Source organism: Micromonospora sp. CNZ299 (assembly GCF_002754415.1).
Map to the genome: position 1 here is coordinate 3,589,917 of NZ_PEFG01000001.1, position 226,657 is coordinate 3,816,573.

Genomic DNA, 226,657 nt, shown 5'->3' on the forward strand with positions numbered 1-226,657 from the left:
AGTCCGGCCCGGCGGTGATCGTCGGGCACGTGGACACCAAGACCGGCCCGTCGGTCTTCTACGACCTGGGCAAGCTGCACCCCGGCGACCTGATCGAGGTGGCCCGGGCGGACGAGTCGGTGGTGGTGTTCCGGGTCGACACCGTCGAGCACTTCCCGAAGGACCAACTGCCCGCCGAACGGATCTACGGTCACGACGGGCCCCCCGGCCTGCGGCTGATCACCTGCGGCGGGCAGTTCATCGGCGGACGCACCGGCTACGCCGACAACGTCATCGCCTTCGCCACCCTGCAGTCCTCCCGCAAGTCCTGATCCGAAGCCGCCCTTCTGCCGCGTGCCGCCGCCCGCCCGCCGACGACCGCGCGCTGCCTCAAGACCGACTCGGTTTTCATGATGTCGGGGTATCGCGCCGCGCCGGAGACCCCGGATGATTACGAAACGGCCTTTGTCCGCGGGCTTGATCGACACGGGATCCTTGAAATCGGGGTGTCCAACTGAATCGGACACCCCGATTTCCTTGAACGCGAGTGGATCAAGCGCGGGGCGTGCCGCCTAGGGCTGCGGGACGTGCAGGGCCACCTCGAACTCCAGGAGGCTGGCACCCGTGGCGACCGGGGGACGTGGCTTCTCGCCGGGCGCGGCGGCGTGGGCGGCGCGAGACGGGCCGGCGGCCCACGCCTGGTACGCCTCTTCGCTTTCCCACTTGGTGTAGACGAAGTAGCGGGTCTCGCCGGCGACCGGCCGGAGCAGCTCGAAGCCGAGGAAGCCGGGGGAGTTCTCCACCGCGCCGGCTCGGGCGGCGAACCGCTTCTCCAACTCCGCGCCGCCGCCGGGAGGGACCTCGATTGCGTTGATCTTCACGACTGCCATCTGCCCACCCTAGCCACTCAGAACGCCTCGACCACCGGGACCAGGTCCGCGTCGACCACGATCGGCGCGTGGTCCGACGGGCCCTTGCCCTTGCGGGCCTCGCGGTCCACGTACGCCGAGCGGACTGCTCGTGCGAACGGTGCGGACGCGTACACCAGGTCGATTCTCATGCCCTTGTTCTGGTGGAACATCCCGGCCCGGTAGTCCCAGTAGGTGAAGGGGTGTGGTCCCTTCATCGGGGTGGGCACGACATCGCTGAGGCCGAGGTCACGCAGCGCGGCGAGGGCCGTCCGCTCGGCCGGGGTGACGTGCGTGGAGTGGGTGAAGACCGCCGGGTCCCAGACGTCGGCGTCGGTCGGGGCGACGTTGAAGTCGCCGCAGACCGCCAGCGGGAGCCCGCCGGCCAGCTCCGCGGCCAGCGCGTCGCGCAGTGCCGCGAACCAGGCCAACTTGTACGCGTAGTGCGGGTCGTCCGGCGTCCGGCCGTTGGGCACGTACACCGACCAGACCCGCACCCCGTCGCACGTGGCGGAGATGGCCCGGGCCTCCGGGTCGGGAAAGCCGGGCTCACCGGCGAACCCGACCCGGACGTCGTCGAGCCCGACCCGGGACAGGATGGCGACCCCGTTCCACCGGCCGTCGCTGTGGCTGGCCACGGTGTAGCCGAGCTCGCCCACCTCGGGTGCGGGGAAGGCGCCGTCCGGGCACTTGGTTTCCTGTAGGCAGACGACGTCGGGGCCGGTGTCGGCCAGCCACTCCAGCAGTCGGGGCAGGCGGGCCTTCACCGAGTTGACGTTCCAGGTCGCCAGGCGCATGCCCCCAGCCTGCCGCATTCGCCCCCGCGACGCCCGGTCAGCTACCCGGGGTGTCGCCGGGACGGGTCTGTTCGGCCAGGAACCGCTCCAGTTCCGCGCCGAGTTCGTCGGCAGTGGGCAGCGGTCCGGCGTCCTGGGCGAGCAGGTTCTTCTCGCCCCGACCCCGGGCGAACGCGTCGTACTGCTCCTCCAGGGCCTGGACCAGGGCGGCGGCGTCGTCGGTCTGGGCGACCTGCCGGTCGATCTCCACCCGGACCACCTCGGCGGCCGAGCGCAGCCCGTCACCGGGCAGCAGCAGGCCGGTGCTGCGGGACACCGAGGTGAGCAGCACCTCGGCGGCGGCCGGGTACTCGGTCTGCGCCACGTAGTGCGGCACGTGGGCGGCGAAGCCAAGCGCGTCCCGGCCCTGCTGGCCGAGCCGGAACTCCAGCAGGTGGCCGACACTGCCGGGCACCTGGACGCGTTGCAGCCAGGGCTCGTAGCCGGCGATCAGCTCGGGGCGGGTGGCGTGCGCGGTCACGCCGGTCGGCCGGGTGTGCGGCACCGCCATCGGGATCGAGTTGAGCCCGACGGTTAGCCGGACGTCCAACCGGGCGGCGAGGCCCGCGACGGCGGACACGAACCGCTCCCACTGCAGGTCCGGCTCGGGGCCGGTGAGCAGCAGGAACGGCGTTTCGTCGTCATCGTGCAGCAGGTGCAGCTCCAGCTTGGGAGCGTCGATGCTCTCCCAGTGGTCCTCGACGAAGGTCATCACCGGTCGTCGAGACCGGTAGTCGAAGAGCTGGTCGACGTCGAAGGTGGCGATCGGCCGACCCTCCAGCGAGGTGAGCAGCTGCTCGCGCGCCAGCCGGCTGGCGTTGCCGGCGTCCACGAACCCGGTGAGGGCCTGGATGAGGACCGGTTGCCCGAGGTCGGGCAGATCGTCGGTGAGCTGATAGAGCTCATGTGGGTCGAGCACCGGTGCGGACCTCCCTGAAATGTGCCTGCGGAGTGCCGACGCGACGGAGGGCACCCGTTCGGGCAACGTACCCGCCATCCTGGTGCATTCCTGCTTCGGGCGATCCGCCGCCCGGGGGGTGGGAGCGATCGGACTAATCATCTGTTTACGCCGCCAGGCGAGTCCGGTCGACCGATCGGACGAGCCCGGTTCGGCCCAAAGGCCGAGTTTGTCGATCATGTCGGCTGCCGCGGTCGGATGTCCCGGCCTGTGTCGGGCCGAGCCAGACTGCGTGTGCCGCCTGGTTGGTCCGGAACGCGAGGTACGTTCCCCGGGCAGGTCGAGCCGCCCAGGTCGTCCACCAGGACGGGCCGAATGTGTGGGAAGCGCCACGTGATCACCGTGCGTGATCAGGGTTTCCCCCTGCCTAGCCTCGGTTGATGCGTGACGACGGCACCCTCGACGACCCGTATGCCCCGAGTACCCCCACTGCCGATACGGAGGATGGCACCTCAACCGAACGGACAACCACCGCGAGTCGGCTTCGGGCGTACGCCCGGGACCTGACCGGTCGACGCCGGGCGCAGGTGGCGCTGGCGACGGGCGTGGTGTGCTGCCTCGGCCTGGCCGCCGTCGCACAGGTCCGCGACGAGTCCGCCGACGCGGCGACGCGGGAGGGGGCGATCTCCAACTCCGAGTTGGCGCAGCGCGCCGAGCAGCAGAGTGCGTCCCGTGGCCTCGACCGGGTGGCTGCCCCGAGCACCTCCGCCGCTGTTCCGTCCACCGCGGCGACCCCCGCCGACCCGGACACCAGCGCGCCGGCCCGGAAGGCCGCCCCGGCTCGCCCGACCGACCCGGCGCCCGTCGCCGGGCTGGACGAGGACCAGATGGAGAACGCGGAGGCGATCGTCGGTGCCGGCCGCAAGATGGGGGTGCCCCGGCGTGGGCTGGTGATCGCGGTGGCCACCGCCATGCAGGAGAGCAACCTCTACAACGTGGCCAGCGGCGTGCTGCCCGAGTCGCAGGACTACCCGCACCAGGGCGTCGGCTGGGACCACGACTCGGTCGGGTTGTTCCAGCAGCGTTCGAGCAGCGGTTGGGGCCCGGTGGGTCGGCTGATGGACCCCGAGTTCGCCACCCGGCAGTTCCTCGCCGCGCTGGAGCAGGTGCCCGGCTGGCAGCGGATGCGGCTCACCGACGCCGCTCAGGCGGTGCAGGTCTCCGCGTACCCCGAGCACTACCAGCAGCACGAGTGGCGGGCCACCCGGGTCGTCGACGCCATCGTGCCGACGGGGCGGTAACCTACCGCCCACTGTGGACGGTGAGGGTTGAGGCTGTCGCATCCTGGGTACATGTGTTGCGGGTTAGGGGTACACATGACAGCGGGACCATCGACAGGAGGACGCCATGTCACTGATGCAGCGAATCACCATGTTCCTGAGATCGCCGAAGGGGCAGCAGCTGGTGGAGCGAGGCCGTCGGGAGATGGCCAAGCCGGGCAACCAGCAGAAGCTCAAGGGGCTGGCGGCCCGGTTCTCCAACCGCCGCCGCTGACCGCTCCATCGGCCGCCCTGTCCGCCTTTCCCACCCCTCGGGAGACCCGGTGACCGACACCCCACCCATCGGCGGCCAACCTGCCGCCCCTGCCCCCCAGCCGTCCGTCGGCCTGCCGACCGGGCCGGTGGACGCCCCTGAGGGTCCGCCGGCCCGTCTCTGGGACCGGATGCGCGACGATCCGCAGTACGCCCCGGAGCACCTGGCCCTTGAGGCGGTGCGCCGGCTCGGGCCGGAGGCCGCGCAGTGGGTCGTCCGGGCCCGAGCGGAACAGCCCGGGGTGTCGGCCGACGTCCTTGCCGACCAGGCGGCCCGCAAGTTCGTCAACCTGGCCCGGCTGTCCGGCGCCGTCTCCGGAGCGGCAGGGCTGCCCGGGGCCGTGATCGATGTGGGCGTGCTGGCCTGGACCCAGGCGCGGATGGTGCTGCACATCGCCGCCGCGTACGACGTCGACCCGCTGCACGGCGACCGGGCCACCGACCTGTTGGTGCTCCAGCGCGTGCACAAGGTCGCCGAGAGCGCCCGGCTGGCCCTCGGTGTGGCCGCCGGTCGGGAACGCGCCGACGCGCTCTTCGGCTCCGGCGGCCGGCGCCCGCTCGGCCGGGTCATGCTGCAGCTCGGCGTCCGGCTGGCCCAGATGGCCGGCGTCCGGGCTGCCAAGCGGATGGTCGCCAAGATCATCCCGGGTGCGGCCATCGTCCTCGGCACCTGGGCCAACTCATCCGCCACGAAGGACCTGGCGCAGCGATCCCGGGCCCTGTACCGCTCCCGCGGCGTCGCCGTCCCGGAGCCTCGCCGCCACTGACCGCGGGCCAGCCTGGTCAGCCGGCCGGCCTGGTCAGTTGGCCAGCCTGGTCAGTTGGCCAGGCCGGACGAGCGCCAGGTGACCTCGGCGAGCCGGCCCTGGCCGGTGGCGTTGGGGTGGAACCAGTCCAGCGGGTTGAGCAGGTCCAGAGTGAATCGGACCTTGTGCACCGCGCCACCGTCGTGCCGGCAGCGGGAGCCGTACGCCCGGCAGGCCGCCACCAACTCGGTGTTGTACGCGTTGATCCGGTCCCGGACGGCGGCCCGGCGCGCCCGGTCGGCGGGCGCGGTCGAGGTCGCCTCGGCCAGCAGGGACGGGCAGATGCCCCGCCTCCACGCCCGTACGGCCCGGGCGTCGTCGTGCCCGACCTCCCAGAGCCGGTACAGGTCGGGGATGCTCACCACCAGCACCCGGGCCTTCGGTCGGCCGGTCCGCAGCACCCGTAGGCCCCGGTCGACGTCGGCCCGGAACTGCGCCACCGGGGTCATCGCGTCCACCCCGCCCCGGCAGACGTCGTTGGCGCCGATCAGCACTGTGACGTAGTCGGCGCGGTCGCGTACCGCTGCCTGGGCCTGGCCCTCCAGCGCGTCCGCGCGGGCGCCGGGACGGGCGTGGTTGTACGTCCGGTCGCGGATCGCCGAATTCTGTTCCAGCAGTCGCCGGTAGTGGCTCTCCACCCGCAGGCCGTCTCCGGTCGACCAGGAGTTGCGCTCGCATGAGGTGAGCACGAGGCAGGAGGCGAAGCCGGTGGTGATCGAGTCTCCGAGTGCGGCGATGCCGCCCGGGCCGCTCGACGGCGGTGCGCTCTTGGTGGGGCGTGGTGTCGCGGAGGTGCCGCCCTCGCAGGCCAGCGCCACCAGCGCCGCGAGACAGGCCAGGGCGGTGACCCCCCGTCGAGGCATGACATCCCCTCCCACAGCACAGAGCGACAGCGCGGTAACTCTATGCGTAGGACGTGGTTTGCCGGGGAGGTGCTGTCGGGTATGCGGCAGAGCGCCGACGATGGCGCCAGCGGGGTGCTATAAGGCCCGCCAGGGCGCGGGCTGACCGTGCAGCCACCAGTGCAGCGCCCGGGTGATCCGGGGCAGCACGAGATAGGTCATCAGCGGGGTCAGGCAGAGGGTCATCAGCAGCACCCGCGCCGCCAGCGGCACCGCGTCGAGGAAACGGCTGGTCAGCAGGGTGGCGCTGAGGCTCAGCGGAAAGAACGCCAGCCAGATCGTCACCGCCTGCTTCCACCTCGGAGGCGTGGCCGGCCCGACCGGCCCGACCGGCTCGACCGGATCCACCGAGTGCTCAAGCGGAGGGTCGAACCAGCCCTCGATCCCGGTACGCCGCTCGACCCGGGTGTGCTCGACGATGCCCTGCGCCGAGCTGAGCCACCAGTGCCGCTGCGGCGACTCCTCCCACCGGTGCAACGTCTCGGCGTCGGCGAAGCGGTAGAGCATGTGCCACTCCGGCGAACCGGGGCCGCTCTGCACCCAGCCGGCGCCGAGGAACCCGGGGAACGCCTCGGCCAGCGCGGTGCCGGCCCGCATCCACGCCACCATCTCGCTGGACCGTGCCGGGTCGACACGGCGGGCGATGGCGACGGTCACCGGCACGGCGAGGGTCAATGACATGCGTCCATCCTGCGGTCGGCAGGGGCCACGACGCGAACGGATGTAATCGAGCACACCGGCGCACACCGGCGCACTCCGGTGCCGCCCGCCCGTGCGGGCCATCGGCCGGAACCTGTCGGTGGTCGATGCTCTACTCGAGGCATGGACGACAGCGCGATCCTCGTGCTCGGCGCGACGGGCACCACCGGGCGCCGGGTGGCCGACCGACTGCGGGCGCTGGGCGTCCGGGTCCGCGCCGCCTCCCGCAGCGGCCCGGTGCGCTTCGACTGGTCGGTCGAGTCGACGTGGGCGCCCGCGCTGGCCGGCGCATCCCGGCTCTACCTGATGGCACCGGACGGCCAGCCGGTCGAGCCGACCATGGTCCGGTTGGCGATCGAGCAGGGGGTGCGGCACGTGGTGCTGCTCTCCAGCCGGGCGATCGAGGCAATGGGCGACGAGCGCCTGCTGGCCGCCGAACGGACGGTCCGCGAGGCCGACGCCGACTGGACGATCCTGCGGGCGGACTGGTTCGACCAGAACTTCGACGAGGGCGTGTTCCGGGAGGCGGTGCTGGCCGGCGAGATCGCCGTGCCGGTCGGTGCGGCACGCCAGGCGTTCGTCGATGCCGACGACATCGCCGCCGTCGCGGTGGCAGCCCTCACCGAGCCCGGGCACGCCGGTGCGGTCCACGAGGTCACCGGGCCCCGGGCGATCACCTTCGCGCAGGCGGCCGAGATCATCAGCCGGGAGGCGGGCCGACCGGTGCGTCACCTCGGCACGGCCGACGACTACCGGGCCGCGCTGGGTCCGCTGGGCGTCCCAGCCGAGGAGATCGAGCAGCAGGTCGCGGCCTTCACGGCCCTGCGCGACCTCGGCCACGCGGAGCCCACCGACACCGTGCGCCGGGTGACCGGTCGCGACCCGCGCGACTTCTCGGCGTACGCCGCCGAGGCCGCGTCGCGCGGCGCCTGGCGCGACTGACCGAGGTGTCCGAGGCCGGTTAACGCTGGCGATCGGGGGTAGGTCCCTGAGCATGACGAGATCGCAGCCCCGGCGCGCCCGTGGCACGGTCGGCCACGCGAACAGCGCGCTGAACCTCCGTCTCACCCTCGCCAGCTTCGGGCTGGTGATCATGGTGCTCTTCGCGGTGCTGGCATTCTGGGCCGGCATCGCCTGGCTGGGCGTGGTCTGTGCGATCTTCGCCGTGGTCGCCGTGGTCGACCTGGTCGTGATCCAGCGCCGCCGCGCCGCCCGCCGCCGCGAGGAGCCGGGCGTACGACACTCGTTGTTCGAGTGACAGGAGGACGAGATGCCCCACATCGCCACCACCAACCCCGCCACCGGCCAGGTGCTCAAGACCTATGAGGCGATGTCCACCGAGCAACTCGACGGTGCCATCGAGCGCGCCGACCTCGCGTACCAGCAGTTGCGGGAGACGACCGTCGACCAGCGCGCGCAGTGGATGAACGCCGCTGCCGACCTGCTCGACGCCGAGCGCGACGAGATCGCCCGGATCATGACCACGGAGATGGGCAAGACCTACGTGTCTGCGCAGGCCGAGGTGACGAAGTGCGCCACGGCCGCCCGCTTCTACGCCGACAAGGCCCCGGCGTTCCTCGCCGACGAGCCGGCCGACGCCAACGCCGTGAAGGCGACCCGGGCGTTCATCCGCTACCAGCCGATCGGTGTGGTGCTCGCGGTGATGCCGTGGAACTTCCCGCTCTGGCAGGTGATGCGCTTCGCCGCGCCGGCGCTGATGGCCGGCAACACCGGCCTGCTCAAGCACGCCTCGAACGTGCCGCAGACCGCGCTGCTGCTGGAGGACGTGTTTCGGCGGGCCGGCTTCCCCGAGGGGGCCTTCACCACAGTGCTGGTCGGCTCGGAGGCCGTCGAGAGGATCCTCAGCGACCCCCGGGTGCGCGCCGCCACGCTCACCGGCAGCGAGCCGGCCGGCCGGTCCATCGCCCAGATCGCCGGACGGGAGCTGAAGAAGACCGTCCTCGAACTCGGCGGCAGCGACCCCTTCGTCGTGATGCCCTCGGCCGACGTGGACCGGGCCGCCGAGGTGGCCACCACGGCCCGCTGCCAGAACAACGGCCAGTCCTGCATCGCCGCGAAGCGGTTCATCGTGCACACCGACGTGTTCGACGCCTTCGCCGAGAAGTTCGCCGCGAACATGGCCGCGCTGCGGGTCGGCGACCCGATGGACCCGGACACCGACGTGGGGCCGCTGGCCAGCGAGCGGGGCCGTGACGAGGTGCACGCCCAGGTCCAGGACGCCGTGGACAACGGCGCGACAGTGCTCTGCGGTGGCGAGCTGCCAAGCGGCGACGGCTGGTTCTACCCGCCGACAGTGGTCACCGACCTCACCCCGCAGATGCGGATGTGGTCCGAGGAGGTCTTCGGCCCGGTCGCCGGCCTGTTCCGGGTCTCCTCGTACGAGGAGGCGATCGAGGTCGCCAACGGCACCAGCTTCGGGCTCGGCTCGAACGCCTGGACGCGGGACCCGGCCGAGCAGGAGCGTTTCGCCACCGACCTGGACGCCGGCAACGTCTTCATCAACGGCATGACGACGTCCTACCCGGAGTTGCCGTTCGGTGGTGTGAAGAACTCCGGGTACGGGCGGGAGTTGTCGGCGCTGGGCATGCGGGAGTTCTGCAACACCAAGACGGTCTGGGTGGGTGAGGGCGCCGCCTCGGCCGGCGCCGGGGCGCACGCCGAGTAGTTCGGGGCGCGGCACGCGTCAGCCGGTGCCGTCGTGGGTAGGAAGTGTGCCCATGACGTCGTTCGGTTTCCACGCCTCGCATGAGCAGATCGGTCCACGCGCCCTGTTGGAGGCGGTGATGCACGCCGAGCGGGCCGGCTTCGACGCGGCCATGTGCTCCGACCACTTCTCGCCGTGGAGCGCCCGGCAGGGCGAGTCCGGCTTCGCCTGGTCCTGGCTGGGCTCCGCGTTGCAGGCCACCGGCATGCCGTTCGGTGTTGTCAACGCGCCCGGCCAGCGGTACCACCCGGCGATCATCGCGCAGGCGATCGGCACGCTCGGCGCGATGTACCCGGGCCGGTTCTGGGCGGCGCTGGGCACCGGCGAGGCCAGCAACGAGCACATCACCGGCGACCCGTGGCCGCGCAAGGACGTACGCGCCGCCCGGCTGCGCGAGTGCGTGGACGTGATCCGCGCGCTGTTGGCCGGCGAGGAGGTCAGCCACGACGGCCTGGTCCGGGTGGACCGGGCCCGGCTGTGGACCCGCCCGGAGCAGCCGCCCGCGTTGGTCGGCGCCGCCGTCAGCGTGGCCACCGCCCGCTGGTGCGCCGAGTGGGCGGACGGGCTGATCACCGTGAATGCGCCGAAGGCACACCTGCGCGAGATGATCGACGCGTACCGGGACGCCGGTGGGCGCGGGCCACTGCACCTGCAGGTGCACGTCTCCTGGGCGTCTGAGCAGGCGCAGGCCGAGGCCATCGCCCACGACCAGTGGCGCAGCAACGTCTTCGCCCCGCCGGTCTGCTGGGACCTGGAGACCGTCGAGCACTTCGACGTGGTCTCCGCGGACGTGCCGGCGCAGCGGGTCGCCGAGGTGGTCAACGTGTCCGCGGACCTGGGTCGGCATGTCGGCTGGTTGGAAGAGTACGTCGAACTCGGCTTCGACCAGATCGCCCTGCACCACGTTGGGCAGGAGCAGCGCGGCTTCATCGACGCGTTCGGCGCGGAGGTGCTGCCGAAGTTGCGCCCCGCTGGCTGATCGAGGGCTCAACCGACGGACCCCTAGGCTCGTACCCCATGGAAAGCCTGTTTCCGGTCGTCGTCTTTTTGGCGATCGCCACCCTGGGCGCCGCGCTGGCCCGCCGGCTCGGCCTGCTCGCGCCGATCGTGCTGGTCGTGCTCGGTCTGGCGCTCTCGTTCGTACCGGGCTTCCCGCAGGTGGAACTCGACCCCGAGCTGGTGCTGATCGGCATCCTGCCGCCGCTGCTCTACGTGGCCGCACTGGAGACCTCGGTGCCGGCGTTCAAGAACAACATCCGGCCGATCCTGCTGCTCGCGGTCGGCCTGGTGTTGTTCACGGCCTTCGTGGTCGGGTTGGTGCTGCACCTGCTGCTGCCGCAGTTGCCGTTCGCGATCTGCCTGGCCCTGGGCGCGGTGGTCGCCCCGCCGGACGCCGTGGCCGCCACGGCAGTGGCCCGGCGGGTGGGCCTGCCCCGCCGGGTCGTCACCATCCTGGAGGGGGAGAGCCTGGTCAACGACGCCACCGCGCTGGTGCTGCTGCGGGTCGCGACGATGGCCACCATCGGATCTGCGGTCGGCACGGCCGAGGTCGCCGTCGAGGTGCTGCGGGCCACCGGCGGCGGGATCCTGATCGGGGCGCTCGGCGCGTTTGTCTTCGGTTTCCTGCACCGGCGGATCACCGACCCTCTGCTGGACAACGCGCTGTCGTTGATCATCCCGTTCGCGGTGGTGTTCACCGCCGAGCACCTGCACGCCTCCGGTGTGGTCGCGGTGGTCGTCACCGGTCTGGTGCTCGGGCACAAGCTGCCGCAGTTGCTGTCGGCGGCATCCCGGTTGCAGATCGGCGCGTTCTGGCGGCTGGTCCGGTTCCTGCTGGAGGGCCTGGTCTTCCTGCTGGTGGGGCTCCAGCTGCGGGAGGTGCTGCACGACCTCGACGAACCGGTCGGCTCGCTCGTCATCACCACATTCGCGGTGCTCGCCGCCGTCTTCCTGACCCGGTTCATCTGGCTCTTCCCGGCCACCTACCTGGCCCGGTTGGTGCCCCGGGTCCGCCGACGCGACCCCAGGCCGTCGCCGAAGTTGCCGATCATCATCGGCTGGGCCGGGATGCGCGGCGTGGTGACCCTGGCCGCCGCGCTCGCGCTGCCGCTGACCCTGGCCGACGGCGAGCCGTACCCCCGGGCGTTGCTCATCTGGCTGGCCTTCGCGGTGATCGTTTTCACGCTGGTCGGCCAGGGCGCCACGCTGCCGCTGGTCGCCCGTCGGTTGAAGCTGCCGCAGGACGACCCGGTGCAGGACGCGCTGTCCGCGGCCGGTGTGCAGCAGCAGGCCAGCCGGGCTGCCCAGGAGCGTCTCGACGAGCTGGCCGACAGCGCACCTGACGCGGTGGTGGACCGGCTGCGCCGAGCGGTGGAGGACCGCACCAACATGGCCTGGGAACGGCTCGGTGGCACCGAGCGGGAGACCCCGTCGCAGGCGTACGGTCGGTTGCGACAAGAGATGATCGACGCCGAGCGGGATGTGTTCCGGGCTGCCCGGGACTCCGGTCGGATCCCTGAGGAGGTGCTGGTGCAGGCCTATCGTGACCTGGACCTGGAGGAGTCGTTGCTGAGGGAGGCCGGGAAGTGAGCTGTCAGCACCTGACCGAGGCGGGTGCCGCCGAGGCGCGCACCCCCGACGAGTGCGAGGACTGCGTCGCCATCGGCGAGACCTACTGGGTGCACCTGCGCACCTGCCTGAGCTGTGGGCAGGTCGGCTGCTGCGACTCGTCGCCGAACCAGCACGCGAGCAAGCACTTCGCGTCCACCGGCCACCCGGTGATCCGCTCGGCGCAGCCGGGCGAGGCCTGGCGATGGTGCTTTGTCGACGAGGAGATCGGCTGACGGTCAGCCCGGGTGCGGTGACCGGTCAGCGCGTTCGGCGCGTTCGGCGCGTTCGGCGCGTTCGGCGCGGTCGGCCAGGGCGCGGCGGGTGAGTGGCGGCACGGCGAGGCCGGTGAGCGCGAGCAACCCCGCCAGCGCCAGCCAGCCGACCGGCCCACCGTCGATGATCAACCAGGTCAGCAGGGCCGGGCCGGCAGCGCGGACCAGCCCGGCGAGCAGTCCGTCGACCCCCTGGTAGGCGCCGAGGGCGTCCGGGGCGGCGAGGTCGTAGGCCAGCGCCGCCCCGGCCCCGGCGTGCCACAGGTCGCCCATGGTGTAGATCACCGTCGCCGCCAGCAGCAGGCCGATCGCCACCGCGGTGGGCACGACGGCGGTCGCGGCCCAGAGCAGCATCCCGGCCGCGAGCACCAACCCCGCCCGGCGCATCGTCGTCGCCGCCGGCGCCGCGTGCCGGGCGCTCCCGCTGAGCCGTACGGCGAGCAGCACGGTGAGCAGCGTGTTGACCAGCAGGAGGGCGGAAACCGTCACCGGAGGCGCATCGGTGTGCGCGACCACCCACAGCGGCAGCACCAGCGTCAACGCCACATGGTGCACGGAGAGCACCGCCGAGGCGCCGGCGACCGCGAGGAACGGTTTGTCGCGCAACGCCCGGCCGGCTCTCTGCCGCAGTGGTCGCCGGGCCGGCGGGTACGCCGGGAGCCGCATGATCAGCGCCGCCGAGACGAGATAGGTGGCGACGTTGCCGAGCACCAGCAGTCGGTACGCCCACCCGGTGTCCGCCACCAGCGCGAACGCGGCCAGCCCCGCACCGAGCGCCACGCCCAGGTTGGCCACCGCCCGCAGGGTGGCGAATGCGTGCACCCGGCCCTCGGGGCCGCCCACCGCCGCGACCAGCGCGGCGCGGACGGCGAGGTTGCCGGAGATCAGCAGAGCGTCCAGTGTGGCCACCAGCAGAAAGACCGGGAAAGAGCCGACCAGCAGGTACGTGGCGGCGACAACCGCCTGCGCCAGTTGCAGGACGGCGCGGAGGCTCCGCGGGTCACGTCGGTCGGCGAGCCCGCCGAGCGGCACGCTGGCAGTGAGCCCGACCAGGCCGGCGAGAGTGAGCCCGAGCCCCACCTCGGTCGGGGTCAGCCCCACGGCGCGGGTGAGGAAGAGCGCCGCACCCGTCACCCACAGCCCCGTGCCGACCGTGTTGGCGAGGGTGGCCAGCGACAGGGTGCGCAGCCGACCGGGCGGCGGCAGCGGCGACAGCGACCGCCAACGGCCGCGAACCTCCGCCGTGGTGCCCATCCACCGACCCTAGAGCCGCCGCCTGCTCATCGATGCCCCGCACAGTGCGGTGCCCGTCACAGCCCTCTCCGGGTCGCCCGCCAGCTCTTGATCTGCTCGCGGTGCGCGCCTGCTCGCGGTGCGCGCCTGCTCGCGGTGCGCGCCTGCTCGCGGTGCGCGCCTGCTCGCGCTGCGCGCGGCGTCGGCCTTTTCGGCGGGCAGGCTTGTTCGGCGGCGCAGGCTTGTTCGCCGGGGTCGGATCAGTGATGGGTCACGTTCGCCGGTGGTACTGATTGCGGCGGGGGAGCCGGTCGGGATCGAGCCAGGCCGGCGGGACGAATTCGGGCCAACCGTCGCCGCCGAGCCGGACGGTCCACTCGCCACGGTGGACGTGTCGGTGATGGTGGGCGCAGAGCAGCACGGCGTTGGCCAGGCTCGTGCTGCCGCCGTCGGCCCAGTGGTGGATGTGGTGGGCGTCGCACCAGCGGGGCGGACGGTCGCAGCCCGGGAAGGCGCAGCCGCGGTCACGCAGGACCAGGGCGCGTCGCAGGGGGCCGGTGACGAGCCGACGCTGCCTGCCCACGTCGAGCGTCTGACCGGCGCCGCCGAGGACAGCGGGCAGGATCACCGCGTCGCAGGCGAGCCGGCGAACCGTCTCCGGGGTGAGCCGAAGGTCGGTGTCGAGAGTGCCGGCGTCGAGCTGCCGGGCCAACGTCTCGAAGCTTGTGGTGACGACGAGCTGGGCGGGGTCGCCGCCGTGCTCGGGCAACTCGCCGGTGCGCAGGGCAAGCCGGCAGAGGTCGGCGAGCGCGTCGTGCCGGCGTTGCCCGGGACAACGCGGATCGTCCGGACCGGACGGTGCGGTCAGGGGGTCGATCGCGGCGCGCAGCAGGCCGGCCGCCTCAGCGTCCAGGCTGCCGGACAGCCGCAGCCGGCCGTCCGACAGCTCGGACAGCGTGACATGGCGATCGCGGCTGGCTCGGCGGGCCTCGGCCTCCAGCGCCGCCCGGGCGGCGCCTTCGGCGACCTCCGGGGCGACGTGATCGAGGATGCGGGTGCCCAACTTGCGCAGCAGGGTCGGCTCGAACTGCCCGGCCCACTCGACCAGGACGCCGACCGCCTTCCCGGCCGCCTCGGCGCCGGCGGCCGTGTGCACCGTGCTGACCGTGTCGCCGATGACCCGGGCCTGCTCGACGCTGATATCCCCGCTGGCCAGAGCAGCGCGCACGCCTGGCGCTCCGGCGTCCAACGCGCCGGCGAGATCGACCAGCCGGCGAGCGGCGGAGACGCTGAGCCGCAGCCGGTCCCGCAGCCACACCACCGTCGAGGATGCGCCCTGCGTGGTCCCGGTGCCTCGACCGTCCAGCTCCCGCACGAGGGTCAGCTTGACCGCGGCCAGGCGTTGCTCGAGTCGGTGCGCGGCGTCGAGTGCCGCGACGAGGTCGTGCTCCGGAAGAGCCCACGCCGGTGCGTCGAGGCAGTCGGCGACCGCCGTCTCCGCCTGCGTCAACTCCTCCACCATGGAACGACAATAGAACAGGTGTACGACAATCTCGGAGCGCGCGGCTCGGCGCGGACCGGGCGGACGGAGTGGTCCTCATGCCGGCGGCATACGGCTCACTCGGGGGTGCGTCCGATCCATCGGTTTTGCTGCGTGCCCGGTGAATCGTTTGCGTCATCAGCTCGACAGCGCCAGCCGGAGGCCCGCTCGCCCCGAACGCTCCTGCGGAGCGGCACACCGCCGCCTGCCCTCGATCACATGGTGGTCAGTAGCGGAAGTCGCGGTGTTCCAGTTGCTCACCATCAAGTGATCATGGAGTCCTGGTGGCCGGTCGTGCCGCTGCCTATGATCCACCGACAACGCGACAGTGACGGGGGATGCACGTGATCAACGCGATTTTCTTCGATGTCGGCGGGACGATCCTCGACGAGTCCCACGAGTTCGCCGCCTGGGCCGACTGGCTCGGCGTTCCACGGCACACGTTCTCGGCGGTCTTCGGTGCGGTGATCGCCCGGGGCCTGGACTATCAGGAGACGTTCCGGGCCTTCCGGCCGGACTTCGATCTCGCGGTCGAGTTGGAGCGCCGGGCGGCCGCCGGTCAGCCGGAGTCGTTCGGCGAAGAGGACCTCTACCCGGACGCACGACCGTGCCTGACCTCGTTGCGGGAGCAGGGCCTGGTGGTGGGCCTGGCCGGCAACCAGCCAGCGCACGCCGAGTCGACCCTTCGGGCGCTCGACCTACCTGTCGACCTGATCGGCACGTCGCACGGTTGGGGGGTGGCGAAGCCGTCACCGGCCTTCTTCGAGCGGGTCGTTCGCGAGGGCGGCGGTGACGCGTCGTCGATTCTGTACGTCGGCGACCGACCCGACAACGACGCCCGCCCGGCTCAGGAGGCCGGGATGAAGACGTGCCTGATCCGGCGCTCGCCGTGGGGGCACATCCTCGACATGCCGGCCGTGTCCGAACGGTGCCTGTTCCGGATCGACTCGCTGGACGAACTCCCCACTCTGGTCGCGAAGCACAACGCGGCCGGCGGTTGACCCGCCGGCCGCGTGATCATGCGAGCGTGGTGGCCGCCCGGGGAGGGCGGCCACCAGCAGTGGGTCAGGAGAGGCTGCAGGCTCCGCCGTTGACCGTGATCAGGCCGGGAGCGGGGTTGGCGCCGCCGGCCGTCGTCGCGTTGAAGCCGAACGTCACAGTGCCGCCGGGTGCGATCTTGGCGTTGTGCGACTCGTTGCGCGCGGTCACCGTCGAGCCGGCCTGGGTGACCTTCGCCAGCCACGCCTCGCGGACCCGCTGGTCGCCGGTGAACGCGAACCGCACGCTCCAGCCGTTGACGGCCGTGGCACCGGTGTTGCGGATGGTCAGCTGGGCGGTGAACCCGGTGCCGCCCTGCCAGGCACCGTAGTTGGTGTAGTTCACCGAGCAGGTGGTGGCCGGCACCGCGCTGGCGTCACCCTGGTCGGCCAGGAACGAGGAGATCCAGGCCAGCGCCGAGTTCCAGTTGATCGCCACCTCGTTCGTCGAGTACGAGTTGATGTCGTCGACGTAGCAGAACATCGGCTTGCAGCCGGCGAGCAGTTGCGCCACGAACGGGTCCTGGAGGGCGGCGTTCGGGCCACCGGCGAGGGAGCCGGCGGGCGGTCGGGGCAGGTTCGGGTCGAGCTGGTGGCCGAAGATCCGGCTGTGCTGGTTCTGCGCGGCGTGCTCGCCCCACCCGGTGACGTAGGAGATGTTCAGGGCGTTGCGACCGAGGATGTAGTCCATGGCCTGTACGGCACCGTCGCGGTAGACGGGGTTGCGGGTCAGGTCGAACGCGGTGGCCAGCACCACGGCGTTGTTGATGACGTTGCTGTTGCCGCCCCAGAAGTAGCTGTTGGCGTCACCGGGCATCGGCAGCCCGTACGCCTGTCGGCGCAGCTCCGCGAGGTAGCTGTCGGCGGCGGCGGTGACCGAGGCGCGGACGCGGGCCAGGTCGGCGGCGGGCAGCCCGTTCGGCACCGTGGCCAGGTCGAGGCGGCCCAGCGCGGCAACGCTCTGCCAGCCGAAGCCGCGCGGGTCGAACACGTCACCGGTGTGGTGCGGCGACGCGGTCAGGTCGGTCAGGTAGGTCTGCGCCCCGGTGGTGAGGTACAGCTCGGCCGCCGCCCAGTAGAACTCGTCGGTCACGTTCGTGTCGTCGTACGCGCCGCCGCCGGTGCCGTCGGTCGGGCTCGCGTACACCGCGGGGTGGGCCTTGGCCGCGGCGTAGGCCGTCTTCGCGGCAGTGCCGCAGCGGCTGGCGAACGCCGCGTCGTAGGGGGCGAAGAGCCGCGCGCACTGGGCGGCGGTGGCGGCAAGGTTGAGGGTGGCCGCGGTCGACGGCGGGTGCAGCTCGCGCGGCTGCGGGTCGTCGTGCGGGGCGAGGGGAAGCCCAGTCCAGTTCTGGTCGTGGATCTTGTGGTGGACCATGCCGGCGAGCGGCTTGCCGGCCGGCACCTGCATGCGCAGCAGGAACTCCAGCTCCCAGCGGGCCTCGTCGAGGATGTCCGGCACGGCGTTGCCGCGCTCGGGGACGCGCAGGGTGCTGTCACCCAGCGCGGCGCCGCCGGCCGCGGTGGCCGCCGTCCTGGTCCGCTCGAACGTGTTGAGCAGTTGGTAGGTGGCGATGCCGCCGTTGACCACGTACTTGCCGTGGTCGCCCGCGTCGTACCAGCCGCCGCGCACGTCCAGGGAGTAGTCGCAGACGCCCGGCTGGCAGGGCACGTTGGTGTCGCCCTGGTTGGGTGCCACGCCGAGGTGGCCGGCGGGGCGGGCGTACTCGTCGCCGATCAGGTCGCCGTCGATGGCGATGCCGCTGCGCTGAGCGTAGAAGAACTGCAGCGAGTCGGAGCGCAGCTGGTCGTAGAGGGTCCCGGAGATGTCGAACGGGTGGCTGGTCTCGCCGTCGACGGTGAGCGTGAGCCCGGTGCCGGGGGTGCGGTAGCTGGAGAAGTCGACGGTCTGCACGTTCTGCCCGGAGGCGGCGTCGACGCCACGCGCGGTGGTGCTGCCGCTTGCCACGACGGCGCCGGCGGCCGAGCGGAGCTGCCAGGGCAGCGCCTCGGTGGCCTCGGTGACGACGGTGGCGTTCTTCGGGCCGCCCGGCAGGTAGCCGACCTGGTTGACCCGCACCCGTGGCCCGGTGTCCGGCTCGTACGGCTCGGGCGGCTCACCGCCGCGCAGCGAGACGTCGTCGAGGCAGATGGTCTGCGTCTCGGGGGAGCCGCCGACCTGGAAGATCAGTTGTGCGTTCGGGTTGTCGTCCGGGACGGTGAAGGTCTGCTCGACCCGCTGGGCGGTGCCGGTCGCGCTGGCGTCCACGGCCGCGTACGTGGTGTAGGGGGCACTGCCGAGTTGCAGCACGGCCTTGACCGCGGCGCCCGGGGTGGCGGAGACGGCGAAGCCGAGGGTGTATTCGGCGCCCGCGATCAGCGGCACCCCGTCCTGGCCGATGCCGGCGTCCCAGGGGTTGGCCAGCCCACCCGCGACGGTGGTGCAGAGCCGGCCGTCGGTGACCGCGAGAGGGCCGGTGCCGAACGAGAACCAGGGGCTCACTCCGGCGCTGAAGTCGCCGTTGTCGATCTGCTCGGGGGCGTCCGGTGGTGGGTCGGCGTGGGCCGCGCCGGCGCCCGCGCCGGTGAGGGCCAGGGTGGTCGCCGCGGCCAGCAGGAGGCGGCGTCGGGATGGCGTCACGGGGAGTCCTTCCGGGACGGAAAGTGGGACATTGGTGGTGGCACGGTGGGGCGGAAATAACCTGGGAGCGCTCCCAGGTGTCGGCTCGATGTTTCCAGTGCGGGTACGCCCTGTCAATTGATCTGGTTGGATGGGTTTCAGCATCCAACGAGGGCGGTCAGCCGACCGGCATCCCCCGACGCGCCGCCATCCGGACGTGAGATTGGCCGCGCCACGCGCCGTCGTCCTGATCTCCTAGAGACAACTGCGCCCTTCGCCTGGCAGGCTGCCTCCCATGACCCTGAAGCTGCGTTCCGTGGGAACGAGCGACCGTGGGCTGATCCGCAGCGGGAACCAGGACGCCCTGCACGCCGGCACCTGGCTCGTCGCCGTCGCCGACGGCATGGGCGGGATGGCCGCCGGTGACCTGGCCAGCGCCCTCACCATCGACGCGGTCGCCCCGCTGGATGTGGAGACTCCCGAGGACGCGCTGGTGGCCGCGCTGGAGGGTGGCATCGCGCTGGCCACCTCCCGGATCCGGCAGGCGGTCGCCGAGGACTCCGAGCGGCAGGGCATGGGCACCACGCTGACTGCCCTGCTCTTCGCCCGTACCGGCAGCTGCCTGGCCCTCGCGCACGTCGGCGACTCCCGGGCCTACCTGTTTCGCGAGGGCGTGCTCAAGCAGGTCACCCGGGACGACACGTTCGTCCAGATGCTGGTGGACCAGGGCGTGATCACCGCGGACCAGGCCAGCAGCCACCCGCGACGGGCGGTGGTCACCCAGGCGTTGCAGGGCGAGGAGGTCTCCCCGTCGTACGCGACGATGGTGCCCCGGGCCGGCGACCGCTGGTTGCTGTGCAGCGACGGTCTGTCCAACGTCGTCCGTCCGGACACCCTCACCGAGGTGCTCACCGGTTACCCGGAGCGGTCGGAGTGCGTCGGCAAGCTGATCGATCTGGCACTGCACGCCGGTGCACCCGACAACGTCACCGTCGTGGTGGCCGACGTCGTGGAGGAATAGGCCGGCGCTCAGCGCCGCCGTGGTGTGGCGCGGCGGGTGGGCGTCGCCGTTCCCGGATCCTCCGGCCACGGGTGCCGGGGATAGCGCCCGCGCAACTCGGAACGGACCTGCGGATAGCCGGTGCGCCAGAACGACGGCAGGTCGGCGGTCACCGCCACCGGCCGGCCGGCGGGGGAGAGCAGGTGCAGCAGCACCGGCACCCGCCCGTCGCCGACGCGTGGCGCCACCGACCAGCCGAACGTCTCCTGGAGTTTCACCGCGAGCACGGGCGCGGTGGGGTCGGTGTAGTCCACCCGGATCCGCGAACCGCTCGGCACCTCGATCCGCTCCGGGGCCAGCTCGTCCAAGCGGGCGGCCTGCGCCCAGGGCAGCAGCCGGCGCAGCGCCGACGTCACGTCCGCCCGCGCCAGGTCGGCGCGGCGCCGGGCGGCGGCCAGCTCCGGTCCCAGCCAGGTGGGTGCGGCGTCGAGCAGCGCCTCGTCGCTGACGTCCGGCCACGGGACGCCAAGATGGTGTCGGAGGAACGCGAGCCGCTCCCGCAGCGCCCGGGCCGCCGGGGTCCAGGGCAGCATCCCCAGACCCTCCTGACGCAGGCCGGTCAGCAACGCCGCGGCCACCTCCGCGCGGTCCGGTCGGTCCAGCCGCCGCTGCACCAGCTCGATCGCGCCGAGCCGGGTCACCTCCCGGGCCACCACGTCGCCGTCGGACCAGCCGACCTCCCGACTCGTGCGCAGCAGCGGGCCGGCTGCCTCCCGGGCCGTCGCCTCGTCCACCGGCGAGGCCCGGCGGATCCGCGCCGACGGCGCGCCGGGGGTGCGGTCCGCGACGGCCACCGCCAGCCAGTCGGCACCGGCCAGCCCCGAACCGACCGCCAGCTCCGCGGCGGTCCCGCCGGTCATCAGGTACGCCGAACCGCCCGGTCGCCGCACCCGTGCCAACCGTTCCGGGTACGCCAGACCGACGAGCAGCCCGGCGGCGAGATCGTCGCTCAGCCCACCCGAGCCGCCCCGGCCCACGGAGACGGTGCGGCCGTCGGGTGCGCCGCCGGCGGGCAGGGCGGCGCGTAGGCGTCGTACCTCGGTGCGCCACCGGGCTGTCGCGCCCGCGTCGACACCAGTTCGCAGTCGACGCCAACCGGCGACCAGGTCGTCACCGGGGCCCGCCGCGCTCTCCTCGGCGAGCAGGGCGACCACCTCGGCCGCCCGGTCGGCGCCGACCCGCCCGGCGCCGTCGAGTAGCGCCCGGGCCAGCCGGGGGTGTGCACCCGCGGCGGCGATCGCCCGCCCCCGCGCGGTGATCCGGCCGTCGACGTCGACCGCGCCCAGGGTGTGCAGCGTGTCCCGGGCCACCGTCATCGCGGCGGCCGGTGGGGCGTCGGGCAGCGCGAGCCCGACGCCGTCGGGCCGACCCCAGGCGGCCAGCTCCAACGCGAAGCCGGTGAGGTCGGCGGTGGCGATCTCCGGCTCGGCCCGGGCGGGCAGCCGCTCGTGGGTCGCCGCCGACCAGCACCGGTAGACGTACCCGGGGGCCTCCCGGCCGGCCCGGCCCGCCCGCTGGGTGGCGGCGGCTCTGGAGACCGGCACGGTGACCAGAGCGCCCAGCCCGCGGGCCAGGTCGATGCGCGGCACCCGGGACAGTCCCGCGTCCACCACGACCCGTACGCCCGGGACGGTCAGGCTGGTCTCGGCCAGCGCGGTGGCCAGCACGACCCGGCGTCGGTCAGCGGGACGCAGGGCGGCGTCCTGCTCGGCGCCGCGTTGGCGGCCGTGCAACGGAAGCAGCGCCACGGTGTCGCGCAGGTCGGCCAAGCGGCCGGTGACCCCCGCTATCTCGCCGGCCCCGGGCAGGAAGACCAGGACATCGCCGTCGCGCTCGGACAGTGCCCGCCGGACGGTGGCGGCCACGTGGTCGAGCAGGGCCCGGTCCACCGGCCCGGCCCCGGACGGGGCGATCGGGCGCGCCGGCGGCGCCCAGATCCGCTGCACCGGGTACAGCGCCGAATCGGCCCGTACCACCGGGGCGGGGGCGGACCCGCCGAGCAGCGCGGCGAACCGGTCGGTGTCCGGGGTGGCGGACATCGCCAGCAGCCACAGGTCCGGCCGGAGGGTGGCCCGCGCCTCGACGGTGAAGGCCAGTGCGAGGTCGGCGTCGAGTTGTCGTTCGTGGCACTCGTCGAGCAGCACGGCGCCCGTACCGGGCAGTTCCGGGTCGTGGTGCAGCCGCCGGACCAGCAGGCCGGTGGTGACCACCTCGATCCGGGTGGCCGGGCCCACCTTGCGCTCACCGCGGACCGCGTAGCCGACACGCTCGCCCACCCGCTCGCCGAGCAGCTCGGCCATGCGCCGGGCTGCGGCGCGGGCCGCCACCCGACGGGGTTGGGCGATCACCACCCGGCCGGTCACCCGGTCGGCCACGGCCAGCGGCGCCAGGGTGGTCTTGCCGGTGCCCGGCGGGGCCACCAGCACGCCGGCGCCGGCCGCGTCGAGCGCCGCGACCATCGCCGGCAGCACCGGGCGTACCGGCAGGTCCAGGGTTACGTCGGAGAGCACGGCTCAGTCTCGCACCGGCGTGGGTGCCTCAACGCCGACGGACCTCGCCGACGCCCCCCACGAAGGCCCGCCAGGCCGACGGTCCGAAGGCGAGCACCGGGCCGGAGCGGTCCTTGCTGTCGCGTACGGCGACCTGACCGTCGGCTGTCGCGACCTCCACGCAGTTGCCGTTGCCACTGCTGCGCGTGCTGGTGCGCCAGTCCGCTCGGGTCAGGTCGTGCGCCGTCATCCGGGATACCTCTCGTCTGCGTCGGCGTGCCGCAGAAGCGGTCACGCAAAGTTACGAGAAGCATGCTCAAGACGGGTCAGCGACGCCGTCGGATCGAGCGCCATCCGGCACAGCTCCTCGTGCAGAAGGCTATACCCGAGCACATGATCGCCATCCTCCAGAGCCAGCCCCATCGTGAGGTTATCCAGGTAAACCACTGAGGCGTCGGCGGCATCGGCGAAGTTGAGGATCACGTACGGGGTGCTCATCGCGGGATGGCCGCCAGCCGCGAATGGAAGTACCTGAATTGTCACGTTGGGTAACTGCGCGATCCGCGTCATGTGGACCAGTTGTTCGGCCATCACCGCGGCGCCACCGACCGGGCGCAGCAGCACCGCCTCGTTGAGCACCACCGAGAGATGGACCGGATCCTCGTGACGCAGCACCTCCTGTCGGCGTAGCCGGGCGGCGATCTTGCGCTCCAGGCCGTCCTCGCCAGCGGTGCGCCGGAAGATCTCCCGTGCGTACGCCTCGGTCTGCAGCAGCCCGGGCACCGACTCGGCCTCGTACGTGCGCAGCGTCGCCGCCTCGGCCTCCAGCCCGACGTAGAACTCGAACCACTCGGGCAGCACGTCGCTGTAGTTCTGCCACCAGCCGCGTTGCTGTGCGCCTCGGGCGATCTCGATCAGTGCCTCCGCGTCGGAGCCGGTCACCTGGTAGAGCGCGAGTGCCGCCCGGACGTCGCGGGGTTTGATGCCGATCTGGGCGGTCTCGATGCGGGAGAGATTGCTCTTCGACATGTCGAGCTGACGGGCCGCCACGTCGAGGGTCATACCCGCGCGTTCCCGAAGCTGGCGAAGCTCCCTGGCGATGCGTCGGCGGCGCACGGTCGGGCTGGTGGCGGATCGGGTGGGGGAAGCGGCGGTCACCGTCCGAGTCTGACAGAACAAGATCCGCAGGTCGCGACTGCACGGAGTGCAACTTTCAAATCTGGGAGTTGCGTTGCAGTAGCGCTGGGTGCATCCTTTCCCGGTCGCGATCACTGTGGACACACCTGTGCGGGAGGACCGTTGCTCATTGCCGACGAGTTCTTCCTGATCGCACACAACGACAGTCGTGGCAAGGCCAAGCTGCACCCGGCGGCGACCGGGCTCGGACTGGCCGCCGGGCTGCTCGGCGAGTTGCTCCTCTATGGACACATCACCGTCTCCGACGGCCGGGTCACCGTCATCGACCGCCGCCCGCCGGCTGACGCGCTGGCGCACACCGTGCTCGACCAGCTGATCGGCGAGTCCCAGCACCACGCGCTGCGCACCTGGCTCAGCTTCCTGGCGCAGAGCGCGACGACCTCGGTGGGGGAGCGGCTGGCCCGCGCTGGCGTGCTGCGCCGCCAGGAGAGCCGTCGGCTGCTGCGTACCTCGGTCAGCTACCTGCCGATCGACCTCAACGCGGTGGCCTGGCCGGCCACCCGGCTGCGGGCCCTGCTGGACCGGCCGGACCCGCCAAGCGTGCCGGATGCTCTGCTACTCGGCCTGGTCGTGGCGACGGGGCTCACCCGCGAGGTGCTGTGGAGCGCCGGCCCGCGCGCCCACCACCGTCTGAACGTCCTCATCCCCGCGCTGCCGGCACCCCTGAAGGAGCTCGTCGGGCACACCGAGGCCGCCGTCGGCGCCGCCGTGCTGCGCGGCCTCCCCTGATCCCCCCGGTAACCCCCTACCCCTCCCTCGACAACCGGAGTAGTCGTATGCGACCGACATCGACAGTCGACCGACCCAGCAACGTCTCCGAATCTCTCGCCCGGGGCCGCCTCGGCATCCCCTCGGTGATCTTCTTCGTGCTCTCCGCCGCCGCGCCGTTGACCGTGGTGGCCGGCGTCGTCACCACCGGCTACGGCGTCATCGGCGTGACCGGCATCCCGCTGGCCTTCCTGCTGGTCGCCGCTGTGCTCGCGCTGTTCTCGGTGGGCTACGTGGCGATGTCCCGTCGGGTGGAGAACGCCGGCGCCTTCTACGCCTACGTCTCCCGGGGTCTGGGCCGACCGGCCGGTGTGGCTGCCGCCTGGGTAGCGCTGACCGCGTACAACGCGCTCCAGGTCGGGCTGTACGGCACCATCGGCGTGGCGGCCGAGCCGGTGCTCGACCGGATCTTCGGCGGGCACCCGCACTGGTCGATCGTCGCCCTGGTGGCGTGGGCACTGGTCGGCGTACTCGGCCTGCTGCGGGTGGACATCAACGGCCGGGTGCTGGCGGCGCTGCTGGTCGCCGAGATCGTGGTCGTCCTGATCTTCGACCTGGGCCAGCTCGGCAACCCGGCCGGCGGCGAGGTCAGCTTCGCCGGGTTCGCACCGGACAACCTCTTCATGCCCGGGGTCGGCGCGGTGCTGGTGCTGGCCGTCCTCGGGTTCGTCGGCTTCGAGTCCGCCGTGGTGTTCAGCGAGGAGAGCAAGGACCCGAAGCGGACGGTGCCGCTGGCCACGTACCTCTCGGTGGTGATCGTCGCCGCGCTGTACGCGCTGTCGTCCTGGACCATGGCGGTCGCCGTCGGACCGGATCAGATCGTCAGCGAGGCCGGCGAGCAGAGCGTTGGGCTGATCTTCAACCTGGCTGCGGCGCACCTCGGTGACACCGCGGTCACCATCGGCCAGGTGCTCTTCCTGACCTCGGTGCTGGCCGCGATGATCTCCTTCCACAACACCACGGCCCGCTACGCGTTCGCGCTCGGCCGGGAGCGGGTGCTGCCTGCGGTGTTCGGACGGACCTCGCCGCGCAGCGGCGCGCCACAGGCCGCCTCGGTGGCGCAGAGCGTGTTCGGCCTACTGGTCATCCTGCTGTACGCGGCCAATGGCTGGGATCCGGTTGTCAAGCTGTTCTTCTGGGTTGGCACCACCGGCGGCTTCGGCGTGCTGCTGCTGATCGCCACCACCTCGGTGGCGGTGATCGCCTACTTCGCCCGTTCCGGCGGCGACGAGACGCTGTGGCGGCGGGTCATCGCACCCGTCCTGGCCACCCTCGCGCTCTTCGTGATCATCTGGCTGGCCGTGTCGAACTTCGCCAACCTGCTCGGCGTCGCGCCGGACTCCCCCCTGCGCTGGCTGGCGCCCGCCGTGTTCCCGGTGGTGGCCGTCCTGGGCATCAACTGGGCGCTGGTGCTGCGCCGTCGCCGTCCGGACACGTACGCCCGGATCGGCCTCGGAGCGGCGAGCGCTGCCGCTGCGGTCAAGCCAGAGGCGCCGGCCAGCATGGAGGTGAACCGATGAGCATCGTCATCGAGCAACTCGGACCCGACGAGACCAGCCTGGTGGCCGGCCGGATCGCCGAGGCGTTCACCGTCCTGGAGGTGACGCGCTGGCTGGTGCCCGACCCGAGCAAGCGGGAGGCCGTGCTGGCCGGGGACTTCGAGATCCTGGTCGGGCACGCCATGCGGCACGGCTTCGTCCACGCCACCGAGGACCGGGCCGCCGTCGCGGTGTGGTTGCCGTCGGTCGGCGAGCCGGCTCCGCCGCCGGTGGACTACGACGCCCGGCTGACTGCCGCCTGCGGCGAGTGGACCGACCGGTTCCAGCATCTCGACGAGCTGTTCGCCGCGCACCACCCACATCCGGAGCACCACCACCTGGCCTTCCTGGCGACCCAGCCGGGCCGGCAGGGTCAGGGGCTGGGCACCGCGTTGATGCGGCACCACCACGCCTGGCTGGACGCCAACGCGATGCCGGCGTACCTGGAGGCGAGCAGCCCGCGCAGCCGGGACCTGTACGCGAAGAACGGTTACCTGGCCGGGGAGCCGTTCCGGGTGCCCGACGGCACGCCGTTCTGGCCGATGTGGCGGGAGCCGGTCAGCCGCTGACCGGACCGTTCCGCGCTGTCACGCTCCCGTGACAATGCGGACACGACAGGAGGGCCGGGTCCAATGGACCCGGCCCTCCTGTCGTGGACTGATCAGTACGTGCCGTCGAGCTGACCGCGCAGCTTGGTCAGCGCCCGGGTCAGCAGTCGCGAGACGTGCATCTGCGAGACGCCGATCTGGTCGGCGATCTGCGACTGGGTCAGGTTGCCGTAGAAGCGCAGCGTGAGGATCTTCTGCTCGCGCTCGTCGAGGGTGGCCAGTGCCGGGCCGAGGGCGACCCGCAGCTCGGCCAGCTCGAACTCGCTGTCCTCGCCGCCGAGCATGTCGCCCAGCTCGGTCGCGCGCTCGCCGTCGCCGGTCGGGGTGGACAGCGATACCGCGTTGTACGCGCGGGCGCCCTCCAGGCCCTCCAGCACCTCTTCCTCGGTGAGCTTGAGGTGGGCGGCGATGTCGGCGACCGTCGGCGAGCGGCCGAGGGTCTGCAGCAGCGAGCTGTTGGCGTCGGAGATGGCCAGACGCAGCTCCTGGAGCCGGCGGGGCACGCGGATGTCCCAGGTGCGGTCCCGGAAGTGCCGCTTGAGCTCGCCGATGATGGTGGGGATCGCGTAGCCGGCGAAGTCGACGCCGCGGGAGGGGTCGAACTTGTCGATGGCCTTGATCAGGCCGACCGCGGCGGTCTGGGCCAGGTCGTCGGTCGGCTCGCCACGCCCGCTGTAGCGGTGGGCCAGGTGGTTGGCCAGCGGCAGCCAGGCCTCGATCGCGCGGTCCCGCAGGGCGGCACGCGACGGGTGGTTGGCGGGCAGCGCGGCCATGGCGTTGAGCAGGTCGGCGGCACTGTCGGTGAGGGCGCGCGGGTCAAGCTTGGTGCTCGCCTTGGCAGCGGTGTTCGGCTGCTCGGTGATCGTTGAAGCGGTCATGGGTGGTCCTCCCTGCACCTCGTCCGCGGACAAAAAAGGTGTGACGCTTTGGTTTAGCTTCCTATGGGCCGTTCGGGACCCACCTTAACCTGATCGTCTCGCGGAAATCTAGCCGAAAGGCTGATGTACTTAAGGTGTGTCGAACCACAAAACGGGCGAACGCGGCGGAAGTTGAGAGGACTGTGAGGGGCCTTACCCATTTTCCGGCCATGCCTTGCCGCCCGGTCATCCCTCGGTTTCGATCGAACGGCCCTCGGTCCGCGCCGAGCGGTCAACATGAAATCCGACAATGGGGCAGCAGTGTCGACTATCCGTCCTTGTCCCGCCGGTGGGACCGGCCGTAGCGTCGGTGTACACACCCGGTTCGGAGGCACCGTGCTCGATCCAGCCGCTCCCCAGCTCGTCGTGAACAGTCGAACGCTCTACTTCAGCTGGCTGCCGGCGGATCCGGACGCGGTCGCCGCACTGGTCCCGCCCGGCCTCTGCCCCCGCCCCGACCGCCAGGTGTTCCTCAACCAGTACATCGTCGAGGACGAGACGCAGACCTCCGGCTTCGGCGCGTACACGCTGACCTACCTCGGCGTCTCACTGCTCGGCGTCGACGCCCCCAACGGCCTCAGCCCGGGCGGCTGGTGGACGCAGTACGTGGCCTCCAGTCGCCTGGTCCGTGAGTACGCTGCCGCCCGCGGTGCCCCGGTGCTCGCCGGCCGCACCCGGATCGAGGTGAGCGGTGAGGAGCTGCTCTCCGAGACGACGATCGACCGGACGCCGTTGATCCGGGCACGGTGCCGGGTGGGGGAGACCGGCCACGCGATCAGCAGTGGGCACCACCGCTACTTCACCCGTCGGGACGGCCAGCTCCTCAGCTCGGTCTACCCGTTCATCGCCGAGCCGGTCGCCCCATTCGAGATCGAGTCGGTGGAGTTCCTCGAGCCGGGGCACCCGACGTACGCGCTGCGCCCGGACAACCCGCTGACCATCGGCTTCGGCTACTACTCGCCGCGCTCCTCGTTCGCCTACCCCGGTGGGCTGAGCGTGCACCCGACCGTCGCCACGGCGCCGGAGCCGGCCCGAGCGGTTCACCAGGTGCCGGCCAGCCTCGCCCGCAGTGGCCTGCCGTCCGGGTCGTAGACCAGTCGGTACACCGGCAACGCCCAGGCCCGGGTGAACCAGGGCAACCGCTCGGGGCGGTGCGGGCGCAGCCGTCCGGGCGGTCGCTCGCCCACCTGGCCGTCGTCGTACCACTGCTGGAGTGCGTCGGCCGCGGCCGTGACAGCCGCGACCGCGTCCGCCGGGTCGAGCAGGTCGGCGTCGTCCGCGCCGGCCGGGTCACGGTCCAGGTGCTCGCGCCAGAGCCGCAGCCGCAGGTCCCGGGCGAAGGTCCGCGCACCGTCGCCCTGTCCGGCCGGGTCGGTGGGCTCCCGCTGATCACGGGTGTCGTCGAGCACCGCGCAGGACAGCTCGCTGTCGTGCGTCCAGGACCGGCGGTTGAAGTTGTCGCTGCCCACGCTGGCCCAGACGTCGTCGATGACGCACACCTTCGCGTGCACGTAGACCGGGTCGCCGGCGTGGTTCTCGACGTCGAACACGTGCACCCGGTCCGGTGCGGCCCGTTCGCACAGCGACAGCGCCTGCTCCCGCCCGACCATGTTCGGTGGCAGCGCCAGCCTGCCGTCCACGTCCGGGTGGCGGGGCACCACGGCGACCAGGTGCAGCTCCGGGTTGTCCCGCAGGGCGTGCGCGAACAGATCCGCGACCTCGGCGGACCAGAGGTACTGGTCCTCCAGGTAGATGAGCCGGCGGGCGCGGCGTACCGCCTTGGTGTAACCCCGGGCCACGGTCCGCTCGCCGTCGGGGGCGAACGAGTAACGCGGGCGGACGGCGGGGTAGGTGCGCAGCACCTGGATCTGGTGCGGACCGCAGGGCGGCGGGTCGGCCGGTTGCTCGGGCAGCGGGTCAGGGCGAAGGTCGGCGCCGCGCAGCCGATCCCGCAGGTAGGCCATCGGGTTCTCCGAGTCCAGTGGCATCGGATCGGTCCAGCGTTCCCGGAACAGGGTGTCCAGAGCGCCCACCACCGGGCCCCGCACCGCGAGCTGCACGTCGTGCCAGGGCGGGTTGGGCCCGTAGCGGGGGGACATCTGCACCGGCTGCGGGTCGCCATGATGATCGGCGTCGTCGCGGCGGCTGTGGCACAGGTCGATGCCGCCGGCGAACGCGATGTCCCGTTCCGGTGCGCCCTGGTGTCGCAGCACCACGAGCTTCTGGTGGTGCGACCCGCCGCGCCGGACCCGCTGGTCGAGCAGCACCTCGCCGCCGGCTGCCGAGATCGTCTCGCTGAGGTCGCGGTTCTCCGCCTCGCTGTAGGCCAGCACGTCGAGGTGTGAGCGCCAGATCAGCCCCTTGACCACCACACCGCGTTGGGCGGCCTGGGCGAAGAGCTGGGCCACGGTCGGGCCGTCCGGTCGCAGCCGCTGGTCCGGGTCGCCCCGCCAGTCGGTGAAGAACAGGTGGTCGCCGGGGCCCAGAGCCTCCACCTCATCGACCAGCCGGTCGAAGTAAGCGGCGCCGTGAATCAACGGCTCGGCGAGGTTTCCCCTGGTCCAGACGGGTAACCCAGACACCGGGTTGGCGCGTTCCTCAGCGGTGAGGAACCAGTCCTGCAACGGCAACGTGCAGCCCCCCTGGAGGTCGGCAACGTCCTCACGGTAGGACCCCCGACGCGGGTCCGCATGCCGGGCCGGCAGACCGGCACCTGGTCAACGCCATCGGAAGCGACGTGACAACAGCCGAGGAGGCCACACCATGCCCCGCGACACGACGAATCCCGTGACCGAGTACCGCGAGCCGGCGGTGGAGAGCGAGCGGGGTGCGCTGGTAGCGGTGTTGGTGATGGTGATTCTGGGCGTCGCTGGGATTTTTGCGGTCTCCTGAGGCGGCGCCGGCGCTCCCGTGGTGAACCGGGGGCGTCGGCGCCGATCTCAGTGGTGACGCGGGGTCAGGGCCGGGTGCCCTGGCCGCCGGTGTGCGGCAGTCGCTCGGTGGGAATCACGCCGAGCCGGCCGGCCTGGAAGTCCTCGAATGCCTGAAGCAGCTCGTCCCGGGTGTTCATCACGAACGGGCCGTACTGTGCCACCGGCTCCCGGATCGGCTGGCCGCCCATGATGTAGAGGTCCAGCGCGGGGGTGTTGCTGTCCTGCGTGGTGTCGGCGCTGAACCGCAGCGCGTCACCCGGGCCGTGCACCGCGAGCTGGCCGGTACGCACCGGCCGCCGGTCGGTGCCGACCGTGCCACGACCACCCAGCACGTACACCAGGGCGTTGAAGTCGGGCTGCCAGGGCAGGTCGACCTGCGCCCCCGGCTGCACTGTGACGTGCGTGATGGTGATCGGGGTGAAGGTCGACCCCGGGCCCCGGTGCCCGGCGACCTCGCCGGCGATGACCCGGATCAGCGCGCCGCCGTCGGGCGTGGTGAGCAGCGCCGACTCCCGACCACGGATGTCCTGGTAGCGGGGCGGGTTCATCTTGGCCGAGCGGGGCAGGTTGACCCAGAGCTGGGTGCCGTGGAACAGCCCGCCGCTCATGACCAGGTGCTCCGGCGGCGCCTCGATGTGCAGCAGCCCGCTGCCCGCCGTCATCCACTGCGTGTCGCCGTCGGTGATGGTGCCACCGCCGCCGTTCGAGTCCTGGTGGTCGAAGACCCCGTCGATGATGTAGGTGACGGTCTCGAAGCCGCGGTGCGGGTGCCAGGGGGTGCCCTTAGGCTCGCCCGGCGCGTAGTCGACCTCGCCCATCTGGTCGAGGTGGATGAACGGGTCCAGGTCGGTGGTCGACACCCCGGCGAAGGCGCGACGGACCGGGAAGCCCTCACCTTCGAAGCCGGTGGGCGCGGTGGTCACCTTGCGCACCGGGCGGAAGCTGGTGGACTCCTCCAGCCGGGGCAGGCGGGGAAGGACGAGGACGTTGTCAACGGTGATCGCGGGCATCGAGGGCTCCTAGCTCGTGGCGTGGGTGGTCGAGCCGGCCCGGGACGCCCGCAGGCGGTCACCGATCCGGCCGAAGACCCGGGTGAGGCAGGCGACCTCGGCGTCGTCGAGGTCGTCCATCAGGTAGGTGCGCACCGACGCCAGATGGTGGGGTGCGGCATCCCGCAGGGCGAGCAGCCCGGCGGCGGTGAGGACCGCCTCGCTGCCGCGTCGGTCGTCCGGGCAGGGCTCCTTGCTGACCATGCCCCGGCGCTGCATGGAGGAGATCTGGTAGGTCAGGCGGCTGGGCGAGAAGATGAGCCGGCTGGCCAGCTCGCCCATCCGCAGCCGCTGCCCCGGTGCCTCCGAGAGCAGGACCAGCACGTGGTAATCGGCGAAGCTGAGATCGCTCTCGGCGCGCAGGTCCTCTTCCAGCTGCGTGTAGAGACGCTGGCTGGCCTCGATGTAGGCGCGCCAGGCGGCCTCTCGGGTGCTGTCCAGGCTCTCGGTCATGCCATGACGATAGCACTCCTTAAAAATTTAACTAGTGTTGTAACGCGTCTCCTGGATCACGTTCTCGGCCGTGAGGGCACCCGGTTGTGCAGCTTTGAAGGAAGCCGACGCTAAACCGGCGGCGCGGTGGTGACGTGATGTGCCAGACTCCGGCCTCGTGGAACACGTGCAACTCACCGCCGCCGACCTGTTGCTGCGCCCCTGGCGGGACGAGGACGCCCCGGCGGTCCGCGACGCCCTGCGTGACCCGGCGATCGCCCAGTGGAACCCGCAGGGCGGCGACCCGATCGACGACGAGGTCGCGCTGCTCTGGGTTCGCCGCCGGGCCGACTGGTCCACCGGTGGTCATGTCTCGATGGCGGTGACAGCGGCGACCGACGGCGAGCTGCTGGGCTCGGTGTCACTGCACCACATCCACGACGGCGACGCGTCCATCGGTTACTGGACGAAGCCCGCGGCGCGCGGGCGTCAGGTGGCGGTGCGGGCCGTCGTCCGGCTCACCGACTGGGCGTTCACCGACCTCCGGCTGCACCGGGTGGAGCTGTGTCACGCGGTCGCCAACCCGGCCTCCTGCCGCGTCGCGGACCGGGCCGGCTACGCGGCGGAGGGGACGCTGCGCGAGTCGTACCGTTACGGCGACGGTCGCCGCTACGACGAGCACCTGCACGCCCGCCTGGCCACCGACCCTCAGATCACTCGTTGACCTTGCGCAGGAACGCCGCGAGGGCGGCCCTGACGTGGTCGATCCTCTCCGACAGGGGCAGCGGGTCGGGCATGGGCGGGCCGGCGTGCTTCTTCTTCCGCACGTAGAGCGAGCACGCCAGGTCGGAGCACATGTACGTGCCCACGGAGTCGCCCTGCCGCCCACCCGGCCCGGCCTTACGGGCGGTCATCAACGAGACGCCGTCGCCGAGGTGAGTGGTCAGGCAGAGCGAGCACATGCTGCGCCGCACCCGCCCGATCTGGTGCGTCGCGGCCCGCAGGGCCACGCCGACGAGCCTGCCGTCGGACTCGGCGAGCAGATAGGCCCGCTGCGGTGCGGCCGGGTCCCGCCAGCCGAAGAAGTCGAGGTCGTCCCAGGGGCGCGTCCCAAGATCATTCGGTACGGCCATCCGCTTCGCCTCACCCTGGGTGCAGTTGACGAAGGATTTGCGGATGGCGGATTCGGTCGGCTGTAACATAGGGAGTAGCCTAGCCCTCCTAGGCAAACGATTATTGCGGCTAGGTTTGGGGTGTGGTGCATGGCACGTGCAGGGGTTACCGCCGAGCGCCTGACCCTGGTCGCGGCCGACCTGGCCGACGAGGTGGGCGTGGAGAACGTGACCGTTGCCGCGCTCGCACGCCACTTCGGGGTCAAGGACGCGAGCCTGTACTTCCACATCAGGAACGGGCGGGACCTGCGGGTCCGGATCGCCCTGCTGGCCCTGGCGGAGCTGGCCGACCGGGTGGCCGCCGCACTCGCCGGCCGGGCCGGCAAGGACGCGCTGGTGGCCTTCGCCAACGCCTACCGGGACTACGCGAGGCAGCACCCCGGTCGGTACGCCGCGATGCAGATCGACCTCGACCCGGAGACGGCCGCGGCGAGCGCCGGTGTCCGGCACGCCGAGATGACCCGGGCCATCCTGCGCGGCTACCGGCTCTCCGAGCCGGACCAGACCGACGCGGTACGGATGATGCACAGCACGTTCCACGGGTTCGTCAGCCTGGAGCAGACCGGCGGCTTCCGGCACACCCCGCGTCCGACGGACGACTCGTGGTCCCGGACGTTGGACGCCCTCGACGCCGTCCTGACCAACTGGCCGCCACGCTGAAGTGCCGCCGCGTGACGGCATAGGCTCGGTGGCGTGGATGATCTGGAGCTGGCCGACTGGCGGGAGCGGGTCGCCCGCCTGTACCTGTCCGACGTCGACCTGACCGGGTTCCGGGCGGGGCGCGACGAACTCTTCGCGACCCACCCGCAGAGCCCGATCCCACCGGCGGAACGTGTCGGCTTCTCCGGGGTGCGCTATTTCCCGCCCAACCCCGACGCCGTGGTGGAGGCGCCGCTGCGGGCGGCCAGCGGAGAGCTGCGGATCGACACCGGCGGTCCGGACGGGGTGGTCGCGTACCGACGGGTCGCGGTGGCCGAGACACCGTGGGGGCCGCTGACCCTGTGGTGGATCGAGGCGTACGGCGGCGGCCTGTTCGTGCCGCTACGGGACGGCACCTGCGGGCGGGACACCTACGGGGGAGGCCGCTACCTCACCGACACGGTGAAGGGCACCTTCGGCCGGGGCGTCGAGCTGCTGCCCGGCGACCGCGTCCGGCTGGACGGCAACTACCTCTACAACCCGAGCTGTGCCTACGACGACCGCTGGGCCTGCCCACTGGCACCGCCGGAGAACCGCGTCGAGGTCGACATCCGCGCCGGCGAGTTGACGTACCACGACTGAACGGCCGCCCCGGCGTACTGCCGGGACGGCCGGTCGATCGTCGCTCAGCGGTTGTTCGCGGCCGGGTTGGGCATCTGCATCCGGCCCAGCAACTGGCGGGCCTGGTCGGCGAACTGCGCGTCGACCGTCACCGCGTACTGGCCGGCCCGCAGTGAGCTGGCCGAGGTGAAGTCGCGCTGCCCGCCCGTCATCGCATGTGCGACAGCGCCGAACACGGCGCCCCAGATCGCACCGATGACCAGCCCGACAAGGATCACCGCCAGCCAGTTGCCGACGGTGAAGATGCCGAACAGCAGGCCGATGAAGAGACCGAACCAGGCACCGGTGCCGGCGCCGAGCAGGCCGGCGCGGCCGGTGGTCATCCGCCCGAGCACCGACTCCACCAGGGTGAGGTTGGTGCCGACGATGGCGCTGTGCTCCACCGGGAACCGGTTGTCGGCGAGATAGTCGACGACCCGCTGTGCGGCCGGATAGTCCGGGTACGAGCCGATAGTCACGGTTGGCGGTCCGGCCTGCGGCCCGTGACCGTCACCGGCCGGTGTCGCCAAACGGCCGGCCGGCCCGGATGGAAGCAGGTCGCCACCCTGTGTGCCGGGCCGCCATGCGGCGGTCGGCCCCGAAGCTGACGTCATGAGCATCCTCCCTCGTCAGCTTCCCGGGTTCCCGCCCATGCCGAGCGGTAACGCCAGCCAGCACGGTGAGTGCCGTCCCCGAAAGGGAGGAGTGTGCGCGGGCGGCCCGGGTAGCCAGTCAGGTGGAGAGCGGACAGATCAGTGACTACGGGTTCCTCGCCGACGGCCGCAGCGCGGCGCTGGTCGACGCCGCGGGCTCGGTGAACTGGTGGTGCCCGGGCCGGTTCGACGCCCCGTCGGTGTTCGGGCGGCTGCTCGACGACGACGCCGGGCACTGGTCGATTCGGCCGGAGGCCGACTTCACTGTCGAACGCAGCTACCTGGAGGACACCCTGGTGCTGCGGACCGTCTTCCGCACCGCGCAGGGGGAGGTCGCACTCACCGACGCGCTCGCCTTCGAGCCCGGCTCGCGAGGTCACGACATCGGGATGCACCCGCCACAGGTGCTGGTCCGCAGCGTGCAGGGACTCTCCGGTGCGGTGCCGATGCGGGTGCACTACCGGCCGCGCTTCGAGTACGGGCGCACCATCGCCTACCTGGTCGAGCGGGAGGACATGCTCGAGGCCATCGCCGGGGCCGCGCGGCTCACGTTCCGCGGCAGCGTGCGGTTGACGTGCGGCGACGATGGCGATGCCGCAGCGACGTTCACCCTCCGCGCCGGCACGACCCACAACTTCACTCTCGGGTACGCCCCGACCTACGACGCCCCACTGCCGGAGGTGCCGGACGCCGACCAGACGATCGCCGACACCGTCGCCGGCTGGCGGTCCTGGGCCGCCGAGCACGAGTACCAGGGTCTCTACGCCGAGGAGGTCCGGCGCAGCGGGCTGGTGGTGCAGGGCATGACGTACCGGCCCAGCGGCGCGGTGGTGGCCTCGGTGACCACCTCGCTGCCGGAGAAGCTCGGCGGGGACCGCAACTACGACTACCGCTACGTCTGGGTGCGCGACTTCAGCCACACCCTGCGGGCGCTGTGGCGGTCGGCGTGCTTCGACGAGGTGCGGCGGCAGTTCGCCTGGTTGGGCCGGGCGATGGGCCGGGTCAGCGACCAGCCGGTGCCCATCATGTACGGGGTGCTGGGGGAGCGGGACCTCACCGAGCATCGGCTGGACCAGCTCGGCGGTTACCGCGACAGCCCGCCAGTGGTGACCGGCAACGACGCGTGGCGGCAGCGGCAGAACGACATCTACGGCGCGGCCATGGACGCCGCCTGGCTGATGCGGGACCAGCTGGAGCCGTTCGACACGGACGTCTACCACCTGCTCCGGGTGCTCGCCGATCAGGCCGAGCAGGACTGGAAACAGCCGGACGCCGGGATGTGGGAGGAGCGTGGAGTGCAACACCACCACGTGTCCTCAAAGGTGGAGTGCTGGGTCGCACTGGACCGGGCGGTCCGCTTCGGCGACCAGCTCGGCGGCCCGCAGGACCTGGCCCGCTGGACGGCGGCCCGGGACGAGGTGCGCGCGGCGATCATCGAGCGGGGGTGGAGCGACCGACTCCAGTCGTACACCGGGATTTTCGATTCCGACGAGCTGGACGCGTCGGTGCTGGTGATGCCGCTGGTGGGTTTTCTGCGAGCCGATGACCCGCGGATGCGCTCGACGGTCCGCGCGGTGGAGCGGCGGCTGTCGCACGACGGCCTGCTGCGGCGCTGGGACGGCGACCCGGCGGGCTTCGTCATCTGTTCGTTCTGGTTGGTGAGTTGCCTGGCGTTGGCCGGTGAGCGGGACCGGGCGCACGCGTTGTTCCGCGATCTGGCTGGCCGGGTCAACGACCTGGGCCTGTTCGCCGAGCAGATCGACCAGCAGACCGGGGAGCAGTTGGGCAACTTCCCGCAGGCGTTCTCACACATCGGCCTGATCAATGCCGCCGGTGTGCTCACCGACGTCGAGCAGGACCCGACGTTGCGCGAGTGCGGGATGCCCCCGGCGCATTTCACCCCGCCGCGTCGCTGACCCGTACTTTCGTCAAAGCTTGGCCAGTTTCGATGCGTTCACACAGTCGCGTCCCCGGGCGGGCGGCCTGGGCACGGGGGAGAATGCCTGCATGCGGTTGGTGCTCACGGCGGACACCCACGTACCGAAGCGGGCCCGGGACCTTCCCGGGCCGCTCTGGGCGGCGATCGAGGCGGCGGACGTGGTCGTGCACGCCGGTGACTGGGTGGACGAGGCGTTGCTGGACGCGATGACCGCGCGGTCGCGCCGGCTGATCGGGGTGTACGGCAACAACGACGGGCCGGCGCTGCGCGCCAGGCTGCCGGAGGTGGCCCGGGTCGAACTCGACGGCCTGCGCGTCGCAGTGGTGCACGAGACCGGGCAACGGACCGGTCGTGAGAAGCGGTGTGCGGCCCGGTTCCCCGATGTCGACCTCCTGGTCTTCGGGCACTCGCACATTCCGTGGGACACCGAGGCGCCAGGCGGGCTGCGGCTGCTCAACCCCGGCTCACCCACCGACCGGCGCTCGCAACCGCACGCCACCTACCTCAGTGCCACCATCAGTGCCGGCCGCCTGGCCGAGGTGGAGCTGCACCGGCTGACCCGCGGCTGACCGCCGGCCACGGTGCTGGCCCGGGGCGTGATCGACTCCGCTTCCCTGATCTCGCGGTGTCCAGGACTCGCGGACACGCCATGGTCGCGGAAGCGGAGTCGACCAGTGACTACTGGCCCCGGCCCGTCTCGGCCTGGAGCTCGTCGATGCGCTTGGACGCCTCGGCCTTGCTCAGGTCGTCCGGAAGATCCGCGTTGGCCTCGCGGGCCAGCGTGTTCAGGTAGGACTCCTGAGCCGCGGTGGGCGGCTCGTCACCGGTGACCCATTCGTCCGGGTCCTTGATCGCGGCATTCTGGTCGGCCTGCTCGTTGCGGCGGTCCGTCATTGTCATCATCCCTTCTTCGAACAGGTGTGCCAGTACCCTCGTCGTCGGTGGTTCATGCGCCGCCGCCACCTACGATCACCGGATGAGCGTGGACCGAACGCGAGTGGTGGTGGTCGGAGCGGGCATCGCCGGGGTGGCCTGTGCGGTCGAGCTGACCCGGGCCGGGGTGCCGGTGCAGGTCCGGGAGCGAGGCCACGTCTGTGGCGGCCGGATGGCCAGCAAGCGCTTCGAGGGCCGGCCCGCGGACATCGGCGCCGCGTACTTCACCGCCAGCGACCCGGACTTCGCCGAGCTGGTCGTGCAGTGGCGCGCCGCCGGGCTGGTCCGCGAATGGACCGACACGTTCCAGGCCTACGACCGGGCCGGCCGGCAGGAGGTGCCCGGGCCGATGCGCTTCGCCGCCCCGCGTGGGCTGCGATCCCTGGTCGAACACCTGGCCGGCGAGGTGCCGGTCACCGTCGACAGGCTGGTGCTCACAGTGGAGCCCGGACCGACAGTGGACGGCGAGTCGTGCGCGGCGGTCGCCCTGGCCATGCCGGGCCCGCAGGCCGCCCTGCTGCTCGACCCGGCCCTGACGGCCGCCACCCAGCTCGTGCAGGCGCAACGCTGGTCGCCGACGCTCGCCGCGGTGCTGCGGTTCCCGACCCGCCGCTGGCCGGACTTCCGGGGAGCGTTCGTCAACGACCACCCGGTCCTCAACCTCGTCTGCGACGACGGCGACCGACGCGGCGACGGCGCGCCGGTGCTCGTCGCGCACACCGTGCCGGAGTTCGCCGCCGGGCATCTGGCCCAACCCACCGGGGCCGGCCCGGCCATCGAGCAGGCCGTCCGGGACCTGCTGGGACTGCCCGAGCAGGCCGCCCACGTGCACGTGCACCGCTGGACGTACGCGAAGCCGACCAGCGACGCCGGCGGCTACACCTACCACCTGGACCCCGACGGGATCGGTCTGGCCGGCGACGCGTTCGGCAAGCCCCGGGTGCAGAGCGCCTGGCGCTCCGGCCGGGACCTCGGCCGTGCCCTGGTCGCCCGCCTGACCTGAGCGGCGTGCCCGGGCCCCGGGGCCGCCGTCGTAGACCTGGCCCCGGGGCGTCGACGCAGGGCTAGGCGTGCCCCGCCGCCGCGACCGGCCGGGGGTCGTCGGTGTGTCGTTCGGCCGGGTCGGAGGTCCGCTCGCCCGCCCGGTCCAGCAGTTGCATGACCGGAGTCGCCGTGATGCCGTGCACCACCACGGAGACGAGCACCACCAGCCCGACGGTTGCCCAGAGCAGCTCGGCCTGTGGAAAGTCGGCCTTCGTGGTGGCGTACGCGAGGTAGTAGAACGAGCCGACGCCGCGGATGCCGAACAACGAGATGACCCAGTGCTCGGCCGGCCGTCCCGGCGCACCGCGCAGCGACAACCAGCCGATCAGCGGTCGGATCAGGAACACCAGTGCCAGCCCGACGGCGGCCGCCGGCCAGGTCAGCGGGGTCAGCAGACCGCCCACGATCGCGCCGCCGAGCAGCAGCAACAGCACGAGGGTGAGCAGCCGTTCGACCTGCTCGGCGAAGTCGTGCAGCACCGAGTGGAACTCGTGGGTCCGCTCGGCGGCCCGGATCGCCCGGGCGGCCACGAACACCGCCAGGAAGCCGTACCCGCCGACTACCTCCACCAGTCCGTACGCCAGGAACGTGGCGGCCAGCGCCAGGAAGCCCTCGGCGTGCCGGGCCAGCCGCAGCTCGCTGGGCGCGCGGAAGAACAACTTGCCCAGCAGCCAACCGATGAGAAGGCCACCGCCGACGCCGACGCCCACCTTCCAGAGCACGTCCACCGTGAACCACTCGGCGAACCAGTCGCTCGGGGCGAGACTCGTCGAGGCGATGGCGATCGCGGCGTACACGAACGGAAACGCCAGCCCGTCGTTGAGACCGGCCTCGGAGGTCAACGCGAAGCGGACCTCGTCCTCGGAATCCTCCACGTCGGTCGGTTCGCCCACCTGCACGTCGGCGGCGAGCACCGGGTCGGTCGGGGCCAACGCGGCACCCAACAGGAGTGCGGCGGCCGGCACCAACCCCGCCCACCACCAGCCGAGCAGGGCCACCGCCGCGATGCACAGTGGCATCGCGATCGCCAACAGCCGCCAGGTGGACGACCACCGCCGCCAACTCAACGGCCGGTCAATCTTGAGCCCGGCGCCCATCAGCGCGACGATCACCCCGATCTCGGTGAGGTGGGTCGTCAACTCCGGGTGGGCCAGCGGATCCGGTGTAGGTAGCCCCACCGGCAGCAGGAACACCAGCATGCCGAGGACGAGGAAGGCGATCGGCATGGACAGTGGACGCTGCTCCAGCACCCGCGGGAGGATGCCCGCGAGCAGAGCGCCGAGGCCCACCAGCGCGAACGCCACATCTACCGGCTCCACGGCACCACCTTTCAGCCCGCACCCGCGAGGTGCGGGCAGGTGGTGACAGACCATGCCCCGCAGGGCCGGTCGCTATGCGCGGACGGGCGGGTGAACCCGAGTGATCCTCACCGGGGTCGGGTGAGCGGCGAGTCCGCCAACTCGCCCAGCAGGGCGGCCGGGTCGTCGTACACCGCCACCGCGCCGGCGCCGGCCAGCTCGCCCCGACTGGTGCCGCCGCAGGTCAACCCCACGCAGGGGATGTTCAACTTGCCGGCGGCGACGACGTCCCACACCGAGTCGCCGACGAAGACCACCCGCTCCGCGGCCAACCCGGACTGCTCCAACGCGGCGACCAGGATGTCCGGTGCGGGCTTGCTCTGCTTCGCGTCCGCCGAGGAGGTGACCGTGTCGATCACGTCGTCAACGCCCAGTGCCCGACGGAGCGCGTCGACCTCGGGCTCCGAGGCGGAGGTGGCGAGCACCACCCGCAGCCCTCGCTCGGCGCAGGCGCGCAGCAGGTCCGCCGCCCCGGGCAGCGGCGTGAGTCGTTCCCAGTACTCGGCATAGAGGGTGTCGTGCGCGTCGCGCAGCTTCGTGTCGGCGTCGCGGTCCCGCTCTGGCCCGAGCAGGTGATCCAGGAGTTTGTCGGAACCCATCCCGATCGACCGGTGCACCATCGCCATCGGCACCGGCTGATCGGTCTGACGCAGCGCCTCCCACCAGCTCACGGTGTGCAAATAGGTGGTGTCTACCAGGGTGCCATCGACGTCGAAGAAGACTCCGGCGGGCTCGTCGGTACGCATGTGCGTCCTCCTACCCTTCGGGCTCTCAGGAATGCGCGGATGGCGGCGTGAGGATCTCGAACCAGACCGTGGAGCCGCGGACCGACGGGTCGGTGCCCCAGGCGTCGCTGAGCTCCTCGATCAGGCCGAGCCCGCGCCCACGACTGCTCAACGTGTCGGTGCGGGCCCGGGTCACGGTGCCCCGGGTGCCGGAATCGGCGACCGAGACCAGCAGCCGCTCGGGGCTGAGGTCGATCTCCACCCGGGCGGCGGTGCCGGCGTGCAGCAGCGCGTTGGTCGTCAGCTCGCTGGTGCACAGCACCGCCGCACCGATCACCGACTCGGGCACCTGCCACTCGGTGAGCTGGCCGGTCATCCAGTGCCGGACCCGGCTGGGGGCGGTCGGCTCCGCGGGCACCTCCATGCTCGCCGAGCGACTCGGCTTGAGCGCGTGCTCGACCGCCAGCACGGCCACGTCGTCCTCGGTGCCGCCCGGAACCGCGGCGGTGGCCACCGCGCAGAGGGCACGTGGGTCGCCACTGCCGGCCTTCGCGACGGCGTCACTGAGGGTGGTCAGCCCGGCGGTCAGGCTCTGCCGGCGACGTTCCACCACCCCGTCGCTGAACAGCAGCAGGGTGTCGCCCGGGCGGAACTCGACAGTCGTGGTGCCCGGCCGGCCGCCCAGACCGAGCGGGGGCCCGGCGGGGACGTCCACGTACTCGGCGTGGGAGCGGCCCTCCGGGTCACCCCGGCGGATGAGCGGGGCGGGGTGGCCGGCACTGGCCAGGGTCAGCTGCCGCCGCTCCGCGTCGATCACCCCGAACACGACGGTGACGAACAGCTCGTGGGTGCCGGCCTCCACACCCAGGCTGGTCACCAGCCGGTCCAGCCCGGCCAGGACCGCGTCCGGTGCCGGGTCGGACAGGGCCAGCGCGCGCAGCGCGGCCCGGACCTGCCCCATTCGCGCGGCGGCCTGCACGTCGTGCCCGGCGACGTCGCCCAGCACCACGCCCAGCGTGCCGTCGGGCAGCAGGAACGCGTCGTAGAAGTCGCCGCCGGCCGCGTTGCCGTCGACCCCCGGGTCGTAACGGGCCGCGATCCGCAGCCTGGGCAGGTCTGGCAGGTGCTCCGGCAACATGCTGCGCTGCAACAGCTGGGCCGTGCCGTGCTGGGTCTCGAAGCGGCGGGCCCGCTCCGCGGCCTGGCCGATCAGCTCGGCCGAGGCGGCCAGCAGTGCCCGCTCGGCGGGGGACCAGGTGTGCGGGACCTGGTAGCCGACCGCCAGCCCGCCGCGCACCACCGAGGTGCCCAGGGGCAGGGCCGCCATCGAGCGGACCTTCTGGTCGTGGCGGTCCACCGCCGTCTCCCGCAGCGGTTGCCCGTCCCGAACGAACGACGGGCCGCCGGAGCGCGCCGCCTGCACCACCGGGGCCGACCAGTCCGCCGGAGCGCGTCGCCAGAGCGGGGGAAGCCGCTCGTCGGCCTCGTCCAGCAACTCGCCACGGACCCGGCGCACCATGCGCCAACCGCCGCCGCCCTCGTCGACCGCGAACGAGACCTGGTCGGGGTCGAACGTGGTGATCGCGTAGCGCAGCGCCACCCGGGCCACGTCGTCGAGGGTGAGCGTGCCGGCGAGCGCCGCAGCCACCTCGCTGAGGCTCTGCAACTGCTCGGTGACGTGGGTGGTCTCGGCCGCGACCGCCAACACGCCGACGATCTGCCCGGCGCTGTCGCGCACCGGCGAGTAGCCCCGGGTGAAGACCGCCTGCTCCACGGTCGGGGAATGCCCACGAACCAACGGCAGGGTGGACTCCTTCTCCAGGAACGGCTCGCCCTGCCGGTAGCTGCGCTCGATCACCTCACCCACGCCGGGCAGCGCCCAGATCTCCGCGAACACCTCCGCTGCCGGGCGGCCGAGGGCGCTCGGGTGCTTGGTGCCCAGCAACTCGGCGTAACCGGCGTTGTAGAGCAGGACGAGGTCGTCGCCGTACGCCAGGGCCATCGGCATCGGCGAGGCGAGGATCAGCTCGACCACGACCCGGATCGCCATGTCCCAACTCTCGGGTGGGCCCAGCGGGGTGTCGGCCCACTCGTGGGCGAGCACGGCAGCGGCCGCACCGGAGCCGGTGGGTGCACCCGGGCCCGGGGTTGCTGGCATGGGGACTCGCCCGACCGTTCCTGGCATGTCCGCAGCCTAGTCGGCCGACCGGAAAAGGCATCCGATCATGGCCGTGGGCTGTCACGCCCCCGGTCGCGGTGGCCGTTCGGGCAGTTCAGGGCCCCTGTTCGGCGGCTTGTCGCAAAAAACTCGGCGCTCTGCGCGGAGTGCCGCACCGGTAGCCGGGTATGCGCCCGGCGCAGTCCATGCGACAGGAGGGACATCATGCTGAAAACCCTCGCGGTCCGGCAGGCCGACATCGGCGATGCCATCGCCGACACCTGGAGGTCGGTGCTGCTCTTCATCCCGAAGGCAGTGGCCTTCATCGTCATCCTCGTGGTCGGCTGGCTCATCGCCAGAGCCGTCCTCAAGATCGTGGATACGGTGCTGGAACGGGTGCACTTCGACCAGGCCGTCGAACGTGGCGGCATCAAACGGGCCCTGGAGAGAACGAAGTACGACGCCAGCGACATTCTGGCCAGACTGGCGTACTACGCCGTACTGCTGTTCACGCTGCAGTTCGCCTTCGGAGTCTGGGGGCCCAACGCGATCAGTGACCTGATCAGCGGCGTGGTGTCCTGGCTGCCACGTGCGTTCATCGCGATCGTCATCGTGGTGGTGGCGGCTGCGATCGCCAACGCTGTCCGGGATCTGGTCACCGGGGCGCTGGGCGGGCTCTCGTACGGCAAGGTCCTGGCCGACCTGACGGCGATCTTCATCATCGCTCTCGGCGTGATCGCCGCGCTGAACCAGGTGGGTATCGCCACCACGGTGACCACTCCGGTGCTGATCGCGGTGCTCGCCACTGTGGCTGGCATCCTGATCGTCGGTGTCGGTGGCGGCCTCGTGAAGCCGATGCAGAAGCGCTGGGACGGCTGGCTGGACCGGGCCGCCCAGGAGGCCCGGGCGGTGCAGCAGCAGCGTCAGGCCACGGCGGCCGGACGGAGCGACGTGGAGCGGCAGATGGCCGACCGCGGGGGCGACCGCACCCAGGCGATGCCTCGGGTGGACGAAGCCCAGCAGTACCGCTCGTAAGGGTTCGTAACGGTACGGCGGTGGGGAGGGTGTTCCGCGTACGACGCGGGGTGCCCTCCCCGCGCGCGTCAGGCCCCGTCGAGCGAGCGGGCCATCGCGCAGACCGCGAGCAGTCGGGTGAGCAGCCATTCCGGCTCGCTCCAGTCGACCGGCCCATCAGGCGGCGTCCACCCGTGCTCCAGGGCAGCCTCGCGGACCCCCTCGGCATAGCCGGCGAGCGCTGCGGCGGTCAGCGGTTGACGGTCCCCGTCGAGGCTGTCCCGGACGGCGGCGGCGTGCTGGTCGACGAGGGCCAGCAGCCCCGGTCGCGCCGCGGCGGCGGTCAGCCCGACAGTGCCGATGGAGACGGTGAGGGCGGCCAGGGTGGACCGCGCCGAGTCGACGGCGGTACGGGAGGCGACCCGGTTGAACGGCACACGCATGGTGACCGAGGCTAACCGACCGGTGACCGGGTCGACCTCGGCCGCTCGGCGGATGTCGGCTGCGCCACTGGGCGACCAGAGCTGACCGCGGGGGTTGATCCGGCACAGACGGGGCAGCAGGAGAACACCCACGGATCACGGGACACGGCACGGAGGCACGGATGGGACAGCAGGCGGACGGACCGGACGAGCAGCACCAGCGGCCACCGGGGGTGAGCGACGAGACGGTCGCCGCGCTCGGCAAGCTCAGCGAGGCGCTGGAGTGTGTGGAGCGGGCCCGGGGGCACCTGTACTCCCTGCACCAGTTGATCGGGCACGCCGACCTGATGCTCGACGACGCGGTGGAGCAGTTTCGCGCCGCCGGGCATCAGCAGCTCGCCGAGCGGATCGACACCGAGTTGCGGGGTCGTAACGTCATCGCCGGGCGGTGGACGTTCCAGATCGTCGAGGACTTCGACGACGGCTACCACGCGCTGTTCCGCGAGGTGGACCAACAGGCCCGTGACGAGCTGGTGGGCGGGCGACGCCACCTCTACGAGGCGGAAATGAAGGAGCGCCGCCGCAGCCGGGGCCGGCCGGGGCACGAGGCCCGACCGGTCAGCGAGGGCTAGGGCCTGTGTCAAAGTCCTCGGTCGAGCCGAGGCGGAGTACAGGCGGCGATCCGGCAAGGCGGGTATCCGGACGAATGCCCAACGCGGCCGGTCGTCGTCTGGGCCCGCCGCAGGCCGGCCAGGGGCTTTGACACAGGCCCTAATCGCCGGTCGCGGGGCGTCGCCGCGCCGCGTCGTCAGCGATGATCACGATGGCCACCATCAGCGCGACGCAGAGGCTGAACAGCCACGACTCGTCAGCGACGAGCCAGGCGGACACGGGTGCCTGCAGCGCGGCGAGCATGAAGCCGAGCCAGGCGAGCCGGCGCTGACGCGTGGAGAGGATTCCGGAGCCTTGATGCATCCCGAAATTCTTACGCGAACACGCCGGGTTGCCGTCCTCCGATCGGTCGATTCTGGATGAGCTGTCCGTTTTCTCGACCGTCCGGACACGACTTCTTTGCGCCGGGGGCGCTCGGGTGCCGACGGCGCTAAGGTGCCCCTGCGGCAGGATGGTGTCTCGTGTCCACCACGCCTCCACGGCCCCGTGCCTCGCTGCTCCTGCTGGCCTACCTCGCGTTCGTCAGCCTCGGCCTGCCCGACGGCCTGCTCGGCGTCGCGTGGCCGTCGATCCGGGGCGACTTCGGTGTCCCGACCGAGGCGGTCGGGTGGGTGTTGACCGCCGGCACCGTCGGCTATCTCACCTCCAGCGTCCTGGCCGGGTTCACACTGGCCCGGGTCGGCGTGGGCGCGCTGCTCGCCGGGAGCACCCTGCTGGCCAGCCTGGCGCTGACCGGCTATTCCGTGAGCCCCGTGCTGGCCGTGCTGGTGGGCTGTGCGCTGCTGCTCGGTCTCGGGTCCGGCGCGGTCGACTCCGGGCTCAACGCGTACGCCGCCGGGGCCTTCGGGCCGCGCCACATGAACTGGCTGCACGCCTTCTTCGGCCTGGGCGTGGCGATCGGTCCGCTGATCATGACCGGGGTGCTGAGCGCCGGGCTGGCCTGGCGCTGGGGTTACGGCATCGTGGCCGGAGCGCAGATCGTTCTCGCCATCGCCTTCGTGCTCACCGTGCGAGCCTGGCACCGTGCCGTACCAGGCAGCACCGAGGCTGCCGACGCCACACCCGCCGAGACTCCGGCGGTCGTCCGGCTTCCGGTCCGGGCGACGCTGCGAATGCCGGCGGTCTGGTCGGGGACGGTCGCCTTCGCGCTGTACGTGGCCATCGAGGTGTCCGCCGGCCTCTGGGCGTTCCTGCTGCTCACCGAGGGGCGTGGGCTGAGCGCTGCGGTGGCCGGCGGCTGCGTCTCCGCGTACTGGGGCAGCCTCTTCGTCGGCCGGGTCGTGCAGGGGGTGGTGGCCGAGCGGTTGGGGGCCGGCCTGGTGTTACGCGCCAGCCTGGCCGGGATGGCCGTGGGCGCGTTGCTGATCGCCGTTCCCGGTCCGGCCGTGCTGGCGGTGGCCGGCCTGGTCGTGGTCGGGTTCGCCGCCGCGCCGGTGTTCCCGCTGCTCACCCTCACCACCGCCGACCGGGTCGGCGCGGCGCACGCGGACCGGGCAATCGGGCTCCAGATCGGCGCGTCCGGCATCGGCGCCGCGCTCGTCCCGGCCGGCCTCGGTGTCCTGATCGGCAACACGTCGGTGCAGGTGCTGGGCTCGGCCCTGCTGGTGCTCGCGCTGGCGTTGATCGTGCTGTACGAGTGGGGCGCTCGTCGTTCGACCGGCCGGCCCACCGCACACCCGGTGCCCGTGCAGACCGGCGGGGAGGGTCAGCCGACGTCGGGGCCGGTCCGTCCGGTGGTGGACGGGCGGTAGCGGCGCTCCGGATCGGTGTCCTCGCGGCTGTTGCCCTGGGCCTGTCCCTTACGGTCGTCCGCTGCCGGCCCGTGGCCGAACGTCGCCTCTTCCCCCGCGTCGTTGCCGGTCACGTCGTCGGCCTGCCCGTCGATGCTGGAGCCGGCCACGGCCTGCTCAAGCTCTTCCAACGGAAGCCGTTCCTCGTCCCGCCACACCCTGATGTTGTCGTCGGTCATGTCTTCAGCCGTACCCGGGCGCGATGATCGCAAACGGTGGTGTGCGACAAGGCTCGGACACGGCGATGGCCGCCAGGATTCTGGCGGCCATCGCTGTCACTGCTCAGGGTCACGGCTGGGGACGGTCCACCGACCCACGCCAGGCGCCGGTTTCCTGACCGCGCCGCTCGATGAAGGTCTTGAACCGCTCCAGGTCGCCCTTGGCCCGCCGGTCGACGATGCCGAGCTTGTCACCGGCCTGCTCGACCACCCCGTGCGGCTCGAACTCGAGCTGGAGGGTGACCCGGGTCTTGTCCTCGTCGAGCCGGTGGAAGGTCACCACACCGGCCTGCTGGGTGCCACCGGTCGAGCGCCAGGCGACCCGCTCGTCGGGGAGCTGCTCGGTGATCTCGGCGTCGAACTCACGCTTCACCCCGGCGATGTCCACCGTCCAGTGGGTCATCGTGTCGGAGAGCTGCCGGACCTCCTGCACGCCCTCCATGAACTGCGGGAACTCCTCGAACTGCGTCCACTGGTCGTACGCGGTGCGTACGGGCACGGCAACGTCGACATGTTCGGTTACGCCACTCATCAGAGAACCTCCTTCAGTCGCCAATGGTTGTCGGATCGGGGGCGATCCTTCTCACCAGCGAGTTGTCTCGTTCTTGTTGCCGAGCGCGGCCCACACCTCGGAGACCGTCTGGTAGACGGTGCCCTCGGGCAGCCGTTCCAGCGCCGCCACGATGTCGTCGGGCGCCTCGTTCTCCTGGGCGCTGGCAATGAGCACCAGGCGGTCGCCCGGCAGCGCGCTCATCGAGATGAACCGGCCGAGCCGGCTGCGCTGCTCGACGTCCGTGGAGCTCATCCCCTTCGGGGCGCCCGTGCGCGTCTCGCCGGCCGGCGCGGTGGTCACCTCCGGCTGGTCCTCGCCAGCCGGTTCCGGCACCCGCGCCTCATCGACCCGAGAGCCACCGGTCCCCGGCCCCTGCACGAGGCCGCTGACCTCCTGGCTCATCTGTTCGTCGATCCTCGGTCCGTGCTTGCTGTTGCCACGCTCCATGCCTTCTGCGCTACCCGGCACCCCGCCCGCTAAACCGGCACCGGGCCACGAACGGGCCATGGTCCGGTCCCGAACCGGACGACCGGCCCTGAACCGGCTCAGTCCTCGGCGGGCTTGCGGGGCGGCAGCACCGGCTCCTCCGGGTCCTGGTCGCCGGCCTGCAACTGCCGACCGCGCTGCACCTCGGCGTTGATCTGCACGCCCAGCATCAGCGCGGAGTTGGACAGGTAGAGCCAGACCAGGAACGCGATGGCCGCCCCCAGACTGCCGTAGGTGGTGTCGTACGAGCTGAAGTTGGTCACGTAGAGGCCGAAACCGAAGGAGGCCACCGCCCAGGAGACCAGTGCCACCGCGCCACCCGGGGTGAGCCAGCGGAACCGGGGCTGACGCACGTTCGGCGCGATCCAGAACAGCAGCGACAGCAGCGACATCATGATCATGGCGAGCACCGGCCACTTCGCCACGCTCCACACCGTGCGCGCCAGACCTCCGGCGTTGATCAGGTCGCCGACCGCGTCGGTGACCGGGCCGCTCACGATCAACCCGAGGGCGACCACCGCGAGCAGCACCAGGGTGATCGCGGCCAGGCCGATCTGCAACGGCCGCAGCTTCCAGACCGGCCGGCCCTCGTCCACCCCGTAGATGGCGTTGGAGGCCCGGGTGAACGCGCCGATGAAACCCGACGCGGACCACAACGCACCGAGCAGGCCGAAGCTCAGCAGCAGCTTGGGGTTGCTCTGGTCGAGCACCACCGTGCGGATCACCCCGACCACGCCGTCCTCGTCGTCGCTGAGCACCGACCCGGCGCCCACCTGACTGGCCAGCTCGACGATGGTGTCGACGGTCTGCTCGCCGCTGGAGACCAGACCGACCAGGGCCACGATCACGATGGCGGACGGAAAGACCGCCAGGACCCCGTAGTAGGTCAGTGCGGCGGCCCAGTCGGAGCAGTTGTCGTTGACGAAGTTCTGCACGCTGCGGACCAGCACCCCGCGCCAGGTCCGCCAACTCAACTGCCGCATCCGGCGGGGAACCCGCGTGCCGTGTGCGCCCTCGCGCGTCGTACCGGGCTCCGTGGTCGTCATGCCCGCTCCCTGCGCCCCGGCCACCGGATGACCGGTCGTCCGGTCGGGCCTGGCCCCCGATACCCGGATCGGGAAATCGAGAAACTCACCCGGTGCCCCGCCGGTAGCGCCTATGGTTTGCCGCCGCGGCACCGGGGAACGGTCACGGTGACCCTGTCGACACGGAGGAGGACGAGATGCCCGGGCGCGAAGACCTGCCCAGCACGCTGCGGCGCTCCCCGGAGAAGGCGCAGCGCACGTGGGAGAAGACGCACGACTCGGCGGTGGAGACCTACGGCGAGGGGCAGCGGTCGCACCGCACCGCCTTCGCCGCGGTGAAGCACCAGTTCGAGAAGGTGGGCGACCACTGGGAGCCGAAGGGCCGCAAGGGCCCGAGCGACCAGCAGGCCGCTGGCGGCGGGCCGGAACGGCGAGCACCCACCGCCGGTGGGGTGGACGCCAACGCCACCAAGGACCACCTGATGTCGGTGGCCCGCAAACTGGACGTACCCGGTCGGTCCAGCATGACCAAGCCGGACCTGGTCAAGGCCATCGAGAAGGCCAACGACCGGGCCACCCGCAAGGCTCGCGGCGACTGACCGCACAGACGACGGCACGGGCGGACGCACCACCCCTGCGTCCGTCCGTGCCGTTCACCAGTGCCCGCCGCCCGGCGCCCCGATGTGCACCGCCTTCGTGGCGGTGAACTCGTCCAGCAGTTCCGGGCCGTACCCGAAGCCCTGCCCACTGGCCCGGCGCGGGTGCGCGGCGCCACCCGGCGCGCCCCCGAACACCGCGTTCACCTTCACAGTGCCCACCGGCAGCTCGCGCCAGGCCCGCTGCGCGTGACTCATCGACGCGGTCAGCACCGTGGCGGCCAGCCCGTACGGGGAATCCGCGGCACAGCGCAGCGCCTCGTCGAACGAGTCGACGACCACCACCGGCGCGACCGGCCCGAACGTCTCCTCCCGCACCAGCGGCATGTCGTGCCGGCAGTCCGTGACCACAGTGGCCGGGTAGAACGCCCCCGGCCCGTCCGGCACCTCGCCGCCGACCAGCGCCCGAGCGCCGGCCGCAACCGCCGCCGCTACCTGCCCGTGCACGTGGTCGCGGTGCCGTCGGTCGACCAGCGGGCCCAGCTCGGTGCCCGGGTCCCGACCCGGCCCGACGCGCAGCGCCTCGGCGCGACGCGCGAGCGCGGCCACGAAGTCCCCGGCCACCTCCCGGTGCACGTAGATCCGCTCCACCGCCACACAGATCTGCCCGGCGTTGGCGAACGCGCCCATCGCGGCCTGACCGGCCGCCCACTCCGGGTCGACACCCGCGTCGACGATCAACGGGTCGCTGCCCCCGTTCTCCAGGAGCACCTTGGCGCCGGTGCGGGCCGCGGCGGCGGCGATCGCCCGCCCGGTCGCGGTGGACCCGACGTGAGCCACCACGTCGACGTCCTGCGCCGCCAGCGCCGCACCGACCTCCGGGCCACCGGTGAGCAGTGACAGCACACCGGCCGGCAGCGCCTGGTCCAGCGCACGCGCCAGCAGCCAACCCGTCGCCGGCGTCCGTTCGCTCGGCTTGTACAGCACCACGTTTCCGGTCACCAGGGCCGCGCCGAGCAGCCCACAGGAGACCGCAACCGGGTCGTTCCAGGGGGTGATCGCGGCGACCACACCGCGCGGCTGCGGGGTGAGGAAGTCCAGCGCGTCGGCTTCGCCGTTCAGCGTCCGCCCGCCGCGCAGCGGAGCCAGCTCCGCGTACTGTCGCAGGGTGCCGACGCCCGCCTCGACGCCGCCGCGGGCGTCCGCCAACGGCTTGCCCATCTCCGCGGTGACCGCCGCCGCCAACTCCTCGGTGGCCGCCGCGACCGCCTCCGCGGCCCGGTGCAGCGCCGCCGCCCGCTCGGCCGGAGCGGTCGCCGCCCACTGCGCCGCCGCGTTGCGGGCCGCCTGGGTCGCCTTGCCGACCTCGTCGGCGCTGGCCACCGGCACGGTGCTGACCGGCGAGTCGTCCGCCGGGTCACGCACCACCAGTTCACCGCCGTCGCCGCCAGCGCCCCACACCCCACCCACCAACTGCGCAACCGTGTACATGCGGCGCTGGATGCCCCGGCCTCGGCGAGGCAAACGCGTTTCGCCCGGTTGCGCGCAGGGTAGGCGGATCGGATGACTACCACCGCCGCGCACAGCGCGGACGCCGTCGTCGTCGGTGCCGGTCACAACGGCCTGGTGGCGGCGAACCTGCTGGCGGACGCCGGCTGGGAGGTGGTGGTGCTGGAGGCCACCGCGACACCCGGCGGCGCGGTCCGCTCCGCCGAGGTGACCGCGCCCGGCTATCTGAGCGACCTCTACAGCTCCTTCTACCCCCTCGGGTACGCCTCACCGGTGCTCGCCGGCCTGGACCTGGGTCAGCAGGGGCTGTCCTGGCGGCACTCGCCCGACGTGCTGGCGCACCTGCTGCCGGACGGCCGGGCCGCCGTGATCAACCGGGACCCGGACGTCACAGCCGCCTCGCTGGAGCAGTTCGCCCCGGGCGACGGCAAGCGCTGGCTCAACGCCTACACCGACTGGCTCGACGTGGCCGAGCCGATGCTGGAGACCATCACCACGCCGTTCCCGCCGGTCCGCGGAGGGCTCGGTCTGCTGCGTCAGCTGCGCGTCGCCGGCGCGCTGCGGCTGGCCCGGCGCCTCGTGGTGCCGGTCCGCAAGCTCGGTGACGAACTCTTCGACGGCCCCGGCGGGCCGGCCCTGCTGGCCGGCTGCGCCCTGCACACCGACCTGTCCCCGGAGGAGGCCGGCTCCGGGGTGTACGGCTGGTTGCTGGCCATGCTCGGCCAGCAGGTCGGCTGGCCGGTGCCCGCCGGAGGCGCGCAGCAGATCACCAACGCGCTGGTGGCGCGGCTGCAACAGCGCGGCGGCGCGATCCTCTACGGCGCCCACGTCGACCGGGTGCTCACCGCCCGGGGCCGGGCGATGGGCGTACGCACGCGGGGCGGCACGCTGTGGCGGGCCCGCCGGGCCGTGCTCGCCGACGTGCCGGCGCCAGCGCTCTACCTCGACCTCGTCGGCGCGGCAGCGTTGCCGTCGCGGCTGGTGGAGGACCTGGCGCACTTCCGCTGGGACGGTTCGACACTCAAGGTCGACTGGGCGCTGTCCGCGCCGATGCCCTGGACGAACCAGCAGCTGGCCGGGGCCGGCACCGTGCACCTTGGCGCAGACCTGAACGGGCTGACCCACTACGCGGGCGAGCTGGCCCGAGGTGAGCTGCCCCGGGACCCGTTTCTGCTGGTCGGGCAGATGTCCGTGGCCGACCCGAGCCACTCCCCGCCGGGCACCGAGTCGCTCTGGTCGTACACCCATCTGCCGTTCCGCCGGGACTGGCGGGCCGAGGACGTCGCCGGGCACGTGCAGCGCATGGAGGACGTGCTGGAGGAGGCGGCCCCGGGTTTCCGGCAGCTCATCGTCGGCCGGCACGTGGCCGGGCCGGCCGACCTGGAGAAGGGAAACCCGAGCCTGGTCGGCGGCACCCTCGGCGGTGGCACCGCTGCCGCGTACCAACAGCTCTTCCTGCGTCCGATCCCCGGCCTGGGCCGGGCGGACACTCCGGTGGACCGGCTCTTCCTGGCCAGCGCGTCGGCGCATCCCGGCGGCGGCGTGCACGGCGCTCCCGGTGCGAACGCCGCCCGCGCGGCGTTGGCCCGCGACCGCGCCCTCACCGGGCGTGCCTACGCCGCGGCCATCGCGACGGCCCACCGCGCCGTCTATCCCGACTAACCCCCGCCCGGACCCCGCCCACAGCCCTCATCGAGGTGGGGATGGGGGGTCAGCGGGTGATGTTGCGGTGCTTGCTGCGCAGGCGGAACGGCATCAGGGCGCTCTCCACCTTGGTCGCGGTGGTCATCTTGGAGAGGCCTTCCTGCCGCTCCTCGAAGCGGATCGGCACCTCCAGGATGGTGTGCCCCAGCTTGGTGGCGAGGTAGTGCATCTCCACCTGGAAGCTGTATCCGTTGGACTGCACCCGGTTCAGGCCGATGTCGCGCAGCGCGTCGGCACGCCAGACCTTGAAGCCAGCGGTCAGGTCCCGGATGCGCACCCGCAGCAGGGTGTGCACGTAGAGGTTCGCCCAGCCGCTGAGGGCCCGGCGGTACAACGGCCAGTTCTCGTCCAGCTCGCCACCGGGCACGTAGCGGGAACCGATCACCACGCTGGCCTGGGTGGAGAGCAGCGCGCCCAGCATGCCCGGCAGAGCCTCCGGCGGGTGCGACAGGTCCGCGTCCATCTGCGCCACGTACTCGGCGCCGCCCTCGATCGCCCGTCCCATCCCGTCGACGTACGCGCGGCCGAGGCCCTCCTTGCCGGCGCGGTGCACGACCTCGATCCGGTCCGGATGCTCGATGGCCAGCTTGTCGGCCACGTCGCCGGTGCCGTCGGGGGAGTTGTCGTCGGCGACGAGGATGCGCAGGCCAGGCAGCGGCAGTGCGAGAAGTCGCTCCACCAGCGTGGGCAGGTTGCCCGCCTCGTTGTAGGTGGGCACGACGACGGTCAGACGTGCGTCCTGCCACGGCGACGGCAGCTGCACAGGCTCGATCATGCGGGACATCCTCGGTTCGCGGACAGGGCTTACCGAAGAGGGTATCCAGTTGGCACATTCGGTTTGAAGAGGCACCCCTTCCGGGCGTTGCGTATGGCGCCGCCCGGCCGTGTCCGCCCATCGATTCGCCGGTCGCGGCGTTGGCAGCTCAGCGCCCGAGGGGGCCGGCCAGCGCTTCCGGGGTCGGTCAGCGCCAGCGACGCGCCACGGCCGCGAGGGTCAGTCCCGCAGCGGCGAGCGCGACACCGGACAGGGCCGGTTTGTGGGTGCCCACCCAGAGCGCGGCCGAGCGGTCGTGCGCCCGGTCGTGGAACACGCCCGCGGTGCCCTGGTCCGTGTCCTCGTCGCCGGGATGCTCGAGATTGTCCCGCCAGGTGGCCGGGTCGATCTTCTCCCCGGTCTGCTGGCTGTCGTAACCGTCGCGGGCCAACTTCCGGTCCAGCAGGCCGGGGAACAGGATGTCGCCCAGCCGGGCCCGCCACGTCGGGCCGCCCACGTTCAGCTCCCTGGTGCCACGGTCGGCGGCCCACACGATGGCCCGGGCGGCCAACTCCGGCGTGAAGATCGGCGGCACCGGCTGCGGATGCCGGGGAAGCCGGGTGCGGACCCAGGAGAACTGTGGCGTGTTGACGGCGGGCAGCTGCACCATCGACAGCTTCACCCCCGGGCAGTCGTGCAGCAGCTCGGCGCGTAACGAGTCGTTGAAACCCTGGATGGCGTGCTTGCTCGCGCAGTACGCCGACTGCAACGGGATCCCCCGGTAGGCCAACGCGGAGCCCACCTGCACGATCGTGCCCCGCCCGTGCGCCCGCATGTGCCGCAGCGCCGCCAGGGTGCCGTGCACCGTGCCCAGGTAGGTGACCTCGGTGACCCGGCGGAACTCGCGGGCCGGGATCTCCCAGGCCGGCGCGAACACCGACGCCATGGCGTTGTTGACCCACACGTCGATGCCGCCCCACCGGTGCACCACGTCGTCGGCGGCCTGCTGCACCGTGCCCGCGTCGGCCACGTCGACCCGGTACGCGCGCACGTCGGTCGCACCACGCAGCCGGCACTCCCGCTCGGCGGCGGCAAGGCCCGCCTCGCCCCGCGCCAGCAGCGCCAGCCGGGCGCCCCGGTCCGCGTACGCGTGGGCGACGGCCCGACCGACGCCGGCGCTCGCCCCGGTCACCACCACGGTCTGCGTCACGGGGACCCCTTCTGGCGGGTGGCGATGTCGGCGAGCCGGTCCAGCGTCTCCCGGTTACGCAGGTGCAGCACCAGATCGTTGACCTTGTTGCGGACCCAGCGCAGCGGGCCGGCGGCGAAGTCCTCCCCGAGGCGTACCCGGGTGGCGTTGTCGCCGACCGGCTGCAGCGTGAAGGCCACGATCGCCTCCCCGGCCGGCCAGAGACCCGCCTTGAGCACGAGCCGGTGCGGCGGTTCGCAGACCAGCACCGTCGACGCGTCCTGCAGGGAGAACGGCCACGGCCCGGCCTTGTGGTGCAGTTGGCTGCCCACCCGGGGCCAGGCGTCGTCCACGTCGCGTACGTGTGTCGTCCCGACCACCCAGTCGCTGTACGTCCACCCGTCGGCGAGCACGTCGAAGACCTGCTGCGGGGGAGCGTCGATTACTTTCTCCACAATCGCCACTGGGCTTTCATACCCCCGGCAGGCACCGGCTAACGGCCGGCGGGTTAGCTTCTCCGGCACGGCGGGTAAGGCCGACGCGGGGCACCGCTGGCGGCGCTGGCCCACCCCCTCGACGACGACGTTTACTCCTCGGGGCGCAGGGAACCCGCCGGCTGTGCGACAGGACCAGGAGGATCCGTATCAGCGCAGGTCAGCCCCGGTTTACGCCGCTGCTGACCGCGCCGGTTCCGCCGGGTCCAGTCGCACAACTGTCGGAAGCCCCCGGCCCGTCCTGTACGACGCGGTGCTGCTGGACCGCGACGGCACCCTGATCGAGGACGTGCCGTACAACGGCGACCCGGAGAAGGTGCGGCCGGTGCCGGGGGCGCGGGCGGCGCTGGACCGGCTGCGGGCGGCCGGGCTGCGCCTGGCGGTCGTGACGAACCAGTCGGGGCTGGCCCGGGGCTACTTCACCGGGGAGCAGATGCGGGCGGTGCACGCCCGCGTCGAGGAGTTGCTGGGTCGGTTCGACGCGTGGCTGGTCTGCCCGCACGACGACGCCGACGGCTGCGACTGCCGCAAGCCGGCTCCCGGCCTTGTGTACGCCGCCGCTGGGGAACTGGGCACCACCGCGTCCAGGTGTGTGCTGGTGGGCGACATCGGCCGGGACGTCGGCGCCGCGCTGGCCGCGGGGGCGGCAGGGGTGCTGGTGCCGACCCCGGTGACCCGACCGGAGGAGATCGCGGCCGCCGGGTGGGTGGCCACCGACCTGCCGGCGGCGGTGGACGAGATCCTGCGCCGCCAACAGGCCGTACGACAGGCGACCCCGACCGGTGACCCGGTGCGCACGGCGCTCGTGGTCCGGTCGGACTCGGCCGGGGACGTGCTGGTCACCGGGCCGGCGATCCGTGCCGTCGCGGCGAGGGCGCAGCGGGTGGTGCTGCTGTGCGGGCCGCGTGGCCGCGCCGCCGCCGACCTGCTGCCCGGCGTCGACGAGATCATCGAGCACCCGCTGCCCTGGATCGACCCCACGCCGGGGCCGGTCGACCCGGAGGCGGTGCGGAGCCTCACCGCCCGCCTCACCGCGATCGGCGCGGACCAGGCGGTGGTGTTCACCTCGTTCCACCAGTCCGCCCTGCCGCTGGCGCTGCTGCTGCGGATGGCGGGCGTCGGCCGGATCGCGGCGATCAGCGACGACTACCCGGGCTCGCTGCTGGACGTCCGGCACCGGGTGCCGGTGGGCGTCCCCGAACCGGAACGTGCCCTCTCCCTCGCCGCCGCCGCCGGTCACCGGCTGCCCGACGGCGACGAACCTGTGCTCCGGCTCCGACGCGACGCCGTGCCGCCGCGCCCGGCCGACCTCGGCGACCCGGGGTACGTGGTGCTGCACCCCGGCTCGGCCGCGTCGAGCCGGGCCTGCCCGCCTGAGGTGGCGACCCGGATCGCCGGGGCGCTGACCGCCGCCGGGCATCGGGTGCTGGTCACCGGCAGCTCCGACGAGCGTGACGTCACCGCCCGGGTCGCGGCGGCCGGGGGCACCGACCTGGGTGGGCGAACCGACCTGGCCGGGCTGGCCGGGATCGTGGCGGACGCCAGCGCGGTAGTGGTCGGCAACACCGGGCCCGCGCACCTGGCCGCCGCGAGCGGAGTGCCGGTGGTGAGTCTCTTCGCGCCGACCGTCCCGTTCGGTCAGTGGGGGCCGTACCGGGTGCCCACCGTTCGGCTCGGAGACGCCGCCGCGCCCTGCCGGGACACCCGTGCCGCCAGCTGCCCGGTCCCCGGGCACCCCTGCCTCAGTGGCATCGACCCGGACGAGGTGGTCGACGCGCTGCGGATGCTCGCCGTCGGTGGTGGTGGCAGCCGATGAACATCCTGCTCTGGCACGTGCACGGCTCGTGGACCACGTCGTTCGTGCACGGCAGCCATCGCTACCTGATCCCCACCACACCCGACCGCGGCCCCTACGGCCTCGGCCGGGCCCGCACCTACCCCTGGCCGGACAGTGCGGTCGAGGTCGCCCCGGAGGACCTGCCGGGCGCCGACATCGACCTGGTCATCCTGCAACGGCCGGAGGAGATCGACCGGGCCGAGGCGTGGCTGCGCCGCCGCCCCGGCCGCGACCTCCCGGCGATCTACGTCGAACACAACACCCCGAAGGGCGACGTGCCCAACACACGGCACCCCATGGCCGACCGCGACGACCTGCTCATCGCCCACGTCACCGGGTTCAACCAGATCTTCTGGGACACCGGCGCCACCCGCACCACAGTGGTCGACCACGGCATCGTCGCCCCCACCGTCTCCTACACCGGCGAACTCGACCGGCTCGCCGTGGTGATCAACGAGCCGATCCGGCGAGGACGGGTCACCGGCACCGACCTGCTGCCCCAGTTCGCCGAGATCGCGCCTCTGGACGTTTTCGGCATGGGCGTCGCCGGCCTGGCCGACCACCTCGGGCTGCCCGCCGACCGGCTCACCAGCCACGACGACGTACCCCAGCACCGGATGCACGCCGAGCTGGCCCGGCGGCGCGCGTACCTGCACCTGTGCCGGTGGACCTCGCTCGGGCTCAGCCTCATCGAGGCGATGGCGATCGGCATGCCGGTCGTCGCGCTCGCCACCACCGAGGCGGTGATGGCGGTACCCCCGGAGGCGGGCGCCCTCGCCACCCGGACGGACACCCTGCTCGACGCCGCCCGCCGGTTCATCGCCGAACCGGCGACCGCGCGCCAGGCCGGCGCGGCGGCGCGAACGGCCGCACGCGACAGGTACGGCCTCGACCGTTTCCTCGCTGACTGGGACCGGCTGCTGGAGGAGGAAGTATGCGGATCGCGATGATCTCGGAGCACGCCAGCCCGCTCGCCGTCCTCGGAGGGGAGGACGCCGGCGGCCAGAACACGCACGTCGCGGAGCTGTCCGCCGCGCTCGCCGCCGCCGGGCACGAGGTACGGGTCTACACCCGGCGGGACGCGCCCGACCTGCCGGTGACCGTCCGCAGCCCGGACGGGTACGACGTGGTGCACGTCTCCGCCGGGCCGGCCGAGCCGGTGGCCAAGGACGCGCTGCTGCCGCACATGCGGGAGTTCAGTGCCTGGCTGATCGAGCGCTGGCGGGGCGGGGACTGGGTGCCCGAGGTGATCCACGCGCACTTCTGGATGAGCGGCCTGGCGGCGCTGACCGCCGGCCGGCAGACCGGGGTGCCGGTGGTGCAGACGTACCACGCGTTGGGCACCGTGAAGCGCCGCTACCAGGGCGTGCAGGACACCAGCCCGGCCCGCCGGGTGTCCTACGAGCGCGAGCTGGGCCGCTCGGTGGACCGGATCGTCGCCCAGTGCCGTGACGAGGTGGGCGAACTGGTCCGGATGGGCGTGCCCCGGTCCCGGATGACCGTCGTGCCCTCCGGAGTCAACCTCGCCACGTTCGCCCCGCTCGGGCCGGCCGCCGACCGCGAGTCGGGTCGGGCCCGGATCCTGACCGTGGGCCGACTGGTCGAACGCAAGGGCTTCCAGACCGTGGTCCGTGCGATGGCCCTGGTCCCGGACGCCGAGTGCGTGGTGGTCGGCGGCCCGCCCGAGGGGCTGCTGGAGACCGACCCGTACGCCCGGCGGCTTCGAGCACTGGCCGAGTCGTGCGGGGTGGCCGACCGGGTGCACCTGGTCGGCGCGGTGCCCCGGGAGGAGATGGGCCGCTGGTACCGCTCGGCGGACCTGCTTGTCGCCGCACCCTGGTACGAGCCGTTCGGGTTGACCCCGCTGGAGGCGATGGCCTGTGGGGTGCCGGTTGTCGGCACCGCCGTCGGCGGCATCCGGGACACCGTCGTCGACGGGACGACCGGTGACCTCGTGCCGGCGCGGGACCCGCAGGCGCTGGCCGCCGCGATCCAGGGGTTGCTCGACGACCGGATCAGGCGCTTCGCGTACGCGACGGCGGCGCGCGAGCGGGCCCGGACGCGGTACTCGTGGGCGGCAACCGCCGAGCGGCTGGTCGAGGTCTACAGCGAGGTGGCCGCCGTGCGTCGCCCGACCCGGGTGGTGGCCTGATGCCGGCGGGAAGCCTGCTCGACACCCACCTGACGAACCTCGCCGCGGCGCTGGTGTCGTACCGGCGGTGTGAGTCGCAGCTGGCCCGCTGGGGTGCGGACCTGGCCCACCGGCTGGCCGGCGGGGGTCGTCTGCTGGTCGCCGGCAACGGCGGTAGTGCCGCCGAGGCCCAGCACCTCACCGCCGAGCTGGTCGGCAAGCTGCACCACGACCGGCAGCCGTTGTCCGCGATCGCGCTGCACGCCGAGACGAGCGCGCTCACCGCCATCGCCAACGACTACGGCTACACCGACGTCTACGCCCGCCAGGTGCGCGCGCATGGTCGTCCCGGTGACGTCCTGCTCCTGTTGAGCACCAGCGGCAGCAGCGCCAACCTGATCACCGCCGCGCTGGCCGCCCGGGAGGCCGGCCTGACGAGCTGGGCGCTCACCGGGGCGACGCCCAATCCCCTCGCCGACGCCTGTGACGAGGTGCTGGCTGTCGCGTCCCCCGACACCCAGGTCGTCCAGGAGCTGCACCTCGTGACCAGCCACCTGCTCTGTGAGTACCTCGAACAGGAACTGCCCGCCGCCCTGGCCGCGGTCGCCGATCCGGCGGCGGTCCACCACGCACCGACCGAGCCCGCTCCGCCGGCCCGGTCGGTGCGTACCGGGGTCGAAGTGGTGCTCGACGGTGGGACCGGACAGCAGGTCGACGCGTGAGGATGAGGAGGCAAGCGTGAGAGGACCCGTGGTGGTGCTCGGCGACACCCTGCTCGACCGGGACGTGGAAGGGGTGGTGAACCGGCTCTGCCCGGACTCCCCGGTGCCGGTGCTCGACGAGACCGTGGCCACCGACCGACCCGGTGGCGCCGGTCTGGCGGCGGTGTTCGCCGCCGCGCAGGGCGCCGAGGTGGTGCTGGTGACCGCGCTCGCCGACGACGCCGGCGGAGCCCGACTGAGCACGCTGCTCGCCGCCGCCGGTGTGCAGGTGTATCCCCTGGCTCTCTCCGGCGCGACGCCGGAGAAGATCCGGCTACGGGCTCGGGGTCGGGTGCTGCTGCGCCACGACCGCGGCGGCGCGTCCGGGGAGCCGGGTCAGCCCTCCGACGAGGTGCTGCGGGTGATCGCCGGAGCGTCGGCGGTGCTGGTCAGCGACTACGGCCGGGGGGTGGCCCGGCAGCCCGCGCTTCGTGACGCGTTGGCCGCGACCCGCGCGCCGGTGGTGTGGGACCCGCATCCGCGCGGTCCGGCGGCGGTGCCCGGCGTCCACCTGGCCACCCCGAACGAGTCGGAGGTGCGGGAGCTGGTTCCCGCGCTGCCCGGTGCCTCCCGGCTGGCCACCGCTTCGCGTGGTGCGCAGGGGCTCCGCCGGCGCTGGAGGGCCGGCGCGGTCGCGGTGACGCTGGGCGGTGACGGCGCGCTGCTCTGCCACGCCGGGTCGACGCCGCTGGTGGTGCCGACCCCCGGCAGCGCGGAGGGGGACACCTGCGGAGCCGGCGACCGCTTCGCGGCCGCTGCCAGCCTCGCGTTGGCTCAGGGCGCCCTGGTCTCCGAGGCGGTGCAGGCGGCGGTCGCCGAGGCGTCCCGGTTCGTGGCGGGTGGAGGAGTGGCCGCGGCGCTTCCGGCGGCGAACGCGAGGAGGGAGTCCGGGTTGCGATCCGCGCAGTCGCGAACGAGGGGTGGCCCTGCGAACGCCACTCTGGTCAGCCCCGGTGGGGACCGGGTCGGAGTCGCGGCGGTCGCCACGCTCCTGGGTGAGGTACGGGCCGCAGGTGGCACGGTGGTGGCGACCGGTGGTTGCTTCGACCTGCTGCACGCCGGGCACGTGGCCACCCTGGAGGCCGCCCGGCAACTCGGCGACTGCCTCATCGTCTGCCTGAACTCCGACGCCAGCGTGGCCGGGTTGAAGGGCCCGGAGCGGCCGGTGATGTCCGAGGGTGACCGCAGTCGGCTGCTGGCCGCTCTGAGCTGTGTCGACGCGGTCCTCGTCTTCGACGAGCCGACCCCGGACGCGGCGCTGTCCTGGATACGACCCGACGTCTGGGTCAAGGGTGGCGACTACGCCACCGGCGGCGGTGACGCCTCGGCCACCCTGCCGGAGGCGGAGGTTCTGCGCCGGTGGGGCGGAAACACGGTGGTGGTGCCCTATCTGGACGGTCGTTCCACCACCGACATGATCGTCCGGACGCTCGCGGAGCGGGTCCGATGACCGCCACGCGGCCCGGAGCCGGGCCCACCGTCCTGGTCACCGGCGGCGCGAGCGGGCTCGGCGCGGCGGTGGTCGCGGCGGTGGCCGCGTCCGGTGGCCGACCGATCGTGCTGGACCGGCAGCCGCCGGCCGACGGGGTGTCCTGGACCGAGTGCGACCTGGCCGACACGCGGGCCGCCGAGGTGGCCACCCAGCACCTCGCCGAGCAGGCCGGCGGCCTGGACGCGGTGGTGACCGCGGCCGGCACGGACGTGCCGGGTCGACTCGCCGACGTGCCGGGGGAGACCTGGGACCGGATCGTCGCGGTGGACCTGCTGGCCACGGCAGCGGTGATCCGGGCCGCGCTGCCGTTCCTGCTGACGTCCCGGGGGCGCATCGTCACTGTCGCCTCCACCCTGGGCGTCAAGGCGGTCAGCGACGCCACCGCGTACTGCGCGGCCAAGTTCGGCGTGGTCGGCTTCACCCGCGCCCTCGCCGCCGAGCTCGCCGGGCAGGTCGGTGTCACGCTGCTCATCCCGGGCGGGATGCGCACCGCGTTCTTCGACGAGCGCGACCCGCAGTACAAACCGGGGCCGGACGCGATCCTCAACGATCCCGCCGACACCGCCGCCGCCGTCATGTTCGCGCTCAACCAGCCGCCCGGCTGCGCGGTTCGCGAGCTGGTGGTCTGCGCCGAGCAGGAGACGTCGTACCCGTGATCCTCGTGCTGCGCGCCCTCGGCGTCGGCGACCTGCTCACCGCCGTGCCCGCGCTGCGGGCGCTGCGGGCCGCGTACCCGTCCCGGGAGCTGGCGCTCGCCGCGCCCGCCTGGTTGGCCCCGCTGGTCGACCTGGTCGGCGGCGTCGACCGGCTGGTGGACACGGCCGGGCTGGACCGGCCCATCCGGGTCGGGGCGGCCCCGCAGGTCGCGGTCAACCTGCACGGGCGGGGCCCGCAGTCGCATCGGCTGCTCGCGGCCACCCGGCCCGGCCGGCTGTTCGCCTTCGCCAACCCGGAGGCTGACCACACCGACGGTCCGCGGTGGTCCGCCGACGAGCACGAGGCGGACCGGTGGTGCCGGCTGCTGTCCTGGTACGACATCGCGGCCGACCGCGCCGATCTCGACCTGCGCCGGCCCGGGGCGGCCGGGTTGCCCACGGGTGTGACAGTGCTGCATCCCGGCAGCAAGGTCCCCGCCAAGCGGTGGCCCGCCGAGCGGTTCGCCGCGCTGGCCCGGGCGCTCAGCGAGCAGGGGCACCGGGTGCTGCTCACCGGCTCGGCCGACGAGCGGGCACTGGCAGGGAGGGTGGCCGAGGCGGCCGGCCTGCCGTCCGACGCCGTGCTGGCCGGCCGCACCGACCTCGGCGCGCTCGCCACGCTGGTGGCGCACGCCCGGCTGGTGGTCAGCGGGGACACCGGGGTCGCCCACCTGGCCACCGCGTACGGCACCGCCTCGGTCGTGCTCTTCGGGCCGGTGCCGCCGGCGCACTGGGGGCCGCCGCCGGACCGGCCCCGGCACCGGGTGCTCTGGGCCGGCGAGGGGGATTGGCCCAGGTGGGACGGGGTAGGAAGCCACCCGACGATGGCGGCCCTGCGTCTCGGCGAGGTGCTGGCCGCCGTGGCTGAGGTGGAAAGGCTGGTGCGTGTCTCCGGTGCGGTTGCGGCGTAGCGACCCGGGTGGACCGGGGTACGGGCGGCGTCGGCGCGGACGGGGCTGGACCTTCGTCGACCCGGCCGGCGATCCGGTCCGTGACCCGGAGGTCCTGGCCCGGCTGCGAGAGCTTGTCATTCCTCCGGCCTGGCAGAACGTCTGGATCTCGCCGCACGCGAACGGGCACATCCAGGCGATCGGGATCGACGCGGCCGGGCGCAAGCAGTACGTCTACCACCCCCGGTGGCGGGAGAAGCAGGACGAGGCGAAGTTCGACCACATGCTGGAGGTGGCACGCCGGCTGCCGGTGCTGCGCGAGCGGGTGGGGCGTGACCTGGACGGCCGAGGGCTGGGCCGGGACCGGGTGCTGGCGACGGTGGCCCGACTGCTGGACATGGGGATGTTCCGGGTCGGCAGCGACCAGTACGCGGCCGGCGACGACCCGACGTACGGGGTGTCCACCCTGCGTCCCGAGCATGCCCGGTCCCGGGGCGGCTGCGTGGTCTTCGTGTTCCCCGCGAAGGGTGGCATCGAGCAGGTACGCCGGATCGAGGACCCCGAGCTGTGCCAGGTGCTGGTCAATCTGCGCCGTCGTCGGCGGTGGGCGGACCGGCTGTTCGGCTACTGGGACGGCCGGGAGTGGCGCGACGTGCGCAGCGACGAGGTCAACGGGTACCTGCGTGACGCCAGCGGCGGGGAGATGACCGCCAAGGACTTCCGCACCTGGCACGCCACAGTGCTCGCCGCCACCGAGTTGGCGACCGTCGGCCCGGCCCGCTCGGTCACCGCCCGACGCAAGGCCGTGGTCACGGTGATGCGCGAGGTGGCCGAGCTGCTGGGCAACACCCCGACGGTGGCGCGGACGTCCTACGTGGATCCGCGGGTCGTTGACCTGTACCACGACGGGGTGGTGGCGTCGGTGGACCCGCAGGCGCCACGCGAGGAGGCCGAGCGGGTGGTCCTGGAGCTGCTGGAGAAGACCTGACCGGCCCCGCCAACGATCCTGGGGGGAGGTGGCGGGACCGGGGCCTCAGGTATGAGGGGTGCACCGGGCGGCCGCCCGCCGCGTTCTCGCGGCGGGCGCCGCGCCACGGCCCCCGTTGGCGGCCCACCGATCGAACGGTGGACGCGCTGGTGTCAGTCTGCCGGCAGTGAGTTGACCGTTGATGCCGGCCGGTTGACGATCCGCGCCGGATGCGAGCCGCCGTCGCGGTGTTCCTGCGGGCTCACCCCGTATGCCGTCCGGAACGCCCGGCTGAAATGAGCTTTGTCGGAGAACCCCCAACGCGCCGCGATGGTCTGTACGGGTTGGTTGCGCAGCGCCGGGTCGGACAGGTCACGCCGGCACCGGGCCAGTCGCAGACCCCGGACGTACGACGCCACGGTGGTGTGCTCGGCCTCGAACAGCCGGTGCAGCGACCGCACCGAGATGTGGTGGGCGTCGGCGAGGACCTGTGGGCCGAGCGTCGCGTCACCGAGGTGCCGGTGGACGTACGCCTGCACCTGGGTGAGCAGCGCCCGTCGGCGGACCTCGGTGGGCACGGCGTCCTCGGCGACCAGGTGCCGGCCGAGCATGGTGGTGGCCAGGTCCAGTCCCACGGTGCCGAGCCGGCTGGCGTCGGCGGCATGGTACTGCTCGGGATGCCCGGTCACCTGCAACAGGAACTGCGCCAGCAGCGCCCCGATCCCCTCGCTGCCGGACATCCGACCGCCGTAGAGCGCGGCCATCCGCTGCGGCGGCAACGGCAGCGCGGCGTGCGGGATCAACGTGATGATCGAGCTCGCCTGGTCCCGCTCCGGCTCGGTCGCGTGGTGGCAGACGTCGTGCGGTCGGGACCCGTCGTAGAAGGTGAACTCGCCGGCCAGGATCTCGCTGCGGCGACCGTCCTGGCTGGACGTGCCGATGCCGCCGGTGGTGAAGGCGAGGATGTACAGCTCCGGGTCGGACTGGCGGACCAGCTTGCGGGTGCGGGTGGCGTCCAGCGACGGGTACTGGTATTCCACCAGCTGGATCGGGCCCAGCTCGATGAAGTCGGCGCGGGCGGCGAAGTCGTCGGCGTGCGCGGACTGGATGCGCAGCGGCGCGGAGGTGCGCGCGACCAGGTCGAGCCACATCCCGAACCGCTCGCCCGGGGGCAGGACCGTGGTGTCGATGGTGTCTCTCGGCAGCATCCGGTTCCCTCAGCTGGCTCGGCGCTGGATCAGGGCCTCGATGCCGTCGAGGATCCGGTCCAGGCCGAAAGCGAACTCGTCGTCGGGGTCGTCGTCCTGGGTGAGCACGCCGGCGGTCAGCACCCGGTGCAGCGCCGGAAAGCGGTCCGGGTCGATGAGTCGGGCCACCGTCCGACCGTACGCCGGCATCATCTCGCTGGGCGCGACGCCGGCGGCCTTGCTGCCCTCGGCCACCTGCGACGTGAGGGTGGCCTCGTTGCGGACGTACCCGGTGAGCAGCAGCAGCACGGACATCTTCTCGCCCTCACCGAGGGCGGTGCCGTCGAGGCAGCGCAGCCCGTCCTCCATCCAGCCGAGCTGCTGCGGGGTGATCGGCGGGCCGCTGATCGGCACGTGCAGCAACCAGGCGCGGTGCCGCAGCACCCTGTGCTCGGCCCAGGCCCACCGGGTCAGGCCGGCGCGCCAGTCGGTCTCCGGCAGAGGCGGTCCCGGCGACGGGCCGTAGCCGGTGTCCACCATGAGCATCAGCAGCTCGTCCTTCGAGCCGACGTAGCGGTAGAGGGCCATGGTGGCGGCGCCCAGCTCCTTGGCGACCCGGCTCATGGAGACGGCTGCCAGCCCGTCGGCGTCGGCCACCCGTACGGCGGCGTCCACGATGGCGGGCACGCTCATCCCCGGCCGGGGGCCCTTGGGTGGCCGTTCCCGCAGCCCCCAGGCGCTCTCGATGGAGGCCGGGATCGCCGGCCCGCTGTCGTCCGTCTGTGCCGCCACATTTCCTCCTTGCCTCGCCATCCTAGTTCTGCGTATGGTCTACGCATAACAGCGTACGACATACGCAGAAGGGTGACTGGTCATGATGGCGACGACCACACCGGCACCACGGGCGGGCCGACGGGAGTGGATCGGGTTCACGGTGCTGATGCTGCCGCTGCTCCTGGTCTCGATGGACGTGTCGGTGCTCTACTTCGCCGTCCCGTTCATCAGCGAGGAGCTGCGCCCCACGGCCACCCAGCAGCTCTGGATCTTCGACATCTACGGCTTCGTGCTGGCCGGGCTGCTCATCGCCATGGGTGCTCTGGGCGACCGGATCGGCCGACGCCGGCTCCTGCTGATCGGCGCCGCCGCTTTCGGGGCGGCGTCGCTGCTGGCCGCGTACGCCGACAGCGCCGCGACCCTGATCGCCGCGCGCGCCGTGCTCGGCATCGGTGGGGCCACCCTGATGCCGTCCACGCTCGCCCTGGTGCGCAACCTGTTCCACGACGCCAAGCAGCGGGGCGCCGCCATCGGCATCTGGACCGCCACTCTCACCGGCGGCATCGCGCTCGGCCCGGTGCTCAGCGGCATCCTGCTGGAGCACTTCTGGTGGGGCTCGATCTTCCTGATCAACATCCCGGCGATGCTGATGCTGCTCCTGCTCGCCCCGGTCCTCGTGCCGGAGTCACGCAACCCGGCGACCGGGCGGTTCGACCTGTTCAGCGCCGCGCTGTCCCTCGGCGCGCTACTACCGGTGATCTACGGCATCAAGGAGATGGCGCGCGACGGCCTCAGCCCGGCGCGGGTGCTCGCCATCGTCGCCGGTCTGCTGATGGGCGCGCTGTTTCTGCACCGGCAGCGGACCCGGACGTACCCGATGATCGACCTCGCGTTGTTCCGTCGCCGGGGCTTCGCGGGCTCGCTCGCGGTCAACCTGCTGGCGATGTTCGCGCTGGTCGGCTTCGCCATCTTCACCACCCAGCACCTCCAGTTGGTGCTCGGCCTGAGCCCGCTGCGAGCGGCACTGTGGAGCCTGGTGCCGTCGCTGGCCGTGGGCGCTGTGGCGCCGGCCGCCGCCGCGCTCGCCCAGCGCGTCGAGCGGGCGTACCTGATCGGAGCGGGGTTCGGGATCGCCGTGCTCGGCTTCGCGGTGCTGACCCGTGTCACGCCGGAGTCGCCGCTGTGGCTGCTGCTCGTCGGCGCCAGTGTCTACGCCGGTGGCCTGGTGCTGGTGATGTAGCTCGTCACCGAGCTGGTCCTCGGCGCGGCGCCGCCCGAGCAGGCCGGAGTCGCGTCGGCGCTGACCGAGTCCAGCAGTGAGCTGGGCGGCGCGCTGGGAATGGCGATCCTCGGCAGCGTGGGCGCGGCGGTCTACCGGCGCGAGATCCTCGACGGCCTGCCGGCGGGGTTGCCCGCCGACAGCGGTGACGCTGCCCGGGAGACCCTGGGCGGCGCGCTCGCGGTGGCCCAGGAGTTGCCGGCGGATGTGGCCGACGCGGTGCTGCACACCGCCCGGGTCGCGTTCACCGACGGGTTGCACCTCGCGGCGGTCGCCGCCATGGTGGCGATGGTGCTGGGCGCGGTCGCCGCGCTGGTCACGCTGCGCGGCGTCCAGCCGGCCGACCCGACCGCGGAGCTCCCGAGCGACCCGACGCCGACCGCGCTGCCGGCGCCGGCCGAGGCGTAGCCGCCCCAAATGATCGACTCGGTTTCCCGGAAGTCGGGGCGTCCCGAATGCGGGGATGCCACGGTTTCCAGGAAACCGAGTCGATCAACGTGGCGCACCACGGGCGGTCGCGCCACCAGGGTGGCGGCTCGGGGGCGTCAGTCGTTGAGCACGTGCGCGAGCCGGTCGCGGAAGCGCCGCTCGGAGTCGCTGACGGACTCGCCTCCGATGCCCAGCAGCCCACCGCTGGACGCGGCGCCCACCACCTGCTCGGCGATCTTCACGAGCCAGTGCTTGTACGCGCCGGCCTCGCCCTCGTCGACCCGGGCGGCCAGCAGCGCGGAGGCCTCGCCGGCGCGCAGCAGCACGTCGTCGATCATGGCCCTCGGGTCGGTGGGCGCGATGACCGGCAGTTCCGCACCGGTCTCCGGGTCACCGACCCGGGTCACGACCTCGCCGGCCACGGCCGCGACCAGCGGGCTGGCCGACTCCCGGCCGGCGGCGATGGTCTCCAGGCCGGCAGCGGTCTCCGCCATGGTCCGGCGGGTGCCGTCGGACTCGGCGGCGCTCGCCGCGGTCAGAACCGACTGCGGCAGGCCGACCAGCAACCCCCACTCCCCGTCGGAGAAACCGAAACCGGTGTACGCCGGCTGCTCGATCACGGCAATGCCCCTTCCGCCCTGCTCTGCTTGGTCACTCGGTGCTTCGCTTGGTCGATCAACGGGCCCGACAACGGGAGCCCGGGTCAGGCTAGTCCAGGGTCAACAGGCCCTGTTCGGACACCACGCGCACCGACAACGTCTTGTACCCGACCTCATCGAAGAGAACCGTCATCTTGTCCTCCTCGTAGGAGAGCACCATGCCGCGCCCCCACTCCGGGTGACGCACCTGGCTGTGCACCGGGAACGGCCCGACCGCACCCTGGTCGGCCACGCTGGTGCCGTTGTGGCAGTTGTCGCAGTGGCCGCACACCTGCGTCATCTGCTCGCCGAAGTAGGCCAGCAGCGTCTGCCCCCGGCAGGCGGTGGTCTCGGCGAAGGCCCGCATCATGTCGGTGCGGGACCGGGTCACCGTCTGCTGGCGTTCCGCCTCGGCCAGTGCCGCCGCGGCGGCGTCCGCCGGGGCGGGGGAGTAGCGGGGAGCGCCGATGCGCTGCCGTGCGCGCGGCTCCGCGGCGCCGATCTGCTCCAGCAGGGAGAGGTACTGGCCCAGCTTGCGCGGCCCGAGGCCGGTGGTCTCGCGCAGCTCGGTCTTGGTGGCCGGCTTGCGGCGCAGCAGCGCGGCCAGGTCGCGCAGCTCGTCGACGTCGGGCAGGCCGCCGCTGAAGAACCGCTGCAGGCCCACGTCCTCGGCCTGCCAGAGCAGCAGCACCCGGGCGGGTTGCCCGTCGCGACCGGCCCGGCCGATCTCCTGGAAGTAGCTGTCCGGCGAGTCGGGCAGCGCCATGTGGGCCACCCAGGCGATGTTCGGCTTGTCGATGCCCATGCCGAACGCCGACGTCGCCACCATGATGGGAACCTCGTCAGCGAGGAACGCCTCGTGCAGCTCGGAACGCGCGCCGGCCGCCATCCCGCCGTGGTAGAACTGCGCCGGGAAGCCGGCGTCGGTCAACCGGGTGGCCAGCTCCTCGGCGGCGCGGCGGGTCGGCACGTAGATGATCCCCGGCCGCTCGTCGTCGCTCAGCAGCGCGACCAGCCGCCGCCACCGGTAGTCCTCGGTCGGGCAGTGCGCGACCTCGAGGAACAGGTTCGGCCGGTCCAGCCCGGAGACCACGACCTCCGGGTCGCGCAGCCGCAGCCGGGCGATGATGTCGTCGCGCACCGGAGGGGAGGCGGTGGCGGTCAGCGCGACCACCGGCGGCCGACCGATGCCGTCGATGAGGTGCCCGAGCGCCAGGTAGTCGGGGCGGAAGTCGTGGCCCCACGCCGAGATGCAGTGCGCCTCGTCGATCGCCACCAGCGCCGGCTTCAGATCGGCGACCTCGGCCATCCGGTCCGGGTTGCTGAGCTGTTCCGGGGTGATGAACAGGAACTCCGCCCGGCCCTCGCGGATCTCGGTGATCGCCTCCGCCTGCTGGGTGGGCGACTCGTTCGAGCTGATCCGCACCGCCCGCAGCTCCGGGCGTTGCCGCTCGTTGAGGGAGGCGATCTGGTCCTGCTGGAGGGCCAGCAGTGGGGAGATCACCACGGTGGGACCGGGGATCAGGCTGGCCGGAATCTGGTAGATCGCCGACTTGCCGGCCCCGGTGGGCAACACCACCAGGGCGTCACGTCGCTTCATGACCGCGCGCATGGCGGCCAGCTGGTTGGGCCTCAGCGCCTTCCAGCCGAAAAGGCTGCGGGCCGCGCGGCGCAACGTCATCGAATGCGTGGACAGTTTCATCGAGGGCCGGAGGTACCCGAGCCCATGACCGCCGAAACGCATTCGGGCGATCATGGGCGGGGCATCGGCAATGTCCCTGGGTAGCCGGCTCGTCTGATCCGGGGCTCAGCGCAGGCGGGGCAGGACCTCGCGCTGGTACAGGTCGAACAGGCCCTGGTAGTGCGGGCCGGTGTTGGCCACGTACACCTCGTCGAAGCCGGCCTTGGCGTACTTGTCGATCATCTCCAGGTGCGCGTCGACGCTGTTGCCGCAGACGAACGCGTCCCTGACCATCTCCGGCTTGACCAGCTCGGCGGCCTGCTCGAAGTGGCGCGGTGAGGGAAGCACCTGGGACAGCTCGCCCGGCACCCCCGCGTTCGGCCAGCGCTCGTACGCGATGCGCATGCCCTCGTCCTCGCTGTCCGCGTACGCCGCCTTGAAGCCGGCCTGGCACGGCTTGTCGCCGCCGCCGTTCTCGCGGAAGCGCCGGACCATCTCGCCGTCGGGCATGGTGCTCACGTAGCCGTCGCCGATCCGGGCGGCCAGCTCGATGGACTTCGGCCCGAAGCCGGAGACGTAGATCGGCGGGGGAGTGTCGGGCAGCGTGTAGATCCGGGCCTGCTCGACTGTGTAGTGCTTGCCGTGGTGGCTGACGAAGCCGCCGGCCCACAGCGCGCGCAGCACCTCGACGGCCTCCTCCAGCATCTCCAGGCGGACGTCGGCCTGCGGCCAGGCGTCACCGAAGATGTGCTCGTTGAGCGCCTCGCCGGTGCCGACGCCGAGCACGAACCGCCCGCCGTGCAGCACCGCGCTGGTCGCCGCCGCCTGCGCGATCACGGCCGGGTGGATCCGCACGGTCGGGCAGGTCACCGCAGTGGTGACCGGGAGCGAGCAGACCTGGCTGAGCGCGCCGATCATCGACCAGACGAACGGGCTCTGGCCCTGCGCGTCCACCCACGGGTGGTAGTGGTCGGAGATCCACAGCGCCTCGAAGCCGGCCCGTTCGGCACCGCGCGCCTGCTCCAGCAGCTCGGCTGGCGTGAACTCCTCACTGGACAGAAAGTATCCGATCTTCATCGTTTCCCCTTCGGCGCGCGAACCTGCTGATGGGGAATGCCGTACCCCGGGCGCGGTCGGCCACACACGGCTCGCCGGGCCCGGATCGGTGCGCGGTGCTCAGCGTCGACCGAACATCGCCCGGATCGCGGCGAGCAGCAGCAGCGCGCCGACCACCAGGCCGAGCAGGCGTACGCCGGGGATGTCGGCCGGGCTCGTCGCGTCGGCCAGCAGGGCGGGGTCCATCCCCGCACTCTCCCGGGGAGCGGGCCGCCAGGCAACTGTAAGGTTTATTGACTATTGAATCGCCCGGTGTGACCATGGCATGACCGCCTGCCGGTGGCGGTGCGCCGAGGGCGCGCGAGAGATGGGGTACGGGGGCCGCATGAGCGAGCGCGACCAGTGGTTTGACGGGGGCGCACCGAAGCCGGTGCTGGAGACAGACCGTCCTGAGGGGGCGGTGTGACCGGGTCCGCCGGGCACCTCCCGGCGCTCGCCTCTGCCGTCCTGCAACCCGGGTTCGTCGGCACCACCCCGCCGCCGTGGGTGTGTCGCTGGCTCGGTGAGGGCCTCGGCGCGGTGGTGCTGTTCGCCCGCAACGTCGTCGACCCCGCGCAGGTGGCGGCACTCACCGCGACGCTGCGCGCAGAGCGGCCGGACGTCATCGTGGCGATCGACGAGGAGGCCGGCGACGTCACCCGACTCGAGTCGGTGCACGGCAGCACCCGGCCCGGCAACTTCGCCCTCGGCGCCGTCGACGACCCGGCGCTGACCGAGGCGGTCGCCCGGGACCTCGGCGTCGAGCTGGCCGCCGCGGGGGTCACCCTCAACTACGCCCCGGACGCCGACGTCAACTCCAACCCGGAGAACCCCGTGATCGGCGTGCGGTCCTTCGGCGCCGACCCCGCGCTGGTCGCCCGGCACACCGCCGCCTGGGTACGCGGCCTCCAGGCCGGCGGTGTCGCGGCCTGCGCCAAGCACTTCCCCGGCCACGGCGACACCCGCGTCGACTCACACCATGACCTGCCCCGCATCACCGCCGACCGGGCCCGGCTGGACGCCTGCGAGCTGGCCCCGTTCCGGGCCGCCGTGGCCGCCGGGGTGCAGGCGGTGATGACCGGCCACCTGCTGGTGCCGGCTCTGGATCCGGAGCTGCCTGCCACGCTGAGTCAGCGCATCCTGGGTGGGCTGCTCCGCGACGAGATGGGCTTCTCCGGCGTGGTGGTGACCGACGCGGTGGAGATGCGCGCGGTCGCCGAACGCTACGGCTTCGCCGGGGCGACGGTTCGCGCCCTCGCCGCCGGAGCCGACGCGATCTGCGTCGGTGGCGAACGGGCCGACGAGCAGGCGGTGCGCGAGCTGCGCGACGCCATCGTGGCCGCGGTCGTCTCCGGTGAGCTGCCCGAGGAACGACTCGCCGAGGCGGCCAAGCGGGTCGGGCAACTCGCCGCGTGGACGATGGCCGCCCGCACCGCCGGGTCGGCCGGAGTGCGCGGCGCCGCCGACGTCGGGCTGGTCGCCGCCCGCCGGGCCGTTCGGGTCACCACCGCACGGGCCGCGGCCGGGACGCTGCCGTTGACCCGCGCGGCGCACGTCGTCGAGTTCGAGCCGCTGCGCAACATCGCCATCGGCGCGGAGACCCCGTGGGGCATCGGCGCGCCACTGGGCGAGCTGCTGCCCGGCACCAGCACGGTCCGCTACGCCGAGCCCGACGTGCCGGCCGATCCGGGCGCCGGGGCCGGCACCCGCCCCCTGGTCCTGGTGGTCCGCGACCTGCACCGGCACGACTGGATGCGCTCCGCCGTGCAACGCGCGCTGGCCGCCCGCCCCGACGCGGTAGTGGTCGAGCTGGGCGTGCCGGAGCTGGTGACCGGGTCGGTGCACCTGGCCACCCACGGCGCGACCCGGGCCAGTGGCTGGGCCGCCGCCGAGGTGCTGACCGGCACCCGCTGAGCCGACCGTCCCGCCTACGGCAGGTCGGCGACCAGGTCGGCGTACTCGGGGTGCTTGTCGATGAACGCGGCCATGAAGGAGCACTGCGGCACCACGGTGCCACCCCGGGCGCGGACCTCGTCCAGGGTGCCCCGGATCAACGCACCGCCCACGCCCTTGCCCTGGAAACCCCGGTCCACCTCGGTGTGGGTGAAGACCAGGACCTCCCCGCGCATCACGTACGCGGCGAAGCCGGCCAACGCGTCGTCGACCAGGATCTCGAAGCGGTGCTTCGCCGGGTTGTCCTCGACCAGGGTGCTCATCCGGCCATTCTCCCCGCGCTGCCGGTCAGCGCGTCGAGTTCGCCGAGCAACCGGTCCACCTCGTCGGCCGTGTTGTAGTGGTAGATGCTGGCCCGCACCGCGCCGCCGCTGTCCCGCAGACCCATCATCTGGAAGTACTCGTAGGCGTAGTAGTCGCCGACCGACAGGCAGAACCCGGCGGCGCCCAACGCCTCCTGGGTGGCCGCCGGCGACAGCCCGGCGACCCGGAACGACACCGTCGGGCAGCGCCGGGCCGGCGAGCCGTACACGGTGACCGCCGGCCGCTCCGCCAACCCGGCGAGCAACCGGTCCAGCAGCGCCTCCTCGTGCGCCTGGGCGGCGGCCAGACCGGCCCGCAGCCGCGCCCGCCGGTCCCCGACCGCGTCCGGGTCCAGCCCGGCCAGGTGATCGACCGCCGCGGTCACCCCAGCCAGCAGCGGGAAACTCGGCGTGCCGTACTCGAACCGGTCCGGCACCGCGTCGGAGGACGGCACCAGCTTCGCCGGGTGCAGCGCCGCCCAGCGGGCCGGGTCGGCCACCATCGCCGCCAGGTGCGGCCCGGACCACTTGTACGCGCTGGTCACCAGCACGTCGGCGCCGAGTGAGGTCAGGTCGGTCGGCCCGTGCGGAACGGAGTGCACCCCGTCGACGTGTACGAGCGCGCCGACGGCGTGCGCGATCTTGGCGATCGCCGGCACGTCCGGCACGGTGCCGATGGCGTTGCTGCCGGCGGTCACCGCGACCAGCCGGGTCCGCTCGCCGACCAGGTCGGCGTACTGGGCGGCGGGCAGCTCACCGGTGTGCCGGTCGACCTCCGCCCAGCGCACCGTCGCACCAGCCGCCTCGGCGGCCTGCACCCACGGCCGGATGTTGGCGTCGTGGTCGAGCCGGGACACCACCACCTCGTCACCCGGGCGCCAGGTCGCGCCGAGCGTGCGGGCCAGGGTGTACGTCAGCGCGGTGGCACTCGGACCGAGCACCACCCCGGCCGGGTCGGCGCCGAGCAGGTCGGCCACCGCCGAGCGGGTCTCGGCCACCAGCTCCAACGACCGGCGGCCCGGTACGTTGGCGGCGCTGCGGTTGCCGACCGCCGCGCGCATGGCGTCGGCGACCGCGTCGATCACACCGGCGGCGGTCTGGGTGCCCCCGGCCCCGTCGAAGTGGACGAAGCCCTCGGTCAGGGCGGGGTACGCGGCCCGGGTGCGGGCGATGTCGAACGGCATGTCCCGGACCCTAGCCGGTGCTCCCGCGACCCCGTCCGGCCACCGGCTGATCACCGATCGACTGTGACATCGCGGGCGTCTCGTACTCTTGGCGAGGTGACGAACCGACCCGCCACCATGCCCATGCCCACCGTCCGCCGCGCCGCCGGTCTGTTCGCCGGTCTGGCGCTCGGCATCGCCGTGCTCGCCGGCTGCAGCTCCCAGGGCGCCTCCACAGACTGTTCGGTGGACGCCTGCACCATCACCTTCGATCGAGGTGTCGACGCGAGGACCACCATCCTGGGCGTCGAGGCCAAGCTGGTCGGCGCCGAGGGTGACCAGGTGACCGTCGAGGTCGCCGGCGAACAGCTCACCCTCACCACCGGCCAGCAGGCCGCCGAGGCCGGGGGTTTCGGGGTGACCCTGGACAGCGTGACCGACCAACAGGTCAAGATTCGCGTAGCGCGTAACCCGGGCAGCTGACCTGGGCGGGCGGCGGTGGCCGACGTTTGAGAATCTTCGCAATCGGAGATTGTGACGCCATGTCACTTACCCGTAGCGCCGAAGCCACCGCCTCCCGTACGGCGGACAGCCGGTGGCTGGAACTCCTCGCCCGGGCCGGCTTCATCGGCTACGGCATCGTCCACCTCCTCTTCGCCTGGCTGGCACTGCAGATCGCCTTCGACAAGTCGTCCGACGACGGCGACCAGTCCGGCGCGCTGCGTACCCTCTCGTCACAGCCCCTCGGTAAGTTCCTGGTCATCGCCGTCGCGGTCGGCCTGCTCGCGATGGCGATCTGGCAGGCGCTGGAGGCGGCGGTCGGGCACCGCGCCGAGCGCGGCAAGGAACGGGTCATCGAACGGCTCGCCTCGGCCGGCCGGACCATCGTCTACCTCTACTTCGCCTGGACCGCGTTCAAGGTCTTCAAGGACGCCGGGTCGAACAGCGCCGACCAGCAGGAGGCGCTGACCGGCAAACTGATGACCTCCACCGGCGGCCGCTGGCTCGTCGGCCTCGCCGGGCTGGTGCTCGCCGCGATCGGTGTCGGCCTGGTCATCTACGGCGCCCTCAAGAAGTTCGAGAAGCACCTGAAGACCGGTGAGATGAGCCCCAAGACCCGCCAACTGGCCCGCCGTCTCGGCATGGCCGGATACGTGGCCAAGGGCGTCGCGTACGGCATCGCCGGTCTGCTGGTCATCGTCGCGGCGGTGAACTACGACCCGGAGAAGGCCCGTGGTCTGGACGCCGCGCTGCACGCCCTGCGCGAGCAGTCGTACGGCACGCTCCTGCTGACCCTGGTCGCCCTGGGCATCGCCGCCTTCGGTGTCTACTGCTTCCTCCAGTCCCGGTACCGCAAGGTCTGAGCTGGTCGATACCACGGTCGTCGGGCACTCTTGGGCTTTTGCCCGGAGTGCCCGACGCCTGGTCGAAGGGGAGCACCGAAGCCTTGCAGAACTATGTCGAAACGGCCGTCGCCGCGCTCGTCGCGGCGGCGGTCGCCCTGTTCCTGGTCGAGGTCGTCCACCGGCTGACCCGGCGGTTCGGCCGTCGCTCGCTGTTGATGACCGAGCTGACCGACCACGCGCACCGCCCGTTCCAGGTCGCCGGAACGGTCCTCGCCGTGCAGTTCGCCGTCCGTTTCAGCACCGGGTACGCGGTCGGCGAGAGCTGGCGCCGCCTGCTGCTGCACCTGCTCATCCTCGCCGTCATCGCCACTGCGGCCTGGCTGGTGGCCTCGCTGCTGGTCGTCGTGGAGGACACCGCGCTGGCCCGGTTCCGGGTCGACGTGCCGGACAACCGGCACGCCCGGCGGGTCCGGACCCAGGTGGTGATGCTGCGCCGGCTGACCATCGCGGTGATCGTCATCCTGACCATCGGCGTGATGCTGATGACGTTCCCCAGTGTGCGGGGCATCGGCGCCGGTGTGCTGACCTCGGCCGGTGTGGTCGGTGTGGTGGCCGCGCTCGCCGCCCAGAGCCTCCTCGGCAACGTGTTCGCCGGCCTCCAGCTCGCGTTCAGCGACGCCGTCCGGCTCGATGACGTGGTCGTCGTCGAGGGGGAGTGGGGTCGGATCGAGGAGCTGACCCTCAGTTACGTGGTCGTGCAGATCTGGGACGACCGGCGGTTGATCCTGCCCACCTCGTACTTCACCAGCAAGCCGTTCCAGAACTGGACGCGGACCGAGGCAGCGGTGCTCGGCACCGCCGAGTTCGACGTGGACTGGGCGGTGCCCGTGCAGACCATGCGCGAGGAGTTGCGGCGCCTGGTCGAGGGCACCGAGCTGTGGGACGGCCGGGTCTGCGTCCTTCAGGTCACCGACGCCACCGGCGGGATGGTACGAATGCGCGCGCTGGTCAGCGCCGCGGACGCGGGCAGCCTGTGGGACCTGCGCTGCCTGGTCCGCGAGCATCTGGTGGCCTGGATCCGGGACAACCGCCCGACCGCGATGCCCCGGATGCGCACCGAGCTGGGCGACTCCAGCAGCAACCTGCCCTGGCAGTGGGTGCAGCCGAGGCGGCCGGCACGCCGCCTGTCGGAGACCGAGGCACCGGACGACGCTCGCGTCTTCGGTGGCAGCGACGACGGCGACGCCCGCAGTGAAGCCTTCGTGGGCCCCGAAGAAACCCGTCCCTGACCCGTCCGCGCCCGGCCGCCGCGCCGCGCCGCCCGAGTGCTGCCCGCAGAACCGTGGCGATCATGGACTTGCCGGGCCGGTGCGCCCGGTTTGTCCACGTCAACCTCATGATCACCGCTGTGCGAGCGGGGTTGGTGGTCCGTTGCGAGAGGTTTGGCCGGGCTTGGGTGGGGGATGTGCTGCCGGACGTCTCTGGCGTGATCAGGGTGGGACGGTGCGCCGGTCCTCGGCGCGGCGTCCGGACAACGCGGACGGTGAGCTGCTCGGCGCGCTTTAGGATTGACGGGCGGCGACTCCGGGCATACAGCGCGGTGATGAGGAAAGGAGGACAGCATGGCTGACGTGGCGAACGCCCGCACATCCCAGAACGGGAGCGAGCCCTCCACCGCCGAGTTGGTGCAGCGGGCCACCGAGCAGGTCTCCCGTCTCGTACGGGACGAACTGGCGCTGGCCCGAGCGGAGTTGACCGAGAAGGGCAAGCACGCGGGCATTGGCATCGGGCTCTTCGGCGGCGGCGGCGCACTGGCGTTCTACGGCCTGGGCGCGTTGGTCGTCACGGCGATCCTGCTGCTCGACCTGGTGTTGCCCGCCTGGGCCGCCGCGCTGATCGTGGCGGTTGCCTGTTTCCTGGTGGCCGGCATCCTTGCCCTGGTGGGCAAGAAGCAGGTCAGCCGTGCGGTCCCACCGGTGCCGGCGGCGACGGTCCGTAGCCTCCGGGCCGACATGGACACCGTCACCGCCGCGGTGAAGGACAGGGGGCGGCAATGACCGGCAACGGGACCGGCGACACGGAGGCGCTCCGCGAGGAGATCCGCCGCACCCGGGTCGAGTTGGGCGAGACGATGGAGGCGCTGGCCGCCAAGGCCGACGTCAAGGCGCGCCTGAAGGTTTCCGCCGAGCAGGCGAAGGAGCGGATGCGCGAGCAGGCGGCGCAGACTGTCGCCCGGGTTCGCGGGCAGGCCGTGCGTGGTGCCGGAATGGCCCGCGCGCAGGCCTACGAGAAGGGCGAGTTGGTGCGCGCACAGGCGCACGAGAAGGGCGAGTTGGTGCGACGCAACCCGGTGCCGTGGGCGGCGATCGCCGCCGGTGCGGTGGCCACCGTGGTGGTGCTGATGATCGTGCGGGGGAGGCGTAGGTGAGTAAGAGCATCGGCAGGGTCGCGTACCGGCCGGTCGGCGTGTTGTTGGGTATCGCCGCGGGCACGGTGGCCGGGGCGATTTTCCGGCAGGTCTGGAAGGTCACCGCGGGCGACGGTGAGGCACCCAACGCCATCGACGAGGATCGCGGCTGGGGCGAGATCCTGGCCGCCGCGGCGTTGCAGGGGGCCATCTTCGCGGTCGTCCGGGCCGCTGTGGACCGGGGCGGCGCGGTCGGCGTCCGTCGGATGACCGGCAGCTGGCCGGACTGACCACAGAGCGACTTCAGCCCCCTTCCCGCATCGATGGGAAGGGGGCTTTCGCATGGCTTCGGACGCCGCCCAGCGGAACTGAGGCATCCGTCAGGTCACATGTCGGAGAAATTCGTCGGAGAGGTCGTGACAGACTTTTTACCTCCGTGATTTGCTGGTCCCCGCTGTTGCGAGATGGCGTGGGTTGAGAGAAGTCTCCTTCGTGGGGCCGCCTCAGGCACCGCTGCTCGAAAACGGCCAATCGGCCGGACGGCGTGCACGGCCGCCAGTTTTTAGAGGGAGATACACATGGCTCAGGGAACCGTGAAGTGGTTCAACGCTGACAAGGGCTTCGGCTTCATCACCGTCGATGGTGGGGGTGCTGACGTGTTCGTCCACTTCTCGGCCATCCAGACCAGCGGCTACCGCTCGCTGGAGGAGAACCAGCGGGTGGAGTTCGAGATCGCTCAGGGTCAGAAGGGCCCGCAGGCTGAGCAGGTCCGTCCCATCTGAGTGAGATGGCCGGCCCCCGCCGGTCAGTGGGACGGTCCGGCACAGGGCCGTTGAAAAGCCCCGCACCCTTCCAGGGATGCGGGGCTTTTCCGTGCCAGGCCACCAGGGCCAGTTGGTCAGCGTCGGCGGCGCGAGCGTAGGCCGAGCCAGAGCACCACCAGCCCGACCAGTGCCACGATCGGACCTATCACCACCCAGATCTTCTGGTCGGTCATCACGCTGCCGCTGACATAGCCGAGGCCCTGCACCGTCCACACGGCACCGATCACGACGGCCAGCAGGCCGAGGGTGAGCGAGAGCCAGCCCCTCATCGCGTCCCCTCTCCGACACCCGAGGCGGTGCGTCGCCCTCCAGCATGGTCGGCCGGGTGGCGCGACGCGAGCACCCCGGGCGTGCGGGTCACCACCGGTCGTGCACCTGCGGGCGGATCAGCTCGTCGTAGGTCTCGCGTACGGCTGCCAGTTGGTCGTCGCTCAGCGACGACAGGTCCGCCGCAGCGGCGTTGCGCCGGGCCTGGTCAGCGTCGCGGGCGCCGGGGATGACCACGGTGACGCCCGGCTGGTCGAGCACCCAGCGCAACGCGAACTGCGCCATCGTGCGGTCCGCGTCGACCAGCGGCGCCAGCCGGCGTACGGCGGCGAGGCCCTGCGCGAAGTCGACGCCGGAGAACGTCTCGCCGACGTCGAAGGCCGCGCCGGTGCGGTTGAAGTTGCGGTGGTCGTCGGCGGCGAACTCGGTGTGCTCGTCGTACCGGCCGGAGAGCAGGCCGCTGGCCAGTGGCACCCGGGCGATGATGCCCACGCCGGCCGCCGCGGCTGCCGGCAGGACGCGCTCCAGCGGCTTGTGGCGGACCGCGTTGAGGATGATCTGGACACTCGCCACGCCCGGCCGGGCGATCGCGGTGAGGGCCTGGTCGCAGGTCTCGACGCTGACCCCGTACCCGGCGATGGCCTTCTCGGCGACGAGGGTGTCGAGGCCGTCGAAGACCTCGTCGGAGGAGAACACGGCGGTGGGCGGGCAGTGCAGCTGGACGAGGTCCAGGGTGTCCATGCCCAGGTTGGCTCGGGAGCGGTCGGTCCACTGCCGGAAGTTGGCCAGGGTGTACGCCTCCGGCCGCTGCTCGACGCGGCGGCCCATCTTGGTGGCGACGGTGAGCCCGGCGTCGGGTCGGGAGCGCAGGAAGCGGCCGATCAGCTGCTCGCTGCGACCGTCGCCGTACACGTCGGCGGTGTCGAGGAAGGTGACTCCGGAGTCCACGGCGGCGGCGAGCACCGCCATCGCGTCGCCCTCGCTGACGGTGCCCCAGTCGGCGCCGAGCTGCCAGGCGCCCAGGCCGACCGCGCCGACGGTCCGGCCGAGCCGGTTGAAGCTGCGCTGTTCCATGCCCCGAGCCTAGTGATCGGGTTGCCGGCCTGCCACGCGAGCCGTATCTTGAAACAAGACGGACGTACGGTTTGGGAGGCTGCGATGTGGGACCCGACAACCTACCTGCGCTTCGGCGACGAGCGGTCCCGGCCGTTCCACGACCTCGTCGCGCGGATCCCCGCCGAGCGGCCCCGGGCCGTGGTCGACCTCGGCTGCGGCCCTGGCCAGCTCACCGCCACCCTCGCCCAGCGCTGGCCGACCAGCCGGGTGCTCGGCCTGGACTCCTCACCCGAGATGATCGACCGGGCCGCCGCCCTCGGCACTCCTGTCGACTTCGCGGTCGCCGACCTGCGCGACTGGCATCCGACCGGCGACGAGGACGTGGTCGTCAGCAACGCCGCGCTCCAGTGGGTGCCGGGTCACCAGGAGCTGCTGCGCAGCTGGGCCAGCGAGCTGCCCGCCGGGGCGTGGCTGGCCATGCAGGTCCCCGGCAACTTCGCCGCCCCGTCGCACCGCGCCCTGCGCGAGGTCGCCGACCAGCCGGCCTGGCGGGCCGGGATCGCCCCGCTGCTGCGCGCGGACCCGGTCGACGACCCCGCCGACTACGCGGCGCTGCTGACCGCCGCCGGCTGCGCCGTGGACGCCTGGGAGACTACCTACGTGCACCTGCTGCCGGCTCGGCCCGCCGCCGCGCACCCGGTGCTGACCTGGATGGAAGGCACCGCGCTGCGCCCGGTCCGGGCCGCGCTGGACGCCGCCGGCTGGTCGGCCTTCCGGGCCGAGCTGGGGGTACGACTCACCGCGGCGTACCCGGTGCGGCAGGGTCAGGTGTACTTCCCGTTCCGCCGCGTCTTCGCCGTCGCCCGCACCGGCGACCATGCCCAGGAGAACCTGTGACCGACCTGCCCACCTTCATCGCCGGCCTGCCCAAGGTGGAGCTGCACGTGCACCACGTCGGCTCCGCCTCGCCCCGGATCGTCGCCGAGCTGGCAGCCCGCCACGAGGGACGCACCCCCGTGCCGGCCGACCCGGAGGCGCTCGCCACCTACTTCGAGTTCCGCGACTTCGCGCACTTCATCGAGGTCTACCTGAGCGTGGTGGACCTCGTCCGCGACCCGGAGGACGTCTGGATCCTCACCCACGAGGTGGCCCGGGAGCTGGCACGCCAACAGGTCCGGTACGCGGAGCTGACCATCACCCCGTACTCGCACGTGAGCCGGGGCATCCCCGCGCCGGCGTTCTGCGAGGCGATCGAGGACGCCCGCCGGCGCGCCCTGGCCGACTTCGGCCTCGAACTGCGCTGGTGCTTCGACATCCCCGGCGAGGCGGGTCTGCCCTCCGCCGAGCAGACGCTGCGCATCGCCCTGGAGGAACGCCCGGACGGGCTGGTCAGCTTCGGTCTGGGTGGCCCGGAGATCGGCGTGCCCCGACCGCAGTTCCGGCCCTACTTCGACCAGGCCCGCGCGGCCGGTCTGCGCTCGGTGCCGCACGCCGGGGAGACCACCGGGCCGCAGACGATCTGGGACGCGCTGAACGAGCTGGGCGCCGAGCGCATCGGGCACGGCATCTCCGCCGCACAGGACCCGGAGCTGCTCACACACCTGGCCGAGCGGCAGATCGGGATGGAGATCTGCCCGACGTCCAACGTACGGACCCGGGCGGTGGCCAGCCTCGACGAGCACCCGCTGCCCCAGCTGGTCGAGGCTGGGCTGCTGGTCACCATCAACTCCGACGACCCGCCGATGTTCGGCACGACCCTCAACGACGAGTACGCGGTGGCGGCCCGTCTGCTCGGGGCCGGTCGCGAGGGTCTGGCCGGGCTGGCCCGCAACGCGGTGACCGCGTCCTTCCTCGATCCCGCCGGCAAGCAGCGGATCAGCGCCGAGATCGACGCGTACCTCGCCACCGCCGCCGGCTGAGCTGGGCGGCCGGAGCGCGGCTGAGCCGCTGAGCCGTTCGGGGGAGCGGGGCGCGCGGCGGGAGCGTGGGTGTGGGGGGACCTGAGACTCCCGCCGCGCGCGCGGCTTCACCGGCCGGGGGTGCGTGGTGCGCTCGACCGGTGAAACTGGTGGGTTCGTGCACTGATCCTGTCAGCCCGAAGCCGGTCACACGCGATCGTTAACCGCGATCTAAGGAAGACTTGCGCCGGCCCACAACCCGGGCCGTTGCGGTCACTCGTCGGTGGGGCGCTGGCGGGGCCAGCGACGTCCGCTGGACTTCGTGTCCCGGGCGTCGCGGGCCATCCGGCCTACCAGACCGAAGCGGCTCACCTGCCGGGGCGTCGCCTCCGGGTCGGCGAGCAGCATCACCACGCTGGCCCCGCCCAGCCGGGCGCGGTCGATGCTCACCGACCCGTTGGCCTGCAACGCCACCCGCTTGGCGATGTCCAGCCCCAGCCCGGTCGAACCCTGGTCGCTGGTGCCCCGGCGCAGCGCCCGGTCCGGGTTGGTGATGCCGGGACCGGCGTCGTCGATCCGGATCGCCACGTAACCGTCGCGTCGGGACACGGCCACCTCGAACGCGGTGCCCTGCGGCGTGTAACGGAAGACGTTGCCGATGACCGCGTCCAGCGCTGCGGCCAGCTCGGCCCGCGGCACCGGTGCCGGGATGCGCAACTGCGCGCCGTTCACCCGGTGCGGCCGGTTCTGGTCGCCGGCCAGGGCCGCCCAGAACACCATCCGGTCCCGGACCACCTCGCTGACGTCGCACATCGCCGGACCGGCCTCGTGCGCCACCGACTTGCGGGTCGTCTTGATCAGCACGTCGATCTCACCCTCCAGGGTGACGATCGCCTGCCGGATCCGCCGGATGCCCCGGAGCCGGTCCAGCTCCGCCGGGCTGAACGAACCCACGCTGGTGTCGTCGGACTCCAACGCCTCCGCGTCCAACCGCAGCACCGTCAACGGGGTGCGCAGACGGTGCGACAGGTCGGCCACCAGCTCCCGCTCATCGGTGCGGGCCGCGTCGAGCCGGTCCGCCATCCGGTTGAAGGCGTACCCGGCCTCGGCCAGCTCGCGGGGACCGGTCGGCTCCACCCGTACGCCCAGGTCGCCGTCGCCGATGGACAGTGCGGCCTTCACCAGACCTCGGGTCGAGTCCACGGCGCGGGCGGCGACCCGGTCGACCACCAGCACCGCGGCGCCGGCCATCGCCGCGCCGACCGCGAACAGCAGCAACCAGGTGCCGCCGGCACCCTCACCCAGCGTCGAATCCGGGAGGAACACCTCGACCACGGCCGTCCGGTCACCGAGGACCACCGGGTCGAGCCGGACCACACCGCCGTCGACGTCCACGACCAGCGACCGCCGGTCGGCACGGGCCCGGTCCAGGTCACTGCCACTGGCCCGGCCCGCGGACTCGTCCAGACCCAACCCGTGCACCACCGGCCGGGTCTGGGCACCCTCGGCGCTGGCCACCACGGCACGCTCGACGACCGTCGGGTCGGTGCTGACCGCCAGCGCGCCGGTCACCAGCGCGCTGCGCCGGGCGGCGTCGGCGATCGCCTCGTCCCGGCTCTGCTCACGCAGGCTGAGGCCGAGGGGGATCAGGAACGCGAGCGCGACGAGACTGCACATGCCGGCCGTGAGCAGGGCCAGCGCCGTCCTCAGTCCGGTGCCACCAGCCGGAACCCGACCCCCCGCACGGTGCGCAGGTAGCGCGGCTTCGCCGCGGACTCGCCCATCTTTCTGCGGAGCCAGTACAGGTGAACGTCGATGGTCTGATCCTCGCCGACCGATGGCTGCCGCCATACCTCCTCCAAGAGTTCCCGGCGGGACACTACCCGCCCAGGTCGCGCGGCGAGATACGCCAGCAGGTCAAATTCCTTGCGGGTCAGCGCCAGTGGCTCCCCGTCGAGCTGGGCACTGCGTTCGCCCACGTCCACCTTGAGCCCGCCGACGCTGTGCACAGCGGGTTGCACCGTCCGGCTGGCCCGCCCGGCCCGGCGCAGCACCGTGGTGATCCGCGCGTCCAGGTGCGCCCCGGTGAACGGCTTGACCATGTAGTCGTCCGCGCCGGCACGCAGCAGCTTGACCACCGACTGCTCGTCGTCGCGGGCGGTGGCGATGATGATCGGGACGTCGGTGATGCCGCGCAGCATCCGCAGCGCGTCCGAGCCGTCCAGGTCCGGCAGACCCAGGTCGAGCACCACCAGGTCGGGTGTCTCCGCGGCGACCCGGCGCAGCGCGTCCAACGCCGTACCCACGGCGTGCACGGCATGCCCCCGGTCGGTGAGGGACCGCAGCATCGCACCGCGTACGACGTGATCGTCTTCGACCAGGAGCACGGAGGCCACGACAAGACCGTACTGGGCCTGGCAAGTTGATCGCGTTGCGACGTGCCTGGCGAGGGGGCAAGCTGGTACGACGATGTCGTTCACCCTGTTCGCCGATGCCCGCCTGGCGCTCGCCCGGGACAGCCTCGCCGGTCTCTCCACCGGCGACGCGCTCGGCGCCCAGTATTTCCTGCCGGGCTCGGCACCTGCGGATCTCACCCCGCAGGCGTTGCCGTCGTCGCCCTGGGAGTGGACCGACGACACCGAGATGGCCTGCTCGGTCCTCGCCGAGCTCGCCGACTCCGGCAGCATCGACCGGGACCGGCTGGCCCTGGCCTTCGCCGAGCGCTGCGAGCCGCGCCGGGGCTACGGCGCCGGCGCGACGTTGATCCTCCGGCTGATCCGCACCGGCACCCCGTGGCCGCTGGCCGCCGCCTCCGCGTTCGACGGTCAGGGCTCCTGCGGCAACGGCGCGGCCATGCGGGTCGGCCCGCTGGGCGCGTACTTCGCCGACTCGACCGCGCGTGCCGCGGCCCAGGCCCGCTCCTCGGCCGAGGTGACGCACGCGCACCCCGAGGGCATCGTTGGCGCCGTCGCGGTCGCTGTCGCCGCCTCGTTGGCCGCCCGAGCCCGCCTCGACGGGCACCGGCCAGCCCCGGAGCGGCTGCTCGCCGGGATCGCCGCCGCGCTCGATCCGGGCACCGAGGTGCACCGGAGCGTGAACCGGGCGGCCGGGCTGCTCGGCCGGCCACTGCCCCGGGTGGTGGCGGCGCTCGGCAACGGCTCCCGGGTGACCGCGCAGGACACCGTCGGGTTCACACTCTGGGTGGCCGCCGCCCACCTCGACGACTATCCGACGGCGATCCGGACGTGCGTGCGGGCGGGTGGGGACGTGGACACCACGTCCGCCATCGCCGGGGCGGTGGTGGCGGCGTACACCGGTGTCGGCACCCCCGGGGGCGTGCCCGAGCCGTGGCTGGCCGCCCGCGAGCCGCTACCCACCTGGCTGCCCTGACCACCCGGCCCGTCCGGGCGGCCCGGGCCATGATCGACTCGGGTTTCTGTAAATCGGGGTGTCCGCGCGACGTTGATGCCGCGGTTTCAGGGAAGCCGAGTGGATCACCGAGATGACGTGGAAACCGCCGGCGTCGGGTCGGCCGGCACGGTGGCCCCGGTCGTGCCGCGCGGCACGTCGGCGGGCGCCTCGTCCTGGTCGGTGCGGCCGGTGACCTCGGCGAGCGTCGGGGTCTGGTCCTCGTCCGCTCCGCCGGTCACCTCGGCCAGCGCGGTGGCCTCGCCCGGGTCGCGTCGGCGCCACCGGCTGACCAGCCAACCGATCGCCGCGCCGCCGCCCAGGCCGGCCAGCAGGCCGGCGGCCAACATCCCGTCGGCGCTGCCGGACTCCTCGTCCGCGCCGCCCGCACCAGCGGCCGGGGCGTCGACACCGCTGTCCGCAGCGGCTGGCGCACCGGCCGCCGGACCGCCGTGCCCGCCGTGTGCGGCCTGGCCCGCCGCGCCGGGCGCCGCCGGCAGCAGGGTGAGCGCCGGGGCCCGGTGCGGACCGGCGGCGTCCGCCCAACGGACCACCGTGCCATCGGCGTACGTCTGGACCACCTCGAAGGTGAGCCGCTCCGCCTGCGGCATCGGCCCCATGGACAGCGCCAGCCGGGCCGGGCCGGGGTCGCTCTCGCCGACCCGGACCCAGGTCACCGCGGTGGTCACCGTGCTCACGCCGGACGAGTGGATGCCGGCCACCGGCTTGTCCAGGGTGCGGGAGCTGATCCGGGGCGCCCAGCCGTTCACCGACATCGGGTAGACCTCGGCGATCGGCGCGTCGGTCGGCAACCGGACCTCGATCTGGTTGGTCTTCGTGCCGGCCCGCTCCTCCGGCACGCTGAACTCCAGGCGTACGGCGTCGCCCTGCCGGGCCTCTGTGGGGGTGGTCGTCACGTCCACCGCGTGCGCCGTGCCGGGCCAGAGCAGCAGCCCGGCGGCGGTCAGCGCGGTCACCGCCGTGATCCGCCGTCGGCGCTCGCCGCCGTACGTGCTCGCCATCTCGTGCCCCCATCCGTGTCCGCGCGACCGGCACCGGTTCCGGCCACACTCAGTAGTTCGGCTGCGAGGCGCGAAAGGTTCAACGCGGACGTGAGGAAGGTGCCCTTCCCGGTCGAGGGTGGGGCGACCGATAGCATCGGCAGGAGCCGAGGATCGGCACCGTTTCGTACCACTTGGAGGAGTCACCGTGTCCGCACCCCGTACCCCCGCCGTGGCCGACCCTGTCGTCGTCGCCGCCGGGACGACGGCGGCCGACGCGGTGGCCGCGGCCGGACTGCCCGCGAACGGCCCCAAGGCGATCGTCGTGGTCCGCGACCCGCAGGGCCAGCTGCGCGACCTGGACTGGTCGCCGGCCGAGGAGACCGTCGTCGAGCCGGTCAGTCTGGACTCGCCCGACGGGCTGAACGTGCTGCGCCACTCCACCGCACACGTGCTCGCCCAGGCGGTGCAGGACATCTTCCCCGAGGCCAAGCTGGGCATCGGCCCGCCCATCGAGAACGGCTTCTACTACGACTTCGACGTCGACAAGCCGTTCCAGCCCGATGACCTCAGCAAGCTCGAGAAGCGCATGCAGGAGATCATCAAGTCCGGGCAGCGGTTCCGTCGCCGCCGCTTCGACAGCCTGGACGAGGCGCGCTCCGAGCTGGCCGACGAGCCGTTCAAGCTGGAGTTGATCGAGGTCAAGGGCGAGGGCCTGGACACCGACGAGGTGATGGAGGTGGGCGGCGGCGAGCTGACCATCTACGACAACCTTGACGCCAAGGAGGACAAGGTCTGCTGGTCGGACCTGTGCCGGGGCCCGCACCTGCCGACCACCCGCCTGATCGGCGCGTTCAAGCTGATGCGCTCGGCCGCCGCGTACTGGCGTGGGTCGGAGAAGAACCCGCAGTTGCAGCGGGTGTACGGCACGGCGTGGCCGACCCGCGACGAGCTCAAGGCGTACCTGAAGCTGTTGGAGGAGGCCGCCCGGCGCGACCACCGCAAGCTCGGCGCGGACCTCGACCTGTTCAGCTTCCCCGACGAGATCGGCTCCGGCCTGGCGGTCTTCCACCCCAAGGGCGGCATCATCCGCCGCGAGATGGAGCACTACTCCCGCCAGCGGCACGAGGCGGCGGGGTACGAGTTCGTCAACACCCCGCACATCACCAAGGCGCAGCTGTTCCAGACCTCCGGTCACCTGCCGTACTACGCGGACACCATGTTCCCGCCCATGCAGCTGGAGGGCGCGGACTACTACCTCAAGGCGATGAACTGCCCGATGCACAACCTGATCTTCAGGTCGCGCGGGCGGTCGTACCGGGAGCTGCCGCTGCGGATGTTCGAGTTCGGCACTGTCTACCGGTACGAGAAGTCCGGCGTCGTGCACGGCCTGACCCGGGTCCGTGGCCTGACCCAGGACGACTCGCACATCTACTGCACCCGCGAGCAGATGGCCGGTGAGCTGTCGGCGCTGCTCAGCTTCGTGCTGGACCTGCTGCGCGACTACGGCCTGGACGACTTCTACCTGGAGCTGTCGACGCGGGACGACTCGCCCAAGTTCATCGGGGCCGAGGAGGACTGGGCCGAGGCGACCGAGGCACTGCGGACCGCCGCCGCGACCTCGGGTCTGGACCTGGTGCCCGACCCGGGTGGCGCGGCGTTCTACGGGCCGAAGATCTCCGTGCAGGCGCGGGACGCGATCGGCCGAACGTGGCAGATGTCCACCATCCAGGTCGACTTCAACCAGCCGGAGCGGTTCGGGTTGGAATACCAGGCCGCCGACGGCACCCGCCAGCGGCCCGTCATGATCCACCGGGCGTTGTTCGGGTCGATCGAGCGGTTCTTCGGGGTGCTCACCGAGCACTACGCGGGCGCGTTCCCGGCCTGGCTGGCGCCGGTGCAGGTGGTGGGCATCCCGATCCGGGAGGACCACACCGACTACCTGCACGGTTTCGTCGCGGCGCTGCGCGCCGAGGGGATCCGGGCCCAGGTGGACGCGGGTGACGACCGGATGCAGAAGAAGATCCGTACGGCGCAGCAGCAGAAGATCCCGTTCATGGTGATCGCCGGTGACGACGACGTGGCCGCGGGCACGGTCTCCTTCCGTTACCGCGACGGCTCGCAGCGCAACGGGGTGCCGGTCGCCGAGGCGGTGACCCACGTGCTGGACGTGGTCAGCTCGCGTACCAACATCGGCCCCTCGGCCGCTGCGGAGTAGCGCCGCCCGCGCGGTCGCGCGCCCGCCGCAAGATCGCGCTCGATCCAGGAAGTAGTGGCCTCCCCGGCGTGGGGAGGCCACTACTTCCATTTTTGGGCGCGATCATCGCCCGGAGGCCGACGCCAGGAGTCGGCGCCTGCTGTCAGATGCCGCAGTTCGGTGCTGACCAGCCGCCGACCGCCGCCACGTGGGTGTGGTCGTTGTGGTCCGGGTAGCCGGGGCCGAGGATCTGCCCGAAGCCGTGGTAGCGGGCCTGCTGGGCCAGCCGGCAGAAGGACGGGGACCCGACCAGGTCGACCCCGTCACCGTAGAGGTGTCGACTGTTCGACGCCCCGCCGACCGCGCTGTTGCAGGTGTAGCTGCGGAAGCTGCTGCTGATCGCGATGTTCACGTCCCCGAGGGCGTGCCGCATGGCCTGGAGCTTCCACATCGACACGAGCGCGTTGAACCGCGCGGTGCTCGCCGAGACCGCGCCGCCGGCCCAGGTGCTGTTGCAGTTGTTCAGCTCGGCGTAGCTGAAGTTGACCGGTGTGCAGTCGTCGTCCTGGAGGGCGTAGAGCCGGTTGAACGTCTGCGCGCCGGCGACGCCGTCCGCCGACATCCCGTACGCCTGCTGGAAGCGGATGACCGCGGACCGGGTGGCCGGGCCGAACGCGCCATCGATGGTGAGCACGGCGCCGTAGCCGGGGTAGCCGGCGACCCGGATCTGGAGTTGCCGGACGTCTTCGCCGGACATCCCCTGGGACAGGGCGCGACCCCAGGTGTAACAGCCGTCCGCCTGTGCGGCGCCGGCGGTGAGGGTGACGCCGGCCACTGTGGTGGCGGCAGTCAGGGCGAGTGCCGCGAGGAGCCGGCCGAGCCGTCGGATCATGGAGCCCTCCATCAATGCATGGAAGTTCTTGGATGCAGAAAGTTTCAGGTTTAGGCATTGATCCGTCAAGAACTTGCAGCAAAGAGTTTTCCCGACAGCGGGTGTCGCGGCCCGCCTGAGTGGCTCCGTAGGATCGGCTCGTGACAGGGGCGGAACGGCACACGGACATCGACGGCATGGCGGACGGTCTGGAGCGGCTCTGGACGCCGCACCGGATGACCTACATCTCCGGCGAGGACCGCCCGGCCGAGGGCTACGAGAAGCCGACCGGCTGCCCGTTCTGCCGGGCCCCCAAGCTGCCGCCGGAGGAGAGCCTGGTGGTGGCCCGCGGCGAGCACGTCTTCGTCGTGCTCAACCTCTACCCGTACAACCCAGGGCACCTGCTCGTCTGCCCCTACCGGCACGTCGCCGACTACACCGACCTGGACGTGCCGGAGACCACCGAGCTGGCGTCGTACACCCAGACCGCGATGCGGGTGATCCGCAAGGTGAGCAACGCGCACGGCTTCAACCTGGGCATGAACCAGGGCGGGGTGGCCGGCGCCGGCATCGCCGCGCACCTGCACCAGCACGTGGTGCCGCGCTGGGGCGGTGACGCGAACTTCATGCCGGTGATCGGCCGCACCAAGGTCCTGCCGCAACTGCTCGGTGACACCCGCGACCTGCTGGCCCGCGCCTGGCCGTCCTGACCGCCGCCGGAGCGCGAGGGCCGAGCCGGTCCGGCTAGCCGGCGCGCAGCAGCGGGGTCAGCTCCAGCCAGCTCTCCACCCGGTGTACGCGCAGCAGCAGCGCGGCGTACGGCTCGATGACCACACCGCCGATGTCCACACCCAGCCGTCGCATGGCGTCGATCATGCCGCACCCCACCGGTGGGTGCGCATCCTCAATTCCGCCTCGGGATCTGCTACGCCCCGACCCGGCGAAGGTGGCACGATCGGCCGATGGCAGTCACGACACGGACGTTGGGACGCAGCGGCATCGAGGTCAGCGCCCTCGGCATGGGGTGCTGGGCGATCGGCGGCCCCTGGGCGGAGGGCGCCCAACCGCTGGGCTGGGGCGCGGTCGACGACGACGAGTCCGTGCGGGCGGTACGCCGGGCGCTCGACGAGGGCATCACCCTCTTCGACACCGCCGACACGTACGGGGCCGGGCACAGCGAGCGGGTGCTCGGCCGCGCGCTCGCCGGCCGCCGGGACGAGGCCGTGATCGCCACCAAGTGGGGTTACACCTTCGACGAGGCGAGCCGACAGGCCACCGGGGAGGATGCGTCGCCCGCGTACCTGCGCCGGGCCGTCACGGACTCGCTGCGCCGGTTGGGCACTGACCGGATCGACCTCTACCAGCTGCACCTGGCCGACCTGCCGGTGCCGCGGGCGCAGGCGCTCATCGGCACCTGCGAGGACCTGGTCACCGAGGGCCTGATCCGTGCGTACGGGTGGAGCACCGACCGTCCCGACCGGGCCACCGCGTTCGGGCAGGCCGCCGCCGGTGCCACCGCCGTGCAGCACACCCTGTCGGTGCTGCGCGACGCTCCCGAACTGCTCGCCGTCTGCGACAAGTACGACCTGGCCAGCGTCAACCGGGGCCCGCTGGGGATGGGTCTGCTCACCGGCAAGTACTCGTCCGGGTCGACCCTGCCCCGCGACGACGTACGCGGGTTGGCCCCCGGGTGGTTGGAGTGGTTCCGCGGTGGTCGGCCCGCACCGGAGTGGCTGCGGCGGGTCGGCGCGGTCCGTGCGGCGCTCACCGCCGATGGGCGCACCCTCGCCCAGGGCGCGCTGGGCTGGATCTGGGCCCGCAGCGGTCGCACCATCCCGATCCCCGGCTGCCGAACGGTCGCCCAGGTCGAGGAGAACGCCGCTGCCCTGCACCGGGGCCCGTTGCCGGCGGACCAGTTCGTCGAGGTGGAACGCCAGTTGGCCGCTCTGCGGACCGCAGCCCTCCGCGACGCCGACCGCCCTCACTGGCCCCCTCCCACGCACCCCACCATCCACCCCTGAGCGGGGCATCCGCACCCGTCCGGCGTACCCGTCCGGTCCGTGCTGCCGTTCCGTCCCGGACTCGGGTGCCCACCCCACCTGTGAGTGCGGCCTCCTGTAGAGCTGCCCCAGATCTGGGGCAGCTCTACAGGGCGCACTACATGCCATGCCAACCCGCCGCACCGCCCCTGTCGATCACGAGTTGTGGTGCCTCGCGGGCTCCGGGCTCGGTGGGGCGAGGGTCAGGGGGTGTGTTCCTTGCGGATCTGATCGGCCAGGTGGGCGGGCATGGGGTCGTGCCGGACGAAGTGACGGCGGAAGGTGCCGGTGCCGGCCGTCATCGAGCGCAGCTCGACGGCGTAGCGCAGCAACTCGGTGGCCGGCACCTCGGCGCGGACGAGGGTGCGGCCCTCGGTGTCCGGGTCCGGTTCGGTGCCGAGCACCCGGCCGCGCCGGCTGGACAGGTCGCCCATCACGGGGCCCACCGAGCCGTCGGGCACCCGGATGGTGACCTCGTCGATCGGCTCCAGCAACGCCGGCTGGCCACGGTCGGCGGCGTCGCGCAACGCCAGCGCACCGGCGGTCTGGAAGGCCGCGTCGGAGGAGTCGACGCTGTGCGCCTTGCCGTCCACCAGGGTCACCCGCAGGTCCACCACCGGGTGACCGGCGACCAGGCCACGTTCGAGCTGGGCGCGGACACCCTTCTCGACCGAGGGAATGTAGTTGTGCGGCACCGCGCCGCCGATGACCCGGTCGACGAACTCGAAGCCGCTGCCCGGGGGCAGGGGCTCGACCTCGATGTCGCAGACCGCGTACTGGCCGTGGCCACCGGACTGCTTGACGTGCCGGCCATGCCCCCTCGCGGGCACGGTCAGCGTCTCGCGCAGTGACACCTTGACCGGCTCGGTGTCCAGTTCGACGCCGCCGGCGCGCAGCCGGTCGAGCACCACGTCAGCGTGTGCCTCACCCATGCACCAGAGCACCAACTGGTGGGTCTCGGGGTTGCGCTCCAGCCGCAGCGTGGGATCGCCGGCGACCAGGCGGGCGAGGTTGCGGGCCAGGGCGTCCTCGTCGGCGCGGCTGTGGGCGACGACCGCCACCGGCAGCAGCGGTTCCGGCATCTCCCAGGGTGCGATCAGCAGCGGTTCGTCCCGGGCGGAGATGGTGTCGCCGGTCTCGGCGCTGCCCGACTTGGTGATCGCGCAGATGTCGCCGGCCACGCAGAGCGGCACCTCCCGCAGGGTGGCGCCCAGCGGGGTGAAGATGTGCCCAACCCGCTCGTCGGCGTCGTGGTCGGGGTGCCCGCGTTCGGCCATGCCGTGGCCGGAGACGTGCATGGTCTGGTCGGGGCGCAGCGTGCCGGAGAACACCCGGACCAGCGACACCCGGCCGACGTGGCGGTCGATGGTGGTCTTGACGACCTCCGCGACGAGCGGCCCGGCCGGGTCGCAGGTCAGCGGCGGACGCGGCGAGCCGTCCACGCCGGTCACCGCCGGCAACTCGTGCTCAAGCGGCGACGGGAACGCGGCGGTCAGCACCTCCAACAGCACGTCCAGCCCGACACCGGTCGCGGCGCAGACCGGCACCACCGGGTAGAAGTGGCCCCGGGCGACGGCCTTCTCCAGGTCGTCGATGAGCACCTCGGTGCTGATGTCCTCGCCGTCGAGGTAGCGGTCCATGAGGGTCTCATCCTCGCTCTCGGCGATGATCCCCTCGATCAGCTCGTCGCGGGACTCGTCGATGGCCCGCTGGTGCTCCGGGTCGGGATCGCGGACGTCGGCGGGAAGCCCGGCGGAGTAGTCGAAGACCCGGCGGGTGATCAGGCCGAGCAGACCCTCGGTCGACACGCCGTCGTCGCCGAGCATCGGCAGGTAGAGCGGCATCACGTTGTCGCCGAAGAGGCGCTGGCAGAGCGCCACCGCCTCGTCGACGTCGGCGCGGGGCTGGTCCAGTCGGGCCACCGCGACCGCGCGGGGCATGTCGACGGCCGCGCACTCCTCCCACAGCGCGACGGTGGCCGCGTCCATGCCGCCGGCCGCCGAGACGACGAAGAGCGCGGCGTCGGCGGCCCGCAGCCCGGCGCGCAGCTCGCCGACGAAGTCCGCGTACCCGGGGGTGTCCAGCAGGTTGACCTTGATGCCGTTGTGCAGCAGCGGCGCGCAGGACAGGCTGACCGAGCGCTGCTGGCGGACGGCTGCGGGGTCGTGGTCGCCGACAGTGCTGCCGTCGACGACGCTGCCGGCCCGGCCGATCGTGCCGGTGGCCGCGAGCAACGCCTCGACCAGTGTCGTCTTGCCCGCTCCGGAGTGCCCGACGAGCACCACGTTGCGGACCCGCTCGGGCTCGGTCAGCACCGGCGTGCCGCCGGTCGAACCCTTCTCATGCTTTTGCGCCATGGGGCGCACCTCCCTCAGCCGGTGGTGGGTGGCGACCGCCGCGCGAGGTGGAAGCGGCCCGGGGCGAGAGCGCGGCGATATCCTCCGGTGGTCTGCTGCACAGCGGGAACGGGACGGGTGGACGGGTGAGCTGGCTCACCTCCCGGCTCGATCTCACACCCCTCGTCGGGTAGGCACAAGCCTCTCGCAGGCGCGTCGGCGGGACCGGCCGTATCGGCGGAGCTGGGGCGACCGTTATCGTGGGGACCGCCATGGCGAAGATCTTCCAAGTGTCGGCCCGCGCGGGGATGACCCGCGTCGTCGAGCCGATTGCCCGCGCCCTTCTGCGCGCCGGCGTCACCCCCAATGCCGTCACCGTCGCGGGCACCGTTGGTGTGCTCGTCGGCGCGCTCGGCTTCGGTGCCCGAGGCCATCTGGTCGCGGGCGCGTTGATCGTCACCCTGTTCGCGCTCACCGACCTGCTCGACGGGACGATGGCCCGGATGAGCGGCGGCTCCACCAGGTTCGGCGCGTTCCTCGACTCAAGCATGGACCGGGTCGCCGACAGCGCCGTCTTCGGCGCCGTCGCGTACTGGCTGGCCACGGAGGGCAACTACTCCGGGGTGGCCGCCGCGTTGGTCTGCCTGGCCGCCGGCAGCCTGGTCTCCTACGTGAAGGCTCGCGCCGAGGGGCTCGGCATGACCTGCAACGTGGGCATCGCCGAGCGCACCGAGCGGCTGCTGATCGTCGGGGTCGGTGGAATCCTCACCGGCCTGAACGTGAAGCCGGCGCTGGAGATCGCGCTCTGGCTGCTCGCCGCGGTGTCGATCTTCACGGTGGGGCAGCGGATGGCGCACGTCTACCGCCAGGCCCAGCAGCTCCAGCCGGAGGGTCAGGCGTGAGCGGCGCGGCGGGGACCCGGCGCCGGACGACCGGCGGCCGGGCCGCGTGAACCTCACCGAGCTGGGCTACATCGCCGGCTGGCGGGTGGTCCGCGCGTTACCTCGGCCGCTGGTGGCGGCGGCGTTCCAGGCGGGCGCGGACCGCGCCCACCGCACCGGCGGCGGGGGTACGGCCCGACTGCGCGCGAACCTGCGCCGGGTGGTCGGCCCGGACCTGCCCGACGCCGAGCTGGACGATCTCGTCAAGCGCGGGTTGCGCTCGTACGCCCGGTACTGGATGGAGGCGTTCCGGCTGCCCTCGCTGAGCCGCGCGCAGATCCTGTCCGGTTTCCGGCTCGACGGCGCCGAGTTGCTCGCCGCGGACGTGGCCGCCGGCCGGGGCGCGGTGGTGGCGTTGCCGCACGCCGGCAACTGGGACGCCGCGGGCGCCTGGGTGGCGGCCACCGGTTGGCCGATCGCCACCGTCATGGAGCGGCTCAAGCCGGAGGGCGTGTACAAGCGGTTCCTGGCCTTCCGAGAGGTCCTCGGGATGGAGATCCTGCCGACGCACGGCGGGCCACGTCCGGCGTTCGACGTGCTGCTGGACCGGGTACGCGCCGGTGCGGTGGTGCCGCTGCTGGCCGACCGGGACCTCTCCGCCCGCGGGGTGGAGGTGGACTTCTTCGGCGGGAAGACCCGGATGCCGGCCGGGCCCGCACTGCTGGCGCTTCACACCGGAGCGCCGCTCTACGTGGCCTCTATGTGGTACGAACCGGACGCCGCGTGCGCGTCGCTTGCCGGCCCGCTGCCGGTCCCGGGACCCGAGGTGGGGCCTTTGGACCAGCGGGTCCGTTCGCTGACCCAGCTGATCGCCGACCGTCTGGCGGCGGGCATCGCCCGGCATCCGGAAGACTGGCACATGTTGCAGCGGATGTGGCTGGACCAGCGGAGGACGGGGGACGGCACGGAGCTGCCCTCGTCGGCCTCCGGGCAGGTCTGAGGGGGTGGTGGGCACGGTGAGCGCGAGGAGTGCAGCGCAGCGGAGCCCCGCAGCCGTGAGCGAGGCGGGCGCGCCGGGATGGTGTCCCACGGTCACGGACAGGGGGCGCTGACGCATGCGGATCGGCATCGTGTGCCCGTACTCCTTCGACGTCCCCGGCGGGGTGCAGAACCACGTCATGGACCTCGCCGAGGCGCTGATCGCGCTCGGCCACGAGGTCAGCGTGCTCGCCCCGGCCGATGAGGATTCACCGCTGCCGGCGTACGTGGTGTCCGCCGGCCGTGCCATGCCGCTGCCGTACAACGGATCGGTGGCCCGGATCGCGTTCGGCCCGGTCTCGACGGCCCGGGTCCGGCGTTGGATCACCAATGGCGACTTCGACGTGCTGCACGTGCACGAGCCGCTCACGCTGAGCCTGTCGCTGCTGGCCGTGCTCTCCGCTCGCGGCCCGGTGGTGGCCACGTTCCACACCGCGATGACCCGTTCGCGGGTGTTGGCGGCGGCGCAGGGTGTGCTCCAGATCGTGTTGGAGCGGATCACCGCCCGGATCGCGGTCAGCGCGCTGGCCCGCAAGGTGCAGGTCGAGCACATGGACGGCGGCGCGGTGGAGATCCCCAACGGGGTGGCGGTGGCGAAGTTTGCCGACGTCGAGCCGTTGCCGGGCTGGCCCGGTGAGTGCGCCCCGGGCTCCGGCGGCACGCTGGGCTTCCTGGGCCGGTTCACCGAGGCGCGAAAGGGCTTCCCGGTGCTGCGCGACGCGTTCGTGGCGCTGGCCGCCACCAGGCCGGGGCTACGGCTGCTCGTCGCCGGCCCGGGTGCTCCCGACGACCTGTACGACCAGTTCCCGCCCGACCTGCACGAGCGCGTCACGTTCCTCGGCCTGGTCACGGAACCGGACAAGGCGCGGATGCTGCGCAGCGTGCACCTCTACGTGGCACCGAACACCGGCGGCGAGTCCTTCGGCATGATCCTCACCGAGGCGTTGGCAGCCGGTACGACAGTCGTCGCCAGCGACCTGGACGCGTTCCGGCGGGTGCTCGACGGTGGGCGTGCGGGCCGGCTCTTTCCCACCGGTGACCCGGCGGGGCTGCGCAACGCCCTGGCCGAGCTGTTGGACGACCCGGCGGGTCGGGCCGCACTGACCGCCTGCGGGGATCAGGTCGTGGCGAATTTCGACTGGCCCGTGGTTGCTCGCCGCGTTCTGGAGGTATACGCAGCGGCGATCGAAGCAACCGACGGGCGGGTCATCGACCAGGAATGGGTGGGGCTGGGCTGACCGGTGTGACGGATGGTGCGACAGCGACGGGTTGTCCCGGCGTGACCGCACCCACTCGGAGCTGAAACGGAGCAGCACTACGATGCCGCACATGTGGTGGGTGGTGGCCGCGAGCGTGGTCGTGGGGCTGGTCGCGGCGTACCTCATCTGGACCGCCGGCCGGGTCGAGAGGTTGCAGAGCCGCGCGGAGCTGGCGGCCCGGGCTCTCGACGCCCACCTGCTGCGCCGGGCGGCCGCGGCGGCCGTGCTGGCCGAGCGGCGCTTCGGCGTGGAGCTGTACGCGGCGGCCCGCATCGCCCTGGACGCCAGCCCGGACGAGCGGGAGGCGGCGGAGAACGACCTGACCCGGCAGCTGCGTTCCGTCCCGTTGGATCCGGGCGATCCGGACTGCGGGGCGGTCATCGCCGCCAGTCGCCGGCTCGCGCTGTCCCGCCAGGTGCACACCGACCTGGTGCGGGACGCCCGTTCGGCGCGCAGCCGACCGCTGGTGCGGTTGTTGCGGATGGGGCGGGGTCGGGAGTGGCCGCGCTACTTCGACATCGACGACCCGACCCTGACGGTGCCCGCGGACGTGCCCGCGAGCTGACCCGGTGGGGCGGTGATCGGTGCCACAGAGCAGGCCACCGGGGGTCTGATTGGCTGTCGGTGCGGCGTTGAGCCGCGCGTAGCATTTTCGCTGCCACCCCAGGAGCCCGTCCAAGGAGCGATGACCCGTGCCCGAAAACACCGTCTCGAACACCGGTACCGCCCCCGTCGTCGGCACCGCCCGCGTGAAGCGTGGCATGGCCGAGATGCTCAAGGGCGGCGTGATCATGGATGTGGTCAACGCCGAGCAGGCCAAGATCGCTGAGGACGCCGGCGCCGTCGCGGTGATGGCCCTGGAGCGGGTGCCCGCCGACATCCGCGCGCAGGGCGGGGTGTCCCGGATGAGCGACCCCGACATGATCGACGGGATCATCGAGGCGGTCTCCATCCCGGTGATGGCCAAGGCCCGCATCGGTCACTTCGTCGAGGCGCGGATCCTCCAGTCGCTCGGCGTGGACTACGTCGACGAGTCCGAGGTGCTGACCCCGGCCGACTACGCGAACCACATCGACAAGTGGGCCTTCACGGTGCCCTTCGTCTGCGGCGCGACCAACCTGGGCGAGGCGCTGCGCCGGATCACCGAGGGCGCGGCCATGATCCGCTCCAAGGGTGAGGCCGGCACCGGTGACGTCTCCAACGCCACCACCCACATGCGGAAGATCCGCCAGGAGATCGCCCGGCTGTCCTCGCTGCCGACCGACGAGCTGTACGTCGCGGCCAAGGAGCTGCAGGCCCCGTACGACCTGGTCAAGGAGGTCGCCGAGAGCGGCAAGCTGCCGGTGGTGCTGTTCACCGCCGGCGGGATCGCCACTCCGGCCGACGCGGCGATGATGATGCAGCTCGGCGCGGAGGGCGTCTTCGTCGGTTCCGGCATCTTCAAGGCCGGCAACCCGGCCCAGCGGGCCGCCGCGATCGTCAAGGCCACCACCTTCCACGACGACCCGGACGTGCTGGCCAAGGTTTCCCGGGGTCTCGGCGAGGCGATGGTCGGCATCAACGTCGACGAGATCCCGCAGCCGCACCGCCTGGCCGAGCGCGGCTGGTGAGCGCTCCTTCAGGCGGCGTGAACCGGAGAGGAACTGTGTGAACGTGACGGCACCCGTGATCGGCGTTCTCGCGCTCCAGGGGGACGTCCGCGAGCACGTCGCGGCACTGGCCGCGGCGGGCGCGGACGCCCGCCCGGTCCGGCGTCCGACCGAGCTGGACGCGGTCGACGGCCTGGTCATCCCCGGGGGCGAGTCCACCACCATCAGCAAACTCACCGACATCTTCGAGATGCGCGAGCCGATCGACAAGCGGATCGCCGATGGCATGCCGGTCTACGGATCCTGCGCGGGCATGATCATGCTGGCGAGGGTGGTGTTGGACGGTCGACCGGACCAGCGGGGCTTCGCCGGCATCGACATGACCGTCCGGCGCAACGCGTTCGGCCGGCAGGTCGACTCGTTCGAGGCACCGGTGGAGATCACCGGGGTGCCGGGGGAGCCGTTCCACGCGGTGTTCATCCGCGCGCCCTGGGTCGAGCGGGTCGGTGCCGGCGTCCAGGTGATCGGGACGGTGACCGACGGCCCGGCCGCCGACCGGATCGTGGCCGTCCGGCAGGGCAACCTGCTGGCCACCTCGTTCCACCCGGAGCTGACCGGTGACCTGCGCGTGCACGCGTACTTCGTGGACCTGGTGCGCGCCGCCTGCTGACGCGTGCCCCGTTGCTCAGCCGGCGACCGCCCGGAGCTGCCCCGGGCGGCGGCCGGCCAGCTGGTCGAGCGCGATCGCCGTGGCGGCGTCGGCGGGCAACTGCACCACCAGGCGCTGCGGGTCGGCATCGGCCAGCTCCAGGGTCTCGACGTTGAGGCGCAACAGCCCCGCCGCCGGATGGCGCACCGTCAGCAGACCGGTACGCGCGGCGGTGACCGGTCGCTGCCGCCAACGGTCGACGAACGGCGCGCCCACCGTACGGGCCAGCCGCTCGGCGAAGGCGTCGCTGGTCGGATCGCCCCGGCGCAGCAGGTGCAGCTCCGCGACCTGCTGGTCGGCCAGCGCCGACCACTGCGGATAGTGCGAGCGGGCTCGCTCGTCGGTCAGCACGAACCAGACCAGGTTCGGTCGCGACCCGTCCAGCAGGCCGAGCGGGCGGGCGAGCACGTCGAATGGCTCATTCCAGGCCAGCACGTCGCCGAGCCGGTTCAGCACGTACGCCGGGGTGTCGCGCAGCGCGTCGAGCATGGCGCGGACCGTGGGCCGGACGGTGCGGGACACCGTCGGCCGGTCACCCGAGCAGAGCTGTCGGGCGTGCTGAGCTGAGGCGAGTTGCCGCAGGTGTTCCCGGTCGGCGCTGTCCAGGCGCAGCGCGTCGGCGAGCGCGGCGAGGATCTCCGGCGATGGTCGGGTGTCGCGGCCCTGTTCCAGTCGGGTCAGGTATTCCACGCTGACCTGCGCCAACGTCGCCAGCTCGGCCCGGCGCAGCCCGGGGGTGCGTCGGCGGGGGCCCTCGGGGAGGCCAACCTCGGCCGGCCGCCGCGCTTCGCGGCGACTGCGCAGGAAGGCGCCGAGCTCTCCGTCCATCACCGAGCCAGTCTGGCAGTCGGCGTCGGCCGGTGGGTGGCCCTGGCAGGGCCATCCTCGCGGCGGTCTCCCCCCGCCGCCGCGTGGCTCGCAGGATCGGGGGCATGAGAAACGCGCAGAGCACAGGACCGCTGCGGATCGGTGTGATCGTGGGCAGCACCCGCCCGGGTCGGCGCGGCGCGGCGGTCGCCCGTTGGGTCATGGAGGTGGCCGAGCGGCACGAGGCGGTACGCGCCGGGGACGCCGTCTTCACACTGGTGGACCTCGCCGAACAGGCATTACCACTGTTGGACGAGCCGGTGCCGGCGCTGTTCGGCGACTACCGGCATCCGCACACCCGGCGGTGGGCGGAGGTGGTGGACGGCTGCGACGCCTTCGTCTTCGTCACCCCGGATTACAACCGCTCGATACCGGCAGCCCTCAAGAACGGCATCGACTTCCTGTACGCGGAGTGGACCGACAAGGTGGCCGGTGTGCTGAGCTACGGCGTGCAGGGCGGCACCCGGGCCGCCGATCACCTGCGGGCGATTCTGACCGAGGTGCGGACGGTGGTGGCGCCGACCGGAGTGGCGCTGTCGATCTTCACTGACTTCGACTTCACCGGAGCCGACCCTGGTGACCGGACCGCCGGCCGCTTCGCGCCGGGTGACGGTCGGGAAGCGGAGCTGTCCACGATGCTCGCCGAGGTCGTGACCTGGTCGCGGGTGCTTCGTCCGGCAGATCGTGCGCTGTTGGGGTCGTAGCTCATCGCGGATTTCGTCCCGTCTGCCCCGGTCTGGGGGGACGGGGCGGAGTCGCCGCGCGCGGTGCATGACAGCGACCCGGGGGACGTCGGTAGGATTGCGGAGATTCGGCAGGGCCATCTGCCCGCCAGGCTTCCGCCAGAGCTGACCGGCACCTCCGCGTGCGCCGGCGGGAGTGGGGCGTGAGCGGTGCGGTCGATGCAGACGGCGGGTAGCAACGGAGGTAGAAGATGTCCGGCCACTCAAAGTGGGCGACGACCAAGCACAAGAAGGCCGTCATCGACGCCAAGCGCGGCAAGATGTTCGCCAAGCTGATCAAGAACGTCGAGGTGGCCGCGCGGATCGGCGGCGGCGACCCCACCGGCAACCCGACTCTCTTCGACGCGATCCAGAAGGCGAAGAAGAGCTCGGTGCCGAACGACAACATCGACCGCGCCGTCAAGCGCGGCTCCGGCCTGGAAGCGGGCGGCGCCGACTGGCAGACGATCATGTATGAGGGGTACGGCCCGAACGGCGTGGCCATGCTCATCGAGTGCCTCACCGACAACCGCAACCGGGCGGCCACCGAGGTGCGGACCGCGCTGACCCGCAACGGCGGCTCGCTCGCCGACGCCGGCTCGGTGTCGTACATGTTCTCCCGCAAGGGTGTGGTGATCGTGCCCAAGGAGGGCACCAGCGAGGACGACGTGATGATGGCCGTCCTCGACGCCGGCGCCGAGGAGGTCAACGACCTCGGTGAGGCGTACGAGGTGGTCTCCGAGCCGACCGACCTGGTCCCGGTGCGGACTGCGCTGCAGGACGCCGGCATCGAGTACGAGTCGGCGGAGTCCTCCCTGATCCCCAGCATGAACATCCCGCTGGACGAAGAGGGCGCCCGCAAGATCTTCAAGCTGATCGACGTCCTGGAAGACTGCGACGACGTGCAGAACGTCTACGCGAACTTCGACATCAGCGACGACGTGATGGCGGCGGTCGACGCCTGAGAACGGTCCACTCGGAACCACGGAGGTCGGGGTGTCCCGCGCGCTGGGACACCCCGACTTTCGCAAAGCCGGGTGGACCAGGGATGGCGTCGAACGTGGAGGTGGGAAGTGGCGGCAGACCGGTTCGCGCCAGGTGACACGGTGGTGCGCCGTGAGGTGCTGCGGGGCGAGGTCTGGTTCGCCTGCCCGACGATCTGCGTCCAGGACTCGCCCGACCTGCTCGCCCTCTACCTTCCACCGGGGGCCGAGTTCGGCTTCCCGGAGACCGGCGTCTTTCCGTGCGGACGGCACCCGTGGGAGACCGCCGGGCACCGCTCCTGGTCCGGCCACGGCAAGCTGATGCTGCAACGCCCCGGCGAGGCGCACTCGGTCGACGTGTTCTGGACGGGGCCGGGGCGTGACTTCGCCGGCTGGTACTTCAACCTGCAGGACCCGGTGCGGCGTACGCCGATCGGGGTGGACACCCTCGACCACGAGCTTGACCTGTGGTGGGGCGCGGACGCCGACCGGTACGTCTGGAAGGACGTGGAGATGTTCGCCCAGCGCCTCGTCGAGGGGCGCTACCCCGGGATGGCTGACGCGATCCAGGCCGAGGGTGACCGGATCGCGGCGCTGCTCGACGCGAGCGAGCGTTGGTGGGACCCGGCGTGGGCGCAATGGCACCCCGACCCGGCCTGGTCGGTGCCCCCGCTGCCCACCGGCTGGGACCAGGTGCCGCCCGCCCGCTGAGCGCTCGGAACGGGCCCGTACGGCGGCGGGCGCCGGCATCCGTCAGGACACCGGCGCCCGCGTTGGGCGAACCGTCGACTCAACCGATCGTCTCGCGCTCCCGCCAGGCGGCGCGCAGCGAGGTCCGGCCGTTGGTGCGCAGGAGTGAACCCTCGTAGACCCGGGCCCCGGCGATCACGAACGCTCCGGCGGCGACCAGCAGGATGACCAGCGAGACGATCGGTTCCCAGGTGGCCGCGTCACCGGTGAAAAGCCGCAGGGGCATGGCCGTCGGCGACGAGAACGGCAGGTACGACAGCACCCGCATCGCCGTGGCGTTGTCGTTCAGGAAGATCACCGCGAAGAACGGCAGCATGACGGCGAGCTGCACGGGCGTCGACACGGCGGCGATGTCCTCCTGCCGGTTGGCCAGCGCGCCGGCTGCCGCCCACATCGCGGCGAGCAGCACGAAACCGAGCAGGAAGAACGGCACGAACCAGCCGATCGCCGGGGCGAGCAGGCTGAGCAGGCCGCCGCTGTCGCCGATCTGCATGCCGAGCACCGCCACCACGGCGATGAGCGCGATCTGTGCGAACGCCAGGATGCCGCCGGCCACCACCTTGCCGGCCAGCAACGCCCGCACCGGCACCGCCGCGACCAGGATCTCCACGATGCGGGTCTGCTTCTCTTCGGTGACGCTCTGCGCGATCTGCAGGCCGAAGGTCTGCGACGTGATGAAGAAGACGAACGCGAAGACGAACGGCACCAGGAACGCCACCACCGGGTCGACCGCGTCCGGGTCGAGCAACTGCACCGGCGGCGAGGTGCTCAGCGCCTGGACCACGTCGGTGGGGGACTCGTCCATCGCGAGAACCTTCGGACCGGAGACCACCGCTGCGTCCACGTCACCGTCGCGGACGGCCTGCTCGGCGGCCCGGTCGTCGGCGACCACGCGAACGTCGAGTCCGGCGTCCCGCAGCGGCCCGGCTGCCTCCTGGGTGACGGCCACAGTGTCCGGACCGCCGGAGAGCAGCGGCGGCAGGATGGTGCCCGCCGCCGCGATCAGCAGGAAGAAGAGGGTGCCGAACAGGAAGGTGCGGTCGCGGAGTTTGACGCGGATCTCGCGTTCGGCGACCAGCCGGGTGGCCTGGGTGACGTTCACTGGGTGACCTCTCGGAAGATCTCGGTGAGCGAGGGGCTGACCGGGCGGAAGGCGCGCACCGGGCCGCGGGCGAGGGCCGCCTGCAGTACGGGCTGTTCGTCGGCGCCGGCCGGCAGGTCGAAGACGACTCGAGCACCGTCCAGTTCGACCAGGGTGACCCCTGGGTGGTCGCGTACCCAGCCGGCGTCGCCGGCCACCACCAGCTCGTAGCGGGGCACTGTGTACGAGTCGCGCAGTTGCTGCCGGCTGCCGGCGGCGCGGATCACCCCGTCGCCGATGATCACCAGGTCGTCGCAGAGGCGCTCCACGACGTCGAGCTGGTGGCTGGAGAAGAGCACCGGCGCTCCGGCCGAGGCGCGTTCCCGCAGCACTGTGACGACGGTGTCGACGGCGAGGGGGTCGAGACCGGAGAACGGCTCGTCGAGCACCAGCACCTCGGGGTCGTGCACCAGCGCGGCGGCGATCTGGGCCCGCTGCTGGTTGCCCAGCGACAGCGTCTCCAGCAGGTCGTCGCCGCGCGCACCGAGCCCGACCCGTTCCAACAGGGTGTCGGTGGCGCGCCGAGCCGCCGGTGCGTCCAGGCCGTGCAGCCTGCCCAGGTAGGTCACCTGCTCCCGGGTGGTCATCTTGGGGTAGAGGCCGCGCTCCTCCGGCATGTAACCGAAGCGCTGGCGGTCCTGCCGGGTCAGCGTCGTGCCGCCCCAGCTCACCTCGCCGGCGTCGGCGGACAGCACACCCAGGATGATCCGCATGGTGGTGGTCTTGCCGGCGCCGTTGGCGCCGACGAAGCCGGTCATCCGGCCGGCGGCCACCTCGAAGGACACGTTCTTGAGCACCTGCCGGTCGCCGAAACTGCGGTCGACGCCGTCGAGGCGAAGCGTTCTGGTCACGCATCCACGCTAGATCGAATGCGGTGTCACGCCGTCCGCCCGACGGTTGAACGGGTGGGTCCGTCCTACGACGGATGGCGGTCACCCGCCGGGCCGGACCACCCCGTTCTCGTACGCGAACACCACCGCCTGGACCCGGTCGCGCAGGCCCAGTTTGGCCAGCACCCGACTCACGTGCGTCTTCACCGTCGCCTCGCCCAGGTGGATGCTCGCGGCGATCTCGGCGTTGCTCGACCCACCGGCGAGCAGCACCAGCACCTCCCGTTCCCGCGGGGTCAGCCCGGCCAGCGCGGCGTCGGCCTCCGGTCCCCGGTGGGCGGTGCCCGCCGGGTCACCGGGACGGGCGAACGTGGAGATCACCCGCCGGGTGATCTCCGGGGCGAGCAGGCCGTCGCCCCTGGCCAGCACACGAATCGCCTCGATCAGCTCCTCCGGCGTGCCGTTCTTCAGCAGGAAGCCACTGGCGCCGGCCCGCAGCGCGGCGAAGAGATAGTCGTCCCGGTCGAAGGTCGTGAGGATCAGCACCGCCGGCCCCCCGGGCCCGTCGGCGGTGATCTGCCGGGTGGCCTCCAGGCCGTCCATCCCGGGCATCTCCACGTCCATGAGTACGACGTCCGGGCGGGTGGCTCGGGTCATGGTGACGGCCCGTTCGCCGTCGGCCGCCTCGCCGACCACCTCGATGTCGTCCTCCACCTCGAGGATGACCCGGAAGCCGGTGCGGACGAGGTGCTGGTCGTCGGCGAGCAGCACCCGGACGGTCGGACCCGGGGCCGACGGCTCGCCGGTCGGTGCGGAGCTCATGCCGAACGCGCCGTGTCGACGACCGGCTGCTGTTCGTCGCTCGGCGCCCGCTGCGCGCCGACCGGCGGGTCCGCCGCTGCCGGCAGTGGGAAGCGGGCGCGTACCCGCCAGCCGCCACCGGCGCGCGGCCCGGCCTCCAGGTCGCCATCGTGGGCGCTGACCCGTTCGTGCATTCCGATCAGGCCCAGCCCGAGGGCGTTGACCCGGCGGCCAGCTCGTCCGTCGTCGGTCACGTCAACCTCCACCTCGCGGGCCAGGTACCGGACCCGCACGTCCAACACGTTCGCTCCGGCGTGCTTCAGGGTGTTGGTCACCGCCTCCTGCGTCACCCGGTAGGCCGCTTGCGAGACCGACTCGGGCAACGCGACCGCGTCGCCGTACACCCCGAGGGTTGCCGTCAGGCCCGCGGTTCGGGCCCGCTCGACCAGCTCGCCGATCCGTTCGACGCCGCCGGTCGCCGGCTGCTCGGCGTCGGCGTTGGCGGGGGCCCGCAGCACGCCGAGCATCCGACGCAGCTCGTCGACGGCGGTGCGGGCGCTCTGCTCGATTGCGGTGAGGGCTGTGCGGGCCTTGCCAGGGTCGCGGTCGAAGACCCGGCGGCAGGCGGACGCCTGCACCCCCATGACCGACACGTGGTGGGCGACCACGTCGTGCAGCTCCCGGGCGATCCGGACCCGTTCGCCGAGCACCGCCCGTTCCCGAGCCTCGGCCTGGGACCGGCGCAGGTCCTCGGCCTGGGTCCGCAGCTCGTGCTCGCGGCGCGCGGCGACCCAGGCGGTCTCGCCGAAGAAGTACGCGAAACCGAAGACCAGCACGTTGACCAGGACGCCGGTGACCATCGCGGCGAGCACCGGTGGCACCGGCCCGACGGCGTCGGCGAAGGCGCCGGGCGGGATGTGGTCGATGGACACCGCGTAGTAGATCCCCAGCCAGGCGAACATCGTGGCGATCACGCCGATCCGCAGCCTGCGGGACCGCTGACGGTCCTGTCCCCAGGCGCCCACCGTGTAGAGGGCGCAGAACAGGGCCCACGAGGAGAACTGGGTCTCCGGGGCCGAGCGCGCCTGCGCGGCGATGAAAGCCACCGAGATGATCATCAGGGTCGCGGCCGGCCAGCGTCGCCGCCAGATCAGCGGCACGGTCACCGCGACGGTCCAGAACAGCTGCTCCGGCCCGGACGGCGGCGGACCCAGCAGGAACGCCCCGGTGCTGCGGGCCAGGGTGAGGCTCACCAGGGCCAGCGCGGTCACCCCGAGGCCGAGCCAGAGGTCGTTGCGGCGCTGCTCCGGCGTCGGACCCGGGCGACGCCACTCGTCACGCTGTGCCACGGTCATCCAGGAACGATGCCACGTCGGCCACACCAACCGCCACGGCCGCTCGCCGGTCTGACCGCCGGTGGCCTCCTCTGGTGAACGGGCGGCAGCCCGGCGCGGGGTCCGCGCCGGGCTGCCTGGTCGGCTGCCGGTCACGCTCTCGCTGCGTGACGACGGCCCTTGGTGGCGGTGTCGATCAGGTCCCAGACCAGCACCACTGCGGTGCCGAGGGCGATGACGGCGCCGAGGGTGTTCCGGTTGTCCCCTTCCGCCAGCCAGCTCAGTCGATCGCCCAGGGCCGGGTTGAGCAGTCGGTCGGTGAGCGCCAGCCACACCACCGGCACCGAGAACGCCAGGCTGAGCAGGGCCTTCACCCCGAACAGGGCCCAGGTCCAGTGCCCGATCCGGTACTTGACGATCTCGAACACCACGTCGGCCACCAGCACCGCCATCAGCGCCGGCAACCAGAACGACCACAGCGCCGGGTCGAGGATCGGGATGTTGCCGCCGTCGGTCTCGTGCACCCAGGACTGGTAGTGCTGGAAGGGCAGGTAGCCGATGGTCACCACCAGCATGGCCACCGACGCGATGGTGTCGGCGAGGGAGATGTCCTTGCGTGCGGGAACGTCCGGCAGTTGGTCGACGGTCCACTCGGGCAGGCTGGAGACGGGTTGAAAGCGCTCGATGAGGGCGAAGGTCACGGTGAGCCAGAAGGCGATCTGCACGGCCACCTGCATGGCGGTGACGATGCCTGTCCCGATGGCCCCGAAGCCCTTGCCGTCTGCCACGTCGACGATCGCGACGATCGTGCCGACGAGCGCCGGGATGAAGCTGAGCAGCACCTTCAGCAGCCGCAGCCAGACCAGGTAGTAGGTCGGGCCGATGAGCTGGAGTCGGCGGTCGGCGTACCGGGCGGCCAGCAGGTCGGGGTTGCCCAGCTCGGTGAGGACCTCCCGCTCGGCGGTGGAGGTGTCCTGGCCGCCGCCGGTCCGATCCTCGATCATGTCCTCGATCGAGGCGCGCAGCTCGCTGGCGATCTCGTCCCGGCGCTGGCTGGGCACCGAGCGCAGGGTGGCGGCGAGATAACGGTCGGTCAGGGTGTTCATCGGTCGACTCCTTGGATCAGCCCGGTGATGGAGGTCTGTACGGCGGCGAGGTCGTCGAGGAGCCGGGTCAGCATCGACTCGCCCTCGTCGCTGGTCCGGTAGAACTTGCGCGGCCGGCTCTCCGCGGTGTTCCACTCGCTGGTCAACAGCCCCTGGTCCTCCAGGCGGCGCAGCAGCGGGTAGAGCGTGTTGGCGTCGACCGGGAAGCCGTGGTCGGTGAGCCGTTGCAGCAGTGCGTAGCCGTAGTCCGGTCGGCGCAACGCGACCAGGCTGGCCACCACGACGGTGCCTCGACGCAACTCCTGCAGGTGCGTCCGTAGAACGTCCTCGCTAACCATGTGTCACACCATACTGTGTGGCACACAGTGTTGTCTACGCCAATAGCATCGTGTCGCTCACAGATGCGCTGGACGGGTGGCCATGCCGGGCAGCACGAGGGGCGCCCGGCACGGGCCGGACGCCCCGAGATCTGACACGGATCAGCAGGTCGAGCCCTGCCGGAAGTTCCGCTCGACGAAGCTGGCCGGGCCGACCTGGAAGTAGCCCACGCCCGGCCGGATCGGATGCCCGGTGAACAGCTCGACCCGTGAGCCGACCCGTACGAGGTAAGCCTCGGCGTCCCCGGCGTCGTTGCGGATCAGCGAACCCCGCCGGCCGTAGATGCCCTCCAACTCGTCGAAGGACATGCCGACCATCGCGCCGGCGGGGGATCGTGGCGGCGCGGTGGCCGTACCGACCTCCACCAGCCGGCCGTCGCGGAAGGCCAGGATGAGCACCCCGGCCCAGGAACCGGTCACGCCGGCGTGCACCACCCCGCCACAGGCCGTCGCCGTCCAGCCGATGCGCCCGGCCGCGGTGAGCGCCGCCAGGTCGGCGCCGATCCGGTACGCCCCGGCGCCGCCGACGCCGAGCACCTGCGGGTGGCTGTGCCCGGCCGTGGCGAGTGGTCCGCGCGTCGAAGCCGGCGCGGTGCCGCCCGACACCGGAGCCGCCGAGGCCGGACCGGCGCCGATCAGCGGGACGAGTGTGCCGAGCGCCAGCGCGGCGGTGGTGAGGAGGATCGAGGGTCGGTTCATCGTGCGCTCCTTCGGTGATGGGTCTCTGCCCTGTTAGTCACCGCGCCCGGCCCAACGGTTCGTCGGCTTTCCGACCAGCCCGGTCTACTGTGCAGAGAGACGCCGACCGACCGTGCTGGCCGGGGGTGACGCGGTGACGGCTCCGCAACGGATCGGGCCCTACTCCATCGAGCGGCTGCTGGGCGTCGGATCGTTCGCGACCGTCTGGCTGGGCTACGACCCGGTGCTCGACGGGTACGTGGCGATCAAGGTGCTGGCCGAGAACTGGAGCCACGACCTGCGGGTCCGGGAACGCTTCCGAGACGAGGCCCGGCTGCTGCGCCGGCTGGAGCACGAGCGGTTGGTCCGGGTGCACGCCGTCGGTGAGCTGCCCGACGGACGGCCGTACGCCGTGCTGGGCTGGGCGAACGGGGGCAGCCTCCGGGACCGGCTGGCTCTCGCTGAGATTTCCGTGCCTGCGGCGCTGCGCCTGCTCGGCGAGATCTGCGCGGGCGTGAGCGTGCTGCACCGCCACGGCGTCGTGCACCGCGACCTCACCCCCGGCAACATCCTGTTCCACTCCACTCCGGCGCCCTCCGGCGCGGAATCCACCGGGTCGCCCTCCGGCGCCGAGCGGGTGCTGATCGCCGACCTCGGTCTCGCCAAGGCGCTCGCCGCCGCCTCCGGCCTCACCGCCCGGGCCGGTACGCCCGGCTACATGGCGCCGGAGCAGGACGACCCGGGCGCGGTGATCGACACCCGCGCCGACGTGTACGGGCTCGGACGGCTCGGGATCCGCCTGCTCGCCGCCGCCCCCGGGCCAGACCCGCCCAGATCGGCTGGCGCCCTGCGACTGCGCGACGGCGTGCCGGCGCGGGTGGCGGCGGTGCTCGTCCGGGCCACCGCTCACCGGCCCGCCGACCGCTATCCCGACGCCGCCGCGCTGCACACCGCGCTCGACCGGGCCACCGATCCCGTCCGGCAGTCGTCGCCGATGGCCCGTCGCCCGTACCGGATGCTGCTGGCCGGGGCGGCCGTCGCGGCCGTCGCCGTGGTGGGCGCCGAGCCGGGCGGCACCGGGGCCGAACGCGACACCTACACCGCCGGACCGCTCACGGTGACGTTGCCGGACGGCTGGTCGGCCACCGGGGCGACCTGGGCCGGTCAGTACGACGCCGACGGCGAAGCGGAACCGGCGCTGGTGATGTCGCCGCAGCCCCGCCGCTGGGCCGCCGACCCCGGGGTGCCCGGCGCGTTCGTCGGCGTCTCCGTCAGCACGGCGGCGCGCACCACGCCCGCCAGGTTCCTGGCCGAGCGCACACACGGGGACTGCACGTCCGCGCCGGTGCGCACCACCCGCCAGGCGGGCGTCGAGTGGACCGTGGTGGCGTACCGCTGCGACCGGGACCGGCCGCGGATCGTCGAGTCGGCCGGCCTGCATCCCGCCCGCGGCGCTCTGGTGTACGTGCAGGTCGTGCCACCGCTGGACGGCGGACCCGACTTCGTGGACGGGCTGCTCGCCGGCGTGCGGGTGCGCTGAACGGCGCTCCGTGGTGACGGGCGACCATGCGCGGGCCGGTCAGATCGCGGCGGGCTAGCGGACCACCACGGTGATGGTGTGCTCCCGGTCCTGCTGGGGGATCGCGACGTCGACGGTGCCGGGGCGGACGAACCGGATGTCCACCACGCCGGCCTCGTAGTGCTGCGAGACCAGCTCCGGGCGGTCGACGGTGACCAGGCCGGGGCCGATGCCCTGGATCCGCAGCACCGCGCCGGCGGCGAAGCAGAGGGACCGCAGCAGTTCGAGCTCGGTCTCGGCCAGCGGCAGGTCGTAGCGCACGGCGCCCTGGCAGCTCGTGGTCGGCCCGGTCGACGTGACGGCCGGGCGGTGCGGCGTACCCCTGGCAGTGGTCGGTGCGGGCGGTGCCGCGATCGGACGCCCGCTGGTCGGCGGCGGTCGGGACGGAGATGCGGTGGGCGCGGGGATCGCCGAGGGGGTCGGCGACGGTCGGGACTCGGCGGGTGGTTGCACGGGCAGCGGCGCGACCGCGTCGGTGCCGCCGCAGGCCGCGACCGCCACGGCGGCCACGAGGGCGACGCCACCGGCGAGGAGCCGGCGGATCCACGGGAGTCGCGCGGCGGGGCTCATTCGGCGCCGAGTCGTTGCCGGACCTGCCGCCGGGCCAGGTGCAGCCGGGACTTCACGGTGCCCACCGGCACGTCGAGCAGCGCCGCGATCTCGGGATAACTCAGCCCGAGGACGTCGCGCAGGGCAACCACCTCGGCGAGGTCGGGGCGGACCGCGTCGAAGGCGTCGAGCAGGTCGAGGCGGGTGCCCGCGACCACGCTGGTCCGTCGCGGGTCGGCCTGCTCGGGCACGGGTACACCGCCGGCCTCCAACCGCCAGCGGCGGCGCAGCGTGCGGTACGTCGAGCGGGCCCGGTTGGCCGTCAGGCGGTGCAGCCAGGTGCGAAACGAGGAGCGCCCCTCGAACCGGGTGATCCCGTTGGCCAGCGCCAGCAGGGTGTCCTGGCAGGCCTCCTCGGCGTCCTCCCGGTTGGGCAGGAAGCGTGCGCACAGCCGCAGCACCTCGGGGCGTACCGCGAGCAGCAGGGCGTCCAGCGCCGCCGGGTCGCCGTGCCCGGCGGACCGGGCCAGCGCGTCGATGTCGTCCACGTCGGGCATGCCGGGTGTCCAATGCTCGCCGGTGCCGATCCCCGAGCGTACGACCGGTGCGGCCGTCGCGCCCCGGTACGGTCCGGCACCCGACGCGTTACTCGAAGCGGGACACGTCTCCGGCACCCCGGCGCAGGATCTCCGGCTCCGGGCCGGACAGGTCGATCACGGTCGTCGGCTCCTTGCCGCAGTCGCCGGCGTCGAGCACCGCGTCGAGCTGGTGGTCGAGCCGTTCCTTGATCTCCCACCCCTGGGTCATCGGCTCGTCGTCGCCGGGCAGGACCAGGGTGCTCGACACCAGCGGCTCGGCCAGCTCGGCCAGCAGCGCCTGGGTGACGGTGTGCCGGGGTACGCGCACCCCGACGGTGCGCTTCTTCGGGTGCAGCATCCGGCGGGGCACCTCCTTGGTGGCCGGCAGGATGAAGGTGTAGCTGCCCGGGGTGGACGCCTTCACCAGCCGGAAGACCGCGTTGCTGATCCGGACGAACTGGCCGAGCTGCGCAAAGTCCCGGCAGACCAGCGTGAAGTGGTGCCGGTCGTCGAGGTGGCGGACCTGGCGGATTCGGTCCAGCCCGTCCTGGTTGCCCAGCTGGATGCCCAGGGCATAGCAGGAGTCCGTCGGGTAGGCGACCAGCCCACCACCGCGGATCAGGTCGGCGACCTGGCCGATGATCCGGGGCTGGGGGTTCTCCGGGTGCACGTCGTAGTACCTCGCCATCCTCCGAGCCTAGGCTCATTCCTCGCGTCGAGGGGACGTGGTGTCGGTAGCCGGGGTCGTCCCGGTGTGACAAGGTCCCGTACGTGTGGTTCATGGATGAGGGGCCCAGATGACGCGTGAAGAGGCCCGGGTGTTGGCCGAGCGGTTTCTGGACGAGGACATGCGGCGTCGGTTCTCGCACGAGATCGTGATCGTCGATGACGCGGTGCGGAGGATGGGGGAGGGCTGGTTGTTTCCCTACAACGGGAAGGCATACGTCGAGTCGAACGACGTCCGCGAGATCATGCTGGGCAACATTCCGCTCGTTGTCGATGACGCGACCGGCGAGGTTGACTTCGCCGATGTGGGGCGGCTGCGTGCTGAGGGGTGGTGACCCGGGGAGGTCAGGTACGCCGGTTGGTGGTCGAGCCGCGAGAATCCGTCCCCGTCGTCCGGGTGTGGTCCGCAGGTCGGACGACGATGGGAGGGTGGTCGGCCGATCGAGCCGGGAGGCCGCCGAGATCGTTGCCGCCCCCGCGACGAGACGAGGGCCACGACCGTCGGCGCGGACGGTGGAGCCGCCGAGATCACCTCGGTAGGGTAGGTCCCGGTCGGCTCCGACCAACAAGATCCACACCGCCGGGGGGCGCCAGGCATGGCCGATTCGTTCGCGCATCTGCACGTGCACACGGAATACTCGATGCTCGACGGAGCGGCCCGCCTCAAGGACCTGTTCGCCGAGGCCAAGCGGCTCGGCATGTCCGCCGTGGCGATCACCGACCACGGCAACATGCACGGCGCGAACGACTTCTACAACCAGGCGATGGCCGCCGGGATCACCCCGATCCTGGGCGTCGAGGCGTACGTGGCGCCGGAGTCGCGCTACCACAAGGCGCGCGTCAAGTGGGGGCGGCCGGAGCAGAAGAGCGACGACATCTCCGGTAACGGCGCGATCACTCACAAGACGATGTGGGCGAAGAACGCGCGGGGCCTGAAGAACCTGTTCACCCTCAACTCGCGCGCGTCCATGGAGGGGCACTACGTCAAGTGGCCCCGGATGGACATGGAGCTGATCGCCGAGCACGCCGAGGGGATCATGGCCACCACCGGCTGCCCGTCCGGCGCGGTGCAGACCCGGCTGCGGCTGGGCCAGTTCGACGAGGCGCTCAAGGTCGCCGCGAGCTACCAGGACATCTTCGGCAAGGAAAACTACTTCCTGGAGATCATGGATCACGGCCTCTCCATCGAGAGTCGGGTCCGTGAGGGGCTCACCGAGATCGCCCGCAAACTGGACATCCCGCCGGTGGTCACCAACGACTCGCACTACACGCACGAGGCGCAGGCCACCGCCCACGACGTGCTGCTCTGTGTGCAGACCGGCAGCAACATCGACGACCCCAACCGGTTCCGGTTCGAGGGTGGCGGTTACTTCATCAAGAGCGCCGACCAGATGCGCGCGGTGGACTCGTCGGAGCTGTGGCAGGAGGGTTGCCGCAACACCCTGCTGGTCGCCGAGAAGGTCGACCCGACCGGCATGTTCGAGTTCCACAACCTGATGCCACGCTTCCCGGTGCCCGACGGGGAGACCGAGGAGTCCTGGTTCCGCAAGGAGACGTTCGCCGGTCTGGCCCGCCGCTACCCGAACGGCATCCCGGAGGGGCATGTCGTCCAGGCGGAGTACGAGCTGGGCGTCATCAACCAGATGGGCTTCCCGTCCTACTTCCTGGTGGTCGCCGACTTCATCCAGTGGGCGAAGAACCAGGGCATCGCTGTGGGCCCTGGTCGTGGTTCCGCCGCCGGGTCGCTCGTCGCGTACGCGCTGGGCATCACCGACCTTGACCCGATCCAGCACGGCCTGATCTTCGAGCGGTTCCTCAACCCCGAGCGCGTCTCGATGCCGGATGTCGACATCGACTTCGACGAGCGTCGACGCGGCGAGGTGATCAAGTACGTCACGGACAAGTGGGGCGAGGACAAGGTCGCCCAGATCGCCACCTTCGGCACGATCAAGGCGAAGGCCGCGATCAAGGACTCGGCCCGGGTCCTCGGCTTCCCATACGCGGTCGGCGACCGGATCACCAAGGCCATGCCACCGGCGGTGATGGGCAAGGACATCCCGCTCACCGGCATCTTCGACAACAAGCACCCCCGCTACGCCGAGGCGGGTGAGATCCGCGGCCTGTACGACTCCGACCCGGACGTCCGCAAGGTGATCGACACGGCCAAGGGCATCGAGGGGCTGATCCGGCAGACCGGTGTGCACGCCGCCGGCGTCATCATGTCCGCCGAGCCGATCATCGAGCACATCCCGCTGACCCGGCGGGACGCCGACGGGGCGATCATCACGCAGTTCGACTACCCGACCTGCGAGTCGCTCGGGCTGCTGAAGATGGACTTCCTCGGCCTGCGCAACCTGACGATCATCGACGACGCGGTCAAGAACATCGAGCTGAACCACGGTCGGAAGCTCGACCTGCTGGGCCTGCCGCTGGACGACAAGGCCGCGTACGAGCTGCTGGCCCGCGGTGACACCCTGGGCGTGTTCCAGCTCGACGGTGGGCCGATGCGGTCCCTGCTGCGGCTGATGAAGCCGGACAACTTCGAGGACATCTCCGCCGTCCTGGCCCTGTACCGACCCGGTCCGATGGGCGTCGACTCACACACCAACTACGCGCTGCGCAAGAACAGGCTCCAGGAGATCACGCCGATCCACCCGGAGCTGGAAGAACCGCTGCGGGAGATCCTGGAGCCCACCCACGGCCTGATCGTCTACCAGGAGCAGGTGCAGCGCGCCGCGCAGATCCTCGCCGGCTACACCCTCGGCCAGGCGGACCTGCTGCGCCGGGCCATGGGTAAGAAGAAGAAGGAGATCCTCGACAAGGAGTTCATCCCGTTCCGGGACGGCTGCCGCGAGCGTGGCTACTCCGACGAGGCGATCCAGGCGGTGTGGGACGTCCTGGTGCCCTTCGCCGGCTACGCCTTCAACAAGGCGCACTCCGCCGCGTACGGCCTGGTCTCCTACTGGACCGCGTACCTGAAGGCGCACTACCCGGCCGAGTACATGGCCGGGCTGCTGACCAGCGTCGGCGACGACAAGGACAAGATGGCGCTCTACCTGGCCGAGTGTCGCCGGATGCGCATCCAGGTGCTGCCGCCGGACGTGAACACCTCGGCCGGGCCGTTCACCCCGGTCGGCAAGGACATCCGCTTCGGTCTGGCCGCCGTGCGCAACGTCGGCGCGAACGTGGTCGCCTCGATCATGCGGTGCCGGGAGGAGAAGGGCGACTACGCCGACTTCTACGACTTCCTGTCCAAGGTGGACGCGGTGGTCTGCAACAAGAAGACCATCGAATCCTTGATCAAGGCTGGTGCGTTCGACTCGCTGGACCACCCCCGCAAGGGTCTGCTCGCGGTGCACGCGGACGCCATCGACGCGTACGCCGATGTCAAGCGCAAGGAGGCGGTCGGTCAGTACGACCTGTTCGGCGCAGGCTTCGGAGACGCCGACACCGGCAGCACGACGGTGATGCCGGTCATCGGCGACAGCGAGTGGGACAAGCGCGACAAGCTGGCCTTCGAGCGCGAGATGCTCGGCCTGTACGTCTCCGACCACCCACTGTTCGGCCTGGAGCACATCCTCAACGCGGCCGCCGACACCACCATCGCCTCCCTTGCCGAGGACGGCGCGGTGCCCGACGGGGCGGTGGTCACCCTCGCCGGCATCCTGTCCGGGGTGCAGCGCCGGGTCACCAAGCAGGGCCGTGCCTGGGCCTCGGCCACCCTGGAGGACCTGGCCGGTGGGGTCGAGACGCTGTTCTTCCCCAACACCTACGAGGTGATCGGGCAGTACATCGCCGAGGACGCCATCGTGGTGGTCAAGGGTCGGGTGGACCGCCGCGACGACACCCCACGGATCATGGCGATGGACATGTCCATGCCGGACGTCAGCACCAGCGCCACCAACAAGCCGGTCACCCTCACCATCCCGGTGCACCGCTGCACACCGCCGCTGGTGGAGAAACTCAAGGAAACCCTGGTGCTGCACCCCGGCGACACCGAGGTGCACGTCAAACTCCAGAACGGTGGGCGCACCACCACCCTGCGGCTGGGCCCGTTCCGGGTGGCGGCGACGACCGCGCTGATGGGTGACCTGAAGAGCGTCCTCGGCCCGGCCAACGTGAGCTGACCCGCTCACCTGGTCGGCGCGGCCGGCCCCGGTCGGGCAGCATGGCGGGATGACCGCCAGCACGCCCGCCGGGGAGGCTGTCCGACCGACGCTGCGGGTCCGCGACCTGGTTCCGGCCTACCTGGAGTACGCCCGCAGCGCCGCGTCCGCCCCCGCGTCGCACCGGCCCGAACTGTGGCGGACGCGCTACCTCGACCGTCACCCGGAGGTCTTCGCCACCCTCGACCGGGACCACGCGTGGTCCGTCCCGCCCGAACTCGCCACGGTTCTCAGCCGACTGGCCGGCGCGGACGTCGACCTGACCGCCCGGTCGGCGGCACTGCGGGCGGACCTGCCGACGGCGGTGCCGGCGGTGTCCCGCGCGCTGGGTTGGAGCGGCGACGCCGACCCGGTGGAGTGTGTGGTCATGGTGGGCCTGCACCGGGCCAACGGCTGGGCAGAGCCGCTCGACGGCCGGTTCGCGCTCTTCCTCGCCGTCGAGGAGCTTGACGGGACGGACGACGGGCGGATGCTGGTGCGGCACGAGGTGGCCCACGTGCTGCACGACCGGCTCGCGGCGATCCGCGACTGGCCCGAGCACGGTGTGGCGAACACGCTGCTCACCGAGGGCCTGGCCACCGAGGTCTCGGCAGAGCTGACACCCGGCCGGGGCGACGAGGCGTACCTCTGGTTCGGCCGGCCGGGCCACCGACCGTGGCTCGACGAGTGCCGCCGCCGATGGCCGGAAATCCTGGGCCGGATCACAGCCGATCTGGACACCGTCGACCCACGGCATCACGCGGCGTACTTCCTGATGCGCGACTCCCCACTCGGTGACCTGCCGAAGCGCTGCGGCTACCTGGTCGGGCTGGAGGTGGTGCGTCAGTTGCGGGCGGAGCACCCACTGTCGGAGATCGCCACCTGGGGCCTGGACGAGGTCCGGGACAGGGTGCGACGGGCTCTGGCCGACCTCGTCGACCGCGTCTGACCGGGCAAAGCACGCTCCGCCCGGTCAGACGTCAGCCGATGCGGGGCTCAGCCCCGGTCGGGGGCGCTGATCTCCCGTAGTTGGCCGTCGGCCAACCGCAACCAGCGCTGCACGCCGATCTCGGCGAGGAACCGTTCGTCGTGGCTGACCACCACGAACGCCCCCTGGTACGCGGACAGCGCGCTCTCCAACTGGGCCACGCTGACCAGGTCCAGGTTGTTGGTCGGCTCGTCGAGCAGCAGCAGTTGCGGCGCCGGCTCGGCGCAGAGCACACACGCGAGGGTCGCGCGCAGCCGCTCACCGCCGGAGAGCACCCCGACGGGCAGATTCACCCGGGAGCCCCGGAACAGGAACCGGGCGAGCAGGTTCATCCGCTGCGCGTCCGGCAGGCTCGGCGCGTACGCGGCGAAGTTCTCCGCCACCGTGCGGTCGAGGTCCAGCAGATCCAGCCGCTGCGACAGGTACGCGATCCGCCCGTCGCCGCGTTTCAGCTCGCCGCCGGCCGGTTCGAGATCACCGTTGACGAGGCGCAGCAGTGTCGACTTGCCGACGCCGTTCGCCCCGGTGAGCGCGATCCGCTCCGGCCCCCGGATCACCAGGTCGGCGCCGTCGCCGCCGAACAGTTCCCGGTCGTCGAAGCGGGCCCGCATCCCCTGGCCGGAGAAGACCGTGCGCCCGCCGGGGACGGTGGTGTCCGGCAGGTCCACGGTGATCCGGTCCTCGTCGCGTACCGCCCGGCCGGCTTCGTCGAGGCGCGCCTGGGCCGAACCGACCCGGTTGGAGTGGGTTTCCTGCGCCCGGCCCGCCGACTCCTGCGCACTGCGCTTCAGCCCACCGGCCACGATCCGCGCCAGGCCGGCGTTCTTGAGGTTCTTCGAGGCGTTGCTGGCCCGCCGGTCGGCCCGCTCCCGGGCCTGCTGCATCTCCCGCTTCTCCCGTTTCACCTCCTGCTCGGCGTTGCGCAGGTTGCTCTCGGCCACCTCCCGCGCCGCCTGCACCGACTCTGTGTACGCGGTGAAGTTGCCCCCGTACCAGCGGATTTCCCCGCGGTCCAGCTCGGCGATGCGGTCCATCCGGTCCAGCAGTTCCCGGTCGTGGCTGACCAGCAGCAGGCAGCCGGACCAGTCGGTGAGCACGTCGTAGAGCTTGTGCCGAGACTCCAGGTCCAGGTTGTTGGTCGGCTCGTCGAGCAACAGCACGTCCGGGCGTCGCAGCAGCTGCGCGGCCAGGCCGAGGGAGACCACCTGGCCACCGCTGAGGGTGTGCAGCCGCCGGTCGAGTGACAGCTCACCGAGGCCGAGCCGGTCCAGTTCGGCGCGGGTGCGTTCCTCGATGTCCCAGTCGTCGCCGATCGTGGCGAAGTGCGCCTCGCTGGCGTCGCCGGCCTCGATGGCGTGCAGGGCCGCGATCCGCTCGGCGACACCGAGCACCTGCGCCACGGTCAGGTCGCCGACCAGCGGCAGGGTCTGCGGGAGGTAGCCGAGCAGGCCGTCGACGCTGACGCTGCCGCCGCTGGGCCGCAGCTCCCCGGCGATCAGCCGCAGCAGGGTGCTTTTGCCGGCGCCGTTGGGCGCGACCAGGCCGGTGCGCCAGCCCGGGACGGTGAAGGACAGCTCCGAGAAGACCGGGGTGTCGTCCGGCCAGGAGAAGGACAGGTTCGAGCAGACGATGAACGCATCAGACATGCGAGTGACCTCAAAGGGTGGGGTGGGCGCGCCTAGGTCGCCCGACGACAACGGGAACCGGTGGAACGACGGCATGGCCTCGGCGGCTGCGCCTACGCGCGCCGAACCGATGGCCGAACACATCCGGTCTCACCCGGAGATGTCGTCGTCACCCGCCATGTCTGGTCTCCCTGGTCGTGCCACCAACCCAACTCGGCCAAGTCTAACAACGGATCTTCACCCCGCCACCGGGTTCCCGCCGACCACCACCGAGGCGCCCATCGTCAAGATCCGCGCAACATCAGGGATGTTGCTGTCTCACCCGTGCCGGAGGCAGCAACAACAGGGAAGTTGCTCGGATCTTGACGATGGGCGCGGGGCGGGCGGGGCGGGGCGGGGCGCGCGGGTCGCTCAGCGGGGTCGGTATTCGACTTCGGGGCGGCCGGGGGTGCCGTAGCGGGGGCTGCGGGCCGCCCGGTCGACGGTCACCAGATATTCCAGGTATCGGCGGGCGGTCACCCGGGAGATGCCGGTCAGCCCGCTCACCTCGGTCGCGGACAGCCCCGCCTGGGCGCCGGTCCCGTCGGTGAGGGCTGCGCGTACCCGATTGAGGGTCTGCGCGTCGAGGCCCTTGGGCAGGCTGTGTCCGGCCGTGCCGCGCAGGGTGGCGAACATCCGGTCCACGTCGTGCTGGGCGGCCACCTCACCGTCGGCGAGCGCCTGCGCGCGGTAGTCCGCGTACCGCTCCAGCTTGTCGCGGAACGCGGCGAACGTGAACGGTTTGAGCAGGTAGTGGGTCACCCCGAGGGACACCGCGGTGCGCACCACCGCCAGGTCCCGTGCGGAGGTCACCGCGAGCACGTCGACGCTGCTGCCGGCCGCGCGCAGCGCCCGGCAGACGTCCAGGCCGTGCAGGTCGGGCAGCCGAAAATCCAGGAGTACGAGGTCGACGTCGCCGCCGTCGTTGGCGCGCAGGGCAGCCATCGCCGCCCGCGCGGTGTGCGCCACGCCGACCACCACGAACCCGGGAACCCGTTCGGTGTACGCGGAATGGGCCTCGGCGAGCAGCGGCTCGTCCTCGACGACGAGCACCCGGATGTCGGTCACGACCGCTCACCTCCACCGGGCAGGCGGACGGTGAACAGGCTGCCGCCGTCGTCCGAGCGAGTCACCTCGGCGCTGCCGCCGTGCCGGCGGACCACCTGCCCGACCAGCGCCAGACCGAGGCCGCGGCCGGTGCTCTTGGTGGACCAGCCACGCCGGAACGCGTCGGCCACCCGCTCCGGGGCCAGCCCGGGGCCGCTGTCCGCGACCCGGATCACCAGCTCGTCGTCGACGGCGCCGACGAAGACCCGCACCCGGCGTGGCGCCGGCGTGCCGGCCACCGCCTCCAGGGCGTTGTCGACCAGGTTGCCGACCACGGTGAGCAGGTCGCCGCTCGGCAGTGGGCTGTCGTCGAGGCGGCAGTCCGGCTCGATGACCAGGTCCACTCCGCGTTCGCCGGCCTGCGCGGACTTTCCCAGCAGCAGCGCGGCCAACGCGGGCTCGGTCACGGCGCCGACCACCCGGTCGGTGAGCTGCTGGGCGAGAGCCAGGTCCCGGGTGCCGAGCCGGACGGCCTCGTCGGCGCGTCCCAACTCGACCAGGGTCAGCACGGTGTGCAGCCGGTTGGCCGACTCGTGGGTCTGCGCCTGCAACGCCTCGGTCAGCGCGCGCACCGAGTCCAGCTCGCTGGCCAGCGTGCGCAGCTCGGTCTGGTCGCGCAGGGTCAGCACGGTGCCGAGCACCGCGCCCTCGAAGCGGGTGGTCCGCTGGTTGGCCACGAGCACCCGGTCGCCGGCGACGATCGGCTCGTCGCGGGCGTCGCGCCCTGAGCCGAGCAACTCGGCCGCCGCTGGCGGCAGGTCGATCCCGGCTACCGGTTGGTCGATCACCGGCGTGTCCGCGTCGAGCCCCAGCAGTCGGCGGCCCTCGTCGTTGACCAGTGCCACCCGCCGGTCGGTGGTCAGCACGACGAGACCTTCGCGGACGGAGTGCAGGACCGCGTCGTAGTACTCGTACATGCGGGTCATCTGCGCCGGCCCCAGACCGTGCGTCTGGCGGCGAAGTCGGCGACTGAGCAGCCAGGAGCCGGTCGCGGCGAGCGCCAGGGCCGGCGCGGCGACACCGAACAGCACCGGCAGCTGGCCGAGCAGCTTGCGGTTGATGGCGCGGGTGGTGATGCCCACCGAGACCAGACCGACGATGCGCCGCTGCTCGTCGTACACCGGAACCACCGCGCGCACCGACTCGCCGAGCGTCCCGACGTTCGTGGTGGTGAACGCGCGGCCCGCCAGGGCGGGGCCGATGTCGCCGACGAACGGCTCGCCGATCCGCTCCCGGGTGGGGTGCGAGAAACGGGTGCGGTCGGGGGCCATCACCACCACGAAGTCGGTGCCCGTCGCCTCCCGGGTCGCTTCGGCGTACGGCTGGAGGATGCTGGCCGGGTCGGCGGTCGCGAGGGCCGCGCGGACGTCGGGGGAGCCGGCCACGGTCTGCGCCACCGCGAGCACCTCCTCCTGCGCGGCCTGGCGGGAGTCGCTGCGGGCCAACCAGACGGCGCCCGCCGCGCCGGCCAGCACGAGCAGCGTCACCACCACCGCCTGGAGGGCGAAGAGTTGCGCCGCGATGGTCCACTGGCGTCGGGCCACCTCCACCACCTCCTCATTGCGCCGCTGCCGTTGTCTCCTCAGCGGTGAACAGAATGACCGCAAGGCTGTCAACGGGTGAGACACGCTTCACATTGTCGACATGGACACCACCGCATCCACCACCTCACCGGCGCCCCCGGCCCGCCGGGACCGTACCCGTTACCTGTACATCGCTGTCATCGTGGCCGTGCTCGCCGGCATCGTGGTTGGCCTGGTGGCCCCCGATTTCGGCAAGGAACTCAAGCCGATCGGCACCGGCTTCGTCAACCTGATCAAGATGATGATCAGCCCGGTCATCTTCTGCACCATCGTGCTCGGCGTCGGGTCCGTCCGGCAGGCCGCGAAGGTCGGCAAGGTCGGCGGTCTCGCCCTCGGCTACTTCCTCACCATGTCGACGGTGGCGCTCGCCATCGGCCTGGTCGTCGGCAACCTCATCCACCCGGGCTCCGGTCTGAACCTGGGCTCGGACCTCGCGGGCGCGGGCAAGGCCGCCGCCGGTGACGAAGCCGCCAGTACGACGGAGTTCCTGCTCGGGATCATCCCGACCACGATGCTGTCCGCGCTCACCGAGGGCGAGGTGCTCCAGACGCTGCTGGTGGCCCTGCTGGTCGGTTTCGCCGTCCAGGCAATGGGCCGGCGCGGCGAGCCGGTGCTCGGCGCGATCGCCGTCATCCAGCGCGTCGTCTTCAAGGTCCTCGCCATGATCATGTGGCTGGCGCCGGTCGGTGCGTTCGGTGCCATGGCCGCCGTGGTCGGCGCGACCGGGGTGGACGCGCTCAAGAGCCTCGCCCAGATCATGCTGGGTTTCTACGCGACCTGTCTGATCTTCGTGCTGGTGTTCCTCGGCGCGCTGCTCTGGTTCGTGGCCCGGATCTCGATCTTCTCGCTGCTGCGTTACCTCGGCCGGGAGTTCCTGCTGATCCTGTCGACCTCGTCGTCGGAGTCGGCGCTGCCGCGGCTGATCGCGAAGATGGAGCACTTCGGGGTGAGCAAGCCGGTCGTCGGCATCACGGTGCCGACCGGGTACTCGTTCAACCTGGACGGTACGGCGATCTACCTGACGATGGCGTCGCTGTTCATCGCCGAGGCAATGGGCAACCCGCTCTCCATCGGCGAGCAGGTGTCGCTGCTGCTGTTCATGATCATCGCGTCGAAGGGTGCGGCGGGCGTGACCGGCGCGGGCATCGCGACACTGGCCGGTGGGCTCCAGTCGCACCGACCGGACCTCGTCGACGGTGTCGGGCTGATCGTGGGCATCGACCGGTTCATGTCGGAGGCCCGGGCGCTGACCAACTTCGCGGGCAACGCCGTGGCGACCGTGCTGGTCGGAACGTGGACCGGCGAGTTCGACCGGGACCGGGCGGTCGGCGTGCTCAGGGGCGACGATCCGTTCGACGAGGCCACGATGCTCGACGAGCACGAAGACGCCGACGAGACGGCCGCTGCGCGGTCCGACGAACAGAAGCCCGCGACGGCGGGAGCGCCAGCCTGAGTCACGGCATGGACCCCCCGGCAGGGTGCGCGCGGGCATGCGCCAGTGCCCCTGCCGGGGGTGAACCGTGCCTGGCTGGATCACCGCGTTCGGACCCCCGGGTGATGAGTTCCGGCGTCCGCGCCCGTCATACCTACGACAGGACATGACGAGGCGGAAGGATGACGCGATGAGTGCGGACACGCGGCTGAAGGAGCTGGGCGTGAGCAATCTGGGTGAGGTCGACGAGCCGGCGTTCTCGGGGCTGGCGCAGCGGCACCGGCGGGAGCTGCACGTGCACTGCTATCGGATGCTCGGGTCGTTCGAGGACGCCGAGGACACCGTGCAGGAGACGTTCCTTCGCGCCTGGCGGCGGCGGGAGACCTTCGAGGGGCGGTCGACGTTCCGGGCCTGGTTGTACCGGATCGCCACCAACGCCTGCCTGGACCTGCTCGCCAAGCGTCGCCCGGAGCCGGCGACCGGCGGCGAGGTGCTGTGGTTGCAGCCCTACCCGGACCGGCTGCTCGACGAGCTGCCCGCTGGCGACGCGGACGAGCCGGAGGCCGTCGCCGTCGCGCGGGAGACGATCGAGCTGGCGTACCTGGTGGCGGTGCAGCACCTCGCGCCGCGTCCGCGAGCGGTGCTGATCCTGCGGGATGTGCTCGGTTGGCCGGCGAAGGAGGTCGCGGATCTCCTCGGGGACTCCGTCAACTCGGTGAACAGCGCGTTGCAGCGGGCTCGCGCCGGCATGCGGGAGCACCTGCCCGCCGAGCGGCAGGACTGGACCGGCGGTGAAGAGGACGCCGGGACACGTGAGCTGGTGCGCCGCTTCACCGACGCCAGCGTGGCCACCGACATCGACGTGCTCGCTGGCATGCTGCGGGACGACGTCCGCTGTTCGATGCCGCCCACGCCGGGCCTGCACGTCGGCCGTGACGCGGTGGTGAACGACTGGGTCCAGGACGGATTCGTCGGCATGAAGGGGCTGCGGGGCATCCCCACCTCGGTGAACCGGCAGCCGGCGGTCGCCTTCTACCTGTGGCGGGAGCAGGAAGGCGCGTACCTCCCGCTGACGCTCGACGTCCTGCGCGTCACCGGCGGAGCGATCACCGAGATCGTCACGTTCCACGACGACCAGTTCCCGCGGCTCGGGCTGCCGGAGCGACTGCCGGCGGACGGCACGGAGTAGTCCCGATGTGGACGCTCACGCTGCGCGGCGGTGAGCGTGTCGTCGTGGACCCGGCGCAGTGGCGCGACGCGTTTGGCGTCGTCACGCACGGGCGGGTGCAGCTGGAGTTGCGCGACGGCGAACCGGGGCCGGTCCTCGGCCCCGACGCCGGGTTCTGGCTGCGCGGCACCGGCGTCCGCGCCCTGCGCAACCCCGGCCGTCGTACGGCGAGGGTGCGCATCGTCGCGCCCAGACACCCCGTATCCCAGTTACCGATGGAGGACCGAAATGAGCAGCACGAATGACACCGGAGTCGTCGCAGGCCCGGCACCGGCCCGGACCACCCACACCCGCCGGTTCCGCGGGCTCGTCGGCACCGGCCTCGTCGCCGCGCTCGCAGCGGTGGTGGCCACGACCCTCGCGGCCGCGCTCGCCCAGGGCGCCGGCGTCGACTTCGAGATCCCCGATGGTGGCGAGACGATCCCGTTGTCCGGCTTCGCCGTGGTGACCGGCTTCTTCTCGGTCGTGGGCATCGTCATCGCCGCCGCTTTTCACCGGTGGAGCGCTCAGCCCGCCAGGCGATTCGTGTGGGCGGCGCTGTCGCTGACCGCGGTCTCGTTGGTCCCGCCCCTCATCTCCGGGGCGAACACCGCCACCATCGCCGCTCTCCTCGGGCTGCACCTGGTGCCCGCGGCGGTGATGATCCCCACCCTGGCGCGCAGCCTGCGCACCCGAACCGACTGACCGGTCTCGTCAACGATGCCGACGAGGTGCCGAGGGATCGCTGCGGAAGGCTCGGGGAGACATGCCGAAGGCCGCGGTGAAAACCCTGCTGAAGTGGGCCTGGGAGGGAAAGCCCCAGCGGGCGGAGATGCTGAGGATGGGCCGCCCACGTTGCAGGGGGTCGCGCAGGTCGCGCGCGCACCGGTCCAGGCGCCTCGTCCGGATGATCTCGGCGACGGTCTGGTCCTCGGCCTCGAACGCTCGATGCAGGCTGCGGAGCGAGACGTGGTGCGCGGCCGCGACAGTGCCCGGGGAGAGGTCCGGGTCGCCGAGGTGCTCGTCGATGAACGCCTTGACGCGCACGCGCAGGCTGTGTCCGCGTACCTCGGTCGGCAGAGCCTCCGTGAGGTCCAGGCGCTGGGCCAGCATCGCGGAGATCAGGTCCCGGGCGACAGTGCCCAGGAGCGGAACGTCGCTCTCCTGGTACTGCTCCGGGTGGGTCAACACCTGGCGTACGAAGTGGTTGAGCAGCACGCCCATCCCCTCGGCAGCGGAGATGGTCGTTCCGAGGAGCTGCGCGACCTTGTTGGGATGCAGCGGGATGGAATCGTGCGGAACGAGGATCGTCAGGGTGGTCAAAAGGTCCTCGTGCTGCGACTGCCCCTGGTGGGACGACTGATGCGGTCGCGACGTGTCGACGACGGCGAAGTGCCCCGGCGCGAAGCGGTTCGTCCGCCGCTCCTGTTCCAGCCCGCCGTACCCGGACAACGGCAGCGCGAACTCGTACATCTCCGGGTCGCCGCGGCGGATGAACGTGCTGGTCCGCTGCATGTCCAGGGATGGGTACTGCCAGGACGACAACACGACCTCGCCCAGGCTGATGACGTCGGCGCGGGCACGGAAGTCTGCCGCGTGGGCACTGTGGATCCGCATCGGGACCGACTCGCGTGCCACCAGGTCGTGCCAGTACCCGAATCGTTCACTCTCGGGCACCGAGATCGTGTCCGCCGAGCCTACGGTGAGCACTGGCTGCCTCGTTTCCTGTCGATGTGTTGACGTGGCGACGGCAGCGCTGCCGATCGATCTTGCAAGATCACCTTAACCCCGACTCAGGTTCGGCGAGGGGGCGTCGTCGTCGCCTCATGTTCGCAGGACGCGCACACAACAGCCACCACCGGAAGGGGTGGCCCGGCCTTCAATCCAGTCAGCGCCGGCGTGCTCGCCACATCGTGTGTTCCCTGGAAATCGCCGTCTCCGTGTCGTTCACGAACTGCGACAGGTCGGCTTCCGACCTGATCCGGGTGGCGAGCGACCCCATGGCGGCAAGCTCCTGACTCGCCAGGGCGTAGGCCGTTGCCACCGCACCGTGTTGCCGGGTCTGCGTCCACGCCGCGCCGGCCGCGACCGCCGCGGCGGCCACGCCGAGCAGGTCGACGTCGGTCAGGCCGGCAGCCCTCGACACGGCCAGGGTCACCCCCACGATCTCCAGGACGAGCATGCTGACCGACCAGCGTGTCGCCCGGACCCGGTTCGACAACGACCGCTCGGCGTACCAGGCCCGCTGGCCCTCCAGGCGGCCGGTCAGGTACGCGGCACGGCGGTCCTCAAGGGAGGATGAGCGGAGGGCCCGCATTCCATCGGTGATCTGTTGCCCGGTCATCGCGGGCGCCGCCAGCCCGGCCGCCGACATGTCCCTGGTGAGGCCCAGCAGCCGGCCGGTGAATTCCTCGGTGCTGTCCGAGTCGCTGCGCGACCGGGGAAATGGTTCTGCCGCTGTCGCGAATCGCCAGGTGAGCGACTTGACGGATTCGGAGAGGGCCCTGCCGACATACCACCGCTCGTTGGGACGATTGGTGAGCAGGAAGACCTCGACGATCGAGGTGGCGGCGAAGGCGCCCGCCGCCAGCGCCGGGCCCAGGGCGAAGTCGTCGAGTTTCCAGGTGGCGACGCCCGCGACGGCGGCCAGCAGGAGCAGGGACAACCGCAGTGCGATCAGGGTCGTGAACACTCGTTGGCCGCGCTGCGACTCGTGGGACACGGCGCGCTGAAACGGGGGAAGGTCCTCGGCATTCAGCATGGCGTTGGCCTCTCGACAGATCATTCACTGTAGATGGTGCGGCCCACGGTGGTTGTCCGAAGATCGACGCTTGTCGCCGTCCGCCGCGGCGCTTCCGGCTCTACGGCGTGGTCGTGGCGCAGGCCACGCCGATGCCGAGGTCGACGTGGTGGTCCTGGCCGTTCGAGGTCACGATGACGGGTACGCAGCCCGCCCGCGCGACCCAGGTGCCGCCGACGAACGCCAGCCACCGAGCCTGCCCACCTTCTGGTGCGCAGGCGTGCACGGTGGCGGTCGCGGCTGGCGTGGTGGCGGCGCCCCATCCGACCCGGGCCCTGCCCTCCCATCCCGGTGCGATCCGGAGGTCCACGACCCGGTCCGCGCGGACGACCAACCCCCACTTGGCGAAGAGCCGCGCCGCCGGGTCGGCCTCGCCGGACTCCTCCGCGGACAGCACGGCCGCGCTGGGCACCGCCACGTCCTCTCCAACCAGCCGGTAGCCCGCCGGCGGTGCCGACATCTCCGTGACCGACGGGGTGCAGGGCGGCTCGCCACCGCTCGGGCTCGTTGATGTCGTCGCGCCGTTGGGCGGCGGCGCGCTGGGTTGCCGCGAGTCGCCTGCGGGCGTGCAGGCGGTCAGCGCCGCCGCCAGACACACCAGGCCCCACCGTGCGATCGGCCCGGGCACCGGGTGGACCGGAACGCGTGGGGTCCGGATGGTCGTCGCGCTCGCACTCATCCGACATTCATAGCTGGTTGCCGCACTGACGGTAGGCCCGGAGATGGTTACGGTCGTGGATGTTGTGGTTCCCCGACCGTTCGAGGAGTGATCGCATGGCCCCCTCTGCGTCCCGGTTGTTCTCGGAGATAACGACGTCCGAACGACCGGCCGAGACCACAGTGGTCATGCGACGGGCGGTGGTGCTCGGCGGCAGCATGGCCGGGCTGATGGCGGCCCGGGTGTTGAGCGACCACGCCGAAGAGGTGCTGATCATCGAACGGGACCCGTCCGACGTCGATGCCGGGCCTCGGCCGGGTGTGCCCCAGGGCAGCCAGGTGCACGCCCTGCTGCCCGCCGGTCAGGTCCAGTTGGAACGCTGGTTTCCCGGCATCGTCGACGAGGCGCTCGCGCTCGGTGCCCCGCCGCCGCCGAGCGACCCGGGCACGGCGAAGATTTTCGTGAACGGCGAACTGGGGCTGCCGCCGGCAGCAACCGGCACCGGGCCGGCGCTGATCACCACGCGTCCGTTCCTGGAGGCGCTGGTCCGACGGCGGACGCTCGCCGTCGACAACATCCGCATGGTGTACGGCCGGGCCGAGGGTCTGCGCTTCGACGAGCGGCGGGTCACCGGCGCGCGATACGTGCCCGAGGGCGGCGGCGAGGCCGTCGTCGAACCGGCGGACCTGGTGGTCGACGCGATGGGTAGGTCCAGCCGGCTCAGCGACTGGCTGGCCGAGCACGGGTGGCCCCGCCCGCCGATGCAGCGCATGCCGATCAAGCTGAACTACGCGACGGCGCTCTTCACGCGAGACGAGAAGGTCAGCGACGCCTGGGTCGCGGTCTTCCACACCATGGCCGGCAAGGGGCGTACCGCGCGGATCGGCGGCATCAACTCGGTCGAGGGAGACCGGTGGATCATGCTGGTGGCCGGCTACGACGACGACCGGCCCAGCCGCGACGTCGCCGACTTCACCGCGCGGTGTCGCAAGCACTACCCGCAGATGTTCGGCGACATCGCCGAGCGCGGGGAGATGCTGGGCGGGGTGGTCACGTACCACCAGGCGGACAGCCGACGCCGCGACTTCCACAAGCTCGATCGCCTGCCCGCCGGGTTGGTCGCGGCCGGCGACGCCGTCGCGTCCTTCAACCCGGTGTACGGCCAGGGCATGACCTCCGCGACGCTGCACGCCTCCTGCCTGTCGGCGTACCTGCGGTCCGGCCCGACGCCCCACGACGAGCCCGCGCGGGCGTACTTCGACCAGGTTCGGGTGGTCGTCGACGCCGCCTGGCAGATCTCCACCACCGCCGACATCGAGCTGCCGCACGTCGACGGGCCGTACCCGCCCGGGTACAAGGTCACCAAGTGGTTCGGGGATCTGCTCTTCCGGACGTCGTTGACCGATCCGGTGCTCAACGCCCGGCTGGGTCGGGTCACCACCATGCTCGACCACCCGGCGACCCTGAGCCGCCCCGGCACTCTGCTGCGGGCCCTGCGGCTCGGCCTGTTCCGAGGTTCTCGGCGCTGATTTCGTCGCGAAACCCGCCGGTGCCGGGACGCCCGGAGCAGAATGGTGGACCGGGGAGGGGTGCCGCGACGAGCCGGGGGAGCAGGCGTGCTGGCAACCAGCCTCCTCGGCCGGCTCCGCCGCCGTGACCCGGGGGACGCCATCCTGCGGCGCGCGGCGCGACTGACGATCGTCGCGTCCGTCGTCTTCTACGGCTGCCGGTACGGCGCGGGCAGTCCGATGCTCGCCACGTACGGCCTGTTCGGCACGATCGCGGCCGGGTCGTTCGCGCAACTGCCCGGTCCCGCACCGCAACGGGCGCGGATCCTCGTCCTGTCGCTGCCGGGGGTCTGGGCGCTGATCGTCGCGGGATCGCTGTTGGCGTGGAGCACCTGGGCGGCCGCCGGCGGGATGCTGGTCATCGGGTTCGTCGTGGCGTTCGCCGGGGTTGGCAACCCGCGCCTGGTGGGGTTGGCGAGCGCGTTCCAGCTCTTCTACATCCTGGCGTCCTTCCCGCCGTACCAACCGGGCACCCTGCCGCAGCGACTCGGCGGGGTCACGTTCGCCATCGTGCTGCTCGCCGCCGCCGAGGTGGTTCTCTGGCCCGATCCGGTGCCGGTCTCCTACCGGCAGCGTCTCACCCAGGCGGCGGACGGCGTCGCGGCGCTCCTGGACGCCACCGCCGACGGGTTGACCCACCCGCACGCCGGTCCGGGTGATCGGGACGCGCGGCGCGAGTGGGCGTACGACGTGGTGGCCGCCATCGAGTTGGGCCGCAACCCACCGGAGTGGGCCCCCACCGCGGCGGGCGTTCAGGACCGGGCGCTGCGGATCTGCGCGGCCGCCCTGCGGGAGGTGCTCGTCGAGGCGGACCGGCTGGTGACGGACGCCCCGCCGGAGCCGGCCGGGGACCTGGCGGCGGCACGTCTGCTGCGCTCGTGCGCGGACACCACCCGCGCCGCGGGTCGCAGCCTCTCTCCAGGTGCCCCGGCAGTGCTCATCGACGGCTTGGACACCGCGGTCGGGCGAGCCGAGACGGCGTACCCCGTGGGGGAGGGCGACGGCCGCGACACGTCGGACGTACCCCGGTTGTGCCGGGACGCGACAGCGCTGGCCCTCGCCGACCAGGTGCGGGTCTTCGCCGTCGGCGCCCGGGTGGCCACCGGGGCGCCGCTGCACGGCGAGGACGCGACCTCGGGGCTCTTCGAGTACGCGCGACACAGCCCGTGGACGCTGTACTGGTGGCAGTTCCGCTCCCACCTGGCACCCCGCTCCGCCCACCTGCACAGCTCGATCCGGCTGGCGGTGGCGCTCGCCCTCGCTCGGGTCGCCGCCGGGGTGTTGCACCTGACCCACGGCTTCTGGGTGCTGCTGGCCACCCTCACGGTCCTGCGTACCTCGGCCGCGGACACCCGCACCGCGCTGCGGCCGGCCGTGCTGGGCACGATCGCCGGTGCCGCCGTCAGCGGCGGGCTGATGGTCGTCGTCGACCAACCCGTCGTGTACGCCGTCGTCCTGCCGGTCACCCTGATGCTGGCCTTCGGCGTCGGTCGCCTGCTCGGTCCGGTGTGGCAGCAGGCGCTGTTCACCCTGCTGCTGACGGTCGTCTTCGCCCAGCTCAGCCCGGAGGGGTGGCGGCTCGCCGAGGTCCGTCTCGTCGACGTGCTGCTCGGCGCGGTGATCGGTGTTCTCGTCGGCGTGGCGATGTGGCCACGTGGCGCGGCCCACGACCTGCGGCACAACGCCACCCGCTACCTGGCCGCCAACGCGGACGCGGTCGAGCAGACCGTCCAGGCGATGCTCGGTGACGCTCCGTCCCCGGACCGCGCCCTCGACCGGGTGCGACGCCGGATGATCCTGATCGACTCGTCGTACTGCCAGTACCACTTCGAGCGGCACGACCCGCACCGTCAGCAGGTGAACTGGTCCGCGATCCTGAGCGCCGGGCACCACGTGGTGCCCGGCGCCGAGTCGCTGCTGCGGCGCAACCCGCCCGGCTGCCTGGCCGGCTGGCCGGCCGCTGCGGTGCTGCTGCGGGACTCCGCCGGGCACCTGCGATCGGCGTACGAGGCCCTCGCCGACGAGGTCGCGCACGACCAGCCAGCTCGTCCGACGCCCCTCCCGACCGGCTGTGCCGCCGAACTGGACCGGATCCGTCCGGCCCTCGGCAAGGCCGACCCCCGGTCCGTCCGGCACCTGGTGGAGGTCGACCGGTGGCTCGCCGGTCTCGCCGACACCCTCGCCCGGATCCACCCGCCCGCTCAGGGCGACTCGGCTGGCCGCCGTGGGCAGCCGTGACCCGTTCACCCAGGCCGCCGGTTGCCGATTGGCCGTGCCCGTTCGGGGCCGTGCCGCCTAGCGTCGAGCACATGGAGATCGAGCAGGCACAGAAGCTGTGGCAGCCGGAACCCGGCTGGCTGAACACCGCCTCCTACGGGTTGCCGCCCGAGCCGGCGTGGACGGCGTTGCAGGACGCTCTCGCCGCGTGGCGGGTCGGCAGCACGTCGTGGGAGGGGTGGGGCGAGTCGGTGCAGCGCTCCCGTACCGCGGTCGCGGGTCTGATCAACGTGCCGGACAGCGACGTGGCGGTCGGTGCCGCAGTGTCCCAGATCCTCGCGCCGGTCGCGGCGGCGCTGCCGGCCGGTGCCACGGTGGTGGTGCCGGACGTCGAGTTCACCTCCAACCTGTTCCCCTGGCTGGTCCAGGAGGGCCGCGGCGTCACGGTCCGCACGGTGCCGGTGGACGGGCTGGCCGGCGCGATCGACGCCGACACCGACCTGGTCGCGTTCAGTCTGGTCCAGTCGGCCGACGGTGCTGTCGCCGCGTACGACGAAATTGTCGCGGCGGCCCGCGCGCACGACGCGTTGGTGGTGGTGGACGCGACCCAGGCGTGCGGCTGGTTGCCGTTCGACGGGAGCCGGGCCGACGTGGTGGCGGTGGGCGGCTACAAGTGGCTGATGAATCCGCGCGGCACCGCGTACGCCTATCTGGCCCCGGCGTTGCGCGAGCGGCTGCGTCCGGACGCGGCCGGCTGGTATGCGGGCCGCGACCCGCACGCCTCCTACTACGGTCCGCCGCTGCGGCTGGCCGACGACGCCCGCCGGTTCGACATCTCGCCGGCCTGGTTCAGCTGGGTCGGTGCGGCGCCCGCCCTGGAGCTGGTCGCCGAGATCGGCGTGCCGGCGATCCGGGAGCACAACGTGGCGCTGGCCAACCGGTTTCTGACCGGGCTGGGCCGGCCGCCGGGGGACAGCGCCATCGTCAGCGTCGACGTGCCCGACGCGGAGCAGCGCCTCGAGGCGGCCGGCATCCGGGCGGCGGTGCGCGCCGGGCGGGTCCGTGCCTCGTTCCACCTCTACTCCACGGAGGCCGACGTGGACGCCGCGCTGACCGCGCTGGTCGGGTGAGGCCGGCCGCGCCCGCGGCGGGGCACGGCCGGCCGGTGGTCTGAGACCACTCACGCGGGCTCAGGCCAGGTGGCCACCGATCTTCGTGTAGCCGCGCAGCAGATCCCGGGAGATGATCAGTCGCTGCATCTCGTCGGTGCCCTCGAAGATCCGGTAGAGCCGGACCTGCCGGTACCAGCGTTCGATGGGCAGTTCACGGGTGTAGCCCATGCCGCCGTGGATCTGGAGCACCCGGTCGACGACCCGGTTGACCATGCCGGCGCCGTAGAGCTTGCCCATCGACGACGCGTGCCGGGGGTCCAGGCCCTGGTCGACCGTCCACGCCGAGCGCAGCACCAGCCAGCGGGCCGCCTCCAGCTCGGTCTCCGAGTCGGCGATCATCCACTGGATGGCCTGGTTGGTGCCGATCTTCGTGCCGAAGGTCTCGCGGGTGTTGGCGTAGTCGATGGCCATCTGCAGGACCCGTTCGGCGATGCCGATGGCGTGCGACGGGATGGTGTAACGGCCCTTGCCGATCCACTCCATGCCCAGCGTGAAGCCCTGCCCGATCTCGCCCAGGATGTTGCGGTGCGGCACGCGTACGCCGTCGAAGATGAGCGACGCGGGCCCGCCCTCGCCCATGGTCTGGATGAACTCCGAGCGCCAGCCCATCGAACGGTCCACCAGGAACGCGGTGGCCCCGCCGTTGCGGGCGCCCTTCTCCCGGTCGGTCACCGCGACCACGATGGCGAAGTCGGCGTCGTGGCCCCCGGTGATGAAGGTCTTCTCGCCGTCCAGGATCCAGTCGTCGCCGTCGGGGCGGGCGGAGAGCCGGATGTTCGCGGCGTCGGAGCCGGCACCCGGCTCGGTGATCGCGAAGCAGGAGCGCCGTTCACCCTCGATGGTCGGGATGAGGAACTCCTGCTTCTGCTCCTCGGTGGCGTGGAACAGGATGTTGTCCGCCTCGCCGCCGAAGCGGAACGGCACGAAGGTGTGGCCCAGCTCCGTCCAGATCAACGACTGGAGCACCGCCGGCAGGTTCATCCCGCCGTACTCTTCGGGGGTGGCCAGGCCCCAGAAGCCGAACTTGCGCGCCTTGAGTTGCAGCTCACGCACCTCGGAGTGGTCCAGGCCCGGCTGGTGCGCCCTCTCCCGGCGGAGCACCTCCGCCTCCAGGGGCATCACCTCGCGGCGGATGAACGATCGGACGGTGTCCCGCACCGCCCGCTCCTCGTCGGTCAGCGAAAAGTCCACGTGGTCCTCCTGGCGTCGGCGCAGCCGGTCACCCTTAAACTAGCGGTGCAAGTTTTGCCGCGTCCAGACCTGACGGCCGAGACCCGCGAGGAGCGCAGTGCCCCGACCCCGCCAGCCCCGGCTGACCCGGCAGCTGATCGTCGAGACAGCCACCGCGCTCATCGACGCCGAGGGCCTGCCAGCCTTCTCCACCCGGCGGCTCGCCGCCGAGCTGGGCGTACGCGGGCCGTCGCTCTACAACCACTTCGCCACCAAGGACGAGATCCTCGACGCGGTCGCCGACACGGTCACCGGCGCCGTCGACACCAGCGGCTTCGCCAGCCGGGACTGGGCCGCCGCGCTGCTCGACTGGGCCTGGTCGTACCGGCGGGCGCTCACCGCGCACCCGAACATCGTGCCGTACCTGGCGCAGGGGCCGGGCCGCCGACCGGCGGCGCTGGCCATGGCCGATGCGGTCTACGGCGGGCTGGTCCGCGCCGGTTGGCCGCCCGCGCGGGCCACCCACATCGGCGCGGCCCTGCGCTACTTCGTGGCCGGGTCGGCGCTCGGCTCGTTCGCCCGGGGTTTCGTCGAGGACCCGGAGCTGTACGCCGCGCACTACCCGCACCTGCGCCAGGCGCACCGGCTCGCCGAGCACCAGCAGAGCGTGGACGAGGGCGCCTTCGCGCTGGGCCTCGACGCCCTGCTGTACGGCCTGGCCGCCGAGTACGCCCGCACCGTCGGCACTGTGGAGTCCGGGCGGCCCAACGGGTAGCGTCCAAACTCCCAGCGCTAGTTTCATCGCCCGCCGCGACGTCGTCGCCATCCCCCATCGCGACCCCGTCGCCATCGCCCATCGACCACCACCCGAAGGGACGACATGGACCTCGCCGCCTCGCCGTCGCAGCTGTCCGACGCCCTGCGCCTCCGGCGCCACCTGCACCTGGGCGGCGAATGGTCGTCGCCCGCCGGCACCGACCTGATCGACGTGGAGAACCCGAGCACCGGCGAGCTGATCGGGCAGGTGCCGGCCGGCACCCCGGCCGACGTGGACCGCGCCGTGGCCGCGGCCCGCGCCGCCTTCCCCGGCTGGTCGGCCACCGCTCCCGCCGAGCGTTCCGCCGACCTCGACCGGCTGCACACCGCGCTCGCCGCACGCGCCGACGACCTCGCCCGCACCATCGCCGTCGAGCTGGGCTCGCCGCTCAAGCTCGCCACCCGGGTGCAGGTCGGACTGCCGTTGACCGTGCTGCGCGACCACGTCGCGCTCGCCGCCCGCGCACCGGTCGACGAGACGATCGGCAACTCCCTCGTCGTCCGCGAGCCGATCGGCGTGGTCGGTGCGATCACCCCGTGGAACTACCCGCTGCACCAGGTGATGGCGAAGCTGGCGCCCGCGCTGGCCGCCGGTTGCACTGTGGTGCTCAAGCCCAGCGAGATGACCCCGTTGACCGCGTACCTGCTCTTCGACGCGGTCACCGAGGCCGGCCTGCCGCCGGGGGTGCTCAACCTGGTGACCGGCACCGGGCCGGTGGTCGGCGAGGCCCTGGCCGGGCACCCCGACGTCGACCTCGTCTCGTTCACCGGCTCCACCGCCACCGGTGCTCGGATCATGCGGCTGGCAGCCGACCGGATCGCCCGGGTCGCGCTGGAGCTGGGCGGCAAGTCCGCCAACGTGATCCTCCCCGACGCCGACCTGGCCACCGCGGTCAAGGTGGGCGTCGGCAACGCCCTGCTCAACTCCGGGCAGACCTGCACCGCGTGGACCCGCATGCTCGTGCACCGCGACCGGTACGACGAAGCACTCGACCTGGTCGCCAAGGCGGTGGCCGGCTACCGGTTGGGCGACCCGTTCGATCCGGCGACCCGCCTCGGCCCGCTGGTCTCCGCCGCCCAGGCCGAGCGGGTCCGCGGTCACATCGACCGGGCCCTGGCCGATGGCGCCCGACTGGTCGCCGGTGGCCCCGACGCCGCGGTGCCGTCTGCGGGGCACTTCGTGGCCCCTACCGTCTTCGCCGACGTGCACCCCGACAGCGCACTCGCCCAGGAGGAGGTCTTCGGTCCGGTGCTCGCTGTCCTCCCGTTCGCCGACACCGACGAGGCGGTCGCCATCGCCAACAACTCGAAGTACGGGCTGGCCGGCGCGGTCTGGTCCGCCGACACCGACGCGGCGCTCGCGGTGGCCCGCCGGCTGCGCACCGGGGCGGTCGACATCAACGGCGCCTCGTTCAACCCGCTCGCCCCGTTCGGCGGCTACAAGCAGTCGGGCCTGGGCCGGGAGCTGGGCGTGCACGGGCTCGCCGAGTTCTGCGAGCTGAAGGCGATCCAGCGATGAGCGCCCCCGAGTCGTCCCCGGCCGCGTCGGGCGGCGGCGAGCCTGCGGGCGCGCCGGTCACCGTCCGCGCCCTGGTCGCGCGTGGGGCCGGCGCCGAGCTGCGAATCGAGCAGGTACGCCTGCCCGCGCCCGGTCCCGGCGAGGTGCGGGTGACGATCCGGGCCGCCGGTGTCTGCCACTCCGATCTGTCCATGGTGAACGGCACCCTCGCCGCGAGGTTCCCGCTGGTGCTCGGGCACGAGGCGACCGGGGTGGTGGCCGAGACCGGGCCCGGCAGCCGGCTGGCGGTCGGCACCCCGGTGGTGCTCAACTGGGCGCCGGCCTGCCGGGCCTGCTGGTGGTGTCGGCACGGCGAGCCCTGGTTGTGCGCCGCCACCACCGCGCCCACCGTTGGGCGTGGCGAGACCGACGACGGCACCCCGCTGCACCTCACCCTCGGCCTCGGCGCGCTCGCCGAGGCGGTGGTGGTGCCGGACAACGCCGTCATCCCGATCCCCGCCGGGCTGCCCCCGGAGCAGGCCGCCCTGCTGGGCTGCGCGGTGCTCACCGGCACCGGCGCGGTGCGCAACACCGCCCGCGTCGCACCCGGTGAGTCGGTCGCGGTGATCGGCCTCGGCGGGGTCGGCCTCGCCGTGCTCGCCGCCGCCCGCCGGGCCGGCGCCACCACGATCCTCGCCGTCGACGTCGCCGAGGCCAAGCGCGACCTGGCGCTCGCCGCCGGGGCGACCGACTTCCTGCTCTCCGACGACCGCCTGTCCAAGGAGGTGCGGGCGCGCACCGAGGGCCGGGGCGCCGACCAAGCCTTCGAGTGCGTCGGTCGCGCCGCCACCATCCGGGCGGCCTGGCGGCTCACCCGGCGTGGGGGAGCGGTGACCGTGGTCGGCATGGGCGCCAAGGACGACATGGTCAGCCTCGGCGCGCTGGACATCTTCCACTCCGCGCGGACCCTGCGCTCCTCGGTGTACGGCTCATCCGACCCGGACCGGGAGGTGCCCGTGCTGGCAGCCGAGCTCGCCGACGGTGCACTGGACCTGGGTGTGCTGGTCAGCGGCACGCTCCCGCTGGACGACGCGCCCTCGGCGTTCGACCGGCTGGCCCGGGGCGAGGGCGCTCGCTGGGTGGTCACCCTGGACTAGCCGAGGCTGCTCGGCGCCGGTGCCCGTCGAACTCGGCGTGACCCAGCCCCATTCATCCGCCACACCTGGCGATCTTGGACAGCTGCCGTTCAGTGGCAGGACCGTTCCGGGCGGCCTCGCCGACACCAGGTGATTGGCCCGTTGCACCCTCCAATACCTAGCACTGCTATGCATAATGGTTCTAGGCTTGGGTTGGGGGAGCGTGGTGAGGTCTGGTGAAGGTCGCTAAGGATCTGGTGGCCGCCTCGGCGACACCGATGGTGCTCGGCATCCTGGCCGAGGGTGAGAGCTACGGCTACGCCATCCTCCGGCGGATCAACGAGTTGTCCGGCGGCGAGTTGGACTGGACCGAGGGGCTGCTGTACCCGTTGCTGCACCGGCTTGAGCGCCTCGCCTATGTGGAGGCGAGCTGGCAGTCGGCCGTCGGCGAGCGGAAACGCAAGTACTACCGCATCACCGACAAGGGTCTGGCCGAGCTGGCCGAGCAGCGCCGGCAGTGGGACACCGTCGTGGGCGCGCTCAAGGAGATCTGGCATGACCGTGCACCGCTGACGGTGAAACCGCTGGAGGGCCTCGCATGACGGCACACGACGGGCCCGAGCAGGTGGAAGCGCAGTTCGCGCAGTGGCGCCAGTACGTGCTGCGTCGCAGGGAGTTGCAACCGTCGGACGCCGACGAGCTCGAAGACCACCTTCGGGGCTCCGTCGACGAGTTGGTCGCGGCGGGCCTGAGCCCGGATGAGGCGTTCCTGGTCGCGGTGAAGCGGATGGGCAGCCTCGACGACATCTCCCGCGAGTTCGCCCGGGAGCATTCGGAGCGACTGTGGAAGCAGTTGGTGCTGACCGGCGACTCCGGCAGTCCGGTTACCGGCGCTCGCTCCCGGCGGGACCTGTGGGTCATGTTCGGCTGCGCGGCGGGTGCGGTGGTGTCCGTCAAGGCGCCAGCGCTGTTCGGGCTGAGCTTCGACGACGACGGCTCGTTCTACGCGCGGAACGCCACCCTGTTCGCGCTGCCCTGGCTGGCGGCGTTCCTGGCCTGGCGCCGGCAGGCCCGACCGGTGATGATCGCGGTGCTGGTGGCGCTGTTCGCCCTCGGCGCGGTGGCGGCAAACGCCTATCCCCTGGCGGACGACTCGCAGTCCGTGGTCGTCAGCAGCGTCCATCTCCCCATCGCCCTGTGGCTCGTGGTCGGTCTGGCCTACGTCGCCGACGACTGGCGCTCGTCTCGTCGACGCATGGACTTCATCCGCTTCACCGGCGAGTGGTTCATCTACTTCGTACTGATGGCCCTCGGCGGCGGCGTGCTCGCCGCGTTCCTGTTCAACACCTTCGCGGCCATCGGAATCGTCCCGGAGGCGTTCATCTCGCAGTGGCTGCTGCCCTGCGGCGCCGCGGCCGCGGTCGTCGTGGCCGGGTGGTTGGTCGAGGCCAAGCAGAGTGTCGTCGAGAACATCGCCCCGGTCCTCACCCGGCTGTTCACCCCGCTCTTCACGGCCGCCCTGCTCGCCTTCCTCGTCGCTGTCGTCTGGACCAGCCACGGCATCGAGGTCGAGCGCGAAGCTCTGATCCTGTTCGACCTGCTGCTCGTCGTGGTGCTGGGGCTGCTGCTCTACTCGCTCTCGGCCCGCGATCCGCTGGCCCCGCCCGGCCCGTTCGACAAGCTCCAGTTCGCGCTCGTGGTCAGTGCGTTGGCCATCGACGTGCTGGTGCTGTTGGAGATCACCGGACGCATCACCGACGAGTACGGCGGAACGCCCAACCGGGCGGCCGCGCTCGGCGAGAACGTCATCCTGCTGGTCAACCTCGCGTGGTCGGCGTGGCTCCTGCTGGCCTTCATCCGGCGGCGCACACCGTTCGCGGCGCTCGAACGGTGGCAGACCGGCTACCTGCCGGTGTACGCCGCGTGGGCGTGGATCGTGGTCCTCGTCTTTCCACCGTTGTTCAGCTACGCCTAGTCGGCGCCACCGACGCGACGCGGAAGCCGGCCCACCCGCCACGTGTGGGCCGGCCTCTCCGTCACTTGCCGGTGACGATGCCCGGGTTGATGCAGAGCCCCGGGTTGGCGCCGTTCTTCTCGGCGATCTCCAGGCAGCGGGTCACCTTGTCGACCTTCGCGTTGGTCTCGGTGATCTGCTTGGAGATCTCGGCGTTCTTGCGGTCCTGCTCCAGGTTGCGGGTCTGCGCCAGCTTGTCCTGGAACGCCTTGATGTTGCCCTCGGTCTTGTCGTCGTGGTTCACCCGGGTGATGGTCACCGAGAGGATGTCCACGTCGGTGGCGAGCCGGGTTTCCGCGCTGGTCTTGATGTTCGCGGCGAACGGCTTGAGGTCGACGTTGAGGTCACCGGTCTGGGCGTCGATCTTCTCCAGCGGGTTGTACGCGGCGAACGCGTCGTTGACAGCGCTGTCGAGCTGCACACCCACCCGCTGGCCCCGGAAGCTGACGAAGTCGCCCTTGTAGTCCATGAACTGCTTCGGCGCGTTCTCCGGCTTGACCTGCCACTCGATGAGCACCTCGACACACGCGTCGGCGAGCGTGCCGGTGCGCACCCGTACGCAGTTGTTGCCGCCGATGTGGTCGTACTTCTGCCGGCCGGCATCCCACTCGCCGACCTTCTGCCACGGTGCCACCCACTTGAGGCCGGAACCGGTCACCTCGCCGGTGGGCTTGCCGAAGCTGGTGACGATGCCCACCGAGCGGATGGGCACCGAGTGGGCGCTGGAGGCGATGCCGACCACCAGGGTGAGGGCGAGAAAGCCGAGCGCCGCGAGGGCGGCCATCCGCTTCAGCGGCCGTGCGGGGGCGACGAGGGCGACGACGGCGGTGACCGCCAGGGCGACGGCGAAGACGATCGCCATGGTGAAGCCGACGGGCATGGGGTGGGGACCTTCCGGTGGGCTGTGTGGATCATCAACCTAGGGGGTCCTGTCAAATCGACGGCACGGGGAGGTGGAGTTCGCGCACGTCAATTGCGGGGCGAATATGGATCCCATCGACATGGCTCGACTCGTGCGGCCCGCCGTAGGTTTCGTCCACGCGACGGGCCTGTGACCACGGTCACCGAACCGACCGTCGCGGCGACGGTGCGGAGGATGAGGCGATGGCCGGGCAAGCGCTCCTGTCGGCCCGTGGGCTGACCCGCGACTTCCGGGGCTTCCGGGCGGTCGACGACGTCGACCTCGACGTCGCGCCGGAGAGTGTGCACGCGCTGGTCGGCCCGAACGGCGCGGGCAAGACCACCCTGTTCAACCTGCTCACCGGCTTTCTGCTCCCCAGCGCCGGGCGGATCGAGCTGGACGGCCGGGACGTCACCGGCCTGCCCCCGGAGCAGGTGGCTCGGCTCGGTGTCGCCCGCTCGTTCCAGATCACCAGCCTCTTTCCGCAGCTCTCCGCTCGGGAGCACGTCGCGCTGGCCCTCCAGTCGCCCAGCGGGCTGGGCTGGCGGTTCTGGCGGTCGGCGAAGCTGATGGGTCGCTACACGGCGCGGGCCGACGAGCTGCTGGCCATGGTGGGGCTGGTCGACCTGGCGCAGGCACCGTCCGAGTCGTTGGCGTACGGGCGCAAGCGGGCCCTGGAACTGGCCATCGCCCTGGCGTTGGACCCGAAGGTGCTGCTGCTCGACGAGCCGACCGCCGGGATGGGCATGGAGGACGTGGACCGCACCGTCGAGCTGATCAGCAGGGTCCGCCAGGGCCGGACCGTGGTGATGGTCGAGCACAACATGAGCGTGGTCGGCCGACTCGCCGACACCGTCACCGTCCTGCAGGCCGGCAAGGTCCTCGTCGAGGGCCCGTACGAGCAGGTCCGGGCCGACGAGCGCGTGATCACCGCCTACCTGGGAGCCGCTGATGCTGCGCATTGAGAACCTCTCCGCCTTCTACGGCGAGGCGCAGGTGCTCCGCGACGTCAGCCTCGACGTCGCCGCCGGCGAGGTGGTCACCCTGGTCGGGCGCAACGGCGCCGGCAAGTCCACAGTGCTGCGCTGCGTCATGGGGCTGCATCCCGGTCAGCGCGGCACTGTCGAGCTGGACGGCCGCGACATCTCCCGGCTGCCGGCGCACAAACGGGCCCGCCTGGGGCTGGGCTGGGTGCCGGACGACCGGGGCAGCTACGCCACCCTGACCGTCACCGAGAACCTCACCCTGCCGCCCACTGTGGGCCCCGACCCGTGGCCGCTGGAGCGGGTGTACGAGGCGTTTCCCGCCCTCCACACCCGGCGGGACTCCGCGGCCACCATGCTCTCCGGAGGCGAGCAGCAGATGCTCGCGCTGGCCCGGGTGCTGCGGATGGGCGCCCGGCTGCTGCTCTGCGACGAGCCCACCGAAGGGCTGTCGCCCCTGCTGGTGCAGCAGGTCGGTGAGCTGCTGCGCGAGGCCAAGCGGCACGGGGTGACCGTGCTGCTGGTCGAACAGAACCTGCACTTCGCCACGGGTGTCGCCGACCGGCACTACCTGCTGGCCGAGGGGCGTGTCGCCGAGGCGATGGACAACTCCGAGGTGCGCTCGCGCGAACGCGAACTGCTCGCGTACCTCGGCATCTGATTTCTCTCAACGACGACCCGCGCGACGACGCGCCGGATGGATGGAGTGGGCATGCGCAGGACGATGGGTGTGGCCGTGGCGTCAGCCGCGGTGGTGCTGGTCGCCGGTTGCGGCGGCGGTGGCCCCCAGTCGGGTGGCGACCAGAAACTGACCGGCGACAAGATCGTGCTGGGCGTGCTCAACGACCAGTCCGGGGCGTACTCGGAGCTGTCCGGGAAGAACTCGGTGGCGGCGGTCGAGCTGGCCATCGCCGACTTCACCGCGAAGTACGGCGACAAGGCGGTGACCAGAAACATCACAGTGGAGACCGCCGACCACCAGAACAAGCCGGACGTGGCCAACTCCAAGGCCCAGGAGATGTACGACCGCAAGGGCGTCGACCTGATCCTGGACGTGCCCACCTCGTCCGCGGCGCTGAAGGTCGCCGACGTGGCGAAGGAGAAGAAGAAGCTCTACTTCAACATCGGCGCGGCGACCACCGACCTGACCGGCAAGAGCTGCAACAAGTACACGTTCCACTACGCGTACGACACGTACATGCTGGCCAACGGCACCGGGAAGACCACCACCGAGCAGATCGGCAAGAACTGGTACATCCTGTATCCGAACTACGCCTTCGGTCAGGACATGGAGAAGAGCTTCTCCACCGCGATCACGGCGGCCGGCGGCACGGTGGTCGGCAAGGACGGGGCGCCGTTCCCGAACACCAGCGGTGACTTCTCCACCTTCCTGCTCAAGGCGCCGAACCTGAACCCGAAGCCGAACGTGCTGGGCACCATGCAGGCCGGTGCCGAGCTGGTCAACGTGGTGAAGCAGTACAACGAGTTCAAGCTGCGCGACAAGGGCGTCGGCCTCGCGGTGGGGCTGATGTTCCTCACCGACATCCACTCGCTCACCCCGGCCGCGCTGGCCGGCACCACGTACACCGACGCCTGGTACTGGAACTTCGACGCGAAGAACCGGGAGTTCGCCGACCGCTTCCAGCAGAAGGCCGGCACCCGGCCGACGTTCGCGCACGCGGCCAACTACTCGGCGGCGTTGCAGTATCTGGAGGCGGTGCAGGCCGCCGGCACCGACGACGCGGACGCCGTGGTCAAGGGGCTGGAGGGCAAGACGGTCGAGGACGTCTTCCTGCGCAACGGCAAGATCCGCGCCGAGGACCACCGGGTGGTGCACGACGCGTACCTGGCCCAGGTGAAGCCTCAGGCCGAGGTCACCGAGCCGTGGGACTACGTGAAGGTGCTCAAGACGATCCCCGCCGCGGAGGCGTTCCGCGCGCCCTCCGCGGACTGCAAGCTGTGAGCGGCTCGCTGTGAGCGGCTTCGCGCAGAACACGTTCAACGGGTTGGTGAGCGGGGCGTTCTACGCCCTGCTCGCCCTCGGGCTCGCCGTCATCTTCGGCATGCTGCGGGTGGTCAACTTCGCGCACGGCGCGTTCTACATGCTCGGCGCGTTCGGGGCGTACGTGCTGCTCACCGAGGCGGGAGTGCCGTTCTGGGCGGCCCTGGTGATCATGCCGGTGGGGCTGGGACTGCTCGGCATGGCGCTGGAACGCGCCGTGATCCAGCGGCTGACCAGGCTCGACCCGCTCTACAACTTCCTGCTCACCTTCGGCCTGACGCTGATCCTCCAGGATCTGGTGAAGCTGCGCTACGGCGTGCAGTCCAGCCCGTACGAGACCCCGTCGCTGTTGAGCGGGTCGGTCAACTTCGGGCTCTTCGACTTCCCGACGTACCGGGTGTTCATCCTCGGTTTCGCGGTGCTGCTCTGCGTCGCGGTGTGGTGGGTGCTCACCCGTACCCGGATCGGGATGGTGGTTCGGGCGTCCACCGAGCGGCCCGACCTGACCCGCGCCTTCGGCATCGACGTCGGGCGGTGGGTGACACCGGTCTTCGGCTTCGGGATCGGGCTGGCCGGTCTCGCCGGCGTGCTGGCCGCACCGATGCGCGCGGTGAACCCGCTGATGGGGGCCGACCTGATCATCGTGGTGTTCGCGGTGGTCGTGATCGGCGGGCTGGGCTCGATCTTCGGTTCGGTCGCCGCCGGCTTCGGCATCGGCCTCGTGCAGGCGTGGGGTGAGGCGTACCTGTCGGCCTTCCCGATCGTCTCGCAGACCATCGTCTTCGTCGTGATGGCCGGCGTGCTGCTCTGGCGCCCGGCCGGCTTGTTCGGTCGTGAGGAGGCTCCCGCATGACCAGCACCGTGGACACTGCCGCCGCCGACGCGTCCCGCTCGACGCCGCCGTCCGGGCTGATCGCCGTGGCCCGGGCTCCCGGCTGGGTGCGGTACGCGCTGCTCGCCGTCGGGCTGGCCGTCGCGGCGTGGTTGCCCAACGGCCTCTACCCGGCGGTCGCGGTGGACATCCTCTGCTGGGCGCTGTTCGCCGTCGCGGTGGACCTGCTGCTCGGCTTTACCGGGCTGATGTCCTTCGGTCACGCCGCGTTCTGGGGCACCTCGGCGTACGTCACCGGCCTGGTGGCCATCCACGCGGGCCTGCCGTTCCCGCTCGCAGTGCTGGCCGGCGCCCTCGCCGCAGCCGTTCTGGCGGTGCCGATCGGATACCTCGCGGTCAAGCGGACCGGCATCTACTTCGCGATGGTGACCCTGGCGTTCGCGCAGATGGTCTACTACGTGGCCAACGAGTGGCGCTCGGTCACGCAGGGTGAGAACGGTCTCCAGGGGGTGCCCCGTTCGTTCTTCGGCCTGGATCTGACCGACGACTACTTCTTCTACTACGCAATCCTGCCGATCGTGCTGCTCGGGCTGGCCGCCGCCTGGCGGATCGTGCACTCGCCGTTCGGTCGGGTGCTGGTCGGCATCCGGGACAACCCGGCCCGGGCGCGGGCACTGGGCTACCCGGTACACCGCTACAAGCTCACCGCGTTCGTGCTCTCCGGGTTCATCGCCGGCCTCGGCGGCGGGCTGTTCGCTGTCGGCCACCGGTTCGTCTCGCTGGACGTGCTGCACTGGACCACCTCCGGCAAGGCGGTCATCGTTGTGGTGCTCGGTGGCATCGGCACCCTCTGGGGTGGGGTGCTCGGCGCGGGCGTCGTCGTCCGGCTGGAGGACTGGCTGTCGTTCTCCGGGTTCGAGGCGATCGGCCTGGTCACCGGTGGCATCTTCGTCCTGGTCGTGCTGCTGTTCCGGCGCGGCATCTGGGGGACCGTGGCCGACCTGGCCCGGCGCTGGGCCGTCACCCGCCGCAGATAACTCTGGCGGGCGTCGGTGGCCTGGGCGACGAGCCCGGGCCGCCGGCTCGGCCTCGTCGCCGCCAGGCCGGTTACGCGCTATTACCAGGGAGTTTGCCAGCCCCTCGGCCATCGATGCGACCGATCGTAACGTTCCGGCTACGGTAGCCGCCGAAGGCGCGGGGGGTCGTCACCCACAGGGGCGGCGACCCGACTACGATCCAGCCCACTATGACCATAGAGCGCATCCGCCGGCTCGCCACCGGCGTACCGGCCGATCATGCCCCGCAACCGCGGACCCCCCTGCCGAACTGGCTCCTCGTCCCGGGCCTGGCCCTGCTGGCCATCTCGCTCACGGCGTACGGCGCGTTCGTGCGCGACCGGCCGTTCCGCGGGACGGACTTCAACATGTACCTCGGGGCCGCCCACGCGTTCATCGATGGGCAGCCCGTCTACCAGCTCGGGTACACCACGCTGGCCCTTCCGTACACCTATCCGCCGATCACCCTGCCGTTCCTGACGCCGCTGACGCTGCTCGATCCGCGGACCGCGCTCACCGTCTTCAACATCGTGGGTATCGCGGCAATGCTCCTCGCTCTGTGGTTCACCACCAAGATGCTCGGCTACGAGGGCACCCCGGGCCGGCTCGGTCTCGTCGCCGCCGTCGGCGCGGTGCTGCTCTGGACCGAGCCGCTGCAGCGCAACCTCGACCTCGGCCAGATCAACATCTTCGTGATGCTGCTGGTCGTGGCGGACCTCGCCCTGCCCGGCCGGAGCCGGTTCAAGGGCGTCGGCATCGGCGTCGCGACCGCGACCAAGCTGCTGCCCGGACTCTTCGTGGTCTACCTGCTGCTCACCCGGCGAATCCGGGCCGCCATCGTCGCGACCGGCACCTTCGTCGGGCTCACGTTGCTGGGCGCGATCATCCAGCCGGGCGGCTCGTACGACTACTGGCTGACCGGGCGGGCGTTCGACTCGCACCGGGTGCTGATGTCCTCCGGCCCGCGTTACGGGGGCAACCAGTCCCTGCAGGGGTTCACCGCCCGACTGCTCGGGACCGACCAGCAGAACACCATCTGGTGGATGCTCTCCGTCGCCGTCGTGCTGGTCGGTGGCCTCGCCCTGGCCACCGCGCTCCAGCGGCACGGCGAGGAAGCGATGGGCATGCTCGTCGTCGGCTTCACCATGCTGCTCATCTCGCCCGTCAGTTGGTCGCACTACTGGATCTGGATCGGCCCGATGGCGGTGGTGTTGATCGACGTAGCGCGTCGCTCACGCGGCGCGGCACGTCTGATCGCCGGCGTCGTCGCGGTAGCCGCGATCGCACCGTTTCTCATGTGGCCGGGCCCCTACTATGGCGGACTTACCCCGCGCGGCCTGATCTGGCAGGCTAACCGGTTTGAGGGGCTGGCCCAGCGGTTCGCGGTTGATCCCTATGTGTCGACGACGCTGGTGCTCTTCGCGCTCGCCGTGTTGTGGCTGTACTGGCGGTCCCGTGCGGAACGGACGGTCCTGCCGGCCGTCGGCACCGCAAACCCGTGATCAATCAATTCCCTACGGCGACAGCGGCTCGGAACCGCCGCGAACACCAGGAGACGTCGATGACGCAGGCGATGGACGAGCACGCGGTCGCAGCGCAGACCACCGAGCCGATGCAGGCCGGCCAACGCGCGGACCTGCCCCGGCAGGACGGCGTGGAGGCGCCGGCCGTCGAGCGGGCAACGGGCGGGCGGCGGCCGCGCCTGCTGGTCCTCGACGGACTGCGCCTTGGCGCTGCGCTCATGGTCGTCGCGTACCACCTCGTCGGTGACAAGATCGGTGTTTGGCAGCCCTCCGCCGCGTCCCATTTCGGGCTGCTGCACTCCGTCTCCCAGTACGGCTTCCTCGGCGTGCAGCTCTTCTTCATCATCAGCGGCTTCGTCATCTGCATGAGCGCCTGGGGACGCTCCGTCGGTGACTTCTTCGTCTCCCGCGTCGTCCGGCTCTACCCCGCCTACTGGTTCGCCGTCCTGGTGACCGCCGCCGTGCTCGTGGCCGTGCCGAGGGGTGTCGACCTCAAGCTCCGCGAAGTGGTGGGCAACCTGACGATGATGCAGGAGTTCCTCGGCATCCGGCACCTCGACCTGTCGTACTGGACGCTCACCGTCGAGATGATCTTCTACCTCCTTTTCGCCATCCTCGTGGCGCGCGGCCTGACCTACCGCGGTGTGGTCGCCTTCTGCGCCATCTGGACCGTCGCCTCGCTGGTCGTGCCCAAGTTCGGCAGCCCGTGGTTCAGCGCCGTCGTGGCGGCCGGCTACTCCAGCTACTTCATCGCGGGCATCGCCCTCTACCTCATCTACCGCTTCGGCCCGAACCTGCTGCTGTGGTCGATCATCGGCCTCTCCTGGCTGATCGCGATCACCCGGCTGCCCAGCCTGGCCCAGGCCCGCGACGTCGCCTTCGCGCCGACGGCCGTCATCGTGACGGCCTTCGTCGTGGTGATGGCGGCGGTCGCTCTCAACTTCTTCTCCTGGGTGAAGTGGGGCTGGGTCGCGACGGCCGGTGCCATGACCTACCCGCTGTACCTCATTCACCAGACGGTCGGGCTCGCCGTCATCGACCGGCTCCAGGACCACCTGTCGCCGTGGTTGCTGATCACTACGCTGATCGCCGGCCTGCTCATCGCCGCCTGGCTGATCCACCGGTTCGTCGAACGGCCCGCCGCTCGCTGGATGAAGCGGCAGCTCAACGACTCGATGCGCCAACTGCGGACCACTCGCTGACATCGGGGCCCGCTCTTTGAGCTGCTTCAGACCCTTCTGGAACGCCTTGACGTTGGCGGTCTGTTCGTCGTCAACCTGGGTGGCCTGGGGCAGCGTCGCCGCGCTGGCCCATCGGCTGGCGGCCCGTCGCCGGTAAATCTCACGACGGCGCATCCGCCGCGCGCCGTTTCAGCGAACCCCCGGGTAGGGAACGTCTACCCGGGGGTGCGTCTGGTGCTGATCGAGCCGATGCCGGCCGAGGCCGTGGAGATCGCGCACAAGCAGGTGTCGCTGGCTGCCGAGGACCTGGACGGCAACGCCGTCGCGACGCTGGTGCTGGAGTTGGCCGAGGCCTGGGGCGTGCCGGCGTTCTGGGAGCAGGTCTGTCGTCCGTTGCTGGCCGGGCTGTCGGGGCGTACCGCCGCCGAGGTGGTCGTCGAGCACGCCCTCAGCGAGGGTGTCCGGGTCGGGCTGGACGTCTACCGCCGGGAGCCGGGCCGGTCGCTGCCGACCGGTGGCGTGCTGCTGGCCGGTGCCGAGAAGGAGGCGCACAGTCTCGGCCTCCAGGCGCTGGCCGCCGCGCTGCGCGAGCAGGGCCGCGGGTGTCTGAATCTCGGCCCGGCGCTGCCCTGGTCGGCGCTGACCAGCGCGGTGTACCGGGCACGGCCGCACACCGTCGTGCTCTGGTCGCAGACGCCGGTCACCGGCCGCGCGTACCGTCTGGTCCGCTTCGCCCGGGAGTTCGCACGCCTGCGGGTGTACGGCGCGGGGCCGGGTTGGATCGAGCCGCTCACCGCGCCGGTGGCGCATCTGGACTCGCTGCCGAGGGCCGTCACCGCCTGCCTCGCGGGCGTTCCCGGGCGTGACGCCCACCACATACGATACGGATCGGTGCCGTATCGTTAATGCGCGTCGTAGGCTGACCCGCGTTACGAGTCTGACCCGTATCGTATTGCGTCGCGGGGAAAGCGTGGGGGGAAACCAGGCATGGAGCTGCACAACAACACGGGCCACCCGAGGAGGTGGGCGATCCTCGGGGTGCTGGTGATCAGCCTCCTCGTGGTCGTCCTCGACAACACGATCCTCAACGTCGCCCTGCGCACGCTGGCCGACCCGGTGCACGGCCTCGGCGCCACCCAGGGCGAGCTGGAGTGGTCCATCAACTCCTACACGCTGGTCTTCGCCGGGCTGCTGTTCACCTTCGGGGTGCTCGGCGACCGCGCCGGCCGCAAGCGCTTCCTGATGATCGGTCTGGTGCTGTTCGGCCTGGCGTCGCTGCTCTCCGCGTACGCCCAGAGCCCCGGCCAGCTCATCGCGGCCCGCGCCCTGATGGGGGTCGGCGGCGCGGCCATCATGCCGGTGACGCTGTCGATCATCTCCAACGTCTTCGACCCGCGTGAGCGTGGTCGGGCCATCGGTGTCTGGGCCGGAGCGGTCGGTCTCGCCGTGGCCATCGGCCCGATCCTCGGCGGCGCGCTGCTGGAGCACTTCTGGTGGGGTTCGGTCTTCCTGATCAACGTGCCGGTGGTCGTCGCCGGCGTGATCCTGGTGGCGCTGCTGGTCCCCGAGTCGCGTGACCCGCGGCCGGGCCGGGTCGACGTGCTCGGTGTGCTGCTCTCCGTGGTGGGCCTGGTCGCCCTCTCCTACGGCATCATCGACGGCGGCGAACACGGCTTCGGTCGCCCGGTGGCCTGGGGCTCGATCCTGGTCGGCATCGCGGTGCTGGCCTGGTTCGTGCAGCACGAGCGGCGCAGCGACCACCCGTCGCTGGACGTCCGGCTGTTCAAGGTGCCCCGCTTCGCCGCGCCGGTCGCCATCGTCGGCCTGGTGTTCTTCGCCGCGATGGGCTCGATGTTCTTCGGCTCGTTCTACCTGCAACTGGTGCGGGGCTACAGCCCGCTGCAGACCGGTCTGCTCTTCCTGCCCTTCGCCGCCGCCCAGATGGTCTTCGCACCGCGCAGCGCCGCGATGGTCCGCCGCTACGGCGGCCGGGCCGTCGCCACCGTCGGGTTGGCGCTGACCGTGGTGTCACTCGCCGCGTTCGTGTTCATCGGCGCCTCCACCCCGATCTGGATCGTGCTGGTCGCCTTCCTCATCCAGGGCGCCGGGATGGCCAACATCATGCCGCCCGCCACCGAATCGATCATGTCGGCGCTGCCCCGGGAGAAGGCCGGCGTGGGCTCGGCGGTCAGCAACACCGTCCGCCAGGTCGCCGGTGCGCTCGGTGTGGCGATCCTCGGCTCGGTGCTCTCCGCCGTCTACCGCAGCGACATCGGTGACGCACTGACCGGCCTGCCCACGCAGGCCCGCGACACGGCCAACGAGTCGATCTCCGGGGCGTACGCGGCGGCGGGCCAGCTCGGCCCGGACGCGCCGGCGCTGATCTCGGCGGCCAACGACGCCTTCGTCACCGCCATGCACTGGGCGGCCGGGCTCTCCGCGGTGATCGCCGCACTGGGGGTCATCGTGGTGCTGCGCTGGATGCCGGGTCGGGAGGACACCAGCGTCGCCCCTGTGGCGCCGGTCGCCGAGCCCGAGTTGGCCGGCACGGCGTAGGTGCGGGAAGAATGCCGGACATGATGTCCACTGCCGATGCTCCGCGGTCGCCCGGGCGACCGCGGAGCATCCGCGCCGACGAGGCGATCATCGAAGCGACCCTCGACCTGCTCGCCGAGGGCAGCACCATCGAGGCGCTGTCGATCGAGGCGATCGCCGCCCGGGCCGGGGTCGGCAAGGCCACCATCTACCGCCGCTGGGCCGGCAAGGACGCCCTCCTGCTGGACGCGCTACGGCGACTCAAGGGCGTCATGGCGCAGCCGGCCGGGCACTCCGTCCGCGACGACCTGGTGCTGCTGGTGGGCGCGATCGGCAAGAACGTCGACCCGCGTGCGGCGAAGATCATGCCCTGTCTGGTGCCCGCGGTGAACCGCAGCGCGGACCAGTTCCAGCTCTACCAGAACATCATCGGGCCCCGACGGCAGCTCATGCGCGAGGTGCTGCGGCGCGGCATCGCCGAGGGGGTGCTCCGGGCCGACATCGACGTCGAGGTGACGATGGCGCTGCTCACCGGGCCGATGCTGATCCAACGGGTGCTTCAGTGGAACCCGGACCTGGACGAGCAGACCCTCCCCGAGCGGGTCGTCGACGCCGTGCTGGAGGGCATTCAGGTCCGCTGAACCGGCCGCGAGCCCGCCCGCTGGCCGGTCCTGGTCAGCCGGCCGGTGCGCGCAGCCGGTGCAGGCGCAGCGCGAGCTGCACCTCCAACGCCCGCTCGGGCCGCTGCCAGTCGGCGCCGAGCAGTTGCCCGACCCGCTCCAACCGCTGGGTGACCGTGTTGACGTGCACGTGCAACTGCTCGGCGGCCCGGGCCAGGCTGCCACCCACCCCGAAGTACGCCTCCAGCGTCTTCACCAGAGCCGTGCCCCGCCGGGCGTCGTAGTCGACCACCGGCCCGACGGTCGTGGCGAGGAACTGGGTCACGTCCTTTTCACCCCGATCGCCGACCGTGCCCAGCAGCAACCCGACGAAGCCCAGCTCCGCGGTGCTCGCACCCTGCCCGTCGCGACCCAGAGCGCCCAACGCCGTCAGGCACCGATCCGCCTCGTGGAAGGTGGCGGCCAGCGCCGCCGGCCCGTTCGACGGACCACTCGCCCCGGCGGTCACCGGCCGGCCGGTCACCCGGGACAGGTCCCGCGCGACCGCGCGAGCGCTGCCACCGGCGTCCAGCCCCGGCAGCATCAGCACCACCCGGCCGTCCCGCGCCGCGGCCAGCCCGCTGCGCGCCGAGGCGTACGTGGTGGCCCAGGAGAGCACCCGCTGCCTCGCCGAGCCGGTCGCGGCGATCGCGTCGTCGCCCACCGCCACCAGCACGTGCGGCGCGTCCAGGTCGACCCCGAGGCGGCGGGCCCGACTGCGCAACGCGTCGGTGTCCCGCAACGGGCGGGCGATCAGGTCGTCCAGCAGCTCACCCCGGACCCGCCCCTCCGCCTCGGCGACCGTACGGCGGAACAACAGCAGTAGCGCGGTCACCAGCGCGGCCCGCTCCAGGATCCGCTGGTCGGCGTCGACCAACTCGTCGTCCGGACGCAGCACCAGGGCACCCAGGTTCTCCGCGCCGGCCACCACCGCCGCGTACCAGAGTGGGCTGCGGCGCACGCTGCGCCCCTCGGTGCGCGACGCCGCGACCGCCTCCACGATGTCCGCCCGGTCCGGCTCGTCGATCTCACCCACCCGGGCCAGCAGGCGGCCCTCGGCGTCCAGTGCCAGCAGCGCACCGCCCAGCACCTCGGTCACCGCCGCCGCCACGTCCTCCACACCGCCGCCGCGCAGCACCAGCGCCGTCATCCGGTCGTGCGCCGCCGCGGCCCGCTCCACCGAGCTGCTGTGGGCCCGGATGGTGGTGTTCGCCGCCGACAGCTCGCCCAGCGCCGAGCGCGTCTCGGTCAGCAGCCGGGCGGTGTCGATCGCCACCGCCGCGTGCGCGGCGAGCGAGACCAGCAGCGCCACCTCCTCCCGGACGAACGGCCGGGCCGAACGGTTGGCCGCGTAGAGCACGCCGATCGAGGTGGAGCCGAGCCGCAGCGGCACCCCGAGGATCGCCACCAGCCCCTCCTCCCCGACCCCGGCGTCGATCTCACCGGTGTGGTGGAAGCGCGCGTCCTCGCCGTAGTTCGCTGTGACGTACGGGGCCCCGGACTGGGCCACCAACCCACCGAGGCCGGCACCCATCGGCAGGCGCAGCCGCTGGAAACGGGCCGAAACCGACCCGTCAGTCACCCGCATGTAGGTGTCGCCGCGCTCGTCGTCGTTGAGCGTCATGTAGGCCACGTCCGCGCCGAGCAGGTTGCGGGCCCGGTGCACGATCGCCCGCAACACGTCGTCCAGGTCGCGTAGCCCGGCCAGGTCACTGACCGTGTCGTACAGGCCGGACAGCTCGGTCTCGCGCCGGCGCCGGCGCTCCAGCAGCGCGCGGACCCGCAACGCCACCGACTTGGCCTGCTCCAGCTCGGCCAGCTTGTCGGGCGGCAGCCCGGCAGCACGCGCGGCCACCAACGGTCCCTCGAACTCGACAGCGGCGGCCTCCCGCGCGAGCAGTTCCAGGAACTCCACCGGCGAAGACATGGTCGACATTGTGCTCGGGCCCACTAGTTGGCCGTCCAGCCCCCGTCGAGGGCGATCGACGCGCCGGTGATGAAGGCCGCCGGCGGCGAGCAGAGGTACGCCATCAGCTCGGCGACCTCCTCCGGTTCGATCAGTCGCTTGATCGCGGCCCGGGCCAGCATGATCTTCTCGATCACCTCGGTCTCGTCGATGCCGTGGCTGGCCGCCTGGTCGGCGATCTGGCTCTCCACCAGCGCCGTGCGGACGTACGCCGGGTTGATGCAGTTGGCGGTCACCCCGTGCGCGGCGCCCTCCAGCGCGACCACCTTCGACAGCCCCTCCAGAGCGTGCTTGGCCGAGACGTAGGCCGCCTTGTACGGCGACGCGCGCAGCCCGTGCACCGAGGAGATGTTGACGATGCGACCCCAGCCCCGGGCGTACATGTGCGGCAGCGCCCGGCGGATCAGCAGGAACGGCGCCTCCACCATCACCCGCTGGATGTACTCGAAGCGCTCGACGGGAAAGTCCTGCACCGGCGCGACGTGCTGGAGCCCGGCGTTGTTGACCACGATGTCCACGTCCACGTCGAGGCGGTCCACCGCCGCGGCGTCGGACAGGTCCACGCCCTCGGCCCGGCCGCCAGCCTCGGCCGCGACCGCCTTGGCCGCCTCCAGGTTGCGGTCCACCACGAGCACCTTGGCACCGGCCGCGCCCAGCCGCAGGGCGCACGCCCGCCCGATGCCGCTGCCGCCCCCGGTAACCAGGGCGGTCCGACCGGCGAGGTCGACCTGTACGACGTGGGGGACCGCCACGGGTTCTGCCGTCATGGCGCAAGAAGTTACGAGCTGTGTGCTCCCCGGCACATGGGCCAGCGACACATACTCCGGCGCAAAGCTGTGTGGCATCACCCGCCCCCGCCCCCGCCACCCACTCCCGGCCCGCCGGCGGGCACGGTGTTCATCGTCGAGATCCGCGCAATATCAGGGATATTGCTGTCTCTCGCGCGTCGGAGGCAGCAACATCCGGGAAGTTGCGTAGATCTTGGCGTGGGCGTGGGCGTGGGCGTGGGCCTGGGCGTGGGCGGTGACGCCGGGGCGGGTGCGGAGGGCGTGTCCCGTGGGGCTGGTGGGAACGGCGCCGGTTAGGGTGTCGAACACACGTACTGCTGACGGCTGGGAAGGGGGCGGCGTGCGGGTGCTGGGTGTGGACCCGGGGTTGACCCGGTGTGGGGTGGGCGTGGTCGAGGGTGTGCCGGGCCGGCCCTGCACTCTCATCGCCTACTACGTGGTCTACACCGACCCGGCCGACGACCTGTCGCTGCGCCTGCTGCACCTGGATCAGTCGCTGACCAAGCTGGTCGCCGAGCACCAGCCGGAGAGCGTCGCCGTCGAGCGGGTGTTCAGCCAGCACAACGTGCGCACGGTGATGGGCACCGCGCAGGCCAGCGGCATCGCGGTGCTGGCGGGGGCGCGTGCCGGGCTGCCGGTGCAGACGTACACGCCGAGCGAGGTGAAGGCGGCCGTGACCGGGTCCGGTCAGGCCGACAAGGCGCAGATGACCGCCATGGTGACCCGACTGTTGCGGCTGGCCGAGCCACCAAAGCCGGCCGACGCCGCCGACGCGCTGGCCCTGGCCATCTGCCACGTGTGGCGCGGCGGCACCCGCTCCAAGCTGGCCGCGGCGGCCGACCGGGTACGACGAGGAGGAGCACGATGATCGCCAGCGTGCGCGGCACGGTGACCGCGACGGGTCCGGACCAGGCCGTTATCGAGGTCGGCGGTGTCGGTCTCGCCGTGCACTGCGCTCCCGGCACGCTCGCCGAGCTGCGGGTCGGTCAGGTCGCCCGCCTCGCGACCAGCCTGATCGTGCGGGAAGACTCGCTGACCCTCTACGGCTTCGCCGACGACGACGCCAAGTCGCTGTTCGAGCTGCTCCAGACCGCCAGCGGGGTGGGTCCGCGACTGGCCCAGGCGGTGCTGGCCGTGCACACCCCGGACGCGGTGCGCAAGGCGATCGCCAACGCCGACACGGCGGCGCTGACCCGGGTGCCCGGGATCGGCAAGAAGGGCGCCGAGCGCCTGGTGCTGGAGCTGCGCGACCGGATCGGCCCGGTGTCGATCGGCGCCGACGGCGTGGGCGGGGTGACCGCTGGTGCCTGGCCCGACCAGGTCCGGCAGGCGCTCGTCGGGCTGGGCTGGTCCGCCGGTCAAGCTGATCAGGCGGTGGCCGCCGTGGCGGAGACCATCGACGGCCCGACGCCGCCGGTGCCGGTCCTGCTCAAGCAGGCCATCCGCCTGCTGGGCCGCACCCGATGAGCGAGATCGACGGGCTTGTCTCGGCGTACGTGAGCGACGCGGAACGGGACGCGGAGGCCACGGTACGGCCGAAGCGGCTGGCCGAGTTCATCGCCCAGGACCGGGTGCGCGATCAGCTCGACCTGTTGTTGCAGGGCGCGATGCGGCGGGGGTCACCACCGGACCACATTCTGCTCTCCGGCCCACCGGGGCTGGGCAAGACGAGTCTGGCCAACATCGTCGCCGCGGAGCTGGGCGCGGGCATCCGGGTGACCAGCGGTCCGGCGATCGAGCGTTCCGGTGATCTGGCGGCCATCCTGACCAGCCTCGCCGAGGGCGATGTGCTCTTCATCGACGAGATCCACCGCATCGCGCGGCCGGCTGAGGAGCTGCTCTACAGCGCGATGGAGGACTTCCGGGTCGACGTGGTGGTCGGCAAGGGTCCGGGGGCGACGGCGATCCCGCTGGACGTCGAGCCGTTCACCCTGGTCGGGGCGACGACGCGTTCGGGCCTGTTGACCGGGCCGATGCGGGACCGGTTCGGTTTCGTCGCGCACCTGGACTTCTACGCCCCAGCGGATCTGGAGACGCTGCTGCACCGCTCGGCGCGGATTCTCGGTGTGCCGATCACCCCCGAGGGCGCGACCGAGATCGCCGGTCGGTCCCGGGGCACGCCCCGGATCGCCAACCGGCTGCTGCGCCGGGTCCGCGACTACGCGGAGGTGCGAGCCCACGGGGTGGTCGATCTCGACACCGCCCGGGCGGCCCTGATCGTGTACGACGTGGACGCGCTCGGCCTGGACCGGCTGGACCGGGCGGTGCTGACCGCGCTGGTCGACTCGTTCCGGGGTGGCCCGGTGGGTCTGTCCACCCTCGCTGTGGCGGTGGGGGAGCAGCCGGACACGGTCGAGGAGGTCTGCGAGCCGTTCCTGGTCCGTGCCGGCCTGTTGGCCCGTACGCCTCGGGGCCGGGTGGCGACTGAGGGAGCTTGGCGGCATCTGGGGCGTACCCCACCGAATGGTACATTTGGTATGGATAGCCCGCCCGCGCCCGATCTGTTCTCCTTGGACGCCGATCAGCCGTGATGTGAACGTGATCTGTGCCGCATTCGGCGTTCTCAGGTGCAGGGTTTAGACTTCGCCGCGGTCTGTACAGGACGTGAGAATCCGCCTCCGCTCCGGCACCCCGGTGCCGGGCAGGTGGCTAATGGGAAGGTCAGTAACCGTGCATTTGGCAGCAGCGGGTGGCGGGGCCGGCGGTTTCACGCCGATCCTGATGATCGCCCTGCTCTTCGGTGTCATGTACTTCATGATGATCCGGCCCCAGCAGAAGCGCCGCAAAGAGGCAGAGGCGATGCAGTCCAACCTCGGCCCCGGCGACGAGGTCGTGACCATCGGTGGGCTCTACGGCACGGTCACCGGCATCGAGGACGACACCGTCCTGATCGAGGTCGCTCCGGGCGTGCAGACCCGCTACGCCCGACCGGCCATCGCCCGGGTGGTCACCCGCGCGGAGCTGCCGAGCGAGCCGGTCACCGAGGACGCGGACGTCGTCAAGGAGTGACCCTCCCTCCCGGGGGCGGCGAGTCCGGCGTACGGCCGGTCGACCGGCTTCCGGGCCGCCGCGCCCGACGGGGCAGCGGACGAGACGTGAAAACTGGATAGTTGGGTCGACGCCGGGCGTCGGCACGTTCCCGTGACCGTCGGCGTCCCCACGCCGGCGTGACCGGTCCTCGTGTCGGCACCTCGTCGGCCCAGGGCCGACCCGTCGGCCGGGACCCCCGGCCCGACACCCGCCGCCGCTGCGCGCAGCGGCGCGACCGTACAGGGAGACAGGACAGCCGTGGCACCACCTCAGGGACAGATGCGCCCCGGGCGGCAGCTCGCCGTGCTCGGGTTCATCTTCGTCGTCCTCTACCTTTTGGTGTTCTTCTCGGGTGCCAGCGGCAGCCTGAAGGACCGGCTCGAGCCCCGGCTCGGTCTGGACCTCATCGGCGGGACCCGGGTGACGCTGGAGGCGACGAACAGCGTCGACGGCAAGCCTCCGACGGCGGAGAACCTCGAGGAGGCCCGCCAGATCATCGAGAGCCGCGTCAACGCGTTCGGCGTGGCCGAGGCCGAGGTGGTCACCGAGGGCAACCGCAACATCGTCATCTCCCTGCCCGGTGAGAACCGGGACCTCACCGACGTGGGCAGCGCCGCCGAGCTGCGCTTCCGCAAGGTGCTCAAGGCCGCCGACGGCAGCGGGACGGCCGCCGTGCCGCCGCCGGCCGCCACGCCGGCCCCGTCCGGCAGTGCCGTGCCGACCCCGTCCGGCAGCGCGGTCCCGACCCCGTCGGGCAGTGGCGCGCCGAAGGCGACCTCCTCGCCCAGCGGCGGTCAGGGCGGGATGGCCCCGGCGTCGCCGAGCGTCACGCCGACCCCCTCCGCGTCCGCGTCCGCGCCCGCTTCGCCGAGTGCCGCCGCCCCCACGGCGAGCGCCAGCACCGAGCCGGTGCCGGCCAGCATCGAGGAGCAGCGCAAGGCTGTCGAGCAGAAGGTGGGCGCGGCGTCGTGGCAGGCCGCCAACGGTCTGCAGGCCCCCGCCGACCTGGCGTCCGACCCGTCGCTGGCCGACAAGCTCAAGCCGTTCGGCACGCTGACGCCGCAAGAGGTGGCGGTGCTGCCGGCGCAGATGCAGTTCAACGTGCCGACGATCGGTTGCGCGCAGCTCGACAAGCGCCCACCGGCGTCGATCTCCGACCCGAAGCAGCAGGTCGTCTCCTGCGAGGACGGCGCCTCGAAGTACCTGCTCGACCAGGCCAAGGTGCTGGGCACCGACGTGGACGACGCCGACGCGGTGCTCGACCAGACCAACGCCTGGGTGGTCAGCCTCGACTTCACCGGCAACGGCCAGGGCAAGTGGACGGCGCTGACCCGTGAGGCGTTCAACAACGAGGGTCAGGCCTGCGACGCGACCGCGCTGGGTCAGGACGGCAAGTGCCGGGTGGCCGTCGTGCTGGACAACGAGATCGTCTCCTCCCCGGAGATCCAGGGCGTGCTGACCGGCAACTCCCAGATCACCGGCAACTTCAACCAGAAGGACGCCAGCACGCTGGCCGGTCAGCTGCGCTACGGCGCGCTGCCGGTGACCTTCGAGCAGCAGGAGGCGCAGAACGTCACCGCCACGCTGGGTGCCAGCCACCTGCGCGCCGGTCTGCTGGCGGCCGGCATCGGCATGCTGCTGGTCATCATCTACGCGTTCTTCTACTACCGGCTGCTCGGCTCGGTGATCTTCCTGAGCCTGATCCTCTCCGCGCTGCTCGTCTTCGGCGCGCTGGTGGTGCTCGGCCGGCAGATCGGCTTCACGCTCACCCTCGCCGGCATCGCCGGCATGATCGTGTCGTTGGGTGTGGCGGCGGACTCGTTCGTCATCTACTTCGAACGGTTGAAGGACGAGATCCGGGAGGGGCGCAGCCCGCGTAGCGCGGTGCCCCGCGCCTGGATCCGCGCCCGTCGGACGATCATCTCGGCCAACGCGATCACCCTGCTCTCCGCGGTGGTGCTCTACGTGGTCTCGGTCGGCACGGTCAAGGGCTTCGCGTTCGCCCTCGGCCTGGCCACGGTCCTGGACCTGGTCGTGGTCTTCCTCTTCCGCCACCCGATCATGACCATGTTCGCCCGGACCCGGGCGTTCCTGTCCCCGCGGGTCAGCGGTCTGGGCCGGGCGCTGCCGGCCCGCAACCAGCCGACTCAGCCCCGCAACCCGCGCGCCAAGGAGGCCTGAGATGGCTGAAAACGGTCTGGCGAGCCGCCTCTACAACGGCGAAGCCGGTCTCAACGTCGTCGGCAAGCGCAAGGTCTGGTTCGGCGTCGCCGGGGTCCTGATCCTGATCGCGCTCCTCAGCTTCGGGCTGCGTGGCTTCAGCCTCGGCATCGAGTTCGCAGGCGGCAACTCGTTCCAGGTGCCGGCCAGTGTCGGCACCCTCGAGGACGCCGAGCGGGAGGTCAACTCGGCCCTCGCCACGGAGAACACCGGCGTCGAGGTGGTCACCGCCCAGAAGGTCGGCGGCACCGGCGGCGACACCTACGAGCTGCGTACGGCGCAGCTCGACGCCGACCAGACCACTGCGGTCAAGGCCCAGATCGCCGAGGACCTCGGCATCGACCCGGGTCAGATCAGCAGCAACCAGGTCAGCGAGGCGTGGGGCAGCCAGGTGACCGAGCGGGCCGTGCTCGGTCTGGTCATCTTCATCGCGCTGGTCATGGTCTACCTGATCCTGCGCTTCGAGTGGCGGATGGCGGTCGCCGCGGTCGCCTCGCTGATCACGAACCTGATCCTCACCGCCGGCATCTACTCGCTGGTCGGCTTCGAGGTCACCCCGTCGACGATCATCGGCTTCCTCACGATCCTGGGCTTCGCGCTCTACGACGTGGTGGTGGTCTTCGACAAGGTGCAGGAGAACACGCGGGGCATCACCGCCAACAACAACCAGACGTACGGCGAGGCGGCCAACCTGGCCGTCAACCAGAGCCTGATGCGGTCGCTGAACACCTCGGTGGTCGCCCTGCTGCCGGTCGGCGGTCTGCTCTTCATCGGTGCCGGCCTGCTCGGCGCCGGCACGCTGAAGGACCTGGGCCTGGTGCTGTTCGTCGGTATGGCGGTGGCGTTCCTGACCTCCATCCTGGTGGCCACCCCGCTGCTGGCGCTGCTGAAGAACTACGACCCGCGGATCCAGGCGCACAACAAGCGCGTCCTGACCCGGCGGGGCGCCCTCGCCCGCGGCGAGGTCACCTCGAAGGGGGCCGCGAGCTCGGCCCAGGCCGACGCGACCGACGAGCCGCTCGACCCGGACGCTGCCGCGCTGGCGGGTGCCGCCCCCAAGGTGGGCGCCCGGCCGGCGGGCAAGCGGCCGACCGGTGCCCGGGGCGGTCGCCCGGGTGGCGGCGGCAACCGGCCGGGTGGCGCCAAGCGGCGCTGACCCGAACGGAAACACCCGAACGGCGTCCGGCATGCTGTGTGAGCAGCACTGCCGGACGCCGTCGTCGTTGAAGGAGAGCGGAACAGCCGTGACGGAGACCCACAGCACCGAGGCGCGCGGGGACAGCGGCCCGGAGGCCGCCCGACTGGTCGCCAGCCGGGTGCTGGACGTGCCCGACTTCCCCAAGCCCGGCGTCCTGTTCAAGGACCTGATGCCGTTGTTCGCCGACGGGAAGGTCTTCCGTGAGGTGATCGACGGGATCGTCGCGTACCACGGGCGGGACGCTTTCGACGTGGTGGTCGGCATCGAGGCGCGCGGCTTCGTCGTCGCGGCGGCCGTCGCCTACGCGGCCGGGGTGGGCGTGGTGCCGGTGCGCAAGGCCGGCAAGCTGCCCCGCCCGGCGCACTCGGTGTCCTACGCCCTGGAGTACGGCGAGGCCACCCTGGAGGTGCACGAGGATGCCTTCACCGCCGGGCACCGGGTCCTGGTCGTCGACGACGTGCTGGCCACGGGCGGCACCGCCGAGGCGACGCTGGACCTGGTCGAGCGGGCCGGCGGCACCGTCACCGGCTTCACGGTGCTGCTGGAGCTCGGGTTCCTGGGCGGGCGCGAGCGGTTGGCGCAGCGTCCGGTGCACGCCTTGCTGACCGTTTGAGCAGTTCGACACGCGGCTGACCGTTTGATCCCAGATCCGGCGGACACTGCCGGCGTCGACCGTCCGGCGGAGCGGCAGGGGGCCTTCGGTGCGGGTAGCATTGCCCTTTGCTGACGCCGGCCGCACACGTCCGGCGAGGCGAGACCAGGCCGGCCGATGTTCGGTCGGTGTGTTTCCGGCGAGCGGTGAGGAGGCCGGTGTCCCACGATGTCGTCCCTCCGGCGGAGGGCACGGTGCACCCGACAGGCGACGCTGACGGCTCGGTGACTGACCGGACAGGCGACGCGCCGGCCCGGGTGGCGGGCACCGGCAACGGCTCCGGCAAGGCTGCGGGCGAGACCACTGTCCGCCCGATCAGCGGCCCACCGAGCGTCGAGGCCGCGCCCGGCGCCGACGGGGTTGTGGTGCCGTTCCCGACCGACGCGGGCATCGACCCGTCGCCGAGCGGTGGCTTCGGGCTGTCCAACGCGCCCACCGGCCGGCGGGTCCGGGCCCGGCTGGCCCGGTTCAACGCGCCCTGGCAGACCTCGCAGGTCAGCGAGGTGCTGGAGCCGCTCATCGCGAGCCACCGGGACAACCACCCCAAGGCCGACGCCCGGCTGCTCCAGCGCGCCTTCGACACGGCCGCGCGGTGGCACTCCGGGCAGTACCGCAAGTCCGGCGACCCGTACATCACCCACCCGCTCGCGGTGGCGACCATCCTCGGCAACCTGGGGATGGACACCACCACGCTGGTCGCCGCGCTGCTGCACGACACCATCGAGGACACCGAATACACCCTCGACCAGATGCGCGCCGACTTCGGTGGCGAGGTCGCCCTCCTGGTCGACGGCGTCACGAAGCTCGACAAGGTCAAGCTGGGTGACGCGGCCAAGGCCGAGACGATCCGCAAGATGGTCGTGGCGATGGCCAAGGACCCCCGGGTGCTGGTGATCAAGCTGGCCGACCGGCTGCACAACATGCGCACCCTGACCTTCCTGCCCCGCCCCAAGCAGGAGCAGAAGGCCAAGGAGACGCTGGAGATCCTGGCGCCTCTCGCGCACCGGCTCGGTATGAACACGATCAAGTGGGAGCTGGAGGACCTGTCCTTCGGCACGTTGTTCCCGAAGCGCTACGAGGAGATCAACCGGCTGATCGGGGAGCACCAGCCGCAGCGCGAGACGCTGCTGCGGCAGGTCACCCAGAAGGTCGGCACCGACCTGAAGGCCGCCAAGATCAAGGCGGAGACCACCGGGCGGCCGAAGCACCTCTACTCGATCTACCAGAAGATGATCGTGCGGGGTCGGGACTTCAACGACATCTACGACCTGGTCGGGGTGCGGATCCTGGTCGACACGGTTCGGGACTGCTACGCGGCGCTGGGTGTCATCCACGCCAACTGGCAGCCGGTGCCGGGCCGCTTCAAGGACTACATCGCGATGCCCAAGTTCAACATGTACCAGTCGTTGCACACGACTGTCATCGGGCCCACCGGCAAGCCGGTGGAGATGCAGATCCGCACGTACGCGATGCACCGCACCGCGGAGTTCGGCATCGCCGCGCACTGGAAGTACAAGGAGCACAAGGGCACCCAGATCGTCGGCCCGCCCGCACACATCGACGAGATGACCTGGCTGCGGCAGCTGCTCGACTGGCAGCGTGAGGCGGCCGACCCGAGCGAGTTCCTGGACGCGCTGCGCTTCGACCTGTCCAGCCAGGAGGTGTACGTCTTCACCCCGAAGGGTGACGTCATCCCGCTGCCGACCGGGTCGACGCCTGTGGACTTCGCGTACGCGGTGCACACCGAGGTCGGGCACAAGTGCATCGGGGCGCGGGTCAACGGCAAGCTGGTGCCGTTGGAGTCGACGCTGTCCAACGGCGACGTGATCGAGATCTTCACGTCGAAGTCCGAGACGGCCGGCCCCACGCAGGACTGGCTGGGCTTCGTCAAGAGCCCCCGCGCCCGGACGAAGATCCGGCAGTACTTCAACAAGGAACGGCGCGAGGAGGCGATCGAGGCCGGCAAGGACGCGATCGTCAAGGCCATGCGCAAGCAGGGCATGCCGTTGCAGCGGATGCTCACCTCCGACGCGCTGATGTCGATCGCCCGGGACCTGCACCTCGCCGACGTGGCCTCGCTCTACGCGGCGGTCGGCGACAGCCAGGTCTCCGCGCAGTCGGTGGTGCAGAAGCTGATGGCCGCGTACGGCGGCGAGGAGGGCGCGGCGGAGGACATCGCCGAGACCGCCGTCGCCACCCGGCCACCGCGCAGCCGGCAGAGCAGCAGCGACCCCGGTGTCGTGGTCCGGGGCGTCAGCGACGTCTGGATCAAGCTGGCCCGCTGCTGCACGCCGGTCCCACCGGACTCGGTGTTCGGCTTCGTCACCCGCTCCGGCGGGGTGAGCGTGCACCGCGACGACTGCGCCAACGCCGAGGACCTGCGGGCGCAGAGCGAGCGCGTGGTCGAGGTGAGTTGGAAGCTCACCTCCGCCTCGACGTTCCTGGTCGCGATCCAGGTCGAGGCACTGGACCGGCACAAGCTGCTGGCCGACGTCACCCGGGTGCTGTCCGACGAGCGGGTCAACATCCTCTCCGCGACCGTCACCACGACCCGCGACCGGGTGGCGGTGAGCCGGTTCAGCTTCGAAATGGCCGACCCGAAGCACCTGGGCCACCTGCTGGCCACGGTCCGCAAGGTCGACGGCGTCTTCGACGCGTACCGGGTCACCTCCGGCGCCTGACGCGTACCCCGGACACGACAGCGCCCGCCGGCTCAGCCGGCGGGCGCTTCGTCGTGCGCGCGGGGGTCAGCCCTGTGGGTTGCTCATGGTGAGGTCCTTGATGATGACCTCCTTCTTCGGGTGGCCACCGCCGGCCTGCTGGGCGAAAGCCCCGTCGTCGCCGGCCTTGGCCACGTCCTTGACGATGTCCAGGCCACCGGTGATGGTGCCCAGCACCGTGTACGCCGGGTCCAGCGGCGAGTCGCCGTAGACGATGAAGAACTGGCTGCCGGTGCTGCCCGGCTGGCCGGAGTTGGCCATCGCGATGACACCCTCCGGGTACGGCGGGCGCTTGTCGGTGGGCAGGTTCTCCTCGGGCAGGCGGTAGCTCGGGCCACCCTGACCGTCGGTCTCCCGCCAGCCGTTGCCGGTGGCGCTGGGGTCACCGCACTGCAACACCTTGATGCCCTCGGTCACCAGGCGGTGGCACTTGGTGTTGTCGAAGAAGTTCTTCTCCGCCAGGTAGGTGAAGCTGCCCGCCGTGCACGGCACCAGCGACCGGTCGACCTTGGCCGTGATCGGGCCGAGGTTGGTGTCGATCGTCATGGTCTGCACGCCCTTGGCGTACTGCTCGTTGCTCGGCACCCCGACGTCCTTGATCTGCGGGGGCCGCTGCTCGGCCGGCAGCGCGTTGAACACGCACTCGGACGCCCCGGCCGCGGGCGCGGCGGTGTCGTTCTTGTCGTCGTCGTCGCCGCCGAGGCTCATCGCCAGCCAGACGGTGCCGGCGACCACGAGCACCAGCGCGGCAGCCGCGCTGACGATCGCCTGCGTCTGCCGGCGCTTGCGGGCCTTGGCCGACCGCTCGGCCATCTCCTTCTCGAGCCGGGCGCGTGCCGCCGCGCGCTGCCGCTCTCTGGTGGACGTCACGCCTGGATCCTCCTGGGCTGTCTGCTGCTGAGTGCCGCTTGGGGTGGGTGGTGGCGCCCGGTCAGCCGGCGCTCGGGCTGCTGGCCGGGGCGCCGGAGGCCGAGGGTGCGGCGCCGGTGACCGGCTCACCGACCGTGAGGCTCTGGATCGTCACGTCGGTGCTGGGCTTGACCTTGGCCCCGGTCCCATTGTCCACGGTCGGGAGGGCGCCGATCTTCTCCACCACGTCCAGCCCGCCGGTCACCCGGCCGATCACCGGGTACTTCGGGTCGGCGGTGGTGAAGTCCTTGAAGAAGATCAGGAACTGGCTGCCGTTGCTGCCCGGCGGGTTGGAAACCATCGCCACGGTGCCCTTCGGGTACGTCGGCGGCTGGCCGGGGGCCGGGCTGGCCGACGGGGACGCCGACGGCACGGTCGGCACCTCCTCGTCGTAGAACGAGTAGGTGGGCCCACCGAGGCCGGTGCCACTGGGATCGCCGCAGTGCAGCGCGCCCTCGGTGGTGATCTCGTGGCACTTGGTGTTGTCGTAGAACGACCGGCTCGCCAGGTGGGCGATGCTCGCCGCCGCGCACGGGGAGTTGGTCAGGCTCAGCTCCGCGGTGATCGGCGCGCCCTGGTTGGTCGTCACCGTCATCGCCCGGGTGCCGTCGGTGGGCAGATCCTTGGTCGCCGGCGTGCCGACGTCCTTCAGGTTGGTGTTGGCCGTGGCGTCCTGCGGCGTCCAGAGGCAGGTGTCCTCCGCGGCCGTGTTCTGCTTCGAGTCGGAGTCGAACGCTCCGAGCGCCCAGGCCGAGCCGGCCACCACCAACACGAGGATCAGGGCGGCACCGACACCGGCCTGGATCTGCCGACGGCGCCGCGTCGCGGCAGCCCGGCGAGCCAACTGCCGGTCGAGCTTTTCCCGCGCCAGTTTGCGCTGCCGGTCCCTGCTGGAAGCCACCCGTGCTCCCCTTTCCTCTACCTGGTCGTCGCCGGCGACCGGGCGTCCCGGCCCGTCCGGGCGTCACGTGTGTCGCGCCACACGCCCGCCAGAGTGTACGGCTAGCGACTGGGAATGTGGTGTACGAGGTTCCACCCCATCCCGAGCAGCGCTTATCGGGCGTTGTCACTGTGCCGTACGGGGCGCGAGGGGCGGACGCGGCAAAGTCGCTCGGCACGCCCGTTAGGCTGCTGGCAGGACGACAGCTGCTCGACGGAAAGGACAGCGCCTGTGCTCGTGGCCGGCTTTCCCGCGGACGCCTTCGGCACCAACTGCTACGTGGTTGCCACCGCGCCGGGGGAGCAGTGCGTGGTGGTCGACCCCGGGATCGGGGTGCTCGACCAGCTCGACGCGCTGCTCGCCGAGCACCGCCTGCATCCGGCCGCCGTGCTGCTCACCCACGGCCATCTCGACCACACCTTCTCGGTCGCGCCGGTCTGTGGTGCGCGCGGCGTCACCGCCTACGTGCACCCGGGCGACCGGGAGATGCTGGCCGACCCGTCCAAGGGCCTCTCGGCCGACCTGACGTCGCTCTTCGGCGGTCGGTTGACCTACACCGAGCCGGAGGACGTGGCGGAGCTGACCGACGGCGCCACCCTCACCCTCGCCGGCCTGGAGATCGCCGTCGACCACGCCCCGGGCCATACCGGCGGGTCGGTGCTGTTCCGGCTGCCCGGCGCCGGGTCGGACTGGGAGGCCGACGAGCTGTGCCTCTCCGGTGACGTCCTCTTCGCCGGGTCGATCGGCCGCACCGACCTGCCGGGCGGGAGCATGCCGGCCATGCTCACCAGCCTGCGCGACAAGATCCTTCCGCTGGCCGACGACACCGTCGTGCTGCCCGGCCACGGCCCCGCCACCACCATCGGCCGCGAGCGCGCCAGCAACCCGTACCTCATCGAGGTGGCGCAGGTCGGCGGCGGCCGACCGGCGCCCACCCGGGGCCTCTAGACCTTCTCCGCGCCGCGCGCGGACCCACGACACCACCGCGCCGCGGGCGCGGCACCGCAAGGAGTACGCCGATGAGCAAGCCCACGCCCATCTCCGGTTTCCCGGAGTGGACCCCCGGTCAGCGGATGATCGAGCAGTTCGTGCTCGACCGGATCCGGGCCACCTTCGAGCTGTACGGCTTCGCGCCGCTGGAGACCCGCGCGGTGGAGCCGCTGGACCAGCTGCTGCGCAAGGGCGAGACCTCGAAGGAGGTCTACGTGATCCGGCGGCTGCACGCCGACGCGGAGGGTTCCGGTGGTGACGACCAGCTCGGCCTGCACTTCGACCTGACCGTGCCGTTCGCCCGTTACGTGCTGGAGAACGCCGGCAAGCTGGCGTTCCCGTTCCGCCGCTACCAGATCCAGAAGGTGTGGCGCGGTGAGCGGCCGCAGGAGGGCCGTTACCGGGAGTTCGTGCAGGCCGACATCGACATCGTCGACCGGGACACCCTGGCCCCGCACCACGAGGCGGAGATGCCCCTCGTCATCGGCGACGCGCTGCGCTCGTTGCCGATCCCGCCGGTGACGATCCAGGTCAACAACCGCAAGATCTGCGAGGGCTTCTACCGGGGCATCGGGCTGACCGACCCGGAGGCGGCGCTGCGCGCGGTGGACAAGCTCGACAAGATCGGCCCGGCGAAGGTGGCCGACCTGCTGGCCCAGACCGCCGGGGCGAGCGAGGCGCAGGCCAAGGCGTGCCTGGCGCTGGCCGAGATCTCCGCCCCGGACGCCTCGTTCGCCGACGCCGTCCGCGCGCTCGGGGTGAGTGACCCGCTGCTCGACGAGGGCATCGACGAGCTGGTCCGGGTGGTGGAGACCGCCGCCGAGCACTCGCCCGGCCTCTGCGTGGCGGACCTGCGCATCGCCCGTGGCCTGGATTACTACACCGGCACCGTCTACGAGACCCAGCTGCGCGGCTACGAGCGGTTCGGCTCGATCTGCTCCGGCGGCCGGTACGACAACCTGGCCACCGCCGGCGCCGTCTCGTACCCCGGGGTGGGGATCTCGATCGGGGTGACCCGGCTGCTCGGGTTGCTCTTCGGCGCGGGGGAGCTCTCGGTGTCCCGGGAGGTGCCGACCGCCGTGCTCGTCGCGGTGACCAGCGAGGAGCAGCGGACGGCCAGCAACCGGGTGGCCGAGGCGCTGCGGCGGCGCGCGGTGCCGACCGAGGTGTCGCCGAGCGCGGCGAAGTTCGGCAAGCAGATCCGCTACGCCGAGCGGCGCGGCATCCCGTACGTCTGGTTCCCCGGTGTCGACGGAGCGCCGGACGAGGTGAAGGACATCCGCTCGGGTGAGCAGGTCACGGCCGGTGCGCAGGAGTGGATCCCCCCTCTGGAGGACCTCAAGCCGTCTGTTGGGTGAGTCTCTCCACTGGCGCTGACGGCCGCGGGGACCTACGGTAGCGTAAGTTACGCCACCGTAGGGAGTTTCTTGTGACCGTCAGCACCACACTCAGTCAGACCGCTCTCCTCGTCGAGTTGGAGCCGGTGGTCGCACGCAACCTCGACCGCCACCTCACGCTCGCCAAGGAGTGGTTCCCGCACGAGTACGTGCCGTGGAGCGAAGGGCGGACCTTCGACGGGCCGCTCGGCGGCGAGGCGTGGTCGCCGACCGACTCGACCATCCCGGACGTGGCTCGCACCGCGCTGATCGTGAACCTGCTGACCGAGGACAACCTGCCCTCGTACCACCACGAGATCGCCACCCTGTTCGGCCGCGACGGCGCGTGGGGCACCTGGGTGCACCGGTGGACCGCCGAGGAGGGCCGGCACGGCGTCGCGATCCGCGACTACCTGACCGTCACCCGGGCCGTGGACCCGGTGGCGTTGGAGCGGGCCCGGATGACGCACATGTCCGAGGGCTACACCAACGCCCACGGCGACGAGGTGCTGCACTCGCTGGCGTACGTCTCGTTCCAGGAGCTGGCCACCCGGATCTCGCACCGCAACACCGGCAAGGCCACCGGCGACCCCGCCTGTGAGGCGCTGCTGGCCCGGGTGGCGGCCGACGAGAACCTGCACATGGTGTTCTACCGCAACCTGCTCGCCGCCGCGTTCGAGCTGGCCCCGAGTCAGGCCATGCGGGCCGTCGCCGACGTGGTGGCCGACTTCCAGATGCCGGGCAGCGGCATCGACGGTTTCGCCCGCAAGTCGGTGGCGATCGCCCTGGCCGGCATCTACGACCTGCGCCAGCACCGTGACGATGTGCTGCAGCCGGTGCTGCGCCAGTGGGACGTCTTCAACGTGACCGGCCTCAACGCCGACGGTGAAGCCGCCCGCGAGCAGCTCGCCGGCCAGCTGGACAACCTGGAGCGCGCCGCGAGTCGCTTCGAGGAAAAGCGCGACGCCCGAGCCGCCCGCCTGGCCCTCCGCTAAATCCCCACCCCTGCCCCTACCCCCACCCCGCCCCACCGGGTTGATCAAGAGCTTTCGGTCACCGTGAGCCCGTTTCCTGACCGAAATCTCTTGATCAACTCAAGGGGGGTGGGGTTAGGGGAGGGGGAGGATCAGGCAGGTGCTGGTGGCGTGGGCTATCAGGCGGGCGTCCGCGTCGGTGATGCGGGCCTCTGCCAGGGCCGTACGCCGGCCACGTTGCAGCACAGTGCCCTCGCAGCGCAGCGTGCCGCTGTCGACAGTCACCGGGCGGAGGAACTTCACGTTCAGGTCCAGCGAGGTGTAGCCGACGCCAGCGGGCAGGGTGGTGTGCACGGCGCACCCGGCGGCGGTGTCCAGCAGCGTCGAGAGAACGCCACCGTGGACGGTGCCGAGCGGGTTGTAGTGGAACTCCTGCGGGGTCAACTCGACGCTGACCCGGCCCTCGTCGGCCTCCATCCGGCTCATGTCGAGAAGGTGCATCACCGGCGGCGCGGCCAGCTCGCCGGCGATCATCGCCCGCAGCATGTCGATGCCGCTGCGTCGGCCGATCTGGGCGGCGTTGGCCGCCGGGTCCGCCCAGCTGAAGGTCCGGCTGCGCGCCGGTTCCTGCGTCTGCGTCATGGACGCAGCCTGGCAGCAGGTTGCTGAGTCTGTCAATGAGACCTAGCCTGGTCGGATGCGACCCGCGGCACTGGACTGGTCGGTGGACAACTGCACCATCGCCCGTGCGATGGAGATCCTCGGTGAGCGGTGGACCCTGGTGGTGCTCCGCGAGGTGTTCACCGGCGTACGCCGCTTCGACGACATGCGGGTGCGCACCGGCATCCCGCGTCAGGTGCTGACCAACCGCCTCGCCACTCTGGTCGAGCAGGGCGTGCTGAGCCGTGAGCCGTACCGGGAGCCTGGCAGCCGGTTGCGCCACGAGTACCGGCTGACGGAGAAGGGCCTGGACCTGTGGCCGGTGCTGGTCGCCGTGCTCGGCTGGGGCGACCGGTACCTCGCCGGCCCGGAGGGTCCGCCGCTCAGCGTCGCTCACCGTGACTGTGGCGCGCCTGTTCGTGTGGACCTGCGCTGCGCCGAGGGGCACGACGTGGACCAGCCGCGCGACGTGGTGCCGCGCCCGGGCCCCGGAGCCCGCCGCCGTACGCCCTGACGCGAGGCGCCCGCACCCACCCGGCACCCGGTGTCGGGTAAGGCATCGACGATCGTGCGCGCGAAAACCATGCGGGTGTGACGGTGGTTGTTCACCAGCGTGTCAGGGGTGTTGCGGCATTGCGGCCTGTCAAGATCGCCAAATCCGGGCGAAACCAGGCCTTGTCAATGATCTTAAGTATGTGAATACTTCAGTTCACTCGACCGGTTTTCGCAGATCGGCCGGGTTGCCCTCGGGTCAGCCGTTCCCCCCGGCGTGACCCGTCCCCCCGCCCAGGAGGTTTGTTACATGCGACCCACGAGGTCCTCATTCCGCGTCGCGGCCACCGTCGCCGTGTCCGGATCCCTGGTCGTCGGCGCGCTCATCGGCGCACCCGCCCAGGCCGCTCCCGCCGCCTCGCCCGATGCCGCCGCGGCGCTCTCCGCGGCCCTCGGTGACCGCTCCGCCGGCTCGTACATCGACGCCAGCGGCAAGTCCGTCGTCACGGTGACCGACGCCGCCGCCGCCAGCAAGGCGAGCAAGGCCGGCGCCGTCGTCCGCTACGTCACCCGTGGTGCCGGCGAGCTCAACCGGGCCACCGCGGACCTGGAGCGGTCCGCCAAGATCCCAGGCACCGCCTGGTGGAGTGACCCGGTCACCAACCAGGTCGTCGTCTCCGTGGACAGCACCGTCACCGGTGCGAAGCTGGAGCGGGTCAAGGCCGCCGCCGCGCGGGCCAACGGCGCGGTCCGGGTCGAGGCCGAGGCCGGCGTGCTCAGCACCCGGATCTCCGGCGGCCAGGCCATCTACGCTGGCGGGGGCGGGCGTTGCTCGCTCGGCTTCAACGTGCGCAGTGGCAGCACCTACTCGTTCGTGACGGCCGGGCACTGCACCAACATCGCGTCCAGCTGGTACTCGAACTCCTCCCAGAGCTCGCTGCTCGGCACCCGTACCGGCACCAGCTTCCCGGGTAACGACTACGGCATCGTGCGGCACAGCAACTCGGCCAACGCGGCCGGCAACGTGTCGCTCTACAACGGCAGCTTCCGCGACATCACCGGCTCCGGCAACGCGTCGGTCGGCCAGTCGGTGCAGCGTTCCGGCAGCACCACCGGCCTGCGCAGCGGCTCGGTGAACGCGACCAACGCCACGGTGAACTACGCCGAGGGCTCGGTCTCCGGCCTGATCCGCACCAACGTCTGCGCCGAGCCGGGCGACAGCGGCGGCTCGCTGTTCGCCGGTGGCACCGCCCTGGGCCTGACCTCCGGTGGCAGTGGCAACTGCCGCACCGGCGGTACGACCTTCTTCCAGCCGGTCACCGAGGCGCTCAGCCGTTACGGCGTCAGCGTCTTCTGATCCAGTCACCGCCAGCGGGCCGCCGGATTCCTCCGGCGGCCCGTTCGCTGTCCTGGCTACCCGCCTCCACGGTGCGCACCGCGTACCTCAGAAAAAGCGCGGCGCCGAGCGGTCAGCCCGGCCGCCGTCCGGAGGCCAGCGCGGCGAGCACGGCGGCCAGCGGTACGACCGCCTCGGCGGCCGCCACCAGCCGCTCCGTCAACCCGATCCACGCGCCGTCGGTGAAGAACTCGACGGCGAACCAGCCGAGCAGTCCGAGGAGCACCGCCGTCACCGCGAGCGCTGTCCGGCGGACGCGCGGAGCCGACCCGTCCGGTGGATCGCGCCGGGTTCGGCCGAGGGGCGGTGCCGCTCGACGGGGCACCGTCGGTGCCGCTCGGTGGGGCACCGCCAGGGCGGGCCAGACAGCCAACGCCACGAACGCCACCCCAGCGGCGACGACGTGCGTCGTCGAGCCGCCTCCCGGGTGTTGCGGGAACGCCACCAGCACCAGTGTGGCAAGGCCGCCCAGGGCGAGCAGCCCACGACCCGCCGGTGCCGCGACGACCAGGCCGAGTGCGGTTGCCAGGTGACAGATGCCCAGGCCAGCCAGCCCCACCGTCATGATCCAGCGTTGGTCGGCGTCGGCGGCGGCGAGCGCGCTGATGGTCTGCCGGACGGGGTCGAACTCGTCGGGTTGGGCGGCCTGCGCCAGCGTCCACCCGCCGATCAGAAACAACGGTGCGCCAGCGGCCGACAGCAGGGCCCAGCGGGGAACGGCGGACATCGGGTGAGCGTAGCGGTGCGAACGGCCCCACTCCCGGGCCCGACGCCTGGCGTTCGGGCCGATACACCGTGACCTACGGCAGCCGATCGGGCCCTCGAGGAGTGGGCCCGATTGTGGGCCCGAGCGGATCCGGGGGTACGACGCCGCCGGTCGGCAACGTCGGGCCGATGGCTGTCGCACCGCCGACGGCCCAGGCCAGGTGCGCCCGCCGGGCGGAGAGGATGGCCAGCAGTGGCCAGAGTGAGACCGCCACCGCCGTCACCCGCTCGGCCAACCCGGTGCGGGACCCGCTGGTCACCTCGTACGCGCACCACCCGAAGAGCGCGAGCAGCACCACCGTGGCGCTCAGCCCCACCGCCCGACGGAACGCCCAGGGCGGGTCCGGCCTGCTCGGGTGCTCGGTGTCGTGCCCGTGCGGAAGCCACAGCGCCGAGCCGGCCGGCCAGAGCGCCAGGGCGAGCACCGCCACTGTCGCCGCGATGCCGTGGCTGAGCGAACCGCCGACAGTGGGCCGGGGGAACGCGACCAGCGCGATGGTCGCCACCCCGCCGACGGCGAGCAGGAAACGGCTGGGCAATCCGGCCGCGTGCAGCACGGCGGCGACGGCCAGGTAGCAGCACCCGAGCAGCACCAGCGCGGTGATCATGATCCAGGCGTCGACGGCCTCCTGCCCGGCCAACTCACTGATGGTGTCCCGGATCGGGTCGTAACCGGCGGGCTGCCGCGCCTCCGCGACCGTCCAGCCGGCCACCAGCAGCAGGGGTGCGGCAGCCGCCGTGGCGACGGCCCAGTTCGGTACGGCGCGCATTTCGCCACGTTAACCGGCATGGCGGCTGGCTGAGTCGGGTTCGGCGGGCTGCCCCACCTGCGAATCGCGTCGGCCTGCCGGGTGCCCCGGAGGCAGGGCGGCCACCCCTGACAGAATGCCGGTGAGGACTGTTCCACGATGAGGAGTTGCCAGCCGTGATCCGTACCCACAATGCCGGAAGCCTGCGCGCCGCGGACGCCGGCTCGACGGTGACGCTCGCCGGCTGGGTGGCCCGCCGGCGCGACCACGGCGGGGTCATCTTCGTCGACCTGCGCGACGGTTCCGGTGTTGTCCAGGTGGTGTTCCGTGAGGAAGATGCGCACGCGTTGCGCAACGAGTTCTGCGTGAAGGTCGTCGGTGAGGTGACCCGCCGACCGGCCGGCAACGAGAACCCGGAGCTGCCCACCGGTGAGGTCGAGGTGACCGTCGCCGACCTGGAGGTGCTCTCCGAGGCGGCGCCGTTGCCGCTGCCGGTGGACGACCAGATCGAGGCCGGCGACGACATCCGGCTCAGGTACCGCTACCTGGACCTGCGCCGCAGCGGCCCGGCGAACGCGCTGCGGCTGCGCTCGCGTGCCAGCCACCTGGCCCGGGGCGTGCTGCACGAGCGGGACTTCCTGGAGATCGAGACGCCGACGCTGACCCGCTCGACGCCCGAGGGCGCCCGTGACTTCCTGGTCCCGGTGCGACTTCAGCCCGGCAGCTGGTACGCGCTGCCGCAGTCGCCGCAGCTGTTCAAGCAGCTGCTGATGGTCGGCGGCATGGAGCGGTACTACCAGATCGCCCGCTGCTACCGCGACGAGGACTTCCGCGCCGACCGGCAGCCCGAGTTCACCCAGCTCGACATCGAGATGTCGTTCGTCACCGAGGACGACGTGATCGACCTCGGCGAGGCGATCGTGTCGGCGCTCTGGAAGGACCTGGCCGGGCACGAGATCAGCCAGCCGATCCCGCGGATCACCTGGCACGACGCGATGGCCCGGTACGGCTCCGACAAGCCGGACCTGCGCTACGGGGTCGAGCTGACCGAGCTGACCGACTACCTGCGTGGCACCGAGTTCCGGGTCTTCGCCGGGGCGATCGACGCGGGCGGCTACGTCGGCGCGGTCGTGATGCCGGGTGGTGCGGCGCAGAGCCGCAAGGAGCTGGACGGCTGGCAGGACTGGGCCAAGGCGCGCGGCGCGCGCGGCCTGGCGTACGTGGTGCTGGACGCCGAGACCGGCGAGGCGCGTGGCCCGGTGGCGAAGAACCTCTCCGCCGAGCACCTGGGCGGGCTCGCCGACACGGTCGGCGCCAAGCCGGGCGACGCGATCTTCTTCGCCGCCAGCGCCACCACCCGGGAGGCGCAGGAGCTGCTGGGCGCGGCCCGCGTCGAGATCGCCAAGCGGACCGGGCTGATCGACGAGAGCGCCTGGGCGTTCTGCTGGGTGGTCGACGCGCCGATGTTCGAGCGCACGGACGAGGGCGGCTGGACGGCCGTGCACCACCCGTTCACCTCGCCGAACTCGGAGTGGGTCGACCGGTTCGAGGAGGCTCCGGACCGGGCCCTCGCCTACGCGTACGACATCGTCTGCAACGGCAACGAGATCGGCGGCGGGTCGATCCGTATCCACCGTGGTGACGTGCAGAAGCGGGTCTTCGACCTGCTCGGCATCACCCCCGAGGAGGCGCAGGACAAGTTCGGCTTCCTGCTGGAGGCGTTCAAGTACGGCGCCCCTCCGCACGGCGGCATCGCCTTCGGCTGGGACCGGGTGTGCATGCTGCTCGCCGGCGCCGACTCGATCCGCGAGGTCATCGCCTTCCCGAAGACCCGGGGCGGCTTCGACCCGCTGACCAGCGCTCCCACCCCGATCACCGCCCAGCAGCGAGCCGAGGCCGGCATCGACGCCAAGCCCAAGCCGCCCGCAACGGCCCACACGGGAACGGCCGGCCCCGCAGCCCCGGTAGCAGACCCGGTCTGACCCGCTCCTGCTTGGTTGATCAAGAGGTTTGCGTCATCATCGCCCCGCGAGATGACGCAAACCTCTTGATCGTCGGTGGGGGAGTGGGCTGGGATGCGGGTGCTTGTTGTCGGGGGTAGTGGGTTACTCGGGCGGTCGGTTTGTCGGCGGGGCGTCGGCGCCGGCTGGTCGGTGGTGGGGACGTTCCACTCCGGTGAGATCGCCGTGCCGGGCGTTGCGGAGCGCCGGCTGGACGTGACCGACCGGGCCGCCGTGCGCGCGCTGGTCGCCGATGTGCGGCCGGACGCCGTGGTCGGGACCCCCTATCGGTACGACGACTGGGCGGTCACCGCCGACGGTGCCGCGAACGTTGCGGTCGCCGCCGCCGAGGTGGATGCCCGACTGGTGCACGTGTCCAGTGACGCGCTGCACGCCGGCCGACCCACGCCGTACGCCGACGACGACCCGCCCACGCCGGTGCACGCGTACGGCGCCGCGAAGGCCGCCGCCGAGACCGCCGTGCGGGCGATCGACCCCGGCGCGGCCCTGGTGCGTACCTCGCTGATCCTCGGGGAGGGCAGCAAGCAGATCCAGCTCTGCCGGGAGGCGCTCGCCGGCCGGGCCGTCCTGTTCAGCGACGAGCTGCGCTGCCCGATCGACGTCACCGACCTTGCTGACGCCGTACTGGAACTGGTCGCCTCCTCGTACGCCGGTCTGCTCAACGTGGCCGGCCCGGACGCCGTGAGCCGGGCCGAGCTGGGCCTGCTGGTCGCCGAGCGGTACGGCCTCGACCCGGCCGGGCTCAAGACCACCACCGGGGCCGCCGTCGGCCTGTCCCGCCCCCTCGACGTACGCCTCGACTCCGCTCGCGCCGTCGGCCTGCTGCGCACGCGACTGCGTGGGGTACGCGAACTCCTGGCACCCTGACCCTGCACACTTCCTGTGCATAACTCTTGTGCATAAGAAGCGTGCAGAGATAGTGTGCGGTCATGGCGAACGACGAAGCGACCCCGCGGCCGGCGCCGCGTGAGGTACGGATCGACAAGCGGCAGGTCCGGGTGCTGGCGCACCCGCTGCGGATGCGGCTGGTCGGGGCCCTGCGTGTGAAGGGCCCCGCCACCGCCACCACCCTGGCGGAGCTGCTCGGCACCAACACCGGCGCGACCAGCTATCACCTGCGCCAACTCGCCGAGGTCGGGCTGGTCATCGAGGATCCCGACCGGGGCAGCGGGCGGCAGCGCTGGTGGCAGGCCGCGCACGACGTCACCAACTGGGATCCGACCGACTTCGACGACGATCCCGACGCCCGCGCCGCGATCGAGTGGATCCAGGGCGACCAGGTGCGCCTCCTCGCCGACACCGCCGACCGCTGGTTCGCCACCCAGCACGAGTGGTCGCCCGCCTGGCGGGACGCCTTCGGCATGAGCGACATCTTCATGACCATTCCGCCGGCCCGGCTGAAGGAGCTGGAGGCGGAGGTGTGGCAGGTGCTGGAGCGCTACCACCGTGAGGCCGACACCGCGGACTCGACCGACCCGGAGGCCCGGCCGGTGCAGGTCTTCCTGGCCGCCTACCCGTTGCGCGAGGGCCTCCAATGAGCGCGCTGACCGTACGCCAGGTCCGGCGTCGTTACCTCACGCTCTACGGCCTGCGCTGGCTGCCCACTGGTCTGATGATCCCGGTCATGATCCTGCTGATGCAGGAGCGTGGCCTGTCGCTGCCGCAGATCGGCCTGGTCGGCACCGCGCAGGGCCTGCTGGTGCTGGCGCTGGAGTTGCCCACCGGCGGGCTCGCCGACGCCCTCGGCCGCCGGCCGGTGCTGCTCGCCGCCGGAGCGATCAACCTCGCCTCGTTGGCGCTGTTCGCGGTGGCCGACTCGTTCGTGCTGTTCTTCGTGGTCTGGGCCCTGCAGGGGGTCTACCGGGCGTTGGACAGCGGCCCGCTGGAGTCCTGGTACGTCGACGCCACCCTGGCCGCGGACCCGGAGGCCGAGTACGAGCGCGGCCTCGGGTACGCCGGCACCGTCATCGGCGGTGCGATCGGTGGTGGCGCGCTGCTCAGCGGCGGTCTCATCGCGCTCGGCCCGATCGGGCCGGTCAGCGCGCTCACGGTGCCCGTGCTGGCCGCCATCGTGGCGCAGGCGGCGGCGCTCGTCGCGTTGGTCGTGCTGCTTGTCGAAGAGCGGCCGGCCACCGGGTTCGCGGCGCTGCGGGCCTCGGTGGTCCAGGCGCCCCGGATGATCGGCCAGGCCGTCGGGCTCTTGCGTCGCTCCCGGGTGCTGCTGGCGTTGGTGGCCGTCGAGCTGTTCTGGGGCTTCGGCATGGTCACCTTCGAGTCGCTGCTGCCGGTCCGGCTCGCCGAGGTGATCGGTGATCCGGAACGCGCGGCGGCGTTGCTCGGGCCGGCGAACTCGGCCGCCTGGCTCGCCTCGGCGGCCGGTGCGGCACTGACCCCACTGCTGCTGCGTTGGTTCGGCGCCGCGCCGGGTGCGGCCCTGCTGCGCATCCTCCAGGGTGTGACGGTGGTCGGGATGGGCTTGTTCGCCGGGCCGGTCGGCGTGCTGGTGGCGTACCTGGCCTGCTACGCCGTGCACGGCGCGTCCAACCCGCTGCACAGTGGGCTGCTGCACCGGCAGGTCGACGGCCCGTACCGGACCAGCGTGCTCTCGCTGAACTCGATGATGGCGCAGCCGGCCGCCGCCCTCGGTGGGGTGGTTCTCACCGCGCTGGCCGCCGCCACCAGCGTCGGCACCGCGATGGTGGTCGGCGCGGTGGTGCTCGCCGTCGCCGCCCCGCTCTACCTACCGGCCTGGCTGGCCGGGCGCCGCGCCCCCGCCGCCGAGCCGACGGCGGTTCCCGTACCGGCCGACCGGTGAGGACGAGGTGCCCCTGTCACGGCAAGGGGCACCTCACGTCTCACCCGAGGCGGGCCGAGCTGAGCGGGAGGGTGTTGGTGAAGCCCAGTCGACGGTAGAGACGTGCGGCCCCGACGTTGTCCGTGTAGACGCCCAGCGCGACGGTGTCGTGGCGGGCCAGCAGCGCCCGGGTCATGCCGGCGGTCAGGGCGGCACCCAGGCCCCGACCCCGTTGGTCCGGGGCCACGGTCAGGCCGGCGAGGAAGCCCACGTCGCTCTGACTGCGATCCGCGCCGCAGGCCACCAGCCGGTCGCCGGACCGGATGCCGTACCAGGCCACCACCCGTGGATCGCCGGGGCGGGAGGTGCTGCTCGGGAACGCCTCGTCGATCAGCGCCTCCAGCGCGGGACGGTCCGCCTCGGCGAGTCGCACCACCCGGTGCTCGTCGGCCTGTGCCGGCGGTGCCGTGTCGGTCCAGTGGAAGTCCCAGTCGCGGTGCTCGGTCACCGTCAGCCGGTCGGCCAGCAGACCGCGATCGTGGCGGGGCAGGTGCAGCCGCTGCCCCGGTTGCAGCAGCCCGTCGGCCGCCAGCGCGGCACAGGCCTCGATCGCCGCCCCGGCCGGGCCGATCGCGCAGCCGGCCGGCCCGTGCTCGGGCGACACCTTCCACACCACGGCGCCGTCGCGCCGGTAACCGCGAGCCGGTGTGCCCGGTCCGAGCGCGTGCCGGGCGAACGGGTGGTGGCCCACGGCGGCCAGGATGGCACGGCGATCCTGGAGCACCGGGTCGTCGATGATCATGCGCACCAGCCTAGGAGCCGACGGTGCGACGCCCGCGCCGGGCAGCGGCGACGCAACCAGATCCACCGTGGAGATTGACGAGTGGACCGATTGGGTACATCACGCGCCGACCTACTGGGAACCCCCACCGGAGGACCGACATGCTCGCCATTCTCGCGGCCATCGTCTTTGGCTTTGCCCTGCTGCTCGATCTGCTCAACACCGACTTCGGCGCACCTGACCTGTTCAACTGGAACACCCTCGTGCTCATCGGGCTGCTCCTGCTCTCGCTCTACCTGGCCGGCGTGGGCAGCGGCCCGCGCAGCGGCGGCGGCGGTGGCGGCGGCCGCTGGTACCGGGGCCGTCGCCCCGGTCGCGGCTGACCGGAACCGATCACCGGTGGCGGGCCCACGGCGCGATTCCGGCGTCGTGGGCCCGGCCCGGTACTGTCTTCGTGATGGAGTCCGACGCCCTCTTCTCCCTCGGTGAACCCGCCGGGTCGCGCAGCGCGCCCGACGGCCCCGCCGGTGTCGACGGCTTCACCGCGGTGGCCGACGACTCGCCCCTGCCCGTCCGGATGCGCCCGGTGACCCTCGACGAGCTGATCGGTCAGGACCACCTGCTCGCCCCCGGCGCCCCACTACGGCAGCTGGTCTCCGGCGGCGCCCCGCTGTCGGTGATCCTCTGGGGCCCGCCGGGCAGCGGCAAGACCACCATCGCGCACCTGGTGGCCGGGGCGACCGACCGCCGATTCGTCGCCATGTCGGCGCTCTCCGCCGGCGTCAAGGACGTGCGGGCGGTGATCGAGGCGGCCCGTCGCCAGCGCCGCTCGGGCGGCCCGCAGACCGTGCTCTTCATCGACGAGGTGCACCGGTTCAGCAAGACCCAGCAGGATTCGCTGCTCGCCGCCGTCGAGGACCGCACTGTCACGTTGCTGGCGGCGACCACCGAAAACCCGTACTTCTCGGTCATCTCGCCGCTGCTGTCGCGGTGCGTGCTGCTGACCCTGCAACCGTTGGACGACGCGGCGGTGCGGGGCCTGCTGCACCGCGCGGTCACCGACAAGCGCGGCCTGGACGGCGCCCTGACCCTGACCCCGGAGGCCGAGGACCACCTGGTCCGGCTGGCCGCCGGTGACGTCCGCAAGGCACTCACCGCGCTGGAAGCGGCGGCGGCCTCCGCCACGGCGCTCGGCGCCGGGCGGATCGACCTCGCCACCGCCGAGCAGGCCGTCGACGTGGCGGCGGTGCGCTACGACCGCGACGGCGACGCCCACTACGACGTGGTCAGCGCCTTCATCAAGAGCATGCGCGGTTCGGACGTGGACGCCGCAGTGCACTGGCTGGCCCGCATGCTGGTCGCCGGCGAGGACGCCCGGTTCATCGCCCGACGCCTGGTCATCTTCGCCAGCGAGGACGTGGGCATGGCCGACCCCGGTGCCCTGAGCGTGGCCACCGCCGCCGCGCACGCCGTCGAGTACGTCGGGCTGCCCGAAGCGCAGCTCAACCTGGCCCAGGCGGTGATCCATCTGGCGACGGCGCCCAAGTCGAACTCCGCCACCACCGCCATCGGTGCCGCGATCGCCGACGTGCGGGCCGGTCGCGGCGGTTCGGTGCCGCGAGGGCTGCGCGACGCGCACTACGCCGGCGCCCGAGGGTTGGGCCACGGCACCGGCTACCGCTACCCGCACGACGACCAGCGCGGTGTGGTGACCCAGCAGTACGTCCCGGACGATCTGGTGGGCACCGACTACTACCAGCCCAGCCCGCACGGCGCCGAACGGTCGGTGGCCACCCGGCTGCCGCTGCTGCGCCGGATCGTGCGGGGTCTGCCGGCCCCGACCGTCCGTCCGGACGCTCCGACAGCCGAGCCACCTGTAACGGCACAGGCCGCGTCGGCGCTACCTGGCGAGACCGGTCGCCCGGCGACCGGCACGGGCGCACCCGGCACGATGCAGGACAGCGGCACTGACGCCGCAGGAGAGGGTCAACAGTGAGATCGCGTGGTGGGGACCGCCCGGACGAGGGCCCGGACGAGCGGCGCGATCCCCGCGCCAAGTCGCGTCGCTGGGGTCGGGGGCGGGCCGCCGAGCCCGAGCCCGAGGAGCCGGTCGCCGGCGAGGAGTTCGGCTGGATCGACGACCTGCGCTCTGCCAAGCAGCAACGCACCGAGCTGGGCCCGGACGGCGCCCCGGCGGAGCCGGGCCGTCCCGCTGCGGGTGCGCCGGCCGCACCGGCGGGGCCGCGTACGGGTACGCCGGCAGCGCCGGCCGGTGGACGCGGCGGTGCTCCGGTGCCGCCGGAGGCCCCGGCTCCACCCGCGCCGCGCCAGACCGACCCGGGTGCCGGCCCGCGTCGACCGGTTGACGGCCCCTGGCCGGGGGAGGCGCCACCCGCCGGCCGCCGCCCGGATGAGCGGCCACCCGCGGCCAGCCCCGGTGCACCCGCCCCGGGCCAGCCGGCGCGCCGAGGAGTGCAGCCGGCACCCGCTGCGCGTGCCGCCGTACCACCAGCGCCACCCACCGCCCGACCAGTTGGCGGCGACCAGGCCGGCCCACCGGGGCCTCGCCCCGACGCGCCCGGCGGCCCGGTCCGCTCCCGCCCTGCGGCGGTTCCGCCCGGCCCACCCGTGGGCCCTCCGACCTCCGGCGCCCCGACTGGTCGCCGTCCGGATGCCGCCGGTCCGACCGGTCGCCGTCCGGACGCTGCCACGCCCGGGGGTAACCCGGACGCCATGCCACCGTTGCGCCGACCGGACGCCGGAGCGCCGGGCCGCCGACCGGGCCCCGAGCCTGTCGAGCCCGGCCGTGCGGTGCCGTCTGCCGACGGCACGCCCGCCGGTCGCCGGTCCGCCGGTCCAGCACCCGATCCAGCGCGGGGCACCGGGCCGTCCCCCGCCGCAGCGCGGTACGACGGCACGCCGGCCGGTGCCGTCCCGCCGGTCGCGGATGGCCTGCGACCCGACCCCGCCATCGACCGTGACCCGCGTACCGCCCGGCGCCGGCCAGGCCCGGTCGACCCCGGCGCGCCGGAGCCCACCGGCTCCCGTGCCGCCGAGCGCTCCCGCCCGGCAGCCGGCGGCCACCGCCGCGCCGCTGAACCCGACGAGCCGATGGTGCCCCGCTCGGGCAACGCGCCGCCGGTGCCCGCAGCGTCCGGCGGTCACAGCGGCGCGACGCCTACCATCGCCCCCACCGACGGCACGGGTCGCCGCCGGGCCAGCTCCGACGAGCCGGAGCGGCGTACGCCGGCCGGCGGCGAACCTCGACCGGACCGCCCGGAGCGGCCCGCCGACTGGCTGCGCCAGGCCGGTCGCCTGCCGCACACCGACCCGGGCCTGCCGGTGGTCAACCGCCGAGGCGGGCCCCCGCCGGCCGAGGGCCGGCGTCCCGTACCGCCCGCCAGCGCCGGTGACATCGTCGACCCGGCGGCCGGTCGGCTCGGCGTACCCGATCCGGCCGCGGAGCGCTCCGCTGGCCGCCGGCCCGCCGGGCCGCCGACCGACCCGGGCTCGGAGGGACCCACCGGTCGTCGTGCCGTACGCCCCGACGCGTCGGGTTCCACCGGAGAACAGTCGACCCCCTATCCGCCGGCGACCGGCGACCGTCCCGGCCGGGGCCGGGGCGCCGCAGCGTCTGCTCCGGATCCCACAGTGCGGCGTGGTCGTGGGGCTGCTGGTCCTGGTCCGGACGGGATGCCCGCTCCGGATCCGGCCGGTCGGCGACGTCCGCCCGTCGAAGGTGGCCCGGGTCGACAGGGGCCGACGAGCGACCGGGGCGACGACCCTTATGCCGCTGGACGACCCGCGCCCGGTGCCGGCCCCGCCGCACCGGTTCGGGGTGCCGCCCGTTCCACTCCGCCCGGTCGGGCCCGGCCCGTTGCGGGTGAGGCACCGGGCGCCGGCCCCCGCGACGCCGTCCGTTCGGAGGGCCCGGCTCGTGCCGCCGTGCCTCCGGGTGGAGACGGGCCGCCACGTCCGCGTCCGGACGGTCCGGCCCGCGCCGCTGTCCGCCCACCCGGTGGGATGCAACCGCCCCCTGCCGACGAACGGGCGAGCGGCGCGCCGGGCGGCGGACCGGGTTCTCCCGGGCAGGCCCGTGGTGGTGCGCAGGTCGGTCGACCGGTGCCACCTGACCGTGCCGCCGGCCGTGCCCTGCCTCCGAATCGGGAGCCCGGCCGAGCCGAGCCGAGCGGTGTCGCGCCGGTGCCGCCACCCGGCCGCCCCGGCGATCCCGTCGGTGTGGCCCGCGCCGCAGCCGTGGTGCCGTCCCCGTCCGGCCCGGTGGACCGCCCGGCACCGGATCCGTCCGGCGGGCCGGCCCTGCGCCCGGCGGATCAGGACTCGCCGGACGACGGCGCCGCAGCGGGTGCCCGGGCCGAGGCGCACCGCGAGTCGCGTGAACGACGCCGGCTGCGTGCGGCGGTGCTGGCGCTGGTCAGCATCGTGCTGCTCGGTGCGGTGCCGCTCTTCTTCGGCATCCGGACGTTGAGTCGTGACCCGGTCTTCGACAACCTGGACAAGCTCGACGTGCCCGGCTGGGCTGCCGCGAAGACCGTCGACGACGTCAGCGGCAGCCGGTGGTGTCTGCTCGACTGCCGGCTGCGTGAGCGCACCGTCACCTCGGAGAAGGCGCCGGACGAGACGGCGAAGGCCTACGAGAACGCGTTGCGTCAGGACGGTTGGCAGCCGTGGAAGGTGAGCCGCTGCCCGGAGCAGGAGACCAAGGGCAGCTACACCTGTTGGCGGCGCGACGAGTTGACGCTCGACCTGTGGGTCCGCGAGCCGACCTGTGTGCCGCCGCCGGTCGACGGCGAGCCGGCCGTCGTGCCCTCGACCGATCCGTCTGCCGATCCGTCGGCCGCTGCGACAGGGTGCACCGGCTCGTTGGTGTCGGTGAAGGTGCGCAACGCGATCGACGACGAGCGGACCAGGCCGCAGCCGACCACCGACCCGTCACTGACCGGAGAGGATCCGTTCCCGACGGTCAGCGGTGATCCGCTGGGGGAGCTGACACCCTCACCGTCCTGAGCCGGCCTCCATCACGGACGGTAGGGTCTGGGGCTGGCGGGCATGCCCGCTACCGGTGAGCGTCGACGACTCGACGACCGGTACGGGTGCCATCGTTGTGCGTTCCGAGGACGTCGGGTCCTGCGGAACTCTGCTTGAGGAGGACAGGCGTGGGCGACATTGGAGCCATCGCGGCGCTGATCGCGGCGTGCGCGTTCGCGGTGCTGGTGCTCATTCTGACGCTGCCCATCCTGCGGTTGCGGCACACGGTTGACGCCACCACCCGCATGATCAACGACCTCAACGACCGGACAGCGCCGCTGCTCGGTGACGTGAACACCACTGTGAAGAACGTCAACACGGCGCTGGAGCAGGTGCAGACCTCGCTCGACGGTGTCAACCTGCAGCTGGCGAAGGTCGACACGATGACCAGCCACGCGCAGAACGTCACCGCCAACGTCGCCAACCTGGCCACCGTGGTCTCCGCGGCGGCTGCCAACCCGCTGGTCAAGGTGGCCGCGTTCGGCTACAGCGTGCGCAAGGCCGCCGCCGGCCGTCGGCACGCCGAGACCGAGCGTGAGGTCCGCGACACCATCAAGCAGCAGCGGCGGGCCGCGCGGCGCGGCAACCGCTGACCGGCCGCGCACCAGGAGGTAACGAGACATGAGGCGTCTGTTCTGGCTCGGTATCGGAGTGGCCGTCGGTGTGATCGTGGTCCGCAAGGCGACCCGGACCGCCCAGGCGTACACACCGGCCGGCATCGCCAGCACGTTGACGGAATCCGCTGGCGGGCTGGTCGAGTCGCTGCGTAGCTTCGTGGAGGACGTGCGGGTCGGCATGGCCGAGCGCGAGCAGGAGATCCACCAGGCGTTCGCCCAGGGCGAGGCGTTCGACGATCAGTTCGCCGAGCTGCGGGAAGACCCGCGGATCGGTGATCGGGAAATCTTTCCGGAGGAACACCAGCGATGAAGACGGCGGAGATCAAGCGACGGTACCTCGCGCACTTCGAGGCGAATGGCCACACCGTGGTGCCGTCCGCTCCGCTGCCCGCCATCAGCGACCCGAACCTGTTGTTCGTCAACGCCGGCATGGTGCAGTTCGTGCCGTACTTCCTGGGGCAGCAGACTCCCCCGTACCAGCGGGCGGTCAGTGTGCAGAAGTGCCTGCGCACCCCGGACATCGACGAGGTCGGCAAGACCAGCAGGCACGGCACGTTCTTCCAGATGAACGGCAACTTCTCCTTCGGTGACTACTTCAAGGCCGGCGCGATCCCGCTGGCCTGGGAGCTGTCCACGAAGCCGATCGCCGAGGGTGGCTACGGGCTGGACCCCGAGCGGATCTGGCCGACGATCTACCTCGACGACGACGAGGCGTACGAGATCTGGCGGTCGGTGGGTGTGCCGGCCGATCGGATCGTCCGCCGGGGCAAGGCGGACAACTTCTGGTCGATGGGCATTCCCGGGCCGTGCGGCCCGTCGTCGGAGCTGTTCTACGACCGGGGCCCGGAGTACGGCCGGGAGGGCGGCCCGGCGGTCGACGAGGACCGGTACATGGAGTACTGGAATCTCGTGTTCATGCAGTTCGAGCGGGGCCCGGGCACCACCAAGGAGGACTACCCGATCCTGGGTGACCTGCCGGCGAAGAACATCGACACCGGCATGGGCCTGGAGCGGATGGCCTCGATCCTGCAGGGCGTCGACAACCTGTACGAGATCGACGAGGTCCGGCCGATCCTGGCGCGGGCGGCGGAGCTGACCGGTAAGCGGTACGGCGCGCACTCCGGGCACGTGGCCAGCGAGTCGCACCCGGACGACGTCCGGCTGCGGGTGATCGCCGACCACGTGCGCACGGCGCTGATGCTGATCGGCGACGGCGTGACCCCGTCCAACGAGGGGCGCGGCTACGTGCTCCGCCGGATCATGCGCCGGGCGATCCGGTCGATCCGGCTGCTCGGCTGGCAGGATCGCGCGCTGCCCGAGCTGCTGCCGGTGGCCCGCGACTGCATGGCCCCGTCGTACCCGGAACTGGCGACCGACTTCGACCGGATCGCGGACTACGCGTACGCGGAGGAGGAGGCGTTCCTGTCCACCCTGCGTGCCGGCACGACGATCCTGGACACCGCGATCGCCGAGACCCGCACCGCGGGAGGCAGCTCGCTGTCCGGGGCGAAGGCGTTCCAGCTGCACGACACGTACGGCTTCCCGATCGACCTGACCCTGGAGATCGCCGCCGAGCAGGGCCTCCAGGTGGACGACGAGGGGTTCCGGCGGCTGATGGCCGACCAGCGGACCCGGGCGAAGGCGGACGCGCAGGCCCGCAAGACCGGTCACACCGACCTGTCGGCGTACCGGTCGGTGCTCGACTCGGGTGGCCCGGTGACGTTCACCGGCTACAGCGAGGTGGCCCGCGAGTCGACGGTCCGGGCGCTGCTCGGTGCCGACGGTCCGCGCCAGGCGGCGACCGAGGGCGACACCATCGAGCTGGTTCTCGACACGACGCCGTTCTACGCCGAGGGCGGTGGTCAGCAGCCCGACCAGGGCATGATCACCGTCGGTGGTGGGCAGGTCGAGGTGCTCGACGTGCAGCAGCCGGTGCCCGGCCTGATCGTGCACCGCGCCCGGGTGATCCGGGGTGAGGTGCGCGCCGGTGAGGCCGGCTACGCCGAGATCGACACGACCCGGCGGCGGGCGATCTCCCGGTCACACACCGCCACGCACCTGGTGCACCAGACCATGCGCAACTTCCTCGGTGAGTCGGCGACCCAGGCGGGGTCGCTGAACGCGCCCGGTCGGCTCCGGTTCGACTTCAACACCCCGACCGGGGTGTCGCCGACCGTCCTGCGGGACGTGGAGCAGCAGGTCAACGAGGTGCTCCTGGCCGACCTGGAGGTGCACGCCTTCATCACCTCGCTGGACGAGGCGCGGCGGATCGGCGCGATGGCGCTCTTCGGCGAGAAGTACGGCGAGGAGGTGCGGGTCGTCGAGGTGGGCGACTACGCCCGGGAGCTGTGCGGCGGCACGCACGTGGCCCGCTCGGCCCAGCTCGGCCTCGTGAAGATCCTCTCCGAGTCGTCCATCGGCTCCGGCGTCCGCCGGGTCGAGGCGCTGGTCGGCATGGACGCCTTCGGCTTCCTGGCCCGTGAGCACCTGCTGGTCTCCCGGTTGGCGGAGCTGTACAGGGTGCCCAACGACCAGGTCGCCGACCGGGTGGAGCAGACCGTCACCCAGCTCCGGGACGCGGAGAAGGAGCTGGAGAAGCTGCGTGCCCAGCTGGTGCTGGGTGGTGCGGCGGCGCTCGCCGCGCAGGCCAAGGACGTGCGCGGGGTCGCGTACGTGGGCACCGAGGCGCCGGAGGGCGCGGCCGGTAACGACGTGCGGACCCTGGCTCAGGAGATTCGCGGCAAGATCGACCCGGCGCGGCCGGCGGTGGTCGCGGTGGCGGCCCGGTCGAACGGCAAGGCGTCCCTGGTGGTGGCGGTCAACGCGGCCGCCCGCAGCCGTGGCCTGGCCGCGTCGGAGCTCGTGAAGGCGGCGTTCTCCGGGCGCGGCGGTGGCAGCCCGGACCTGGCCCAGGGTGGCGGACTGCCGGCGACCGAGGCTCCGAACCTGCTGCTCACCGTCGAGAAGGCGATCACCGAGGCGTGATGGGCGATCACTCTCAGCCAGGGCGGGCCATCTGGTCCGCCCTGGTTCGTACCCACCGGGTGGTGACCGTCGGTGGTTGAGTTCAAGCGCGGTGTGCGGATCGGTGTGGATGTCGGTCAGGTGCGGGTGGGGGTCTCCCGCTCGGATCCGGACGGGATCCTGGCAACGCCGCTGGTCACGCTGGCCCGTGATCTGACGGCGGCGCCGGACGCGGTGCCGAGCGACCTCGCCGAGTTGGCCGCGCTGGTGGCCGAGCACGAGGCCGTTGTGGTTGTCGTCGGCCTTCCGGTCAATCTCGCGGGCAAGCATGGCCCTGCGGCCGTCCATGTGAAGGCGTACGCTGACCGACTGGTCGATGTGATAGCGCCCGTCCCGGTAACGCTCACTGACGAGAGGATGTCGACCGTGGTCGCTTCTCGTAGGCTTGCCGAGCGTGGCGTCCGAGGTAAACGTCAACGTGCGGTTGTCGACCAGGCGGCCGCGGTGGAGATCCTGCAGAGCTGGCTGGATGCGCAGCGGAGGCGGACGTAATGATCGACGATCTGGACCTTGGGTTCGACGAGCCGGAGCGGGGGGAGAAAGGCCGGCATCGGCGCGGCTTCCGCAAGCGCAACGGTAAGTCCGGTGGCGGCGGCCGGGGCAAGACGTTCCTGGCTCTGCTGATGGCCCTGGTCCTGCTGGGCGGCATCGGTGGTGGCGCGTTCTACGGCTTCGACCGCATCCAGAACTACTTCGTCACCCCCGACTACGACGGTGCCGGGTCCGGTGAGATCACCGTCGAGATCAAGAACGGGGCGCTGATCGCCGACATGGCGGACGCCCTCGTCGCGGCCGACGTGGTGAAGAGCCAGAAGGCGTTCATCGAGGCGGCCGAGGCCAACTCCCGCAGCAAGAACATCCAGCCGGGCACGTACAAGCTGCGCAAGCAGATGAGCGGCGAGAGTGCCGTCACCGCGATGCTCGACCTGAAGAACAAGATCGTCAACGGGCTCACCATCCGCGAGGGCCTCACCGCCAAGAACATCTACAAGCTGCTCTCCGACAAGACCAAGATCCCGGTCAAGGAGTTCGAGGCAGCCGCGAAGGACCCGGAGGCGCTCGGCGTTCCGGACTGGTGGTTCAAGCGCGAGGACGGCAAGAAGGTCGTCAAGTCCGTCGAGGGCTTCCTCTACCCGGACACGTACGAGATCCCGCCGAAGGCCACCGCGGAGAGCATCCTCAAGCTGATGGTGGACAACTTCCTCACCGTGACCGAGGAGATGAAGTTCGCCGACCGGGTGCAGAAGGAACGCAAGGTCAGCCCCTACGAGGCGCTGATCGTCTCGTCCCTGGCCCAGGCCGAGGCGGGTAACAAGGACGACCTCGGCAAGGTCGCCCGGGTGGCGTACAACCGGGTGTACGGCGAGTTCAACTGCAACTGCCTGGAGATGGACGTCACGGTCAACTACTACCTGGAGTCGATCGGCAAGCCGACCAAGTCGTCCAAGCAGATGACGGCGGCCGAGTTGGACGACCAGAGGAACCCGTACAACCGTAAGCTGCGGGGTCTGGTGCCCACCCCGATCAACAACCCGGGTAAGCAGGCCCTGGAAGGGGCGATGGCCCCGCCGACGGGCAAGTGGCTCTACTTCGTGGCGATCGACAAGCAGGGCCACTCCGAGTTCGCCGAGACGTACGAGCAGCACCAGCGCAACGAGGCCAAGGCCCGGGAGGCCGGCATCATCTGACCGGCCGTGGCACGACCAGAAAGGCTCCCTTCCCGACGGTGACCGAAACTGCGGTCTCGTCGGGAAGGGAGCTTTTTTGAGTCAGCGCTGACGCATTTGTTGCGCCATTGTCAGTGACTCGTTCCGGTCAACGAACGGGTGCGCGTTCAGGAGCGCCCACACGCCGTTGCTGTTCTGCTTTCGCAGCGCGAATGTGCCGTTGTAGCCGGTGTTCCGGTTGACGACGCCGTACGCCTCGCGCCAGGTCAGAGCTGGTGGTTGTCCGACCGGCTGCCCTCTGCGGCGTCCGCACGGGGGCGCGGCGATCATCAGCGAAAGACTGAAGACCGCGGTAGTCGCGACAAGGGCACGCAGAATGCGTTTGAAGGTTTCCCCCATTTTTTCGGTCGGCCGTACCGCCGTAAGAATGCATCGCCGTCAAGCGATTGTCGGGCCGTCGAACATTGTCCGCGGTCCCGTTCTCTGGTGGCGTGGCCTGCGTGCTGGGTAGGGTCGATCCGAACATCGCGGAGGGCGGAGATTGATGCGGAACACGGCAGGGGTCCCGGGCGATACGACCCGTAGGGCCGCGGTGCTGGGCAAACCGATCGCGCACTCCCTCTCCCCGGTGATCCACACCGCCGGTTACGCCGCCGCCGGTCTGACCGGGTGGTCGTACACCCGGATCGAGTGCGCGGCGGCGGAGCTGCCGGATCTGGTCGCCGGCCTGGGCCCGGAGTGGGCCGGGTTGTCGGTGACCATGCCGGGCAAGGAGGCGGCGCTCGCCGTGGCCGCGCAGGCATCCGCGGTCGCCGCCGCCGTCGGCGCGGCCAACACGTTGGTACGCCGTTCGGACGGCTCCTGGTATGCCGACAACACCGACGTCGCCGGCATGGTGCAGGTGCTCACCGCCGCCGGGGTGAGCGCGGGTGCCGCCGTGACGGTGCTCGGCGCCGGTGGCACAGCCCGCGCCGCGCTGGCCGCCGCCGCCCAGTTGGGCTGCCCGGCGGTGACGGTGGTCGCCCGCCGACCGGAGGCGATCGACGAGCTGCGGCCGGTGGCCGATGCCCTGGGCGTCGCGCTGACCCCCGCCGGCTGGGCTGACGCGCCCCGGTGCCTCTCCCCCGCTGACCTGGTCGTCTCCACAGTGCCGAAGGGGGTCGCCGACCCGTTGGCCGGCGAGGTGGCGTGGCGGCCGGGGAGGGTGCTCTTCGACGCGATCTACGACCCGTGGCCGACGCCGCTGGCCGCTGCCGCCGCCGCGGCCGGCCTTCGGCTGGTGTCCGGTTTGGACCTCCTGTTGGCGCAGGCGGTCGGTCAGTTCGAGCAGTTCACCGGCGTGGTCGCCCCCGTCGGGGCGATGCGGAAAGCGCTGGGGGAGGCGACGTCAGCCGACTTTCTTAGCTGACGGTTAAGACGCGCTTACGGGAAACTGTCGTCCCGGCGACAAGTCCTGGTCATCGATACGCTGCTCACCGTTACGGACGCAGACACAGGGAGTTTCCTTGACCAGGCACGGACTGCACCGCATCACCCGGTTCCGCTCCGGACCCCGGCGCAAGGCCATTGCCATCGGCGTGGTCGGCGGATCGGTGGTGGCAGGCATCGTGGCGACCATGATGCCGCTGCTGGCCAGCGACGACCTGTCGATCCGGGCGGTGGCGGACACCACCGCGACGGCGGTGACGCAGGACGGGGACAACGCCGCCAAGACGACGCTGGCCACCTGCCCGACGCGCTGCGACGGCAACCCGCGTGGTGGCCGGGAGGCGGTCATCGAGTTCGCGGTGACCACAGTGCCGGCCGCCGCGGTCAACGTCCGGGCGACGCTGCGGGTGCACGCCTGGCAGCAGTTCGCCGCCACGGTGACGGCGCACGCCTCGCCGCTGAGCGCCCGCGAGGCCCGGCCGGGTCTGGCAGCGACCGGCGACGCGCTGGACAGCGTGACCGGTGTGTCCAAGGGCTTCAACGAGTGGGACGTCTCGAAGCTGGTCACCGGCAACGGCACCTGGACGGTCTCGCTGGCCCAGACGGGTCTGGAGAGCCGGATCTACTGGGCGTCGGTCGAGAACCGCAGTCCGGATCTGCGCCCGAGCCTGGTGATCAGCTACGACCTCGGGTCCCGGCCGTCGCCGGTGACGACCACCCGGCCCGCGCCGCCGCCGGCACCGAGCGCCTCGCCGACCACCGCCTCGCCGAAGCCCTCGCCGACCGTCGCCCCGAGCCGGACGGCGACCCCGAGCGCGAGCGGCACCCTTCCGTCCGGCCAGTGCGGGTCCGTGTCGGCCAAGCTCGTTCCCTCCTGCGGCGCGTGGTGGGGCATGTACTCGCCCGCCGGGTCCGCCGGCGGCTGGGACCACGGCAAGGCCGTCGCCGACGTGGAGGCGCAGGTCGGCCGCAAGTTCGACATCGTGCACCGCTACCACGACTTCTCCAACGCCGGCAGCAACGGCGCCTTCCCGGACGCGTACGAGCAGCAGCAGATGCGCGAGGGTCGGCTGATGTTCTTCGCCTGGGAGTCCCGCAACTTCTCGGCTGGCACCACGCTGAAGTGGTCCGACGTCTACAACGGCAAGCAGGACGAGACCATCGACGCGGTCGCCGGCCGTATCCGCGCCGCCAAGGTGCCGGTCTTCATGGGCTTCGACCACGAGCCCGAGGACGAGCCGAACAAGGGCAGCGACGCCGACTTCGTCCGGGCCTGGCGCTACGTCCACGAGCGGTTCGCCCGGGCCGGCGCGACCAACGCGGTCTGGGTCTGGACGATGATGGGCTGGTCGGGCCACTACTCCCGGTACGCCGGCCTGTACCCCGGTGACCAGTACGTCGACTGGGTGGCCTACGACCCGTACAACTTCCACGTCTGCAACGGCAGCACCGTGTGGAAGAGCCCGAGCACGACGGTGAGCGGTTTCTACCGCTGGTTGGACGACAACGGTATCGGCGCCGGCAAGCCCCGGATGCTCGCCGAGTTCGGCACCAACTTCGACGCCGCCGACCCGGGCGCCAAGCAGCGCTGGTTCCAGGAGTTCCCGGCGGCGCTGAAGGCGCATCCCAAGATCAAGGCCGCCATCTACTTCAACTCGGCCGGCATGACCAGCCGGACGTCGACCTGCGACATGACGATGAACCACAATGCCGCGGCAGTGGCCGGCTTCGCGAAGGCCGGTCAGGACCCGTACCTGCGGCAGCCCACCGGGGGGAGCCGCTGACGACCATGACGCGCTGACGGGACGCCGTTCGCCGGGGTCGGGCATCCGACCTCCGGCGTTCTGTCGGCTTGCAGATTCATGCACCGCCCAATCGGCGGATTTTGTTTACCAGGCTGGACGAGGCACGCTACCTCGGGTTCTCATCCATCTTGGAGGCGAAGCGTGCCCAAACTCTCGCACTTGTGGCGTTCTGCAGGACGACGTCGTGCTCGGGCGGGGGTGGTCGCGTTGGCGATCGTCGCCGCAGTTCTGGGCGTGCCCACGCCCACGTCGGCTGCGGTGGTTCCGGTCCCGGAGACGGCAACCCTGGTGTCGGCGAACCCCGCCGACGTGACTCCGCACGCGCGAGACGGTGAGACCCGTGCCTTCGCGCAGGTGGGCAACACCGTCTTCGTCGGCGGCAGCTTCACCCAGCTCCGGCAGACCGCCGGCTCCGCGTGGGTCACCCAGCGCTACCTCTTCGCGTACGACCGGACCACCGGCACCATGTCCACCACGTTCCTTCCGGTGCTCGACGGGGCGGTCAACACGCTCGTCGCCGGCCCGGGCGGCACGCTGATCGTCGGCGGCACCTTCAAGAACGTCAACGGCGTCTCGCGCAAGAACCTGGTCGCGCTCAACCCGTCGACCGGCGCGATCATCGACACCTGGGTCGGGCGCTCCGACGGCGGCACGGTCCGTGACCTGGTGCTGCACGGCAACTGGTTGTACGTGGCCGGCGCGTTCAACTGGCTCAACGGCACCGCGCACGCCGGTCTCGGCCGGCTCAACGCGACCACCGGCGCGATCGACCCGAGCTTCGTCATCGACGCCACCGTCGGGCGGCACAGCACCACGTCGTACGTCTGGACCATCGACGTCACCCCGGACGGCAACACGCTGGCCGTCGGCGGCAACTTCACGCTCGTCAACGGCCTGGCGCGCAACCAGATGGCGCTGGTGGACGTCTCCGCGACACCCACGCTGATCGACTGGAGCACCGACAAGTTCATCGCGCCGTGCGCGGCGCCGGCGACCTTCGTGCACTACGTGCAGGACGTAAAGTTCGGCGCCGACGGCAGCTGGTTCGTGGTCGGCACCAACGGCGGCAGCGGCTGGCCGGCCGCGTACTGCGACGCCCTGGTCCGCTTCGAGACCGCCGCGCGGGGCAGCGGTCAGCTCGCCACCTGGGCCGACTACACCGGCAACGACACCATCACCTCGGTCGAGGTCGCGGACAACGTGATCTACCTGGGTGGGCACTTCCGCTGGCTCAACAACCCGAACGCCAGCGACAACGCGGGCGCGGGCGCTGTCGACCGGCTCGGCATCGCCGCCGTCACCCCGGCGACCGGTATGCCGGTGAACTGGAACCCTCGCCGTAGCGGCGGCGCCTCGATGCCCTCGGGCACCAGCACGTGGGGTTCGTCGGTGCCGGTGCTCTGGCGAGGCTCGGACGGCCTGTACTTCGGGCACAACTCCGATGGCATGGGCGAGGAATACCACGGCCGCCTCGGCATGTTCCCGCTCGCCGGAGGTCGTACCTTCACCCCGAAGAACCCGCCCGCCGCCACCACCGGCAACCTCTACGTGAACACCGCTCCGGGCACCGTGGCGAAGGTGCCGTTCGACGGTGTCGCCCTGGGCACCCCGGCCACGGTCAGCCAGCCCGCGTACACGGCGGCCGGCGCGACCTGGCGGGTGGACGACCGGATCTACTGGTCGCACACGGTGGCCGGCACGCCGACCGGCAGCCGGATCGACGTGTCGCTGTTCAACGGTGGGGCGATCGGCTCTCCGTGGGAGGCGTCCGGCTACAACGACTGGTACAACCCGGCGTTGCTGACCGGCGCCTTCTTCCTCGACGGTCGGCTCTACTACACCCGTACCGGGGCCAACGGTCTCTATTACCGCTACTTCGAGATCGATGGCAACTACCTCGGTGCCACCGAGTTCACCCTGCCGACCACTGGCGTGACCTGGTCGACGGTGCGTGGCATGGCCTGGGTGGGTGGCCGGATCGTCTACGGTGCCACTGACGGCGCTCTGCGCAGCGTGCCGTTCGACCCGACGGCGGGGCCGAGCGCGGCGGTCGATGGTGCCACGGCGACTGTGATCAGCACGGCGACGCCCGAGTTGTCCTGGTCTACCCCATCGACATTCTTCTCCGTACAGTAACGGTCAACCGTTCGTAACGGAGCATCGGTAGATTGTTCACGTTGGGCCGGTGGCGGTGGTTCATCCGCCGCCGGCCCCGCGATGTGGGGGAGGGTCGTTGCTCGGCGCCGCTGGCATCCGTACGAGACGCGCGGTGCGTCTGCTCTTCGCGGTCAAACGCGGCTGGTACCGGCTCCGCTATCGGCGACTGACACTCGGCCGGGACGTGGAGATCCGTGGTCGGATCCGGCTGCGCCGCGGCGTGCGGGTGACCATCGGTGACCGCACCCGGTTGAACAAGCTCGTCCGCTTCGCGGGCCCCGGCGAGGTTCGCGTCGGCGCCGACTGTCTGCTCAACGCGACCTGGATCGGCACCTGGACGTCGGTGACAGTGGGGGACCGGTGCCTCCTGTCGGACTGCGAGCTGCTCGACAACGACTTCCACAACCTGCCGCCCGCGCAGCGGCACGCGCCTCCCGGCCCCGCCACCCGCGCCCCGATCGTCCTCGAGGACAACGTGTGGGTCGGCGCGCACGCCCTGGTCATGAAGGGCGTACGGATCGGCCGGGACAGCGTCGTGGGCGCGGCCACTGTGGTCCGGACGGACGTCGCACCCGGCGTCGTGGTCGTCGGCAATCCTCAACAGACGGTGAAGAAGTTCCATGACTGATGCAGCTCCCGGCCCCTGGTCCACCGACGCCCCGTCCTCCGGGACCTCCGGCGCGGTGACACTGACCGACCTGCTGCGGGTGCCGATGCACCGGCTGCGGTTGGTGGCGGCGGTGGCGATGGTCGGTCTGCTCGCCGCGCTCGGCTACGTGCTGCTGGTGCCTGCGGCGATGAGCGCGAGCGCCGTGGTGGCGGTCCGGCCGGTGGTGACCGACGCGTTCACACCCAGCGGCGCGGGCGCCGACCGCGCGGTCAACATGAACGTGGAGAGCGGCATCGCCACCGGCACCGAGGTGGTGCAGCGGCTCGCCGACTCCGCCGGCGGCGACCCGCGCGACATCCGCAACGCGCTCGAGGTCGAGGTGCCCACCGGTGGGCAGATCCTGCGCTTCACCTACCAGGCGGGCGAAGCGCAGCGGGCGGTGCAGAGCGCCAACATGGCCGCCCAGGCCTACCTGGACGTGCGACGCACGATGTACGAGCAGCAGCGCACCGAGATGCTGCGTTCCTACGACGACAGCATCACGAAGGTCGTCGCTCAGCAGACCGCGCTGCAGAAGCGGGCGAACACCGCCAAGGACACCGCCGCCGGGGATGCGCTGGTGGCCGAGCTGGCCGGGATCAACAACCAGCTCACCCAGCTCAACGCCGCCCGTACCGAGATCGCCGCAGTGGACGTCAACCCTGGGTGGGTCACCCAGACCGCCGAGAAGGCGCTGGTCACCTCCGCCGGGCACCGACCGCTCTATCTGGTCGCCGGGCTGCTCGGTGGGGCGCTGATCGGCATCGTGCTGGCGTACGCCTGGGAGTCGACCGACCGGCGGGTCCGTTCGGTCGCCGACGGGCGGGACGCCACCGGCCTGCCGCTGCTCGGCACTGTGCGCCGCCCGGCGTTGCGGGGCAGCGCCCGGGCGGTCGACGCCGACATCCGGTACGTGGCGATGGCCGTCGCCGAACGGGTCCGTCAGCCCGCCCGGGTGGCGCTGCTCACCGCCCGGGAGGACGCCACCGCGCTCACCGCGGGGCTCGCTGTGGCGCTCGCCGCCGACGGTCGTGAGGTCTTCGTCGCCGACGACAGCGGGCGCACCGAGCGGCTGCGCGCCACAGTGCTCGCCGACCGGGGGCGGCTGCCCATCGACCCGTCCCGGCCGCTGGTGCCCAAGCCCCGCCCGGCCGGCAGCACCACGGTCGCCGCTGGCGGCGCGGACAGCACGGCCCCCCGCCGGCCCTCGCCGCACCCGCCCGGCGCCCGCCCGTCCACCGACCCGGACGCCACGCTGACACTGCCCCGGGTGTCGTCCGGCCGCCCGGACAACGGCCGGGTCGTCGACCCGGAGGAGGTGGCCGTGGGCGTGGGCAGCGTCCGGTTCGGCACCTGGCGGCAGGGTGCGGACCACGGCCTGGTGCTGTTCAACGCCCCGCCCGCGGAGTCCGACGAGCGCGGCGTCGCGGTGGCCCGGCAGGGCAGCGCGGTGGTGGTCGTCGAGCGGGACCGCACCCGGCAGAGCGACCTGCGCCGCCTCGTGGAGCGGCTGCGCGCGGCCGGCGTCACCCCGCTGGGCTTCGTGCTCACGCGCAACGGCCGGGCCTGACGGTGTCGGTCACCCGCGCCCCGGCGACCGAACCGCCGCCCGGAGGCGCTCCGGCCGCCGTCGCCCCGGTGCCGCGGCCCGCGCCGCCCCGACTGCCGCTCTGGCCGCTGTCGCTGATGTTCGGCCTGGTGCCGCTCTGGTGGCTGCTCGGCGCGTTCTACCTCGGCTGGCCCCTGCTGGGTGCGCTGCTGTTCGCGTTGCTGCTCACCCGGGGTCGGGTGCCGCTGCCGCCGGCGGTGGGCATCTGGCTGCTGTTCCTGGCCATCGTGGTGGTCAGTGCCACCCAGCTCACGTCGCCCGCCTCGCTGCTGACGTTCGCGCTGCGCCTGGCCTTCTACCTGACCGCGCTGGTGGTCGGGGTCTACGTCTACGCCGCCGCGCGGGAACGCGCCAGCCTGATGGCGGTGCTCACCCCGCTCTGCGCGTTCTGGTTCGGGCTGGTGGCGCTGGGCTGGCTCGGGGTGCTGCTGCCCCGGTTGGCGATGACCACCCCGATGGAGGTGCTGCTGCCTTCAGGGGTGGCCGGCACCCCGTTCATCCAGGACATGGTGCACCTGACCACGGCGGAATACAGCGCCCGGTCGCTGAACCCGATCTACCGACCGGCCGCGCCGTTCGCGTACACGAACAACTACGGCAGCGCGTACGCCATGACCCTGCCGTGCATGGTCGCGTACGCGATGCTGCGTCGGCGGGGGGTGCTGCGCTGGGCGTTGCTGGCGTCGCTGCCGTTGTCGCTCGCGCCGGCGTTCCTCACCCTCAACCGGGCGATGTTCCTGAGCCTCGGCGCCGGGCTGGCGGTGCTCGGGGTGCGGGCCAGCCTGCGCGGCAACGTCCGGGTCGCCGCCTCCATCGTCGGGGTGGTGGTGATCGGCGCGTTGGCCACGCTGTTCATTCCGATCACCGACCTGATCAGCCAACGGGTCGACTCCAGCGACACCAACACCGACCGGCTCTCGCTCTACACGGAGGTGATCCGCCGGGTGCAGGAGTCGCCGTGGTTGGGCTACGGCGCGCCGGTGAACGTCGACACCGTCTCCGCGGCCGCGCCGATCGGCACCCAGGGTCAGCTGTGGATGGTGCTGTTCAGCCACGGCGTGCCCGCGCTCATCTGTTTCCTGGCCTGGTTCGTCGCCGCCGCGGTGATCTGCGCGCGGGCGACCTCGGCGGCCGGGCAGTGGTTGGCGGTGGTGCCGGTGGTCTGCCTGGTCCAGGTCCCGTTCTACGGCATGGCCAATCAGAACCTGGCGGTCGCGTTCTTCGCTGTCGCCTTCGCGATGGCGCTCAGCGAACGCGAACGGCTGACCGGGTTGGCCGTACCGCGACCGCCCGCCACGCGGGACCCGGTGGTGCTCGCATGACCGCCGCCACCCGACCTCCGGTCGGCCCGACGCCGGTCGGCCCGGACGAGCCGGTGGCTCAGGCCGCCGCCGTGGCGGCGGACGCGGGCTCGGCCGAGACCCGCCGCAGCGCCCGCAGCGGCGTGGCCGGGCTGCTCGGCGCGGCCACCAGCGGCCTGTTCGGCTTCGTGCTGGCCGTGGTGATCACCCGGGGGTACGGCACGGCCGGCGCGGGCGCGTTCTTCGCCGCCATCGGAGTGGTCACCGTGGCCACCGCGGTGTGCACGCTCGGCGCGGAGACTGGCCTGATGTGGGCGCTGCCCCGCCGTACGGCCGGGGTGCGCGGGGACGCGGCGCGGCTGCTCCCGGTGGCGCTGATCCCGCCGCTGCTGGCCGGGCTCCTGGTCGCCGGGGTCGGCGTGCTGGTCGCCGACGCGCTCGCTCCCCGGCTGCTGGGCGGTTCCGGTGCGAGCGGCGACGCGTTGCTCACCGTCACGTTCGCCGCGGTGCCGGTGGTGGTCGCCATGACCCTGTTGCTGGCGGCGCTGCGCTGCGTGCGACCCATCCGGGCGTACGTCGGGGTGCAGTTCCTCCTGCTGCCGGTGGCCCGCCCGGTGCTCGTCGGCGCCGCCGCGCTCGCCGGTGGCGGCCTGCTCGCCGGCATGACCGGCTGGTTGGTGCCGGCGGCATTGGCGCTGCTGGCCTGCCTCATCCTCGTCGCCGGCCCGCTCGGGTTGGGCCGGGGCGCGACGCTGCGCCCGGTTCGCTCCGACTGGTCGACGTTCTGGCGCTTCGCGCTGCCCCGGGCCGCCTCGGCGGCCATCGACGCGGGCAGCATGTGGGTGGGTGTGCTGCTCACCTCGGTGCTGGCCGGCCCGGCGGACGCGGGCGTGTTCGGCGCGGTCGGCCGGTACGTGCTGGCCGGCCAACTGGCCATGCAGGGCCTGCGGGTGGCGGTGTCGCCGCAGTTGTCCCGGCTGCTCGGGCGTGGCGAGCGGGCGGCGGCGGCGGCCGTGCACCGGCAGTTGACCATCTGGGGGCTGGTGCTGTCCTGGCCGGTGTACCTGCTGCTGGCGGTGTTCGCGCTGGCCTTCCTCCAGCTGTTCGGGCCGGAGTTCACCGCTGGCGTGCCGGCGATGACGGTGCTCGCGCTGGCGATGCTGGTCAACACCGGGGTGGGCAACGTGCAGAGCCTGCTGCTGATGGGTGGGCGCAGCGGACTGCACCTGGTGGCCACGGTCGCCGGGTTGACGGTGACCGTCTCGCTGGGCCTCTGGCTGATCCCCAGCCACGGCGCCACTGGCGCGGCGGTGGCCTGGGCCGCGGGCATCGCCACCGAGAACCTCACCGCCGCCGGGTTCGCCCGGTCGGTGGTTCGGGAGCCGCTGTTCGACGCCGCGATGGTGCGCGCCGCGGCGGTCACGGTCGCCGGTGTGGGATTGGCGGCCGGCGCCGGCGTGCTGGCGGGCGGTCGCGGCCTGCCCGGCCTGTTGGTGGCGCTGGCGGTGCTGCTGGCCGGCTGCGTCGGCATGTTGACGTTGCCCCGGGTGCGCGCCGGCATCCGGGGGACCATGAGGCAGATCCGTGCAGGGGACAACGCGGCCACGGCCGCCGAGCCCACTCCGGCATCGACGAGAGGCAGGTGAGGTCCGTCGTGGCGTCCATCCGTGACCGGGTCAAGCAGTTGGTCCCGACCCAGGTGACCACCCGGGTGAAGGAGTCGCTGGTCGACTACGGGGTACGCACCAGTGATCGCCGGCCGCTGCCGGACTTCCTGATCATCGGCACCAAGCGGGGTGGCACCACCTCCCTGTGGAACTACCTCATTCAGCACCCGCTGGTGCCGCGCCTCTTTCCCGCGTGGAACACCAAGTCGGCGCACTACTTCGAGGAGCACTGGGCTCGCGGCGAGTCCTGGTACCGCTCGCACTTCCCGACCGAGCGGCACCGGGACGCGCTGGCCAAGCGGCACGGCGGGCCGGTCCGGGTCGGTGAGGCAGCCCCGCTGTACATGTTCCACCCCCTCGCCGCGCAGCGGGTCGCCGCGCTGATGCCGACGGTGAAGCTGATCGTCCTGCTGCGGGACCCGGTGGAGCGGGCGTACTCGCACTGGAAGGAACGCCGCACCCACGGCATCGAGCCGTTGGACTTCCCCGACGCGCTGGCCGCCGAGCCGGAGCGCACGGCGGGGGAGCGGGAGCGGCTGATCGCGGAGCCGGAGTCGTTCAGCGAGGCGTACGACTGGTACACGTACCGGGCCCGGGGGCGTTACCTGGAACACCTGGAGCCGTGGTTGGAGCGCTTCGACCGGCAGCAGATCCTCTTCCTGCCCAGCGAGGACCTCTACCGCGACTCCCGCGCGACCTATCGGCGCACGCTCGACTTCCTCGGGCTGCCGGCGTACGACCTGCCCAACTTCAAGGTCTACAACGACCGGCGCTCGTCCCCGTTGGAGCCGGCGGTGCGCGCGGAGCTGACCGACTACTACCGGCCGTACAACGACGCGTTGCGTCAGCGGCTCGGGCTGGACCTCGACTGGTCGGACCGTCCGGCGTGACGACGAGGGTGGGCCCGACCACGGACCCGCGCTCGCGGGCGGACGGTCTGGGCTGGGTGAGCCGCGCGGTCTTCCCGGACGACCGGGTCGGCCTGACCGTGGGCGGTGCCCTGCCGGCCGGCCACCAGGCGGTGGCCCGGTACGCGGTCGTGCCCTCGATCGCCCGGGCGAGGTTCCTGGTGCCGCTGGGCTCATCCCGGGCCGGAGCGGCGTCGCTGCTGGCGTACAACGCCCTCCGGCCACCGAAGGTGCGCGCGCTACGGGCGGTGCTGGGCGGCCTGGCCCGGTTCGGTCAGGTGGGCCTCGCCCCCTTTCCGACGCTGACCGTCTCGGTGCCCGCCGGAGCGTCGGCGGCCGAGCTGCTGCTGACCGAGCGGCTCGCCGCGGATCTGGGAGGCGCGCCGCTGCTGGCAGCCTGCGGGGTGCGGCCACCCGACCCGAACGCCAAGCCGACCCTGCAACTCTTCACCGCCGATGGTCGTCCGCGCGGGTACGCGAAGATCGGTTGGAACGACGCGACCCGCGCGCTGGTCACCGCGGAGGCGGCGGCGCTGCGGGCGTTGCGCGCGGTGACCGGCGTGCCGGATCATCCGACGCCGCCGGGGCTGCTCACCGAGACGGCGTGGGCGGGTCAGGTGGTCGCGGTGATCGAGCCGTTGCCACCAGGCGTACGCGGTGTGCCGGTCGACGACCCGCCACGGATCGCGGCGCTGCTCGCGGTCGCCCGACGCGGCGGCCCGGCGGGTGCGCCCCGACCACTGGCCGGTTCCACCTTCCTGACCCGGTTGGCCGGGCTGGCCGATCGGGCCGCCGCGGTCGAGCCGGCCGGTGCGCGGGCGGTAGCCGCGGTTTCCGCGCTGGGCCGCCGGCATGGCGACACCCGCGTCGAGTTCGGCCACTGGCATGGTGACTGGGTGCCATGGAACCTGGGCTGGCATGCCGGCCAGTTGGTCGCCTGGGACTGGGAGCACAGCGGTCCGGACGTGCCGATCGGGTTCGACCTGGCGCACGACGCGTTCCAACGGGCGCTGGTGCTGCGGGGAGAGTCGGCCGACGCGGCGGCATCGGCCGTCGACGGGCACCTGGGCCGGCACGGCGACCGACTCGGCCTCGACGCGGCGCAGCGTCGGCTGGTCGCGGACGCGTACCTGGTGGAGATGTGGTTGCGCACGTGGCGGCTGGCCGACGCGGGCGCGGGCTGGAACGTCGCGCTGCATCCCGCACTGCTGGACGTCATAGAGAAAAGACATAGCGGCTGATCCGGGGAATCGCGGCGTCGAGGATGCGGCGCAGAGTGACGACAAAATCGCAGGTGGTGATGACGGTCGATGGGTCCTCGGGCGATCGGTGCGCCGGACAGCCCGATGTGGAGATCGACATCTCGTCCGGTCGCGCTATTCAAGGACCGGGGAACGTGTGATCTGCTTCTGCGTGGCGTGAACTGAAATTCCAAGCGAACTTGTGGGGAGTCGCGTGGACACGAAGAACGATGACGGTACGGCGCCGGTGCTGCTGCTGGTCGGATCCAGCGGCGGACACCTGGCCCAACTACTCGCCCTGCGGCCCTGGTACGAACAGTGGCAGCGCTGCTGGGTCACCTTTGACACCCCGGAGGCGCTGTCCCTGCTCAACGGTGAGGATCTGGTGCCCGCGCACCACCCGACCACCCGCAACGTGCCGAACCTGCTGCGCAACGCGCTGCTGGCCTGGCGGGTCCTGCGGGCCCGGCGGGTCGCCGCGGTGGTCACCACCGGTGCCGGCGTGGCGGTGCCGTTCGTGGTGCTGGCCCGGCTGCGGCGCATCCCGACCGTCTACATCGAGGTGTACGACCGGATCGACACCCCGACGCTGACCGCCCGGCTCTGCCGCCCGTTCCTGTCCGCGATGCTCGTGCAGTGGGACGAGCAGCGCCGGCAGTACCCCGAGGCGACCGTCGTCGGGACGCTGCTGTGACCGGGGAGACGGGCACCGCCCGGCGTCCGCAGCCGACAGTGGAGTCGTCCCGCCTGCCGCGTCAGCGCGACAGCGCGTCGACGGCCCAGCTCAAGCTGCTGGTGGCGGTCGGCACCGACAAGCACCCCTTCGACCGGCTCGTCGACTGGCTGGCACAGTGGCACGCGCAGGTCACCGCCCCGGTCGGACTGACCGTGCAGCACGGGCACACGAACGCGCCGTCGCTGCCCGGCGCGGTGCCGTTCCTCGGCCACGACGAGTTGCAGCAGGCGATGGTCCACGCCGACCTGGTGGTCTGCCACGGCGGCCCGGCGACAATCCTGGAGGCCCGCCGGCACGGCCACCTGCCCATCGTGGTTCCCCGGGACCCGACGCGCGGTGAGCACGTCGACGACCACCAGCTTCTCTTCGCCCGCCGCCTCGGCGCGGCCGGGCTGGTGGCGCTCTGCGAGACCCGGGAGGCACTGCACGACGCGTTGACGACCGGGCTGGCCGACCCTTCCCGGTACGCGGTGGCCGCCGACCCCGACGCACACGAGGCGCGACGGGCGGCGGTGGCCCGGGTCGGGCGGATCGTCGACGACCTGGTTGCCGGTTCGACCCCGCGCCCATCCCGGTGGCGGGTCCGGTCCCGGCCACGTCCGGGCACGAAGGAGACCCGATGACCCAGCAGCCCAGCGTCAGCGTCGTGGTGCCCACCCGGGACCGTCCCGAGCTGCTGCGGGCAGCGGTGCGCGCGATCCTGGCCCAGGAATACCCGGGCTCGATCGAGGCCGTGGTGGTGTTCGACCAGTCCGCGTCGGACGAGTCGCTGACCGAGCTGGCGACCGGGCCGGACCGCGCGGTGCGGGTGATCCACAACTCCCGTACGCCGGGGTTGGCTGGTGCGCGCAACAGCGGGACCGTCGCGTCCGGCGGTGAGCTGGTCGCGTTCTGCGACGACGACGACGAGTGGCTGCCCGGCAAGCTGGCCGCCCAGGTCGACGCGCTGGCCGCCCACCCGGAATCCGAGTTCGTCTGCTGCGGCATCCGCGTCAGCTACGACGGGCACACCGTCGACCGGGTGCTCGACAAGGACCGGATCACCCTGGACGACCTGCTGCGTGACCGGATGACGGAGCTGCACCCGTCGACCTTCCTGATCCGCGCCAGCGCGCTGCGCGACGGCTTCGGTCTGGTCGACGAGGAGATCCCGGGCAGCTACGCGGAGGACTACGAATTCCTGCTCCGGGCCGCGCGCAGCGCGCCGCTGATCAACCTGCGTACGCCGTCGGTGCTGGTCCGCTGGCACAAGCGCTCGTACTTCGCGCAGCGGTGGGACACCATCTCCGAGGCGTTGCAGTGGTTGCTGGAGCGCTACCCGGAGTTCGCCACCCAACCGGCCGGTGCGGCCCGCGTCGCCGGGCAGATCGCGTTCGCGCAGGCCGCCTCCGGTGATCGCCGGGGCGCCTTGCGCTGGGCGCGACGCACCCTGCGCAGCAATCCGCGCGAGCCGCGCGCCTACCTGGCCCTCGCCGTCGCCGGTCGGGTGGTCCGGGCCGACGCGGTGCTGCGCACCCTGCACAAGCGCGGTCGGGGGATCTGAGCCGCCGCCGGCACCCGGTCTCCAGCCGGGTGCCGGCGTCCGCAGGGCGGGACGCGCCAGGCAGCACGGCGGGGCGGCCACCGGCCGTGACAGACTGACCGACGTGTTGCGCTGGCTGACTGCAGGTGAATCGCACGGTCCCGCCCTCGTCGCGATGATGGAGGGGGTGCCGGCCGGCATCGAGGTGACCACCACCGTGATCGCCGACGAGCTGGCCCGGCGGCGGCTGGGCTACGGCCGTGGCGCCCGGATGTCGTTCGAACGCGACGAGGTCGAGCTGCTCGGCGGCCTGCGGCACGGCGTCACCCTGGGCAGCCCGGTGGCCATCCGGGTCGGCAACTCCGAGTGGCCGAAGTGGCAGACCGTGATGGCCGCCGACCCGGTCGACCCCGACGAGCTGGCCCGGCAGGCCCGCAACGCCCCGCTGACCCGCCCCCGGCCGGGCCACGCCGACCTGGCCGGCATGCAGAAGTACGGCCACACCGACGCCCGGCCGATCCTGGAACGCGCCAGCGCCCGGGAGACCGCCGCCCGGGTCGCCGTCGGCGCGGTCGCCAAGGCCCTGATCCGTCAGGCGCTCGGCATCGAGATCGTCTCGCACGTCGTCGAGCTGGGCCCGGTGGCCGCGAAGCCCGGTCTGCGCCCCACCCCGTCCGACGCCGCCCGCATCGACGCCGACCCGCTGCGCTGCCTCGACGCGGAGGCCAGCGCCCTGATGGTCGCCGAGGTCGATGCCGCGAAGAAGGCCGCCGACACCCTCGGCGGAGTGGTCGAGGTCCTGGCGTACGGGGTGCCGCCGGGGTTGGGCAGCCACGTGCAGTGGGACCGCAAGCTCGACGCCCGACTGGCCACCGCGCTCATGTCCATCCAGGCGATCAAGGGCGTGGAGATCGGTGACGGCTGGCAGCAGGCCCGGTCCCGTGGCTCGCAGGCGCACGACGAGATCATTCCGTCGGCCACCGGCGTCCGCCGGGTCACCGACCGGGCCGGCGGGCTGGAGGGCGGCATCACCACCGGTGAGCCGTTGCGGGTCCGCGCCGCGATGAAGCCGATCTCGTCGCTCAACCGGGCGCTGGCCACCGTGGACGTCACGACCGGCGAGCCGGCCACCGCGATCAACCAGCGGTCCGACGTGTGCGCGGTGCCCGCCGCGGCGGTCGTCGCCGAGGCGATGGTGGCGCTGGTGCTCGCCGAGGCGGCCACCGAGAAGTTCGGTGGGGACTCGATCGCCGAGATCCGCCGCAACCTGGCCGGATACCTCGACGCGCTGGTCATCCGCTGATGGCCCCGCTCGTCGTGCTGGTCGGCGCGCCCGGCTGCGGCAAGACCACCGTCGGGCGGGCGCTCGCCGACGCCCTCGGGGTGGAGTTCCGCGACACCGACACCGACATCGAGCAGATGGCCGGTAAGCCGATCCCGGAGATCTTCATCGATGAGGGTGAGGCGCACTTCCGTACCCTGGAGCGGGCCGCGGTGGCCGCGGCGCTGGCTGCCGGCACGGGCGTGCTCGCCCTCGGCGGCGGCGCGGTGCTGGCCGAGGAGACCCGGGCCGCCCTGGTGGGGCACCGGGTGGTGCACCTCTCGGTCGAGTTGCCCGACGCGGTGAAGCGGGTCGGGCTCGGCACCGGCCGTCCGCTGTTGGCGCTCAATCCGCGGGCCACCCTCAAGCACCTGATGGACCAGCGCCGGCCGCTCTACGCCGAGGTCGCCACCGCGACGGTGACCACCGACGGGCGGGCCCCGGCGGCGATCGTCGACGAGATCACCGCCCTGCTGCCCCGCTGACGTCGGCCCGGCCGGTGAGCTACCGGCCGGGCGACGGGTGCCTTCCCGGGGCCGCGCTCAGCCTCGGGCCGCGGCGTCGAGCACGTCGGCCAGGGCCTTCGGCTCGCTGAGCATCGGCCAGTGCCCGGTGGGCAGTGCGAACAGCTTGCCACCGGCCAACCCGGTGAAGTACGGGTGGCCCTCGCTGATCATCTGCTCCACCACCGCCAGCGGAAACGTGCAGGCGACCAGTGCGGTCGGCACCGGACGCCCGCCGGTGCGCCGCACCGGGTCGGTGGCGGCCCGCAGCGGCTGCGGGGTGGCCTGGGCGCGGAGCAGGGCCAGCGTCGGCTCGTCCAGGCCGGCCAGGTTGGTCGGGTCGGCGGCCGGATCCCAGGCCGGCGGCGGCAGCAGGTGCCCGTCGCCGATCGCGGCCCGCAGGTGCTGCTGCTCCTCCGGGGGCACTGTGTCGAACTGCGCGGTGCCGTTGGGCAGCGGACCACTCTCCACGTAGACCACCCGGGCGATGCGGTCCGGAATGCGATCCGCCGCCTGGGCGACCGGCATGCCGCCGCCGGAGTGCCCGACCAGCAGCACGTCGCGCAGATCCTCGACCTCGATCAGCCGGACGATGTCGCGGGTGTGCGTCTCCAGGCTCACCTCCGGCCCGGCCAGGTGGTCGCGCTCGGCCAGCCCGGTCAGCGTCATCGGGTGCACGTCGTGACCCTGCGCGCGCAGGGTCGCGGTCACCTCCCGCCACGCCCAGGCCCCCAACCAGAAGCCCGGCACCAGTACGAACGTCGCCATCTGTCGCTCCTTCTCTCGGCTACCGACAGACCGTACGATCGAATCCGGACAGGATCCGCCCGGTTTGGAGGAGTGGCCCGTGTCACATCCCGCCGGTCGGGTGCTGGCTCTGCTGGAGTTGCTCCAGGCCCGGCACCGCGCGACCGCCACCGAGTTGGCCGCACGGCTCGGCGTCGACGAGCGGACCGTGCGCCGGTACGCGGCCACCCTGGTCGAGCTGGGCATCCCGGTCACCGCCGACCGGGGCCGCCACGGCGGCTACCGGCTGCACCCGGGCTACAAACTGCCACCGTTGATGCTCACCGACGACGAGGCGGTGGCGGTGCTGCTCGGCTTGGTCGTCGCCGAGCGGGTCGGGCTGGCCACCGAGCAGCCCGCCACGGCCACGGCACTCGCGAAGATCCGTCGGGTGCTGCCAGCGGCGCTCGCCGACCGACTCGCGGCCGTGCAGGAGCACCTCGGCTTCACCCTGCGACGCCCCGAGCCGGAGCTGCGGCCGACGTCGGGCACCCTGCTCGCCCTGGCCTCGGCCGCCCGGCACCGGCAGCGGGTGGCACTGGACTACCGCTCCTGGCGCGGTGAGCAGTCGCACCGGGAGCTCGACCCGTACGGTCTGGTCTTCCACTCCGGCCGGTGGTACGTCACCGGCCACGACCACCGGCGCGGCGAGGTCCGCACGTTCCGGTTGGACCGCATCGGCACCGTGACGCCGGGCGGGGCGACGTTCACCGTCCCGGAGGGCTTCGACCCGGTGGCGCGGGTGACCCGGTCACTGGCCGGTGTGCCGTACACACACGAGGTCGAGGTGCTGCTGGAGACCGACCTGGTCACCGCCCGTCGCCGCATCCCGCCCAGCGTGGCCGAGCTGACCGCCGCCACCGACGGGGTGCTGCTGCGGGCCCGGGCGGAGAGCCTGCCGGGTATGGCCGCGCTGCTCGCCGGCCTGGGCTGCCCGTTCACGGTGCGACACCCGGACGCGCTGCGCGCCGAGGTGGCCGAGCACGCCCGACTGCTCGCCGACTGGGCGGCCCGGCCAGCAGGTGGGCAGCCGCCCGCACCACGTCGTCCGCTCGACTAGGCTGCCGGCGATGGACGAGGTGACCCGGATTCCGGTCGGCGGCGAGCGACCGTACGACGTGTTGGTGGGGCGTGACCTGCTGGGCGCGCTGCCCGGCCTGCTGCCCGGCGCGAGCCGTGCGGCGGTGCTGCACGCGCCCCCGCTCAAGGCCCTGGCGGACGCGCTCGGCGAGCGGCTGCGCGCCGCCGGCATCGAGCCGCTGCCGATCGAGGTGCCCGACGCCGAGTCGGGCAAGCAGATCGACGTGGCCGCCGGCTGCTGGGACCGGCTCGGGGCCGCCGGCTTCACCCGTACCGACGCTGTCGTCGGGGTGGGCGGCGGCGCGGTGACCGACCTGGCCGGGTTCGTCGCGGCCTGCTGGTTGCGCGGGGTGCGCTGGGTTCCGGTGGCGACCTCGCTGCTGGGCATGGTCGACGCCGCTGTCGGCGGCAAGACGGGCATCAACACGGCCGCCGGCAAGAACCTGGTGGGCGCGTTCCACCCGCCGGTCGGTGTGCTGGCCGACCTGGCCACCCTGGACAGTCTGCCCGCTGTCGACCTGGCGGCCGGGCTCGCCGAGGTGGTCAAGTGCGGGTTCATCGCCGACCCGGCGATCCTGGACCTCGTCGAGCGCGACCCGGAGGCGGCCACCGACGCACGCGGCCCGGTGACGCGGGAGCTGATCGAGCGGGCGATCCGGGTCAAGGCCGACGTGGTCGCCGGTGACCTGCGCGAGTCGGGCGTGCGGGAGGTGCTCAACTACGGTCACACCCTCGCCCACGCGATCGAGCAGAACGAGGGCTACCGCTGGCGGCACGGTCACGCCGTCGCCGTCGGTCTGGTGTACGCCGCCGCGCTGGCCCGGCTCGCCGGCCGGCTCGACGTCCCGACCGCCGACCGGCACCGGGTCACCCTGACCGCGCTCGGTCTGCCGGTGAGCTACCCGGCCGACGCCTGGCCGCAGCTGCTGGCCGCGATGCGGGTCGACAAGAAGGCCCGGGGCAGTCGGCTGCGCTTCGTGGTGCTGGACGGGCTGGCCCGCCCGGCGATGCTGGAGGGCCCGGACGACGCGGTGCTGGAGGCCGCCTACCGGGAGGTGGCAACGCCGTGAAGGTCCATGTCCTGAACGGGCCGAACCTGGGCCGGTTGGGCACCCGCGAGCCCGAGGTGTACGGCGCGACCACCTACGCCGACCTGGTGGCGCTCTGCGAGCGCACCGGAGAGCAACTGGGGTTGGACGTGACGGTCCGGCAGACCGACGCCGAGCACGAACTGCTCGGTTGGCTGCACGCCGCCGCCGACGAGGCTGCCGCGGTGGTGCTCAACCCGGCCGCCTGGTCGCACTACTCGTACGCGGTGCGCGACGCATGCGCCATGCTGCGGGGGCCGTTGGTTGAGGTGCACCTCTCCAACATCCACGCCCGCGAGGAGTTCCGGCACCACTCGGTGGTGTCCGCGGTGGCGACCGGGGTGATCTGCGGTCTCGGCATCGACGGTTATCGCCTCGCACTGCACCACCTGGCCGCCCGAGCCGCCTGACCGGCGGCTTCCCGCCCCGCCGCACCCGACCTTTCACCGTCTTTCGCGCCGGTCTGTGGCAAATCACCGATTGTGATCGCCAACTCTCGTCGGCGAGCGTCACTCCGCGTCCCCCGCCCGGCGTTAGGGCACCTGCCTGCTAGCTCCCTTTGCTCTGCACCTGCGGATGCGACAGGGCGGTGAGCTGCTTTTATGTGAGCTGCGTTGCCGTAGGGGCGACGGCCTGCCGGTACGGTGCGTGACTGTCGCATATAGGTATGCAAAGCAAAGGGGGTCGACCAGGGGAGGGGCGCCTTCCCTGGAGAGGCACTCTGCGTTATCTGCGTGGGTGTCGATGCCCAAGGGGTGGCCCGCGCCGAAGTAGGGCGGTCAGCGAGTCTCGGCGCAGCTAGTAGACTCGTAAGGTCTGTCCGCCAATTGATGATCAAGGCAGGAAATGGCCTCCACCAACGACCTCAAAAACGGCCTGGTTCTCAACCTGGACGGCGAGCTCTGGGCCGTCGTCGAGTTCCAGCACGTCAAGCCCGGTAAGGGTGGTGCCTTCGTGCGCACCACGCTGAAGAACGTGCTGTCCGGGAAGGTGGTCGACAAGACCTTCAACGCGGGCACCAAGGTCGAAACCGCGACCGTTGACAAGCGCACGATGCAATACCTCTACGCCGACGGCGAAGACTTCGTCTTCATGGATCTGGAGACCTTCGACCAGATCACCGTGCCCGGTGGCACCGTCGGTGAGGCAGCCAACTACCTGCTGCCCGAGGCAGAGGCGACCGTCGCCCAGCACGAGGGGGTGCCGCTCTACATCGAGCTGCCCACCAGTGTCGTGCTGGAGGTCACCTACACCGAGCCGGGCCTGCAGGGCGACCGTTCGACCGGTGGCACCAAGCCGGCGACCGTGGAGACCGGTGCCACAGTGCCGGTTCCGCTGTTCATCACCACCGGTGAGAAGATCAAGGTCGACACCCGCGACGGCCGTTACCTCGGCCGCGCCTGATGGCTGAGGGTTCCAAGCAGCAGATGCCGGCGCGCCGCAAGGCGCGCAAGCGGGCGCTGGATGTCCTCTACGAGTCCGACCTACGAGACAAGCCTCCGGTGGAGGTGCTCGCCGGCTACGTGCAGCGGATCGAGCAGCCCCGACCGGAGCACCTGGGCTACGCGGTGGGCCTGGTCGAGGGTGTCGCCGAGCACCTTGACCGGATCGACGAGCTCATCGCCAGTTACGCCGAGGGATGGACGCTGGAGCGGATGCCGGTCGTCGACCGGAATCTGGCCCGGATCGCCGTCTACGAGCTGCTCTACGTCGACGAGATCGACGACGCGGTGGCGATCAGCGAGGCCGTTGAGCTGGCCCGCCAGATGTCCACCGACGATTCGCCGCGCTTCCTCAACGGGGTGCTCGGCCGGATCGCCGAGTACGCCACCCGCTGAGCGTCGCACCGACGAACGCCGCAACGCGAAAGGGCCCGTGCCATCCGGCACGGGCCCTTTCGGTGAAGCCGCAGATCAGGTGAAGCGACAGCTCAGGAGGCGAAGAACGCCCGAGGGTCGGCCACCAGCACACCGTGCTCGGTGAGCCGCTCGATCAGGCCCGACGGTGAGGCGTCGTACACGATCGCGAGTGCCCGCAGGTCGTCGGCGCGGATGGAGAGCACCCGGCCGTTGTAGTCGCCGCGCTGCTGCTGGATGGCGCGGGCGTAGCGCGCGACGTAGGCCAGGTCCTCGGAGGCCTCGTCGTAGAGCCGCTCCAGGTCCAGGACGATCTTGCTGGTGGGCTCGTGACGGACGCCACTGCCGTCAGGCAGCAGCTCCGAGACGGGGACACGGTAGAACTCGGCCAGCTCGGCCAGACGGGACACCGTCACGGCCCGGTCGCCACGCTCGTACGAGCCGACCACCACGGCCTTCCACCGCCCGTTCGACTTCTCCTCCACACCCTGCAGGGAGAGACCCTGCTGCTGGCGGATGGAGCGCAGGCGGGCGCCCAGAGACTTGGCGTATTCAGAGGGCATTCGGACACTCCCAGTGCTGCTCGGGGTTCTCCCGTCGATCGCTACGGAGCGTGACGGTACGGGGAATGGGACACGTGGTCAAGTGGTCGTGACCCTACCGTTGGGGAGCGTCTGGGAAGTTATCCCCTTTCGTGGTGCTGATCCGGTGGTCAGTGGCCGCCGTCCATCGGCCCGGTGACCACTGGTAACGTGGCGTGAAGCCCCGGCTCAGGAGCGCTCTGCGGTCCGGCCGGAGGTGCCCGACATCCTTTAACGACCCGTCCAGTGAGGCGGGGAAGGAGGTCCGCCGTGGCATACCCACCGGCTGCCCGCTCGTCACCACCGCGACAACCCTCGGTGAAGGTGATCCTCGCCAGCGCCGACGTGCAACGCGTGGTCGACCGCATCGCCCACCAGATCCTGGAGAAGACCCAGGGTGCCGCCAACACGGTGCTTCTTGGGATTCCCACCAGAGGAACCCCCCTCGCTCGGCGGCTCGCCGACCGGATCAGCACCTTCGAGGACGTCGCCGTTCCGGTCGGTGTGCTCGACATCACCCTCTACCGCGACGACCTGCGCCGGCACGCCACCCGCGCGATCGGCCCGACCGAGCTGCCGCCCGGCGGCATCGACGGCAAGCGGGTCATCCTCGTCGACGACGTGCTGTTCTCCGGCCGCACCGTCCGGGCCGCGCTCGACGCGCTCAACGACGTGGGCCGCCCAGCGTCCGTGCAGCTCGCCGTCCTGGTCGATCGCGGCCACCGGGAGCTGCCGATCCGCGCCGACTACGTCGGCAAGAACATCCCGACCTCGCTCGCCGAGAGCGTGAAGGTGACGCTCGCCGAGACCGACGGGACGGACGAGGTCAAGCTCTACGGGGGACCCACCTCATGATCAAGCATCTGCTCTCCGGCGCCGACCTGGACGCCGCGACCGCCACCGAGATCCTGGACACCGCCGCCGAGATGGCCACCGTCGCCGGCCGGGAGATCAAGAAATTGCCCGCGCTGCGCGGCCGGACCGTGGTGAACCTCTTCTACGAGGACTCCACCCGCACCCGGATCTCCTTCGAGGCGGCGGCGAAGCGGCTCAGCGCCGACGTGATCAACTTTTCCGCGAAGGGGTCCAGCGTCACCAAGGGCGAGAGCCTGAAGGACACCGCGCTGACCCTGCAGGCCATGGGCGCCGACGCCGTGGTCGTCCGGCACCCGGCCTCCGGCGCGCCGCACCGACTGGCCAACTGGGTCGACGGGTCGGTCGTCAACGCCGGCGACGGCACCCATGAGCACCCCACCCAGGCGCTGCTGGACGCGTACACCATGCGGTCCCGGCTGGGCCGGTTGGCCGGCCTGTCGGTGGCGGTCGTCGGGGACGTCCTGCACTCCCGGGTCGCCCGCTCCAACGTGCTGCTGCTCTCCACCCTCGGCGCCAAGGTCACCCTGGTCGGCCCGCCCACCCTCATCCCGGTCGACATCGCCGGAGCGTTGGCGCCGGCCACCGACGTCTCCTACGACCTGGACTCGGTGCTGCCGAATGTCGACGTGGTGATGATGCTGCGGGTGCAGCGGGAACGGATGAACGACTCCTACTTCCCCTCCGCGCGCGAGTACGCCCGCCGCTACGGGCTGGACGGCCCGCGGATGCGCCGGCTGCCGGAGCACGCGATCGTCATGCACCCCGGCCCGATGAACCGGGGGATGGAGATCACCCCCGAGGTCGCCGACTCACCCCGCTCCACCATCGTCGAACAGGTCACCAACGGGGTCTCCGTGCGGATGGCTGTCCTTTACCTGCTGCTCGGAGGGAACAACCGGTGAGCGCGTACCTGATCACCAGCGTGAGCGTCGTCGGCGGCCCGCCGACCGATCTGCTGATCCGCGACGGCGTGGTGGCCGAGGTCGGCGCCGGCCTGTCCGCGCCGGACGCCACCGTCATCGACGGCACCGGGCTGGTCGCCCTGCCCGGCCTCGTCGACCTGCACACCCACCTTCGCGAACCCGGCAGGGAGGACGCCGAGACCGTCGAGTCCGGGTCCCGCGCGGCGGCGATGGGGGGCTACACGGCGGTCTGCGCGATGGCCAACACCTCCCCGGTCGCGGACACCGCCGGCGTGGTCGAGCAGGTCTGGCGGCTCGGCCGCGAGGCCGGGCTGGTCGACGTGCAGCCGATCGGCGCGGTCACCGTCGGGCTCGCCGGCGAGCGGCTGGCCGAGCTGGGCGCGATGGCCGACTCCGCGGCCCGGGTGCGGATCTTCTCCGACGACGGGCACTGCGTCGCCGACCCGCTGCTGATGCGCCGGGCCCTGGAGTACGTCAAGGCGTTCGACGGGATCATCGCCCAGCACGCTGAGGAGCCCCGGCTCACCGAGGGCGCCCAGATGCACGAGGGTGAGGTCTCCACCCGGCTCGGGCTGATCGGCTGGCCGGCGGTCGCCGAGGAGGCGATCATCGCCCGCGACGTGCTGCTCACCGAACACGTCGGCAGCCGACTGCACGTCTGCCACGTTTCCACCGCCGGCAGCGTCGAGGTGCTGCGCCAGGCAAAGGCACGCGGCGTACGCGTCACCGCCGAGGTCACCCCGCACCACCTGCTGCTCACCGACGAGCGTGCGGAGAGCTACGACCCGGTATTCAAGGTCAACCCGCCGCTGCGAACGGCCGCGGACATCGCCGCGCTGCGCGCCGCGCTCGCCGACGGTGTGATCGACGTGATCGCCACCGACCACGCCCCGCACGCCGTGGAGGACAAGGAGTGCGAGTGGGCGTACGCCCGGCCGGGGATGCTCGGCCTGGAGACCGCCCTGTCCATCGCGCTCGACGTGCTCGGTCCCGAGTGGGACCTGATCGCCGAGCGGATGTCGCGCACCCCCGCCCGGATCGCGGGGCTGACCGGGCACGGCATCGACCCGGCACCCGGCGTGCCGGCCAACCTGACCCTGATCGACCCGGCCGCCCACCGCACCATCGAGCCGGCGGAGCTGGCCAGTCGCAGTCGCAACACCCCGTACGCCCGCATGACGCTGCCGGGTCGCATCGTGGCGACCTTCCTGCGTGGCGAGCCGACGGTCCTGGACGGAAAGGCTGTCAAGTAATGGTCAAGCGCAGACCCGCAATCCTGGTCCTGGAGGACGGGCGCACGTTCCCCGGTGAGGCGTACGGCAGCGTCGGGGAGACCTTCGGCGAGGCGGTCTTCAACACCGGCATGACCGGCTACCAGGAGACACTCACCGACCCGTCGTACCACCGGCAGGTGGTGGTGCAGACCGCGCCGCACATCGGCAACACCGGAGTCAACGGCGAGGACGACGAGTCCGGCCGGATCTGGGTGGCCGGTTACGTCGTACGCGACCCGGCCCGGATCGGCTCGAACTGGCGCGCCACCGGCGGCCTGGAGGACCGGCTCGCCACCGAGGGTGTGGTGGGCATCAGCGGGGTGGACACCCGGGCGCTGACCCGGCACCTGCGCGAGCGTGGCGCCATGCGGGTGGGCATCTCCAGCGTCGACAACGACCCGCAGAGCCTCCTGACCCGCGTCCGCCAGGCACCGCAGATGGTCGGCGCGGACCTGTCCGCCGAGGTGACCACCGCCCAGCCGTACGTCGTCGAGGCTATCGGCGAGCACCGGTTCACCGTGGCGGCCCTCGACCTGGGCATCAAGCGCAACGTGCCGCGGCGACTCGCCACCCGTGGGGTGACCACCCACGTGCTGCCGGCCTCGTCGAGCATCGACGACCTGCTCGCCACCGGCGCCGACGCGATCTTCCTGTCGCCCGGTCCGGGCGACCCGGCCACCGCCGACGCCCCGGTGGCGCTGGCCCGGGAGGCGCTGCGGCGGGAGGTGCCACTGTTCGGCATCTGCTTCGGCAGCCAGATCCTCGGCCGGGCGCTCGGCTTCGGCACCTACAAGCTGGGCTACGGCCACCGGGGGATCAACCAGCCGGTGCTCGACCGGGTCACCGGCAAGGTCGAGGTGACCAGCCACAACCATGGCTTCGCCGTGAAGGTGCCGGGCGCGGGTGCTGGCGCGGTGGTCCCCGACCAGGTGATCGACACCGACTTCGGCGGCGTCCAGGTGTCGCACGTCTGCCTCAATGACAACGTGGTCGAGGGGCTGCGGGCCGTGGACGTGCCCGCGTTCACGGTGCAGTACCACCCGGAGGCGGCGGCCGGCCCGCACGACGCGGACTACCTCTTCGACCGATTCGCCGACTTGATCGAGGGTCGGAACCACAGCAGGGGGCGCAGCAATGCCTAAGCGGACCGATCTCAAGCACATTCTCGTGATCGGCTCCGGGCCGATCGTCATCGGGCAGGCCTGCGAGTTCGACTACTCCGGCACCCAGGCGTGCCGGGTGCTGCGCAGCGAGGGGATCCGGGTCAGCCTGGTCAACTCCAACCCGGCGACGATCATGACGGACCCGGAGTTCGCCGACGCCACCTACGTCGAGCCGATCACCCCGGAGTTCGTGGAGCTGGTCATCGCCAAGGAGCGCCCCGACGCGATCCTGGCGACCCTCGGCGGGCAGACCGCGCTGAACACGGCCGTCGCGCTGCACGAGGGCGGCGTCCTGGAGAAGTACGGCGTGGAGTTGATCGGCGCGAACATCGACGCCATCAACCGGGGCGAGGACCGGCAGCTGTTCAAGGAGATCGTGGCGAAGGCCGGGGTCCGCCTGGGCGTCGACGACCCGACCGGGCTGGTGCCCCGCTCCCGGGTCTGCCACTCGATGGACGAGGTCGAGGCGACCGTCGCCGAGCTGGGCCTGCCGGTGGTGATCCGGCCGTCGTTCACCATGGGTGGCCTGGGCTCCGGCATGGCGCATACCCCGGAGGACCTGGCCCGCATCGCCGGCGACGGCCTGTCCGCCAGCCCGGTGCACGAGGTGCTCATCGAGGAGAGCGTGCTCGGTTGGAAGGAGTACGAGCTTGAGCTGATGCGCGACCGGCGGGACAACGTCGTGGTGGTCTGCTCGATCGAGAACATCGACCCGATGGGCGTGCACACCGGCGACAGCGTCACCGTGGCCCCGGCCATGACGCTCACCGACCGGGAGTACCAGCGCCTGCGTGACCTGGGCATCGCCGTGCTGCGCGAGGTCGGGGTGGACACCGGCGGCTGCAACATCCAGTTCGCGGTCAACCCGGTCGACGGCCGGATCGTCGTGATCGAGATGAACCCCCGGGTGTCGCGCTCCTCGGCGCTGGCCTCCAAGGCGACCGGCTTCCCGATCGCGAAGATCGCCGCGAAGCTGGCCATCGGCTACACCCTCGACGAGATCCCCAACGACATCACCCTGAAGACCCCGGCGGCGTTCGAGCCGACCCTGGACTACGTGGTGGTGAAGATCCCCCGGTTCGCGTTCGAGAAGTTCCCCGGTGCGGACCCGGAGCTGACCACCACGATGAAGTCGGTGGGTGAGGCGATGAGCCTCGGGCGCAACTTCACCGAGGCGCTGAACAAGGCGATGCGCTCGATGGAGACCCGATCATCTGGTTTCTGGACCACTCCAGACCCGGAGGGCGCCACTCGCTCGGACACTCTCGCCGCGTTGCGGATCCCGCACGACGGCCGGCTGTACACCGTCGAGCGGGCGCTGCGCCTCGGCGCGTCGATCGCCGAGGTCGCCGAGGCCTCCGGCGGAATCGACCCGTGGTTCCTCGACCAGATCGCCGCCCTGATCGAGCTGCGTACGGAGATCGTGGACGCGCCGGTGCTCGACGCCGACCTGTTGCGGGTGGCGAAGCGGGCCGGGCTGTCCGACCGGCAGCTCGCCGCGCTGCGCCCGGAGCTGGCCGCCGAGGACGGCGTACGGACCCTGCGGCACCGCCTCGACGTGCGCCCGGTCTACAAGACGGTGGACACCTGCGCGGCCGAGTTCGAGGCCACCACGCCGTACCACTACTCGACGTACGACCTGGAGACCGAGGTCGTGCCGTCGGACCGGCCGAAGGTGCTGATCCTGGGCTCCGGCCCGAACCGGATCGGGCAGGGCATCGAGTTCGACTACTCCTGCGTGCACGCGGTGCAGGCGCTGCGTGCGGCCGGCTACGAGACGGTCATGGTCAACTGCAACCCGGAGACGGTCTCGACCGACTACGACACCGCCGACCGGCTCTACTTCGAGCCGCTGACCTTCGAGGACGTCCTGGAGGTCTGGCACGCGGAGGACTCGTCCGGCCGGGCGGCCGGCGGGCCGGGCGTGGTCGGGGTGGTCGTACAGCTCGGCGGGCAGACGCCGCTGGGCCTGGCGCAGCGGCTCAAGAACGCGGGCGTGCCGATCGTCGGCACCTCCCCGGAGTCGATCCACCTGGCCGAGGAGCGCGGCGCGTTCGGTACGGTGCTGGCCCGGGCCGGGCTGCGCGCGCCGGCGCACGGCATGGCCACGTCCTACGACGAGGCCAAGACGATCGCCGACGAGATCGGTTACCCGGTGCTGGTCCGGCCGTCGTACGTGCTGGGCGGTCGGGGCATGGAGATCGTCTACGACGACCCGACGCTGCGCGACTACATCGGACGCGCCACCGACATCTCCCCGGATCACCCGGTGCTGGTGGACCGGTTCCTCGACGACGCCATCGAGATCGACGTGGACGCGCTCTGCGATGCCGACGGTGAGGTCTACATCGGCGGCGTGATGGAGCACATCGAGGAGGCCGGCATCCACTCCGGCGACTCGTCCTGCGCGTTGCCGCCGATCACCCTCGCCGGCTCGCACCTGGCCGAGGTGCGCCGCTACACCGAGGCCATCGCGCGTGGCGTCGGCGTCCGCGGCCTGCTCAACGTGCAGTACGCGCTCAAGGACGACGTGCTCTACGTCCTGGAGGCCAACCCGCGGGCGTCGCGGACCGTTCCGTTCGTCTCCAAGGCGACGGCGGTGCCGCTGGCCAAGGCGGCGGCCCGGATCGCGCTCGGCGCGAGCATCGCCGAGTTGCGCGCCGAGGGCCTGCTGCCGGCGACCGGGGACGGGGGCACGATGCCCGCCGACGCGCCGATCGCGGTCAAGGAGGCGGTGTTGCCGTTCAAGCGCTTCCGGACGCGCGCCGGCAAGGGGATCGACTCGCTGCTGGGGCCGGAGATGAAGTCGACCGGCGAGGTGATGGGCATCGACACCAACTTCGGGCACGCGTTCGCCAAGAGCCAGTCGGCCGCGTACGGCTCGCTGCCGACCGCCGGGAAGATCTTCGTGTCGGTGGCCAACCGGGACAAGCGTGGCATGATCTTCCCGATCAAGCGGCTGGCCGATCTGGGCTTCGAGATCGTCGCGACCGCCGGCACGGCCGAGGTGCTGCGCCGGCACGGCATCGCCTGCGAGCAGATCCGTAAGCACTACCAGGCCGGTGAGGGCGACGACGCGGTGTCGCTGATCGGTGGCGGCCACGTGGCGTTGGTGATCAACACACCGCAGGGCTCGGGTGCCAGTGCCCGCTCGGACGGCTACGAGATCCGCAGCGCGGCCGTCACCGCCGACATCCCCTGCATCACCACGGTTCCCGGCGCCGCCGCGGCAGTGATGGGCATCGAGGCGCGGATCCGCGGCGACATGCAGGTACGCCCCCTGCAGGACCTGCACGCCACCCTGCGGGCGGCCCAGTGACCCTGTTCGAGCGGGTGGTACGCCCCCAGTTGTTCCGGCTCGGCGGTGGGGACGCCGAGGTGGCGCACGAGTGGACACTGCGGCGGTTGAGCGCGCTGTCGCGGCGTCCGGTGGCCCTGGCGGCGCTGCGGGCCCGGTACGCGGTCAACGCGCCGCGCACCGTGTTCGGCGTGCGGTTCCCCAACCCGGTCGGGCTGGCCGCGGGCATGGACAAGGACGGCGCGGCGCTGCCGGCCTGGCCGGCGCTCGGCTTCGGTTTCGTCGAGGTCGGCACTGTCACCGCGCACGCCCAGCCGGGCAACCCACGGCCGCGGCTGTTCCGCCTGCCGGCCAGCGAGGCCGTGGTCAACCGGATGGGCTTCAACAATGCCGGGGCCGCCGCGCTGGCCACCCGGCTGGCGGCGCTGCCGCGCCCGCTCGGGGTGCCGTTGGGCATCTCGCTGGGCAAGTCCAAGGTGACCCCGCTCGACGAGGCGGTCGAGGACTACCTCGCCTCGTACCGGGCGTTGCGCGGGCACGGCGACTACTTCGCCGTGAACGTGTCCTCACCGAACACCCCGGGGCTGCGCTCGTTGCAGGACCGCGCCCACCTGGACGCGCTGCTCGGCGCCCTGGTGGGGGAGAAACCGGTGCTGGTCAAGATCGCGCCGGACCTGACCGAGGCGGCGATCGCCGAGCTGCTGGAGGTGTGCCTGGCCCGGGGCGCCGCCGGGGTGATCGCCACCAACACCACCCTGGCCCGTACCGGTCTGGCCACTGTGGACGCCGAGCGCGGCGCCCAGGCGGGTGGTCTGTCCGGTCGGCCCCTGACCACGCGGGCCCGCGACGTCGTCGCCTTCGTGCACTCCGAGACCGGTGGTCGGCTGCCGATCGTCGGCGTCGGCGGGGTGCTCGACCCGGACGACGCGGCACGGATGTTCGACGCAGGCGCGTCCCTGGTGCAGCTCTACACCGGCTTCATCTACCGAGGGGCGGCCCTGGTGCGCGCCGCCGCCCGCGCGACGGCCGCAACCGTGGCACCGGAACCGGTCGCCGGTCGGTGACCGCCCCCGGTCCGGTGCTGGCCCGGCGCAAACGGGCGCCGAGCCCGCTGCGCGCCGAGGAGCCCACCCCGGCTGTTGCCCCTTTGCTCTGCACCCGTGGATGCACCACCCGGAGCGCGACGCCCAGCCACCGGGTGTCGCGTCCCCGGGTGTCGCGTCCGTGGTTGTCGCGTCCGTGGGTGTCGCGTCCGTGGGTGCAGAGCAAAGGCAGCGGACAGGGGAGCGGCGGCGGCGCGGGAGGCGGCGACGGCGAGGTTCGACCCGGCCGCAGGACGTCCGCCGTCCGGGCCGCCTGAGGCACGAAGGAGTACGCGTGACACCCGAGGAGATCCTGGCCGCCGACCGGGCGCACGTCTGGCACCCGTACGCCGCGCTGCCGCCGACGAACCCGCCCTACGTGGTGCGGAGCGCCGAGGGGGTACGACTGCGGCTGGCCGACGGGCGGGAGCTGGTGGACGGGATGTCGTCCTGGTGGGCGGCGATCCACGGGTACCGGCACCCGGTGCTGGACGCGGCGGTGACCGATCAGCTCGGCCGGATGAGTCACGTGATGTTCGGCGGACTCACCCACGAGCCCGCCGTGCAGCTCGCCCGGACCCTGGTCGAGCTGACCCCGGAGGGCCTGGAGCACGTGTTCCTGGCCGACTCCGGCTCCGTCAGCGTGGAGGTGGCGGTGAAGATGTGCCTGCAGTACCAGCGGGCCGTCGGGCAGCCGCAGCGACGCCGGCTGGCGACCTGGCGGGGCGGCTACCACGGCGACACGTTCCACCCGATGAGCGTCTGCGACCCGGAGGGCGGCATGCACCACCTCTGGGGCGACGTGCTGCCCCGTCAGGTGTTCGCGCCGGTTCCGCCGGGCGGCTTCGACGACCCGCCCGACGACGCGTACGTGGCGGCGTTGGTGGAGACCGTCGAGCGGTACGCCGACGAGCTGGCCGCGGTGATCGTCGAACCCGTCGTCCAGGGCGCCGGCGGGATGCGTTTCCACCACCCGGGTTACCTGCGGGTGCTGCGCGAGGTGACCCGCGCCCACGGGGTGCTGCTGATCTTCGACGAGATCGCCACCGGGTTCGGCCGTACCGGTGCGATGTTCGCGGCCGAGCACGCCGGGGTGACCCCGGACGTGCTGTGCGTGGGCAAGGCACTCACCGGGGGCTACCTGACGCTCGCGGCGACGCTCTGCACCCCTGAGGTCGCCCGTGGTATCTCCGCCGCCGGCGTGCTGGCGCACGGGCCCACGTTCATGGGCAACCCATTGGCCTGCGCGGTGGCCAACGCCTCCATCGGGCTGCTGCGGGCCGGGGACTGGGCGGGGCAGGTCGCCAGGGTCGGCGCCGGTCTGCGTGCCGGTCTGGAGCCCCTGCGCGGCACGCCGGGCGTCGCCGACGTGCGGGTGCTCGGCGCGATCGGGGTGGTGCAGCTCGATCACGAGGTCGACCTCGGCGCGGCCACCAGGGCCGCAGTCGAGCAGGGGGTGTGGTTGCGCCCGTTCCGCGACCTGGTCTACACGATGCCGCCGTACGTCACCGACGACGTCGACCTGGCTCGGATCGCGACTGGCGTCGCGGCGGCGGTGGCGGCCGGCTGAACCGGTAGTGGTCGACGGGTACCCGGGAGGCGGTCCGCCGCCCGGCAGGAGGAGAGAGGGAGTACCGGATGGAGAGCTTCGGAAGCCGGCTGCACCGGGCGGTCGACGAGCGAGGGCCACTCTGTGTGGGCATCGACCCGCACCCCGGTCTACTGGCCCGTTGGGGCCTCGCCGACGACCTTCAGGGTCTTGACCGCTTCACCCAAACCGTCGTGGAAGCCCTCGGTGACCGGGTTGCGGTGGTCAAGCCTCAGTCGGCCTTTTTCGAGCGATTCGGGTCCCACGGCGTGGCGATTCTTGAGTCAACTATCCGACAGTTACGGGATGCCGGCTCGCTCGTTCTCCTTGACGTCAAGCGCGGCGACATCGGCTCGACGGTGAGCGCGTACGCCTCCGCGTACCTTGATCCATCCAGCCCGCTGTATGTCGACGCGGTCACCGCGAGCCCCTACCTCGGGGTCGGTTCGCTGGCGCCGATGTTCGAGCTGGCCGCCCAGCACGGCGGCGGGGTGTTCGTGCTCGCCCTCACCTCCAACCCCGAGGGCGCGGCCGTGCAGCAGGCGCGTACGGCCGACGGCCGCACCGTGGCGCAGACCGTCATCGACGAGATTTCCCAGCTCAACAGGGGTGCGACACCACTCGGGAGCTTCGGTCTGGTGGTCGGGGCGACCATCGGCGACACCGGTCACGACCTATGCGGCGTGGGGGGTCCACTGCTCGCCCCGGGCCTCGGCGCGCAGGGTGCCGGGGCAGCCGATCTGCGTACCGTCTTCGGTTCGAGCCTGGGCTCGGTGCTCCCGTCGTACTCCCGGGAGGTGCTCTCGGCGGGCCCCGACGTCGCTGCCCTGCGGGCCGCCGCGGACCGGGTTCTGGCCGACTGCCGGGCCGTATTGCCTGCCCGGTGACTGACTGACGGGTCGGTCACTGTGCGTTGATCATGGGCCCCCCACGTTGCCGAAAGCTCCGTTGACCGCTAGTTTTCCCCGCGCTGGGAACCACGGACCCCTTGGTTCACAGCGACACCACGTTTCACAGATGCGGCGGTGCGCCCCGCCCGCCGCGATAGGGACCTGAGGAGAACTGGTGCCGCTCCCGTCACTGACCCCCGAACAACGCGCTGCCGCGCTCGAGAAGGCCGCGGAGATCCGCAAGGCCCGTGCTCAGCTGAAGGAGCAGCTCAAGCAGGGCAAGACCACCCTCGGTGCTGTCCTCGAGCGCGCCGAGAGCGACGACGTCGTCGGCAAGCTCAAGGTTTCGGCCGTCCTGCAGGCCATGCCGGGTATCGGCAAGATCCGGGCGACCCAGATCATGGAGAAGCTCAAGATCGCCGACAGCCGTCGCCTGCGTGGCCTCGGCGAGCAGCAGCGCAAGGCACTGCTTGGAGAGTTCGCCGCCAACTGAACCTGGCAGCGTGTAGAAACAAGCAGTGAGCACGGATGACGAGGCGCGCCCGGCGGCTCGGCTCACTGTCCTGGCTGGACCTTCGGGTTCCGGCAGGGAGAGTGTCGTCGAGCTCGTCCGGGCGCGTTCTCCGTCCGTGTGGTTGCCGGTGCCGGCGACCACACGGCCGCGCCGGGAGTCGGAAATCGACGGCGTTGACCGCGTCTTCCTCGCCCCCGCCGAGTTCGATCGCCGACTCGTCGCCGGCGAGCTGCTGGAGTGGTCCCGGATCGGCTCGTACCGCCGGGGCACCCCGTACCAACCGCTGCGCGCCCGGCTCGACGCCGGGCAGCCGGTGCTTCTTTCGCTCGACCTGCCCGGCGCCCCGCTGGTGCGCGCGCGCCTGCCCGATTCGCGGCTGGTGCTGCTGAGCCCACCCGGGTATCACCCCGACGCCGTGGTGGCGGCCGCCTTCGAGCACACGCTGACCCACGACCTCACCGAGCGGGTGGCCGACGAGCTGGTAGGATTACTCGGTTCTTCTTATCCGGATCCGACCTGGTCGCGAGTGCGCGGCTGACGGTCGGCCGCTGTTGAGACTCAGCACCGCGTCCGCGCGGCTCGAAAGACGCAGAGGTTAATTCGTGGGATCCATCGCCAACCCCGAAGGCATCACCAACCCGCCGATCGACGAGCTCCTCGAGAAGACGACGTCGAAGTACGCGCTGGTCATCTTCGCCGCCAAGCGGGCGCGCCAGGTCAACGCCTACTACAGCCAGCTCGGTGAGGGTCTGCTGGAGTACGTCGGCCCGCTCGTCGAGACCACCCCGCAGGAGAAGCCCCTCTCCATCGCCATGCGCGAGATCAACTCGGGCCTGCTCACCGCCGAGCCGACCGACCAGCCGTAAGCACTCGCCGGCCGATGTCCGCCTCGATCGTCCTCGGGGTTGGCGGCGGCATCGCCGCCTACAAGGCGTGTGAGCTGCTGCGACTCTTCACCGAATCAGGTCACCGGGTCCGTGTCGTGCCGACCGCGTCGGCGCTCCGGTTCGTCGGGGTGCCGACCTGGGCGGCACTCTCCGGCCAGCCGGTCGCCGACGACGTCTGGACCGACGTCCACGAGGTGCCGCACGTCCGACTCGGTAAGCAGGCCGATCTGGTGGTGGTCGCGCCGACCACCACCGACCTGCTCGCCAAGGCCGCGCACGGGCTCGCCGACGATCTGCTGACCAACACCCTGCTGACCGCCCGCTGCCCGGTGCTGCTGGCCCCCGCCATGCACACCGAGATGTGGGAGCACCCGGCCACTGTCGCCAACGTCGCCACGCTGCGCTCCCGGGGCGTCCGGGTCATCGAGCCCGCCGTCGGCCGGCTCACCGGCGTCGACACCGGCAAGGGGCGACTGCCCGACCCGGCGGAGATCTTCGCCATCGCCCGTCAGGTGCTGGCCCGGGGCGACGTCGCCCCCGCCGACCTGGCCGGCCGTCGGGTGGTCGTCACCGCGGGTGGCACCCGGGAGCCACTGGACCCGGTCCGCTTCCTGGGCAACCGCTCCTCGGGCAAGCAGGGTTACGCGTTCGCCCGCGCCGCCGTGGCCCGGGGCGCCCGGGTCACCCTCATCGCGGCGAACGTCTCCCTGCCCGATCCCGCCGGCGTCGACCTGATCCGGGTGGGCACCACCGCCGAGCTGCGGGAGGCGACGGTGAAGGCCGCCGTCGACGCGGACGCGGTGGTGATGGCGGCGGCTCCGGCCGATTTCCGCCCGGCGACGTACGCGGCTGGCAAAATCAAGAAGTCGGACGATGGTGTCGCGCCCACCATCGAGCTCGTCACGAACCCCGACATCGCAGCGGAGCTCGGCCAGCGCAAGCGACCGGAGCAGCTGCTGGTGGTGTTCGCCGCCGAGACCGGCGACGCCGAGGCCAACGGCAGAGCAAAGCTCGCCCGGAAGCGGGCCGACCTGATCGTGATCAACGAGGTCGGTCACGACAAGGTGTTCGGCGCCGACACCAACACGGTGACGGTCATCGGGGCGGACGGCTCGGTCAGCCGGCTTCCCGAGCAGGCCAAGGAGGCCGTGGCCGACACCGTCTGGGATCTCGTCGTGGCGCGGCTGCCCGGTAGTTCCTGACGAGTGGTAAACGGCGCGACCGATCCCGACACCGGCCGCAGTGGTGATTAGACTGCCGCGGAACGACCTCACACGCTTAGGAGTGCCGTGACACGCCGTCTCTTCACGTCCGAATCGGTCACGGAAGGCCACCCGGACAAGATCGCTGACCAGATCAGCGATGGCATCCTCGACGCGCTGCTGGCCGAGGACCCGCACAGCCGGGTCGCGGTGGAGACCATGATCACCACCGGCCAGGTGCACATCGCCGGTGAGGTGACCACCAAGGCGTACGCCGACATCCCGACGATCGTCCGCCGGACCATCCTCGACATCGGCTACGACTCGTCGAAGAAGGGCTTCGACGGCGCCTCCTGCGGGGTCAGCGTCTCCATCGGCGCGCAGTCCGAGGACATCGCGCAGGGCGTGGACAACGCCTTCGAGCTGCGTACCGGGGCGTCGGAGAGCGCGCTGGACGCGCAGGGCGCCGGCGACCAGGGCATGATGTTCGGCTTCGCCTGCTCGGAGACGCCCGAGCTGATGCCGCTGCCGATCGCCCTCGCCCACCGGCTGGCCCGCCGGCTGGCTGCGGTCCGCAAGGACGGCACGATTCCCTACCTGCGTCCGGACGGCAAGACCCAGGTCACCATCGAGTACGAGGGGCTGCGCCCGGTCCGGCTGAACACCGTTGTCGTGTCCAGCCAGCACGCCGCGGACATCTCGCTGGAATCGCTGCTCACCCCGGACGTGCGTGACCACGTCATCGCGCCGGAGCTGGAGAGCCTCGGGTTGGACACCGAGGGCTACCGACTGCTGGTCAACCCGACCGGCCGCTTCGAGATCGGCGGCCCGATGGGTGACGCCGGCCTGACCGGCCGCAAGATCATCGTCGACACCTACGGCGGGTACGCCCGGCACGGCGGTGGCGCGTTCTCCGGCAAGGACCCGTCCAAGGTGGACCGCTCGGCCGCGTACGCGATGCGCTGGGTCGCCAAGAACGTGGTCGCCGCCGGCCTGGCCGAGCGGTGCGAGGCGCAGGTCGCCTACGCCATCGGCAAGGCGCACCCGGTGAGCCTGTTCATCGAGACGTTCGGCACCGAGACCGTGCCGGTCTCCTCGATCGAGAAGGCCGTCACCGAGGTGTTCGACCTGCGCCCGGCCGCGATCATCCGGGACCTCAACCTGCTCCGCCCGATCTACCAGCAGACCGCCGCGTACGGCCACTTCGGCCGGGAGCTGCCGGACCTGACCTGGGAGAGCACCGACCGGGCCGCCGACCTCAAGTCGGCCGCGGGAGCCTGACCGCCACCAGGCACAGCGACCGGCGACCCGCGGATGGGTCGCCG

Annotated in this window: 222 protein-coding genes (2 of these 222 only partly in view); 145 read left to right on the forward strand and 77 right to left on the reverse strand. The window is 71.9% G+C overall.

All coding sequences use genetic code 11. The features are described from left to right. Positions 1-311 carry the final stretch of a class F sortase gene (locus CLT68_RS16765; RefSeq protein ID WP_486482205.1) on the forward strand. 355 nt of this gene lie to the left of the window's left edge, so the window shows 311 of its 666 coding nt (coding positions 356-666); its start codon lies off the left edge, out of view; its stop codon occupies positions 309-311. A 240-nt stretch (positions 312-551) separates the two neighbouring features. Here CLT68_RS16765 and CLT68_RS16770 read toward each other — a convergent pair whose 3' ends face one another. Genes CLT68_RS16770 through CLT68_RS16780 form a run of 3 tightly spaced genes read right to left on the reverse strand, consistent with a single transcriptional unit; the run spans position 552 to position 2,642 of the window. Beyond that, positions 552-869 carry an antibiotic biosynthesis monooxygenase family protein gene (locus CLT68_RS16770; protein WP_099852039.1) on the reverse strand — a complete coding sequence of 106 codons (318 nt, stop codon included), beginning with the start codon at positions 867-869 and terminating at the stop codon, positions 552-554. 17 nt (positions 870-886) lie between these two features. Beyond that, positions 887-1,684, reverse strand: a complete 798-nt coding sequence (locus CLT68_RS16775; protein WP_099857256.1) for an exodeoxyribonuclease III — start codon at positions 1,682-1,684, stop codon at positions 887-889. Between the two features lie 37 nt (positions 1,685-1,721). Next, complete coding sequence (locus tag CLT68_RS16780; RefSeq protein ID WP_099852041.1) at positions 1,722-2,642, reverse strand: proteasome assembly chaperone family protein; 921 nt, start codon at positions 2,640-2,642, stop codon at positions 1,722-1,724. 419 nt (positions 2,643-3,061) lie between these two features. On the opposite strand from CLT68_RS16780, the gene CLT68_RS16785 reads away from it, so the two are divergent. The 3 genes from CLT68_RS16785 (at position 3,062) to CLT68_RS16790 (ending at position 4,980) form a co-directional block, all read left to right on the forward strand. Continuing rightward, positions 3,062-3,922: a peptidase M23 gene (locus CLT68_RS16785; protein ID WP_099852042.1), complete on the forward strand. Its 861-nt coding sequence runs from the start codon at positions 3,062-3,064 to the stop codon at positions 3,920-3,922. Positions 3,923-4,028: 106 nt separating this feature from the next. Then, positions 4,029-4,175 (forward strand): hypothetical protein, encoded by a 147-nt coding sequence (locus CLT68_RS33175; RefSeq protein ID WP_172861992.1) that lies wholly within the window; start codon positions 4,029-4,031, stop codon positions 4,173-4,175. Positions 4,176-4,224: 49 nt separating this feature from the next. After that, positions 4,225-4,980: an EcsC family protein gene (locus CLT68_RS16790; protein ID WP_099852044.1), complete on the forward strand. Its 756-nt coding sequence runs from the start codon at positions 4,225-4,227 to the stop codon at positions 4,978-4,980. 50 nt (positions 4,981-5,030) lie between these two features. Here CLT68_RS16790 and CLT68_RS16795 read toward each other — a convergent pair whose 3' ends face one another. Then, positions 5,031-5,882 carry a GDSL-type esterase/lipase family protein gene (locus CLT68_RS16795; protein WP_088947283.1) on the reverse strand — a complete coding sequence of 284 codons (852 nt, stop codon included), beginning with the start codon at positions 5,880-5,882 and terminating at the stop codon, positions 5,031-5,033. Positions 5,883-5,999: 117 nt separating this feature from the next. Beyond that, the gene (locus CLT68_RS16800; RefSeq protein ID WP_099852045.1) at positions 6,000-6,602 is read right to left on the reverse strand and encodes an antibiotic biosynthesis monooxygenase; all 603 of its coding nucleotides are present in this window, start codon (positions 6,600-6,602) and stop codon (positions 6,000-6,002) included. A 141-nt stretch (positions 6,603-6,743) separates the two neighbouring features. Between CLT68_RS16800 and CLT68_RS16805 the strand changes: the two genes are divergently transcribed. The 6 genes from CLT68_RS16805 to CLT68_RS16830 are packed head-to-tail and all read left to right on the forward strand — an operon-like array spanning position 6,744 to position 12,188. Then, on the forward strand, positions 6,744-7,562 hold the full coding sequence (locus CLT68_RS16805) for an NAD(P)H-binding protein (RefSeq protein ID WP_099852047.1): 819 nt from the start codon (positions 6,744-6,746) through the stop codon (positions 7,560-7,562). Between the two features lie 52 nt (positions 7,563-7,614). After that, on the forward strand, positions 7,615-7,878 hold the full coding sequence (locus CLT68_RS16810; RefSeq protein ID WP_088947285.1) for a DUF6343 family protein: 264 nt from the start codon (positions 7,615-7,617) through the stop codon (positions 7,876-7,878). A gap of 12 nt (positions 7,879-7,890) precedes the next feature. Next, on the forward strand, positions 7,891-9,306 hold the full coding sequence (locus CLT68_RS16815; protein ID WP_099852048.1) for an NADP-dependent succinic semialdehyde dehydrogenase: 1,416 nt from the start codon (positions 7,891-7,893) through the stop codon (positions 9,304-9,306). A 52-nt stretch (positions 9,307-9,358) separates the two neighbouring features. Beyond that, positions 9,359-10,324 carry a TIGR03885 family FMN-dependent LLM class oxidoreductase gene (locus CLT68_RS16820; RefSeq protein ID WP_099852050.1) on the forward strand — a complete coding sequence of 322 codons (966 nt, stop codon included), beginning with the start codon at positions 9,359-9,361 and terminating at the stop codon, positions 10,322-10,324. A 38-nt stretch (positions 10,325-10,362) separates the two neighbouring features. Next, positions 10,363-11,934, forward strand: coding sequence for a Na+/H+ antiporter (locus CLT68_RS16825; protein WP_099852051.1), 1,572 nt, complete (start codon positions 10,363-10,365; stop codon positions 11,932-11,934). Then, on the forward strand, positions 11,931-12,188 hold the full coding sequence (locus CLT68_RS16830) for a UBP-type zinc finger domain-containing protein (protein WP_088947289.1): 258 nt from the start codon (positions 11,931-11,933) through the stop codon (positions 12,186-12,188). The genes CLT68_RS16825 and CLT68_RS16830 overlap by 4 nt, the downstream gene beginning before the upstream one ends. Positions 12,189-12,191: 3 nt before the next feature. Here the strand turns inward: CLT68_RS16830 and CLT68_RS16835 are convergent, their stop codons facing one another. Together CLT68_RS16835 and CLT68_RS16840 are read right to left on the reverse strand one after the other, a co-directional pair. Further along, entirely contained in the window at positions 12,192-13,481 is a 1,290-nt protein-coding gene (locus CLT68_RS16835) for an MFS transporter (RefSeq protein ID WP_099852053.1), read from the reverse strand. A 250-nt stretch (positions 13,482-13,731) separates the two neighbouring features. Continuing rightward, positions 13,732-14,982 carry an HNH endonuclease signature motif containing protein gene (locus CLT68_RS16840; RefSeq protein WP_099852054.1) on the reverse strand — a complete coding sequence of 417 codons (1,251 nt, stop codon included), beginning with the start codon at positions 14,980-14,982 and terminating at the stop codon, positions 13,732-13,734. Between the two features lie 362 nt (positions 14,983-15,344). Here CLT68_RS16840 and CLT68_RS16845 point away from each other — a divergent pair, with 362 nt between their 5' ends. Further along, a complete protein-coding gene (locus tag CLT68_RS16845) occupies positions 15,345-16,001 on the forward strand; it encodes an HAD family hydrolase (protein WP_099857257.1) in 657 nt (218 codons plus the stop codon). A gap of 64 nt (positions 16,002-16,065) precedes the next feature. On the opposite strand, the gene CLT68_RS16850 is transcribed toward CLT68_RS16845, so the two are convergent. After that, positions 16,066-18,675 carry a glycoside hydrolase family 9 protein gene (locus tag CLT68_RS16850; RefSeq protein ID WP_099852056.1) on the reverse strand — a complete coding sequence of 870 codons (2,610 nt, stop codon included), beginning with the start codon at positions 18,673-18,675 and terminating at the stop codon, positions 16,066-16,068. Positions 18,676-18,949: 274 nt separating this feature from the next. Here CLT68_RS16850 and CLT68_RS16855 point away from each other — a divergent pair, with 274 nt between their 5' ends. Beyond that, positions 18,950-19,675: a PP2C family protein-serine/threonine phosphatase gene (locus tag CLT68_RS16855; RefSeq protein ID WP_099852058.1), complete on the forward strand. Its 726-nt coding sequence runs from the start codon at positions 18,950-18,952 to the stop codon at positions 19,673-19,675. An 8-nt stretch (positions 19,676-19,683) separates the two neighbouring features. Here CLT68_RS16855 and hrpB read toward each other — a convergent pair whose 3' ends face one another. From hrpB to CLT68_RS16870, 3 genes are read right to left on the reverse strand one after another with little or no spacing between them, the layout of a single operon-like run. Next, positions 19,684-22,224: an ATP-dependent helicase HrpB gene (gene hrpB / locus CLT68_RS16860; RefSeq protein WP_099852060.1), complete on the reverse strand. Its 2,541-nt coding sequence runs from the start codon at positions 22,222-22,224 to the stop codon at positions 19,684-19,686. Between the two features lie 28 nt (positions 22,225-22,252). Next, entirely contained in the window at positions 22,253-22,453 is a 201-nt protein-coding gene (locus tag CLT68_RS16865) for a DUF397 domain-containing protein (protein WP_088947295.1), read from the reverse strand. Positions 22,454-22,494: 41 nt separating this feature from the next. Next, complete coding sequence (locus CLT68_RS16870; RefSeq protein ID WP_255509115.1) at positions 22,495-23,319, reverse strand: helix-turn-helix domain-containing protein; 825 nt, start codon at positions 23,317-23,319, stop codon at positions 22,495-22,497. A gap of 183 nt (positions 23,320-23,502) precedes the next feature. Between CLT68_RS16870 and CLT68_RS16875 the strand changes: the two genes are divergently transcribed. Genes CLT68_RS16875 through CLT68_RS16885 form a run of 3 tightly spaced genes read left to right on the forward strand, consistent with a single transcriptional unit; the run spans position 23,503 to position 26,275 of the window. Then, a complete protein-coding gene (locus tag CLT68_RS16875) occupies positions 23,503-24,129 on the forward strand; it encodes a GOLPH3/VPS74 family protein (protein WP_099852064.1) in 627 nt (208 codons plus the stop codon). A 47-nt stretch (positions 24,130-24,176) separates the two neighbouring features. After that, positions 24,177-25,688: an APC family permease gene (locus CLT68_RS16880; protein WP_099852065.1), complete on the forward strand. Its 1,512-nt coding sequence runs from the start codon at positions 24,177-24,179 to the stop codon at positions 25,686-25,688. Next, entirely contained in the window at positions 25,685-26,275 is a 591-nt protein-coding gene (locus tag CLT68_RS16885; protein WP_099852067.1) for a GNAT family N-acetyltransferase, read from the forward strand. The genes CLT68_RS16880 and CLT68_RS16885 overlap by 4 nt, the downstream gene beginning before the upstream one ends. Positions 26,276-26,367: 92 nt before the next feature. Here CLT68_RS16885 and CLT68_RS16890 read toward each other — a convergent pair whose 3' ends face one another. After that, positions 26,368-27,192 (reverse strand): SigB/SigF/SigG family RNA polymerase sigma factor, encoded by an 825-nt coding sequence (locus CLT68_RS16890; protein ID WP_088947300.1) that lies wholly within the window; start codon positions 27,190-27,192, stop codon positions 26,368-26,370. Between the two features lie 375 nt (positions 27,193-27,567). Between CLT68_RS16890 and CLT68_RS16895 the strand changes: the two genes are divergently transcribed. Next, positions 27,568-28,323, forward strand: coding sequence for a hypothetical protein (locus CLT68_RS16895; protein ID WP_099852069.1), 756 nt, complete (start codon positions 27,568-27,570; stop codon positions 28,321-28,323). On the opposite strand, the gene CLT68_RS16900 is transcribed toward CLT68_RS16895, so the two are convergent. Beyond that, the gene (locus tag CLT68_RS16900) at positions 28,272-29,861 is read right to left on the reverse strand and encodes a phospholipase D family protein (protein WP_099852070.1); all 1,590 of its coding nucleotides are present in this window, start codon (positions 29,859-29,861) and stop codon (positions 28,272-28,274) included. The two genes, CLT68_RS16895 and CLT68_RS16900, sit on opposite strands and share 52 nt — an antisense overlap. Positions 29,862-29,994: 133 nt before the next feature. On the opposite strand from CLT68_RS16900, the gene CLT68_RS33825 reads away from it, so the two are divergent. Then, positions 29,995-30,123: a hypothetical protein gene (locus tag CLT68_RS33825; protein WP_255508778.1), complete on the forward strand. Its 129-nt coding sequence runs from the start codon at positions 29,995-29,997 to the stop codon at positions 30,121-30,123. 64 nt (positions 30,124-30,187) lie between these two features. Here the strand turns inward: CLT68_RS33825 and CLT68_RS16905 are convergent, their stop codons facing one another. Together CLT68_RS16905 and CLT68_RS16910 are read right to left on the reverse strand one after the other, a co-directional pair. Then, positions 30,188-31,174 (reverse strand): pirin family protein, encoded by a 987-nt coding sequence (locus CLT68_RS16905; protein ID WP_099852072.1) that lies wholly within the window; start codon positions 31,172-31,174, stop codon positions 30,188-30,190. Positions 31,175-31,183: 9 nt separating this feature from the next. Continuing rightward, positions 31,184-31,666: a MarR family winged helix-turn-helix transcriptional regulator gene (locus CLT68_RS16910; protein ID WP_088951608.1), complete on the reverse strand. Its 483-nt coding sequence runs from the start codon at positions 31,664-31,666 to the stop codon at positions 31,184-31,186. Positions 31,667-31,823: 157 nt separating this feature from the next. Here CLT68_RS16910 and CLT68_RS16915 point away from each other — a divergent pair, with 157 nt between their 5' ends. Continuing rightward, positions 31,824-32,369, forward strand: coding sequence for a GNAT family N-acetyltransferase (locus tag CLT68_RS16915; RefSeq protein ID WP_099852074.1), 546 nt, complete (start codon positions 31,824-31,826; stop codon positions 32,367-32,369). On the opposite strand, the gene CLT68_RS16920 is transcribed toward CLT68_RS16915, so the two are convergent. After that, positions 32,359-32,847: an FBP domain-containing protein gene (locus CLT68_RS16920; protein ID WP_099852075.1), complete on the reverse strand. Its 489-nt coding sequence runs from the start codon at positions 32,845-32,847 to the stop codon at positions 32,359-32,361. The genes CLT68_RS16915 and CLT68_RS16920 overlap by 11 nt on opposite strands. Positions 32,848-32,907: 60 nt before the next feature. Between CLT68_RS16920 and CLT68_RS16925 the strand changes: the two genes are divergently transcribed. Both CLT68_RS16925 and CLT68_RS16930 read left to right on the forward strand, forming a co-directional pair. Then, positions 32,908-33,477 carry a TetR/AcrR family transcriptional regulator gene (locus CLT68_RS16925; protein ID WP_099852077.1) on the forward strand — a complete coding sequence of 190 codons (570 nt, stop codon included), beginning with the start codon at positions 32,908-32,910 and terminating at the stop codon, positions 33,475-33,477. Between the two features lie 33 nt (positions 33,478-33,510). Beyond that, a complete protein-coding gene (locus CLT68_RS16930; RefSeq protein WP_099852079.1) occupies positions 33,511-34,098 on the forward strand; it encodes a DUF1684 domain-containing protein in 588 nt (195 codons plus the stop codon). Between the two features lie 44 nt (positions 34,099-34,142). On the opposite strand, the gene CLT68_RS16935 is transcribed toward CLT68_RS16930, so the two are convergent. Continuing rightward, positions 34,143-34,730: a YflT domain-containing protein gene (locus CLT68_RS16935; RefSeq protein ID WP_099857259.1), complete on the reverse strand. Its 588-nt coding sequence runs from the start codon at positions 34,728-34,730 to the stop codon at positions 34,143-34,145. Between the two features lie 122 nt (positions 34,731-34,852). Between CLT68_RS16935 and CLT68_RS16940 the strand changes: the two genes are divergently transcribed. Together CLT68_RS16940 and CLT68_RS16945 are read left to right on the forward strand one after the other, a co-directional pair. Next, on the forward strand, positions 34,853-36,685 hold the full coding sequence (locus tag CLT68_RS16940) for a glycoside hydrolase family 15 protein (protein WP_099852081.1): 1,833 nt from the start codon (positions 34,853-34,855) through the stop codon (positions 36,683-36,685). Between the two features lie 91 nt (positions 36,686-36,776). After that, complete coding sequence (locus tag CLT68_RS16945) at positions 36,777-37,277, forward strand: metallophosphoesterase family protein (protein ID WP_099852083.1); 501 nt, start codon at positions 36,777-36,779, stop codon at positions 37,275-37,277. Positions 37,278-37,386: 109 nt separating this feature from the next. On the opposite strand, the gene CLT68_RS16950 is transcribed toward CLT68_RS16945, so the two are convergent. After that, positions 37,387-37,602, reverse strand: coding sequence for a DUF3072 domain-containing protein (locus tag CLT68_RS16950; protein ID WP_199177240.1), 216 nt, complete (start codon positions 37,600-37,602; stop codon positions 37,387-37,389). A gap of 103 nt (positions 37,603-37,705) precedes the next feature. On the opposite strand from CLT68_RS16950, the gene CLT68_RS16955 reads away from it, so the two are divergent. Then, the gene (locus CLT68_RS16955; protein WP_099857261.1) at positions 37,706-38,644 is read left to right on the forward strand and encodes an FAD-dependent oxidoreductase; all 939 of its coding nucleotides are present in this window, start codon (positions 37,706-37,708) and stop codon (positions 38,642-38,644) included. Between the two features lie 61 nt (positions 38,645-38,705). Here the strand turns inward: CLT68_RS16955 and CLT68_RS16960 are convergent, their stop codons facing one another. The 3 genes from CLT68_RS16960 to CLT68_RS16970 all read right to left on the reverse strand — a co-directional run bounded on the left by CLT68_RS16960 (position 38,706) and on the right by CLT68_RS16970 (position 42,953). Then, on the reverse strand, positions 38,706-40,004 hold the full coding sequence (locus CLT68_RS16960) for a cation:proton antiporter domain-containing protein (protein ID WP_099852086.1): 1,299 nt from the start codon (positions 40,002-40,004) through the stop codon (positions 38,706-38,708). 107 nt (positions 40,005-40,111) lie between these two features. After that, the gene (locus tag CLT68_RS16965; RefSeq protein ID WP_099852088.1) at positions 40,112-40,789 is read right to left on the reverse strand and encodes an HAD family hydrolase; all 678 of its coding nucleotides are present in this window, start codon (positions 40,787-40,789) and stop codon (positions 40,112-40,114) included. Between the two features lie 25 nt (positions 40,790-40,814). Beyond that, the gene (locus CLT68_RS16970; protein ID WP_099852090.1) at positions 40,815-42,953 is read right to left on the reverse strand and encodes a SpoIIE family protein phosphatase; all 2,139 of its coding nucleotides are present in this window, start codon (positions 42,951-42,953) and stop codon (positions 40,815-40,817) included. Positions 42,954-43,151: 198 nt separating this feature from the next. Here CLT68_RS16970 and CLT68_RS16975 point away from each other — a divergent pair, with 198 nt between their 5' ends. Next, positions 43,152-43,961, forward strand: coding sequence for a mechanosensitive ion channel family protein (locus CLT68_RS16975; RefSeq protein WP_099852092.1), 810 nt, complete (start codon positions 43,152-43,154; stop codon positions 43,959-43,961). A gap of 68 nt (positions 43,962-44,029) precedes the next feature. Here CLT68_RS16975 and CLT68_RS16980 read toward each other — a convergent pair whose 3' ends face one another. Continuing rightward, positions 44,030-44,383 carry a DUF6401 family natural product biosynthesis protein gene (locus CLT68_RS16980; protein WP_099857264.1) on the reverse strand — a complete coding sequence of 118 codons (354 nt, stop codon included), beginning with the start codon at positions 44,381-44,383 and terminating at the stop codon, positions 44,030-44,032. A 161-nt stretch (positions 44,384-44,544) separates the two neighbouring features. Between CLT68_RS16980 and CLT68_RS16985 the strand changes: the two genes are divergently transcribed. Then, on the forward strand, positions 44,545-44,994 hold the full coding sequence (locus CLT68_RS16985) for a hypothetical protein (protein WP_099852094.1): 450 nt from the start codon (positions 44,545-44,547) through the stop codon (positions 44,992-44,994). A gap of 139 nt (positions 44,995-45,133) precedes the next feature. Here the strand turns inward: CLT68_RS16985 and CLT68_RS16990 are convergent, their stop codons facing one another. Beyond that, positions 45,134-45,337 (reverse strand): hypothetical protein, encoded by a 204-nt coding sequence (locus tag CLT68_RS16990; RefSeq protein WP_099852096.1) that lies wholly within the window; start codon positions 45,335-45,337, stop codon positions 45,134-45,136. Positions 45,338-45,495: 158 nt separating this feature from the next. Here CLT68_RS16990 and CLT68_RS16995 point away from each other — a divergent pair, with 158 nt between their 5' ends. Further along, complete coding sequence (locus tag CLT68_RS16995; protein WP_099852098.1) at positions 45,496-46,785, forward strand: MFS transporter; 1,290 nt, start codon at positions 45,496-45,498, stop codon at positions 46,783-46,785. Here CLT68_RS16995 and CLT68_RS17000 read toward each other — a convergent pair. The 4 genes from CLT68_RS17000 to CLT68_RS17015 form a co-directional block, all read right to left on the reverse strand. Next, positions 46,740-47,003, reverse strand: a complete 264-nt coding sequence (locus CLT68_RS17000; protein ID WP_088947318.1) for a hypothetical protein — start codon at positions 47,001-47,003, stop codon at positions 46,740-46,742. The genes CLT68_RS16995 and CLT68_RS17000 overlap by 46 nt on opposite strands. A gap of 109 nt (positions 47,004-47,112) precedes the next feature. Further along, positions 47,113-47,574 carry an SRPBCC family protein gene (locus CLT68_RS17005; RefSeq protein ID WP_088947319.1) on the reverse strand — a complete coding sequence of 154 codons (462 nt, stop codon included), beginning with the start codon at positions 47,572-47,574 and terminating at the stop codon, positions 47,113-47,115. 51 nt (positions 47,575-47,625) lie between these two features. Further along, positions 47,626-48,042 (reverse strand): DUF2795 domain-containing protein, encoded by a 417-nt coding sequence (locus CLT68_RS17010; RefSeq protein ID WP_099852100.1) that lies wholly within the window; start codon positions 48,040-48,042, stop codon positions 47,626-47,628. 98 nt (positions 48,043-48,140) lie between these two features. Beyond that, positions 48,141-49,127 carry a YihY/virulence factor BrkB family protein gene (locus tag CLT68_RS17015; protein WP_099852101.1) on the reverse strand — a complete coding sequence of 329 codons (987 nt, stop codon included), beginning with the start codon at positions 49,125-49,127 and terminating at the stop codon, positions 48,141-48,143. A 176-nt stretch (positions 49,128-49,303) separates the two neighbouring features. Here CLT68_RS17015 and CLT68_RS17020 point away from each other — a divergent pair, with 176 nt between their 5' ends. Next, entirely contained in the window at positions 49,304-49,705 is a 402-nt protein-coding gene (locus CLT68_RS17020) for a ChaB family protein (RefSeq protein ID WP_099852103.1), read from the forward strand. A gap of 54 nt (positions 49,706-49,759) precedes the next feature. On the opposite strand, the gene CLT68_RS17025 is transcribed toward CLT68_RS17020, so the two are convergent. After that, positions 49,760-51,193, reverse strand: coding sequence for an aldehyde dehydrogenase family protein (locus tag CLT68_RS17025; protein ID WP_099852104.1), 1,434 nt, complete (start codon positions 51,191-51,193; stop codon positions 49,760-49,762). Positions 51,194-51,265: 72 nt separating this feature from the next. Between CLT68_RS17025 and CLT68_RS17030 the strand changes: the two genes are divergently transcribed. Then, positions 51,266-52,873, forward strand: a complete 1,608-nt coding sequence (locus CLT68_RS17030; protein ID WP_099852106.1) for a phytoene desaturase family protein — start codon at positions 51,266-51,268, stop codon at positions 52,871-52,873. Positions 52,874-52,922: 49 nt separating this feature from the next. Here the strand turns inward: CLT68_RS17030 and CLT68_RS17035 are convergent, their stop codons facing one another. From CLT68_RS17035 to CLT68_RS17045, 3 genes are all read right to left on the reverse strand, one after another. Continuing rightward, positions 52,923-53,690 carry a polyprenol monophosphomannose synthase gene (locus CLT68_RS17035; protein WP_088947325.1) on the reverse strand — a complete coding sequence of 256 codons (768 nt, stop codon included), beginning with the start codon at positions 53,688-53,690 and terminating at the stop codon, positions 52,923-52,925. Positions 53,691-53,877: 187 nt separating this feature from the next. After that, on the reverse strand, positions 53,878-54,879 hold the full coding sequence (locus tag CLT68_RS17040) for an SDR family oxidoreductase (RefSeq protein ID WP_099852107.1): 1,002 nt from the start codon (positions 54,877-54,879) through the stop codon (positions 53,878-53,880). Further along, positions 54,876-55,322 (reverse strand): SRPBCC family protein, encoded by a 447-nt coding sequence (locus CLT68_RS17045; protein ID WP_099852109.1) that lies wholly within the window; start codon positions 55,320-55,322, stop codon positions 54,876-54,878. Before CLT68_RS17045 ends, CLT68_RS17040 begins: the two co-directional genes overlap by 4 nt. Before the next feature lie 154 nt (positions 55,323-55,476). Between CLT68_RS17045 and CLT68_RS17050 the strand changes: the two genes are divergently transcribed. From CLT68_RS17050 to CLT68_RS17085, 8 genes are read left to right on the forward strand one after another with little or no spacing between them, the layout of a single operon-like run. Further along, positions 55,477-57,168 (forward strand): HAD-IIIA family hydrolase, encoded by a 1,692-nt coding sequence (locus CLT68_RS17050; protein ID WP_099852111.1) that lies wholly within the window; start codon positions 55,477-55,479, stop codon positions 57,166-57,168. Continuing rightward, positions 57,165-58,139 (forward strand): glycosyltransferase, encoded by a 975-nt coding sequence (locus tag CLT68_RS17055; RefSeq protein WP_088947329.1) that lies wholly within the window; start codon positions 57,165-57,167, stop codon positions 58,137-58,139. The genes CLT68_RS17050 and CLT68_RS17055 overlap by 4 nt, the downstream gene beginning before the upstream one ends. Further along, complete coding sequence (locus tag CLT68_RS17060; RefSeq protein ID WP_099852113.1) at positions 58,124-59,341, forward strand: glycosyltransferase; 1,218 nt, start codon at positions 58,124-58,126, stop codon at positions 59,339-59,341. Before CLT68_RS17055 ends, CLT68_RS17060 begins: the two co-directional genes overlap by 16 nt. After that, entirely contained in the window at positions 59,338-60,042 is a 705-nt protein-coding gene (locus CLT68_RS17065) for an SIS domain-containing protein (protein ID WP_099857266.1), read from the forward strand. Before CLT68_RS17060 ends, CLT68_RS17065 begins: the two co-directional genes overlap by 4 nt. A 16-nt stretch (positions 60,043-60,058) precedes the next feature. Further along, positions 60,059-61,531, forward strand: coding sequence for a PfkB family carbohydrate kinase (locus tag CLT68_RS17070; protein ID WP_099852114.1), 1,473 nt, complete (start codon positions 60,059-60,061; stop codon positions 61,529-61,531). Continuing rightward, positions 61,528-62,229 (forward strand): SDR family oxidoreductase, encoded by a 702-nt coding sequence (locus tag CLT68_RS17075; RefSeq protein ID WP_099852115.1) that lies wholly within the window; start codon positions 61,528-61,530, stop codon positions 62,227-62,229. The genes CLT68_RS17070 and CLT68_RS17075 overlap by 4 nt, the downstream gene beginning before the upstream one ends. Further along, entirely contained in the window at positions 62,226-63,179 is a 954-nt protein-coding gene (locus tag CLT68_RS17080) for a glycosyltransferase family 9 protein (RefSeq protein WP_099852117.1), read from the forward strand. Before CLT68_RS17075 ends, CLT68_RS17080 begins: the two co-directional genes overlap by 4 nt. Continuing rightward, complete coding sequence (locus tag CLT68_RS17085; RefSeq protein WP_099852118.1) at positions 63,163-64,146, forward strand: DNA topoisomerase IB; 984 nt, start codon at positions 63,163-63,165, stop codon at positions 64,144-64,146. Before CLT68_RS17080 ends, CLT68_RS17085 begins: the two co-directional genes overlap by 17 nt. Before the next feature lie 152 nt (positions 64,147-64,298). Here the strand turns inward: CLT68_RS17085 and CLT68_RS17090 are convergent, their stop codons facing one another. Both CLT68_RS17090 and CLT68_RS17095 read right to left on the reverse strand, forming a co-directional pair. Beyond that, entirely contained in the window at positions 64,299-65,333 is a 1,035-nt protein-coding gene (locus CLT68_RS17090; RefSeq protein ID WP_099852119.1) for a helix-turn-helix domain-containing protein, read from the reverse strand. Positions 65,334-65,342: 9 nt separating this feature from the next. Beyond that, positions 65,343-66,104, reverse strand: coding sequence for a TetR/AcrR family transcriptional regulator C-terminal domain-containing protein (locus CLT68_RS17095; protein WP_199177069.1), 762 nt, complete (start codon positions 66,102-66,104; stop codon positions 65,343-65,345). Positions 66,105-66,186: 82 nt separating this feature from the next. Here CLT68_RS17095 and CLT68_RS17100 point away from each other — a divergent pair, with 82 nt between their 5' ends. Both CLT68_RS17100 and CLT68_RS33830 read left to right on the forward strand, forming a co-directional pair. Beyond that, positions 66,187-67,326: an MFS transporter gene (locus CLT68_RS17100; protein WP_486482206.1), complete on the forward strand. Its 1,140-nt coding sequence runs from the start codon at positions 66,187-66,189 to the stop codon at positions 67,324-67,326. A gap of 117 nt (positions 67,327-67,443) precedes the next feature. Continuing rightward, positions 67,444-67,773, forward strand: coding sequence for a hypothetical protein (locus CLT68_RS33830; RefSeq protein WP_486482207.1), 330 nt, complete (start codon positions 67,444-67,446; stop codon positions 67,771-67,773). Positions 67,774-67,910: 137 nt separating this feature from the next. On the opposite strand, the gene CLT68_RS17105 is transcribed toward CLT68_RS33830, so the two are convergent. The 4 genes from CLT68_RS17105 to CLT68_RS33835 all read right to left on the reverse strand — a co-directional run bounded on the left by CLT68_RS17105 (position 67,911) and on the right by CLT68_RS33835 (position 71,415). Further along, on the reverse strand, positions 67,911-68,414 hold the full coding sequence (locus CLT68_RS17105) for a hypothetical protein (RefSeq protein WP_099852122.1): 504 nt from the start codon (positions 68,412-68,414) through the stop codon (positions 67,911-67,913). 88 nt (positions 68,415-68,502) lie between these two features. Further along, a complete protein-coding gene (locus CLT68_RS17110) occupies positions 68,503-70,134 on the reverse strand; it encodes a RecQ family ATP-dependent DNA helicase (protein WP_099857268.1) in 1,632 nt (543 codons plus the stop codon). Between the two features lie 105 nt (positions 70,135-70,239). Continuing rightward, positions 70,240-71,190 (reverse strand): TIGR03557 family F420-dependent LLM class oxidoreductase, encoded by a 951-nt coding sequence (locus tag CLT68_RS17115; protein ID WP_099852124.1) that lies wholly within the window; start codon positions 71,188-71,190, stop codon positions 70,240-70,242. Positions 71,191-71,289: 99 nt separating this feature from the next. Beyond that, complete coding sequence (locus tag CLT68_RS33835) at positions 71,290-71,415, reverse strand: hypothetical protein (protein ID WP_255421242.1); 126 nt, start codon at positions 71,413-71,415, stop codon at positions 71,290-71,292. Positions 71,416-71,631: 216 nt separating this feature from the next. On the opposite strand from CLT68_RS33835, the gene CLT68_RS17120 reads away from it, so the two are divergent. Further along, the gene (locus CLT68_RS17120; protein ID WP_099852125.1) at positions 71,632-73,122 is read left to right on the forward strand and encodes a glycoside hydrolase family 3 N-terminal domain-containing protein; all 1,491 of its coding nucleotides are present in this window, start codon (positions 71,632-71,634) and stop codon (positions 73,120-73,122) included. A 14-nt stretch (positions 73,123-73,136) separates the two neighbouring features. On the opposite strand, the gene CLT68_RS17125 is transcribed toward CLT68_RS17120, so the two are convergent. Together CLT68_RS17125 and CLT68_RS17130 are read right to left on the reverse strand one after the other, a co-directional pair. Then, entirely contained in the window at positions 73,137-73,424 is a 288-nt protein-coding gene (locus CLT68_RS17125) for a GNAT family N-acetyltransferase (RefSeq protein ID WP_099852127.1), read from the reverse strand. Further along, a complete protein-coding gene (locus tag CLT68_RS17130) occupies positions 73,421-74,647 on the reverse strand; it encodes a cysteine desulfurase-like protein (RefSeq protein WP_099852128.1) in 1,227 nt (408 codons plus the stop codon). The genes CLT68_RS17125 and CLT68_RS17130 overlap by 4 nt, the downstream gene beginning before the upstream one ends. 96 nt (positions 74,648-74,743) lie before the next feature. Here CLT68_RS17130 and CLT68_RS17135 point away from each other — a divergent pair, with 96 nt between their 5' ends. From CLT68_RS17135 to CLT68_RS17165, 7 genes are all read left to right on the forward strand, one after another. Then, entirely contained in the window at positions 74,744-75,109 is a 366-nt protein-coding gene (locus CLT68_RS17135; protein WP_088947342.1) for a hypothetical protein, read from the forward strand. Between the two features lie 59 nt (positions 75,110-75,168). Continuing rightward, a complete protein-coding gene (locus CLT68_RS17140; RefSeq protein ID WP_099852130.1) occupies positions 75,169-75,990 on the forward strand; it encodes a DUF1206 domain-containing protein in 822 nt (273 codons plus the stop codon). Positions 75,991-76,073: 83 nt separating this feature from the next. Continuing rightward, positions 76,074-77,261 carry a mechanosensitive ion channel family protein gene (locus tag CLT68_RS17145; protein WP_099857271.1) on the forward strand — a complete coding sequence of 396 codons (1,188 nt, stop codon included), beginning with the start codon at positions 76,074-76,076 and terminating at the stop codon, positions 77,259-77,261. 333 nt (positions 77,262-77,594) lie between these two features. Continuing rightward, a complete protein-coding gene (locus CLT68_RS17150; RefSeq protein WP_088947344.1) occupies positions 77,595-78,029 on the forward strand; it encodes a phage holin family protein in 435 nt (144 codons plus the stop codon). After that, a complete protein-coding gene (locus tag CLT68_RS17155; RefSeq protein ID WP_099852131.1) occupies positions 78,026-78,400 on the forward strand; it encodes a DUF3618 domain-containing protein in 375 nt (124 codons plus the stop codon). The genes CLT68_RS17150 and CLT68_RS17155 overlap by 4 nt, the downstream gene beginning before the upstream one ends. Continuing rightward, positions 78,397-78,669 (forward strand): DUF4235 domain-containing protein, encoded by a 273-nt coding sequence (locus CLT68_RS17160; RefSeq protein WP_099852132.1) that lies wholly within the window; start codon positions 78,397-78,399, stop codon positions 78,667-78,669. Before CLT68_RS17155 ends, CLT68_RS17160 begins: the two co-directional genes overlap by 4 nt. 288 nt (positions 78,670-78,957) lie before the next feature. Beyond that, a complete protein-coding gene (locus tag CLT68_RS17165) occupies positions 78,958-79,161 on the forward strand; it encodes a cold-shock protein (RefSeq protein ID WP_030338233.1) in 204 nt (67 codons plus the stop codon). Between the two features lie 116 nt (positions 79,162-79,277). On the opposite strand, the gene CLT68_RS17170 is transcribed toward CLT68_RS17165, so the two are convergent. Together CLT68_RS17170 and CLT68_RS17175 are read right to left on the reverse strand one after the other, a co-directional pair. Beyond that, positions 79,278-79,472, reverse strand: a complete 195-nt coding sequence (locus CLT68_RS17170) for a hypothetical protein (protein WP_099852133.1) — start codon at positions 79,470-79,472, stop codon at positions 79,278-79,280. 88 nt (positions 79,473-79,560) lie between these two features. Beyond that, complete coding sequence (locus CLT68_RS17175; RefSeq protein ID WP_099852135.1) at positions 79,561-80,544, reverse strand: aldo/keto reductase; 984 nt, start codon at positions 80,542-80,544, stop codon at positions 79,561-79,563. Between the two features lie 84 nt (positions 80,545-80,628). Between CLT68_RS17175 and CLT68_RS17180 the strand changes: the two genes are divergently transcribed. Continuing rightward, positions 80,629-81,423, forward strand: coding sequence for a trans-aconitate 2-methyltransferase (locus CLT68_RS17180; RefSeq protein ID WP_099852136.1), 795 nt, complete (start codon positions 80,629-80,631; stop codon positions 81,421-81,423). Next, positions 81,420-82,445, forward strand: a complete 1,026-nt coding sequence (locus tag CLT68_RS17185; RefSeq protein WP_099852138.1) for an adenosine deaminase — start codon at positions 81,420-81,422, stop codon at positions 82,443-82,445. The genes CLT68_RS17180 and CLT68_RS17185 overlap by 4 nt, the downstream gene beginning before the upstream one ends. A gap of 252 nt (positions 82,446-82,697) precedes the next feature. Here the strand turns inward: CLT68_RS17185 and CLT68_RS17190 are convergent, their stop codons facing one another. After that, entirely contained in the window at positions 82,698-84,101 is a 1,404-nt protein-coding gene (locus tag CLT68_RS17190; protein WP_172861995.1) for a HAMP domain-containing sensor histidine kinase, read from the reverse strand. A gap of 29 nt (positions 84,102-84,130) precedes the next feature. Continuing rightward, positions 84,131-84,820 (reverse strand): response regulator transcription factor, encoded by a 690-nt coding sequence (locus CLT68_RS17195; protein WP_099852139.1) that lies wholly within the window; start codon positions 84,818-84,820, stop codon positions 84,131-84,133. Positions 84,821-84,893: 73 nt separating this feature from the next. On the opposite strand from CLT68_RS17195, the gene CLT68_RS17200 reads away from it, so the two are divergent. Further along, the gene (locus CLT68_RS17200; RefSeq protein WP_099852140.1) at positions 84,894-85,814 is read left to right on the forward strand and encodes an ADP-ribosylglycohydrolase family protein; all 921 of its coding nucleotides are present in this window, start codon (positions 84,894-84,896) and stop codon (positions 85,812-85,814) included. 104 nt (positions 85,815-85,918) lie between these two features. Here CLT68_RS17200 and CLT68_RS17205 read toward each other — a convergent pair whose 3' ends face one another. After that, positions 85,919-86,854, reverse strand: a complete 936-nt coding sequence (locus CLT68_RS17205; protein ID WP_099852142.1) for a DUF1775 domain-containing protein — start codon at positions 86,852-86,854, stop codon at positions 85,919-85,921. 187 nt (positions 86,855-87,041) lie between these two features. Here CLT68_RS17205 and thrS point away from each other — a divergent pair, with 187 nt between their 5' ends. Then, positions 87,042-89,051 (forward strand): threonine--tRNA ligase, encoded by a 2,010-nt coding sequence (gene thrS / locus CLT68_RS17210; protein ID WP_099852143.1) that lies wholly within the window; start codon positions 87,042-87,044, stop codon positions 89,049-89,051. A gap of 142 nt (positions 89,052-89,193) precedes the next feature. Here the strand turns inward: thrS and CLT68_RS17215 are convergent, their stop codons facing one another. Next, positions 89,194-89,922, reverse strand: coding sequence for a D-Ala-D-Ala carboxypeptidase family metallohydrolase (locus CLT68_RS17215; RefSeq protein WP_088947355.1), 729 nt, complete (start codon positions 89,920-89,922; stop codon positions 89,194-89,196). Positions 89,923-90,098: 176 nt separating this feature from the next. On the opposite strand from CLT68_RS17215, the gene CLT68_RS17220 reads away from it, so the two are divergent. Beyond that, positions 90,099-90,611, forward strand: a complete 513-nt coding sequence (locus tag CLT68_RS17220) for an HIT family protein (RefSeq protein WP_172862178.1) — start codon at positions 90,099-90,101, stop codon at positions 90,609-90,611. 34 nt (positions 90,612-90,645) lie between these two features. Here CLT68_RS17220 and CLT68_RS33840 read toward each other — a convergent pair whose 3' ends face one another. After that, the gene (locus tag CLT68_RS33840) at positions 90,646-90,777 is read right to left on the reverse strand and encodes a hypothetical protein (protein ID WP_486482208.1); all 132 of its coding nucleotides are present in this window, start codon (positions 90,775-90,777) and stop codon (positions 90,646-90,648) included. A gap of 86 nt (positions 90,778-90,863) precedes the next feature. On the opposite strand from CLT68_RS33840, the gene CLT68_RS17225 reads away from it, so the two are divergent. Then, the gene (locus tag CLT68_RS17225; protein WP_099852145.1) at positions 90,864-91,922 is read left to right on the forward strand and encodes an aldo/keto reductase; all 1,059 of its coding nucleotides are present in this window, start codon (positions 90,864-90,866) and stop codon (positions 91,920-91,922) included. Between the two features lie 221 nt (positions 91,923-92,143). On the opposite strand, the gene CLT68_RS17230 is transcribed toward CLT68_RS17225, so the two are convergent. Next, entirely contained in the window at positions 92,144-94,297 is a 2,154-nt protein-coding gene (locus CLT68_RS17230; protein WP_099852146.1) for an elongation factor G-like protein EF-G2, read from the reverse strand. Positions 94,298-94,548: 251 nt separating this feature from the next. Here CLT68_RS17230 and pgsA point away from each other — a divergent pair, with 251 nt between their 5' ends. From pgsA to pdxT, 6 genes are all read left to right on the forward strand, one after another. Then, positions 94,549-95,178, forward strand: coding sequence for a phosphatidylinositol phosphate synthase (gene pgsA, locus CLT68_RS17235; RefSeq protein WP_099852148.1), 630 nt, complete (start codon positions 94,549-94,551; stop codon positions 95,176-95,178). A 46-nt stretch (positions 95,179-95,224) separates the two neighbouring features. After that, the gene (locus CLT68_RS17240; protein WP_099852149.1) at positions 95,225-96,157 is read left to right on the forward strand and encodes a phosphatidylinositol mannoside acyltransferase; all 933 of its coding nucleotides are present in this window, start codon (positions 95,225-95,227) and stop codon (positions 96,155-96,157) included. Between the two features lie 115 nt (positions 96,158-96,272). Then, positions 96,273-97,433, forward strand: coding sequence for a glycosyltransferase family 4 protein (locus tag CLT68_RS17245; RefSeq protein WP_099852151.1), 1,161 nt, complete (start codon positions 96,273-96,275; stop codon positions 97,431-97,433). An 82-nt stretch (positions 97,434-97,515) separates the two neighbouring features. After that, the gene (locus tag CLT68_RS17250) at positions 97,516-98,019 is read left to right on the forward strand and encodes a hypothetical protein (RefSeq protein ID WP_088951617.1); all 504 of its coding nucleotides are present in this window, start codon (positions 97,516-97,518) and stop codon (positions 98,017-98,019) included. Positions 98,020-98,146: 127 nt separating this feature from the next. Next, positions 98,147-99,064, forward strand: coding sequence for a pyridoxal 5'-phosphate synthase lyase subunit PdxS (gene pdxS, locus CLT68_RS17255; RefSeq protein ID WP_099852153.1), 918 nt, complete (start codon positions 98,147-98,149; stop codon positions 99,062-99,064). Between the two features lie 43 nt (positions 99,065-99,107). Then, a complete protein-coding gene (pdxT, locus tag CLT68_RS17260; protein ID WP_099857273.1) occupies positions 99,108-99,713 on the forward strand; it encodes a pyridoxal 5'-phosphate synthase glutaminase subunit PdxT in 606 nt (201 codons plus the stop codon). Positions 99,714-99,728: 15 nt separating this feature from the next. On the opposite strand, the gene CLT68_RS17265 is transcribed toward pdxT, so the two are convergent. Then, a complete protein-coding gene (locus tag CLT68_RS17265; protein WP_486482438.1) occupies positions 99,729-100,580 on the reverse strand; it encodes a helix-turn-helix transcriptional regulator in 852 nt (283 codons plus the stop codon). Positions 100,581-100,684: 104 nt separating this feature from the next. On the opposite strand from CLT68_RS17265, the gene CLT68_RS17270 reads away from it, so the two are divergent. From CLT68_RS17270 to CLT68_RS17280, 3 genes are all read left to right on the forward strand, one after another. After that, entirely contained in the window at positions 100,685-101,323 is a 639-nt protein-coding gene (locus CLT68_RS17270) for an NADPH-dependent FMN reductase (protein WP_099852157.1), read from the forward strand. 230 nt (positions 101,324-101,553) lie between these two features. Continuing rightward, positions 101,554-102,306, forward strand: coding sequence for a YebC/PmpR family DNA-binding transcriptional regulator (locus CLT68_RS17275; RefSeq protein WP_088947365.1), 753 nt, complete (start codon positions 101,554-101,556; stop codon positions 102,304-102,306). A 108-nt stretch (positions 102,307-102,414) separates the two neighbouring features. Beyond that, a complete protein-coding gene (locus CLT68_RS17280) occupies positions 102,415-103,035 on the forward strand; it encodes a ribonuclease FAU-1 family protein (protein ID WP_099852159.1) in 621 nt (206 codons plus the stop codon). Positions 103,036-103,114: 79 nt separating this feature from the next. Here CLT68_RS17280 and CLT68_RS17285 read toward each other — a convergent pair whose 3' ends face one another. The 7 genes from CLT68_RS17285 to CLT68_RS17315 form a co-directional block, all read right to left on the reverse strand. Next, complete coding sequence (locus CLT68_RS17285; RefSeq protein ID WP_088947370.1) at positions 103,115-104,176, reverse strand: ABC transporter permease; 1,062 nt, start codon at positions 104,174-104,176, stop codon at positions 103,115-103,117. Next, positions 104,173-105,066 carry an ABC transporter ATP-binding protein gene (locus CLT68_RS17290; RefSeq protein WP_099852161.1) on the reverse strand — a complete coding sequence of 298 codons (894 nt, stop codon included), beginning with the start codon at positions 105,064-105,066 and terminating at the stop codon, positions 104,173-104,175. The genes CLT68_RS17285 and CLT68_RS17290 overlap by 4 nt, the downstream gene beginning before the upstream one ends. Positions 105,067-105,147: 81 nt before the next feature. After that, the gene (locus tag CLT68_RS17295; RefSeq protein WP_099852163.1) at positions 105,148-105,867 is read right to left on the reverse strand and encodes a response regulator transcription factor; all 720 of its coding nucleotides are present in this window, start codon (positions 105,865-105,867) and stop codon (positions 105,148-105,150) included. Next, a complete protein-coding gene (locus CLT68_RS17300) occupies positions 105,864-107,201 on the reverse strand; it encodes a sensor histidine kinase (protein ID WP_099852165.1) in 1,338 nt (445 codons plus the stop codon). The genes CLT68_RS17295 and CLT68_RS17300 overlap by 4 nt, the downstream gene beginning before the upstream one ends. A gap of 131 nt (positions 107,202-107,332) precedes the next feature. After that, entirely contained in the window at positions 107,333-108,286 is a 954-nt protein-coding gene (locus CLT68_RS17305; protein ID WP_099852166.1) for a permease prefix domain 1-containing protein, read from the reverse strand. After that, on the reverse strand, positions 108,283-108,624 hold the full coding sequence (locus CLT68_RS17310) for a PadR family transcriptional regulator (protein WP_099852168.1): 342 nt from the start codon (positions 108,622-108,624) through the stop codon (positions 108,283-108,285). Before CLT68_RS17310 ends, CLT68_RS17305 begins: the two co-directional genes overlap by 4 nt. Positions 108,625-108,765: 141 nt before the next feature. Then, positions 108,766-109,362 carry a hypothetical protein gene (locus tag CLT68_RS17315; protein WP_099852169.1) on the reverse strand — a complete coding sequence of 199 codons (597 nt, stop codon included), beginning with the start codon at positions 109,360-109,362 and terminating at the stop codon, positions 108,766-108,768. A 133-nt stretch (positions 109,363-109,495) separates the two neighbouring features. Here CLT68_RS17315 and CLT68_RS17320 point away from each other — a divergent pair, with 133 nt between their 5' ends. Continuing rightward, positions 109,496-110,881: a serine/threonine-protein kinase gene (locus CLT68_RS17320; RefSeq protein ID WP_099857275.1), complete on the forward strand. Its 1,386-nt coding sequence runs from the start codon at positions 109,496-109,498 to the stop codon at positions 110,879-110,881. Between the two features lie 54 nt (positions 110,882-110,935). Here the strand turns inward: CLT68_RS17320 and CLT68_RS17325 are convergent, their stop codons facing one another. From CLT68_RS17325 to CLT68_RS17335, 3 genes are all read right to left on the reverse strand, one after another. Further along, on the reverse strand, positions 110,936-111,490 hold the full coding sequence (locus CLT68_RS17325) for a hypothetical protein (RefSeq protein WP_099852170.1): 555 nt from the start codon (positions 111,488-111,490) through the stop codon (positions 110,936-110,938). Beyond that, complete coding sequence (locus CLT68_RS17330) at positions 111,487-112,026, reverse strand: RNA polymerase sigma factor (RefSeq protein WP_099852172.1); 540 nt, start codon at positions 112,024-112,026, stop codon at positions 111,487-111,489. The genes CLT68_RS17325 and CLT68_RS17330 overlap by 4 nt, the downstream gene beginning before the upstream one ends. A gap of 88 nt (positions 112,027-112,114) precedes the next feature. After that, positions 112,115-112,735 carry an L-threonylcarbamoyladenylate synthase gene (locus CLT68_RS17335; RefSeq protein ID WP_099852173.1) on the reverse strand — a complete coding sequence of 207 codons (621 nt, stop codon included), beginning with the start codon at positions 112,733-112,735 and terminating at the stop codon, positions 112,115-112,117. Between the two features lie 109 nt (positions 112,736-112,844). Here CLT68_RS17335 and CLT68_RS17340 point away from each other — a divergent pair, with 109 nt between their 5' ends. From CLT68_RS17340 to CLT68_RS17350, 3 genes are all read left to right on the forward strand, one after another. Continuing rightward, positions 112,845-113,108: a YrhB domain-containing protein gene (locus tag CLT68_RS17340; protein WP_099852175.1), complete on the forward strand. Its 264-nt coding sequence runs from the start codon at positions 112,845-112,847 to the stop codon at positions 113,106-113,108. Positions 113,109-113,369: 261 nt separating this feature from the next. After that, on the forward strand, positions 113,370-116,900 hold the full coding sequence (gene dnaE / locus CLT68_RS17345; protein ID WP_099852177.1) for a DNA polymerase III subunit alpha: 3,531 nt from the start codon (positions 113,370-113,372) through the stop codon (positions 116,898-116,900). Between the two features lie 49 nt (positions 116,901-116,949). After that, positions 116,950-117,867, forward strand: coding sequence for a hypothetical protein (locus CLT68_RS17350; protein ID WP_099852178.1), 918 nt, complete (start codon positions 116,950-116,952; stop codon positions 117,865-117,867). A gap of 47 nt (positions 117,868-117,914) precedes the next feature. On the opposite strand, the gene abc-f is transcribed toward CLT68_RS17350, so the two are convergent. From abc-f to CLT68_RS17365, 3 genes are all read right to left on the reverse strand, one after another. Beyond that, positions 117,915-119,552, reverse strand: coding sequence for a ribosomal protection-like ABC-F family protein (gene abc-f / locus CLT68_RS17355; RefSeq protein ID WP_099852180.1), 1,638 nt, complete (start codon positions 119,550-119,552; stop codon positions 117,915-117,917). A gap of 390 nt (positions 119,553-119,942) precedes the next feature. After that, positions 119,943-120,638, reverse strand: coding sequence for a response regulator (locus tag CLT68_RS17360; RefSeq protein ID WP_099852182.1), 696 nt, complete (start codon positions 120,636-120,638; stop codon positions 119,943-119,945). Further along, on the reverse strand, positions 120,635-122,221 hold the full coding sequence (locus CLT68_RS17365) for a sensor histidine kinase (RefSeq protein WP_099857277.1): 1,587 nt from the start codon (positions 122,219-122,221) through the stop codon (positions 120,635-120,637). Before CLT68_RS17365 ends, CLT68_RS17360 begins: the two co-directional genes overlap by 4 nt. 100 nt (positions 122,222-122,321) lie before the next feature. Here CLT68_RS17365 and CLT68_RS17370 point away from each other — a divergent pair, with 100 nt between their 5' ends. The 4 genes from CLT68_RS17370 (at position 122,322) to CLT68_RS33185 (ending at position 125,604) form a co-directional block, all read left to right on the forward strand. Further along, positions 122,322-123,713, forward strand: a complete 1,392-nt coding sequence (locus tag CLT68_RS17370; protein ID WP_099852183.1) for a cation:dicarboxylate symporter family transporter — start codon at positions 122,322-122,324, stop codon at positions 123,711-123,713. 169 nt (positions 123,714-123,882) lie between these two features. After that, positions 123,883-124,881: an RNA polymerase subunit sigma-70 gene (locus tag CLT68_RS17375; RefSeq protein WP_099852185.1), complete on the forward strand. Its 999-nt coding sequence runs from the start codon at positions 123,883-123,885 to the stop codon at positions 124,879-124,881. A gap of 5 nt (positions 124,882-124,886) precedes the next feature. Beyond that, positions 124,887-125,165 carry a hypothetical protein gene (locus tag CLT68_RS33180; RefSeq protein ID WP_199177070.1) on the forward strand — a complete coding sequence of 93 codons (279 nt, stop codon included), beginning with the start codon at positions 124,887-124,889 and terminating at the stop codon, positions 125,163-125,165. Further along, entirely contained in the window at positions 125,149-125,604 is a 456-nt protein-coding gene (locus tag CLT68_RS33185; RefSeq protein ID WP_199177071.1) for a DUF6069 family protein, read from the forward strand. The genes CLT68_RS33180 and CLT68_RS33185 overlap by 17 nt, the downstream gene beginning before the upstream one ends. A gap of 9 nt (positions 125,605-125,613) precedes the next feature. Here CLT68_RS33185 and CLT68_RS17385 read toward each other — a convergent pair whose 3' ends face one another. The 3 genes from CLT68_RS17385 to CLT68_RS17395 form a co-directional block, all read right to left on the reverse strand. Next, positions 125,614-126,609 (reverse strand): AraC-like ligand-binding domain-containing protein, encoded by a 996-nt coding sequence (locus CLT68_RS17385; RefSeq protein ID WP_099852186.1) that lies wholly within the window; start codon positions 126,607-126,609, stop codon positions 125,614-125,616. Between the two features lie 178 nt (positions 126,610-126,787). Beyond that, positions 126,788-127,684: a DUF4231 domain-containing protein gene (locus CLT68_RS17390; protein ID WP_099852188.1), complete on the reverse strand. Its 897-nt coding sequence runs from the start codon at positions 127,682-127,684 to the stop codon at positions 126,788-126,790. Positions 127,685-127,760: 76 nt separating this feature from the next. Then, a complete protein-coding gene (locus tag CLT68_RS17395; protein WP_099852189.1) occupies positions 127,761-128,378 on the reverse strand; it encodes a hypothetical protein in 618 nt (205 codons plus the stop codon). Between the two features lie 95 nt (positions 128,379-128,473). Here CLT68_RS17395 and CLT68_RS17400 point away from each other — a divergent pair, with 95 nt between their 5' ends. From CLT68_RS17400 to CLT68_RS17410, 3 genes are all read left to right on the forward strand, one after another. Next, complete coding sequence (locus CLT68_RS17400; RefSeq protein ID WP_099852190.1) at positions 128,474-129,886, forward strand: FAD-dependent oxidoreductase; 1,413 nt, start codon at positions 128,474-128,476, stop codon at positions 129,884-129,886. A gap of 87 nt (positions 129,887-129,973) precedes the next feature. Further along, entirely contained in the window at positions 129,974-132,163 is a 2,190-nt protein-coding gene (locus CLT68_RS17405; RefSeq protein ID WP_158240894.1) for an FUSC family protein, read from the forward strand. A 71-nt stretch (positions 132,164-132,234) separates the two neighbouring features. Further along, complete coding sequence (locus CLT68_RS17410; protein WP_099852193.1) at positions 132,235-133,272, forward strand: aminotransferase class V-fold PLP-dependent enzyme; 1,038 nt, start codon at positions 132,235-132,237, stop codon at positions 133,270-133,272. A 60-nt stretch (positions 133,273-133,332) separates the two neighbouring features. Here the strand turns inward: CLT68_RS17410 and CLT68_RS17415 are convergent, their stop codons facing one another. Next, complete coding sequence (locus CLT68_RS17415; protein ID WP_099852194.1) at positions 133,333-134,505, reverse strand: acyl-CoA dehydrogenase family protein; 1,173 nt, start codon at positions 134,503-134,505, stop codon at positions 133,333-133,335. A 97-nt stretch (positions 134,506-134,602) separates the two neighbouring features. Here CLT68_RS17415 and CLT68_RS17420 point away from each other — a divergent pair, with 97 nt between their 5' ends. From CLT68_RS17420 to CLT68_RS17440, 5 genes are all read left to right on the forward strand, one after another. After that, a complete protein-coding gene (locus tag CLT68_RS17420) occupies positions 134,603-135,259 on the forward strand; it encodes a TetR/AcrR family transcriptional regulator (RefSeq protein ID WP_088947394.1) in 657 nt (218 codons plus the stop codon). A gap of 105 nt (positions 135,260-135,364) precedes the next feature. After that, positions 135,365-136,819 (forward strand): aldehyde dehydrogenase family protein, encoded by a 1,455-nt coding sequence (locus CLT68_RS17425; protein WP_099852196.1) that lies wholly within the window; start codon positions 135,365-135,367, stop codon positions 136,817-136,819. Next, complete coding sequence (locus tag CLT68_RS17430) at positions 136,816-137,955, forward strand: alcohol dehydrogenase catalytic domain-containing protein (RefSeq protein ID WP_486482209.1); 1,140 nt, start codon at positions 136,816-136,818, stop codon at positions 137,953-137,955. The genes CLT68_RS17425 and CLT68_RS17430 overlap by 4 nt, the downstream gene beginning before the upstream one ends. A gap of 215 nt (positions 137,956-138,170) precedes the next feature. Next, positions 138,171-138,536, forward strand: coding sequence for a PadR family transcriptional regulator (locus tag CLT68_RS17435; RefSeq protein ID WP_099852197.1), 366 nt, complete (start codon positions 138,171-138,173; stop codon positions 138,534-138,536). Next, entirely contained in the window at positions 138,533-139,909 is a 1,377-nt protein-coding gene (locus CLT68_RS17440; RefSeq protein ID WP_099852199.1) for a permease prefix domain 1-containing protein, read from the forward strand. The genes CLT68_RS17435 and CLT68_RS17440 overlap by 4 nt, the downstream gene beginning before the upstream one ends. Before the next feature lie 61 nt (positions 139,910-139,970). Here CLT68_RS17440 and CLT68_RS17445 read toward each other — a convergent pair whose 3' ends face one another. Next, entirely contained in the window at positions 139,971-140,828 is an 858-nt protein-coding gene (locus tag CLT68_RS17445; protein ID WP_099852200.1) for an SPFH domain-containing protein, read from the reverse strand. Positions 140,829-141,052: 224 nt separating this feature from the next. Here CLT68_RS17445 and CLT68_RS17450 point away from each other — a divergent pair, with 224 nt between their 5' ends. From CLT68_RS17450 to CLT68_RS17495, 10 genes are all read left to right on the forward strand, one after another. Beyond that, on the forward strand, positions 141,053-141,814 hold the full coding sequence (locus tag CLT68_RS17450; RefSeq protein ID WP_099852202.1) for an ABC transporter ATP-binding protein: 762 nt from the start codon (positions 141,053-141,055) through the stop codon (positions 141,812-141,814). Beyond that, on the forward strand, positions 141,801-142,493 hold the full coding sequence (locus CLT68_RS17455) for a branched-chain amino acid ABC transporter ATP-binding protein (RefSeq protein WP_099852203.1): 693 nt from the start codon (positions 141,801-141,803) through the stop codon (positions 142,491-142,493). Before CLT68_RS17450 ends, CLT68_RS17455 begins: the two co-directional genes overlap by 14 nt. 51 nt (positions 142,494-142,544) lie before the next feature. Then, a complete protein-coding gene (locus tag CLT68_RS17460; protein WP_486482210.1) occupies positions 142,545-143,795 on the forward strand; it encodes an ABC transporter substrate-binding protein in 1,251 nt (416 codons plus the stop codon). 10 nt (positions 143,796-143,805) lie between these two features. Next, the gene (locus tag CLT68_RS17465) at positions 143,806-144,687 is read left to right on the forward strand and encodes a branched-chain amino acid ABC transporter permease (RefSeq protein ID WP_099852206.1); all 882 of its coding nucleotides are present in this window, start codon (positions 143,806-143,808) and stop codon (positions 144,685-144,687) included. After that, positions 144,684-145,703: a branched-chain amino acid ABC transporter permease gene (locus CLT68_RS17470; protein WP_099852207.1), complete on the forward strand. Its 1,020-nt coding sequence runs from the start codon at positions 144,684-144,686 to the stop codon at positions 145,701-145,703. The genes CLT68_RS17465 and CLT68_RS17470 overlap by 4 nt, the downstream gene beginning before the upstream one ends. 209 nt (positions 145,704-145,912) lie before the next feature. Beyond that, positions 145,913-147,223, forward strand: a complete 1,311-nt coding sequence (locus CLT68_RS17475) for a glycosyltransferase 87 family protein (RefSeq protein ID WP_099852208.1) — start codon at positions 145,913-145,915, stop codon at positions 147,221-147,223. A gap of 59 nt (positions 147,224-147,282) precedes the next feature. After that, a complete protein-coding gene (locus tag CLT68_RS17480) occupies positions 147,283-148,446 on the forward strand; it encodes an acyltransferase family protein (protein ID WP_486482211.1) in 1,164 nt (387 codons plus the stop codon). Between the two features lie 213 nt (positions 148,447-148,659). Next, positions 148,660-149,331: a transcriptional regulator gene (locus CLT68_RS17485; protein ID WP_486482212.1), complete on the forward strand. Its 672-nt coding sequence runs from the start codon at positions 148,660-148,662 to the stop codon at positions 149,329-149,331. Between the two features lie 81 nt (positions 149,332-149,412). Next, positions 149,413-150,981 (forward strand): MFS transporter, encoded by a 1,569-nt coding sequence (locus CLT68_RS17490; RefSeq protein WP_099852210.1) that lies wholly within the window; start codon positions 149,413-149,415, stop codon positions 150,979-150,981. Positions 150,982-150,992: 11 nt separating this feature from the next. Next, a complete protein-coding gene (locus tag CLT68_RS17495) occupies positions 150,993-151,601 on the forward strand; it encodes a TetR/AcrR family transcriptional regulator (protein ID WP_099852211.1) in 609 nt (202 codons plus the stop codon). Between the two features lie 34 nt (positions 151,602-151,635). Here the strand turns inward: CLT68_RS17495 and CLT68_RS17500 are convergent, their stop codons facing one another. Together CLT68_RS17500 and CLT68_RS17505 are read right to left on the reverse strand one after the other, a co-directional pair. Beyond that, the gene (locus CLT68_RS17500) at positions 151,636-153,555 is read right to left on the reverse strand and encodes a helix-turn-helix domain-containing protein (RefSeq protein ID WP_088947408.1); all 1,920 of its coding nucleotides are present in this window, start codon (positions 153,553-153,555) and stop codon (positions 151,636-151,638) included. Between the two features lie 14 nt (positions 153,556-153,569). Beyond that, entirely contained in the window at positions 153,570-154,352 is a 783-nt protein-coding gene (locus CLT68_RS17505; protein ID WP_099852212.1) for a 3-hydroxybutyrate dehydrogenase, read from the reverse strand. Positions 154,353-154,713: 361 nt separating this feature from the next. Between CLT68_RS17505 and ruvC the strand changes: the two genes are divergently transcribed. The 8 genes from ruvC (at position 154,714) to CLT68_RS17545 (ending at position 164,154) form a co-directional block, all read left to right on the forward strand. Continuing rightward, positions 154,714-155,241, forward strand: coding sequence for a crossover junction endodeoxyribonuclease RuvC (gene ruvC / locus CLT68_RS17510; RefSeq protein WP_088947410.1), 528 nt, complete (start codon positions 154,714-154,716; stop codon positions 155,239-155,241). Continuing rightward, positions 155,238-155,840: a Holliday junction branch migration protein RuvA gene (ruvA, locus tag CLT68_RS17515; RefSeq protein ID WP_099852214.1), complete on the forward strand. Its 603-nt coding sequence runs from the start codon at positions 155,238-155,240 to the stop codon at positions 155,838-155,840. Before ruvC ends, ruvA begins: the two co-directional genes overlap by 4 nt. Next, a complete protein-coding gene (gene ruvB, locus CLT68_RS17520) occupies positions 155,837-156,904 on the forward strand; it encodes a Holliday junction branch migration DNA helicase RuvB (RefSeq protein ID WP_099852215.1) in 1,068 nt (355 codons plus the stop codon). Before ruvA ends, ruvB begins: the two co-directional genes overlap by 4 nt. 121 nt (positions 156,905-157,025) lie before the next feature. Further along, the gene (gene yajC / locus CLT68_RS17525) at positions 157,026-157,382 is read left to right on the forward strand and encodes a preprotein translocase subunit YajC (protein ID WP_231927316.1); all 357 of its coding nucleotides are present in this window, start codon (positions 157,026-157,028) and stop codon (positions 157,380-157,382) included. A gap of 279 nt (positions 157,383-157,661) precedes the next feature. Further along, positions 157,662-159,584, forward strand: coding sequence for a protein translocase subunit SecD (gene secD / locus CLT68_RS17530; RefSeq protein ID WP_199177072.1), 1,923 nt, complete (start codon positions 157,662-157,664; stop codon positions 159,582-159,584). Between the two features lies 1 nt (position 159,585). After that, positions 159,586-160,779: a protein translocase subunit SecF gene (secF, locus tag CLT68_RS17535; RefSeq protein WP_099852218.1), complete on the forward strand. Its 1,194-nt coding sequence runs from the start codon at positions 159,586-159,588 to the stop codon at positions 160,777-160,779. Between the two features lie 88 nt (positions 160,780-160,867). After that, positions 160,868-161,434 (forward strand): adenine phosphoribosyltransferase, encoded by a 567-nt coding sequence (locus tag CLT68_RS17540; RefSeq protein WP_088951624.1) that lies wholly within the window; start codon positions 160,868-160,870, stop codon positions 161,432-161,434. A 197-nt stretch (positions 161,435-161,631) separates the two neighbouring features. Then, positions 161,632-164,154, forward strand: coding sequence for a RelA/SpoT family protein (locus tag CLT68_RS17545; RefSeq protein ID WP_099852219.1), 2,523 nt, complete (start codon positions 161,632-161,634; stop codon positions 164,152-164,154). A gap of 66 nt (positions 164,155-164,220) precedes the next feature. On the opposite strand, the gene CLT68_RS17550 is transcribed toward CLT68_RS17545, so the two are convergent. Then, positions 164,221-165,063, reverse strand: a complete 843-nt coding sequence (locus CLT68_RS17550; protein ID WP_099852221.1) for a peptidylprolyl isomerase — start codon at positions 165,061-165,063, stop codon at positions 164,221-164,223. Positions 165,064-165,124: 61 nt separating this feature from the next. Further along, a complete protein-coding gene (locus tag CLT68_RS17555) occupies positions 165,125-166,003 on the reverse strand; it encodes a peptidylprolyl isomerase (RefSeq protein ID WP_099852223.1) in 879 nt (292 codons plus the stop codon). 270 nt (positions 166,004-166,273) lie between these two features. Here CLT68_RS17555 and CLT68_RS17560 point away from each other — a divergent pair, with 270 nt between their 5' ends. From CLT68_RS17560 to CLT68_RS17570, 3 genes are all read left to right on the forward strand, one after another. Continuing rightward, entirely contained in the window at positions 166,274-166,990 is a 717-nt protein-coding gene (locus CLT68_RS17560; RefSeq protein ID WP_099852224.1) for an MBL fold metallo-hydrolase, read from the forward strand. A 71-nt stretch (positions 166,991-167,061) separates the two neighbouring features. Next, positions 167,062-168,390, forward strand: coding sequence for a histidine--tRNA ligase (gene hisS / locus CLT68_RS17565; protein ID WP_099852225.1), 1,329 nt, complete (start codon positions 167,062-167,064; stop codon positions 168,388-168,390). Between the two features lie 71 nt (positions 168,391-168,461). Next, a complete protein-coding gene (locus CLT68_RS17570; RefSeq protein WP_088947421.1) occupies positions 168,462-169,403 on the forward strand; it encodes an acyl-ACP desaturase in 942 nt (313 codons plus the stop codon). A 114-nt stretch (positions 169,404-169,517) separates the two neighbouring features. Here the strand turns inward: CLT68_RS17570 and CLT68_RS17575 are convergent, their stop codons facing one another. Beyond that, positions 169,518-170,024 carry a PaaI family thioesterase gene (locus tag CLT68_RS17575; protein WP_088947422.1) on the reverse strand — a complete coding sequence of 169 codons (507 nt, stop codon included), beginning with the start codon at positions 170,022-170,024 and terminating at the stop codon, positions 169,518-169,520. A gap of 55 nt (positions 170,025-170,079) precedes the next feature. Here CLT68_RS17575 and CLT68_RS17580 point away from each other — a divergent pair, with 55 nt between their 5' ends. Both CLT68_RS17580 and CLT68_RS17585 read left to right on the forward strand, forming a co-directional pair. Continuing rightward, entirely contained in the window at positions 170,080-170,556 is a 477-nt protein-coding gene (locus tag CLT68_RS17580; RefSeq protein WP_088947423.1) for a winged helix-turn-helix transcriptional regulator, read from the forward strand. 288 nt (positions 170,557-170,844) lie between these two features. Next, complete coding sequence (locus CLT68_RS17585) at positions 170,845-171,891, forward strand: S1 family peptidase (protein WP_099852227.1); 1,047 nt, start codon at positions 170,845-170,847, stop codon at positions 171,889-171,891. 112 nt (positions 171,892-172,003) lie between these two features. Here CLT68_RS17585 and CLT68_RS17590 read toward each other — a convergent pair whose 3' ends face one another. After that, complete coding sequence (locus CLT68_RS17590) at positions 172,004-172,657, reverse strand: DUF998 domain-containing protein (protein ID WP_099852228.1); 654 nt, start codon at positions 172,655-172,657, stop codon at positions 172,004-172,006. Between the two features lie 73 nt (positions 172,658-172,730). Next, positions 172,731-173,465 (reverse strand): DUF998 domain-containing protein, encoded by a 735-nt coding sequence (locus tag CLT68_RS17595; protein ID WP_099852230.1) that lies wholly within the window; start codon positions 173,463-173,465, stop codon positions 172,731-172,733. 155 nt (positions 173,466-173,620) lie between these two features. Here CLT68_RS17595 and aspS point away from each other — a divergent pair, with 155 nt between their 5' ends. From aspS to CLT68_RS17615, 4 genes are all read left to right on the forward strand, one after another. Next, positions 173,621-175,426: an aspartate--tRNA ligase gene (gene aspS, locus CLT68_RS17600; RefSeq protein WP_088947427.1), complete on the forward strand. Its 1,806-nt coding sequence runs from the start codon at positions 173,621-173,623 to the stop codon at positions 175,424-175,426. A gap of 93 nt (positions 175,427-175,519) precedes the next feature. After that, positions 175,520-176,332: a sugar nucleotide-binding protein gene (locus tag CLT68_RS17605; protein ID WP_099852232.1), complete on the forward strand. Its 813-nt coding sequence runs from the start codon at positions 175,520-175,522 to the stop codon at positions 176,330-176,332. Positions 176,333-176,394: 62 nt separating this feature from the next. Then, the gene (locus CLT68_RS17610) at positions 176,395-177,003 is read left to right on the forward strand and encodes a winged helix-turn-helix domain-containing protein (protein WP_099852233.1); all 609 of its coding nucleotides are present in this window, start codon (positions 176,395-176,397) and stop codon (positions 177,001-177,003) included. Next, positions 177,000-178,280, forward strand: a complete 1,281-nt coding sequence (locus CLT68_RS17615; RefSeq protein ID WP_099852235.1) for an MFS transporter — start codon at positions 177,000-177,002, stop codon at positions 178,278-178,280. The genes CLT68_RS17610 and CLT68_RS17615 overlap by 4 nt, the downstream gene beginning before the upstream one ends. Before the next feature lie 40 nt (positions 178,281-178,320). On the opposite strand, the gene CLT68_RS17620 is transcribed toward CLT68_RS17615, so the two are convergent. Further along, positions 178,321-179,061, reverse strand: coding sequence for a GNAT family N-acetyltransferase (locus CLT68_RS17620; RefSeq protein ID WP_099852236.1), 741 nt, complete (start codon positions 179,059-179,061; stop codon positions 178,321-178,323). Between the two features lie 140 nt (positions 179,062-179,201). Here CLT68_RS17620 and CLT68_RS17625 point away from each other — a divergent pair, with 140 nt between their 5' ends. The 8 genes from CLT68_RS17625 (at position 179,202) to mltG (ending at position 189,418) form a co-directional block, all read left to right on the forward strand. Then, complete coding sequence (locus CLT68_RS17625; protein WP_088947432.1) at positions 179,202-179,423, forward strand: hypothetical protein; 222 nt, start codon at positions 179,202-179,204, stop codon at positions 179,421-179,423. A gap of 74 nt (positions 179,424-179,497) precedes the next feature. Beyond that, entirely contained in the window at positions 179,498-181,036 is a 1,539-nt protein-coding gene (locus tag CLT68_RS17630) for a replication-associated recombination protein A (RefSeq protein ID WP_099852238.1), read from the forward strand. A 2,324-nt stretch (positions 181,037-183,360) separates the two neighbouring features. Beyond that, positions 183,361-184,068 carry a hypothetical protein gene (locus tag CLT68_RS17635; RefSeq protein WP_099857286.1) on the forward strand — a complete coding sequence of 236 codons (708 nt, stop codon included), beginning with the start codon at positions 183,361-183,363 and terminating at the stop codon, positions 184,066-184,068. 149 nt (positions 184,069-184,217) lie between these two features. After that, positions 184,218-184,682, forward strand: a complete 465-nt coding sequence (locus tag CLT68_RS17640) for a DUF948 domain-containing protein (protein ID WP_088947435.1) — start codon at positions 184,218-184,220, stop codon at positions 184,680-184,682. Positions 184,683-184,710: 28 nt separating this feature from the next. Next, complete coding sequence (locus CLT68_RS17645; protein ID WP_088947436.1) at positions 184,711-185,016, forward strand: hypothetical protein; 306 nt, start codon at positions 184,711-184,713, stop codon at positions 185,014-185,016. Continuing rightward, entirely contained in the window at positions 185,013-187,691 is a 2,679-nt protein-coding gene (alaS, locus tag CLT68_RS17650) for an alanine--tRNA ligase (protein ID WP_099852239.1), read from the forward strand. The genes CLT68_RS17645 and alaS overlap by 4 nt, the downstream gene beginning before the upstream one ends. A gap of 72 nt (positions 187,692-187,763) precedes the next feature. Next, positions 187,764-188,222, forward strand: a complete 459-nt coding sequence (ruvX, locus tag CLT68_RS17655; protein WP_088947438.1) for a Holliday junction resolvase RuvX — start codon at positions 187,764-187,766, stop codon at positions 188,220-188,222. Continuing rightward, positions 188,222-189,418: an endolytic transglycosylase MltG gene (gene mltG / locus CLT68_RS17660; protein WP_099852241.1), complete on the forward strand. Its 1,197-nt coding sequence runs from the start codon at positions 188,222-188,224 to the stop codon at positions 189,416-189,418. The genes ruvX and mltG overlap by 1 nt, the downstream gene beginning before the upstream one ends. Positions 189,419-189,499: 81 nt before the next feature. Here the strand turns inward: mltG and CLT68_RS17665 are convergent, their stop codons facing one another. After that, the gene (locus CLT68_RS17665) at positions 189,500-189,796 is read right to left on the reverse strand and encodes a hypothetical protein (RefSeq protein WP_099852242.1); all 297 of its coding nucleotides are present in this window, start codon (positions 189,794-189,796) and stop codon (positions 189,500-189,502) included. A gap of 145 nt (positions 189,797-189,941) precedes the next feature. On the opposite strand from CLT68_RS17665, the gene CLT68_RS17670 reads away from it, so the two are divergent. From CLT68_RS17670 to CLT68_RS17735, 14 genes are all read left to right on the forward strand, one after another. Continuing rightward, the gene (locus CLT68_RS17670) at positions 189,942-190,805 is read left to right on the forward strand and encodes a shikimate dehydrogenase (RefSeq protein ID WP_099852244.1); all 864 of its coding nucleotides are present in this window, start codon (positions 189,942-189,944) and stop codon (positions 190,803-190,805) included. A 97-nt stretch (positions 190,806-190,902) separates the two neighbouring features. After that, on the forward strand, positions 190,903-192,609 hold the full coding sequence (locus tag CLT68_RS17675) for a glycoside hydrolase (RefSeq protein WP_099852245.1): 1,707 nt from the start codon (positions 190,903-190,905) through the stop codon (positions 192,607-192,609). 219 nt (positions 192,610-192,828) lie between these two features. Beyond that, entirely contained in the window at positions 192,829-194,766 is a 1,938-nt protein-coding gene (locus CLT68_RS17680) for a hypothetical protein (protein ID WP_099852247.1), read from the forward strand. Positions 194,767-194,899: 133 nt separating this feature from the next. Continuing rightward, positions 194,900-195,415 carry an acyltransferase gene (locus CLT68_RS17685; RefSeq protein ID WP_231927317.1) on the forward strand — a complete coding sequence of 172 codons (516 nt, stop codon included), beginning with the start codon at positions 194,900-194,902 and terminating at the stop codon, positions 195,413-195,415. Then, positions 195,408-197,006: a lipopolysaccharide biosynthesis protein gene (locus CLT68_RS17690; protein WP_099852249.1), complete on the forward strand. Its 1,599-nt coding sequence runs from the start codon at positions 195,408-195,410 to the stop codon at positions 197,004-197,006. Before CLT68_RS17685 ends, CLT68_RS17690 begins: the two co-directional genes overlap by 8 nt. Before the next feature lie 68 nt (positions 197,007-197,074). Then, a complete protein-coding gene (locus CLT68_RS17695; protein ID WP_486482439.1) occupies positions 197,075-198,367 on the forward strand; it encodes an O-antigen ligase family protein in 1,293 nt (430 codons plus the stop codon). Then, on the forward strand, positions 198,364-199,992 hold the full coding sequence (locus CLT68_RS17700; RefSeq protein ID WP_486482213.1) for a lipopolysaccharide biosynthesis protein: 1,629 nt from the start codon (positions 198,364-198,366) through the stop codon (positions 199,990-199,992). Before CLT68_RS17695 ends, CLT68_RS17700 begins: the two co-directional genes overlap by 4 nt. An 8-nt stretch (positions 199,993-200,000) precedes the next feature. Further along, on the forward strand, positions 200,001-200,903 hold the full coding sequence (locus CLT68_RS17705) for a sulfotransferase domain-containing protein (protein ID WP_099857290.1): 903 nt from the start codon (positions 200,001-200,003) through the stop codon (positions 200,901-200,903). Next, positions 200,900-202,162 carry a phosphotransferase gene (locus CLT68_RS17710; protein WP_099852251.1) on the forward strand — a complete coding sequence of 421 codons (1,263 nt, stop codon included), beginning with the start codon at positions 200,900-200,902 and terminating at the stop codon, positions 202,160-202,162. Before CLT68_RS17705 ends, CLT68_RS17710 begins: the two co-directional genes overlap by 4 nt. Before the next feature lie 214 nt (positions 202,163-202,376). Then, the gene (locus CLT68_RS17715; protein WP_088947445.1) at positions 202,377-202,856 is read left to right on the forward strand and encodes a glycosyltransferase family 28 protein; all 480 of its coding nucleotides are present in this window, start codon (positions 202,377-202,379) and stop codon (positions 202,854-202,856) included. Beyond that, positions 202,853-203,521, forward strand: coding sequence for a glycosyltransferase (locus CLT68_RS17720; protein ID WP_099852253.1), 669 nt, complete (start codon positions 202,853-202,855; stop codon positions 203,519-203,521). Before CLT68_RS17715 ends, CLT68_RS17720 begins: the two co-directional genes overlap by 4 nt. Continuing rightward, positions 203,518-204,441 carry a glycosyltransferase family 2 protein gene (locus CLT68_RS17725; protein WP_099852254.1) on the forward strand — a complete coding sequence of 308 codons (924 nt, stop codon included), beginning with the start codon at positions 203,518-203,520 and terminating at the stop codon, positions 204,439-204,441. The genes CLT68_RS17720 and CLT68_RS17725 overlap by 4 nt, the downstream gene beginning before the upstream one ends. A 103-nt stretch (positions 204,442-204,544) precedes the next feature. Next, positions 204,545-205,723, forward strand: a complete 1,179-nt coding sequence (gene aroC, locus CLT68_RS17730; protein WP_099852256.1) for a chorismate synthase — start codon at positions 204,545-204,547, stop codon at positions 205,721-205,723. Beyond that, positions 205,723-206,226 (forward strand): shikimate kinase, encoded by a 504-nt coding sequence (locus CLT68_RS17735; RefSeq protein WP_099852257.1) that lies wholly within the window; start codon positions 205,723-205,725, stop codon positions 206,224-206,226. The genes aroC and CLT68_RS17735 overlap by 1 nt, the downstream gene beginning before the upstream one ends. Positions 206,227-206,283: 57 nt before the next feature. On the opposite strand, the gene CLT68_RS17740 is transcribed toward CLT68_RS17735, so the two are convergent. Further along, entirely contained in the window at positions 206,284-207,012 is a 729-nt protein-coding gene (locus CLT68_RS17740) for an alpha/beta fold hydrolase (RefSeq protein WP_099852259.1), read from the reverse strand. A gap of 79 nt (positions 207,013-207,091) precedes the next feature. Here CLT68_RS17740 and CLT68_RS17745 point away from each other — a divergent pair, with 79 nt between their 5' ends. The 5 genes from CLT68_RS17745 (at position 207,092) to nusB (ending at position 211,036) form a co-directional block, all read left to right on the forward strand. Then, complete coding sequence (locus tag CLT68_RS17745; RefSeq protein ID WP_099852260.1) at positions 207,092-208,090, forward strand: helix-turn-helix transcriptional regulator; 999 nt, start codon at positions 207,092-207,094, stop codon at positions 208,088-208,090. Positions 208,091-208,100: 10 nt separating this feature from the next. Next, positions 208,101-209,180 (forward strand): 3-dehydroquinate synthase, encoded by a 1,080-nt coding sequence (aroB, locus tag CLT68_RS17750; RefSeq protein WP_099852261.1) that lies wholly within the window; start codon positions 208,101-208,103, stop codon positions 209,178-209,180. After that, the gene (aroQ, locus tag CLT68_RS17755; protein ID WP_099852263.1) at positions 209,177-209,608 is read left to right on the forward strand and encodes a type II 3-dehydroquinate dehydratase; all 432 of its coding nucleotides are present in this window, start codon (positions 209,177-209,179) and stop codon (positions 209,606-209,608) included. The genes aroB and aroQ overlap by 4 nt, the downstream gene beginning before the upstream one ends. A 436-nt stretch (positions 209,609-210,044) precedes the next feature. Further along, a complete protein-coding gene (efp, locus tag CLT68_RS17760; RefSeq protein WP_007458344.1) occupies positions 210,045-210,602 on the forward strand; it encodes an elongation factor P in 558 nt (185 codons plus the stop codon). A gap of 23 nt (positions 210,603-210,625) precedes the next feature. After that, complete coding sequence (gene nusB / locus CLT68_RS17765; RefSeq protein WP_172862180.1) at positions 210,626-211,036, forward strand: transcription antitermination factor NusB; 411 nt, start codon at positions 210,626-210,628, stop codon at positions 211,034-211,036. Positions 211,037-211,128: 92 nt separating this feature from the next. Here nusB and bldD read toward each other — a convergent pair whose 3' ends face one another. Next, a complete protein-coding gene (gene bldD / locus CLT68_RS17770) occupies positions 211,129-211,617 on the reverse strand; it encodes a transcriptional regulator BldD (RefSeq protein WP_007458348.1) in 489 nt (162 codons plus the stop codon). Between the two features lie 288 nt (positions 211,618-211,905). On the opposite strand from bldD, the gene pyrR reads away from it, so the two are divergent. From pyrR to CLT68_RS17840, 14 genes are all read left to right on the forward strand, one after another. Then, on the forward strand, positions 211,906-212,490 hold the full coding sequence (gene pyrR, locus CLT68_RS17775) for a bifunctional pyr operon transcriptional regulator/uracil phosphoribosyltransferase PyrR (protein WP_088947454.1): 585 nt from the start codon (positions 211,906-211,908) through the stop codon (positions 212,488-212,490). Then, positions 212,487-213,413: an aspartate carbamoyltransferase catalytic subunit gene (locus CLT68_RS17780; protein WP_088947455.1), complete on the forward strand. Its 927-nt coding sequence runs from the start codon at positions 212,487-212,489 to the stop codon at positions 213,411-213,413. The genes pyrR and CLT68_RS17780 overlap by 4 nt, the downstream gene beginning before the upstream one ends. Then, complete coding sequence (locus CLT68_RS17785; RefSeq protein WP_099852264.1) at positions 213,410-214,687, forward strand: dihydroorotase; 1,278 nt, start codon at positions 213,410-213,412, stop codon at positions 214,685-214,687. The genes CLT68_RS17780 and CLT68_RS17785 overlap by 4 nt, the downstream gene beginning before the upstream one ends. Beyond that, a complete protein-coding gene (gene carA / locus CLT68_RS17790; protein ID WP_088947457.1) occupies positions 214,687-215,850 on the forward strand; it encodes a glutamine-hydrolyzing carbamoyl-phosphate synthase small subunit in 1,164 nt (387 codons plus the stop codon). Before CLT68_RS17785 ends, carA begins: the two co-directional genes overlap by 1 nt. Continuing rightward, positions 215,843-219,190: a carbamoyl-phosphate synthase large subunit gene (carB, locus tag CLT68_RS17795; protein WP_099852265.1), complete on the forward strand. Its 3,348-nt coding sequence runs from the start codon at positions 215,843-215,845 to the stop codon at positions 219,188-219,190. Before carA ends, carB begins: the two co-directional genes overlap by 8 nt. Beyond that, positions 219,187-220,233: a quinone-dependent dihydroorotate dehydrogenase gene (locus CLT68_RS17800; protein WP_199177073.1), complete on the forward strand. Its 1,047-nt coding sequence runs from the start codon at positions 219,187-219,189 to the stop codon at positions 220,231-220,233. Before carB ends, CLT68_RS17800 begins: the two co-directional genes overlap by 4 nt. A gap of 313 nt (positions 220,234-220,546) precedes the next feature. Continuing rightward, the gene (locus tag CLT68_RS17805) at positions 220,547-221,821 is read left to right on the forward strand and encodes an adenosylmethionine--8-amino-7-oxononanoate transaminase (RefSeq protein WP_099852267.1); all 1,275 of its coding nucleotides are present in this window, start codon (positions 220,547-220,549) and stop codon (positions 221,819-221,821) included. A 68-nt stretch (positions 221,822-221,889) separates the two neighbouring features. Next, on the forward strand, positions 221,890-222,726 hold the full coding sequence (pyrF, locus tag CLT68_RS17810) for an orotidine-5'-phosphate decarboxylase (protein ID WP_099852268.1): 837 nt from the start codon (positions 221,890-221,892) through the stop codon (positions 222,724-222,726). Positions 222,727-222,904: 178 nt separating this feature from the next. After that, positions 222,905-223,222 carry an integration host factor, actinobacterial type gene (mihF, locus tag CLT68_RS17815; protein ID WP_030335662.1) on the forward strand — a complete coding sequence of 106 codons (318 nt, stop codon included), beginning with the start codon at positions 222,905-222,907 and terminating at the stop codon, positions 223,220-223,222. Between the two features lie 25 nt (positions 223,223-223,247). Then, positions 223,248-223,781, forward strand: coding sequence for a nucleoside/nucleotide kinase family protein (locus CLT68_RS17820; RefSeq protein WP_088947462.1), 534 nt, complete (start codon positions 223,248-223,250; stop codon positions 223,779-223,781). A 64-nt stretch (positions 223,782-223,845) separates the two neighbouring features. Then, a complete protein-coding gene (gene rpoZ, locus CLT68_RS17825; protein ID WP_030335666.1) occupies positions 223,846-224,109 on the forward strand; it encodes a DNA-directed RNA polymerase subunit omega in 264 nt (87 codons plus the stop codon). A 14-nt stretch (positions 224,110-224,123) separates the two neighbouring features. Beyond that, the gene (coaBC, locus tag CLT68_RS17830) at positions 224,124-225,332 is read left to right on the forward strand and encodes a bifunctional phosphopantothenoylcysteine decarboxylase/phosphopantothenate--cysteine ligase CoaBC (RefSeq protein ID WP_099852270.1); all 1,209 of its coding nucleotides are present in this window, start codon (positions 224,124-224,126) and stop codon (positions 225,330-225,332) included. Positions 225,333-225,419: 87 nt separating this feature from the next. Continuing rightward, the gene (gene metK, locus CLT68_RS17835) at positions 225,420-226,613 is read left to right on the forward strand and encodes a methionine adenosyltransferase (RefSeq protein ID WP_099857294.1); all 1,194 of its coding nucleotides are present in this window, start codon (positions 225,420-225,422) and stop codon (positions 226,611-226,613) included. Then, positions 226,610-226,657: the 5' end (the start) of a primosomal protein N' gene (locus CLT68_RS17840; protein ID WP_099857296.1), read on the forward strand. Its footprint extends 1,932 nt past the window's final position; the window shows 48 of its 1,980 coding nt (coding positions 1-48); it begins with the start codon at positions 226,610-226,612; the stop codon falls past the right edge of the window. Before metK ends, CLT68_RS17840 begins: the two co-directional genes overlap by 4 nt.

Coding starts and splice junctions, on each gene's coding strand:
- CLT68_RS17165 (WP_030338233.1), top strand. CDS start 78,958: ATGGCTCAGGGAACCGTGAAGTGGTTCAACGCTGACAAGGGCTTCGGC.
- CLT68_RS33180 (WP_199177070.1), top strand. CDS start 124,887: ATGTGGACGCTCACGCTGCGCGGCGGTGAGCGTGTCGTCGTGGACCCG.
- CLT68_RS16775 (WP_099857256.1), bottom strand. CDS start 1,684: ATGCGCCTGGCGACCTGGAACGTCAACTCGGTGAAGGCCCGCCTGCCC.
- CLT68_RS16890 (WP_088947300.1), bottom strand. CDS start 27,192: ATGACCGCTTCAACGATCACCGAGCAGCCGAACACCGCTGCCAAGGCG.
- CLT68_RS17410 (WP_099852193.1), top strand. CDS start 132,235: ATGGAGATCGAGCAGGCACAGAAGCTGTGGCAGCCGGAACCCGGCTGG.
- CLT68_RS16825 (WP_099852051.1), top strand. CDS start 10,363: ATGGAAAGCCTGTTTCCGGTCGTCGTCTTTTTGGCGATCGCCACCCTG.
- pgsA (WP_099852148.1), top strand. CDS start 94,549: ATGGCGAAGATCTTCCAAGTGTCGGCCCGCGCGGGGATGACCCGCGTC.
- CLT68_RS17665 (WP_099852242.1), bottom strand. CDS start 189,796: ATGGGGGAAACCTTCAAACGCATTCTGCGTGCCCTTGTCGCGACTACC.
- CLT68_RS17025 (WP_099852104.1), bottom strand. CDS start 51,193: ATGTACACGGTTGCGCAGTTGGTGGGTGGGGTGTGGGGCGCTGGCGGC.
- aroB (WP_099852261.1), top strand. CDS start 208,101: ATGGACGAGGTGACCCGGATTCCGGTCGGCGGCGAGCGACCGTACGAC.
- CLT68_RS16920 (WP_099852075.1), bottom strand. CDS start 32,847: ATGTTACAGCCGACCGAATCCGCCATCCGCAAATCCTTCGTCAACTGC.
- CLT68_RS16770 (WP_099852039.1), bottom strand. CDS start 869: ATGGCAGTCGTGAAGATCAACGCAATCGAGGTCCCTCCCGGCGGCGGC.
- CLT68_RS17780 (WP_088947455.1), top strand. CDS start 212,487: ATGATCAAGCATCTGCTCTCCGGCGCCGACCTGGACGCCGCGACCGCC.
- CLT68_RS17590 (WP_099852228.1), bottom strand. CDS start 172,657: ATGTCCGCCGTTCCCCGCTGGGCCCTGCTGTCGGCCGCTGGCGCACCG.
- CLT68_RS17075 (WP_099852115.1), top strand. CDS start 61,528: ATGACCGCCACGCGGCCCGGAGCCGGGCCCACCGTCCTGGTCACCGGC.
- CLT68_RS17725 (WP_099852254.1), top strand. CDS start 203,518: ATGACCCAGCAGCCCAGCGTCAGCGTCGTGGTGCCCACCCGGGACCGT.
- CLT68_RS16795 (WP_088947283.1), bottom strand. CDS start 5,882: ATGCCTCGACGGGGGGTCACCGCCCTGGCCTGTCTCGCGGCGCTGGTG.
- CLT68_RS17475 (WP_099852208.1), top strand. CDS start 145,913: ATGACCATAGAGCGCATCCGCCGGCTCGCCACCGGCGTACCGGCCGAT.
- CLT68_RS16910 (WP_088951608.1), bottom strand. CDS start 31,666: ATGACCGAGAGCCTGGACAGCACCCGAGAGGCCGCCTGGCGCGCCTAC.
- CLT68_RS17310 (WP_099852168.1), bottom strand. CDS start 108,624: ATGGTTAGCGAGGACGTTCTACGGACGCACCTGCAGGAGTTGCGTCGA.
- CLT68_RS17735 (WP_099852257.1), top strand. CDS start 205,723: ATGGCCCCGCTCGTCGTGCTGGTCGGCGCGCCCGGCTGCGGCAAGACC.
- CLT68_RS17275 (WP_088947365.1), top strand. CDS start 101,554: ATGTCCGGCCACTCAAAGTGGGCGACGACCAAGCACAAGAAGGCCGTC.
- CLT68_RS17455 (WP_099852203.1), top strand. CDS start 141,801: ATGCTGCGCATTGAGAACCTCTCCGCCTTCTACGGCGAGGCGCAGGTG.
- CLT68_RS17315 (WP_099852169.1), bottom strand. CDS start 109,362: ATGAACCGACCCTCGATCCTCCTCACCACCGCCGCGCTGGCGCTCGGC.
- CLT68_RS16950 (WP_199177240.1), bottom strand. CDS start 37,602: ATGACGGACCGCCGCAACGAGCAGGCCGACCAGAATGCCGCGATCAAG.
- CLT68_RS17370 (WP_099852183.1), top strand. CDS start 122,322: ATGGACACCACCGCATCCACCACCTCACCGGCGCCCCCGGCCCGCCGG.
- CLT68_RS17395 (WP_099852189.1), bottom strand. CDS start 128,378: ATGAGTGCGAGCGCGACGACCATCCGGACCCCACGCGTTCCGGTCCAC.
- CLT68_RS17305 (WP_099852166.1), bottom strand. CDS start 108,286: ATGAACACCCTGACCGACCGTTATCTCGCCGCCACCCTGCGCTCGGTG.
- CLT68_RS33835 (WP_255421242.1), bottom strand. CDS start 71,415: ATGGACCCCGCCCTGCTGGCCGACGCGACGAGCCCGGCCGACATCCCC.
- CLT68_RS17625 (WP_088947432.1), top strand. CDS start 179,202: ATGCTCGCCATTCTCGCGGCCATCGTCTTTGGCTTTGCCCTGCTGCTC.
- CLT68_RS17450 (WP_099852202.1), top strand. CDS start 141,053: ATGGCCGGGCAAGCGCTCCTGTCGGCCCGTGGGCTGACCCGCGACTTC.
- CLT68_RS17595 (WP_099852230.1), bottom strand. CDS start 173,465: ATGCGCGCCGTACCGAACTGGGCCGTCGCCACGGCGGCTGCCGCACCC.
- CLT68_RS17180 (WP_099852136.1), top strand. CDS start 80,629: ATGTGGGACCCGACAACCTACCTGCGCTTCGGCGACGAGCGGTCCCGG.
- CLT68_RS16965 (WP_099852088.1), bottom strand. CDS start 40,789: ATGCGTACCGACGAGCCCGCCGGAGTCTTCTTCGACGTCGATGGCACC.
- CLT68_RS33175 (WP_172861992.1), top strand. CDS start 4,029: ATGTCACTGATGCAGCGAATCACCATGTTCCTGAGATCGCCGAAGGGG.
- CLT68_RS16865 (WP_088947295.1), bottom strand. CDS start 22,453: ATGACGGCGCACGACCTGACCCGAGCGGACTGGCGCACCAGCACGCGC.
- CLT68_RS16820 (WP_099852050.1), top strand. CDS start 9,359: ATGACGTCGTTCGGTTTCCACGCCTCGCATGAGCAGATCGGTCCACGC.
- coaBC (WP_099852270.1), top strand. CDS start 224,124: ATGTCCGCCTCGATCGTCCTCGGGGTTGGCGGCGGCATCGCCGCCTAC.
- CLT68_RS17155 (WP_099852131.1), top strand. CDS start 78,026: ATGACCGGCAACGGGACCGGCGACACGGAGGCGCTCCGCGAGGAGATC.
- CLT68_RS17335 (WP_099852173.1), bottom strand. CDS start 112,735: ATGGCGAGGTACTACGACGTGCACCCGGAGAACCCCCAGCCCCGGATC.
- CLT68_RS17060 (WP_099852113.1), top strand. CDS start 58,124: ATGCGGATCGCGATGATCTCGGAGCACGCCAGCCCGCTCGCCGTCCTC.
- CLT68_RS16925 (WP_099852077.1), top strand. CDS start 32,908: ATGGCACGTGCAGGGGTTACCGCCGAGCGCCTGACCCTGGTCGCGGCC.
- abc-f (WP_099852180.1), bottom strand. CDS start 119,552: ATGTCTGATGCGTTCATCGTCTGCTCGAACCTGTCCTTCTCCTGGCCG.
- secF (WP_099852218.1), top strand. CDS start 159,586: ATGGCTGAAAACGGTCTGGCGAGCCGCCTCTACAACGGCGAAGCCGGT.
- CLT68_RS16810 (WP_088947285.1), top strand. CDS start 7,615: ATGACGAGATCGCAGCCCCGGCGCGCCCGTGGCACGGTCGGCCACGCG.
- CLT68_RS17605 (WP_099852232.1), top strand. CDS start 175,520: ATGCGGGTGCTTGTTGTCGGGGGTAGTGGGTTACTCGGGCGGTCGGTT.
- CLT68_RS16975 (WP_099852092.1), top strand. CDS start 43,152: ATGCTGAAAACCCTCGCGGTCCGGCAGGCCGACATCGGCGATGCCATC.
- CLT68_RS17220 (WP_172862178.1), top strand. CDS start 90,099: ATGGCGGACGGTCTGGAGCGGCTCTGGACGCCGCACCGGATGACCTAC.
- CLT68_RS17440 (WP_099852199.1), top strand. CDS start 138,533: ATGACGGCACACGACGGGCCCGAGCAGGTGGAAGCGCAGTTCGCGCAG.
- CLT68_RS16880 (WP_099852065.1), top strand. CDS start 24,177: ATGCGACCGACATCGACAGTCGACCGACCCAGCAACGTCTCCGAATCT.
- CLT68_RS17270 (WP_099852157.1), top strand. CDS start 100,685: ATGAGAAACGCGCAGAGCACAGGACCGCTGCGGATCGGTGTGATCGTG.
- CLT68_RS16785 (WP_099852042.1), top strand. CDS start 3,062: ATGCGTGACGACGGCACCCTCGACGACCCGTATGCCCCGAGTACCCCC.
- CLT68_RS17010 (WP_099852100.1), bottom strand. CDS start 48,042: ATGGAGCGTGGCAACAGCAAGCACGGACCGAGGATCGACGAACAGATG.
- CLT68_RS17350 (WP_099852178.1), top strand. CDS start 116,950: ATGACCGCCAGCACGCCCGCCGGGGAGGCTGTCCGACCGACGCTGCGG.
- CLT68_RS17230 (WP_099852146.1), bottom strand. CDS start 94,297: ATGGCGCAAAAGCATGAGAAGGGTTCGACCGGCGGCACGCCGGTGCTG.
- CLT68_RS17140 (WP_099852130.1), top strand. CDS start 75,169: ATGTCACTTACCCGTAGCGCCGAAGCCACCGCCTCCCGTACGGCGGAC.
- mltG (WP_099852241.1), top strand. CDS start 188,222: ATGATCGACGATCTGGACCTTGGGTTCGACGAGCCGGAGCGGGGGGAG.
- CLT68_RS17000 (WP_088947318.1), bottom strand. CDS start 47,003: ATGACCGACGACAACATCAGGGTGTGGCGGGACGAGGAACGGCTTCCG.
- CLT68_RS16905 (WP_099852072.1), bottom strand. CDS start 31,174: ATGCCCGCGATCACCGTTGACAACGTCCTCGTCCTTCCCCGCCTGCCC.
- CLT68_RS16805 (WP_099852047.1), top strand. CDS start 6,744: ATGGACGACAGCGCGATCCTCGTGCTCGGCGCGACGGGCACCACCGGG.
- CLT68_RS17620 (WP_099852236.1), bottom strand. CDS start 179,061: ATGATCATCGACGACCCGGTGCTCCAGGATCGCCGTGCCATCCTGGCC.
- CLT68_RS17300 (WP_099852165.1), bottom strand. CDS start 107,201: ATGACCGTGGCACAGCGTGACGAGTGGCGTCGCCCGGGTCCGACGCCG.
- CLT68_RS16815 (WP_099852048.1), top strand. CDS start 7,891: ATGCCCCACATCGCCACCACCAACCCCGCCACCGGCCAGGTGCTCAAG.
- efp (WP_007458344.1), top strand. CDS start 210,045: ATGGCCTCCACCAACGACCTCAAAAACGGCCTGGTTCTCAACCTGGAC.
- CLT68_RS33825 (WP_255508778.1), top strand. CDS start 29,995: ATGCCCCGCGACACGACGAATCCCGTGACCGAGTACCGCGAGCCGGCG.
- carB (WP_099852265.1), top strand. CDS start 215,843: ATGCCTAAGCGGACCGATCTCAAGCACATTCTCGTGATCGGCTCCGGG.
- CLT68_RS17615 (WP_099852235.1), top strand. CDS start 177,000: ATGAGCGCGCTGACCGTACGCCAGGTCCGGCGTCGTTACCTCACGCTC.
- CLT68_RS17700 (WP_486482213.1), top strand. CDS start 198,364: ATGACCGCCGCCACCCGACCTCCGGTCGGCCCGACGCCGGTCGGCCCG.
- CLT68_RS17690 (WP_099852249.1), top strand. CDS start 195,408: ATGACTGATGCAGCTCCCGGCCCCTGGTCCACCGACGCCCCGTCCTCC.
- CLT68_RS16945 (WP_099852083.1), top strand. CDS start 36,777: ATGCGGTTGGTGCTCACGGCGGACACCCACGTACCGAAGCGGGCCCGG.
- CLT68_RS17055 (WP_088947329.1), top strand. CDS start 57,165: ATGAACATCCTGCTCTGGCACGTGCACGGCTCGTGGACCACGTCGTTC.
- CLT68_RS17170 (WP_099852133.1), bottom strand. CDS start 79,472: ATGAGGGGCTGGCTCTCGCTCACCCTCGGCCTGCTGGCCGTCGTGATC.
- CLT68_RS16855 (WP_099852058.1), top strand. CDS start 18,950: ATGACCCTGAAGCTGCGTTCCGTGGGAACGAGCGACCGTGGGCTGATC.
- CLT68_RS17390 (WP_099852188.1), bottom strand. CDS start 127,684: ATGATCTGTCGAGAGGCCAACGCCATGCTGAATGCCGAGGACCTTCCC.
- CLT68_RS17670 (WP_099852244.1), top strand. CDS start 189,942: ATGCGGAACACGGCAGGGGTCCCGGGCGATACGACCCGTAGGGCCGCG.
- CLT68_RS17005 (WP_088947319.1), bottom strand. CDS start 47,574: ATGAGTGGCGTAACCGAACATGTCGACGTTGCCGTGCCCGTACGCACC.
- CLT68_RS17630 (WP_099852238.1), top strand. CDS start 179,498: ATGGAGTCCGACGCCCTCTTCTCCCTCGGTGAACCCGCCGGGTCGCGC.
- CLT68_RS16990 (WP_099852096.1), bottom strand. CDS start 45,337: ATGCATCAAGGCTCCGGAATCCTCTCCACGCGTCAGCGCCGGCTCGCC.
- CLT68_RS17480 (WP_486482211.1), top strand. CDS start 147,283: ATGACGCAGGCGATGGACGAGCACGCGGTCGCAGCGCAGACCACCGAG.
- CLT68_RS17100 (WP_486482206.1), top strand. CDS start 66,187: ATGATGGCGACGACCACACCGGCACCACGGGCGGGCCGACGGGAGTGG.
- CLT68_RS17490 (WP_099852210.1), top strand. CDS start 149,413: ATGGAGCTGCACAACAACACGGGCCACCCGAGGAGGTGGGCGATCCTC.
- CLT68_RS17245 (WP_099852151.1), top strand. CDS start 96,273: ATGCGGATCGGCATCGTGTGCCCGTACTCCTTCGACGTCCCCGGCGGG.
- ruvB (WP_099852215.1), top strand. CDS start 155,837: ATGAGCGAGATCGACGGGCTTGTCTCGGCGTACGTGAGCGACGCGGAA.
- CLT68_RS17325 (WP_099852170.1), bottom strand. CDS start 111,490: ATGAGCCCCGCCGCGCGACTCCCGTGGATCCGCCGGCTCCTCGCCGGT.
- CLT68_RS16800 (WP_099852045.1), bottom strand. CDS start 6,602: ATGTCATTGACCCTCGCCGTGCCGGTGACCGTCGCCATCGCCCGCCGT.
- CLT68_RS17035 (WP_088947325.1), bottom strand. CDS start 53,690: ATGATCGAGCCTGTGCAGCTGCCGTCGCCGTGGCAGGACGCACGTCTG.
- CLT68_RS16970 (WP_099852090.1), bottom strand. CDS start 42,953: ATGCCAGGAACGGTCGGGCGAGTCCCCATGCCAGCAACCCCGGGCCCG.
- CLT68_RS17125 (WP_099852127.1), bottom strand. CDS start 73,424: ATGAGCACCCTGGTCGAGGACAACCCGGCGAAGCACCGCTTCGAGATC.
- CLT68_RS17470 (WP_099852207.1), top strand. CDS start 144,684: ATGACCAGCACCGTGGACACTGCCGCCGCCGACGCGTCCCGCTCGACG.
- CLT68_RS17375 (WP_099852185.1), top strand. CDS start 123,883: ATGAGTGCGGACACGCGGCTGAAGGAGCTGGGCGTGAGCAATCTGGGT.
- CLT68_RS16885 (WP_099852067.1), top strand. CDS start 25,685: ATGAGCATCGTCATCGAGCAACTCGGACCCGACGAGACCAGCCTGGTG.
- alaS (WP_099852239.1), top strand. CDS start 185,013: ATGAAGACGGCGGAGATCAAGCGACGGTACCTCGCGCACTTCGAGGCG.
- CLT68_RS17205 (WP_099852142.1), bottom strand. CDS start 86,854: ATGGCGAGCACGTACGGCGGCGAGCGCCGACGGCGGATCACGGCGGTG.
- CLT68_RS17200 (WP_099852140.1), top strand. CDS start 84,894: ATGTCGTTCACCCTGTTCGCCGATGCCCGCCTGGCGCTCGCCCGGGAC.
- CLT68_RS17575 (WP_088947422.1), bottom strand. CDS start 170,024: ATGACGCAGACGCAGGAACCGGCGCGCAGCCGGACCTTCAGCTGGGCG.
- CLT68_RS17400 (WP_099852190.1), top strand. CDS start 128,474: ATGGCCCCCTCTGCGTCCCGGTTGTTCTCGGAGATAACGACGTCCGAA.
- CLT68_RS16985 (WP_099852094.1), top strand. CDS start 44,545: ATGGGACAGCAGGCGGACGGACCGGACGAGCAGCACCAGCGGCCACCG.
- CLT68_RS17445 (WP_099852200.1), bottom strand. CDS start 140,828: ATGCCCGTCGGCTTCACCATGGCGATCGTCTTCGCCGTCGCCCTGGCG.
- CLT68_RS16835 (WP_099852053.1), bottom strand. CDS start 13,481: ATGGGCACCACGGCGGAGGTTCGCGGCCGTTGGCGGTCGCTGTCGCCG.
- CLT68_RS17225 (WP_099852145.1), top strand. CDS start 90,864: ATGGCAGTCACGACACGGACGTTGGGACGCAGCGGCATCGAGGTCAGC.
- CLT68_RS17610 (WP_099852233.1), top strand. CDS start 176,395: ATGGCGAACGACGAAGCGACCCCGCGGCCGGCGCCGCGTGAGGTACGG.
- CLT68_RS17500 (WP_088947408.1), bottom strand. CDS start 153,555: ATGTCGACCATGTCTTCGCCGGTGGAGTTCCTGGAACTGCTCGCGCGG.
- CLT68_RS17150 (WP_088947344.1), top strand. CDS start 77,595: ATGGCTGACGTGGCGAACGCCCGCACATCCCAGAACGGGAGCGAGCCC.
- dnaE (WP_099852177.1), top strand. CDS start 113,370: ATGGCCGATTCGTTCGCGCATCTGCACGTGCACACGGAATACTCGATG.
- CLT68_RS17460 (WP_486482210.1), top strand. CDS start 142,545: ATGCGCAGGACGATGGGTGTGGCCGTGGCGTCAGCCGCGGTGGTGCTG.
- pyrF (WP_099852268.1), top strand. CDS start 221,890: ATGGAGAGCTTCGGAAGCCGGCTGCACCGGGCGGTCGACGAGCGAGGG.
- CLT68_RS17580 (WP_088947423.1), top strand. CDS start 170,080: ATGCGACCCGCGGCACTGGACTGGTCGGTGGACAACTGCACCATCGCC.
- CLT68_RS17340 (WP_099852175.1), top strand. CDS start 112,845: ATGACGCGTGAAGAGGCCCGGGTGTTGGCCGAGCGGTTTCTGGACGAG.
- CLT68_RS17030 (WP_099852106.1), top strand. CDS start 51,266: ATGACTACCACCGCCGCGCACAGCGCGGACGCCGTCGTCGTCGGTGCC.
- CLT68_RS17585 (WP_099852227.1), top strand. CDS start 170,845: ATGCGACCCACGAGGTCCTCATTCCGCGTCGCGGCCACCGTCGCCGTG.
- CLT68_RS17740 (WP_099852259.1), bottom strand. CDS start 207,012: ATGGCGACGTTCGTACTGGTGCCGGGCTTCTGGTTGGGGGCCTGGGCG.
- CLT68_RS17645 (WP_088947436.1), top strand. CDS start 184,711: ATGAGGCGTCTGTTCTGGCTCGGTATCGGAGTGGCCGTCGGTGTGATC.
- CLT68_RS17020 (WP_099852103.1), top strand. CDS start 49,304: ATGCCCGGGCGCGAAGACCTGCCCAGCACGCTGCGGCGCTCCCCGGAG.
- CLT68_RS17175 (WP_099852135.1), bottom strand. CDS start 80,544: ATGGAACAGCGCAGCTTCAACCGGCTCGGCCGGACCGTCGGCGCGGTC.
- CLT68_RS17090 (WP_099852119.1), bottom strand. CDS start 65,333: ATGCTGCCGAGAGACACCATCGACACCACGGTCCTGCCCCCGGGCGAG.
- CLT68_RS33840 (WP_486482208.1), bottom strand. CDS start 90,777: ATGATCGACGCCATGCGACGGCTGGGTGTGGACATCGGCGGTGTGGTC.
- CLT68_RS16935 (WP_099857259.1), bottom strand. CDS start 34,730: ATGACGTCAGCTTCGGGGCCGACCGCCGCATGGCGGCCCGGCACACAG.
- CLT68_RS17495 (WP_099852211.1), top strand. CDS start 150,993: ATGCCGGACATGATGTCCACTGCCGATGCTCCGCGGTCGCCCGGGCGA.
- CLT68_RS33185 (WP_199177071.1), top strand. CDS start 125,149: ATGAGCAGCACGAATGACACCGGAGTCGTCGCAGGCCCGGCACCGGCC.
- CLT68_RS17190 (WP_172861995.1), bottom strand. CDS start 84,101: ATGTGCAGTCTCGTCGCGCTCGCGTTCCTGATCCCCCTCGGCCTCAGC.
- CLT68_RS16980 (WP_099857264.1), bottom strand. CDS start 44,383: ATGCGTGTGCCGTTCAACCGGGTCGCCTCCCGTACCGCCGTCGACTCG.
- CLT68_RS16840 (WP_099852054.1), bottom strand. CDS start 14,982: ATGGTGGAGGAGTTGACGCAGGCGGAGACGGCGGTCGCCGACTGCCTC.
- CLT68_RS17425 (WP_099852196.1), top strand. CDS start 135,365: ATGGACCTCGCCGCCTCGCCGTCGCAGCTGTCCGACGCCCTGCGCCTC.
- CLT68_RS17215 (WP_088947355.1), bottom strand. CDS start 89,922: ATGATCCGACGGCTCGGCCGGCTCCTCGCGGCACTCGCCCTGACTGCC.
- CLT68_RS17250 (WP_088951617.1), top strand. CDS start 97,516: ATGCCGCACATGTGGTGGGTGGTGGCCGCGAGCGTGGTCGTGGGGCTG.
- CLT68_RS17430 (WP_486482209.1), top strand. CDS start 136,816: ATGAGCGCCCCCGAGTCGTCCCCGGCCGCGTCGGGCGGCGGCGAGCCT.
- nusB (WP_172862180.1), top strand. CDS start 210,626: ATGCCGGCGCGCCGCAAGGCGCGCAAGCGGGCGCTGGATGTCCTCTAC.
- ruvA (WP_099852214.1), top strand. CDS start 155,238: ATGATCGCCAGCGTGCGCGGCACGGTGACCGCGACGGGTCCGGACCAG.
- CLT68_RS17110 (WP_099857268.1), bottom strand. CDS start 70,134: ATGAAACTGTCCACGCATTCGATGACGTTGCGCCGCGCGGCCCGCAGC.
- CLT68_RS17015 (WP_099852101.1), bottom strand. CDS start 49,127: ATGACGACCACGGAGCCCGGTACGACGCGCGAGGGCGCACACGGCACG.
- hisS (WP_099852225.1), top strand. CDS start 167,062: ATGAGCAAGCCCACGCCCATCTCCGGTTTCCCGGAGTGGACCCCCGGT.
- CLT68_RS17330 (WP_099852172.1), bottom strand. CDS start 112,026: ATGCCCGACGTGGACGACATCGACGCGCTGGCCCGGTCCGCCGGGCAC.
- CLT68_RS17295 (WP_099852163.1), bottom strand. CDS start 105,867: ATGAGCTCCGCACCGACCGGCGAGCCGTCGGCCCCGGGTCCGACCGTC.
- CLT68_RS17265 (WP_486482438.1), bottom strand. CDS start 100,580: ATGGACGGAGAGCTCGGCGCCTTCCTGCGCAGTCGCCGCGAAGCGCGG.
- CLT68_RS17505 (WP_099852212.1), bottom strand. CDS start 154,352: ATGACGGCAGAACCCGTGGCGGTCCCCCACGTCGTACAGGTCGACCTC.
- bldD (WP_007458348.1), bottom strand. CDS start 211,617: ATGCCCTCTGAATACGCCAAGTCTCTGGGCGCCCGCCTGCGCTCCATC.
- CLT68_RS17130 (WP_099852128.1), bottom strand. CDS start 74,647: ATGCCGTTCGACATCGCCCGCACCCGGGCCGCGTACCCCGCCCTGACC.
- carA (WP_088947457.1), top strand. CDS start 214,687: ATGGTCAAGCGCAGACCCGCAATCCTGGTCCTGGAGGACGGGCGCACG.
- CLT68_RS17115 (WP_099852124.1), bottom strand. CDS start 71,190: ATGAAGATCGGATACTTTCTGTCCAGTGAGGAGTTCACGCCAGCCGAG.
- yajC (WP_231927316.1), top strand. CDS start 157,026: ATGGGAAGGTCAGTAACCGTGCATTTGGCAGCAGCGGGTGGCGGGGCC.